The following is a 227279-nucleotide window of genomic DNA, read 5'->3' as shown; positions in this document are numbered from 1 at the left end:
CCTGACCGGCAACCTCGCGAAGTTCCACTTCACCGACTCCGACGGCAAGGAGGTCAAGGGCTCCGAGGTCGACTACAACGGCCAGCCCGCCGGATACGCGGACGCGCCCGGTGACGCGCTCGCGTACGCCGACGCGCACGACAACGAGTCGCTGTACGACGCGCTCACCTACAAGCTGCCCGCCACGACGAGCGCGGGCGACCGGGCCCGCATGCAGGTCCTCGCCATGGCGACGGCCACGCTCTCGCAGGGCCCGTCGCTCTCGCAGGCCGGCTCCGACCTGCTGCGCTCCAAGTCGCTCGACCGCAACTCGTACGACAGCGGCGACTGGTTCAACGCCATCCACTGGAACTGCCAGGACGGCAACGGCTTCGGGCGAGGGCTGCCGATGGCGGCCGACAATGCCTCCAAGTGGCCCTACGCCACACCGCTGTTGACGTCCGTGAAGGTGGGCTGCGGCCAGATCGAGGGCGCCTCGGCCGCGTACCGGGATCTGCTGAAGATCCGTTCGACCGAGAGCGTCTTCGGGCTCGGCACGGCCGACCAGGTGCAGTCGAAGCTGTCCTTCCCGCTGTCCGGGAAGGACGAGACGCCCGGGGTGATCACGATGGAGCTCGGCGACCTGGTCGTCGTCTTCAACGCGACGCCCGAGAAGCAGGAGCAGACGATCGGTGCCCTGGCCGGTACGGCGTACGCGCTGCATCCGGTGCAGGCGTCGGGCGCGGACTCTATCGTCAAGTCCTCGTCCTACGCGGCTGAATCGGGCACGTTCGCCGTTCCGGGTCGTACGGTGGCGGTTTTCACCCGGGCCTCGTGACAGCGCACTAATTTGGTGGGGGCAGGCCAGAACACCCCGGCCTGTCCCCACCACCCGTGCCCCGAGGGGCTGTTCGTATGGAAGGCAACGACACCGACACCGAGTCCACCGTCATGGTGGTCGACGACACGGCGGCCAACCGCTACGCGCTGGGCGCCGTGCTGAGCCGCGCCGGGCACAGTGTCGTCCCCGTGGCCAGCGCCGGTGAGGCGCTCGTCGAACTCGACGTACGGCTGCGCGCGGGCGCCCTGCCCGATGTGGCGCTGGTGGACGTCGGGCTCCCGGACATGAACGGCTTCGAGCTGTGCCGCAGACTCAAGGCGCAGCCGCCCATGGCCGCCCTGCCCGTGGTGCACTTCTCCGCCGTGTCCGCGGGTCCCGCCTACCGCTGCCGGGGGCTGGACGCGGGCGGCGAGGGGTACTTGGCGGTGCCCGCGGAACCCGAGGAGATCCAGGCGGTCGTACGGGCCGCGGTGCGCGGAGCCAGGATGCGCACGGGCGCCGAGACGCTGGTACGACGGCTGACACTGCTGTCGGAGACGATCGCCGCCGTGCAGACGGCGCGCTGTCTGCGGGAACTCGCCGACGCCGCGGCCGAGGGCACCGCCCGGCTGACCGGCTCGCCCGCCGCCGTGTTCGTCCTGGCCGAGGACGGCGAGCTGTACCGCGGAATGTCCCGGAGCAGGGCGCGTGCGGCGCTGCCGGACCGCGGCGCGCACGAGGCCGTGGCCCGGCTGATCCGGCACGCCACGGCCGGGCGCACCGGACTGCGCCGCACCGTCGTACCCGCCCCGCTGTGGCCCGCGGGCTTCTTCCGGCCCGGCGCGTCCGAGGACGCACGGCTCGTGATGGCCCGGACCCAGGACGGCAGGACGCCGGTGTGCCTGGCCACACCCGCGCGCGCCGACCGCGACGCGGCACCGGAGGCCGACACCCTGGTGGCCCGGCTCGCCCGCGCCACCGCACTGGCCGCCGAGCCGCTGCTCATGTACCAGGCGGAACGCCATGTCGCGTTGACCCTGCAACACAGCTTCCTGCCGCAGGAGTTGCCCGCGATGCCGGGCGTCGAGGTCGTGGTCCGCTATGTGCCCGCCTCCCGGCAGACCGAGATCGGCGGCGACTTCTACGCGGCGCTGCGCACCTCGGCCGGGGTGCTCACCGCGGTCGGCGACGTCGTCGGTCACTCGCTGGAGGCGGCCACCGTGATGGTCGAGATCCGGCACGCGCTGCGCGCCTACTGCGTCGAGGACTGCGACCCCGGGGTGCTGGCCCGGCGGCTCGACCGGATGCTGCAGCACTACCACCCCGACGTCACGGCCACCGTCTGTCTGGTCCTGGTCAACCCGGTGAGCGGGCGGGCCCGCATCGCCAACGCGGGCCACCTCCCGCCGCTGATCGTCGGTGACGACGGCACCGCCGACTACGTCGAGGCAGGCGGCCCGCTGCTCGGCCTCGGTCTGGACCGCCCGTCGCCCACCGTGGTCGCTCTGACGTCCACGGACCGACTCCTCATGGTCACCGACGGCCTCATCGAGACCCGCGGCACGGACCTGGAGGTCTCCCTGGAGCAGCTCCGCACCGCCGGGGCCGCCGCCCCGCCCGGCACGGCCGCCCTCTGCGACACCCTGCTGGACTGCTTCGGCCGGGACAGGGAGGACGACATCGCGCTCCTTGCGCTGCGGCTAGGGTGATCGGGAGACCCCGAGAACAGGAGTTCCCATGCCGCAGATCACCGTCGAGTTCTCCTCGGCGCTCGACCATGTCGACTGGCGCGGCTTCGCGCTCGAACTGCACCCCGTGGTCGTGGAGACCGCGGCCGCGCGGCTCGAGGCGTGCAAGACGCGGACCCTGCGGACCGAGGACGACGTGGTGGGCGCGGAGGCGGACGGGCAGGCGATCGTCAACGTCACGATCGCCCTGCTCGCCGGCCGCACCGACGAGACCAAGGCGCGGCTCACCGAGTCCGCGTTGGAGCTGCTGCGCAAGTACATTGCGCCCACCGACGGGCTCGCGCTGCACGTGTCCGCCGAGGTCCGCGATCTCGACCCGTCGTACCGGAAGTTCGAGGCGTAGTCCGCCGGCACGCCGACGAGGGTTACGCCGCCGGTGGCGACGCCAGTGCGATCAGCCGGACGGCGAGGTCGCTGAACGGCCCGTCGCCCGGCTCGTCCTTGAGCCCCTGGCGCAGCACCTCGCTCATCTCCTCGTCGTACGCGGCGCTCACCGCCGCCAGCGCCGCGAAGTCGTGCACGAGCTGCACCTCCAGCTCGCCGCGCGGAATCCGCCGCCCGTCCAGCCAGATCAGCGCCGTCGACTCGACGAGCGAGATCCAGGAGCGGATCACCAGCTCCAGACGGGCGGGCGGGTCCTCGACCTTGAGATGCGAAAGCATCTGGACATAAGCGGCCTGCCGTACGGCGTCGATCAGCGCGTTGGTGCGGGAGGAACCGACTGCCGGGCCGCCCCGCATCAACGCGGCGAATCCGGGCCCGTGGTCGTCCACGAAGTCGAAGAACCGGCGCATCACCCGCAGCAGCCGCTCCCCCAACGGGCCTTCCTGGGGTTCCACGAACCGGCCCGCGAGATCGTCCGCCGCGCGCTGCAACGCCGCCTCGTACAGGCTGAGTTTGCCGGGAAAGTAGTGGTAGACCAACGGCCGCGAGATGCCCGCGGCCGAGGCTATTTCGTCGATGGAGACCTCGTCGGGCGAGCGTCGGCTGAACAGTTCGAGGGCGACGCCGATCAACTGCTGCCGCCGCTCGTCGACACCCATCCTGCGGCGTACCCCGGTTGTCATACGAACACCTTACCGATCGGATCCGGCCCGGAACGGGCCGGTCCGGCCACGGTTGTTCACATGTCCAACACAATTCGCTCACCGCGTGTCCGCGATACACAGATCAGCATCGAGTCGGCACGCTCCGCATCCGTCAGCAGTTCGTCCCGGTGCTCGATCTCCCCTTCCAGGACCCGCTGCCGGCAGGTTCCGCAGAATCCCTGCTCGCAGGAGTAGACGGTGCCCGGCAGCTCCGCGCGTACGGCGGCGAGCACGGTGGAGTCGGCGGGAACGGTCACCGTGCGCCCGCTGCGGCGGAGTTCGACCTCGAACGCGCCGTTGCCCTCGCTCGACGTATGCGCGGCGAATCGCTCCAGGTGGAGCGTCGCCCCGTCCGGCACGCGGGCCTCGACCGCCTCCATCAGCCCCTCCGGACCGCAGCAGTAGACCGCCGTGCCCTCGGGAAGGTCCGCCAGCAGTGCGTCGAGGTCCGGCCGCCCGTCCTCGTCCTCGGCGACGACGGTGACCTGGCCGCCCCGCAGCTTCTCGATCTCCTCCAGGAACGGCATCGACGCGCGCGTCCGTCCGCCGTACAACAGCCGCCAGTCCGCGCGGTCCTGGACCGCCCGCAGCATCGGCAGGACCGGGGTGATCCCGATGCCACCCGCGACGAAGACATAGGCGGGTGCCGATGCGAGGGCGAACCGATTGCGCGGCCCGCGCACTTCGACCTCCATGCCCTCGCTGAGCTGCTCGTGGACCTCGCGCGAGCCGCCCCGGCCGTCCTCGACCAGCCGGGTCGCGACGGTGTACGACGACGTGTCCTCCGGGTCCCCGCACAGCGAGTACTGCCGTACGAGCCCCGACGGCAGCACCAGATCGAGATGCGCGCCCGGCTCCCAGTGCGGCAGGTCCCGCCCCTCCAGGCACAGTTGTACGACTCCGGCGGCGACCCGCTCATGCCGGGTGACCAGCAGTCGCAGGGCCCGGGAGCGCGGCCGGCCGGAGATGGGGTTCTCCAGGGCGGGCAGCGGCCACAGCGGCGAGGCCTCGATCCGGCGGCGCATGGCGCGCCTGACGAGCAGGGCCGCACCGGCGACGGCCACGACGGTCCGCAGTTGGGGCATCAGGCCACCCTCCGGTCCGCCGCCGTCGCCGCGGGCGAGGCGGCGAGATAGGCGACGGCCTGCTCGGTCGACCCCTCCTGGGACGGGTGATAGGCGCGGCTGAGATAGCGCGGGATCGACTTGAGCATGTCCCCGGTCGCCGGCAGCACGCCCTGCTTCCCGCTGACGTAGAAGTCCTTGAAGCTCGCCCTGCCCGCCGCCAGCGTCGGGTCGTTCTCCATGAAGAAACGCGCCCCGCGCTGCCACAGGAAGACCAGCGCCGTGAACGCGGTCGCCCAGGTCCGCGCGCGCCGCCGGTAGCTTCCGTCGACATGCATGAACAGCTCGAACGCCACGGACCGGTGCTCGACCTCCTCCGCGCCGTGCCAGCGCAGCAGGTCCAGCATGGTCGGGTCGGCGCCGCGCCGGTCCAACTCCTCCGCGTTCAGTACCCAGTTGCCGAGGAAGGCGGTGTAGTGCTCGATGGCCGCGATGATGGCGACCCGCTCCATCAGCCACCACTTGCGGGCCTTGCCCGGCGGCAGCGTGCGGTCGCCGAGCAGCTTCTCGAAAAGCCAGTCGACCTGGGCGGTGTACGGCGTCGGGTCCAGGCCGAGTTCCTTGAGGTGGGGGAGTACCTCGTCGTGCGCCTGCGAGTGCATGGCCTCCTGGCCGATGAACCCGATGACGTCCTCGCGCAGCCGCTCGTCCCGGATGTAGGGCAGCACCTGCTTGTACACATGCACGAACCAGCGCTCACCGGCGGGCAGCAGCAGGTGCAGCACGTTGATGGTGTGCGTGGCGAAGGGATCCCCAGGCACCCAGTGCAGCGGTGTGTCCTCCCAGGAGAACGACACCTTCCGCGCCTTGAGCGGTGTCCGCTCGGAATCGACGGGCCGGGGCAGCCGGGCCTGCTTGTTAGACATGGCGTCAATGTACTGACGGGTAAGTCCGTGGGGAACCCTCATGCACGGATGGACTCATGGATCTCGTACAGAGGCGGACTCGTGGATTCCGTACAACCAAATCCACGGCACACGGGTCACTTTCGCGCCAACCCGCACCAACAACCACGGGAGACCCTTCGGTGCCCCTGCCCCTCAGACGTGTCCTCGCCTGCGCCGCCACGGCCGCGCTCGCCGCCGGCGGTCTCGCGCTGGCCTCCACGCCCGAGGCCACCGCGGCCCCGGCCCAGCAGCTCGCCGACGACTTCAATGGCGACGGCTACCGCGACGTCGTCCTCAATCTGCCGTTCCACTCCACGTCGACACGGCACCTGAGCGGCGCGGCGATGGTGCTCTACGGCTCGGCGAGCGGCCTGAGCAGCACGCACCGCAAGCTGATCACTCAGAACACCGCCGGGGTGCCCGGCACCGCCGAGTCCGTCGACTGGTTCGGCCATGCCTCCACGACCGGCGACTTCGACGGCGACGGCTACGCCGACCTGGCCGTGTCGGCCCCTCGCGAGGGCTATGTCTCCGGCGACACCACCTGGACCGACGCCGGCCAGGTGACGCTGATCTGGGGCGGCCCCGACGGCCTGACCTACCACGGTGGCACCACCGTCAAGCTCGGCACCCCCACGGTCGATCGCCGGCTGGCGGGTGTCGACCTCGCGTCCGGCGACTTCAACGGTGACGGTAAGCGGGACCTGGTGGTCGGCAACGGCCGCGGCGGCGAGGCCGGGACGCTGCTGCTCGGCCCCTTCACCCGCACCGGTTCGGCCGCGTCCCGCAAGCCGCTGGGAGTCGCCACCGGAACGCCCTACTACGCCGAGACCATGCTGGCCACGGGGGACCTGACCGGCGACGGCGTCACCGACCTGCTGGTGTCGTGGGACACCGGAACGCTGGATCCGACGAAGGGGATCCATGTACTGCGCGGCGGCTCCGGGGGGCTCACGGACATCGGCCTGCTCAAGGACGCCAACGGCAGTCAGATCAACCACCGCGAGAGCGAGCGCCTGGCCATCGGCGACCTGGACCGCGACGGCCGCGACGACGTGGTCGTCCCGCAGCCCTTCGCCCTGGACCACAAGGGCGAGTTCCTCGTCGTCTACGGCGGTACCAACGGCCAGGACCCGAACCGCAAGCCGGTCCACTTCAGCCAGGACACGCCCGGCGTGCCCGACACCAACTCCGACGTCGGATCCGACCACTTCGGCAAGCAGGTCGCCGTCGGGGACGTCGACGCGGACGGCTATCCGGACGTGATCGCGACCAGCCCCGACGAGAACCACAGCAACCTGGCCGACCCCGGCAAGGTGACCGTCCTGCGCGGCGGCCCCGGCGGCCTGACCGGAAGCGGCGCCACCGCCTTCACCCAGAACACGCCGGGGGTGCCGGGCGAGGCCATCCGGTACGGCGGCTTCGGCATGAGCGCCAAGGCCACCGACGTCAACGGCGACGGTCGCGCCGACGCGCTGATCGGCGTGTTCACCGTCCACCCCGGAGGCGCGGACGGCTACACCGGCGGTCTGTGGGTGCTCCCGGGCAGCGCCACGGGCACCACGGCCACGGGCTCCAAGGCCTTCCCGCCGACCAGCCTCGGCTTCGCGGACAACAGCACCTTCGAGGTGGGTGCGTCCTTCAACCGCTGACGAACAGCCGGGCCTGAAGGACGCGACGCACCGTGACTAGCGCAGTCCGCTGATCTGCCTGCCGTCGCTCAGCGTCCCCTTCAGGCCCGCCTGCGCGCCCTGCTTGGTCCGTACGACGAGCAGGTTGCCCTGGGACGCCCCGCGCGCCCCGCCCGTCGCCCGGATCGCGTCGGTGTCCCGGCTGCCCGCCGCCAGCAGGTACCAGGACCCCGCCGCCGACTTCCACAGCACCCCGGCCAGTACGTGGGGGTCGCGCGAGCCGCACGCGGGGGCGTTCTCGGCCTTCGCGGCGACCGCCCCGTACGCGCTGCCCGGGGTGTGGAACTGGGCGAGCACCCGGGTGCCGCCGCCCCGCCAGGTGTCGGCCCGGGTGCAGACCCACTCCGCGCTGCCGCTCGCGTCGGGCAGCGGCTGCTCGGCGTACTGCCAGGCGTTCACGGACCGCACGCCCTGTGAGCGTACGGAGGCGAGGGAGCAGGCGAAGGGCGACCAGTTGCGCAGCGCCTCGGCGCCGGACGTCTCGCGAGGTGCCGAAGGGCGGCCCGCGGTGAGGTGGGCCGGGGTGAGTTCGCCGAGGTCGGCCATCAGGTGGGTACCCGATGCGTCCTTCAGCTGGAGCACGTTCCACGAGGTGCAGGAGCCGGTGCGCTGGGCCGGGCTGGCCAGCGGGGAGGTGACGCCGTCGGCCGAGAGGGTGAGGTCCATCGCTCCGGAGGACGGCTTGAGCAGATCCCGCTCCGCGGCCTTGGTCACCCAAGGAGCCGTCAGATAGCGGACGTTGCTGTCGGCCCGGTCCATGACCACCGCGTCCGCCTCGGCCCCGGTCGCCCCGTCGACGCGCGCGAAGTCGAGGGCCGCCCCGCTTGTGCCGTGCTTGGGCTCGGCGTATCGCGCGATGCGCAGACCGTCGTAGAGGAGCACCACACGCGCCTGGTCGACGTCGCCCGCGTACAGCAGCTGCGGCGGTCCGGGCGGGGCGCCCGACGGGGTGCCGGGCGTCGCCGAGACCTGCACGGCCTCGCTGGGCCGGGCCCATACGGCGAGGGCGCGGCGCAGCAGTGCGGTGTCCTCGACGAGATTCCCGCGGGCCGGCCACACGGAGAAGTCGGTGCGCGCGGACGACTCCCAGGCCGTGGCGGCCACCCTCGTCAACTGCCCGGGGTCCAGGGCGGCTTCGGCCGCCGGGTTCTGCGCGTACGAGGGTGCCGCGGCGCCGTCCGGGCCCCACCCGTCGCCGGGCAGGCCGAGCAGCGCGCCGCACACGGCCACGGCCGCGGTGGCGGCCAGCGCGGCCTTCATGTGCTGCCTGCGCCGCATCAGGTCGGTGGGCCGGGCGTGCAGGGAACAGGGGTCGAACTCGGGGGAGTCGAGGAGGGAGTCCCGGGCCTCGACACCACCGGCCTCGGTGAGCGCCGCACCCGGGTCCTCGACCCCCGACGCTGTCAGCACCTTCCCTACGTCCGCGTCGGACAGCTTCTCCAGGCCGCGCAGCACATACGCGGCGCGGGCGGGCGCGGAGAGCGCGGACAGCCGCTGGTCCAGGGCGAGTTCGTCGGCACCGCCGGAGCGCGGGAAGAGCCTGAGGCCCCACACCTGAGGCAGCAGCGGCGGCAGCTGGGACCGCTTGGGCCACGCCCGCCGCTTCAGCGGCAGGCCTGCCTCCAGGGCCGTACGCACCACTTGGAGACGTACGAAGGCGTAGCCTGGGTCGCCGTCGCGGCCGACGCCCGTCTGCTGGGCCGGGATGACCGACGCGTCACCCGACGTACGGCCCCGGGGCAGCGCGCGCTGGGTGAGGGCGTGTGCGGTCAGCACCCTGCGGTTGCGGCCGAGGCTCGGCGGCAGTACCAGATAGGCGAGCCGGACGAGCCGCGGATAGTGCTCGACGAGCGCGGCCTCGGCCTGCTCGACGTCGACGACCGGTCCTGAGGAGGGTGCGGGGCGCGGGGCTACATCCTGTGACTGCACGTTCAGCAAAACGAGCGAATCGGTGGATGGTCACCTGCCCCCGGGGAGTTACTCCTCGGGGTTCACGAGCAGGCGCGCGTAGTTCGCCATCGATCGCTGGTAGCGCGGCAGATGGGGCGCGAGGGCGCCGAGGACGAGGGAGAGGCCCTCGCGGTCGCGGCCCAGGCTGGACAGACAGAGGGCGAGACAGGCGCGTACCGCGTCGTCCAACTCGTCCGAGGGCGCGTCGAGTTCCGGGGTGAGGAGCTTGACCCCCTCGTCCGCCTGTCCGATGTTCCGCAGCGAGCTGGAGAGCTGGATCTTGGCGCGCCGGCCCTTGTAGCCGCTGAGGCCGCGTGCGAGCGCCTCCCGGTACAGGGGCGCGGCCTTGTCCGAGTGGCCCGTCGAGTCCCAGGCGCAGGCCCGCTCGAACGGTCCGAGAGGGCTGTCGGCGGGCAGTTCGGCCACCAGCGCGTCGATCACCGCCCGGAAGTCCGCCTCGCCCGCTTCTCCCGCTTCTTCGTAGGCGCCGAACGTGGCCCAGGCGGCCGCCGTACGCTCTTCCCAGTCTTCGTTCACGGTGGACACCTTCGCACACCCGTGCCCCTGGTGGTATCGGCTTTATCCCACGGAACAGCGGTCGATTGAGCACGGGGCGCCCGGGAGCCGTATCGAAGGCAGGGTCCCCGCCGGGGCTCTTATCGGCGTGAGCGCCGACAGGTACCGGAGGAACGTATGAGGTTGACACGCGAGACGCTTCTGGCCGGGGCGGCCGTGGCCCTGCTGGCGCTGACCGGCTGCGGCGGATCGGGCGGCAAGGCGGCCACCGAGGACAAGGTTCCGGCCACCGCGACCGGCAGCCTGGAGGACCTGGCGGCCGAGGTGAAGTGCAAGCCGGACATCCAGACGGACGCCGACGAGATCCGTCAGGGCGTCTGCAGGATCAGCGACGGCAAGTTCATCCTGGCCACCTTCGCCACCGACCGCGGCCAGCGCGAGTGGCTCAACGGGGCCAAGGACTACGGCGGTTCGTACCTCGTCGGCGCCAAGTGGGTCGCCGTGGGGGATCAGAAGATGGTCGCGACGCTGCGCGGCCAGCTCGGCGGGACCGTGGAGGAGGGGGCCTCGCACCACTCGGGGAGTAGCGGTGGTGGGGGAACCGAGACCGCGCACTCCGGTCACCACAGCGGCTGACCGCGCAGGACTTGGGGGCCTTGCTCCCACGGGAGTGACGAAGGCCGGTGACGGGAGATCCCGCCACCGGCCTTCTCAGTGGGTCACTTGCAGCGCTGGCCGTTGTTGATGCAGTTGACCACCTTGTTCATCAGGTTGTCGCTGAAGACATTGATGAAGTCGTCGTGGTCGGTCGCGGGCTTGTGGAGCTGCTCCGGGAAGCCGTCCACCGCGTAGGCGTTCTTGACCTGCCCGTTCTCGATGGTCGGCGCCGGCACGTTGTACACCAGGCGCATCGTCAGCTGCGGGATCGCCTTGAAGCCGTTGGCGCAGTTGCCCTGGGCGTCGGCGAAGGCCACGTGCGTACGGTGGTTCGCGCTGTCGATGTTCTGGCCGTCCCAGCAGCTCTGGAACTTGAACGTGCGCACCACGCTGCTGCCCTGGGGGCAGATCGGGTACTGCGTCGTCAGCTGCACCTTGTTCTCGAAGCCGGTGCAGCTCCAGTGGGCGTTGGCGTTCGCGAGGCCGTTGGTCGTGGTCTTCGCGTCACCGGTGATGATCCGCAGGAACTTCGGCATTGCGACGACCTTGCTCTTCGGGTTACCGACGAACTTGATCTGCGCCTGCTTGGCCTGCTGGATTGCGCCGACGTTGCCTTCCTTGCCGCCGCCGTCGTTGTTCTGGTCGAAGTCCTGCGTACCGTTCTGGATACGGACGACCGGCCAGTAGTACGACGACTTGTCGCCCTGGTTCTGGCAGCTGGTCTGGGCCGCCGCGAACGTGTCGTTGTTGGCGAACGCGTCGTTCGACTGGTTGCCGACGTAGTCGTGCAGGTGGTGCGCGCCGTTGGTCACGCCGGGCGCCACGATCACGTTGTCGGTGTTGAACTTCTTGTTGGCGTTCACACCGCACAAACTCGTGAACGTGCCGGACGAGCCGCCGGCCCGGGTCCGGGCTTTCTGGGCGACATTCGGCTGGACCTTCGTGATGTCCACGAAGTCGGCGGCGACGGGACCGTTTCCGGCCTGACCGCCATTGCCGGCCTGCTGACCGCCGTTGCCGTTCTGCTGGCCGCCGTTGTCGGCCGGCTGACTGGCCGACGCGCTCGGGGCCGCGCTGGCCGTGGCGCCGCCGTTGTTCTGGCCGCCGTTGTTGTTCCAGCCGCCGCCCGCGTTGGTCTGCGTCTGGTCGGCGGTGGTCCCGGTACAGGTGGCGAGACCGTCCAGCGAATCGGGTGCGGTGCCGCCGACCCGGGTGATCTCCAGCTGGATCCGGTCGATGATCGCCGCGCGCCTGTCCTTGAGCGGTCCGAGCACGGAGTTCTGGACGAAACTGGCGTCCCTGGCCTGCGCGTCCCGCGTGGTGGCCAGGCGCTGGTACGCGTCGGTGATCTGCTGGTCGAGCGTGGCGAGCTCGCCGTCGACCTCCGTGCGGGCCTGGTTCGGCACATCGGAGAGTTTCTGCCCGACGTCGGGGCAGCTGATCGTGGCGACCTGGGCGGAGGCGGCCTTCGTGGTGTTGGGAGAATTGTTCTCCTCGTGTGCCGAGGCGTAGAAATTCGCCCAGATCAGCCCGCCCCCGCCGATCGCGAGAGCTGCCGACGCTGCAACCGCGCGAACGGCCAGTGGCGAACGGCGTTTTCGTATGTTGCGTCCCATGGAACTCCTCTGACTTCCTTGCGGGGGCATCGAGGCGCCCGACAGGAGTGAAGCGGCGCCATTCCATACGCACGGGGCGCGTGAGGTGTTCAGAAACCTCGGAAAATCTTAGAAGTTCGTGAGGTCAATTCCGGCACAATGGGCCCAGAAGCCCGCGTTTCTCCGGGAGTTGATCTTCCAATTCAGGTTTGACGGCGCTTTTTGACTGATATTCAGCGAGCGTCCTGATCCAAATAGGCGAGCACCGCGAGGACGCGTCGGTTGTCGTCGTCCGAGACCTCCAGGCCCAGCTTGGCGAAGATGTTGGAGGTGTGCTTCGCGATCGCCCGCTCCGTGACCACGAGTTGGGCGGCGATCGCCGCGTTCGACCGTCCCTGCGCCATCAGTTCGAGCACCTCCAGCTCGCGCGGGGTGAGCCGCCCGAGCGGCTGGTCGACGGTGGAGCGTCGCGCCAGCAGCTGCTGGATGACCTGTGGGTCCATCGCAGTACCGCCCGCCGCGACCCGTCGGACGGCATCGATGAACTGCTCCGCGTCGAACACCCGGTCCTTGAGCAGATAGCCGACCCCGCCCGTGCCGTCGGCCAGCAGCTCCCGCGCGTACAACTGCTCCACGTGCTGCGACAGCACGAGCACCGGCAGCCCCGGCCGGTCGCGCCGGGCCTGAAGCGCGCACTGCAGTCCCTCGTCCGTGTGCGAGGGCGGCAGCCGTACGTCGACCACGGCCACGTCCGGCTCCAACTCGGCCAGCGCGCGGCTGAGTTCGGGCCCGCTGTCGACGGCCGCGGCGATCTCGAAGTCGTACGCCTGGAGCATCCGGACCAGTCCGTCGCGCAGCAGGAAGAGGTCTTCGGCTAGGACAACGCGCAAGGGATCTCCATGGTGACCATGGTGGGACCGCCCGCGGGGCTGCTGACGGCCAGGACGCCGTCGAATGTACCGAGTCGCCGCTCGACTCCGGCCAGGCCCGAGCCCGCGCCGATCCGCGCGCCGCCCTTGCCGTTGTCGGTGACCGCGACACGCAGCATGCCGTCCGCGTGGTGGACATCGACCCAGACGCGGTCGGCGCCGGAGTGCTTGACCGCATTGGTCAGCACCTCGCTGACGGCGAAGTACGCGGCGGACTCGACGGGCGCCTCGGCTCGGCCGTGGAGGCTGACGTCCACCTCGGTCGCGAGGGGCAGCCGCAGCGCCAACGCCCGTACGGCATCGCCGAGTCCACGCTCGGCGAGCACGGGCGGATGGATGCCCCGGACGAGATCGCGCAGTTCGGTGAGCGCGTCGGCGGAGGACCGCCGGGCCTGGGCGAGCAGCTCCTTCGCCTTCGCCGGGTTCTTCTCGATCAACGCTTCGATGGTCCCCAGATCCATGCCCATCGCGACGAGCCGCGCCTGCGCGCCGTCGTGCAAGTCCCGTTCGATGCGCCGCAGTTCTGCTGCCGAGGTGTCGACCGCGTCGCGCCGGGTCTCGGTCAGCACGCGTACCCGTTCGGCGAGTACGCCCTGCTCGGAGGCGAGCACCGAGCGGGTGAGCTGGAAGTGCAGGCGCAGGAGGGCCGGGGAGAGGTAGTAGGCGCCGACGAGGAGTACGGCCGCGAGGGCGCCCGCGAGGAGGGCGGATCCCTGCCCCGAGACCGGGACGAAGCCGTACCACCACCCGACATACGTGCCGTCCGTGAAGACCCGCCACAGGCCCAGGGCGAGCGCGAATCCTTCCACCGGGTAGAAGACCAGCGCGGCGGGCAGCACCGCGGTGACGAAACCGGCGGTCATGTCGACCAGCAGCCAGCCCAGGTCCCGCCAGGTGGCCGGGTCCGAGAGCATCCCGAAACACCGCGTCCAGGGGTTGGCCCCCTCGGGGACCGGCCGGTACACGGCGGGAATCCGCACCCCGCACCACTGCGCGGCGACGATCCGCCGCGCGTTCGCGAAGGCCCGCACACCGTTCAGCACCCAGGGGGTCGTGACGATCCCTGCGCCGAGCGGCACGAGGGCGATCGACACGACGGCCAGCACGAACAGGGTGATCGACCCGGCCAGCCCCAGCACGGCGACCCCGAGCCCCCGGACCCCGGCCACGACCGCCTCCCGCCCGCGCCCCCGGACCCCGCCTCTCTCCGTCTCCATACCCCTCAGTCTCACCGACCCGCCTGCCCGGGTCACTGGGCTGGGCACCCCGGCGGGGGGTGGTGCCAACAACACCCCCGGCTGCCGGCGGGCGGGTTTCTTCGCCGCCTCCGCCCCTGCCCATTCCCGTCCCTGGGGGCTGCGCCCCCGGACCCCCGCCAAAAGATTGCGCAGTTCCCCGCGCCCCTTTTCAGGGGCGCGGGGAACTGCGCGAACGGGGTCTGGGGCGGAGCCCCAGGATCGGGACGGGCAGGGGCGGAGGGGGCGAAAACCCCTGCTCACGCCCCGATTACCTGCGCCTCCACCACGGGGTCCAGCCCCACCGCGGGCCGATCGGGACGCCGCGGCGCCACCCCGCCCAGGCTCCGGAGCCAGCTCCACGTATCGGCGACGGTCTCGGAGACAGGCCGGCACCGGATCCCCGCGCCGACCGCGCGGGAGACATCCGCCGAGTGGAGGGCGGCGTGGAGATCGCTCCCGGGCGGCACCCACACCGGCAGCTGAGTCCACGGCTCGATCCCGGCATCCAGCACGACATCGGGATCGGTCCACCGGAGCTCCACCTGGGCTCCAGTGGCCCGAACGCACGCGTCGAGAAGACCCCCCATCGTCGTGTGCCCCCGCGGACTGACGAGGTTGTACGCCCCGCCCAGTCCCGCCTCCACGGCCCCGAGAACCCACTCGGCGAGGTCACGGACATCGACGTACTGGAGCGGCAGATCGCGCGGCCCGGGCGCGAGCACGGGACCACCCCGCGCGATCCGGTTCAGCCACCACGGCAGCCGCCCGATGTTCTCGTACGGCCCGAGGATCAACCCGGACCGCACCAGCAGCGACCCCTGCGCACCGAAGGCGTCGAGCACGGCCAGCTCCCCGCCCCGCTTGTCGCGCGCGTAGTCGGTCTGCTCCGCATCCGCGGCCGCCCCCTCCACGAGGGGCGCGTCCTCGGCGTATCCGGCGGCCGGCGCCCACGCGTACACGGAACAGCTCGACACATACACGTAGTGAGAAACGCGGCCGGCCAGCAGCCGCGCCGTGTCCCGGACGGCCCGCGGCGCCGCCGACCAGGTGTCGACGACGACATCCCACTCACCTTCGGCCAGCGCCGTGAGCCCGTCGGGCGCGGTGCGGTCACCGTGCAACGACCGCACCCCGGGCGGGGGTTCGTGTCGTCCCCGGTGGAAGACGGTCACGTCCCAGCCGCGGCCGAGCGCCGCCTCCACGACCGCCCGCCCCACGAACTCCGTACCGCCCAGCATCAGAAGTCTCCGTGTCATACGACGACTCTGCACGGGCGTCCCACCGGACGGAACCGCAATCTGCTGACAGAAGATCCGCCGCGAGAGGCTCTCAGCCGCGGCGCACGGTCAACGCCCCGTCGGCGGCGCGTACTTGTACCCGACCCGCCGCACGGTCTGGATCGCCTGCCGGTGCTGTGCCCCGAGCTTGCGCCGCAGCCGAGCCACGTGCACGTCGACGGTCCGCCCGTCGCCCACGTGCCCGTAGCCCCACACCGTGGTGACCAGTTGGTCGCGGGTGTGCACCCGGTTCGGGTGTGCGACGAGATGCGCGAGCAGCTCGAACTCCAGATACGTGAGGTCGAGCGGCCGGCCGTCGACCTCGGCGGTGCGCTGCACCGCGTCGATGCGCACGAGCGGGTCGCCACCGTCGGCGGCCGCCGACGGCTCGGGCCGGTCAGGCAGGGCGACCGGCAGCACGGACTGCTGGTCGGCCGGTACGAGGACCAGGTAGCCGATCATCGGCGGCTGCCCCGGCAGTACGGGCAGAGCGTGCTGAGGAGCGGGCAGCCAGGTGGCACCCGGCGGCAGGAAGTCGGCGACATCCACCACCTCGTCCCGGTCGACGGCACGCAGTCGATGCCGGGACGGTGCGGCGGACGGGGCAGGAGCGGTCGCGACGGAGGAGAAGGAACGAGTGGTCGCCATGAGAGGTCAGCTCTTTCGCGCGAGGAGTTCGTCGGGAAGGTCGACGACCGCGAGTTCGTGGTCGGGGCCGTCGAGGACGTACGTCGTGCGCGCTGGCCGAAGGCCGGGGTGTACGGCTTTAGAGGGCCGGCGCGTTCATCGCGCGGCAACACACCCGGTCGAAGTCGTGGTGCTGACGGGAAGGCCAGAAGGGCTCGAGGTCATGGCGACCCGTCGCGGTGTACTTCTGAAAGCTGGCCATGGCTCCATTGAAGCAGAAGCCGGAGACGGGCAGGAGACTCCTCTCACGGGTCGGACACCTCCTTGGCGTGAACTTGACGTTGAATACCTCACCCCACCAGCCGTTTGTGCCAGGTCAGGGAGGTGACCTCGATCGCCTTGTCCGGATTCCCGTCCCACTCCGTGGACAGCCCGGCGGCGGTGAGCGCGGTGACGATCTCGTGTCCGACGGCCGTCGTGGTCTTCGCCGATGCGTCGAACCCGCCGTAGTGGAGGCCGAGTCCGTACCCGTCGGCGGCGTGCTCCGTGACCTGCTGGTGGAAGAAGACGAAGCCGCGCGCGTCCGCCCGCTCCGCGCCTATCTCCGCCAGGCCGCACCCCCGGCAGCACGTGAAGTTCTCCCGGGCCGTGATGCCGCTCGCCTCCAGCGCCTCGAAGGCGCGCGTGATCCGCTCCGGATCGGTGACGCCCTCCCAGGTCTCCTGCTCGGCCAGCCGGTCCAGCCACAACCGGTCCACCAGCCGCGAGGCCTGAGCACGCGACACCGGCCGGTCGTCGCCATCGATCAGATAGTCCTCGGCGATCTCGGCCAGCACCTTCCGGCTGTCGTAGCCGCAGCGCAGCCGCGTCCGCACGCGCCCCTCGACCTTCTGCCGCACCTCGTCCGGCAGTTCGGGAACCTCCTCCCGGGGCCCCAGGTCGATCGGCTCCCACGCGACGCCCGCGCCCCAGCCGGCCTCCTGCCGCGCCCAGCCCGTCAGGAGGTCCGCCACCCGGGCGGGGTCCGTGAGGTTCGTACCGAAGAACTCGTCCTGGTCGAGCCGGTGCTCCAGCCGGTAGTCCCCGCCCTCCTCGTGCCACACCTGCGCGAAGACATCTGGAATATCCGGTATCCGTTGAACGACCAGATAGCGGTCACCGGCGCCCCCGATCCGCTCCACGAGCGTCCGCAGCCGCGCAGCCGAAATCCGCGCGTGCGTCTGCCAGTTCTCCGTCTCGACCTTGATGGCGAGGGACTCGTCGGTCTCCATGGGCACACCATGGCACGCCCCACTGACAACGCGAGAGGGCGCCCACCGCGACGGTGGACGCCCTCTGCCTCAAGCGGGACGGGTCAGACCTGGCCGGCCTTCTCCAGGGCGGTGCAGCAGGTGTCGACGAGCAGACGCGTCACCACGTACGGGTCGACGTTGGCGTTGGGGCGGCGGTCCTCGATGTAGCCCTTGCCGTCCTTCTCGACCTGCCACGGGATACGGACCGAGGCGCCGCGGTTGGAGACGCCGTACGAGTACTCGTTCCACGGGGCGGTCTCGTGCAGACCGGTCAGGCGGTCGTCGATGCCGGCGCCGTAGTTCTTGACGTGGTCCATCGGCTTGGAGCCCTCGCCCAGCGACTCGCACGCGGTGATGATCGCGTCGTAGCCTTCGCGCATCGCCTTGGTGGAGAAGTTGGTGTGCGCGCCCGCGCCGTTCCAGTCGCCCTTCACCGGCTTCGGGTCCAGCGTCGCGGAGACACCGAAGTCCTCGGCGGTGCGGTAGAGCAGCCAGCGGGCCACCCACAGCTGGTCGGCGACCTCCAGCGGCGCCAGCGGGCCGACCTGGAACTCCCACTGACCGGGCATGACCTCGGCGTTGATGCCGGAGAGGCCCAGACCCGCCTTGAGGCAGTTGTCCAGGTGCGCCTCGACGACGTCACGGCCGAAGATCTCGTCCGCGCCGACACCGCAGTAGTAGCCGCCCTGCGGGGCCGGGAAGCCGCCGACGGGGAAGCCGAGCGGACGCTCCCCGTCGAAGAAGGTGTACTCCTGCTCGATGCCGAAGATCGGCTCCTGCGCGGTGAACCTCGCCGCGACCTCGGCCAGCGCGGCACGCGTGTTGGACTCGTGCGGCGTCATGTCGATGTTCAGGACCTCGCACATGACGAGCACGTCGTCGCCGCCGCGGATCGGGTCCGGGAAGGTGGCGACCGGCTTGAGTACGCGGTCCGAGGCGTGACCCTCGGCCTGGTTCGTGGAGGACCCGTCGAAGCCCCAGATCGGCAGCTCGGCACCCTTGGCGTCGTCGGCCAGTATCTTCGTCTTGGAACGGAGCTTGGCCGTCGGCTCGGTGCCGTCGATCCAGATGTACTCAGCCTTGAAGGTCACGGGCCACATCCTTCGGGGTGGGTCTTCAGTAGCACTTGCGGGTGCTGCGGCGCTGCGGCACTGGGGCGCCGCTGGGGATGCCCGGCAGCCTGTCAACAGGCGATTTCCCGATCATTGCCCGCATGTGAACCCCGTGTTACCTGGGCTGTGTGTGCGCGTTCTCACCCGCCCCTTCCCGAAGGGGGCGTCCGCCCGAGAGTGTTCGCGACCGCGACCGGCGGCCGGGCCGATCCCGTGGGTCCCGCCGCTCCTGCCGAGCGACGGCTCGTATGCGATGAGAGTGAGCGCGATATGGGCGAGTTCTCACACGTCGGCCCTGTTGCTCCCGGCGGAGAGCAACAGGGCCGACGACGGGTGTGCCGGACTGCCGGCTGTCACCCCACCTTCTCGATACGGGCCTTGCGGATCAGGAACTTGCCGGGCTCCCGGACCTGTTCGAACGCCGCGTTGTTCAGCAGGACGCAGCTGCCGGACACCGAGGTGACCTCCACGGTCGTGGACTTGTTGTTGTCCAGGTTCGTGACCTTGAGCTTCGTCCCGGCCGGGAACTGGTTGCTGGACGCCGCCGGGGCGCCGCCCTCACCGGAGAGCGTGACGGTCGAACCGGCACAGACCTGCTGACCGGTGGCGGCGCCGCCACCGGCGTTGTCCGCGGGTGCGCTCTGCGCGGGCGCGGACTGGGCCGGAGCCGATGCCGCCGGAGCCGACTGCGCGGGCTGCGTGCCGGCCTGGGAGTCCTGAGCCGACTCCCCGACCGTGCAGCCCGATGCCTCCTGCTGGACCTTGATCTGTGCGATGACGGCCTCGCGGTTGGCGATCCGGGCCGCCGACTGCGCGTCGGGGTTGGCCCGTTGGCCGTCGATGAATTTCTGATTGTTGCCGAGCGCGGTGGCAAGGCCCTTGCAGACCGTCGAGGTCTGCGCGTTCTGCACCGACGCTGCGTTCGAGGTGGCGGCGAGGGCGAATGCCCCGCCTCCGGCCACGGCCGCGGCGCTGACCAGCAGTGCGAGCTTCTTCTTGGTGCTGAGAGTTCTCCTACGCGACATGCGCGCCTCCTGGGTGCGGGGGAGCGGTACGTCGCTATGTACGAGATGCCGAACGGGGTTACTCAATAGTCACAGGAGTCACTGAAGTGGCGTGGATCACAAGGGAGTTGCCGACTCCGGTGGGGAACTCCGGGACGCCCCGTGCGCCTAACGGGACAAGGCGTCCCGTACCGCCTCATCGGTGCGCCCCACGACCGCCGTCCCGTCGTCCGCGGTGATGATCGGCCGCTGGATGAGCTTGGGGTGCTCGGACAGCGCCGTGATCCACCGGTCCCGCGAACCGGCGTCCCGGGCCCACTCCTTGAGACCCAGCTCCTTGGCGACGGCTTCCTGGGTCCGTGCGATGTCCCACGGTTCGAGTCCGAGGCGATCGAGTACGCCACGGATCTCGTCCTCGGTCGGTACGTCCTCCAGGTAACGGCGCACCGTGTAGTCGGCGCCCTCCGCGTCGAGCAGGCTCAGGGCGCTACGGCACTTCGAACAGGCGGGGTTGATCCAGATCTCCATGCCGCACACATTACGTGAGACACCCTCTTCCACTGGTGTCACGGCACCCCCAAAGCCCTTGTGGCCAGCGGCTTTTGTCAGTGGTCGGCGGTAGAATAGGAGCAGTGTTCGAGGGTGCCGCCGGGGGGTCCGGACGGTTCCCTGACCGCGACAGGAGGATGCCTGTGCCCGCTGCCGCACTGAAGCCGCTGCCCACTCAGTCCACGTCCAAGAGGGCGGTCCTGCTGGACCTGCCGTACGAGCCCGTGGAGAAGCGCCCGCTGCCGCCGGGGCGTCCCCGCGAGTGGTACGTCACGCACAATCGTCGGCTCAAGGCGATGCGCCTTGCGATCGCTCTGCTCGACTCCGGTCTCTACATGCCGAACCAGGCCCGCAACGAGAAGATACGCAGCACCGCGGAACTCATCGGCGTTCACCCGCCGTCGGACACCACCTGCCACATGGTCCGGGCGCTGATGAGGTACTCGCGCTGAGCGGTAGGGGCGGGCGCCGGAGCCGGTATTTCGCCCCCTCCGCCCCTACCCGTCCCGCATTTGCCTTTTGACTGCGGGACGGTGGGGGCTTGTCGCGCAGTTCCCCGCGCCCCTGAAAGGGGCGCGGGGAACTGCGCAGTCTTTTAGCGGGGGTCTGGGGGCGGCAGCCCCCAGGGACGATGGGGGTCCCCCCGCTCGAGCGAAGCCGAGAGTGGGGGAGGGTAGGGGCGGAGGGGGCGAAAAAGGCTCACCCCGACGACAGCTCCCGCTCCAGCGGTGTCCGGAAGCGGGGGGTCACCCGGGTCGTCCCCAGCCACGCCTGCAACCGCGCCGCCTCCGAGGAGACGGCGTCGCGGGCGTCCCGCCCGAGCCCCTCCGGGTCCAGCAGCCGCCACACCACCTCACCGTCGGCCCGCTGAGCCCAGCCTCCGACCACCCGCCCGTCCCACCACACCGTCGGCCCGACATTCCCGCTGCGGTCGAAGAGGGCCGCACGCAGCGACGGTGCGAGATACCAGTCCCGTTCCTGCCACCCCATGGCCGTCGGATCGAGCGCGGGCAGCAGCGCGGCCCAGGGAGAGGAAGGTCCGGCGACCGGTTCGAGATCGCCGTCCGCCACGTACCCGGTGACCCCGTCGTCGAGCGACACGGCCACTGCCCCGGCAGCGGCCAGCGCCCGCCGCACCTCCGTCACCTTCCACCCGGTCCACCACTTCAGATCCGCCTCGCTGGCAGGGCCGCACACCGCGAGCCAACGCCGCAGCAGCTCGCACTGCGCCTCGGCGGCGGGCAGCTCGGGATGCGGCGGGGCGACCGCCCAGCGGAACTGGCTGGACGTCCACGACCCCATCGGCCGCCCCCGCACCACCCGGCCCTCGACGCCGAGGACCCGCATCAGCCGGGACGACACGGTGTGCGGACTCTCGTAGCTCCTGCCCGCGCCGTAGGTGAACTGTTCCTTCAACCGCGGTTCGTCCCGGGTGAGTTCGTTCACCGTGGCCTGCCCGCGCCGGGCCAGCGCGGCGAGAGCGGACGCCTCGACCTCCGCCAGCCACTCCTCGGTCAGCCGCCCGTCGCTGCCGGTGGTCATGTCCTTGATCAGCCCGGCCCGGGCCTTCGCGGCGATGGCGAGCCCGGTCGAGGCGTGCACCACGGCGGCCAGCTTGGTCGGGAACACGAACACGGTGTGCCGCATGCCGTGCATCCGGACGAGGGTCCGGTCCTCGTACAGCGCCCGCTCGACCTCCGCCACGGTCTTCCCGGCATCCGCCAGCCGCGCGCCCACCGCCAGGTACACCGTCGCCGGATCGGTGCCGTGCAGCGCGACCAGTGCCCCCGCGACGTCCTCGGGACGCGCCGCCCGGGCGGTGACCGCGAGCCGCTGCCGCAGCGCGAGCCGGGCCCGCCGTTCCGCCACCCCGATGTGCCGCTGCTTCCCGCCCACTCCGCCTCCAGCCGGTCCCGCGATGTCCAGTGGTCCTCATCCTCTCGAACACGCGACCGATAGTGGGCGCGACTCACCCGTTCGCCGTACCCGGCATGCGTACGCCCTGCTCACAGCCTTGACTGAGACCACCGCGGCGCGCGGATTCCGGAGGAGAACGAACGAGGAGCACGTCGGGAGATCCCATGCAGAGGCACGGCAGGCACGGCATACGAGGGCTGATCCTGGCGGCGGCCGCGACGACGGCCCTGGCCGCGCCCCTGACCGGCTGCTCGGACGACAACACCCCCGCGAGCACCGTCTCCAAAGCCGCGTCCGCCGCGTCCGCGGCCGGCGAGGCGCTGGCCTCCGCGACCGCCGAGGCCGGCCGGAAGTTCGACGAGTTCAAGAACGGCGTGAACGCCAAGGGTGATGTGAAGCTCGACAGCCACGTCACCACCGACTCCGGCGGGCGCTCCACCACCAGGGTGACCGTCACCAACTCCGCCTCCTCGGAGAAGTCGTACGCCGTCCAGGTCGACTTCCGCGACAAGGGCGGCAACCTCCTCGACACGGTCGTCGTCACGGTGAGCGACGTCGCGGCGGGCGCCTCCAAGGACGCCACCGCCCGCAGCACCCGCACCCTCTCCGGCGACGTCACCGCCGACGTCGCCCGAGCCGTGCGGAACTGACGGCCGTGGTCCAGAACGGCACCACGGCCACCCCGGCGGACCGTGCCGCCCAGGGCAAGGCGGCCCGCAAACGCGCTCCCCGTTCCTCGCACGCCGACTGGATCCCCGCCGCCGGGCGCCCCGATCCCGTCGCCGTACTCGAACGGCAGGGCAGGGACCGGCTCCAGGAGCTGCTGCCGATCCGGTACGGGCGGATGACGGCGTCGCCGTTCGCGTTTCTGCGCGGCGCCGCCGCCGTCATGGCCGCCGACCTGGCGGCCCAGCCGCACACCGGACTCATGGTGCAGCTGTGCGGCGACGCGCACCTGCTGAACTTCGGCCTGTACGCCTCCCCGGAACGCGCCCTGCTCTTCGACCTCAACGACTTCGACGAGACGTTTCCGGGTCCCTTCGAGTGGGACGTCAAACGGCTCGCGGCCAGCGTCGCGGTCGCGGCCCGTGAGAACGGGCACGCCGAGGAGCAGGTCCGCCGCGCCGCCCAGGCCGCGGCCGGCGGGTACCGCACGGGCATCCGGCGGCTCGCCGTGCGCGGCGAACTGGCCGTCTGGTACGACCGCATCGACGCCGACCAGCTGCTCCCGCTCGTCCGCTCCGCCCGCCGCGGCAAGCAGGTCGAGTCGACCCTCTCCCGCGCCCGCCGCCGCACCAGCCTGCACGCGCTCGGCAAACTCACCCGGACCGTCGACGGACGCCCCCGCATCGTCCACGACCCGCCCCTGCTGGAACCGGCCGGAGTCCCCGACATGGCCTCGCTCCGCAAGATCTTCAGCGACTACCGCTCCACGCTCTCCGAGGAGCGCCGCCTCCTCCTCGACCGCTACCGCTTCGTCGACGCCGCCCGCAAGGTCGTCGGCGTCGGCAGCGTCGGCACCCGCTGCTTCATCGTGCTGCTCGCCGGGCGGGACGCGGAGGATCCGCTGTTCCTGCAGATCAAGGAGGCCGGGAAGTCCGTACTCGAAGAGCATCTGCCCAGCGGTGTGTACGTCCATCCGGGGCATCGCGTCGTCGCCGGTCAGCAGTTGCTGCAGGCAGCGAGCGACATTTTCCTCGGCTGGATGACCGGGCCGGAGGGACGGGCGTTCTACTGGCGTCAGCTGCGCGACATGAAGGGCTCCGTGGACGTCGCGGGCATGAGCCCCCGACGGCTTCAGAACTACGCCGTTCTGTGCGGCAGCGCGCTGGCCCGCGCCCACGCCCGCTCCGGCGACCGCATGGCGATCGCCGGGTACCTCGGCGGCTCCGACGCCTTCGACCGCGCCGTCGCGGACTTCGCGCTGCGCTACGCGGACCAGAACCTCGCCGACCACGCGGCACTCGGTGCGGCCGTGGTGGCGGGAGTGGTCCAGGCGGCGCCGGGCGTCTGACCGCGGCCGTCCCCGTACCCGTACGGCCGTCGTCAGCCGCGCCCGAGCAGCTCCCGTCCGCCGCACACGGACAGCTCCCGTCAGCCGTGCCCGAGCAGCTCCCGTCCGCCGCACACCGGCAGCTCCCGTCAGCCGTACAGCTCCAGCAGCCCCGCCACATACGCGCCGAGCCGCCCGCCCAGCACCTCCGGCGTCAGATCCGTGCGCCCCAGCTCGCGCCAGGGTACGGCGACCTTCTCGGCGTCGGGGGAGTAGGCCAGCGCGTCCAGCAGCCGCCAGTACAAGTGGTCGGCGCCGTCGGCCAGTCGGCGTCCGCCGTGTGCCTCGTACCGCTCGCGGAAGCCCAGCCCGTACGCCTCCCCGTACAGCAGGGCGAGGGCCGTGGAGCAGTGGGCGACGTCGAGGTCGGCCGGGCCCCAGGAGGTCTCCACCCAGTCGACGACCCCGCTGATCCGCAGGGTGTGGCTCGCACCGGTGAACAGCACGTTCCCGGGGTGGAAGTCCCGGTGCAGGAAGCACCCTTCGTACGAGGGCGGCTCGCGCCGGATCACGTCGACGGCCCGGTCCCACGGCGCACCCGCGGGCGTACGGACGCGCTCGGGTGACGTCCACGGCTGGTAGGGGCGCGGACGCTCGGCGGGAACCACCCCGTGGATGCCGACGAGTTGACGCGCCAGCAGGTCGAGGCGCCGCTCCAGATCCTCCTCGTCGAGCCGGACCGTGCCTGGCAGCGAGGACATCAACAGCGTGGGGTGGTCGCAGTGTTCCGCGGTGGCGTCGACGGCGTACAGCTCGGGCGCGGGCACGCCGTCGTGGGCGGCGAGCAGAGTGAGGACGGACGCCTCGCGGGTCAGCAGCCCCGGCGCGTGCCGCCGGTAGAAGGGCTTGACGAAGGACCGCTGGACCAGGCCGGTGCCGTCGTCGAGGGTGAGCCGGCGCATCTGGGAGGTCCAGCCGCCGCGCAGGGGCGTGGACTCCCGTACGGTCCTGCCGTCCGGAAGCCGCTTGGCCACCCAGGTCCGGGTCGCCGTCCATCCCTGGTCCCCGAGCCCGGTGAGGACGAGGTCCACGAACCGCTGCCGGTCCTCGGCGTGGTCGCGGAACCAGAGGCCCAACATGTGCTCGGCGTCGGGCAGTTCGAGCCGTGTGAACTGGGCGTTGCCCGCGAGCGCCTCCGCCACGGCCTCGGTCACCGCGGGCGGGATCACCGTGTCCGTGCCCGGCACGGCGAGCACCGCGCGGCCCGCGTACGCGCGCAGGATGTCGAGCGCCGGGGCGCGGTGCCAGTTGTCCGGCGCACGGATGATCTCGCTGAAGCGGCCGTCGCCGTCCCCGAACGGAACCGGCCACGCCTCCGCGCCGTACACCGCGGGTGCGCACAGTCCGAGCGCCGCCACCCGCTCCCCGTAGTGTCCCGCGAGATCGGCCACCGTCTGGCCGCTCATGCTGAACCCGACGAGGATCAGCGGACCGTTCGCCGGAACCGTCGCGTCGATGACGGCGACGGCCTGCTCGAAACGCCGCTGAAGGCTCAACTCCCGCAGCTCGCCGGAGCTTTCGCCGTGCCCGGAGAAGTCGAGGGCGAGACCCCGGCAGCCCTGTGCGACGAACTCCTCCAGCAGCGGGAGCAGTCGCTCCTTGCTTCCGTTGCCCGCGCCGTGCAGCAGAACGGCGGTGGCCGGTTCTCGATCACCGTCGCCACCGCCGCCGCCTACGCAGCTCAGTCGTTCACCGTCGTGGTCGTACGTGAAGGGAGAAAGCACCCCTCATTTACTCATGCGGCCATCTTCGCCCGCCCGGCCGCTCGCCCGCCCGTCCGCTCGCCCGCCCGCCCGCCTGGACGCTCGCTCGACCGTCCGGCAGGCCGCTCGCTCGCCCGTCCGACAGGTCGCGAGAAAAAGGAGATGCACGCGGAGTGACCGTTTCCCTACGCTGGACATGCGTTACGGAGCCGCTCACCACCGCTTTCCGCCGGACAGGCATCACTCGGCGGAGTCAGAGCTACTCTCTACGCACCGACTGGCGGCCGCCCACCCCCAGCGCCCCGTCGGACACATCGGACACCACCCAGTCATCACCCACGCCCACGGAGGCCCGTCATGGGCACCATCATCATTTCCGGGACCGTTGTCCTGGTCGTCTTGGGATTCGGCAATCACATCTGGTGGCTCGCCGCGGTCGCCGTGCTCTTCATGTACATGCAGTACGGGCGGGGCTCGTCCTCGGCGTCCTCGTCGAGCGGCGGATCCGCCTCGGGATCCCCGTCGGCGGCCACGCCCGCGTCGTACAAGGCATACCGCGACCGCCGTGACCGGCAGGCGAAGTGGGAGCGCCGCTACCGCCGCGAGCGCCCCCTGGAGTCCCGCCGCCAGGCGCGCGAACAGGGCCAGTAACCTCCGGTCACCGGCTCACAGACCGGGCGCGCCCCAGATCGGGAACCAGCGGCCGAGGTCCTGCTCGATCCGCAGGTCGTCGGCGAGCGCCGCCTTGACCTGCAGCTCCAGCGCGTTGTCGCGCCGCTGGCCATCACCGGCCAGCGGCGCGAAGGGATAGAAGGTCCCGCGCTTGTACAGATAGACGAGCCCGAGCCGCCGCTGCCGCTCGGTGTGCTCGAAGGCGGCGACGGAACAGAGCAGCTGCGGCCCGAAGCCGCTGCTCTCCAGCGCGCTGTTCACCGCGTGCAGATCGCTCACCAGGGCGGGCAGATCGTCGGGCTCCCGCCGTGAGACCAGCCACGAGTACCCGTACTCGTCCCGGGTGAGCTCCACCGGCGGCCCATGCCGCTCGGCGTCCGCGTCGAGCAGCGCCTGCACCTCCTGGTGCGCCTCGGCGAAGGCCGCGCCCTCAACGGACGCGAAGCACACCGCGCCCGTCCCGGTCGGTGTGAACCCGGCGGCCGCCTGCAGGGTCACGGCCGCCGACGGCAGCCCGAAGAGCTGGTCGAGATCGGGCGCGACGGCCTTGGTGCGGCCGAGCAGGATGTCCAGGAACCCCATGCAGATGGCCTTTCCGGGGGAGTCAGACGGCGCTTCCGGGGGGCGCCGCTTCGCCCAGCTCGGCGGAGATGCGGGCCAGTTGTTCAAGCCGCTTCTCCAGGCTCGGGTGGGTGGAGAACAGCTTGGCGATGCCCGGCTCGGCGCCGAGGGCGGGCGTGAAGTAGAAGGCGTTGAACGCCTGCGCCGTCCGCAGGTCCTTGGTCGGAATCCGCCCGATGTCCCCGGTGACCTTGGTCAGCGCGGACGCCAGTGCCGAGGGCCGCCCGGTGAGCAGGGCCGCGGCCCGGTCGGCGGCGAGCTCGCGATACCGGGACAGCGCCCGGATGAGCAGGAAACTGATCGCGTACACGGCCGCGGAGACCGTCATGACGGCCATGAACACGAGGGCCGTGTTCTGATCCCTCCGTCCGCCGCCCAGGAGCTGCGAGTAGAAGGCGAACCTGACGATCAGCCCGGCGATCACCCCGAGGAAGGACGCGATCGTGATCACCGCGACGTCCTTGTGCGCCACATGCGACAGCTCGTGCGCCAGCACACCTTCGAGCTCGTCGGGCTCAAGTCGCCGCAGCAGCCCTGTGGTCACACAGAGCACGGCATGATCGGCGTTCCGCCCGGTCGCGAAGGCGTTGGGCATGTCCATATCGGAGACGGCGATGAGCGGCTTCGGCATGTCGGCGACGGCACACAGCCGGTCGACGACCCCGTGCAGCTGCGGATACTCCTCCCGCTCCACGATCCGCCCGCGCATCGCGAACAGCGCGATCCGGTCCGAGAACCAGTACTGCGCCCCGAGAAACGCCGCGGCGATCACCACGACCAGCACCCAGGACTTCATCAACGCGATCAACGCGGCGATGAAGGCCACGTACAGCAATCCGAGCAGAAACATCGTGACCGTCATCCGCACGGTCAGCTGCCGATCGCTCCGGAACCGGCTCTGCATCATGCATCACCCCGCACTCAGGCACTCGTCCCGCTTTCCATTGTGCGCCCGCGCTCCCCCATGAACAGGCCCCGAACGGCCCCGCGACGGGCAAAGAACTCCCCTGTCAAGAGCCACTTATTTATGCGGAGCACACCATGGGCCCACAGCAGAGGCACACAGCACGGGCGCACAACGACGGAACCCCGCCACCACCCGAAGGCGATGACGGGGCTCCGTACCGAAACGACGACTTACACGTCGTAGTACAGCTCGAACTCGTGCGGGTGCGGACGCAGCTGCAGCGGGGCGATCTCGTTGGTGCGCTTGTAGTCGATCCACGTCTCGATCAGGTCGGACGTGAAGACGTCACCCTGGAGGAGGAACTCGTGGTCAGCCTCGAGGGAGTCGAGGACGGCCGGGAGGGAGGTCGGAACCTGCGCCACGCCGGCGTGCTCCTCGGGAGCCAGCTCGTACAGGTCCTTGTCGATCGGCTCGGCCGGCTCGATCTTGTTCTTGATGCCGTCGAGGCCCGCGAGGAGGAGGGCCGAGAAGGCGAGGTACGGGTTGCCGGAGGAGTCGGGCGCGCGGAACTCGACACGCTTGGCCTTCGGGTTCGAGCCCGTGATCGGGATGCGCATGGCCGCGGAGCGGTTGCGCTGCGAGTACACCAGGTTGATCGGCGCCTCGAAGCCCGGCACCAGGCGGTGGTAGGAGTTCACCGTCGGGTTGGTGAAGGCCAGCAGCGACGGAGCGTGCTTGAGGATGCCGCCGATGTAGAAGCGGGCGGTGTCCGAGAGGCCCGCGTAACCGGCCTCGTCGTAGAACAGCGGGTCGCCGTTGGCCCACAGCGACTGGTGGACGTGCATGCCCGAGCCGTTGTCGCCGAAGATCGGCTTCGGCATGAAGGTCGCGGTCTTGCCGTTGCGCCAGGCGACGTTCTTCACGATGTACTTGAAGAGCTGGAGGTCGTCGGCCGCGGCGAGCAGCGTGTTGAACTTGTAGTTGATCTCGGCCTGGCCGGCGGTGCCCACCTCGTGGTGCTGGCGCTCGACCTGGAGGCCGGAGCCGGCCAGCTCCAGGGAGATCTCCGCACGCAGGTCGGCGAAGTGGTCGACCGGCGGGGTCGGGAAGTAGCCGCCCTTGTAGCGGACCTTGTAACCACGGTTGTCCTCGAGGGCACCGGTGTTCCAGGCGCCGGCCTCGGAGTCGACGTGGTAGAAGGCCTCGTTCGACTTGGTCTCGAAGCGCACGCTGTCGAAGACGTAGAACTCGGCCTCGGGACCGAAGTACGCGGTGTCGGCGATGCCGGTCGACGCGAGGTAGGCCTCGGCCTTCTTGGCCACGTTGCGCGGGTCACGGGAGTACTGCTCGCCCGTGATCGGGTCGTGGATGAAGAAGTTGATGTTGACCGTCTTGTCGCGGCGGAAGGGGTCGACGCGCGCGGTGGACAGGTCGGCGCGGAGCGCCATGTCGGACTCGTGGATGGCCTGGAAGCCGCGGATCGAGGAGCCGTCGAACGCCAGCTCCTCGGCCGGGTCGAAGGCCTCCGCCGGCACCGTGAAGTGCTGCATCACACCCGGCAGGTCGCAGAAGCGGACGTCGATGAACTTGACGTCCTCGTCCGCGATGAACTTCTTGGCCTCGTCGGCGTTCTGGAACATCCAGCTCCTCCTACTCCCGCCCACAGTGGACCGGGGTGGTAGTTCGTTCGTGCGGCCAGTGCGGTGGCACACGCTGGAGCCGACCATAGGGACGGGGGATTTCTCAAGCGTGACCCATTTGTTTCGCCCAAGTTAACCGACCTGGGCCGGTCCGGCCCCTCCTGTCCGCATGCCAAAACGGGCGCAGTACCGTGGACGGGTGGACAACAGGCAAGCAATCGGATCGTGGCTCTCCGGACCCCGCGCGGCCGCGGAGGAAGCCGGTGTCGACTTCGGATACCGGGGCGAGCAGCTCGGTCTGCCGGAGCACGGACCGGGCTCGATCGCCCGCCCGGGGCGCCGGATTGGCGCCCTCGCGGTCGACTGGGGCCTGTGCCTGTTGATCGCATACGGGCTTCTCGCGGACAGCTATACCCGGGCGGCCCAGGTCTGGGCGCCGCTCATCCTCTTCGTGCTGATCATCCTGACGGTCGGCTCGCTGGGCTTCACCCCCGGGAAGCGGCTCCTCGGCCTGCGGGTGGTGTCCCTGGACACCGGTCGCGTCAACCCGCTGCGCGCCCTGCTGCGTACGGTCCTGCTGTTCCTCTGCCTCCCGGCCCTGATCTGGGACCGCGACGGCCGCGGCCTGCACGACCGTGCCGCGGGCACGGTCGAGGTCCGTCTGTAGAGCGATTCCGTACGACGATCCGTACGACGAAGTACGACGATCCGTACGACGAAGGGGGCGCCCGGAGAGATCCGGGCGCCCCCTTTCGCGTAGGAGGGATGTCAGCGGGTCTTCGGCCCGCCGCGCGGCATCCGCATGCCCTTCGGCATCGGACCCTTGGGAAGCGGCATGTTGCTCATCAGGTCGCCCATCGCACGCAGCCGGTCGTTGGTCGCGGTGACCTGCGGGCCGGTGAGGACGCGCGGCAGCTTCAGCATCGTCGTGCGGAGCTTCTTGAGCTCCACCTGGCCCTCGCCGGTGCCCACGAGAATGTCGTGCACCGGCACGTCCGAGACGATTCGCGCCATCTTCTTCTTCTCGGCGGCCAGCAGGCTCTTCACCCGGTTCGGGTTGCCCTCGGCGACCAGCACGATGCCGGCCTTGCCGACGGCCCGGTGCACCACGTCCTGGCTTCGGTTCATCGCCACCGCGGGGGTCGTGGTCCAGCCTCGGCCGACGTTGTCGAGAACGGCCGCGGCAGCGCCCGGCTGTCCCTCCATCTGCCCGAAGGCGGCTCGCTCGGCCCTGCGCCCGAAGACGATCGCCGTCGCGAGGAAGGCGAGCAGAAGGCCGAGAATGCCGAGATAGACCGGGTGCTTGACCAAGAAACCGATCGCGAGGAAGACACCGAGGGTGAGAATTCCGACAGCCGCGAGTACAAGACCGATCTTGGGATCGGCCTTGCGGGTCATCTTGTAAGTCAGGGCGATCTGCTTGAGTCGCCCGGGTTCAGCAGCGTCCGCTGCGGTTTCCTTCCTCGCCATGCGACGAAGTCTACGTGGCCCGGGAGGTGCCGACGACGCCAGTACGGGGGGAGCGGGCCTCGGTACCGGGGGGAGCGGCGCTCACGAACGCGTCGCGACGGCTTCCAGCACGCGCTGCGCCTCGACCCTGTCCTTGGCACGGCGGCGGTCCTCCAGGACGGAAGTCCAGGCATTGCGGCGGGCGGTGCGCTGGCCGCTGCTCATGAGCAGCGATTCGACGGCACGGAGTGCATCGGTGAACGACGGGATGGCGGTGGCGCGTACGGGCGCGGCCTGCATGATGGAGGTCCCCCCTCGGGATCGGCGGCTCTGGCTGGGACTGTACGTGGAGTAAGACCAGGGTCACTGATTGGTGTTACCAGGGCGTGACCGACCGGTCAAACACCAATGAAACCTTGATGCGGCGGGCGCGCACCTTGATGTGCTCCAAACGGCGTCCCCATCTGCGGGGACGGCCGGGCCGTGTCGAACGGGCCGAAGTGAAGAGGGAGTTGCTTGTGCGCCGATTCACACAAAAGCGGTGGCACTGAGTGCCACCGCTTTCATTGTCCGGCGTGTCGGACCGCCTCGGTCCTACCGCGTCTCGGACCGGTCGTACGCCGTCTCAGACGGCCTGCGAGGCGACGTAGGCGCCCCGCTTCTCCACGGCCATCTGGTAGAGCCGTCCGGCGCGGTACGAGGAGCGGACCAGCGGGCCCGACATGACGCCGGAGAAGCCGATCTCCTCGGCCTCCTCCTTCAGCTCCACGAACTCCTGCGGCTTGACCCAGCGCTCCACCGGGTGGTGGCGCACGGAGGGGCGCAGGTACTGGGTGATCGTGATGAGCTCGCAGCCCGCCTGGTGCAGCTGCTGGAGCGCCTCGCTGATCTCCTCACGGGTCTCGCCCATGCCGAGGATCAGGTTCGACTTCGTGACCAGACCGTAGTCCCGGGCCTCGGTGATGACCTTGAGCGAGCGCTCGTAGCGGAAGCCGGGACGGATGCGCTTGAAGATCCGCGGGACCGTCTCGACGTTGTGCGCGAAGACCTCGGGGCGCGAGGAGAAGACCTCGGCGAGCTGGTCGGGCTCCGCGTTGAAGTCCGGTGCGAGCAGCTCGACCTTGGTGCGGCCCGCCTCGCGGCCGGCCGTCTGGGCGTGGATCTGGCGGACCGTCTCCGCGTACAGCCAGGCGCCGCCGTCCTCCAGGTCGTCGCGGGCGACGCCGGTGATGGTGGCGTAGTTGAGGTCCATGGTGACCACGGACTCACCCACCCGCCGCGGCTCGTCACGGTCGAGCGCCTCGGGCTTGCCGGTGTCGATCTGGCAGAAGTCGCAGCGCCTGGTGCACTGGTCGCCGCCGATCAGGAACGTGGCTTCGCGGTCTTCCCAGCACTCGTAGATGTTGGGGCAGCCCGCCTCCTGGCAGACCGTGTGCAGGCCCTCGCTCTTCACGAGGCTTTGCATCTTCGTGTACTCGGGGCCCATTTTCGCCCGGGTCTTGATCCACTCGGGCTTGCGCTCGATGGGGGTCTGGCTGTTCCGGACCTCCAGGCGCAGCATCTTGCGTCCGTCGGGTGCGACTGCGGACACATCGGCTCCCTGTAACTTCGATTCTTCGGCGTACACCAGGGTACGCCCGTGCGGTTCTCGGTCCCCGGGGTGGGCAACCTTGGGGAGCGGGGGTGCATTCCCGGGGGTTTCTGCGCGGGGCCGAAACCTACGCCGACGCCCGTTCCACCACCCGTGGCCTCAGGTCCGCGTTCTCCAGCACGTCGCGGAGATGCCGCTCGGCCACCGGCAGGACGTCCGCGATCGTCACGTCGCGGCCCATCTCATTGGCGATCGACGTGACTCCCGCGTCGCGGATACCGCACGGGATGATGCGGTCGAACCAGGCGTTGTCCGGGTTCACGTTCAGCGCGAAGCCGTGCATCGTGACGCCCTTGGCGACGCGAATGCCGATCGCGGCGATCTTGCGGTCCTCGCGCCGCTGGCCCGCGTTGGACGGGGCGTACTCCGGACCGTTGAGCCGGGGGTCGAACTCCTCGTCCTGGAGGCGGGGGTCGAAGTCGAGGGACAGACCGCCCAGCGACGGCCGCCGCTCGACCGGGTCGCCGAGCACCCAGACGCCACTACGGCCCTCGACACGGGTGGTCTCCAGGCCGAACTCCCCACACGTACGGATAAGTGCCTCTTCCAGGCGGCGTACATGTGCTACGACGTCCACCGGGCGGGGCAGCTTCTGGATCGGGTAGCCCACCAGCTGGCCCGGGCCGTGCCAGGTGATCTTGCCGCCGCGGTCCACGTCGATGACGGGCGTGCCGTCGAGGGGCCGCTCGTTGTCCGCCGTGCGCCGGCCCGCCGTATAGACCGGCGGGTGCTCAAGGAGCAGACAGGTGTCGGGGACCTCGTCCAGGAAACGGGCGGCATGCACGCGGCGCTGCTCGTCCCACGCGTCCTGGTAGTCGACGGCCTCGGCACCGAATCCCATGCGGACAAACCGCAACTCACTCACGGCAAGCGCCTCCTTAGAAGCTTCGTCGGGCACCCGGCAGTGCCCGTGCGGGGCACGCGAAAGAAGCTTTCGCCCCAGTACCTGGGGACCCTTCGTCAGGTACGTAGCGCGCCCACGCCACTGTACGTCCGGCCGATGACCGTCAGCTCTGGGGCCAATCCTCACACGATCGGATGAATGAACGTCGAAGTGTGCGATGAGGTGCTCACGCTCCGCTACATTCGCGCCGTTCACGAGGCCATAAGGGCTGCTCACAGGCAATCCGGGCACCAAGCGGCCTCGGAGAGGCGCAAGCACGCCCACGCCGAGGGGCGCGGGACGCACTCACACCTCCCCGAGGCCGCTTGGGGACCCGAAAGGCAGGAGACCGCACCGCAGATGACGGAACGACCCGCGCAGCGCACCCCCAACCGCCAGCTCGCCGCGCTCATCGCAGAAGCGGGGTTCTCCAACGCAGGTCTCGCCCGTCGCGTGGACCAGCTCGGCCTCGAACACGGACTCGACCTGAGATACGACAAGACATCGGTGACGCGGTGGCTGCGCGGGCAGCAGCCCCGCGGGACGACGCCCGCCCTCATCGCCGAGGTGTTCACCCGGCGGCTCGGTCGCCGGCTCACCGCGCAGGACCTCGGACTCGACGCGTGTGCCCCGGTGTACGCGGGTCTGGAGTTCGCCGCCACCCCCGAAGAGGCCGTCGACATCGTCAGCGGGCTGTGGCGCAAGGACTCCGGCAGCCACGCCGAACTGCGCAAGATCGCCTTCACCCCGGCGGGGCTCGTCGTCCCCAGCCGGGACTGGCTGATCGGGCGGGCCGACGACCGGGTCGGCCGCGGCGACCCGGGGCCCTCGCGCATCCCCGGGCAGGGACGCCCCGCCGTGCCCCGGCAGCGCAGCCAGACCGAGCGCGGCCCCGGCCAGAAGGTCACCGGCGGCGACATCGCCGCGCTGCGTTCGGTGGGCGAACTCTTCCGCGCCCTCGACCACGCCTACGGCGGCGGCCACGCCCGCCAGGCCCTGGTCCGCTATCTGGAGCACGAGGCCGAGCCGATGCTGCGCGGCGCCTACGGGGAGCAGACCGGGCGGCGCCTGTTCGCGGCCGCCGCCGACCTCACCCGGCTCGCCGGCTGGACCTCGTACGACATCGCCGCGCACGGACTCGCGCAGCGGTACTTCGTCCAGGCGCTGCGGCTCTCCCAGGCGGCCGGGGACCGGGCGTACGGCTCGTATGTGCTGGTGACGATGAGCCGCCAGGCCGTCTACCTGGGCCACGGACGGGAGGCCGTGCAGCTGGCGCGGGTCGCCCAGCAGGGCGTCGGATCGGCGGCGCCGCCCGTGGTGCAGGCGCTGCTGCACTCCGTCGAGGCGCGCGGACACGGAGTGCTAGGGGAAGTGCGGGCCTGTACGGCGTCCCTCGTCCGGGCCGAACGCGCGCTGGAGGCGTCCCGGTCCGGGGACGAAATCCCCTCCTGGGCGCGGTTCTTCGACGAGGCACAGCTCGCCGACGAGTTCGGGCACTGCCACCGGGACCTCTCGCAGTTCCGGGCCGCGGCGCAGCACGCCGAGCGCTCGCTGCAACTGCGGGCGCCCGGCTATGCGCGCAGCCGGCTGTTCTGCCGCGTGGTGCTCGCCTCGGCACGGCTCGGGCTCGGGGAGCTCGACCAGGCCTGCCTGTTGGCGGCGGAGGCCGCCGGACAGGCGGTGGAGATGCGGTCGGTGCGGGCCATCGAGTACGTACGGGACTTCGAGCGCCGCCTGGAGCCCTACAAGGACGCGGCGCCCGTACGCGGATACCGGGACAAGGTGGCGGCGCTGGCCTGAGGGTGAGGCGGCTCAGGCCGCGGCGGTCTCCAGGGGTTCCTCCAACGGGGTCGACCGGGCGCCCAAGTCCCTGAGCAGGGCATGGGCGGCCCGGCGGGCCGAGTGGAGCGCCCCCTGGACGGTGCTGGTGTCCCGGTGGTCGCCGCACACGTACAGGCCCGCCAGCAGCCGTACCGGGCGGCGCAGGTCGTGCGGCGGCGGCATCGCCGGGACCGCCTCCGGCTCGTGGTGGACCGCGAGGAGTTCCCAGCGGGCGGTCGGCGTCCCGTAGAGGCGGGCCAGTTGGGCACGGACCGTCGCGTCCAGGTGGGCCGCGGCCGGTGGCATGCCCAGCACGGTCGAGGAGATGAGGACGCGGCCCGCGGGAGCCCGCGTGGGGTCGACCTGGCTGATGACCGCGGTGTGCGCCACCGGGCCGCTCCGGTCGGCGTCCAGAAGCAGCGCCGGGTCGGTGAGCGGGGGCTCGTCCGTGGTGTGGTGCAGGACCGTCACCGGGTGGAAGGCGGGAACGCGCAGACCCGGCAACAGCTCGGCGGCGGCGCGGGCTCCGGTCGCGAGCAGGATGGCGCGACAGGTGAGTTCGCCGTGGTCCTTCGTCGTCACGGCGGTCGTGGAGACCGCGGTGACCTGGACGCCCGTATGGACCGTGCCCGGCGGCAGCTCGGCCGCGAGGAGCTCGGGGAGGGTGTCCGCACCGCCCTCCGGCAGACACAGGCGGCCCGTCGCGAAGGAGTGCAGGGCGAGATCCGCGCAACGGCTCGACGTCTGCAGCGCCGGATCGCACAGAAGCGCGGCGAGCAGGGGGCGCAGGAAACCGTCGACCGTGCGGGCCGGGAGGCCTCGGGTGGTCAACGCCTGCGCGGCGGTGCGGTCCGAGCGCGCGAGGAGGCGGTCCGGTGGCGTGGCGGCGAGGCGGGCCAGGGCGGCGGCGAGACGCGACTGGTCGAGCGGGCCGCCGAGGGGCCCGGGGCGTGGCGCGCCACGCTGGGGGCGGGCCAGGGGAAGCCGGGGGGCGCTCGCGAGGGCGCGTGCGGTGGTGAGTGCGCCCCTTGCGCTCCGGGTGGTGATGGGGGCGGCGGCACGGTGGTGGTGGCCGTCGCTGTGAAGCAGGACGCCGGGGGAGAACGTGCGCAGGGTCAGGGCGTTCAGGCCCGGGGTGCGGCGCAGTTCGGGATACGAGGTGGACAGGAGCCGGCCCACTCGGTCCAGCCGGAAGCCGTCGACCTTCTCCGTGGACATACGGCCGCCGGCGTTCGGGGCGGCTTCCAGGACGGTGGTGGTGAGACCCGCCCTGGTCAGATGCAGGGCGGCCGCGAGGCCGGCTACTCCGGCTCCCACGATGACGACGTCCACGTCTTCCGCGATCTCCGCGATGTCCGCGGCTTGGCGTGCGGGCTCTAGCACGTGCCCCTCCTCGAGGTTGCGCGGCCGGTGGGGACGTCATGCCCCCAACAGGCGTCGGGGATACCCGAGTTCGGGGTCGAGGGTGTGGGGTGTCGGCCGCGGGGGGAAGTCGCGTGGCGGGCGTGCACGGGCGCATGGGGGGTGCATGTACTTGTCCGGCGGGGGGCTGGGGGTGAGTTTTTTTCGCCCCCGCCGCGCCTGCCCGTCCCGACCCAGCCTTTCGGCTGCGGGTGGGTGGGGATTGTTCGCGCAGTTCCCCGCGCCCCTTTTCAGGGGCGCGGGGAACTGCGCAGTCTTTTAGCGGGGTCTGGGGCCGCAGCCCCCAGGTATGGGACGGGCAGAGGCGGAGGGGGCGAAAAACCTCTCAGCCCAAGGCCGCCCGCAACGCGCCCTCGATCGACGGGAACGCGAAGGTGAAGCCCGACTCCAGGAGGCGGGTGGGGAGGACGCGCTGGCTTCCGAGGATGTCGCCGGCCATGTCGCCGAGGGCGAGGCGGAGGAGCGGGGCCGGAGTGGTGAAGAGGGTGGGGCGATGGAGGACACGCCCCATCGCCTCGGTGATCTCACGGTTCGTCAGGGGATCGGGGGCCGTCACGTTCACCGGCCCCGACAGCGTCTCCGTGTCGATGACATGCCGAATCGCGGCCACTTCGTCATGGAGGGAAACGAAGCTCCAGTACTGGCGACCGTTCCCCATCCGCCCGCCGACACCCGCCTTGAAGAGCGGGAAGAGCTTCCCCCAGGCCCCGCCCTTGAGGGCGACCACCAGCCCCGTACGGGCGAAGGCGGTGCGGATCCCCGCCTCCTGGGCCGCACCCGTGGCCTCCTCCCACTCCACACACAAGGAGGGCAGGAACCCGTCCCCGGGCGGGGCGGACTCGTCCACCGCTCGCTCACCCGTATCGCCGTAGAAGCCGATCGCACTCCCGTTCACGAACACCCGCGGCGGCTCGTCCAGCGACGCCACCGCCTCGGCGAGCGTCGCCGTCCCCAGCACCCGGCTGTCCCGGATCTTCCGCTTGTACGCCTCCGTCCAGCGCCGCGAAGCAACCCCCGCCCCCGCGAGATTGACCACCGCGGCACAACCGACGAGCCCCGCGGCGTCGATCCGCTGCGCCTCCGGATCCCACCGGACCTCGTCCTTCGCGCGGGGCGCACGGCGCACGAGGCGGACCACCTCGTGTCCGTCCGAGGCCAGGGAGCGCGCAAGCGCCGAGCCGATCATGCCGGACGCACCGGCGATCGCGATGCGGGAACCGGGGGGAAGGGATGAGTCGCTCATGGGTCCATCCTGCCCGGGCGGCCGGGAAATCGCGGGACGGGTCCCCGTACGGCCGCCGTACAGTGATCCGCATGCCAGCTCCGTACATACGCACCGCCACCCTCGACGACGAGGACGCGCTCGGCCGGCTCGACCGCGACACCTGGTCCCCGCTGCACGCCGTCATGCCGCGACCCCGGCCGCCGTACGAGCCCTTCTACAGCGATCGGTTCGGCCCGCGGGACCACCTCGTCGCCGAGATCGACAACACGGTGGTCGGCTACATCCGGTTGGGATTCCCGACCCCTCTCACCTCCAACGCCCATGTGCGCCAGATCCAGGGACTCGCCGTGGCCGACGAGGCGCGCGGCGCCGGGGTCGGACGCGCGCTGCTGCGCGCCGTACAGGACGAGGCCCGCCGGCAGGGCGCCCGGCGTATCACGCTCCGCGTCCTCGGGCACAACACCCCGGCACGCAAGCTGTACGAGTCCGAGGGGTTCGTGGTGGAGGGGATCCTGCCCGAGGAGTTCCTGCTCGATGGGGAGTACGTGGATGACGTACTCATGGGGCGCTCTCTCTGATCAGCCCTCACGTCCTGGAGCCGATCGATTTGCGCGCACTGCTGTGCGGACGCCTGTCGTGGAGCCCGGTCAGTCCTCACCGCTGGAGAGCAACGGGCGCATTCCGCCCATGAGTTGACGCAGGCAGCGGACCGCCAGTTCGGCGGGCGAGCCCGGGCCCTCGACGGCCGCGTCCGTCTCCGCCCAGGTCTCCAGGGCGACCCGGATCGCGTCCGTGGCCGCCGCGGCGGCCAGGCGCGCCTGCAACGGGTCGGCGCCGGCGCCGGCCAGCCGGGCCACGACCGGGATCAGCCGCTCCTCCGACTCCTGGTTCACCCGGTACCAGACGGCCCGCAGCGCCGGATCGTCCACAGCCGCCCGCAGCAGCGCCCGGGTCTGGTGCAGGCCCTCCGCCGCGTGCTCGTCCGGGGCGGACAGCGCCTCCTCGATCGCCTTCTCCAGCGCCGGGGGCACCGCCGTGCCCGGCTCCGTCGCCGCGAGCAGGGCGCGCCAGCGGTCGCCCCCGGCGGCGAGCAGCGGGCCCACGGCGTCCTGCTTGTTGCGGAAGTAGCGGTAGAAGGTGCGCAGTGCGACCCCGGCGCGGCGGGCGATGTCCTCCGCCGTGGTGCCGTCCGGTCCGTACTCCGTGAAGAGTTCCGCGGCGGCACGCGCGATGTCGAGCTGGGTCGCCGCCTTGCGGCGCTCGGTCAGGGAGAGGGCGGGGGGCTCGGGCGCGCGGGCCGGCTGGCGGTTCACGGGAGAAAGCGTACGCCCGAGAAGTGTGCGGGGGCACATCTCGCCGTTATGGCAAAACGTGCCACATCGACGTACCGTGTAGGCGCATCGAGTAGGCCGACGTCGAGAGAACCCGCGCCGACCGCTCAGAGAGACCGGTGAGACGCCGGGAGTGCGCCGGTGGGAGTGCGCCGGAACGCCGCCGTGAGAGCGCCGGTACGGCGCCGGGAAGACTGGGAGACCCACACCATGAACCGCTATGCAGGACGTCGCGTGCTCGTCACCGGAGGCGGCTCCGGAATCGGCCAGGCCACCGTGCTGCGCATGCTGGCGGAGGGCGGCCGGGTCGTCGTCGCCGACGTCAGCGAGGCCGGACTCGAGGACACCGTCGCCAAGGCGGGCGCCGACACCGGACGGCTGACCGCCGTCGTCGTGAACGTCGCCGACGAGATGTCCGTACGGGACGGGGTCACTCGGGCCGTGGGTGCCCTCGGCGGGCTCGACGTGCTCGTCAACGCGGCCGGAATCCTGCGCTCCGGGCACACCCACGAGACGACGCTCGCCGACTTCACCAAGGTCATCGCCGTCAATCTGACCGGCACCTTCCTGATGATCCGCGAGGCGATACCGCATCTGCTGGACGGTGACAGCCCCGCCGTAGTCAACTTCAGCTCCACCTCGGCGATGTTCGCGCACCCGTACATGGCGGCGTACGCGGCCTCCAAGGGCGGCATCCAGTCCATGACGCACGCCCTGGCGAGCGAGTACAGCAAGCAGGGCATCCGCTTCACCGCCGTACAGCCCGGTTCGATCTCCTCGGGCATGACCGACGGCTCCGGCGCCAGTGGGCAGAGCCTGGGGCCGGGGCTGCCGGAGGACACCGACTGGAGCCTGTTCGGCAAGCTGGCGCCGGCGCTCGGCGAGGGCTTCGCGGGCCCCGAGGCCGTCGCCGGTGTCGTCGCGATGCTCGCCTCCGAGGACGGCAGGTTCATCACCGGCACCGAGGTCCGCATCGACGGCGGCACCCACTTCTGAGCCCTGGGGCCTGTCGTCGAATTCCCGCCCTCCGGGCGGACGGCGGGAAATCGACGACAGCCCTAGGAGGTGACGAGGTCGCCCGTGTCGACCGGTGCGGTGGCGTTCGCCGCCCGCCGGGCGTCGCCCCCGACCTCGTCCGCCGTCAGGACATAACCCGTCTCGTCGTCCGAGGTCGAGCGGGCGAAGACGACGCCGTACACCTTGCCGTCGGTGGTGAGGAGGGGGCCGCCCGAGTTGCCGGGGCGGACGGTGGAGCGGATCGAGTAGATCTCGCGGGTCACGGTGTCCGTGTTGTAGATGTTCTGGCCCGTCGCGTTGATGCGGCCCGCGACGGTGGCCGCCTGGAGGTCGAGGCCGCCGTCCTGCGGGTATCCGGCCACGACCGCCGAGTCGCCGCGCGAGGCCGTGTCGTCGAAGCCGAGGACGGGCGCCCGCAGATCCGGGACGTACAGGACCGCGACGTCCTTCTGCGCGTCGAAGAGCACGACCCTGGCCTCGTACGAGCGGCCCACGCCACCCACGCGTACGGTCGGCCGGTCGATGCCCGCCACGACGTGGGCGTTGGTCATCACGTGCTCGGAGGTGTAGACGAAACCGCTGCCCTCCCGTCCCTGGTTGCCGGAGACGCCCTCGACCTTCACCGTGCTCAGCTTGGCGGCGTTCGTCGCGCGCGCCGTGACGCTGTCCCCGGAGGGCTTCGCGACGCCCGCCGTCGGCTCGTTCTCGAACGGGTTGAAGACCTGCGGGAAGCCCGCCTCGGTGAGCGCGGAGGTCGCGCGGGAGAACCAGGTGGGTGTGGTCTCCGGCATCGCGTTCTGCACGGCGCCCAGCAGCGCCGAGTTGCGGATCGACTGCGTCACCACGGTCGACGAGGACGCGCCCAGGACGCTCGCGGCCACCCAGGCCACCAGCAGCACGGCCACCGTGTTCGCCACTGCCCCGCCGGTTCCGTCGGCCACCCGCAGCGGCCCCCGGTCCAGCTCGCGGCGCAGCTTCAGGGCCAGCCGTCCCGCCAGCTCGTGGCCCACCACCGCGGGCACCAGCACCGTGAGCACGGCCGTCACCGTCGCCGCCGCGGTCCCCGCCGTGACCAGGTCCATCATCCACGGCAGCACCCATACGCCGATGACGGCGCCGCCCACGAAACCCGCCAGCGAGACACAGCCGGCGACCAGGCCGCGGCGGTAGCCCGACGCCGCGTAGACCAGGATCACCAGCATCAGCAGGAGGTCGAGCACGTCCACGGAGCCGCCTTTCTCTCGGGCCCCTTAGTACGCGCGGGGCGGGCCCAGTGATCAGACACGCGCGCGTGGCGTCGCGAAAACGGCCACACGTGCGTGGACCTGTAGAAACGTCCTGGACCCGGACGATGGTTCCACCGGGTGGCACAGCACACATCGCGGATGGAACGGATCGGGGCCAGGGTGGGTCCATGCGTGTCTTCCGGAAGACGCGGGGGGCACGAAGCCGGGGTGCGGGACGAGTGCCGCGTGCGGCGCGGCGTGGGCTCCGGGCGCGTGATTTTCGTGAGGCTCGTGGGCTTCGTGGAGCTCGGGTGTCGTGGGGTGTACGGCGGTCGGGGACGGAGCGGCCGCGGCCGGCGTGGCAAGCGCGCGTGCCATGGTCCGGGCGAACCGTGCGATGGACGCGGGCGTCGTGGCCTGCGCGGCTGGCGCGCGAGGTGCGGGCGATCTCGTCGGGGAGGGTCCTGCGATCGGCACGGTTCCCGTGGGGCGAGCGGATGCCGCGGGCGGTCCTTGTGGCGCTCGGGTGCGTGCCCGGGCTCGTCGCCGTGCTGGCGCTGGTGATGTGCGCGGCCGGGGTGGACCGTACGCGGGCCCGGCCCGACCGGCCGCCGGTCGCCGCGCGGCCCGCCGCGGCCCCACACCCGGCGGCCCGGCCGGCCATCGTGTCGCGGACGCGATGGCTGGACGCCGCGAGCGCGCACGCCCAGCCGCCGCCCCGCTACGACGACCGGGTCGTCGCGATCTTCGTCCACCACACCGACTCGCCCAACGGGTACGACTGCGCCGACACGCCCCGCATCATCCGCTACCTCTACGCCGGCCAGATCGGGGCCCGGAACTGGGACGACATCGGCTACAACTTCCTCGTCGACCGCTGCGGAACGATCTACGAGGGCCGCGCGGGCGGCATCGACCGGCCCGTCACAGGGGCGCACGCGCAGGGGTTCAACCACCGGACCGCCGGGGTCGCGGCGATCGGGACGTTCACGTCGGGGACGCCGGTGCCGCGGGCGATGACCGAGGCGATAGCCGCTCTTGCGGCGTGGAAGCTCGGGTTGTCCGGGGTTGATCCGCGGGCGACGGTGCGGTTGGTGTCCAGCAACAGTCTCAGTCGGTTCCATGCGGGGGCCGACGCCGTGCTGCCCACCGTGGCGGGCCACAACGACGCGTTCATGACCAGCTGCCCCGGTGCCGCGCTGGTGGCCCGCCTCCCAGAGATACGGGACCGAGCGGCCCGCCTGCAGGGCCGCTGAGTTGCTTCGCCCCCTCCGCCCCAGGCCCCGTTCCCGCAGTTCCCCGCGCCCCTGAAAAGGGGCGCGGGGAACTGCGCGATCTTTTGGCGGAGGTCTGGGGGCGCAGCCCCCAGGTACGGGACGGGGGTAGGGGCGGAGGGGGCGAAAACCACTCGCCGGGCCTAGGTGGCGCGTGGGTCCGGGCCGTCGTCCTGGGCGCTCGCCACGTCCAGGAACCGTTCGCCCGACGGATCCACGTCCACGTCGAGGGCGTTCATCAGGCCCGCCGGCATGGCGTAGTACCCGGCCGTCATGATGATCTCGACCGTCTCGCGGTCGGTGAAGTGGCGGCGCAGGACGTCGAGTTCACCCGGCTCGAGGGTCCGCTCGACCGTGATCCTGGCGGCGGCCGACAGGGCCGCGGATTCCGCCTCCGTGAACTCCGGCGGCGTACAGAGCCGGAGCTCCCCGAGCACCGCGAGCTGCTCCGGCGTCACCCCGGGGGCAAGGGCGATCGGCGTGTGCTGCGCGCTCTCGTAACGGCAGCGCGTCCGGGCGGCCACCGCCATGATGACCAACTCCCTGATGGCGGTGGGAAGTTGCGTCTGCCCCAGTATGGCGAAGCCGAGGTCGATGGCCGGGCCCGTCAGGTCCGGGGCGTGGGAGAGCATCCGGAAGGCGTTCAGGGCCACCGGAAGCCGTGCCACGGCGTCCGCGGGCCGGTCGGGGTAGGGGATACGGCCACGGAAACCTCACAGGGTCGGGGGTTCCGAGAACCACACAGGGTCGGGAGTTCCGAGAACCTCACAGGGTCGGGAGCCCCGATCCCAGGCCCTGTCGTCCCCCCTCCCGCCCGCCTCGCGACACCGGCGGGCAGCCACAGCCACACCGCAGGTGGTTCACAGACTCCCCAGAGCCGTGCGTCCTACGGTCGTCGTACGCACTGACTGGAGGTGGGGATCATGAGGAGCAGTCGGATGGAAACCACGGAGAAGACGGCCGGTTGGGCACAGGCCGCGCGCAGCCCCTGGACGGTGGTCTGCGCGGTGGCGACGGTCGTCCTGGGCCCGGCGGCGGTCACGGCGTCCGCCTTGGACCAGGCCAACGCGGCACCGCTGTACCACGCCGTGCGGGCCGACCAGACGCAGGCGTACATCCCCGCGGACATCAGCCGCCGACGCACAGCGGCATGAGCCGTGGCATGAGCCCTGGCGCGGGTCGGCAACTCCGCTGCGCTATCAGCCCTTGAACCGCTCCCACAGCTTGGGGTAGCGCTCCGCGATGACCGACTCGTTCTCGAAGTCGAGGGCCGTGCCCGCGGGCTCCGCGGCCGCCGGCGGGATGCCCAGGTCGGGGGCGACGGAGCCGGTGAGCTGCTCGTATGCCTCGTCCGCCGAGTAGCCCAGCTCCTCGCCGTCGCCGTCGATCTCCTCGTCGAAGTCCTCCAGGAGGTCGGCGAGCGAGTCCGGGTCGTGCACCGCGCCCTCGAAGACCTCCCGGCCCTGGCCGATCAGCCAGCACCGGAAGAAGTCGAACGCGTCGTCGCTGGCGCCGTCGAGCAGCACCCAGGCCGCGCCCCACAGGTCCCAGCGGTACGCGCGGTTGTAGCGCGCCTCGAAGTGCCGGGCGAAGTCGAGCACCTCGTCCGGGTCCAACTGGACGAGCCGCTCGACCAGCAGGTCGGCCTGTTCCTCGGGGTCGCCCTCGGCGGCCTCGCGGGTCGTGTCCACCAGCTCCCAGAACTCCGTCTCGTCCATCACGGGTCAAGCATCGGGCCTGGACGGGAGGGACGCACGTGGAGTGGCGCAGATTGTTATGCGTGCACATGCCCAAGGTAAAACCACCGGGTTCATACGCATTTCAGAGGTGCGGTCACTCGGTCCCGACGCCACGGTCACCGGTCTCCAGCGGGCGGTCACCCGTACAGCGCCACCAGCCGGGCCGCGTCCTTCGCGAAGCGCCTCCGGAGCGCCTCCGGAGCGAGTATCTCCACCTCCGGCCCGAGCGCCGTGAGCTGCGTATGGGCGACCTCCTCGGACTCGACGGGAAGCGTGACGGTCACCCAGCCCCTGGTGTCGGGGGCGCCGGGCGCGTCCAGGGCGTCCTTGGCGGACGTGGGATCAAGGACGTACGGCAGCCGTCGCGCACCGTCCGGGGACAGTCGTACGACGACCTCCGCGTGCAGGATGGACCGGGCGAACTCCTCGGCCCGCTCCTCCCAGAACCCGGGCAGGTCGAATCCGTCGTCGCGGCGGAAGCGCTCCTCGTCGAGGTCGACCGCGGTGAAGCGGTCGATGCGGTACACCCGGAAGGACCCCGCGTCCGGCACCCGCGCGCACAGGTACCAGACCCCCGCCTTGAGCACGAGCCCGTACGGTTCGAGCGCGCGCTCCACCTCCGCCTCGCCCCGCCGGTAGCGCGCGACGATCGGCCGGTCGTCCCACACCGCGTCCGCGACCGCGGGCAGCAGCTCGGGTGTCTCGGGCTCGCTGAACCAGGCGGGCGCGTCCAGATGGAACCGCTGTGCCGCCGTCCGCGAGGCGTCCCGCACGGAGGGGAGAAGGGCCGCGGACACCTTCAGCCGGGCCGCCGAGGCCGTGTCCTCCAGGCCCATCTCGCGCAGTGCCCCCGGCACCCCGCTCAGGAACAGCGCCTCCGCCTCGCTCCGCGCGAGGCCCGTCAGCCGCGTCCGATATCCCCCGACCAGCCGATACCCCCCGGCCCTTCCCCGGTCCGCGTACACCGGAACCCCCGCCTCCGAGAGCGCCTGCGCGTCCCGCGTGATCGTCCGCTCGGACACCTCGAGCTCCCGCGCCAGCTCTGCGGCGGTCATCGACGGCCGCGACTGGAGCAGCAGCACCATCTTGATCAGGCGGGCAGCGCGCATGGGTTCATGATGCAGGGCACCACTGACAACGAAGAGACGTGCGAACGACGGCGAAGGGGCGCGGAACACGGCGCAGCGGAACGCGACACGGCTTAAAAGGCGACACGGCGAAGGGGCACGGCGGTCGCCGTGCCCCTTCGCCGAGCCGTACGTCAGCTCCCCGAGCTGCTACAGCCCGTAACGCTCCCGCGCTTCCTTCACCGCCGACGTCTGGACCTCACCGCGGCGGGCGAGCTGCGCCAGTGCCGCGACGACGATCGACTGGGCGTCCACGCCGAAGTGACGGCGGGCTGCCTCACGGGTGTCGGACAGACCGAAGCCGTCGGCACCGAGCGAGGAGTAGTCCTGCTCGACCCACTGTGCGATCTGGTCCGGGACCTGGCGCATGTAGTCGGAGACCGCGAGGACCGGGCCCTCGGCGCCGTGCAGCGCCTGGCGGACGAACGGCACGCGCTCCTCGCCGCGCAGCAGCGCCGCGTCGGCCTCAAGGGCGTCGCGCCGCAGCTCGGTCCAGGAGGTCGCGGACCACACGTCGGCGGCCACGCCCCACTCCTCGGCGAGCAGCTTCTGCGCCTCCAGCACCCAGTGGATCGCCGTGCCGGAGCCGAGAAGCTGGATGCGCGGGGCGTTGGCCACCGGCGAAAGCCCGGCCGACTCCGCCGTGTTGAAGCGGTACAGGCCCTTGACGATGCCTTCGTCGATGCCGAGTCCGGCCGGCTTCGCGGGCTGCGGCATCGGCTCGTTGTAGACCGTCAGGTAGTAGAAGACGTTCGGGTCCTCGCCGGGCGTGGCCTCGCCGTACATCCGGCGCAGACCGTCCTTGACGATCGCGGCGATCTCGTACGCGAACGCCGGGTCGTACGACAGCGCCGCCGGGTTGGTCGCCGCGATCACCGGCGAGTGGCCGTCCGCGTGCTGCAGACCCTCACCCGTCAGCGTCGTACGGCCGGCCGTGGCGCCGACCAGGAAGCCGCGGCCGAGCTGGTCGCCGAGCTGCCACATCTGGTCGGCCGTGCGCTGCCAGCCGAACATCGAGTAGAAGATGTAGAAGGGGATCATCGCTTCGCCGTGCGTGGCGTACGCGGTGGACGCGGCGATGAAGTCCGCCATGGAACCGGCCTCGGTGATCCCCTCGTTGAGGATCTGGCCGTCCTTGGCCTCCTTGTAGTACATCAGCTGGTCGCGGTCGACCGGCTCGTACGTCTGGCCCTTGGGCGAGTAGATGCCGAGGGAGGGGAAGAGCGACTCCATACCGAAGGTACGGGCCTCGTCCGGAACGATCGGCACCCAGCGCTTGCCGGTCTGCTTGTCGCGGACCAGGTCCTTGACCAGGCGGACGAACGCCATGGTCGTCGCCACGTTCTGCGAGCCGGAGCCCTTGTCGAAGGACGCGAACGCCTTGTCGGCCGGGGCGGGCAGCGGCGCGAGGGCGTGCGTACGGCGGGCCGGGGCCGGGCCGCCGAGGGCCGCGCGGCGCTCCTGGAGGTAACGGACCTCGGGGGCGTCGGCGCCCGGGTGGCCGTAAGGAACGACACCGTCGGCGAACCGGCTGTCGGAGATCGGCAGTTCGAGCAGGTCACGCATCTGCTTGAACTCGTCCACCGTCAGCTTCTTCATCTGATGGTTGGCGTTCTTGGACGCGAAGCCCTCGCCGAGCGTGAAGCCCTTGACGGTCTGGGCCAGGATGACCGTCGGCGCGCCCTTGTGCTCGACGGCCGCCTTGTAGGCCGCGTACACCTTGCGGGACTCGTGACCACCGCGGGAGAGGTGGAAGCACTCAAGGATCTTGTCGTCGCTGATCAGCTTCGCCATCTCGACGAGCGCCGGGTCGGCGCCGAAGAAGTCCTGGCGGATGTAGGCCGCGTCGCGGGTCTGGTACGTCTGCACCTGCGCGTCGGGTACCTCGCGCAGGCGGCGTACGAGCGCGCCGGTGGTGTCGAGCTGGAACAGCTCGTCCCAGGCCGAACCCCACAGCGACTTGATGACGTTCCAGCCGGCACCGCGGAACTGGGCCTCCAGCTCCTGCACGATCTTGAAGTTGGCGCGGACCGGGCCGTCGAGGCGCTGCAGGTTGCAGTTGATGACGAAGGTCAGGTTGTCGAGACCCTCGCGGCTCGCGAGCGCGAGTGCGGCCGTCGACTCCGGCTCGTCCATCTCGCCGTCACCGAGGAAGGCCCAGACGTGCGACTGCGAGACGTCCTTGATGCCGCGGTTGGTGAGGTAGCGGTTGAAGCGCGCCTGGTAGATCGCCGACAGCGGGCCGAGGCCCATCGAGACGGTCGGGAACTCCCACAGCCAGGGGAGGCGGCGCGGGTGCGGGTACGACGGCAGACCGTTGCCGCCGGACTCCTGGCGGAAGTGGTCGAGGTGCTGCTCGCTGAGCCGGCCGTCGAGGAAGGCGCGGGCGTAGATGCCGGGGGAGGCGTGGCCCTGGATGTAGAGCTGGTCGCCGGACCCGTCGGCCTCCTTGCCCTGGAAGAAGTGGTTGAAGCCGGTCTCGTAGAGCCAGGCGGCGGAGGCGAAGGTGGCGATGTGGCCGCCGACGCCGTATTTGCTGCCGCGGGTCACCATCGCGGCCGCGTTCCAGCGGTTCCACGCGGTGATCTTCCGCTCCATCTCCTCGTCGCCGTCCACGACGGGCTCGGCGGCGGTGGGGATGGTGTTGACGTAGTCCGTCTCAAGCAGCTTGGGCAGCGCGATGCCGTTGCCCTCGGCGCGCTCCAGCGTGCGGCGCATCAGGTACGCGGCACGGTGCGGCCCGGCCGCCTTGGTGACGGCGTCCAGGGAGGCCTGCCACTCGGCGGTCTCCTCGGGGTCGCGGTCCGGGAGCTGATCGAGCTCGCTCGGCTGGATTGCGGTGGGGTCGGTCATTGCGCCGCCTTCCGGATGCGGAGGGGGGTTCCCTCATCGGTAAGGGGTTTTCGGGGGTGCCCTTGGTCTTTGGCAGGACAGGGCGGCGGGCTCTGGTGCTGTGACACCATGCGGCGTCCGCCGCGTGGCCCGTCGGTGACTGTAACTCCCTGATCGATGATCGATCAAAGGTTTGCGGGGCAAAACCTCTTCAGATCGAGAAAGTCGGCACCCGGTGCCTTCAGCGCAGGCACCGGGTGCCTTGAAATCGAAGGTTTGCGCAGGTGAGAGCACGCTTGAGCGCGAGGTCGCTCCACTGTGTCAGGCGCGCGGGGCGCAGCCGAGCACATGCGACTTCACGAGGTCGGCGATCAGCGGGTCCCGCCGCCTGAACGCGTCCACGAGGGCCTCGTGCTCCTCCGCGTACGACTGCTGCACGGTCCCCAGCCACCGGATCGACAGGGCCGTGAACACCTCGATGCCCAGCCCTTCCCAGGTGTGCAGCAGCACCGAGTTCCCGGCGGCCCGCACCAGCTCGCGGTGGAAGGCCACGGTGTGCCGCACCTGACCGGTCCCGTCCGACAGCCGGTCGGCCTCGTACAGCGCCGCGACGTGCGGCTCCAGGGCCGAGCAGTCCTGGGCGAGCCGCTCGGCCGCCAGCTCCGCCGCGATGGCCTCCAGACCGGCTCGTACGGGGTAGCTCTCCTCCAGGTCGGCGGCGGTCAGATTGCGCACCCGTACGCCCTTGTTCGGCGCCGACTCGATCAGCCGCAGTGACTCCAGCTCGCGCAGCGCCTCCCGCACGGGGGTCTGGCTGACCTCCAGCTCCGTGGCGATCCGCCGTTCCACGATCCGCTCGCCCGGCTTCCAGCGCCCGCTGACGATCCCCTCCACGATGTGCTCGCGGATCTGTTCGCGCAGCGAGTGGACGACGGGCGCGGTCATGAGAGCTCCTTACGGAGGGGGCGCACCGGCCCCAAGGGCGTTTGACGTTTAGACAATAAGGCCGCGCCCCCACCGGTGAGAGGCGCACGGGGGCGCTTTCCTGCAGGTGAGACGAGACTTACACGCTGTCAGAGTGCCGGGGGCTGTAAAGACCCGTACCGGGCGGGGTCCGGATGCGTCACGTCCGTGTCACCCCGAGAACCCGCGCGGCCCGCACGGTGTGTGGGTCGGCACAGGGGTTCCCGCGAGGGGCGCCCCCGTGAAGGCCAGGGGGACGGCATGAGCGGATGGGGACGGAAGCGAGGGGTGCGCTGGGCGACGGCGGCTGTCGTGGCAGGGGCGGTCGTGGGGATCACCGGCTGTCAGCCGACGGACGTGGGAGCGGCGGGGCAGCCGAGCGATGGGCACTCCACCGGCACCTCGGGCGCCGCGGGTTCAGGCGGTACCGGCTCGGCCGGTACGGGTTCGGCCGGCGCAGGCTCGGCCGGGCAGCCCGCCGGCCCCGGCGGCGCCTGCGTCTTCGTCAAGCCGGACGGCGCCCAGAAGTTCGGCCACACCGGCTGGGGCTTCCGCATCACGGGCACCGACCGCTGGGAGTACGGCGCGGTCGAGAACCCGACCAACGCGCTCTACACCCCGCCGGGCGGCTACATCGGCGCCTGGCACGCCGAGGGCACGTACGCCCGGATGCTCAGCGACATGTCCCGCGACGCGAACTACCCCGGCAAGTCGACCCACCCGTACAGCCGTTACCGCTGCACGTCCTCGTCGGCCGGCGATGTCGCCTCGGCCCGCGCCATGATCCGTACGGTCGAGAGCCGCGGCTTCCTGGTCGGCATCGACCCGAAGACCGGCGACCTCGGCTCCCGCGACTGCCTCGACGCCACGTACGACGTCCTCAAGGCGTACCGCACACGGCACTTGACGCCCGCGTACCAGACGGAGATCCCGAACGTGTGGGTGGAGACGCTGGTGCTGTGGACGGACAAGACGCTGAAGCCGCACTGAGCGACCCCGGGGAAGTGCAGGCACGCCCCCACGCCGCTGGAAACGCGATGCCCCCGCCCGGAAGGTCCCGGACAGGGGCGTCGCACAAGCGGTGAAGCAATGAGGCGATGAAGGACTACAGACCGAGCTCGACCTCGAACTCGCCCGCCTCCAGGATCGCCTTGACCGCCGTCAGGTAGCGGGCGGCGTCGGCGCCGTCCACCAGGCGGTGGTCGTAGGAGAGCGTCAGGTACGTCATGTCGCGGACGCCGATGACGGTGCCCTCCTCCGTCTCGATGACGGCCGGGCGCTTGACCGTGGCGCCGATGCCCAGGATCGCGACCTGGTTCGGCGGCACGATGATCGTGTCGAAGAGCGCGCCGCGCGAGCCGGTGTTGGAGATGGTGAAGGTCGCGCCGGACAGCTCGTCCGGAGTGATCTTGTTCGCCCGGACCTTGCCCGCCAGGTCGGCGGTGGCCTTGGCGATGCCGGCGATGTTGAGGTCGCCCGCGCCCTTGATGACCGGGGTCATCAGGCCCTTCTCCGAGTCCACCGCGATACCGATGTTCTCGGTGTCGAAGTAGCTGATCGTGCCCTCGGCCTCGTTGATCCGGGCGTTGATGACCGGGTGGGCCTTCAGCGCCTGGGCCGCCGCCTTCACGAAGAACGGCATCGGGGAGAGCTTGACGCCCTCGCGCGCGGCGAAGGAGTCCTTGGCCTGGGCGCGCAGGCGCATCAGGCGGGTGACGTCCACCTCGACGACCGAGGAGAGCTGGGCCTGCTCGTGCAGGGCCTTGACCATGTTGTCGCCGATGACCTTGCGGATGCGCGGCATCTTGACGGTCTGGCCGCGGAGGGGGGAGACCTCCAGGGTCGGCGTCTTCCTGGCGGCGGCCGGGGCGGCAGCGGCAGCCGGCGCCTGAGCGGCGGCAGCGGCCTTCGCGGCCTCGGCGGCGGCGATGACGTCCTGCTTGCGGATACGGCCGCCGACGCCGGTGCCCTTGACGGCGGCCAGGTCGACCCCGTTCTCGGCGGCGAGCTTGCGCACCAGCGGGGTCACGTACGCGCCCTCGTCGGTGGCCTGCGCGGCAGGAGCCGGAGCCGGGGTGACCGGGGCGGGCGCGGCGACCGGCGCGGGAGCCGGGACGGCGGGCGCGACGGGGGCCGGAGCCGCGGGCTGGACCGGAGCCGGGGCGGCGGCGGCCGGGGCGGCCGGAGCAGCGGGGGCCGGAGCCGGAGCCGCGGGCGCCGCCGGCGCCGCCGGAACGGCAGCGGGGGCAGCCGGAGCCGCGGGGGCGGCGGCGGCCGGAGCGGCGCCGGGCGCGCCGATGACGGCCAGCTTGGCGCCGACCTCGGCGGTCTCGTCCTCGCCGACCACGATCTCCAGCAGCACGCCGGCAACCGGCGCGGGGATCTCGGTGTCGACCTTGTCCGTGGAGACCTCGAGCAGCGGCTCGTCCTCCGCGACCTCCTCGCCGACCTCCTTCAGCCAGCGGGTGACGGTGCCCTCGGTGACCGACTCGCCCAGCGCGGGCAGCACGACGTCGGTACCGGTGGCGCCACCTGCCGGAGCGGCGGGGGCGGCGGGAGCCGGGGCGGCCGGAGCCGCGGGGGCCTCGGCGACCGGGGCGGGGGCCGGAGCGGCCGCGGGGGCGGGGGCGGGGGCGGGCTCGGCGGCCGGAGCCGGGGCGGCAGCGGGGGCGCCGGTGCCGTCGTCGATGACGGCCAGCTCGGCGCCGACCTCGACCGTCTCGTCCTCGGCGACCTTGATGGACGCGAGCACACCGGCGGCGGGCGAGGGGATCTCGGTGTCGACCTTGTCGGTCGACACCTCGAGCAGCGGCTCGTCGGCCTCGACGCGCTCGCCCTCGGCCTTCAGCCAGCGGGTGACAGTGCCCTCGGTGACGCTCTCACCGAGCGCCGGAAGGGTTACGGAAACCGCCATGGTTTCTGTTGCTCCTTACGAATGGTGCGGAAGTCTGTGGTCGTCGTCGCGCCCTACTCGACGCGGTGACTGGGGACAGCCGGTGGCTGATCAGTCGTGCGAGTGCAGCGGCTTGCCCGCGAGGGCCAGGTGGGCCTCGCCGAGCGCCTCGTTCTGCGTCGGGTGGGCGTGGATGAGCTGGGCGACCTCGGCGGGCAGCGCTTCCCAGTTGTAGATCAGCTGGGCCTCGCCGACCTGCTCGCCCATGCGGTCGCCGACCATGTGGACGCCGACCACGGCACCGTCCTTCACCTGGACGAGCTTGATCTCGCCCGCGGTGTTGAGGATCTTGCTCTTGCCGTTGCCCGCGAGGTTGTACTTCAGAGCGACGACCTTGTCCGCGCCGTAGATCTCCTTGGCCTTGGCCTCGGTGATACCCACGGAGGCGACCTCGGGGTGGCAGTACGTCACCCGCGGCACGCCGTCGTAGTCGATCGGAACGGTCTTCAGACCGGCCAGACGCTCCGCCACCAGGATGCCCTCGGCGAAGCCGACGTGCGCGAGCTGGAGCGTCGGGACCAGGTCACCGACGGCGGAGATGGTCGGGACGTTCGTCCGCATGTACTCGTCGACCAGGACGTAGCCGCGGTCCATCGCGACGCCCTGCTCCTCGTAGCCGAGACCGGCAGAGACCGGGCCGCGGCCGACGGCGACGAGCAGCACCTCGGCCTCGAACTCCTTGCCGTCGGCGAGGGTGACCTTGACACCGTTCTGGGTGTACTCGGCCTTCGAGAAGAAGGTGCCCAGGTTGAACTTGATGCCGCGCTTGCGGAACGCGCGCTCAAGAAGCTTGGAGGAGTTCTCGTCCTCGACCGGGACGAGGTGCTTGAGGCCCTCGATGACCGTGACGTCGGAGCCGAAGGACTTCCACGCGGAGGCGAACTCCACGCCGATGACGCCGCCGCCCAGGATGATCGCGGACTGCGGGACGCGGTCCAGGACCAGCGCGTGGTCGGAGGAGATGATGCGGTTGCCGTCGATCTCCAGGCCCGGCAGCGACTTCGGCACGGAGCCGGTCGCGAGGAGCACGTGGCGGCCCTGGATGCGCTGGCCGTTCACGTCGACGGAGGTGGGGGAGGAGAGACGGCCCTCGCCCTCGATGTACGTCACCTTGCGGGACGCGATGAGACCCTGCAGACCCTTGTACAGGCCGGAGATGACCCCGTCCTTGTACTTGTGGACGGCCGGTACGTCGATGCCCTCGAAGGTGGCCTTGACGCCGAACTGCTCGCTCTCGCGGGCCTGGTCGGCGATCTCGCCCGCGTGCAGCAGAGCCTTGGTGGGGATGCACCCGCGGTGCAGGCAGGTACCGCCGACCTTGTCCTTCTCGATCAGGGCGACGTCCAGGCCCAGCTGCGCTCCGCGCAGCGCCGCGGCGTAACCGCCGCTACCGCCGCCGAGGATCACTAGGTCGAAAACGGTGCTGGCGTCGTTCGCCACGTCACGTCCTCCATGCATGTGCGCCACGCCGGTCTCCAGTGACCGGTCGGCGGCTGGTGTCCGGCCGCTCTTCTTCGGCCCTGTGGTGGGGGCCCTGTCCTGCCGAGAACCCATCTTCGCACTTGTCGGCGGCGATCGAGACGCCGGGCCGGTGTGTGAGACGTCTGATCCATCACGTCGACGGGGTGCGGATGTGGGGGAACCTGCGGATTTCGTCGAGGGCGAAACCCTCGTACGGCCATGAGAGCGGCCCCGGGTCACCAGGACCCGGGGCCGCTCTCACTGGTCAGGGCCTCAGCCCAGGTCGCCCGCCGCCGTCAGTTCGGCAAGACGGACCAGGGTGCGGACCGCGGAACCGGTGCCGCCCTTGGGGGTGTAGCCGAAGGGGCCGGACTCGTTGAACGCCGGGCCCGCGATGTCGAGGTGGGCCCAGGTGATCCCCTCGCCCACGAACTCGCGCAGGAACAGACCGGCGACCAGGCCGCCGCCCATCCGCTCGCCCATGTTGGCGATGTCGGCGGTGGGGGAGTCCATGCCCTTGCGCAGGTGCTCGGGCAGCGGCATCGGCCACGAGTCCTCGCCGACCTCCTCCGCGGCCTCGACGATCGAGGCGCGGAACGCGTCGTCGTTGGCCATCACACCGAAGGTGCGGTGACCGAGGGCCAGCACCATCGCGCCGGTCAGCGTCGCCACGTCGATGATCGCGTCCGGCTTGTCCTCCGACGCCTTCCACAGCGCGTCGGCGAGGACCAGGCGGCCCTCGGCGTCCGTGTTGAGGACCTCGACGGTCTTGCCGCTGTACATGCGCAGCACGTCGCCCGGGCGGGTGGCGGAGCCGGACGGCATGTTCTCGGCGAGCGCGAGCCAGCCGGTCACGTTGACCTCCAGGCCGAGGCGCGCGGCGGCGACCACGGCGGCGAAGACCGCCGCCGCGCCGCTCATGTCGCACTTCATCGTCTCGTTGTGCCCGGCCGGCTTGAGGGAGATGCCGCCCGAGTCGTACGTGATGCCCTTGCCGACGAAGGCGAGGTGCTTGGCCGCCTTGGGGGAGGTGTACGACAGCTTCACCAGGCGGGGAGCGGCGGCCGAGCCCGCGCCGACGCCGAGGATGCCGCCGAAGCCGCCCTTCTCCAGGGCCTTCTCGTCGAGCACCTGCACCTTGATGCCGTGCTCCTTGCCGGCCGCGGTGGCGACGGCGGCGAAGGACTCCGGGTTGAGGTCGTTCGGCGGGGTGTTGATGAGGTCGCGGGCGCGGTTGAGCTCCTCGGTCACGGCGGTGGCGCGCGCGATGGCCGCCTTGTACGCGGCGTCGCGGGGCTTGCCGCCGAGCAGTGCGACCTCGCCGAGCGGGGCCTTGCCGTTCTTGGCGTCCTTGCCGTTGTCCTTGTAGGCGTCGAAGGCGTACGCGCCCAGCCGGGCGCCCTCGGCGACAGCACCGGCGTCGGCGGCGTCCGCGATCGGCAGGGCGAAGGCGGCCTTCTTGGCACCGGCGAGCGCGCGGGCGGCGACACCGGCCGCACGGCGCAGCGCCTCGGCGCCGAACGTGTCGTCCTTCACCGGGACCGCTCCCAGACCGACGGCCACGACGACGGGTGCCTTGAAACCGGAGGGCGCGGGCAGCTTCGTCACCTCGCCCTCGGCCCCGGTGGCGCCGAGGGTCTCCAGGATTCCGGCGAGAGAGCCGTCGTACGCTTTGTCCACGGCCTCGGCGCCCGGTGCGACGACCGGGCCCTTGGGGCCCTTCGCGACACCGACGACGATCGCGTCGGCCCGCAGACCGGACGCTGCGGCGGTGCTGAGAGTGAGAGCAGTCACGGTGGTGAAATCTCGCTTCCGTTGAAGTTGCTGTGGCCGAGTGGGGTGGGTCGACCGGGCCCGACGGCTGACCCTAGATCCGGCCTGCGGGGGCGGTCCCTACCGGGTAGCGCCCGCACTTCCCTGAGGTCGCTAGGTAAGTACCCGGGACGAGCCTACGCTCGGGGCCGGGGTTCGCTCATTCCTGCGGGTGTTCACCGCCCGGTGGCGTCGTGTCCATTTCTCACCCCTCACTCCCGGTGACCTGAGCCACACTCATCGTGTTCCGGTGAGCGCGCCGTTCACCGCTTTGCATCATTTCCACCGATCCTCCTCGGTTTGACCAAAAGAGGCCCCTGCGCCCGCTCGGCGTCCGGATCCCCGAGGACTGCGTCGCCCACGCGGTCAGCAGCGGCCTGGCCGCCCTGGCCGCGCGCCATCTCGACGGTGTCCCCTTCCTGCTCACCGAGCACGGCATCTATCTGCGCGAGCGCTACCTCGGCTACCGCAGCGGTGAACAGCGCTGGCCCGTCAAGGCGTTCATGCTCGGCTTCTACCGCGAGCTCAACTCCCTGGGCTACCGGGCCGCCGACCTGATCACCCCCTGCAACCAGTACAACCGCCGCTGGGAGGAGCGCGGCGGCGCCCGAGCGGATCCGCACGGTCTACAACGGAGTCGACCCGCACGCCTTCCCGCACGCGGGTCCCGAACCCGACGTGCCGACCCTCACCTGGTGCGGCCGCGTCGACCCCATCAAGGACCTGGAAACACTGCTGCGCGCCTACGGCATGGTGCGCGCCGAAATGCCCGGGACCAGGCTGCGGCTGTTCGGCCCGGTGCCGCCCGGCGGAGAGGCGTACCGGACCCGCCTGGAGATGCTCGCCGCCGAGCTGGGCGTGACGGACGGGCTGACCTTCGAGGGCCGCATCAGCGAGGTGTGGGGCGCGTACGCGGCCGGCCACGTCGTGATGCTCTCCTCCATCTCCGAGTGCTTCCCCTTCTCGACCATCGAGGCGATGTCCTGCGGCCGTACGACGGTGTCGACCGACGTCGGCGGGGTGCGCGAGGCGGTCGGCGACACGGGCCTCGTCGTACCCCCGCGCGAGCTGATCTCGACCAAATCCCCCAGCTGGTGGGGGACTTCGACTTCGCGGTCGATGAACAGTGCGCCCAGTACAAGGAGTGCGGGCGGCTCAAGCCGTTCATCGCCGCGGACAAGGCCGACTTCCACGTCGAGTACGAGCTGCGGACCAGCGGTTTCTGCGCCGAGGCCCGTCGGCTGAAGCTGAGCTCGGTGCTCAGAAAGTACGAGGTGGGGGCGTGGCGCCGGGCATGCTGAGCCCGAGGCCGGTGACCGCCGTGCCGGCCAGCCGGTCGGCCAGCGAGCGGCGGCTCGGGGAGAGCACGGGCAGGGCGTTGAGGAAGAAGATCACGACGGCGACGGCCCACGCCAGCACCGAGAGCGCGAACTCGCCCTCCACCAGCAGGATGCAGGCCACCGCGTACACGGCGACATCGGCCGTCGTCGTCACCGCCGCCCGCAGCGCCGCCCGGCGCGGGGGGCTCGGCGTGACCTTGAGACCGAGCAGGGCCTTGCCGATCGTGCATCCGGTGAGGGCGAGCGCCGCCCACTGGTAGACGAAGGTGGCCACCACCAGCAGCCCGAAGGCCTGCTCCACGTCCCGGACCACCTTGTGCCAGAGGGAGAGCCCGAACCCCTCGGAGGCGTCGATGACATCGCCGCGCGAGGTGAGGATGTCCCAGCCGCCCCGCGCGGCGAGGTCGGGCACATCCGTCACGAGTGCGGATATCCGGTGGAAGGTGAGCACGGCGAGCGCGGACGCCGCCGCGAGCACCAGCGCGAAGTCGATGAACCAGGCCAGGAACCGCCGAAGTTTCGGCAGTCTCAGCATGTTCGGCACAGACGTCCCCCGATCACGATCCTTTGTCTGTTCGGCGGATCAGATTAGTGGGGGTGGAGGGGCGCGAGTGCCGTTCGCCGGTGATCGTTTCAGCCCAGTGACAGAACGACCAGCGCCGTCGTCGCCGCCGTCTCGGCGAGAGCGCCGAACACATCGCCCGTGATGCCGCCGAAGCGTCGCGCGCAGTGGCGCAGCAGCAGTTCGGCCGCCGCGCAGGCGGCGAGCACCGCCACCGCGCCGCGCACGAGGTCGTACGTCCCCACCAGCGCGCCCGCGCCAGCCGCCGCGCCGACGACGGCCACCGTCACCAGCAGCGCGCCGCGCACCGGGACCGTGCCCGCGACCGCGGCGCCCAGGCCCTCGGGGCGGGCCGGGTGCACCCCGGTGCGGGCGGCCAGCGTGAGGGCGAGTCGGGCCGCGGTCGCCGAGACGACGGCGGCGAGCGCGCCCCGGGCCCACGAGGTGTCGTACGCCTGGAAGAGCGCGGCCACCTGGGCGAGCAGCACGAACAGCAGGGTGATCACGCCGAACGGGCCGATGTCCGACTGCTTCATGATCCGTAGCGCGTCCTCGGCGGGCTTGCCGCTGCCGAGCCCGTCCGCGGTGTCGGCGAGCCCGTCCAGGTGCAGGCCCCGGGTGAGCGCGGCCGGTACGGCGGCGGAGGCCACGGCCGCCAGCAGCGGGCCGGCGCCCATCGCGAGCAGCGCCACACCCACGAGCGCCGCGCCCGCTCCGACCACCAGCCCGGCCGCGGGTGCGCACAGCATTCCGCCGCGCGCGGCCTCGCGGTCCCAGCGGGTCACCTCGACGGGCAGCACGGTGAGGGTGCCGAAGGCGAAGCGGAGGCTGTCGGGCAGGGGGGTCTTGGACGCCGTCTTGGACACCGGCGAAGGGTACCCGGGTGCCCGGACGGCGGAGACAGTGGCTGTGGATGCTGCGTTCTCCCGGGGGACAACCCCCGGACCCCCGGCCGGAACAGCACGTTGGTCCGACGCGACCAGCGGGATCATCTCCTGGCATACATGTCTAAAGTTCACATATGGGTCATTGGTTGTACCGGAACATCATCGAACCGGGAAAGCTGCCGCTGTTGCTGGCGCTCGCCTCCTTCGTGCTGACCTTCGTGATCACCCGTGTCATCGTCCGGCTGATCCGTGCGGGCAAGGGCCCCTTCGGCAATGTGAAGGCCGGTGGCCTGCACATCCACCACGTCGTGCCAGGCATTCTGCTGATGGTGATCGGCGGCTTCGGCGCGGTGGCCAGCAGCCCGTTCGGGTTCGGCGCGTACCTGAGCGCCGTGCTGTTCGGGATCGGCGCGGGCCTGGTGCTCGACGAGTTCGCGTTGGTCCTGCACCTCGACGACGTCTACTGGACCGAGGCCGGCCGCCAGAGCGTCGAGGTCGTGGTGGTCACGGCGGCCCTCGTCGGCCTCGTACTCGGCGGCTTCGCGCCGTTCGGTGTCAACGACCTCACCGATCAGGAACTGCAGGACCGCGGAGGCGTGATCCTGACCGTGGCGGTGAACTTCCTCTTCGCGCTGCTCGCCCTCAGCAAGGGCAAGACGCGCACCGCCGTCTTCGGCGTGATCGTCCCCTTCGTCGCCCTGATCGGCGCGGTCCGGCTGGCCCGGCCCGGCTCCCCGTGGGCCAAACACCTCTATCGCCGACGGCCGCGTGCCCGGGCCAAGGCGCGACTGCGCGCCTACCGCCATGACCGGCGCTGGGCGGGCCCCAGCCGCAAGATTCAGGACTGGATCGGCGGTAAACCGAACGACGAACTCGCCCGTTCCGTGCCCGGACGCCGGTGACGCCGGTGGCGTAGCGCGGAAATCCCGCACACCACCAGCACGGCGGCGATGGCCACGAGGTGTTCCTTGCCCGCCAGGTTCTTCTTGAGGAGCACCTCGACCACCATGGCCCCGATGACCACACCCGCCGTGATGTGCGCGCGATAGCGCCAGCCGAGGAACACGGCGAGGCCCACCACGGCCGCCGACGGGCCGGTGTCGACGACCTGCGCGTCCGATCCGGGCAGCCCCAGCGGGTGGTGCGGGCCGAGGGCGATACCGACGCGCGCGTAGAGCGTCCCGGCCGGCGTGGCGACGTACGCGATGACGAGCGTGCGCCACCAGCCGAGACAGATCTCGGCGATGCCGAACACGACGAGGATCTGCGCGAGCGCACCCCACACCGGGAGATCCAGGGCCGGTACGAACAAGGAGAGCGGGGTGCGCAGAAAGTTCGCCCAGAGCGGCTCCTCGGCCCGAACGGAGCCGGTGTTCTGGACGAACTGGAAGCCCCACGACTGGTTCTGCACGAACTGCAGGACGGAGGTCAGACACACCGCGCCGATGGTCATGGGGATCGCCCGCAGGCGCCTTTCGGCGAGCGCGCCGCGAACGGTGACGTACAGCAGCCCCCATTCGGCGCGAGCCCAGCGGGCGAGCGTGTTCATCTGTGCGACTCCAGGTGCTTTCGGTGCAGCCACTTCGGCAGTCCCGGCGCCTCCAGGAACCCCTCGGCGCGCGCGGACGCGACACCGATGCGCAGCAGGTCCGCGCTCTTCTCGAAGAGCAGGAACCGCGGCTCCCAGATGGGCCGGTACTTTGCGTTGGCGCGGTACAGCGACTCGATCTGCCACCAGCGCGAGAAGAAGCTGAGCAGTGAGCGCCACAGCCGCAGGACCGGTCCCGCGCCCAGACGTGCGCCACGTTCGAAGACCGATCGGAACATGGCGAAGTTGAGCGAGACCTGAGTGATCTTGATCTCCTGGGCCCGTCGCAGGAGTTCGATCACCATGAACTCCATCAGCCCGTTCTCGGAGTCGCGGTCGCGCCGCATGAGGTCCAGGGAGAGCCCGTGCGGCCCCCACGGCACGAAGGACAGCACCGCCCGCAACTCACCCTGGGCGTCGGTGCACTCGAGCATCACGCACCGCCCGTCGTCCGGGTCGCCGAGCCGCCCGAGCGCCATGCTGAACCCGCGCTCGGTCGCCCCGTCCCGCCAGTCGTCGGCGCGCCGCAGGAGATACGCCATCTCGTCGGCCGCGATGTCCTCGTGGCGCCGGATGCGCACCCGGTAGCCCGCGCGCTTGACCCGGTTGTAGGCCTGCCGGACGGTGCGCATGGCCCGCCCTTCGAGGGTGAACTCGGCAGTCTCCACGATGGCTTCGTCGCCGAGTTCGAGGGCGTCGAGGCCGTGCCGGGAGTAGATGGTCCCCGCCTCCTCGCTCGCGCCCATCACCGCCGGGATCCAGCCGTGCGCGCGGGCCTCGGCGAGCCAGGGCTCGATGGCGCCGGGCCATGCCTCCGGGTCGCCGATCGGGTCGCCGGAGGCCAGCGAGACCCCACCGACGACGCGGTACGCCACCGCGGCCTTGGCGGTCGGCGACCAGACCACGCTCTTCTCGCGCCGCAGGGCGAAGTAGCCGAGCGAGTCCCGGTCGCCGTTCTTCTCCAGCAGCGCGCGCAGCCGCTTCTCGTCGTCCTCGGTGAGCGGGTCGACGGCGCGGCGGGAGCGGAAGGCCGCGTAGAGGACGGCGAGGACCAGCAGGGTGCTGAACACGTTGATGGTGACGTTGACCCAGTTGGGCGTCGCGATCCCGGGGAAGTGGGAGTCGTCGGCGGCGACCGAGATGAGTCGCAGGGTGCCGTAGCGCCAGCGGTCGAGAAACGTCGAACGGTGCGCGTCGTGGGCCTGGTTGGTGACCGTGACCAGCAGCGTGGCGAGCAGCGAGGTGACCAGCAGCCCGCCGACCGCGACGGCCGCGGCGAGCTTGGGGTTCGACCGGTCGCCCTTCGCGTAGAACTCCCGGCGGCCGACGACGAGCGAGGCGACGAACGCGGCGGTCAGGACGAGCGAGACCCAGTTCTGCGCGTACTGGCGGATCTCCGGGAACACCATCGCCACGGCGAACAGCAGCAGGAACAGCCCGCTGAGGACGAAGTTGAGGATCCACGCGGCTCGTTTGCGCCGCCGCATGGTGATGGCGAGGAACATCGTGAACACACCGGACGCGAAGCCTGCCGTCAGCAGGTACGGCGTGAAGTAGTTCTCCGTGTTGTGCCGGCGCACGTCCTGCCCGAGCGAGACCCACACGGCGCTCAGGAAGTTGATGAACGTGACGGCCCGCAGATACCAGACGGCGAAGGCGGCAGCGCGCCGTGAGGCAGCGGTGGACCGCCGGTCCCCGTCCCCCTGGCGGGCCGACGCCCGCTCCTGCTCGACGGCAATTCGGGCATCTCCCATAAAGGGCGATGATATGGGGCGGTGTGGTGTGTGCGGGGGAGGGGTGCGGCGGGTGGTTCTGCCGGCCCTCGTGGGGGCGAAGGCGACACTTTTCCGCCCCCTCCGCCCCTGCCCGTCCCGTACCTGGGGCTCCGCCCCAGACCCGCTCCTCAAACGCCGCAGAGGCTGAACGGTCCTGGCCCGTCCGGCGTTTGAGGACGAGCGCGAAGCGCGATGGCGGGGTCTGGGGGGCAGCTCCAGCGACGGGCAGGGGTGAAGGGGGGCGAAAAACCCTGGCCGCGGTCGAGGACCGGCTACTCGTGCTGGTCGGGGTCGGCCTCGGGCCCGTCCTCGGGGTCGGCCTTCGGCCCGGCCTCGGGCGCGGCCTCCGCCTCGGGCCCAGCCTCCGCCTCGGGGGAAGGGGCCTCCGGCAGATCGGCTGCCAGGGCTGCCGCCGCCTGGACCAGGGGCAGTGCCAGCAGTGCGCCCGCGCCCTCGCCGACGGTCACCCCGTGGTCGAGAAGGGGCACCAGGGCCATCCGGTCCAGCGCCTTCGCCTGGGCCGGCTCGCCGCTGTTCTGGCCGGCCAGCCACCAGTCCGGCGCGCGGAAGGCGACCCGCTGCCCGACCAGGGCGCACGCGGCGGAGACGACCCCGTCGAGGATCACCGGCATCTTGCGCACCGCGCTCTGCAGGAGGAACCCGGTCGTCGCCGCGAGGTCCGCCCCGCCGACCGTCGCCAGCAGCTGCAGCTGATCCCCGAGCACGGGCCGGGCCCGCCGCAGGGCGTCGCGCACCGCGGCGCACTTGCGCATCCACGCGAGGTCGTCGATGGCGCGCCCGCCCCGCCCGGTGACGACGGACGCGTCGGTCCCGCACAGCGCGGCGACCAGCACGGCGGCCGCCGTGGTCCCGCCGACACTGATGTCGCCGAGCACCACCAGATCCGTACCGGAGTCCGCCTCTTCGTCCGCGACCGCGACGCCCGCGCGGAACGCGGCCTCCGCCTCCTCCAGGGTCAGCGCGTCCTCGACGTCGATACGTCCCGAACCGCGCCGCACCCGATGCCGTACGACCTCGTCGGGCAGCCCGTCCGGCTCGCAGTCCAGCGCCATGTCGACTACGCGCACCGGCACGCCGAGCCGCCGGGCGAGGATCGCCGCCGGGCTGGCGCCCTCCAGGACCGCCCGCACCAACTGGTCGGCGCTGCCCGCGGGCCGCGCCGACACGCCGAGTTCGGCGACCCCGTGGTCGCCCGCGAACAGCACCACACGCGGGTGCTCGATCGGCCGCACCGGCACCGCGGACTGCGCCGCCGCCAGCCACTCACCCAGGTCGTCGAGGCGGCCCAGTGACCCGGGCGGCACGATCTGGCGCTCCCGGCGCGCCTCGGCGTCCCGGCGCACGCCTCCGTCGGGGCGCTCGATCAGATCGGTGAAGTCGTCGAGATTAAGCGAGCTCATTCGCCGAACAGTACCGGCAGCGATCGAACACGTCCGCGCCACGTCGTTGCACCCCGGATCGCGTTCCCCTACGTACCGTTTGTGTCGGATTGTCGTACGGCCCGGCAGTCTCCGCCCAGCTTCTCCAGCCGCCCCCGGCCCCGCGTCCCCCAGGAGCGCCCATGCCCCCCGCCCCGCAGTTGATCGCCGAACGCCGCGCCGCCTACGCCGCCGAACTCGCCCAGGGCACCGACCGGTTCCACGAACCGCGCCGGGACGACTGCCCCTGGTGCGGGTCGAGGCGGCTGCGCACCCGGCTGCGCACGTCGGATCTGGTGCAGCGCAAGCCCGGCACGTTCGTCGTCGACGAGTGCGGGGACTGCGCCCACGCCTTCCAGAACCCCCGGCTCACGGCGGAGGGGCTGGCCTTCTACCACCGGGACCTCCGAGACCTCAGGGATCTGCGGGGGGACGCCCTCGAAGGCCTCGTCGTGCGGCTCCTCGGCGCCCGCGGCAGCCGCGGACGCCATCGCGCCGCCGCTCGCGCGATGCTGCCGTACACCGAGCCGGAGAGCTGGCTCGACGTCGGCACCGGTCACGGGCACTTCCCGGCCGTGGCCAAGGAGGTCCACCCGTACACGGCCTTCGACGGGCTCGACGCTACGCGGCGGGTCGCGAAGGCGCGGGCGGCCGGGCGCGTCGAGGAGGCGCACCGGGGCCGGCTCACCGACCCCCGGATCGCCGAGCGGCTGCGCGCCCGCTACGACGTCGTCAGCATGTTCCACCACTTGGAGCACACCCGCGACCCGCGCGAGGAACTGCGCGCCGCCATGGTGGTGCTGCGGCCCGGCGGGCACCTCCTCGTCGAAGTCCCCGACCCCGACTGCGCGTTCGGCGCGCTGCTGGGCAAGTGGTGGGTGTCGTACGGCCAGCCGCGCCATCTCCATCTGATGCCGCTGCCCAACCTGTTGGGCGAACTGGAGTCCCTCGGCTGTGCGATCGTCGCGACGGACCGCCGCGAACCGCACATCCCGTACGATCTCGCGGGCGCCCTCGCACTGGCCCTCGGCCGCGCCCTGCCCGACCTCGACGCGCCCTGGCGGCCCGCGCCGCCGACGCCGCTCCAGCGCACGCTGCACACGGCCCTGACCCGGGCGTCCAACCCCCTCCTGGCCACGACGTCGGCCCTGGACCACGCCCTCGCCCCGCTGTTCCGCCGCACCCGCTTCTCCAACGCGTACCGCATCATCGCGCGGCGGTGAGCCTTCGACCCGCTCCGCGGCCCTCTCAACCCCGCAGGGGCAGCGCCTGCCCCGCCACCACCAGCAACACGTGCTCGCACTCCGTCGCGAACCCCGCGTTCAGGCGCCCGAGTTCGTCACGGTAGCGGCGTCCCGACGCGGTGGCGGGGACGATGCCGGAGCCGACCTCGTTGGAGACGGCGACGACGGTGCGGCGGGTGTTGCGGACGGCGGCGGTGAGTTCCTCGACGCGGGCGCGCAGTGCGCGTTCGCCGCCGCCCGCCCACTCCGCGTCGTCCCAGGCGTTCACGGAGTCCATCGCGTCCGTCAGCCAGAGGGACAGGCAGTCGATGAGCAGCGGAGGGCCGTCCTCCGCCAGGAGGGGGACGAGGTCGCAGGTCTCGGTGGTGCGCCAGGAGCCGGGGCGCCGCTCACGATGCGCGCTGACCCGCGACGCCCACTCGGTGTCCCCGTTCCGGGAGCCGCCCGTCGCGACGTACAGCACGTCGGGGAAGGCCTCGAGGCGCCGCTCCGCCTCCACAGACTTGCCCGATCGCGCACCGCCGAGCACGAGCGTGCGGCGCGGCACGTCCGGTACGTCCTCGTAGACGCCCACGTCCAGCGTGGTCCCGTCCGGCACCGCCCGCGCGCCCGCCGCCGCGAGCCGTCGCCGCAGTTCGGGCCCCGGCGGCACCTCGTGGTCGAGGTGCACCGCGATCACGTCCGTCGTCGGCCCGACCGCGCCGACCGCCCGCAGCTTCGCCAGGCCGTCGGGGCGCCCCACCACATCGGCGAGCACCATGTCGTACGTATCACCGTTCGCGTCGAGCCCGGCGGGCGCCGCGCCCGGCGGCAGATAGAGCAGCCGCTGACCGTTCGGGCCGGTGACCGCGTACCCCGTGCCGGGCGCGTCCATCGGCACGGCCCGCACCCGGTGCCCGGTGAGCAGCGCCAGCTCACGCCCGTCGGGCACCCGCCCGGGCTGCGGCAGCCCGGCCGGCACCTCGACCGCGGGCCCGTCGTGCGGATGCGAGAGCAGCACCTGCCGTACGCCGCCCAGCGAGTGCCCGGCGCGGGCGGCCGCGAACGCCGCGCCGGGCGTGAGGTCGAGCAGCAGCGTGCCGTCCACGAGCAGCGCGGTGGCCGCCCGCGCGTTCTCGCCGAGCGCGGTCGCGCAGGCCGCGCAGGGACAGTCGGGGCGGGGCAGGCCCTCGGGGGCGCCGGTGCCGAGCAGAGTCAGTTCCACGAGGTCGATTTTTACGTGTCGCCGCAGGTCTTGCGCGTCCGGCTAGGCTTCGGACGTGGAGCCGGATCTTGTCCGGCTTCAGCTGTGCAGTGTGCTCACACCCTGGAGGCGTACATGGCGGCATGGACGTGGCGGTTCGAGAAGTCCGACGGGACAGAGGTCCAACCCGCGGTGCAGCCCGAGGAGTTCACCACGCAGGGGGACGCCGAGTCCTGGATCGGCGAGGTGTGGAAGGACCTTCTCGAGGGCGGCGCGGACCAGGTGTTCCTCTTCGAGGACAGCACGCAGATCTACGGGCCGATGAGCCTGCACGCCGAACCGGAGTAGGCCGGTCGGGGTTGCCGGGGCCGGACCTCGGCAACCCGTCCACCGCGGTCGCCCGACGGCCGCTGGTCGCCGGACGTCAGATCTCCCCCAACGTCGCCACGACCGTGCTCTCGCTGCCGCCCCGCAGGAACGTCACCTCCGTCTTGTCGCCCGGCTTTTGGGCCGCGAGGGCCTCGGAGAGCGAGATGATCGTGGTGATGTCGCTGTCGCCGACCTTGATGATGACGTCACCGGGCCGGATGCCCGCCTTGTCGGCCGCGCCGCCGCTCTGCACCGCGACCACGGCGACCCCCGCGGGCTGGTAGTCGTCGTTGACGACCGTACGGCCCGTGATGTCGAGCGCGGCCCGTCCCGAGTCGGTGACCTTGCCGTCCTTGATGATCTGGTCGGCGATGGTCTTCACCAGCGACGCGGGGATCGCGAAGCCGATGCCGGGCGCCGCGCCGCCGCCGAGATTGGGGTCGGTCGCGGCGAGCGTGGGGATGCCGATGACCTGAGCGTCGAGATTCACCAGCGCGCCGCCGCTGTTGCCGGGGTTGATCGCCGCCGAGGTCTGCACCATGTTCCCGATGGTGGCCCCCGTACCCCCGCCGGTGGTGCCCTCGCTGACGGTGCGTCCGGTCGCCGAGACGATGCCCTGGGTCACGCTGGACGAGAGCCCGAGCGGCGACCCCATCGCCAGCACGATCTGGCCGACCTCGACCTTCGAGGAGTCCCCGATGGTCGCCGCCTTCAGTCCTTCGGGGATCTTGTCCAGCTTGATGACGGCGAGATCCTGCTCCGGGTACGCGTAGACGAGCGTCGCCGTCAGCGCGTCCTCGTTGTTGGCCGTCGTGACCCCGAACTTCTTCTCGTTCCCGACCACGTGCGCGTTGGTGACGATGTGCCCCTTGTCGTCGTACACCACGCCCGACCCCAGATCATGGCTTGCCTGGATCTGCACCACCGACGGCAGGACTTCCTTGATCACCTTCAGGTAGGCGTCCTGGAGGTCATTGGACACCTGGGAGACAGCGGCCTGCGTAGTCGTCGCACCGTCCTTCCTGGACGACGCGGAGTCGCCGGTACACCCGGAGAGCAGGGCGGCCGAACAGGCGAGAGCGGCTACGGACGCAAGGAGCCGCACGGTGCGAGCAAGGGCGCGGGGCCGGGCAGGCGTACAGGAGGCATCCATGCCCGAAGTGTCCCTTTTCGATGGATGCCCTGACCTGCGGTGCGCGCCCGAACGGGTCGCTCAGCCACGCACTCCGCACAGGTGCAGCAACGCCGCCACCTGGCGATAGGGATCCGTCCGCCCGGCCCGCTCCTCGGCGGCCAGCACACTCTCCGCATCCGGAGGAACCGGCGCCCCGTCCGCCGCGGTGTCCGTGAAGACCCGCACCCCGTACCAGGCGTGCAGCGGCGCCCCGATCCCCGCGAGCGTGGACGTCAGCGTGGCGAGTCGATCGGCGCGCACGTCGAGGCCGAGCCGGTTCGTGTACGCGGTCGTGTCGAACGAGGCGAGCGTCGCCGCCCAGTCCCCGGACAGCCCGGGCCGCATGGCCAGCGCGTCGGCGTTCCGCACGAGCAGCGAGAGCAGCCCGCCGGGGGCCAGCATCCGCGCCAGGCCGGCCAGCAGCGCGTCCGGCTCCTCGACGTACATCAGTACGCCGTGGCACAGCACCACGTCGAAGCTGCCCGGCAGGAAGTGGACGCCGGTTTCCCGGCCGTCGCCCTCGATCAGCCGTACACGTCCCCGGATGCCCTCGGGCTCGGCGGCCAGCGCCTCCCGGGCCACCGCGAGCATCTTCGCGTCCTGCTCCAGACCGGTCACCTGATGCCCGGCCCGGGCAAGGCGCAGCGCCTGCGTGCCCTGGCCCATCCCGACGTCGAGGACCCGCAGCCGCAGGCCCACCGGGAACCGCCCGGCTATCTGCTCGTCGAGCTGCCGGGCCACCAGTTCCTGTCGTACGACATCACGCAGGCCGCCCAGCTTGTTCAGCCAGGCGTCCGCCGCGCCCCCGGAGAAAGACGTCGTGCTCAGGGCCGCTCTCCGCGCTTGACCTGCGGCTTCGGAAGCCGGAGTCGACGCATCTGGAGCGTGCGCATCAGCGCGTAGGCGACCGCGCCCTTCTTGGGCTGGTCGGGGAAGCGCGCGTTCAGCTGCTTCTTCAGGCGGATCGCGATACCGATCGAGTCGACCACGATCATCACGATCACCACGAGCCACAGCAGCAGCGCGATGTTCTGCAGCGAGCCCACGCGGACCATGCTCAGGACGAGGATGACCACGGCCAGCGGCAGGAAGAACTCGGCGATGCAGAACCGCGAGTCCACGAAGTCGCGCGCGAACTTCCGCACCGGCCCCTTGTCACGGGCGGGCAGATAGCGCTCGTCACCACTGGCCAGCGCCTGGCGCTGCCGCTCCATCGCGACACGGCGATCGTCGCGCTGCCGCTTGGCCGCCTCCTTGCGCGTCGTCGGCGTATTGGCGACGCTGCGACGCTGGGTCTGGGCCTCACTGCGCTTGGGCGTGGGGCGGCCCTTGGGGGCCTGGGGGTCACGGGTCTGCTTGGAGTCGGTCACCGGCGCCTTGTCGGCGGGGGCCTTCTCTTCCTTGGCACGGCTACGGAACACAAAACCCAAGGGTACGGGGTTCGGGCGCATGGACGTCATTCGAGTGGGGAACGATCCGGCAACACCGTACGTCTGTAGTGGGACAGAGGGGACGTTGCGCGCGGCTTTGCCGGGTGGCGGGGCCGGGGACCCCGAGGTCCACCTACTCCCTACGCCGGAGCGGTGCCGTAAGCAGTCGTCCTTGGGGATGAGCGCATCCGTCCCCGAACAGTGCGGTAATGGATGCAGGGCCCGTACTGTGGGTTCTGTTGCAGTACCTGGAGCTGGAGTCCGTCAGAAGGGGGCGCGCGAAGCCCATGAGCGGTGTCATGAAGCGTATGGGGATGATCTTCCGCGCGAAGGCGAACAAGGCCCTTGACCGGGCCGAGGACCCGCGCGAAACCCTCGATTACTCGTACCAGAAGCAGCTGGAGCTGCTGCAGAAGGTGCGCCGCGGCGTCGCGGACGTGGCGACCAGCCGCAAGCGCCTCGAACTGCAGCTGAACCAGCTCCAGAGTCAGTCCACCAAGCTGGAGGACCAGGGCCGCAAGGCGCTCGCGCTCGGCCGTGAGGACCTGGCCCGTGAGGCGCTGTCGCGCCGCGCCGCCCTCCAGCAGCAGGTCACCGACCTGGAGACGCAGCACCAGACCCTCCAGGGCGAGGAGGAGAAGCTCACCCTCGCGGCCCAGCGTCTGCAGGCCAAGGTCGATGCCTTCCGCACCAAGAAGGAGACGATCAAGGCGACGTACACGGCGGCCCAGGCGCAGACCCGGATCGGGGAGGCCTTCTCCGGCATCTCCGAGGAGATGGGCGACGTGGGCATGGCCATCCAGCGGGCCGAGGACAAGACCGCGCAGCTCCAGGCGCGAGCCGGCGCCATCGACGAGCTGCTCGCCTCCGGGGCCCTCGACGACCAGTCCGGGCTGGCCAAGGACGACATCCAGAGCGAGCTGGACCGGCTCTCCGGTGGTACGGATGTAGAGCTGGAGCTGCAGCGCATGAAGGCGGAGCTGGCCGGTGGGTCCTCGCCGCAGCAGGCGATCGAGGGCGGTACGGGGCAGTCGCAGTCCCAGTCGCAGCCGCAGGACACTCCGCGCTTCGACAAGCAGTGAGTGAGTGACCGACTGATCGGGTCCCACGCCTGAGGAGGGCGACATGATCGTACGGATCATGGGGGAGGGGCAGGTGAGGCTGGACGACAGCCACCTCACCGAACTGAACAAACTGGACGACGAGCTGCTCGCCGAGATGGAGAGCGGCGACGAGCCCGGCTTCCGCCGCACGCTGTGCGCGCTCCTGGAATCGGTACGCCGCCTCGGTGCTCCGCTTCCCGACGACGCGCTGGAACCCTCGGAACTGATCCTCCCGTCCCCCGACGCGACCCTCGAAGAGGTCCGCGCAATGCTGAGCGACGAGGGCTTGATCCCCGGCTGACGGTTTCCTCGCCCCTACGCAGATCGCGCAGTTCCCCGAGCCCCGTTTCAGGGGCGCGAGGAACTGCGCAGTCTTTTGGCGGGGGTCTGGGGGCGCAGCCCCGAGGGACGGGACGGGTAGGGGCGGAGGGGGCGAAAACATCCCCCGCGGTACCCGGTAGCACCCGTTCCAAGCCCCGCAGGCTCCCCGTACCGTAAACGGAGTGAGCACCCTAGAGCGCACGAGGGACTGGCTGCGCGTCCACCCCCTCGCGCTGGACGCCGCCCTGGCCGCCGGCGTCCTCGCCAGCATGGTCGCCGGCTCCTTCGTCGACCCGCACGGTGAGAACGGCGCGACCTGGGGCGCCCGCACCCCGGACGCGCTCAGCCTCGTCCTGATGGTGCTCGGCGCCGCGGCCCTGGTCTTCCGCCGCCGCGCCCCGATGACGGTCCTCGCGGCCACGGTCGCCGTCTCCCTGGTGGAGCTGGCCACCGGCGACCCCAGGGCCCCGGTGGCGATGTCCGCCGTCGTCGCCCTCTATACCGTCGCGTCGGCCACCGACCGCCCCACGACCTGGCGCGTCGGACTGGTCACGATGACCGTCCTGACGGCGGTCGCGATGCTCGCGGGACCCATGCCCTGGTATGCCCAGGAGAACCTCGGCATCTTCGCCTGGACCGGCATGGCCGCCGCCGCGGGCGACGCCGTACGCAGCCGGCGTGCCTTCGTGCACGCCATCCGCGAGCGCGCCGAGCGCGCCGAACGCACCCGCGAGGAAGAGGCCCGCCGCCGCGTCGCCGAGGAGCGGCTGCGGATCGCCCGCGATCTGCACGACGTCGTCGCCCATCACATCGCCCTGGTGAACGTCCAAGCGGGCGTCGCCGCCCACGTCATGGACAAGCGGCCGGACCAGGCCAAGGAAGCCCTCGCGCACGTGCGCGAGGCCAGTCGCTCCGCCCTCAATGAGCTCCGCGCCACCGTCGGGTTGCTGAGGCAGTCCGGCGACCCCGAGGCCCCCACCGAACCCGCACCCGGCCTCGCCCGCCTCGACGAACTCGCCGACACCTTCCGCAATGCCGGCCTCCCCGTCGAAGTCGCCCGCTGCGACCACGGCACCACCCTCCCCGCCGCCGTCGACCTCGCCGCGTACCGCGTCATCCAGGAAGCCCTCACCAATGTGCAGAAGCACGCGGGCCCGGAGGCGAAGGCCGAGGTCAGCGTCGTACGCGTAGGACCGAATGTGGAGGTCACGGTCCTCGACAACGGGCCCGGGCAGGACGACGGGCCACAAGAGGGCGGCGGGCACGGGCTGCTCGGCATGCGGGAGCGGGTCACCGCGCTCGGCGGCAGCTGCACGGCCGGTCCCCGATACGGAGGCGGCTTCCGGGTCCATGCGATCCTTCCGGTCAAGAACCGCACGCCTGCCCTGGGGGACTCCGCATGACCATCCGTGTCCTGCTCGCCGACGACCAGGCGCTGCTGCGCAGCGCCTTCCGTGTGCTCGTCGACTCGGAGCCCGACATGGAGGTGGTCGGCGAGGCGTCCGACGGCGCGGAGGCGGTGCGGCTGACGAGGGAAGAGCGCGCCGACGTCGTGCTCATGGACATCCGGATGCCAGGGACCGACGGGCTCGCCGCCACACGGTTGATCACCGCCGACCCGGGGCTCGCACACGTACGGGTGGTCATGTTGACGACCTTCGAGGTCGACGAGTACGTGGTGCAGTCGCTGCGGGCCGGCGCCTCCGGATTCCTCGGGAAGGGCGCCGAGCCGGAGGAGCTGTTGAACGCGATCCGGATCGCCGCCGGTGGCGAGGCGCTGCTGTCGCCGGCGGCCACCAAGGGGCTGATCGCCAAGTTCCTCGCGCAGGGCGACGGTTCGGAGGAGGAGCGGGATCCGGCCCGCGCCGAGCGGCTCGACGCGCTCACCGGGCGCGAGCGCGAGGTGCTCGTCCAGGTCGCGGGCGGGCACTCCAACGACGAGATCGCCGAGCGCCTCGAAGTCAGCCCGCTGACGGTGAAGACGCACGTCAACCGGGCCATGGCGAAACTCGGCGCGCGCGACCGGGCGCAGCTGGTCGTCATCGCGTACGAGTCCGGGCTGGTCCGTCCAAGGGTGGACTGAGCTCCACCTGGGCGTACTGCGCCTGGAGTAGGAGCCGCATAAGGAAATGGACTCAGGGGCGACGGATCGGTCCCCTTCCATGGCTCAGGGTGTGACGTGGGGCGCTCAGATGTGCACGCCCTCTTGCTCCACGTTCCGCTCAAGCCACAGAAGAGAGACCCGCCACTCATGTCCTGGCTGTCCAGATTCAGCCTCGCGCAACGGGCCCTCATAGGGCTGATCTCGATCATCGCGCTCGCCTTCGGAGCGATCGCGATCCCCCAGCTCAAGCAGCAGCTGCTGCCCACCATCGAACTGCCCATGGTGTCCGTGCTCGCGCCGTACCAGGGCGCGTCTCCCGACGTGGTGGAGAAGCAGGTCGTCGAGCCCATCGAGGACACCCTCGAAGCGGTCGACGGCATCACCGGTGTCACGTCCACGGCCAGTGAGGGCAACGCCGTGATCATGGCGTCCTTCGACTACGGCAACGACACCAAGCAGCTCGTCGCCGACGTCCAGCAGGCCGTCAACCGCGCCCGCGTGCAGCTCCCGGACGACGTCGACCCGCAGGTCATCGCCGGTTCGACGGACGACATCCCGACCGTCGTCCTCGCCGTCACCTCGGACAAGGACCAGCAGGCCCTGTCCGACCAGCTCGACCGGACCGTCGTGCCCGACCTGAAGGACATCGACGGCGTCGGCCAGGTGACGGTCGACGGCGTACGCGACGTGCAGGTCACCGTCACGCCCGACGACAAGAAGATGGCGAAGGCCGGCCTCACCTCCGCCGCGCTCGGCCAGGCCCTCCAGGCGGGCGGCGCGACCGTCCCCGCCGGCTCCTTCGACGAGGACGGCAGCAACCGCACCGTCCAGGTCGGCGGGGGCTTCACCTCCCTGAAGCAGATCCAGGACCTGATGGTCACGGGCGCCCAGGGGAAGAAGCCGGTGCGCCTCGGTGCCGTCGCGGGCGTCAAGCAGGAGCAGTCCAAGGCCGACTCCATCACGCGGACGGACGGCCGGCCGAGCCTCGCCGTGAACGTCACCATGGACCACGACGGCAGCGCGGTCGCCATCTCCGACGCGGTCAAGGACAAGCTGCCCGGCATGCGCAAGGACCTGGGGACCGGAGCGACGATCACCGTCGTCAGCGACCAGGGCCCGGCGGTGTCGAAGTCCATCGACGGCCTGACCACGGAGGGCGCGCTGGGCCTGCTCTTCGCGGTCCTGGTCATCCTGGTCTTCCTGGCGTCGATCCGCTCGACGCTGGTCACGGCGGTCTCGATCCCGCTGTCGGTGGTCCTGGCCCTGATCGTGCTGTGGACCCGCGACCTGTCGCTCAACATGCTCACGCTCGGCGCGCTCACCATCGCCATCGGCCGCGTCGTGGACGACTCGATCGTCGTCCTGGAGAACATCAAGCGGCACCTCGGCTACGGCGAGGAGCGCGAGGAGGCGATCCTCAAGGCGGTCCGCGAGGTCGCGGGCGCGGTCACGGCGTCGACCCTGACGACGGTCGCGGTGTTCCTCCCGATCGGCCTGACCGGCGGCATGGTGGGCGAGCTGTTCGGCTCCTTCAGCCTGACGGTCACGGCGGCGCTGCTCGCCTCGCTGCTCGTCTCGCTGACGGTCGTGCCCGTTCTGTCGTACTGGTTCCTGCGCGCCCCCAAGGGCACCCCGGCCGACGCGGACGAGGCCCGGCGCAAGGCGGAGGAGAAGGAGGCGCGCAGCCGTCTGCAGCGTTTCTACGTTCCCGTTCTGCGCTTCGCGACCCGGCGCCGTCTGACGAGCGTGCTGATCGCGGTCGCGATCCTCGTCGGCACGTTCGGCATGGCGCCTCTGCTGAAGACGAACTTCTTCGACCAGGGCGACCAGGAAGTCCTCACCGTCAAGCAGGAGTTGAAGCCGGGCACCAGCCTGGCGGCGACCGACGCGCAGGCGAAGAAGGTCGAGAAGCTGCTGGACGGCGTCAAGGGCGTCAAGGACTACCAGGTCACGGTCGGTTCCTCCGGCTTCATGGCCGCCTTCGGCGGCAGCACGGACACCAACCAGGCCTCGTACCAGGTGATGCTGGACGACTCGGCGTCGTACGACGATGTCCAGAGCCGTATCGAGGACGGCCTCGGCAAGCTCTCCGGGATCGGTACGACCACGGTCTCGGCCGGAGACGGGTTCGGCAACCAGGACCTGAGCGTCGTCGTGAAGGCGGCCGACGCGGGCGTGCTGCGCAAGGCGGCCGACCAGGTCCGTGACGAGGTCGCCAAGCTGGACGACGTCACGGACGTGACCAGCGACCTGGCGCAGAGCGTGCCGCGCATCTCGGTCAAGGCCAACTCCAAGGCCGCGGCGGCCGGTTTCAACGACACCACGCTCGGCGCGGCCGTGACCGAGGCGGTGCGCGGCACCACCAGCGGCAAGGCGATCTTGGACGACACCGAGCGGGACGTCGTCATCAAGTCGGCGAAGCCGGCCAAGACGCTGGACCAGTTGAAGAACCTCCGGCTGGGTGCCGTGAAGCTGGGTGACATCGCGGACGTGAAGCTGGTCGACGGTCCGGTCTCGATGACCCGGATCGACGGTCAGCGGGCCGCCACGATCACGGCGAAGCCCACCGGCGACAACACCGGTGCGGTCAGCGCCGACCTCACCTCGAAGCTGAAGGCGCTGAAGCTCCCCGCGGGTGCCACGGCGGAGATCGGCGGGGTGTCCCAGAACCAGGACGACGCGTTCGCCTCCCTGGGGCTGGCGATGCTGGCGGCGATCGCGATCGTCTTCATGCTGCTGGTCGCGACCTTCCGCTCGCTGGTGCAGCCGCTCATCCTGCTCGTCTCGATCCCCTTCGCGGCGACGGGCGCGATCGGCCTGCTGGTCGCCACGGGTACCCCGATGGGTGTCCCGGCGATGATCGGCATGCTGATGCTCATCGGCATCGTGGTGACGAACGCGATCGTGCTGATCGACCTGATCAACCAGTACCGACGACAGGGCTACGGCACGCTCGAGGCGGTCATCGAGGGCGGCCGCCACCGGCTGCGCCCGATCCTCATGACGGCCCTGGCGACCATCTTCGCCCTGCTCCCCATGGCGTTGGGCGTCACCGGCGAGGGCGGCTTCATCGCCCAGCCGCTGGCCGTGGTCGTCATCGGCGGCCTGATCACGTCGACCCTGCTGACGCTGCTGCTGGTCCCGACGCTGTACACGGTGATCGAACTCCGCAAGGAGCGCCGGGCGAAGAAGAAGGCGGCGAAGCGAGCGGCGAAGGCAGGGGTCCCGTCTTCGCCGACGGAGGCGGAGGAACCGGAACCGGCGGGGGTCTAGGCAGCGGATCGGACGCGGGGCCGGCTGCTTCGCGCCGGCCCGTCGCCACCCACCCGCGCCCGATGGGCTCAGGCCCGTGCCACAAGCACTGAGGCCCTGCCCGCACGACCGTGCGGGCAGGGCCTCGGGTTACTGAGGGCCAGGGGCCACGCAGTGTCCCGGAGTTCTCTGAAGGGCGGGTGGGTGCGGACAAGCCCGGCCCCGCAGCGGCCGGGGCCCCGCACCCGCGCACGACCGAAGCCGCCCTGCGGCGTGGGCGCCGAGGCGTACACAGGCGATGGGGTGCCCCTCGGCAAGAGGGACACCCCATCGGCGTACGCACAGCGCGAGCGTTACGGCAGCGCCAGCATCCGCTCCAGCGCCAGCTTGGCGAACTGCTCCGTCTCGCGGTCCACTTCGATGCGGTTGACCAGGTTGCCCTCGGCGAGCGACTCCAGGGTCCACACCAGGTGCGGCAGGTCGATGCGGTTCATCGTCGAGCAGAAGCACACCGTCTTGTCGAGGAAGACGATCTCCTTGTCCTCGGGCGCGAAACGGTTCGCGAGCCGCCGTACGAGATTCAGCTCCGTGCCGATCGCCCACTTCGAGCCGGCCGGAGCCGCCTCCAGGGCCTTGATGATGTACTCCGTGGACCCCACGTAGTCCGCCGCCGCGACGACCTCGTGCTTGCACTCGGGGTGGACGAGGACGTTCACACCCGGGATCCGCTCGCGGACGTCGTTCACCGAGTCCAGCGAGAAGCGGCCGTGGACCGAGCAGTGCCCCCGCCACAGGATCATCTTCGCGTTCCGCAGCTGCTCCGCCGTCAGCCCGCCGTTCGGCTTGTGCGGGTTGTAGACGACGCAGTCGTCGAGGGACATGCCCATGTCGCGGACCGCCGTGTTGCGGCCGAGGTGCTGGTCGGGCAGGAAGAGCACCTTCGAGCCCTGCTCGAAGGCCCACTCAAGGGCCCGCTGGGCGTTCGACGACGTGCAGATCGTGCCCCCGTGCTTACCCGTGAACGCCTTGATGTCCGCGGACGAGTTCATGTACGAGACGGGTACGACCTGCTCGGCTATCCCGGCCTCGGTGAGCACGTCCCAGCACTCGGCGACCTGCTCGGCGGTGGCCATGTCGGCCATCGAGCAGCCCGCGGCGAGGTCCGGCAGCACGACCTTCTGGCCGTCGCTCGTCAGGATGTCCGCCGACTCCGCCATGAAGTGCACACCGCAGAACACGATGTACTCGGCCTCCGGGCGCGCGGCCGCGTCCCGGGCCAGCTTGAAGGAGTCGCCCGTGACGTCCGCGAACTGGATGACCTCGTCGCGCTGGTAGTGGTGGCCGAGCACGAAGACCTTGTCCCCGAGCTTCTCCTTGGCCGCGCGGGCGCGCTCCACCAGGTCCGGGTCGGACGGCGAGGGCAGGTCGCCGGGACACTCGACGCCCCGCTCGCTCCTCGGGTCGGCCTCGCGGCCGAGCAGCAGCAGGGCGAGGGGCGTCGGCTGTACGTCGAGCTCCTGGGTCTGGGCGGTGGTCACGACACGCACCCTTTCTGTTCTGCGGCTCGCCGGGCTCGTAGGGAGCGGGCCCGGCGGAACGATGCCTTTTCGTCGAATTGACGCTATCTATCATAACCGCTTCACGTCACGTTGACGATGTCCATAGCGTCGATGTGACGTGAATCCCGGTCGCCTCTACGGCAGGTGACATACAGGTGAAGGCCGGGTTGTCCGTGGGCTTGTCCACAGGTCAGTGTTCGTGCGTGGGCGCATGTGCGAGCATGAAGAGCGAAGGCAAAAGACAAGCGCTCGGCCCGGAATGAATCCGCGGCCCCGCCGGTTGCAACCGTCGGCAAGCAGTCTCCGTACAACCCGGGAGAGAAGCAGATGTCCGTATCGGACGAGACCACCACCGTGAGCGACGGCATCATCCTGTCCGACGCCGCCGCTGCCAAGGTCAAGGCCCTGCTCGACCAGGAAGGCCGCGAAGACCTGGCGCTGCGCGTCGCAGTTCAGCCCGGCGGCTGCTCCGGCCTGCGCTACCAGCTCTTCTTCGACGAGCGCTCCCTCGACGGCGATGTCGTCAAGGACTTCGGCGGCGTCAAGGTCGTCACCGACCGCATGAGCGCCCCCTACCTGGGCGGCGCGTCCATCGACTTCGTGGACACCATCGAGAAGCAGGGCTTCACGATCGACAACCCGAACGCGACGGGCTCCTGCGCCTGCGGCGACTCCTTCAGCTAAGCCCCCGGCTGACCGGCGCCGAGCCCCCGGCGCACGGCTGAGCACGTCCGGCTGAACGCGTACGAAGGCGGCGTCCCCCTCCGACAGGGACGCCGCCTTCGCGTATCCGGAGCGCCGCGGCCGCTATTGGGGCTGCACCGACTTCTGAGCGCCCGACGGCGACTGCAGCGAGGCGCCGGGCACCTTCCCCTCGGGGATCTCCTTGCCGTCCGATCCCACGACCTTGCGGTCGCCGAGCGGCTTGTCCAGGTGGACGGTCTTCTCGTAGATCTTGGCGATCAGGATGCAGATCTTGTCCGGCCAGGGCTTCTCGGTCACCGTGACGGTCACCTTGTCCGAGCTCTCGCTCGCCGAAGCCGAGTAGTCCGCGCACACTCCGCCCGTGAAGCTGACCGTCAGGTCCTTCCCGTCGACGGTGTAGCCCTGCACCTTGACGTCGCGCGACGTCGGCGCCGCGGTCGGTTCGTCGCCCGGCGCGGTCGGCGTGGGGCTGGGCTGGACGGACGGCTGCCCGGGGGCCGTCGGTGAGGTCAGATACTGCGGGTCGACGGCCGGATGCGTCACCGTGAAGCTGTCGTCCGCACCCTGCGTCCGTACCTGGAACAGCCAGGACGGCACCAGCGTCTGCCGCCCGTTCGCGTAGTGCGTCGCCAGCCCGAAGGTGGCCTTCTCGACGGTCACCGCCTGAGGCGCCGGCGTCACCGTCGAATGCTCGCACGGCATCTCGTCCCGGTCCTTCAGCGGTACGGGGCTGGCGCAGCCGCCGATGCCCTTGCGCCCGCCGCCCGACGCGGACGCCGACCCGTTCATCAGGTCCAAGGTCTTCCGCGCACTGATGACGGGGTAGCTGTCACCCTTCACCGGCGCCTTCAACTGGCCGCTGCCGCTGAAGACCTTGCCCTCGGAGTTGACCTGGAGACCGGTGGTCCAGCCGTACGTCGGCAGCCCGCCGACCACCGGGTCCGCGTTCACCACACGTACCCGGTCGTCGCTCATGAGCTGGCTCGCGTCCAGCTTCGCGTCGTCCTGGCCGACGGCCTTCAGCACCGGAGCGGCCGCCTTCTTGGCCTCCTCCTCGCTCACCGCCCCAGGGCGCAGACCCGCCAGGCCGCTGGACCCGACGGGTACACAGCGCTTGCCCTTGGGGCAGTTGTCGGTCCCCGGCACATACGAGCTGAAGGTCCAGGTGCCCGGCGCGTTCAGACTCACTCGCAGGTTCGGTTCCGAACCGTCCTTCGTTGAGCCGACCGTCCAGCCGTCGCCGACCAGCCTCGGCGTTCCCGCCACGCCGAGGGCCTTCGCGAGCCGGGCCACCTCCGCCTTCGTCACCTCGCCCTTGGCCCAGTACACGGGCGCCGAGTCCGGGCCGCCGGGCAGCTTGCCGTCCGCGTGGTAGGTCGCGCCGTACGGGTTGGGCTCGCCGGGCGCGATGCCGTTCGTGCCGCCCGTACCGCTCGTGGTTCCCTCGGAGTAGCCGTCGAGGGCGAGCGGCGGGGGAGTGCCGTCGCCGCCGGGGGCGCCCGAGCCGCTGCGGCCGTTCCCGCCGGACGCGGTGGCCGCGAAGTACGCCCCGCCGCCCCCGACCAGCAGGACCGCGGCCGCGACCGAGGCGACGACCACCGGGGAATGACGACGGCGCGGTGTGCCCGGCTCGGCGCCCTCGGCGGGACCGTCGGCAGGACCCACGGCAGGACCCTCGGCGGGATCGGTCGCGTCGTTGTCGGGTCGCTCGGTGCTCACCGCATCGCTCCTTCGGCTTCACTGCTGTCCCATGACCCGGCCCTGTCGAATATGGGCACTGACGGTCGTATACCGCATCCCCATTACGGGGGACAGCGATGGGACGCAGCGGGGGAGCGCGCGGTTCCCTGCGAGCGCTCGCCGAATTCCCCCGTTCGGCGCCGCCCGGACGGCCGTACGCGGATCAGTCGCCGTAGTCGGACATCGCGTCCAGCAGCCGCGCGGAAGTCGGCGGCACGGTCACCCCGTGGATGCGTGAAGGAGACACCGGGAGGGAAGTGACCGGGGCGGGAGCCGACCAGTGCGGGGCCATCCTGGCGCAGTCGCCGCGCAGCGACGCCAGATCGCCTTCGAGGTCGAGCGGAGCGGAGCCGTGGACCTTGAGGTTCGTCATACCGGAACCGTATGCAGGTTGCCGTTGCGAAGAAAGATCTACTATCGGGTAGTTTTGCCCGCTTCAGCGGGCCCGCGCGGACCGGGTAGCGTGAACTGTCAATCCCCTCCCCTCGCAGGAGCGTGTCCTAGCCGTGCGTATCGCAGTCACCGGCTCCATCGCCACCGACCACCTCATGACCTTCCCCGGCCGATTCGCCGACCAGCTGGTCGCGGATCAGCTGCACACGGTCTCCCTCTCCTTCCTGGTCGACAACCTCGACGTACGCCGGGGCGGGGTCGGCGCGAACATCGCCTTCGGCATGGGCCAGCTCGGCACCCGGCCGATCCTGGTCGGGGCGGCGGGTTCCGACTTCGACGAGTACCGCGCGTGGCTGGACCGCCACGGCGTCGACACCGACTCGGTCCGCATCTCCGAGGTGCTGCACACCGCGCGCTTCGTGTGCACCACCGACGCCGACCACAACCAGATCGGCTCCTTCTACACGGGCGCGATGAGCGAGGCCCGCCTCATCGAGCTGAAGGCCGTCGCGGACCGGGTCGGCGGCCTCGACCTGGTCCTGATCGGCGCGGACGACCCCGAGGCGATGCTCCGCCATACCGAGGAGTGCCGCTCCCGCACGATTCCCTTCGCGGCCGACTTCTCGCAGCAGATCGCCCGGATGAACGGCGACGAGATCCGGATACTGCTGGACGGGGCGACGTACCTCTTCTCGAACGAGTACGAGAAGGGGCTCATCGAGTCCAAGACCGGCTGGACGGACGAGGAGATCCTGGGCAAGGTCGGGCACCGTGTGACGACCCTCGGCGCACAGGGCGTGCGCATAGAGCAGGCGGGCGAGGAGCCCATCGAGGTCGGCTGCCCGGAGGAGGAGCGCAAGGCCGACCCCACGGGCGTCGGCGACGCGTTCCGCGCGGGCTTCCTCTCCGGCCTCGCCTGGGGCGTCCCGCTGGAGCGCGCCGCCCAGGTCGGCTGCATGCTCGCCACGCTGGTCATCGAGACGGTCGGCACCCAGGAGTACCAGCTCCGCCGCGCCCATTTCATGGACCGCTTCACCAAGGCCTACGGCCACGAGGCCGCCGCCGAGGTCCGGGCACACCTGGCCTGACCCGCTCGTCCACCCTTCGAGTGAAGGGGTACCCGTACCCCTTCACTCCGGGCGAAGGGGTACCCGTACCCCTTCACTCCGGGCCCGCCCAGGCCAGCCGCCGCACCACGTAGGCCGTCCCCCTCTCCGCCGGCTCCTCACCCACGTACTCCTGCCCCCGCATCTCGCACCACGCCGGGATGTCGAGCCGGGCCGCCTCGTCGTCGGAGAGGACACGTACGGTCCCGCCCACCGGCACATCCCCGATGACCTTCGCCAGCTCGATCACCGGGATCGGGCACCGCTTGCCCAGCGCGTCCACGACGAGGGTGTCGGCGGCCACGGACGTCTTCGTCGGCGCCGCCGGGGCCCCCAGCTTCTCGCGGACCGCCAGAACGGCACCGGGCAGGACCGACAGGAAGCGGTCGACGTCCTCTCCCGCCGTGCCCGGCGGCAGCGACACGCGGACGTTGCCCTCGCTCAGGACGCCCATGGCCTTCAGGACATGGCTGGGCGTCAGCGTGCTGCTCGTGCAGGACGAACCGGAGGAGACCGAGAAGCCCTCCCGGTCCAGTTCGTGCAGCAGTGTCTCCCCATCGACATAGAGACAGGAGAAGGTGACGATCCCCGGCAGCCGGTGGACCGCGTCGCCGACCACCTCCACGTCCGGGACCAGTTCGGGTACTCGCCCACGGATCCGGTCCGTCAGTTCCCGCAGCCGCCCGGCCTCCGCGGCCGCCTCCGCGCGTACGGCGCGCAGCGAGGCCGCCGCGGCCACCACGGCGGGGATGTTCTCGAACCCGGCCGCCCGTCCCGACTCCCGCTCGTCCGGGGGGCCTTGGGGAGAGAACCGTGTCCCCTTCCGTACGACGAGCAGCCCGACGCCCGAAGGCCCACCCCATTTATGGGCACTTGCCGTCAACAAGGACCAGTCGCCCTCGACGCGTGCCCAGCCCAGCGACTGTGCCGCGTCGACCAGCAGCGGCACCCCCGCCGCCCGGCAGGCCTCGGCCGCCGCGGCCACCGGCTGCTCCGTCCCCACCTCGTGGTTGGCGGACTGGAGGCAGGCGAGAGCGGTGTCGGGGCGCAGGGCGTCCGCGTACGCGGAAGGGGACACCCGGCCCGCACGGTCGACCGGGATCCGTGTCACCGCACCGCCCGTCGCCTCGTGGACGTCTGCCGAATGGAGCACCGACGAGTGTTCGACCGATGACACGATCAGGTGGCGTCCGACCCGGCGCCGGCCGGCCAGCGCGCCCGCGATCCCGGTGTGCACCGCCCGCGTACCGGACGAGGTGAAGACCAGCTCGTCCGGGCGACAGCCCACCGCCTCGGCCGCCGCCTCACGCGCCGCGTCGAGCAGCAGCCGCGCCCGCCGTCCCTCCCGGTACAGGCGGGCGGGATCGGCCCACCCCTCGTCGAGCGAGGCCTGCAGGGCCTGCCGGGCGACGGGGTGGAGTGGGGCGGCGGACGCAGAGTCGAAGTAGGACACACCTCAACGCTAAATCCTCCGGCAAGGAGAGCGCCCCGAAGGGGTGCGGGGAACGGCGCGATCAGCCACGGGCGAGTCGCAGTCGCCGACGGACCTGGCTGACCGGGCTACGAGGCGCCCAAACCCCCGTCAGAAAGCCCCCCGGAGCCGGGCATCCCACCCCTTCGGGGTGACCGGCGGCGCGTTGGGCACCCTCCCCGCGCGACCCCAAATAGCGTCCAGTAGGGTTTGGTCCGCATAAACATCCAAACCCCTGCCCGACGCAGGGCGGCGACCGACCAGCGAGAAGGCCGCAGCCAACAGCGCGGGCGAGACTCTCGGGAAGGCGCTACGTGAGTCCCAACGGCTCCGACCGCTCGCCGCGGCGCCCGATGCGGCGGAAGCTGCTGCAGGCAATGACTGCGGGCCTGGTCCTGGCGACAGCCACCGGTTGCTCGTACAACTGGGAAGACTTCCCCCGCCTTGGTATGCCGACCCCGGTCACGGAAGAGGCTCCGCGGATCCTCTCCCTGTGGCAGGGGTCCTGGGCGGCGGCGCTCGCCGTCGGCGTGCTGGTGTGGGGCCTGATCCTGTGGAGCGCCATGTTCCACCGGCGCAGCCGCACCAAGGTCGAAGTTCCTCCGCAGACCCGGTACAACATGCCCATCGAGGCGCTGTACACGGTGGTCCCGCTCATCATCGTCTCGGTGCTGTTCTACTTCACCGCCCGCGACGAGTCGAAGCTCCTCAGCCTCTCCCCGAAGCCCGACGTCACGGTGAACGTCGTCGGCTTCCAGTGGAGCTGGGGCTTCAATTACATCGCGGACGTCCCCGGTTCCACCGGGGACGCGAAGACCAACCCGAACCTGGCCGCCATTCCGGACCGGTTCAAGGCGGACTTCCCGGCGAACGCCGGCGGTGTCTACGACGTCGGCACGCCCGGTACGCGGAACCCGCAGACGGGCAACCCCGGTCCGACCCTCTGGCTCCCCAAGGGCAAGACGGTCCGCTTCGTCCTCACTTCGCGTGACGTCATCCACTCCTTCTGGGTGGTGCCGTTCCTGATGAAGCAGGACGTCATCCCGGGCCACACCAACTCCTTCCAGGTGACCCCCAACAAGGAGGGCACCTTCCTGGGCAAGTGCGCCGAACTCTGCGGCGTCGACCACTCCCGGATGCTCTTCAACGTGAAGGTCGTCTCCCCCGAGCGCTACGAGGCCCACCTCAAGGAGCTCGCGGCGAAGGGTCAGACCGGTTACGTCCCGGCCGGCATTGAGCAGACGGGCCACGAGAAGAACCGGGAGACGAACAACCTGTGAGCATCCTCAACGAACCCCAGGGTGCCGCCGAAGCCGAAGACTCGTACGAGAACGAGCTGCCGGTACGGCGCAAGCAGCCCGGCAACGTCGTGATCAAGTGGCTCACCACCACTGACCACAAGACGATCGGCACGCTGTATCTGGTCACGTCGTTCGCGTTCTTCATGATCGGTGGCGTCATGGCGCTCCTCATGCGCGCCGAACTCGCCCGACCGGGTCTGCAGATCATGTCGAACGAGCAGTTCAACCAGGCGTTCACGATGCACGGCACGATCATGCTGCTGATGTTCGCGACGCCGCTGTTCGCCGGTTTCGCGAACTGGATCATGCCGCTGCAGATCGGCGCGCCCGACGTGGCGTTCCCGCGGCTGAACATGTTCGCCTACTGGCTCTACCTGTTCGGCTCGCTCATCGCGGTCGGCGGCTTCCTCACCCCGCAGGGCGCGGCCGACTTCGGCTGGTTCGCCTACAGCCCGCTGTCGGACGCGGTCCGCTCGCCGGGCATCGGCGCCGACATGTGGATCATGGGTCTGGCCTTCTCCGGATTCGGCACGATCCTCGGCTCGGTCAACTTCATCACCACCATCATCTGCATGCGCGCTCCGGGCATGACGATGTTCCGCATGCCGATCTTCGTGTGGAACGTGCTGCTGACCGGTGTGCTGGTCCTGCTGGCCTTCCCGGTCCTCGCGGCCGCGCTGCTCGCCCTGGAGGCGGACCGCAAGTTCGGCGCCCATATCTTCGACGCGGCGAATGGCGGAGCCCTGCTCTGGCAACACCTCTTCTGGTTCTTCGGCCATCCAGAGGTGTACATCATCGCCTTGCCATTCTTCGGAATCATTTCCGAAGTCATCCCAGTGTTCTCACGCAAGCCGATGTTCGGCTACATGGGCCTCATCGCCGCCACCATCTCCATCGCCGGTCTGTCCGTGACCGTGTGGGCCCACCACATGTACGTCACTGGCGGTGTGTTGCTGCCGTTCTTCTCCTTCATGACGTTCCTCATCGCCGTGCCAACGGGCGTGAAGTTCTTCAACTGGATCGGAACGATGTGGAAGGGGTCCTTGAGTTTCGAGACCCCGATGCTCTGGGCCACCGGCTTCCTGATCACCTTCACGTTCGGTGGTCTGACCGGTGTCATCCTGGCCTCGCCGCCGATGGACTTCCACGTCTCGGACTCGTACTTCGTGGTGGCGCACTTCCACTACGTGGTCTTCGGCACCGTGGTGTTCGCGATGTTCTCCGGCTTCCACTTCTGGTGGCCGAAGATGACGGGCAAGATGCTCGACGAGCGTCTCGGCAAGATCACCTTCTGGACGCTGTTCGTGGGCTTCCACGGCACGTTCCTCGTCCAGCACTGGCTGGGCGCGGAGGGCATGCCGCGTCGGTACGCGGACTACCTCGCGGCCGACGGATTCACCGCGCTGAACACGATCTCGACGATCAGCTCGTTCCTGCTCGGCCTGTCGATCCTGCCGTTCCTCTACAACGTGTGGAAGACGGCCAAGTACGGCAAGCCGGTCGGCGTCGACGACCCGTGGGGCTACGGCCGTTCGCTGGAGTGGGCCACCTCTTGCCCGCCGCCGCGGCACAACTTCCTCACCCTGCCGCGGATTCGCAGTGAATCCCCGGCGTTCGACCTGCACCACCCGGAGATCGCCGCTCTCGACCAGCTCGAGAACGCCGGTCACGGGACGTCGGCTCTGGCTGGTGGCAAGGAGGCCGGCAAGTGAAGGTCCAAGGCAAGATGTTCATCTGGCTGGCCGTCTTCATCCTCGTCATGGCGATCGTCTATGGCGTGTGGTCGAAGGAGCCGGCCGGCACCACGGCGCTCTTCCTGGCCTTCGGCCTGAGCATGATGATCGGCTACTACCTGGCCTTCACGGCCCGGCGGGTCGACGCGCTGGCGCAGGACAACAAGGAAGCGGACGTCGCGGACGAGGCTGGCGAGGTGGGCTTCTTCAGCCCGCACAGCTGGCAGCCGCTCACGCTCGGCGTCGGTGGCGCGCTCGGATTCCTGGGCGTCATCTTCGGCTGGTGGCTGCTGTACTTCTCGGCCCCGATCATCCTGATCGGCCTGTGGGGCTGGGTCTTCGAGTACTACCACGGTGAGAACCGCACGCAGTAGCACGCGCCACCCGGGAGCCCGGATCCTCCGCCAGGAGTGTCCGGGCTCCCTCGTTTGCCGCACGTCATATCCCTCACACGGGTCACTCGCCGTGCTGTAGTTGACGGTCGTTCATAGCGTGGGGCCATGAACCACTCACCGCGCATCCGCACGGTCGTCAGCTGCACCACGCTGGTGGTCGCCCTCGGCGCGGGCGTCACCGCCTGCGGCGCAGACGACCACCCGCTCTCGGCGAAGCCGTACGACGCGGCGGGACAGATCACCTTCAACGGCAACAGCGGCAAGCAGAAGGTCGACCCCGACAAGCCCCTGGAAATCATCGCCCTGACCGAAGACGGGCGTATCACCGACGTCACGGCCACGGACGCCTCGGGCCGCTACGTCGTGGGCGAACTCGCTGCCGACGGCAGCCGCTGGCACAGCACCTCACCGCTGGCCGCAGGGGCCCACTACACGGTGCGCGTGAGCACCGAGGACGGAAGCGGCGCCCCCGGCCGCAAGGTCCTCGACTTCGACACCACCACGCCCAAGACCAAGAAGCAGCTGGACGTGAAGTTCGGGCCCGAGGCGGGCGAGTACGGCGTCGGCCAGCCTGTCACCGCCGAACTCAGCGTCCCCGTCAAGGACAAGGCCGCCCGCACGATTGTCGAGCGCGCCCTCAGGGTCGACTCGGTGCCCGCCGCGGAGGGCGCCTGGCACTGGGTGAACGACAAGATGCTGCACTACCGCCCCAAGGACTACTGGCCCGTGAACGCGACCATCCAGGCGCACAGCAACCTCGCGGGCATCAGGATCGCCGACCGCCTCTGGGGCGGCAACGCCAAGTCCCTGCAGCTCACCACGGGCGATCGCCTCATCGCCGTCACGGATGCCTCCGCGCACTCCATGACGGTCTACCGCAACGGCCAGGTGATCAAGACGATCCCCGTCACCACGGGCAAGCCCGGCTACGAGACCCGCAACGGCGTCAAGGTCGTCCTGGAGAAGCAGTACTTCGTACGGATGCGCGGTACCACCGTCGGCATCGCCGAGGGCAGTGCGGACTCCTACGACCTGCCCGTGTACTACGCGACCCGTGTCACCTGGAGCGGCGAGTACGTGCACGCGGCGCCCTGGTCCGTGGGTGACCAGGGGTATTCCAACGTCAGCCACGGCTGCACCGGGATGAGCACCGGCAACGCCGAGTGGTTCTTCAACAACGTGCGCCAGGGCGACATCGTGAAGGTCGAGAACTCCAACGGCGACACGATGGCCCCGTTCGACAACGGCTTCGGCGACTGGAACCTCAATTGGAAGACCTGGCGCCAGGGCAGCGCCCTGGTGGGCGGGACTCCCGACGGCCCGCCCCCGCAGGACAGGGCCAGGCTCCGCCCCGAATCAGTGTGAGCTCGAGGCGCGCACCCGCGCCCCGTCAGGGGCGCGGGGCTGTGACATGTGCGGCTCCGCCGTGTGGGCGCGACGAGCCACCGACGGCCCGCAGTCGCCCAGGCACCCGACCAGCCGAGTTCTCAGGCGCCGAGAAGAGCCTTACGCCGCAGCAGAGAGGCCAGAGCGGCGGCGAACTCCACGGGGTCCACCGGAAGCGTCACAGCGGCGTCCGCACGGCTCCACGTGGCCAGCCAGGCGTCCTGGGGCCGACCGATGAGTACCAGCACGGGCGGACAGTTGAAGATCTCGTCCTTGATCTGCCGGCACACCCCCATGCCGCCCATGGGCACCGCCTCGCCGTCCAGCACACAGACGTCGATCCCGCCCCTGTCCAGCTCCTTGATGACGGCGCCGGGAGTCGCGCACTCGATGAACTCGACGGAGGGAACGTCCGGAGCGGGCTTGCGCCCGGTCGCCAGCCGCACCTGTTCGCGGGTGTTGGAGTCGTCGCTGTAGACGAGCACCGTGGCGGTCGGCTGCATTGTTCCTCCGCGTCTTTGGTCGGGAACCACTGGTACCGATGGCGCGGATGCTACTCCCTTGAACACCTCGTCAACACCGGTTCGGACAGGCCTTCGATGGGCCATACGGGCTGGACACACCGCGTCAACACCCCGAACGGCACCCCCCGGGGTGAGGGCGGGATAAGCGACCGACATAATGTCGGTCGTGGCGACAGCAACGACAGTAGAAACCGGGCACGCGCACCCGTCGGTCAATCGGCCGAACCTCACCAGCGTCGGAACCATCATCTGGCTGAGTTCCGAGCTGATGTTCTTCGCGGCCCTCTTCGCGATGTACTTCACCCTGCGATCGGTGACCGGGCCGGATCACTGGAAGGAAATGGCGTCCAGCCTGAACTTCCCGTTCTCGGCGACGAACACCACGATCCTGGTGCTCTCCTCCCTGACCTGCCAGCTCGGCGTCTTCGCCGCCGAGCGCGGGGACGTGAAGAAGCTCCGGATGTGGTTCATCGTCACCTTCATCATGGGTGCGATCTTCATCGGCGGTCAGGTCTTCGAGTACACCGAACTGGTCAAGAAGGACGGGCTCTCGCTCTCCTCCGACCCGTACGGCTCGGTGTTCTACCTGACCACCGGCTTCCACGGACTGCACGTGACGGGCGGCCTCATCGCCTTCCTGTTCGTCCTCGGCCGCACCTACGCGGCCCGGAGGTTCACCCATGAGCAGGCGACCGCCGCCATCGTCGTGTCCTACTACTGGCACTTCGTCGATGTCGTCTGGATCGGCCTCTTCGCCACGATCTACATGATCAAGTAATCGGGCCACCGCCCGAAACATCCAGAAGCATCGACGCAGAAGATCCTGACACCGGGGTAATCCGTGAAAAAGCTCTCCGCACGACGACGCCATCCGCTGGCGGCGGTCGTCGTCCTACTCCTCGCGCTGGCGGCCACCGGGGGGCTGTACGCCGCGTTCGCACCCGCGAGCAAGGCGCAGGCCGATGAAACCGCCCAGTCCCTCGCCATCGACGAGGGCAAGAAGCTCTACGCCGTCGGCTGCGCCAGCTGCCACGGCACCGGCGGTCAGGGCACCACCGACGGGCCGAGCCTCGTGGGCGTCGGCGCCGCAGCGGTCGACTTCCAGGTCGGAACCGGCCGTATGCCGGCTCAGCAGCCGGGCGCGCAGATCCCGAAGAAGAAGGTCATCTACTCGCAGGCCGAGATCGACCAGCTCGCGGCGTACATCGCCTCGCTCGGCGCCGGTCCCTCGATCCCGACGAAGAGCCAGGTCAGCCCTGAGGGCGCGGACGTCGCCAAGGGTGGCGAACTCTTCCGCACCAACTGCGCGCAGTGCCACAACTTCACCGGCAAGGGCGGTGCGTTGACGCACGGCAAGTTCGCGCCGAGCCTGGAGGGTGTCGACCCGAAGCACATCTACGAGGCCATGCAGACCGGCCCGCAGAACATGCCGTCCTTCCCCGACACCACGCTGTCGGAGAAGAACAAGCAGGACATCATCGCGTACCTCGACGCGGTCAACGGTGACGACACCGAGAGCCCCGGCGGTCTCGAACTGGGCGGCCTCGGGCCGGTCAGTGAAGGCCTGTTCGGCTGGATCTTCGGCCTCGGCACTCTGATCGCCGTCGCCGTCTGGGTCGCCGCTCGGACCGCAAAGGCCAAGAAGTCATGAGTAGCCAAGACATTCCAGAAGAGAACGTGCCCGCTGAGCGGGCCACCGACGAGCACGGTCACGCGGTAGCCGTCGCGGACGAGACGAACCCGTTCGCGGACCCCGGGCTGCCGCCCCACGAGCACCGTGTCCAGGACATCGACGAGCGGGCCGCCAAGCGGTCCGAGCGCGCGGTCGCCATGCTGTTCACGCTGTCGATGCTGGCCACCGTCGCCTTCATCGCCTCGTACGTGGCGATCCCGAACGACAGGTCGATCTACGTCTTCCCGATCGGGCACATCAGCGCGCTGAACTTCGCGCTGGGGCTGACCCTCGGTGTGGCGCTGTTCTCGATCGGCGCGGGCGCGGTCCACTGGGCCCGCACCCTGATGTCCGACATGGAGATCGCCGACGAGCGTCACCCGATCGAGGCGGAGCCCGAGGTCAAGGCCAAGGTTCTGGCCGACTTCAAGCAGGGCGCCAAGGAGTCCGCGCTCGGCCGCCGCAAGCTGATCCGCAACACGATGTTCGGCGCGCTGGCCCTGTTCCCGCTCTCCGGCGTCATGCTGCTGCGCGACCTCGGCCCGCTGCCCGGCACGAAGCTGCGCCACACGCTGTGGTCCAAGGGCAAGCTCCTCGTCAACATGAACACGAACGAACCGCTGCGTCCCTCGGACGTCGCCGTCGGTTCGCTCACCTTCGCCAAGCCCGAGGGCCTGGAGGAGCACGACGAGGACTTCCAGAAGGAGATCGCCAAGTCGGCCCTGATGATCATCCGGCTGCAGCCGGACAACATCAAGGACAAGCAGGAACTCGAGTGGTCCTACCAGGGCATCGTGGCCTACTCGAAGATCTGCACCCACGTCGGCTGCCCGATCTCCCTGTACGAGCAGCAGACGCACCACGCCCTGTGCCCGTGTCACCAGTCCACCTTCGACCTCTCCGACGGTGCCCGAGTCATCTTCGGCCCGGCCGGTCACGCTCTGCCGCAGCTGCGCATCGGCGTGAACGATGAGGGTTACCTCGAGGCGCTCAGCGACTTCGAAGTGCCCGTCGGTCCTGCATTCTGGGAGCGCGGATGAGCACTGCGACCACCTCCGACTCGCGCTCGCGCGAGAAGGCACCCGCCGGTGAGCGGGTAGCCGACTGGGCCGATGGCCGACTGGGGATCTACTCCCTGGCCAAGGCCAACATGCGCAAGATCTTCCCCGACCACTGGTCGTTCATGTTGGGTGAGGTCTGCCTCTACAGCTTCATCATCATCATCCTCACGGGTGTGTACCTGACGCTGTTCTTCCACCCGTCGATGAACGAGGTGGAGTACCACGGCAGCTACGTCCCGCTGCAGGGCCAGCTGATGTCCGAGGCGTTCAACTCGACCATGCACATCTCCTTCGATGTGCGCGGTGGTCTGCTGATCCGGCAGATCCACCACTGGGCGGCGCTGATCTTCCTCGCCGGCATGTTCGTGCACATGATGCGTGTGTTCTTCACGGGTGCTTTCCGCAAGCCGCGTGAGGTCAACTGGGTGTTCGGCTTCCTGCTGTTCGTCCTGGGCATGTTCACCGGCTTCACCGGTTACTCGCTCCCGGACGACCTGCTCTCCGGTACCGGTGTCCGCTTCATGGAGGGCGCGATCCTGTCCGTGCCGATCGTGGGCACGTACCTGTCGTTCTTCCTCTTCGGCGGCGAGTTCCCGGGCGGCGACTTCGTGGCCCGCTTCTACTCGGTCCACGTACTGCTGCTGCCGGGCATCATGCTCGGCCTGGTGGTCGGCCACCTGATCCTGGTCTTCTACCACAAGCACACGCAGTTCGCGGGCCCCGGAAAGACGAACAACAACGTCGTCGGCATGCCACTGCTGCCGGTCTACATGGCCAAGGCCGGAGGCTTCTTCTTCCTGGTCTTCGGTGTCATCGCGGCCATCTCGGCGATCGCCTCGATCAACCCGATCTGGTCCATGGGCCCCTACCGTCCGGACCAGGTGTCCACGGGCGCCCAGCCCGACTGGTACATGGGCTTCTCCGAGGGCCTGATCCGTGTCATGCCGGGCTGGGAGATCAACATCTGGGGGCACACGCTCGTCCTGGGTGTGTTCATCCCGCTGGTGATCTTCCCGCTGGTCCTGGTCGCGATCGCGGTCTACCCGTTCATCGAGTCCTGGGTCACCGGCGACAAGCGCGAGCACCACATCCTGGACCGCCCGCGCAACGTCCCGACCCGGACCGCGTTCGGCGCCGCCTGGATCAGCTGGTACTTCGTGCTGCTCGTCGGTGGTGGCAACGACATCTGGGCCACGCACTTCCACCTGTCGATCAACTCGATCACCTGGTTCGTCCGGATCGCGTTCTTCGTCGTGCCGGTGCTGGTGTTCATCGCCACCAAGCGGATCTGCCTCGGCCTCCAGCGCCGCGACCGGGACAAGGTGCTGCACGGCCGCGAGTCGGGCATCATCAAGCGCCTGCCGCACGGTGAGTTCATCGAGGTGCACGAGCCGCTCAGCCAGGACGCGCTGCACACCCTCACCGCGCACGAGCAGTACATGCCGGCCGAGATCGGCCCGACGGTCGACGAGAACGGTGTCGAGCGCAAGGTGCCGGGCACGCAGCGGCTGCGCGCCAAGCTCAGCAAGGGCTACTACGGGGAGAGCAACCAGATCCCCAAGCCCACGGTCGAGGAGTACAAGGAGATCACGAGCGGCCACGGCCACCACTGATCTGCTGACCGATCCTTATTGATCGCCACGGCAAGAGCCCCCGTCCATTGCCTGGACGGGGGCTCTTTGCCGTCCTCCGGGCTGGATAGGGTGTTCCCATCTACAGGAGTCCCTTTCCGGGACGGACCCAGGAGCGGCTTATGAGCGCTGTGAACCCCGCTGGAGGCGACATCGCGGCGGGCCGTTCCTGGCCCGTGGTCCTGAACGGCCTCCTCGACGGACGTGACCAGAGCGCGGACGACACCGCCTGGGCGATGGACCGCATCCTGCGCGGCGAGGCGACCGACGCGCAGATCGCCGGGTTCGTGGTGGCGCTGCGGGCCAAGGGCGAGACCGTCGAGGAGATCACCGGACTCGTCCGGACGATGTACGAGCACGCCAATGTGATCGAGGTGCCGGGGCCGACCGTCGACATCGTCGGTACGGGCGGCGACGGCGCGAAGACCGTCAACATCTCCACCATGTCGGCGATCGTCGTCGCCGGGACCGGCGCCAAGGTCGTCAAGCACGGCAACCGGGCCGCGTCCTCGGCATCCGGCTCCTCGGACGTCCTGGAGAAGCTCGGCGTCAACCTCGAGCTGTCCCTGAAGCGGGTCGTCGAGGTGGCCGAGGAGGCCGGTATCACCTTCTGCTTCGCGGTGAAGTTCCATCCGGCGCTGCGTCACGTGGCAGCGGCGCGCGGGCAGTTGGGGATCCGGACGACGTTCAATGTCCTCGGTCCGCTGACGAACCCCGCGCGGGTGAGGGCGCAGGCGGTGGGTGTCGCGGATCCGCGCATGGCGCCGATCGTGGCGGGTGTCTTCGCCGAGCGCGGCAACTCCTCGCTGGTCTTCCGCGGCGACGACGGCCTCGACGAGCTGACGACCACATCGACCTCCCGGGTGTGGGTCGTGCGCGACGGCAAGGTGACCGAGGAGCGCTTCGACCCGCGCGACGTCGGCATCGACCTCGTCCCGGTGGAGGCCCTGCGCGGCGCCGACGCGTCGTACAACGCGGACGTCGCCCGTCGCCTGCTGAACGGCGAGACCGGGCCCGTACGGGACGCGGTACTGCTCAATGCGGCCGCGGCCCTGGTGGCCCTGTCGCCGGGCGAGGGACCGCTCCCGGACCAGCTCCGTGCCGGGATGGAGAAGGCGGCGCACGCCATCGACTCGGGCGCCGCGAAGAGGACCCTCGACCGGTGGGTGGCGGCCAGCAACGCCTGAGCCGTACGGCTCGCGGGCCGTACGTGCTGTGACGCAGGGCGCAGTCCGGATTCTGGACTGCGCCTTGCGCGTCGAAGATCTTCTGGCAAGATGCTGTACCAGGTCATGAGCGACAGTCATGAGGCCCCGGCCGACTGTCCGGCAACCCTCCGTCCGTGGCGGGGTGCCCCGGGTGAAGACCAGGCCGTAGGCAGCGAGGTCTACGGCAAGCGCGGACCCCTCGCCCTCTTTTGAGTGGATACAGCCCAGGGGTCCTGGTCGTTCGAGGGAGCCTTCTGTGAGCAAGCGAATGCGATAGGGCGTAGAGCCCCGCCTCCGCACACCCCTTTCACCCTTTTCCCGCGCTGAGCCGTACCCCCGTGTACCCGCTCGCGTGGTGATTCCACCTGCCTCTCACAGGAGCTCGCCATGTCTGTCTCCACCACTGCCGCCGACCAGGCCGTTTGTACCCCGCTGCCCGTTCTGGGCCGGGATGTCACCGTCCCGCTCGTCACCGGTGGCGAGGTCACCTACGCCGCCCTCGACTACGCCGCCAGCGCGCCGGCCCTGCAGCGGGTGTGGGACGACGTCGCCGCGTACGCCCCGTACTACGGCAGCGTCCACCGCGGCGCCGGCTACCTCTCGCAGCTGTCCACCGACCTCTTCGAGAACGCCCGCAGGACCGTCGCGGACTTCCTCGACTGCCGGGACGGCGACCAGGTCGTCTTCACCCGCTCCACCACCGACTCGCTCAACCTGCTCGCCGCCACTCTTCCGGCCGACTGCCAGGTCTTCGTCTTCGAGACCGAGCACCACGCCTCGCTGCTGCCCTGGCGGGACGCCCGGGTGACGTACCTGAACGCTCCGCGCACGCCCGGCGAGGCCGTCGCGACCCTGGAGCGCGCGCTCGCGGACAGGGATCCGTACGGTCCGGCGCTGGTCTGTGTCACGGGCGCGTCCAACGTCACCGGCGAGCTGTGGCCGGTGCGTGAGCTCGCCGCGGCCGCCCACGCGCACGGCGCGCGCATCGTCCTCGACGCCGCGCAGCTGGCCCCGCACCACCCGGTGTCCGTCCGTGACCTCGACGTCGACTGGGTCGCCTTCTCCGGTCACAAGCTGTACGCGCCCTTCGGGTCCGGCGTCCTGGCCGGCCGCTCCGACTGGCTGCGCGAGGCCGAGCCGTACCTGGCCGGCGGCGGTGCCAGCCGCAAGGTCACCCGGCGCGAGGACGGGGGAGTGGACGTGGAGTGGCACGAGAGTGCCGCCCGTCATGAGGCAGGGTCTCCGAACGTCATCGGCGCCTACTCGATCGCCTCGGCCTGCAAGGCGCTGACCGAGGCCGGGTTCGACACGCTGGTCGCCCGTGAGCGGCGCCTGATCGACACGGTCCGCGCGGGGCTCGCCGAGGTGCCCGAGGTGCGTGTCCTCTCCCTCTTCGGCGACGACGCCCCGCGCGTCGGCGTGATCTCCTTCGTCGTCGAGGGGTGGAACAGCTCGCACTTCGCCGCCGCGCTCTCCGCCGAGTACGGCATCGGCGTGCGCGACGGTCTCTTCTGCGCCCACCCGCTGGTGCGCACGCTCCTCGGCAGCGATCCCCAGGCTCAGGGCGAGTGCGGTGCGCCCGAGGCCGCGCCCGGCGAGAAGTCCCTCAATGCGATCCGGGTCAGCTTCGGGGCGGGGACGCCCGACGAGCACGTGGAGCGCTTCGTGCGCGCCGTGAGGGAACTGGTGCGGGACGGTGCGCAGTGGCAGTACCGCACGGAGGACGGCCGCTGCGTCCCGGCCGTCTGAGGGTTTTCGCCCCCGCCGCCCCTGCCCGTCGTCCCGTCCCTGGGGCTCCGCCGCAGACCCCGTTCGCGCAGTTGCCCGCGTCCCTTTTCAGGGCCGCGGGCAACTGCGCGATCTAGCCGTCCAGGCCGATGGCGAAGGCCGCTTCCAGGTCGTGCTGCGAGTACGTACGGAACGCCACGTGTGTGTCCGTCGCCTCGACGCCCGGGATCTTGCTGATGCGGCCGGGGATGACGTCCGCCAGGTCTTCGTGCTCCTTCACCCGGACCATCGCGATCAAGTCGTACGTACCGGTGACGGAGAAGACCTCGCTGACGCTGTCCAGCGCGGCGATCGACTCGGCGATCTCGGGGATCCGGTCCACGCTGGTCTTGATGAGGACGATCGCGGTGATCACAGCTGGTTCTCTCCCTCGGGGGCCGTCGCTGGGGCCTTCACTCTAGTCGTACGCCCAAACCTCACCCACGCGTAGACGAACCCCAGCGAGAAGCCCACCAGATGGGCCAGATAGGCCACCCCGGGGCCCGATGTGTCGCGGCCGGCCGCGAGCCACTGCAGGGTCACCCAGAACGGCAGCACCACCCAGGCGGGAAAGCGCAGCGGCAGGAAGAAGAGAAACGGGAAGAGACTGGTCACCCGGGCCTTGGGGAACAGGTACAGGAACGCGCCAAGGATCGCGGAGATGGCCCCGGAGGCGCCGACCAGGGACTGCGGCGACTCGGCGTTGGCGGCCGCGTAGCCGAGCAGCGCGAGATAGCCGCAGCCGATGTAGAAGAGGGCGAACTGCACGTGGCCCATGCGTTCCTCGGCCATCGCCCCGAAGACGTAGAAGAAGAGCATGTTGCCCAGGAGGTGGAGCCAGCTGCCGTGGATGAACAGGGCGGTGGCCGGGGTGAGCGCCGCGCGGGGCGCGCCGTCGAAGAGTTCGGTGGGCACCACGCCCCAGCGCCGGAAGTAGGCCCGCTGGGCGACCAGCAGTTCGTCCCCGGTTCCGTACGTCGGATTGAGGCCCGCCGCCGGGCCGATCACGAAGATCAGGCAGCACAGGGCGATCAGGCCGTAGGTCACCGGCGCCGAGTGGCCTCGAATCGCTCTGCCGACCGTCGTACTCCAGTTGCTGATCATGGTGCAGAGCATGGCGTAACGGGTGCCATGCAGACAGATCGCCTCGCCGCCGTGGACGGCCGAGCGTCGGGCACCCGCCAGGCCGTAGGGTTACGAGCCACACGCACCAGGGAGACTGGCGCTGGACGGACACTAGAAGGAAAGCGACTGCCACATGACGGTTCCCCTGCCGGACGCCAAGACTCGCTGGCGCTGCACGCTCTGCGGCAACCTCACGCGTTTTGACGTGACCCGCTCGTCGAAGGTCGTCGAGTATGTGCACCTCGACCTGGCCGGTGAGCCGAAGGTCGAGGAGCGCGAGGTGGTCAGTGAGACCATCGAGTCGGTCCGCTGCCGCTGGTGCAACGCGGTGGATCAGGTGGAACTCGTGGACAGGCCGGGCGCCGGCTCCTGAGGGAGCGGGCCCCGCACAGGTATTGGGGTGACGGATGGTGGAGACCACAGGCGGGGAGCCGGACGACGGCACCGCCGAGGTGCTCGATCGTCCGCTGCCCGATGGTGTGCGGAGAAGAGTCGTACAGATTGTTTCCGACGGGTTCGGCGGGTTGACCATTGCTGAACTTCCTGCCCAATTGCGGCAATACGCCCGGTTCGCTCCCAATCGCCGGGCCAAGTTCGCCGGTAACGCCATGGCCGCGGCCCTGGAGACCGACCCGCTGTTCAGGCAGCGCATCGGCGAGAAGCTGAGAGAGGCTCAGCCGGAGCTCACCGGCGCCCTCGACTCGGGCGCGCCGCCCCCGGCCGCGGATCCGCTGGACGTGGCGGCCGCGGCCTATGTGCTGCGTCCAGCGGGCTGGGTGAAGCTGGTGACCGCGGCGGGCGAGGAGGCCCTGCGGGCGGACGCGGAGCGGGCCGGCGAGGAGAGCCGGGCCGAGCTGGAGCGGCTGCGCGAGGAGCTCGCGGAGGCCCGCGGCCAGACGAAGGCCGAGACCGAACGGCTGCGTACGGAGCTGGAGACGGCGAAGAAGGAAGCCGAATCGCTTCACCGCAAACTGCGCGGCGCCCTCAGTGACGTCAAGCGCGGCGAGGCGGCGCTGCGCAAGCTCCAGGCCGAGATGGACGCCGTACGGGCGGAGGGGCAGATCCAGGTGTCCGCCGCCGAGAGCGAGACCCGGCGGCTCAAGGCGCGGCTGGGAGAGGCCGAGGCGGCCCTGGAGGCGACCCGGCGGGCGGCGCGCGAGGGGCGCAGCGTCGAGGACATGCGGGTGCGGCTGCTGCTCGACACCGTACTGGAGGCCACTCAGGGGCTGCGGCGTGAACTCGCCCTGCCGCCCGTGTCGGTGCGGCCCGCGGAGACCGTCGATGCGGTCGAACCGGGACGGATGACACCAAAAGACATCGCCGCCCGTGCCCTGTCCGAAAACGATCCGGCGATCCTCGACCAACTGCTCGCGCTGCCGCAGGCCCATCTGGTGGTCGACGGCTACAACGTCACCAAGACCGGCTATCCGCAGATGCCGCTGGAGAAGCAGCGCCTGAGGCTGCTCGGGCAGCTCTCGCAGCTCGCCGCGCAGACCGGCGCCGAGGTGACATGCGTCTTCGACGGGGCAGAGCTGGCCGCTCCCGTGCTCCTCGCGCCACCGCGCGGGGTGCGGGTGCTGTTCTCCAAGCCCGGCGTCACCGCCGACGAGTTGATCCGTCAGCTGGTCCGGGCCGAGCCGCCGGGGCGGCCGGTCATCGTGGTCTCCACCGACCGTGAGGTGGCCGACGGGATCGCCAAGGCGGGTGCGCGGCCGGTCGCCTCGGCGGTGCTTCTCAAGCGCTTTTCGCGCGGTTGACGATCTGGGGCGTACGCCTCATAGGCAACGTAAGTCCCATGCGTAACCTCCGGGTGTGATGTCCGAATTGGCGAAACCTTCACGCAACGTAGTGTCAAGCGCGCATTACTGCATGTGAGTTGTCGGCAAAGAATGCGCTCGGTGACCGAGATTTTTCCTATGAGGATTTGAACTGATCACAGGAGGGTCACTAGGGTCAGGCCTCGAACCTCCGCTCGGGTGATCATTCATTGGGAGTGACGGCGGAGGGGCACCGCCCGTCGGCGCATTCGGCAGGCGGCTGGAGGAAGAAGGAGCTCGCCTTCGTGGCGTCCCACCGTCGACCCAAGCAGCCGAGCCGCACCCGTGTGACCGTGCTCACCACCGCCGCCGCCGCTGCCGTGGCCCTCAGCGCAAACGCCGCCAACGCCGCGCCGAGCGAGAAGCCGAGCAAGGACGAGGTCAAGGCCAAGGTCGACAAGCTCTACGAGGAGGCCGAGAAGGCCACCGAGAAGCTCGACGGAGCCAAGGAGAAGCAGGCGAAGCTCCAGAAGGAGATCAGCGCCCTCCAGGACAACGTCGCCCGCGGTCAGGAAGAGCTCAACACCCTGCGCGACGGCCTCGGTTCGATGGCCAGCGCCCAGTACCGCACCGGAGGCATCGACCCCTCCTTGGCCCTCTTCCTCTCCTCCGACCCGGACACCTACCTCGACAAGGCGTCCACGATGGACCAGCTGAGCGCTCAGCAGGTCGAGTCGCTCAAGAAGGTCCAGGAGAAGCAGCGTTCGCTCGCCCAGCAGCGCAAGGAAGCCTCCGACAAGCTCAAGGACCTCGCCGACACCCGGGCGGAGCTGGCCAAGAAGAAGAAGGAAGTCCAGGCCAAGCTCGGCTCGGCCCAGAAGCTCCTCAACACCCTGACGGCCAAGGAGAAGGCGGCGCTCGCAGCCGCCGAGCAGGAGCGCGCCACCCGGGCCAGCGAGCGCGTCGACCTCGGCAACAGCAAGGGCTCTGGGCGCGCAGGGGCGGCGTTCTCCGCCGCGCAGAGCAAGATCGGCTCGCCGTACGTCTACGGCGCCTCCGGCCCCAGCTCCTTCGACTGCTCGGGCCTCACCTCGTGGGCATACGCCCAGGCCGGTGTCTCCATACCGCGTACCTCGGAGGCGCAGGCCAACGCCGGTACACGCATCTACTCGCAGAGCGCTCTGCAGGTCGGCGACCTGGTCATCTTCTACGGCGACATGCACCACGTCGGCCTCTACGCGGGCAACGGCCAGGTGCTGCACGCCCCGCACACCGGCGCGGTCGTCCGCTACGAGTCGATCGGCAACATGCCCTTCCAGTTCGGCGTCCGGATCTGACGCACGCCCGCTGAGCGGACCCTCACCGCACCGCCCAAACGGGCGAATTGCGGCAGCTCCCGCTGACCCCACGCCCCGTCGGTGACCTGCGTTTCCGGCGGGGCGTCACGCTGTGCGCCTCCAGGCGGCTTTGGCCGGTGCGTAGTCGCACGGCTACTGTCTGGCGCGTTTCCCCCAATTCCGGGGGACCGTCAGCGGAAGGGAGAGCGGCTACTCGTGGGGTCCCATCGCCGCCTTGCACCGTCCGGTTTCGACCGGGGCGCTGGCGCCGCCGGATTCGCCGTCTGCGTGATGTCCGCCGCGGCAGCGGCACTCGGCGCCCTGCCGGCCGCCGCAGCACCGCAGGACGACGCCCGGGCCGAGGTGGACCGCCTGTACGCACAGGCGGAGAAGGCCACCGAGGCGTACAACAAGGCCGACGAGCGTGCCGACTCGCTACGCAAGGAAGTCGGCACGGCGCAGGACGAGGTCGCCCGGCAGCAGGAGCGCATCAACACCATGCGGGACGTGCTGGGCTCGCTCGCCGGGGCCCAGTACCGGGCCGGCGGCCTCGATCCCTCCCTCACGCTGCTGTTCGCCGACGACCCGGCCGACTACCTCGACAGGGCCGCCGCCCTGGACCGGATCACCGCGCATCAGGCCGGTGAACTCAAGGACCTCCAGCTCGCCATGCGCGACCTCGCCCAGAAACGCCGGGAGGCCACCGGCAAACTCGCCGAGCTGGAGCGCAGCCGCAAGGCCGTCGCCCAGAACAAGCGGACCGTCGAGCGGAAACTGGCCAAGGCCCGGCAGCTGCTCAACTCGCTGCCGGACTCCGTGCGCGCCGCCTACGACCGGGCGTCGCGTTCCGCACGCGTCGACATGCCCGACCTCGGGGGCGCGGTCCCGTCCTCGGCCCGTGCGGCCGCCGCCGTCGCCGCGGCCCGCTCGGTGGTCGGCCGGCCGTACGTGTGGGGTGCCAACGGGCCCGGCGGCTTCGACTGTTCGGGCCTCATGCAGTGGTCGTACGCGCAGGCCGGAGTCGGTCTGCCGCGCACCTCGCAGGCCCAGCGGTACGCCGGACACCAGGTACCGCTCTCCCAGGCGCAGCCCGGCGACCTGATCACCTACCGCTCGGACGCGAGCCACATCGCGATGTACATGGGCAACGGCCAGGTGATCCACGCGCCCTACCCGGGCGCCCCGGTGCGCTACGACCCGGTGGGCATGATGCCGATCTCGTCCGTGACGCGGGTCTGACCCCCGGGGCGCAGCCGCCGTACGATCGGGAACGTGGCTGGTCGAAGACGTGCGTCGCGAGCGTGGCTCTCCCTGGTGCTGCTGCTCGCCGTGCTCGTCGGCTGCGGTGGCCGGGCGTCGTCGGACACCGTGACGGCCGAGGTGCAGCGGGTGCTCGAAAAGCGGGCGGCGGCGCTCCTCGACCGGGACGAGTCGGCGTACCGGGCCACCGGGCAACCGGCCGGCACCGACGCCGAGTTCGGGAATCTGCGCGATCTCCCGCTGGCGTCCTGGTCGTACCACCTCACCTCCCTGCACCGCTCGGGCGACCGGGCCACGGCCGACGCGGAGCTGCGCTACCGCATCAAGGGCTACGACACCGCGCCCGTCACCGCGGCCCGCGCCCTGCGCCTGACCCGCAGCGCGGGGACCTGGTACGTCGCCTCCGACGAGCCCGCCGAGAAGGCCAGCGAGCAGCTGTGGGAACAAGGGGCCGTCAAAGTCGCACGGGGTGAGCACAGCCTCGTCCTGGGGGTCGGGCAGACCGGCGAGCGCCTGCGCGCGTACGCGGATCTCGCGGACCACGCCGTGCCCGCCGTGTCGGAGGCGTGGGGCACGGACTGGTCGGGGCATGTCGTCGTGGTCGTACCGAAGTCGCTGGACGGGATGGCGGGGCTGCTCGGGGCTCCGGCGTCCGGCTACCGCGGGATCGCGGCGGTCACCACCGGTGAGGCGGGCGGCTCGGCACGGGCGCCCGCGGACCGGATCATCGTCAACCCCGACGCGTACGGCGTTCTCGGCGACTACGGCAAACAGGTCGTGCTCACCCACGAGACCACGCATGTCGCCACCCGCGCCCAGACCACGGCCGCCACCCCTCTGTGGCTCTCCGAGGGCTACGCGGACTGGGTCGGCTACCGCGGCGGCGGGCGGACGGCCGCGCAGGTCGCGCCGGAGCTGGAGCGCGCCGTCGTGGAGGGGCATGTCCCGGCCGCGCTGCCGGACGACAAGGACTTCGGCTTCACCGGGGACGCGGCGCGGCTGGCCCAGGCGTACGAGGGCGGCTGGATGGCCTGTCGGCTGATCGCCGACCGCTGGGGCGAGGTCCGGCTGAACGACTTCTACCGGGCGGTGGGCGACCACCAGAAGCGGGCCGGGGCGGTCGAGGGCGCGCTGCGGGGCGTGCTGCACACGACGCCGGAGAAGTTCACCGCGCAGTGGCAGGACTACCTCAGGGCTCAACTCGGCTGATTCTCGGGTGCAGGGGGCAAACCGGCTGATTCTGCGGTGCAGGGGTCAACGGGGCAGACTCTGCGGTGCAGGGCCCAACTCGGCTCATTCTGTGGGTCTGGGGTCAACTCCGCTGATCGAGCCGGGCGATCGCTTCCGCGAGCCACGTCCGCTCCGCCTCGCCCGTCGCCCGCGCGACCCGCAGCATGCCCTGCCGGAAGAGGTCGTCCGTCTCCTCCGCCCGTACGGGTTTGCCGTCCCGGTAGAAGAAGCTCGCGGGTGTCTCCAGGAACTCCTGGCGGCGGCGCAGCACCGCGGCCTGCTCCCGGGGGTCGGGGAGATGGCGCAGGAACGCCAGCAGCGTGTTGAAGCGCACGTGGTCGGTGATCTCGGCCTGCTTGGGGTGCCGCAGCCGCTCCAGGAGCTCCTCGCGGCCCTTGTCGGTGAGCGACAGGATGCGGCGCGGGGCCGCGCCGCTGCCCGGCTCGGTGTGCTGGTCCAGCTTGCCCGCGGCGACCAGGCGGGTGATCGCGGGGTAGAGCGCGCCGTCGCTGACCGGGCGGACGTGGCCGCTGAGGGCCTTGATGCGTTCCTTCAACTCGTAGCCGTGCAGAGGCTCTTCGAAGAGGAAACCGAGGATCGACAGCTCCAGCATGCGGTTGCTCCGTGGTGGTTGCGGGTCTCTTGACGGCATGGTACCTCTTATCGAGCTATCTCGAATCGAGGTAGCTCGTATCGAGGCAGTCCGTATCGAGGCAGTCATGAAACTCGTGCCGAGGGAGTCATGCGTGAACGCCCACCGAAAGCAGCTCATATCTCTCGCCCACCCCGTCTACTTCTCCCTGCTCGCCTCCGTCGCCGCCGGGATCATCAACACCGTCTGGGTCTCCCGGCTCGGCGGAGCCGCCGTGGCCGCCGTCGCCGTCGCGACCAACACCGAGAACGTGCTCCTCGGCGTCGCCCTGGTCTTCGCCTCCGGGACAACCGTCCTGGTCTCGCACGCCAGGGGCGCACGGGATCCCGGGGCGGTCCGGGCGGCCGTCCGTGGCGGATGGGCGCTGTGCGCGGCGGTCACGCCGGTGGTCGCGGTGGGCGGGTATCTGCTGCGGGAGCCGCTGGCCCGGCTCGTGCTGGGCGGCGACGGGCGCGCCCTGTCGCTCGCCGTCGCCTATTTCGCGATCTCCCTGCCGGGCATCGCCGTCTTCTTCGCGCAGAATCTCGTCGACGGGATCCTGAAGGGCACCGGTGACACCCGCACACCGATGCGCCTCGCCCTGCTGGCCAACGGTCTGATCCTCGGGCTCGACCCGCTGCTCATCCACGCGTACGGCGTCGAGGGCGCCGCGGCCTCCACGGTGCTCTGCCGCTGTGTGGCCCTGGCCGTGGGTCTGCGCGCGCTGCGCGGGAACGCGCTGCTGCGGGAGGCGGCGGCCGTACCGCCCTCGGAGGCCACCGGCGGGGCGCTGCGCCGGACCCTCACGACCGGGCTGCCGATGTCCGCGGACTTCACCGTGCGGCAGGGCGGGGCGCTGGTCCTGGTCGCGATCGTGGCCCGGCTCGGGGTGACGGCCGTGGCCGCGTACTCCATCGCGTACAAGGTCATGTACGTCGCGACCATGGCGTTCTACTCGGTACGGCAGGCCGCCTCGATCCACACCGCGCACACGCGGGGCGCCGGCGGGGACGAGCGGGGCGCCATCGGGCGACAGGCCGTGCTCGTCTCAGGTACGGCCGGCGCGCTCGCCGCCGCACTGCTCGGTCTCCTCGCCCCTTGGATCATGCGCGCCTTCGGCGCCGGACCCGGGGTCGCGCACGAGGGCGTGCTGTTCCTGCGCTGCGTCGGGCCCTACCTGCTGCTGATGGCCTGCTTCATCGCGCTCGGCGGGGTCTTCGAGGGCAGCGGAGGAGCGCCGCTGCTGCTACGGGTGACCGTGGTCGGTACGGCGGTCCAACTCCCGCTCGCCGCTGCCCTGTCGGGGCTCGGGCTGCCCGGGATCTGCCTCGCGCTGGCGCTGTCCATGACGGTGCAGTGCGCCGCGCTCCTCGTGTGGGCCCGTCGTCACGAGGACGTCAGGCGCTCCTTCGTCCGGGTGGCCTGAGAGGGGAGTGCCGCGGCCGGTTCGGAGATCGTGCCCCGCCACAGCTCCAGGGCGGCGAGCAGCGTGGCGATCACCAGCAGGCCGTTGCGCGCGAAGAGGAGGGTGACGCCGAGGGAGTCGCTGGACACGACGTGCGAGAACCAGATCGGGAACTCCAGGACGGTCGCGAAGCACGCGGCCAGCACCAGAACGACGGGCAGGGTCATCCGGCTGCCGCGGAAGCACAGGCAGACCGCCGCGAGCCCGACCAGCCAGACCATGTACTGCGGGCTGATGACCCGGCTGGTGGTCGTGAACATCAGCACGCCGACGAACGCGCAGTCGGCGAGTGTGTGCGGCAGGAACCGCTTGGCGCACAGCCGCCACAGCAGCAGCCAGCCAAGGGCGACCGCGGTGAGCACCAGGGCCGCCGTGCTCACCACGTCGACGTACGGGCCGAGGAACTCCACGGAGCCGTAATTGAGCAGCACCTGGCCGTTCCAGCCGTGCTGCCGGGCCACGTGGAAGACGAGGGAGCCGAGCGACTCCACCTCGGTGCCGCGGTTGCGCTGGAAGGTCAGGAAGGCGAAGGCGCCGGGCATCGCCATGGCGAACAGCGCCGCGATCCCCCCGGCGGTCACCGCCGCCGCGGCCCACGCGCGGCGCCGGACGGCCCCGACGAGCAACAGCACCGGCCACACCTTCAGCATCGCGCCGAAGCCCACCAGCGCACCCATCACCCGCGGACGGCGGGCCCCCGCGAGAAGCGCCGCGACCGCTACGGCCGTCACCATCACGTCGTAGCGGGCGTACACGGTCGGCCCGAGCAGCGGTACGCCGATCACCCACACCCAGGCGCCGCGCATTGTCTTGCCGGAACGCAGGCCCGCGTACTGGAGCAGCCCGAACACCACGAAGTCGGCGAGGAAGGCCAGCAGGTAGAAGGCCTGCGCGTAGTCGAGGAAGGGCAGCAGGGCGGGGGAGAGGATCGGCAGCGCGGCGGCCGGCGGGTACTGCCAGGTGACGTCGTCGAGCGGGAAGGTGCCGTGCCGCAGGACCTCGTACCAGCCCTGGTAGATCACGGAGACATCGCTCGTGACGTCCGGGCCGGGGAAGACGTAGGCCTTGTACACGAAGAGCAGCAGCATCAGCCTGGTCAGGCCCCAGGTTGCCACGAGTGCGAGCAGTCCGAACGGGAACCGCGCCCCCCTTGCGCCCGTCATGCCCACCTGGCCCTTGTCCGTCCCGAACTCATGTGCTTCGCTGCCGTGTTTCTGCGGAGCCATGATGGCGCGCCGCCCTGTGCGCGAGCCGTCAAGCGCGGCCGTGCGGACCTGTGAGTATAGGTTCGATAGTGTCGAACACGATGCACAAGACCCTGATCGTGACGAACGACTTCCCGCCCCGCCCCGGCGGCATCCAGGCGTTCCTGCACAACATGGCGCTGCGCCTGGATCCCGAGCAGCTCGTCGTCTACGCCTCCACGTGGAAGCGTGGCCGTGAGGGCGTCGAGGCGACCGCCGCCTTCGACGCCGAGCAGCCCTTCACCGTCGTACGGGACCGCACGACGATGCTGCTGCCGACCCCGGGCGCCACCCGGCGTGCCGTGGGGCTGCTGCGTGAACACGGCTGTACGTCGGTGTGGTTCGGGGCGGCGGCACCGCTCGGCCTCATGGCGCCGGCGCTGCGCCGGGCGGGCGCGCGACGGCTCGTGGCGACCACGCACGGCCATGAGGCCGGCTGGGCGCAACTGCCGGCCGCGCGCGGGCTGCTGCGGCGCATCGGCGATTCCACGGACACGATCACCCACCTCGGGGAGTACACGCGCTCGCGGATCGCCTCCGCGCTGACCCCCGAGGCCGCGTCCCGCATGGTCCAACTGCCGCCCGGCGTCGACGAGAAGACCTTCCACCCCGGCTCCGGCGGCGACAAGATCCGCGCCCGCCTCGGCCTGACGGACCGCCCGGTGGTGGTCTGTGTCTCCCGCCTGGTCCCGCGCAAGGGCCAGGACACCTTGATCCTCGCCATGCCGCGCATCCTGGCGAAGGAGCCGGACGCGGTGCTGCTGATCGTCGGCGGCGGGCCGTACGAGAAGGAGCTGCGCAAGCTCGCGTACGACACCGGGGTCGCTCAGTCCGTCCGCTTCACCGGCGCGGTGCCCTGGTCGGAGCTGCCCGCGCACTACGGCGCCGGAGACGTCTTCGCCATGCCCTGCCGGACGCGCCGGGGCGGTCTCGACGTGGAGGGGCTCGGCATCGTGTATTTGGAGGCGTCCGCCACCGGGCTGCCCGTGGTCGCCGGCGATTCGGGCGGCGCGCCGGACGCCGTCCTCGACGGTGAGAGCGGCTGGGTCGTACGCGGCGGGTCGCCCGACGAGTCGGCCGACCGCATCATCACCCTCCTCGGCGACTCCGAGCTGCGCCGCCGGATGGGGGAGCGGGGGCGGGCCTGGGTCGAGGAGAAGTGGCGCTGGGACCTGCTGGCTGAGCGGTTGCGGGAGCTGCTGTAGCGGCTGGTGGGGCGCGGCTTCCCGGCTTCCGGCGGGTTGTCATCGGCTGATGGCGCAGTTCCCCGCGCCCCGTCAGGGGCGCGGGGAACTGCGCGAGCAACCACCCACGGCCGGTCAGCCGAACTGAAACCCGCGCTCCTGCGGCGGGAGGTCGGCTGCTGGGGCATCAGCCCCGATAAATCGCCTCGATCTCGTCGGCGTAGTCCTTGGCCACCACATTGCGCTTGAGCTTCAGCGACGGCGTGAGGTGCCCCGACTCCTCGGTGAACTGGGAGGCGAGGATGCGGAACTTGCGCACCGACTCCGCCTTGGACACCGCCGCGTTGCCGTCGTCGATCGCGTCCTGGATCGCGGCGACCAGATCCGCGTCCTCGCGCAGCGACGCCGCGGTCGAGCCGGCCGGCTTCCCGTGCTCCTCGGCCCAGCGGCCCAGGAACTCATCGTCGACGGTGACCAGCGCGCCGACGAACGGGCGCCCGTCGCCGACCACCATGCACTCCGCGACCAGCGCGTGCGCGCGGATGCGGTCCTCGATCACGGCCGGGGCGACGTTCTTGCCGCCCGCGGTGACGATGATCTCCTTCTTGCGGCCGGTGATGCGGAGGTAGCCGTCCTCGTCGAGGGTGCCGATGTCACCGGTGTGGAACCAGCCGTCGGCGAGGGCCTCGGCGGTCGCGGCCTCGTTGTTCCAGTACCCCCGGAACAGGTGCTCGCCGTGCAGCAGCACCTCGCCGTCGTCCGCGATGCGGATCACGGAACCGGGCAGCGGCTGGCCGACCGTGCCGATCTTCGTACGGTCCCAGGGGTTGAAGGCGGTGGCCGCGCAGGACTCCGTCAGGCCGTAGCCCTCCAGAACCGTGAAGCCGATGCCGCGGAAGAAGTGGCCGAGTCGCTCGCCGAGCGGGGCGCCGCCGGAGATCGCGTACTCGCCGCGACCGCCCAGCACCGCGCGCAGTTTGCTGTAGACGAGCTTGTCGAAGGTCTTGTACTTGATCTTCAGACCGAGCGACGGGCCGGAAGGGGTGTCCAGGGCGCGGCTGTACGCGATCGCCGTGTCCGCCGCCTTGTCGAAGATCTTGCCCTTGCCGTCCGCCTGCGCCTTGGCGCGCGCCGAGTTGTAGACCTTCTCGAAGACGCGCGGCACACCGAGGATCAGCGTCGGCCGGAACGCGGCCAGCTCGTCGGTGAGGTTCTTGATGTCCGGGACACAGCCCAGCTTGATCGGCGCCATCATCGGCGCGACCTGCACAAGCCGCCCGAAGACGTGCGCGAGCGGCAGGAAGAGCAGGACGGAGCACTCGCCCGTGCGGAAGAGCGGGCGCAGCCGCTCCACGATGTTGCCGCACTCCGCGAAGAAGGCGCGGTGGGTGAGGACGCAGCCCTTGGGACGGCCGGTCGTGCCGCTCGTGTAGACGATGGTCGCCGGGTCGTCGGCCTTGGCGAGCGAACTGCGCTCCTCGACCGTGGCGTCGCTGACGTCCTTGCCGAGGCGTCCCAGCTCCTCCACGCCGCCGGCCTCGATCTGCCAGACGTGCTTGAGGGCGGGCAGCCGGTCGCGCACCGACTCCACCGAGGCCGTGTGCGTGTCCAGCTCGACGATGCAGGCGGTCGCGCCCGAGTCGCCGAGGATCCACTGCACCTGCTCGGGGGAGCTGGTCTCGTACACCGGCACGGTGATCGCGCCCGCGCTCCAGATCGCGAAGTCGAGCAGCGTCCACTCGTAGCGGGTACGGGACATCAGGCCGACCCGGTCGCCCGGCTGGACGCCGGAGGCGATCAGGCCCTTGGCGGCGTCCCGCACCTCCGCGAGGAAGGCGGTGGCGGTGACATCCGTCCAAGTGCCGCCCACCTTGCGGGCGATGACGGCTACGTCGGGATGCTGCGCGGCGTTTCTGCGGACGATGTCGGTCAGATTGCCGTCCGCAGGGACCTCGTACAAAGCCGGAAGGCTGAACTCGCGCAAGACTGCTGCTCCTCATAGGGCGCCGGCGCCACGACTCTGTGTGATGCGACGGTGCGGTCCAAGGCTCGGGCAGGTACTCAAGAGATCACTTGTTGAAATCCTGAGTACGACTGGACTGCCCGGACGTTACCCACCGGTACGGCTGTTTCGATAGGGGGTCCCGGCGAGATGTTCCCTGCGTCACACAGGTTGGCGTTCCTTTGCGCACAGTAGTCCACCCCCTTACTGACTAGCCAGTAACCGCAGGTCCGACCGCCTCTATTCACGTTTGCCCCACAGGCCTACGCTTGATCGCCATGGCACCCACACCGGTCGGTAACCCGAGGACGCGCATTCATGTGGTCAGTGACGTGCACGGCAACGCCCGGGACCTGGCCAGAGCCGGCGACGGCGCGGACGCCCTGATCTGCCTCGGCGACCTGGTCCTCTTCCTGGACTACGCCGACCACTCGCGCGGCATCTTCCCGGACCTGTTCGGCGAGGAGAACGCGGACCGCATCGTCGAACTGCGCACCGCCCGCCGCTTCGCGGAAGCGCGCGAGTTCGGAGCCCAGCTCTGGTCCGGCATCGGCGCGGACCGGGCCGCGGCCATCGAGAAGGCGGTACGCAAGCAGTACGCCGAGATGTTCGCCGCGTTCCCGACACCGACGTACGCGACTTACGGCAATGTCGACATGCCGACCCTGTGGCAGGAGTACGCCGGCCCCGGCATCACCGTGCTGGACGGCGAGCGCGTGGAGATCGGCGGCTGGGTCTTCGGCTTCGTGGGCGGCGGTCTCAGGACCCCGATGCGGACGCCGTACGAGATCGGCGACGAGGAGTACGCGGCCAAGATCGAGGCGGTCGGCGAGGTCGACGTGCTGTGCACGCACATCCCGCCGGAGGTGCCGGAGCTGGTGTACGACACGGTGGCGCGCCGCTTCGAGCGCGGTTCCCGGGCACTGCTGGACGCGATCCGGCGCACGCGCCCCCGCTACTCGCTCTTCGGCCATGTCCACCAGCCGCTGGCGCGGAGGATGCGGATCGGGGCGACAGAGTGTGTGAACGTGGGGCACTTCGCGGGGTCGGGAAGACCCTGGGCGCTTGAGTGGTGACGGCGCCGACCCGCGTAGGGCCGGACGCGGTGACGGCACCCCGTTCCGTGCGCGGTAGCCTTCACGCTGCACACACGTGTGCGCACCACCCTCCCTCACCGGACCGCATCTGGAGGAGCCACGGCGATGGCGGAACACACCAGCTCGAGCATCACGATCGAGGCGGCACCGGCTGACGTCATGGCGGTGATCGCGGACTTCGCCCGCTACCCGGACTGGACCGGCGAGGTGAAGGAGGCGGAGGTACTCGCCACCGACGAGCAGGGCCGCGCCGAGCAGGTGCGCCTTGTCATGGACGCCGGCGCGATCAAGGACGACCAGACCCTCGGTTACACCTGGACCGGCGATCACGAGGTCTCCTGGACCCTCGTCAAGTCCCAGATGCTCCGCTCCCTGGACGGCTCCTACATCCTCAAGCCCGCGGGCGCCGGCGCCACCGAGGTCACCTACCAGCTGACCGTCGACGTCAAGATCCCCATGCTCGGCATGATCAAGCGCAAGGCCGAGAAGGTCATCATCGACCGGGCACTGGCGGGCTTGAAGAAGCGCGTGGAGTCGGGCGAGGCTTCTTAGCCCGTCCGGCGTTCGAGGACGAGGCCGTTGGGCCGATACGGGGGTCCGGGGGCGCAGCCCCAGGGGAGATGGGATCCCCCTGCTCGACCGAAGCCGAGAGCTTGGGGCAGGGGAGGCGGGGGCGAAACCCGCCGGTCAGCGGCAGTGAACCCCGGCCCCGGCAAGGCGCCCCGCCCGCACAGGTACCGTTCACCCCCATGCGCACCATCCTGATCACAGGCCAAGGCGGCACCGGCCGTACGACGGTCGCCGCGGCCACGGCGCTGAAGGCAGCCCGGGAGGGCACCCGCACCCTGGTGCTCGGTGCCGACCGCACGGACACCCTCGGTGCCGCCCTCGGCGTGCCCACGGGCGCGACCCCCGTGGAGGCGGCCCCGGGCCTCACCGCCTGGCGCCCCGACGCGGCGGCCCGCTTCCGCGAGGACCTCACCGCGTTCCAGCAGCGCGCGCAGACCGCCCTGGACCTGCTCGGCGCCTCCCGGCTGGACGCCGAGGAGGTCACCCCCCTCCCCGGCGCCGAGGAACTCGCCCTGCTCCGCGCCCTGCGCGACGCGGCGATGTCGCAGCGGTACGACCTCCTGGTCGTGGACCTCCCCCCGGCCCCCCAGGCCCTCGCCCTCCTCGCCCTTCCCGAGGAACTCCGCCGCTACCTGCGCCGTCTGCTCCCGCCGGAGCGCCAGGCGGCTCGCGCCCTGCGCCCCGTGCTCGGCCGGCTCGCGGGCGTCCCGATGCCCGCGGAGTGGCTGTACGAGACGGCGGCCCGCTGGGACATCGAGCTGGCCGCGGTGGAGGCGGTCGTCGAGGACCGTGCCACGACCGTGCGACTGGTCGCCGAGCCGGGCCCGGCCGGCACCGACGCCGTACGCACCGCCGCCACCGCCCTCGCCCTGCGCGGCCTGTCCGTCGACGCCCTGGTCGCGAGCCGTGTCCTGCCGGGCGCCACGAACGACACCTGGCTGGCGGCCCTCGCCGCCCAGCAGCGCAAGGCGCTTGACGAGTGGCAGGCGACATACGCCCTCCACGAGGTGCCGCACCTCGGCCACGACCCGCGCGGCATCCACGATCTCGCCGCGCTCCCCGTCCCCGGGGTCAACCAGGCGCCGCCCCCGGTCGAGTGGCCCGTCACCGACCAGCTGGCCGACGACGGCGTGCTCGTGTGGCACATCCCGCTGCCCGGCGCGATACGCGAGGAACTGGACCTCATCCGGCGCGGCGACGAACTCGTGGTCACGGCAGGACAGTTCCGCCGCATCGTTGCGCTCCCGTCGGCCCTGCGCCGCTGCACCGTGGCCGGCGCCGCGCTGCGCGAGGGCGAGCTCAGGGTCCGCTTCGCGCCTGATCCGGATCTGTGGCCGCGTACAAGATGACCGGTCCGCTCCCCTTGCAGGGGCGGACACGGTGAACGGTGTACCCCCGTTCGGGTAACGTCGAAGGCACGAACCGTAGGCAGGAGTCCGCCATGAGCGAAGAGCGCCCCACATCCGACGCCGCTCAGGAGGAAGCGGGCGACGAGGTGCGTGCCGAAGAGGCGCGCGCGACCGACGCCGACGCCTGGGCGAAGGCCTGTGCCGAGGACCTCGCGGCGGAGAAGGCCCGCCGCCGCGCCGCGTACGGCACACCGCCGGGCTCGGCCGCAGAGGAACTGCGAAAGCTCGCCGAAGCCGTCGCCGACAAGCTGTCCGGACTGAACTCGCCGCTCTTCGGCGCGGTCGCCTCCGGCACGGCCCAGCAGATGGTCAACCAGGTCGTGCAGCAGGCCAAGGCCGCCGTCGAGCCGGTGATCGAGCGCAACCCGGACGTGTTCGACCACCTCGCAGCCGCCGGCTCCGAGCTGCTCGCCGCCTATCGCTCGGCCGTCGAGGCACAGGAACGACGCTGGACGACCCGGGAGAGGGGCCCCCGCGACGAGGGGACCGGTCCAGGGGAACACATCGACTTGGACTGAAGGCCCCTCGGGTACGGTTGGCCGTAGCGGGGCTCGACCGAAACTGAGGGATTCATGGGACTCACCATCGGCGTCGATATCGGCGGCACGAAGATCGCGGCCGGTGTGGTCGACGAGGAAGGCAACATCCTCTCGACCCACAAGGTGCCGACCCCCACCACGCCGCAGGCCATCGTGGACGCGATCGCCGCTGCTGTCGAGGGTGCGCGCGCGGGCCACGACATCGTCGGCGTGGGCATCGGTGCCGCCGGATACGTGAACCGCCAGCGCTCGACGGTCTACTTCGCGCCGAACATCGACTGGCGGCAGGAACCGCTCAAGGCCGAGGTCGAGGCGCGTGTGGGGCTGCCGGTCGTCGTCGAGAACGACGCGAACGCGGCTGCGTGGGGCGAGTACAAGTTCGGCGCGGGCAAGGGCCACCGGAACGTCATCTGCATCACCCTGGGCACGGGCCTCGGCGGCGGCATCATCATCGGCAACAAGCTGCGCCGCGGGCACTTCGGCGTGGCCGCCGAGTTCGGCCACATCCGCATGGTGCCGGACGGGCTGCTGTGCGGCTGCGGCTCGCAGGGCTGCTGGGAGCAGTACGCCTCCGGGCGCGCCCTCGTCCGCTACGCCAAGCAGCGCGCCAACGCGACGCCGGAGAACGCGGAGATCCTGCTCGCGCTGGGCAACGGCACCCCCGACGGCATCGAGGGCAAGCACATCTCCGTCGCCGCGCGCCAGGGCGACCCGGTGGCGGTGGACTCCTACCGCGAGCTGGCCCGCTGGGCCGGTGCCGGCCTCGCCGACCTGGCCTCGCTCTTCGACCCGTCCGCCTTCATCGTCGGCGGCGGCCTCTCGGACGAGGGCGAGCTGGTCCTCGACCCGATCCGCAAGTCGTACAAGCGCTGGCTGGTGGGCGGCAACTGGCGCCCGGTGGCCGACGTCATCGCCGCCCAGCTGGGCAACAAGGCTGGCCTGGTCGGCGCCGCCGACCTGGCCCGGGAGCCCGACCCGATCATGTGACCCGTCGGCACTCGGCACGGCATGCGGTACGGCGGCGCCCGTCGTGCTGGGTGCCGTGCCTTGCCGTTTCGTGCCTTGCCGTTCCGTGCCTTGTCGGGCGGTTTCCGTCGGTGAGTGGCGCCTGCCGTTCGTCGTGGGTCGGGGCCGTGCCGGTACATCCGCCCGTATCCGAACGGATCGGCCGGGGGTTCTCAGGGAACCGTCTGCCGGGGATCCGTCCGGATACGGGCATTCGATGTACCGGCACGGCCCCTTCCGTGCGTGGGCGACCGCGGGTCGTCTCGGGTGCGGTTCGTACTGGCACGGCCGTTCCGTGTGGGGGGTGGCTGCGGGTCGTCTCGGGTGCGGTTCGTACCGACACGGTCCTTTCGTGTGGGGCGTGGCTGGGAGTCGTCCCGTGTGCGGTCCGTCTGGCTGTCGTATCTTGATCGTCATGCCGACCAGCCCCTCAGCCAGTCCGCTGCCCAACTCCCGTACCGAAGCCGACGGTTCGGCCGTCATTCGCGTGCTCAGCTACAACATTCGGTCGATGCGCGATGACACCGCGGCGCTCGCGCGGGTGATCAGTGCCTGCGCACCCGACCTGGTACTCGTCCAGGAAGCCCCGCGCTTCTTCCGCTGGCGAAAGAAACTGGCCCGGCTCGCGGCGGCGTCCGGTCAGATGATCCTCTCGGGCGGTGCCCCGGCGTCCGGGCCCGCGCTCCTGTGCTCCCTCCGGGCCACCGTCGAGCGCACCGAGGATGTGCTGCTCCCCCTCACGCCCGGCCTGCACCGCCGCGGCTTCGCCACCGCCGTCGTACGGTTCGGTGGCGCCCGGCTCGGCGTCCTGAGCTGCCATCTCTCGCTCCAGAAGGACGAGAGGTACGAGCAGAGCGGCATGCTCCTCGACCGCCTCGCAGGCCTCGACACTCCGCATGTCGTCGCGGGCGGCGACCTCAACGAACGCCCGGACGGCCCCACCTTCAAGCGCCTGGCCGGTGCCCTCCAGGACTCCTGGGCGACCCGCCCGTGGGGTGCGGAGTACACCTCCACCCCCACCGACCCCCATCAGCGCATCGACGCGATCTTCGCCACGGAGGGCGTGGAGGTCCTGGGCTGCGGGGTGCCGCTGGGCCTCCCCGGCGTGACGGAGGCAGACCTGAGGGCGGCCACGGACCACTTGCCCGTGCTGGCCGCCCTCAGAGTGCCCACGTCCTGAGTCGGGGTCAGACCACCGCGCCCCGTCCGGGATCGTCTCCGTCCTCGTCGTCGGTCTTCATGCGCATCACCAGGGTGGCGAAGCCGCCGAGGAAGCCGCCGACGCCCAGGGTGGTGAGCCACCAGGTCATGTCCCAGCCGAGGAGGACGGCCAGCAGGAGCAGGATGGGGCCGCCGATGACCGCGAGCCAGGCGAACTTGGCGGTGGTGTCGGCGGAGGGCAGCGGGGGCGGCTCGGGCGGTACGAAGTGGCCCTCGTCGTCCTCGTCGAAGTCGTCGTCGGAGGGCTCGGGTGCCTTGTAGTCGCGCGGGCCTCCGACACCGGGTGCGAAGGCGACCGAGCTGCCGAGGGGCTGGGCCGCGGAGGGTTTGTCCCCGGAGTCGGACCCGGGCCCGGATCCGGTCTCGGACTCCGTGGCGCCCGTATCGCTGTCGTTCGTCTCCGGGTCCAGGAGCGCCAAGTCCTCGACCGACTTGAACGGTTTCGCGCCGGGCGGGTCGGGCGGCTCCTCGCCGTACCCGGCGACGATCGCCTGCCACGCGGCGTCCTCGTCGAAGGGCACGCTCTGCTCCTCGCCAAGGGGCTCACCGAGAGGCCCGTCGAGGGGCACGCCCCTCTCCTCGGAATCGCCGCGTTCCGCGTCGTGCTCAGCCACCGGTGGCCGTCCCTTCCTGCTGCCCCACCTGACCCGCGTCGGACTCCTTGCCGGCACTGGGCGCGAGCCGGGCGATGAACGCGTAGCTCTCCTCGAAGATCCGGTCCGCGTCGTGGTCCAACGTCGCGACGTGGTAACTCTGTTCCAGCAGGATCTCCGTCACGTCCGTGGACGACACCCGGCCCAGGACGCGCGCCGAGTCGTCGGGGGACACGACGTGGTCCTGGGGGCTGTGCAGCAGCACTATCGGCTGGGTGACCTGCGGCAGCTCGCCGTCGACGATTCGGCAGAAATTCCGCATCGAGTACGCGGCGTGCAGCGGCACCCGGTCGTACCCGAGCTCCTGCGAGCCCTCCTTGGCGATGTCGCTGAGGATGCCCTTCACGGACGGAACGAAGTGCCGGAGCACCGGGAGGGCGTGCGCCGACAGGCCGTGCACCCTGTTCAGCGGGTTGACGACCACGATGCCGCTGATCTCGTCACCGCGCTTGGCCGCGAGGCGCAGCGTGAGCGCGGCGCCCATGGAGAGGCCGAAGACGAACACCTGCGTGCACCGGTCCTTCAGGGCGCGCAGCTCCCGGTCCACCTCCGCGTACCAGTCCTGCCAGCCGGTGAGCTGCATGTCCTCCCAGCGCGTCCCGTGCCCCGGCAGCAGCGGCAGCGTGACGGTCAGGCCGCGCTCGGCCAGATACTCCGCCCAGGGCCGCAGCGACTGCGGGGACCCGGTGAAGCCGTGGCAGAGAAGGACGCCGACCTCTCCGCCCTCGCGGCGGAACGGCTCGGCTCCAGGAAGGACCGGCACCTTCGGTCTCCTGTTCATAGAGGCGGGCGAAACGGAACCCCCGAGGCTTCGAGGCGTACTTCACCGTACGCGACCGCACTGACACCGACCAGGGCCGTCGGGTCCTTTGACAGTGCTCCGGGTTAAGGTCTGATCGACGACACAGGAGGCACTCGGTTGATCTACGGCGCAATGAAGTTTTCCATCGGAGGGCCACTGAAGCTCGCCTTCAGACCCTGGGTGGAAGGCCTCGAGAACATTCCCGCCGAGGGCCCCGCCATCCTGGCGAGCAATCACCTGTCGTTCTCGGACTCGTTCTTCCTGCCCGCGGTCCTCGACCGCAAGGTGACCTTCATCGCGAAGGCCGAGTACTTCACGACGCCCGGTATCAAGGGCCGGATGACCGCCGCCTTCTTCAAGGGAGTCGGCCAGCTCCCCGTGGACCGCTCCGGAGCGCGCGGCGCGGGCGAGGCGGCCATCAAGAGCGGGGTCGACGTGATCGAGCGCGGTGAGCTGTTCGGTATCTACCCGGAGGGCACGCGCTCGCCCGACGGCCGCCTCTACCGCGGAAAGCCCGGCGGTCTCGCGCGCGTGGCGCTCGCCACCGGCGCGCCCGTCATCCCGGTCGCGATGATCGACACCGAGAAGATCCAGCCGCCGGGCAAGGTGATGCCCAAGCTGATGCGCCCGGGCATCCGCATCGGCAAGCCGCTGGACTTCAGCCGGTACAGCGGCATGGAGCACGACCGTTTCGTGCTCCGCGCGGTGACCGACGAGGTCATGTACGAAATCATGAAGCTCTCCGGCCAGGAGTACGTCGATATGTACGCGACGGCCGCCAAGCGGCAGATCGCCGAGGCGGCGAAGGCCGAGAAGGACGCCGAGAAGGCGGCGAAGGCCGCCCTCGCGCAAGCCGAGAAGCAAGCGGCCAAGGAACAGGCCGAGAAGCAGGCCGCCAAGGAAGCGGAGCAGGCGGACAGGGAACGGTCCGACTCCTAGACGCGTCCGTCAGGACGTGCGGGAGTAGGGGTGGGGTGGGGGAGATGGCCAAGCGCGAGCGCGTAATGAGGATGTCGGTCGAGCAGCCGCTGTGGCGCGCGCTCACCGCGTACCGCGTCCTGACCATGCTGTACGCGATCGGTCTCTTCGCCACCGCGTACGACAAGTTCGCCCGTCCCTGGGTGGCCATCGCGTTCTACGCGCTGCTGTTCGTGTGGACGCTCGCGACCCTCCCCAGGGTCGCGAACGCGGCCAGTTGTACCAAGCGGTTCCTCACCGCCGACCTCACCATCGCGCTCGTCGGCATCCTGCTCACCCGGGTCGCCGACGCCTCCTCGCGGATCGAGTCCGGCGGCCCGACCCTGCCGTCGATATGGACCGCGGGATCCGTCCTGGCCTTCGCGATCAAGGGTGGCTGGCGCTGGGCGGCCTTCGCCTCCACGCTGGTCGCGGCCGTCAACATCGTCGAGCGCGGCGCCCCGACCCGCGACACCGTCCACAACGTGATCCTCGTCTGGGTCGCCTCCATCGCCATCGGATATGTCGTCGAGGTGGCCCGCGCCTCCGAGCGCACCCTCGCCCGCGCCCTGGAGATCGAGGCCGCCACCCGCGAGCGGGAGCGGCTGGCCCGCGACATCCACGACGGTGTCCTCCAGGTCCTCGCCATGGTGCAGCGGCGCGCGTCCGCGCTCGGCGGCGAGGCGGCGGAGCTGGGCCGGATGGCCGGCGAGCAGGAGGTGGCGCTGCGCACGCTGGTCTCGGGCGGCATGGTGCCCGTATCCCGGGTGTCGGAGGACGCCGCGCTCGGTGCCGTCGTACGAGCCGTCGACGAACCGGACGACGAAGAGGGCCCCCTCGACCTGCGCGCACTGCTCGCCCCGTACGCCACCGCACGCGTGACCCTCTCCGAGCCCGGCGCGCCCGTGCCGCTCGCCGCGGCCGCCGCCAAGGAGCTGACCGCCGCTGTCGGCGCCGCCCTGGACAATGTCCGCAAGCACGCCGGCGCGGACGCCCGGGCCTGGATCCTGGTCGAGGACGAACCGGACGCGGTGATCGTGACCGTCCGCGACGACGGCCCCGGCATCCCGGAGGGCCGGCTCGCCAAGGCCGAGGGCGAGGGGCGGCTCGGGGTCGCCCTGTCGATCCGCGGCCGGCTGCGCGACCTGGGGGGCACGGCCGAGCTGATCTCGGTCCCGGGCCAGGGCACGGAAGTCGAGCTGAAGGTACCCAAGGTTTCACGGGGGAAGGCGGAACGACGATGACGCAGACGGCGGGATGGCGATGAAGGGGACGACGGCGATGCCGCGGGCGGCGGAGCAGCGATGACGGGGACGACGGTGACGACGAAGACGGCGGGGCAGCGATGACGGCGACGACGGTGACGACGAAGACGGCGGGGCAGTGATGACGGGTACGGCGGGGGCGAAGGACGTGCGGCGGCAGGGCCCGATCAAGGTCATGGTGGTCGACGACCACCCCATGTGGCGCGACGCCGTCGCCCGCGACCTGGCCGAGGCCGGCTTCGACGTGGTCGCCACCGCGGGCGACGGCGAGCAGGCCGTGCGCCGCGCCCAGGCCGCCGCGCCCGATGTCCTCGTGCTCGATCTGAACCTGCCCGCCAAGCCCGGCGTCCAGGTCTGCAAGGAACTGGTCGGCGCCAACCCGGCGCTGCGCGTTCTCGTCCTGTCGGCCAGTGGCGAGCACGCCGACGTCCTGGAGGCGGTGAAGTCCGGCGCCACCGGCTATCTGCTCAAGTCGGCGTCCACGGACGAGCTGATCGACGCGGTGCGCCGTACGGCGGTCGGCGACCCGGTGTTCACCCCGGGCCTCGCGGGTCTGGTCCTCGGCGAGTACCGCCGGCTGGCCTCCGAACCGGCCCCCGCCGCGGGCGTCGACGAGCCCAAGGCCCCGCAACTCACCGATCGCGAGACCGAGGTGCTCCGGCTGGTCGCCAAGGGTCTGAGTTACAAGCAGATAGCCGAGCGCCTCGTCATCTCCCACCGCACGGTCCAGAACCATGTGCAGAACACCCTGGGCAAGCTGCAACTCCACAACCGCGTGGAGCTGGTGCGGTACGCCATAGAACGCGGTCTTGACGAGGCGTAAACCTGACGCACCCACACCTTCGAGTGAAGGTCAGTGATCAACAACCGCACAATTCACCGGAATTGACCTTCCGCACCATGCCGCAGTGACCTGCATCACTATTAGCGTGAGTCCATCAGGCAACCGTGGCGAAGGGACTTTCCATGCGGGTCGGAGTACTGACCGGAGGCGGCGACTGCCCCGGGCTCAACGCCGTCATCCGGGGCATCGTCCGCAAGGGCGTGCAGGAGTACGGCTATGACTTCGTCGGCTTCCGGGACGGCTGGCGGGGACCACTGGAAGGCGACATCGTTCGGCTCGACATCCCCGCCGTGCGCGGCATCCTGCCCCGCGGCGGCACCATTCTCGGCTCCTCGCGCACCAATCCGCTCAAGCAGGAGAACGGCATCCGCCGGATCAAGGAGAACCTCGCCAAGCACGAGGTCGACGCGCTCATCGCGATCGGCGGCGAGGACACGCTCGGTGTCGCCGCCCGTCTTACCGACGAGTACGGCGTCCCCGTCGTCGGCGTACCGAAGACCATCGACAACGACCTGTCCGCCACCGACTACACCTTCGGATTCGACACCGCCGTCGGCATCGCGACCGAGGCGATCGACCGCCTGCACACCACCGCCGAGTCGCACATGCGCGTCCTCGTCTGCGAGGTGATGGGCCGGCACGCGGGCTGGATCGCCATCCACTCGGGCCTGGCCGGCGGCGCCAACGTCATCCTCATCCCCGAGCAGCGCTTCGACGTCGACCAGGTCTGCGCCTGGGTGACCTCGCGGTTCAAGGCCTCGTACGCCCCGATCGTGGTCGTCGCCGAGGGGGCCATGCCCAAGGACGGCGACGTGGTCCTCAAGGACGAGTCCCTCGACTCCTTCGGGCATGTCCGCCTCTCCGGGGTCGGCGAGTGGCTGGCCAAGGAGATCGAGAAGCGCACCGGCAAGGAGGCCCGCACCACGGTCCTCGGGCACATCCAGCGCGGCGGCACCCCCAGCGCGTTCGACCGCTGGCTCGCCACCCGCTTCGGGCTGCACGCCATCGAGGCCGTCCGCGACGGGGACTTCGGCAAGATGGTCGCGCTGCGCGGCACGGACATCGTCCGCGTCCCGATCGCGGAGGCCACGGCCAAGCTGAAGACGGTCGACCCGAAGCTCTACGAGGAGGTCGGCGTCTTCTTCGGCTGACCGGGGCGGCCCGGCGCACCGGGGTTATGGGCCCTGTATTCGGCCCATAACCCCGCACAACGGGAGGAAGCGTGGAGATCCTCGCCTTCGGCGTCCAGGCCGACGAGAAGCCCCTGCTCGAGAAGGCCTTCGCGGGCCACCACGAGGTGCACTGTCTCGACGTCTTCCTGACCGAGGACACCGCTCGCATCGCGGCCGGCTACGAGACCATCTCCACCAGCGTCAACTGCGGCCTCGGCCACCGCGTCCTGCAGACCCTGGCGACCGGCGGCACGCAGCTGGTCGCCCAGCGCTCCACCGGCTTCAACAACATCGACCTCAAGGTCGCCGAGCGCCTTGGCATGACGGTCGCCCGGGTCTCGTCCTACTCGCCGTACTCCGTCGCCGAGTTCGCCTGGACCCTCGGCATGGCCGTCAACCGCCGTATCGTGCGGGCCGCCACCCGCACCCGCGACTTCGACTTCCGCCTCGACGGGCTGATGGGCCGCGACCTGCGCGGCCGTACCGCGGGTGTGCTCGGCACCGGCAAGATCGGCGAGGCGTTCACCCGGATCGCCCACGGCTTCGGCATGAACCTGCTCGGCTGGGACGTCGCCGAGAACCCGGCCTGCGTCGAACTCGGCATGAAGTACGTCCCCAAGGACCAGCTCCTCGCCGAGTCCGACCTGATCAGCCTGCACGTCCCGCTGATGCCGGATACCCAGCGCCTGATCGACGCCGCCGCGCTGCGCGCGATGAAGGACGACGCGATCCTGGTGAACTCCAGCCGCGGCGGCCTGATCGACACCCAGGCCCTCGTCGCCGAGCTGCGCGAGGGCCGCTTCACGGGCGTCGGCCTCGACGTGTACGAGGCGGAGGCGGGCCTCTTCTTCCTCGACAAGTCCTCCCTGGAGGCCATCGAGGACGACACCCTGGCCCGCCTCGTCACCTTCCCGAACGTCCTGGTCACGTCCCACCAGGCGTATTGCACCGAGGACGCTGTGGGCCAGATCACCGACGCCCCACGGTCAAGAACGTCCTCGACTACACGGCGGGCCGCCGCTCGGGCAACGTGCTGGTGCCCCGCAGCTGACCGATCAGCTCGCGCACGACACCCGTGCCGTTCAGCGTCAGCACCGACTCCGGGTGGAACTGGACCCCCGCGAACCCGGGGCCGCGCATCGCGTGCACCTCGCCGCTGTCGCTGCGGCTGACCTCGATGCCGTGCGCGGACAACTCTGTGAGGGTCTCCTCGTCGCACCGCGCCACGAAGCTGTTGTAGAAGCCGACGGTCTCCATCCGTCCGAAGAGGTCGATCCCGGTCTGCGCGCCCTGGTACGGGACTTGCTTGCGGACGATCTCCAGGCCCAGCTCGGCCGCGATCAGCTCGTGGCCGAGGCAGACACCCAGCACGCCGTGGCGGTGACCGCGGATCACCTCGGCGGTGAGCTCCCGCAGGAACCGCATCTTCGGATCGGTCACGTCCGAGGGGTCACCGGGGCCGGGCCCCAGCACGACCGGACCCTCGTGCGCGAGAGCCGCCTCCCGCAGCCCCGGCTCGTCGTAGCGCCGCACCGTCACCTCCAGCCCACTCGACCGCAGCACATGCGCGAGCATCGCCGTGAAGGTGTCCTCGCCGTCCACGACCAGGGCATGTCCCCGCAGCGAGTCGGTCCGCTCCTGCATCCGCAGCCAGAACGGCGCGAGCGAGGCCCGCCGCCCGTCGAGCGCCGCCTGCACACGCGGGTCGTCACCCAGCTTCGGCAGTACGCGCTCCTCGCGGGGCCTGGTCTCCACGACTCCCAGCGCCGCCAGCACCCCCGCCGCCTTCGCATGCGTCTCGGCGACCTCGCTCGCCGGATCCGATCCCCGTACGAGCGTGGCGCCGACCGGCACCCGCAGCCGCCCGTCCGCGTCGATGTCTGCGGTGCGGATGAGGATGGGGGAGTCGAGCGTCTGTGCCCCGCCCGCGTCCCGCCCGACGAGGGCCAGCGCGCCCGCGTAATAGCCACGCCCGCCGACCTCGTGCCGCTCGATCACCCGGCACGCGTTCTGCACCGGCGATCCGGTGACGGTCGCCGCGAACATGGTCTCCCTCAGCACCTCGCGCACATCCAGCGAGGAGCGCCCCCGCAACTCGTACTCGGTGTGCGCGAGATGGGCCATCTCCTTCAGCCGCGGACCGATCACCACCCCACCCATGTCGCCGACCGTGCACATCATCTTGAGCTCCTCGTCGACCACCATCGACAGCTCCTCGATCTCCTTGCCGTCGGCGAGGAAGGCGAGCAGATCCTCGGGGGTCGGGCCCGTTGCCGGGTAGCGGTACGTGCCGCTGATCGGGTTCATCACGACGGTCCCGCCCGCCCGTCTCCCACCACCGCCCTCAACCGAGAGCGCTTCGCGCTCCCCCCTCCCTCCCGACATCCGGACGTGCACCTCGGGGCTCGCGCCGACCAGCGTCCGGTCCCCGGTGTGCACGACGAACGTCCAGTACGCGCCCCGCTCACCGACGAGGAGGCGACGGAACAGGGCGAGGGCGTCGGCCCGCCCGAACCCCGGGATCTCCCCCTCGTACGTACGCCGGATCACGAAGTTCGCGCCCTCGCCCCGCCCGATCTCCTCGCGCAGCACCCGTCCGACGATCCCGGCGTACTCCTCGTCGGCGACGTCGAAGCCCCCGCCGTCGACGCGCACCTCGTGCGACGGCAACTGGGTGAGGGCCTGCTCCAGGGGCAGTTCGTACGTCTCCTCGGGGGTGAGCACCGCGAGAGGTGTGCCGTCGTCGCGAACGTCGAAGCCGCGCTCCCGGATCTGGCGGTAGGGGATGAGCGCGAGGCCCTCGTCGGGGATGTCGGCGAGGCGGTCGTGGGTGGTGACCGGGCCGAGCAGCACCTCGACCACGTCATGGTCGTGGCCGGGGGTGCGGCGGCGCAGCAGGGCGAACGGACGGGGATCGTCCAGGAGGTCGAGCAGGTTCATCGGTCCTGTTCCTTCTCACTCAGAGAGGGAACGGGCTCCGGAAACACCGAAGGCCGCCCCCCGGGCGGCCTTCGCGAAGTCTTGCGTACGCGCAGTCAGTGGGCCGCCGGATGAGCGGTCCACCACCAGTTCTGGATCGAGTGCGCGAGCATGCGCCGCACCTTACCCGACGTCCGGGGCCGGGCAACAGCGTGAACCGTTCGCGCGCCGCGTTCCTACCGACCGGTCACCGGCCATGGATGGCATGGCCAGAAAGCCCGACGAAGGAGAGAGCCATCCACGCAGCACGTTCACCCCAGTTTCGCCGCGGCGGCGCCCGTACGCTCACGATGTTCGCCGCGGCCGCGGTCCTCGCCGCCGGCCCGCTCGGCCCCGCCCGCGCCATCGAGTCCGACGACACCACCACGGTCACATACCGCGGCTACGAGTTCACTGTCCCCGCCTCCTGGCAGGTCGTGGACCTGGAGAAGGATCCCGACGCCTGCGTCCGGTTCGACCGGCACGTCGTGTACCTCGGCACGCCCGGCGACCGGCAGAGCTGCCCGGCGGGAGCCACCGGACGCACCGAGGCGCTCCTGCTCCAGCCCGCCTCCGGCGCCGGGAGCGCCGTCACCGAGAACCGCACAGCGGGGACGTACCAGGTCACCGCCGACAGGATCGTCGTGACCGCCACGTACGGGGAGGACCGTACGAGGATCCAGGACATCCTGCGCGGGGCGGGTCTGCCCGTTGCCACCGCGCAGAAGGGGCCGAACGTCGGGGCGCCCGACGCGGCACCTCTGCCCACCGACGCGACCTCCTTCCGGGGCGAGGGCTTCGACGCCTGCACCGCGCCCGGCCAGTCGGCGATGGACGCCTGGCGGGACGACTCCGACTACGGAGCCGTCGGCGTCTACATCGGCGGGATCAACCGCGCCTGCGCCCAGACCCACCTCACCGCCGGCTGGCTGCGGACGCAGTACGCGAACGGCTGGCGGTTCTTCCCGCTGTACGTCGGCAGGCAGCCCTCCTCCGACGGAGGCAGCTGCGGGGGCGGCTGCGCGTCGATCACCGACCCCGTGCCGGAGGGCACCGAGGCCGCCGACGACGCGGCCCGGCAGGCGGCCGCGCTGGGCTTCGGCAAGGGCACGGTGATCTACGACGACCTGGAGAACTACGCCCCCGGAGGCTCCGTGACCAGCAAGGTGCTGGCCTACCTCGACGCCTACACGGAGCGCCTGCATGAGCTCGGCTACCGCTCCGGCGCGTACGGCAACACCTCGTCCCTGGTCACCGACCTGGTGGCCAACAAGAGCAGCGTCACCCTGCCCGACGTGATCCACTTCGCCCGCTGGGACGGCCGGTCGACGACCACCGACTCGTCCATCCCCGCGAACCAGTGGGCGAAGCACCAGCGGATCCACCAGTACCTGGGCGACACGTCCGAGACCCACGGCGACGTGACGATCTCCATCGACCGCGACCGGCTCGACGTGGACTAGCCATGTCCCCGCTCCGGGCGGCCGCGGAGGCCTGTCGTGCGCCGCCCGGAGCACCCCCGATCGAGCGCGCCGCGTCTCAATTGATGAGCACGTGAATGGACGCCCGACACGACCCCGTAATGTTGTGGAGGTGACCGTGAACGCTAAGTCCAGCGCGAGCGCTGGCAACACCTGGCGAAACCTGCCCGCGGCGCAGCAGCCCGAGTACCCCGATGCCGAGGCTCTGCGCGATGTGATCGCGGACCTCGAGTCGTATCCGCCGCTCGTCTTCGCGGGCGAGTGCGACCAGCTGCGCGCCCGGATGGCGTCCGTCGCCAAGGGAGAGGCGTTCCTGCTCCAGGGCGGCGACTGCGCCGAGGCCTTCGACGCCGTGTCCGCCGACCACATCCGTAACAAGCTCAAGACCCTGCTCCAGATGGGCGCCGTGCTCACGTACGCCGCCTCGGTGCCGGTCGTGAAGGTCGGCCGTATCGCCGGCCAGTACTCCAAGCCGCGCTCCAAGCCGACCGAGACCCGCGACGGCGTGACCCTGCCGACCTACCGCGGCGACTCCGTCAACGGCTTCGACTTCACCGAAGAGGCCCGCATCCCGGACCCCGAGCGCCTGAAGCGGATGTACAACGCGTCCGCCTCCACGCTCAACCTGGTACGCGCCTTCACCACCGGCGGCTACGCCGACCTGCGCCAGGTGCACGCCTGGAACCAGGACTTCGTGAAGTCGTCCCCCTCCGGCCAGCGCTACGAGCAGCTGGCGCGCGAGATCGACAACGCGATGAACTTCATGCGGGCCTGCGGGACCGACCCGGAGGAGTTCAAGACCGTCGAGTTCTACTCCTCCCACGAGGCGCTGCTCCTCGACTACGAGTCGGCGCTGACCAGGGTCGATTCACGTACCGGCCGACTGTACGACGTCTCGGGCCACATGGTGTGGATCGGTGAGCGCACCCGTCAGCTGGACGGCGCACACATCGAGTTCGCGTCCAAGATCCGCAACCCGATCGGGATCAAGCTGGGCCCGACGACGACGGCCGAGGACGCGCTGCAGTACATCGACCGCCTCGACCCGGAGCGCGAGCCGGGCCGCCTCACCTTCATCGTGCGGATGGGCGCGGACAAGGTCCGCGACAAGCTGCCCGAACTGGTCGAGAAGGTCACCGCCTCCGGTGCGACCGTGGCCTGGGTGACCGACCCGATGCACGGCAACACCTTCGAGGCGGCCTCGGGCCACAAGACCCGCCGCTTCGACGACGTGCTCGACGAGGTCAAGGGCTTCTTCGAGGTCCACAAGGGTCTGGGCACGCACCCGGGCGGCATCCATGTCGAGCTCACCGGTGACGACGTCACCGAGTGCGTGGGCGGCGGCGACGAAATCTTCGTCGACGATCTGCACCAGCGCTACGAGACGGCCTGCGACCCGCGCCTGAACCGCAGCCAGTCCCTTGACCTGGCGTTCCTGGTCGCCGAGATGTACCGGGACCAGTAGCGGACCAACAGCCGTTTCGGCTGTTACCGGCATGTAGTGGTGGGGCGCGGATCACATACGATCCGCGCCCCCTCGCACTTTTGCGGTTCCTGAGAGACGGGTAAGGTTAGGTTAGCCTCACCGATCATCGGGATGGCGCGACCTGGGAATCCTGTCGGGAGGTGGACCGCGTGTACGTCTGCAGTTGCTTCGGTGTCACCGAGGCGCAGGTGAAGAAGCACGCGGAGGACGGTGCCTGCACCCCCCGCCAGATAGCGTCGGCGTGCAAGGCGGGCACGGACTGTGGTTCGTGCGTCCGCCGGATTCAGGCCCTGCTGGGCCGGGGCGCGTGCCCGCGGCGTGAGCTCGCGGACGAGGGCAAGCCGGTGCTCTCCGAGGTCCGGGTGTCCGCGTCTCTGGACGCGGCCGCTTAGGGGCTGTTCAGCTGTCCGGCTGCTCGATCTGCTGCGCGATGTAGAGCGCCTCGCCGAGCTTCTCGATCAGCTCCAGCTGGGTGTCCAGATAGTCGATGTGGTGCTCCTCGTCCTCGAGGATCGACTCGAAGATGTTCGCGGACGTGATGTCGCCCTTCGTGCGCATCACCTCGATCCCCCGCTTGAGGCGGTCGATTGCCTCGACCTCCACCTGCCGGTCGGCCTGGAACATCTCGGTGACCGTCTGGCCGACCCGTACGTGGAACAGCCGCTGGTAGTTCGGCAGGCCGTCCAGCATGAGGATGCGCTCGGTGAGCTTGTCCGCGTGCTTCATCTCATCGATGGATTCTTCACGCGTGTACTTGGCGAGCTTCGTCCAGCCCTTGTTGTCCTGGATGCGGTAGTGCAACCAGTACTGGTTGATCGCCGTCAGCTCGCCGGTGAGCTGTTCGTTCAGAAACTCGAGGACCTCGGGGTCGCCCTGCATCGCAGAGGCTCCTTCCAAGCGGGGGACTGGGCAGGTTGCGCCGCATCCTTGCACCGGCACACAAGACCGTCCAGTAAGTGCACGCTTAGTATGACTTGCCCGAATCCGACCAGGGCTGGTCATGTGCACTGTCCCGGGTCTGTCAGGATGGAGTCATGGGTCAGCCGGTGGAGCGTGAATCTGGAGAAGCGGCGCAGTCGGAGCTTCCGCCGGGGCAGCGACTTCAGCGAGGCTGGCCGGTCACGCACTACGGGCCCGTACCCAAGTTCCGCCCCGAACGCTGGGAGTTCAGGGTCTTCGGCGCCACCGCCGACGGCGAGAAGCACTGCTGGACCCACGAGGAGTTCACGGCCCTGCCGTACGCCTCCGTCGTGGCCGATCTGCACTGCGTCACGAAGTTCAGCATGCTCGGGGCTGAATGGGGTGGCATCCCCGCCCGTACGATCCTGGAGATCGCCCCGCCCGCGCCCGCCGTCACCCATGTCATGGTCTGGGCCGAGTACGGCTTCAGCTCCAACCTTCGCCTGTCGGACTTCGCCTCCGACCGCACCATCTTCGCCACGCACAAGGACGGCGAACTGCTGACGGCGGAACACGGCTTTCCGCTCCGCCTCATCGTCCCGCACCTCTATGCCTGGAAGGGTCCCAAGTGGGTCCGCGGCGTCGAGTACATGACGGCCGACCGCCGCGGCTTCTGGGAGGAGCGCGGCTATCACAACATCGGCGACCCCTGGCGCGAGCAGCGCTACTCCTACCAGGAGGAGCTCGGGGACGGCCCCGAGCTCTGACTCCTGCTACGGCTGCCGATCAGTGGTGGTACTGGTGCACCACCGCGTGTCCCTTGCCGCGGCCGATCATCCACTTGTTGACGGGCGTCGTGACCACGAAGGCGACGGCCAGTGAGACGGCCAGCGCGCCCCAGAACAACAGGTCGGCCAACTGTGCGTCCATCGCGTCCGGCCACAGGGCGATCACGCCGTTGTCGATCAGCTCCATCACCGCGATGGACAGGGTGTCCGCGGCGAGCGCGACCCGGAACGCCGTCCTGAAGTCGACGCCGGCCTTGAGTACTCCGCGCAGCGTGAGGGAGTAGCCGAAGACGAAGGCGAGGATGATCGCCAGGATCATCGTCGGCACGTTGCCCCAGCCGAACGCGGTGCCGATCACCATGCCCAGCACCTCGCCGATGGCGCAGCCGGTGAGGCAGTGCAGGGTGGCCTGGGCCGCCATGGACCAGGTGACCATGCCGCCCATGTCGTGGGTGTGTGCGTGTTCCTCGTGATGCGTGTGCGTGTCGTGCTCGTGCTGCGCGTGCGTGTCGTGCTGCATGAGGGCCCCCAACGCCGGATAGCGGTTCCTGTCTCGTACTGGACAGGAACCGTATACCCCCTAGGGGTATTCCTCAACGGCGTCAGCCGTCGCGAAGTTTCTTCAGACGCTCGACATCCGCCGCGTGCCCCTCCTTGCCGCCGGGCGTCTCGATGATCAGCGGTACGCCCTCGGTGGCGGGGTGGGTCATCAGGGCACGGAACGGGTCCTCGCCGATGTGGCCGGAGCCGATGTTCTCGTGGCGGTCCTTATGGGCGCCGACCACATCCTTGGAATCATTGGCGTGGATCAGCTTGAGCCGGCCCGCGCCGACCGTGTCCACCAGCAGGTCGAGGGTCTGGTGCATCCCGCTCGGCCCGGTCAGGTCGTGGCCGGCCGCGAAGATGTGGCACGTGTCGAGACAGACGCCCAGCTTGGGGTGGGCGTCGAGCGCCTCGAAGTACGGCCCGAAGTCCCAGGTCCGGGAACAGAGGGAGGCGCCTTGGCCGGCCGTCGACTCCAGCAGGAGGTACGGGTCGTCGTCATGGGTCAGCTCGTCCAGCAGCGGCAGCATGTACTCACGCACCTGCTTGAGGGCGACGGACCGCTCCCGGCCGCCGGTTGCGCTCCCGGTGTGCACGACCACGCCCAGAGCGCCTATCTCCCGCCCGCGCCGCAGCGAGTGCCGCAGCGACTCCACCGACTTCTCGACCGTCGCCGCGGTGTGCGAGCCGAAGTTGATCAGATAGGGGGCGTGGACGTACGCGGGGATCGACTCGGCGGCGCAGGCCGCGCGGAACTCCTCGTCCTGCTTCGGGTTTCCGGCGGGCGTCGCCCAGCCTCGCGGGTTGGCGACGAAGACCTGGACGGTCTCGGCCCGCAGATCGCGGGCGTAGGAGAGGCCGACGGAGTTGAGGCCGCCGGCCACCGGGACATGGCCGCCGACGGGGTTGCGGGACAGCTGACTCATCACGTTGACAGGGTCCCACGCCGGAGACAGCAGACTTTTCGACCCCTCCGCCCCTACCCGGGGGCTCCGCGCCGGAGGGGCTGATGCTCAGCCCGTCCGGCGTTGGAGGACGAGGCCGTTCAGGTCGAAGCGGGGGTCCGGGGGAGGCAGCCCCCAGGTACGGGACGGGTAGGGGCGGAGGGGGCGACAAACCACCGGCGCGCCACCGGGGTCAGCGGATCTCGATGGTGATCGTCGACCCCTTGGGCGCCGTCTCGCCACCCTCCACCGACTGGCTCTTGACGTGGTCCCCGAAGAGCCCGAGCAGGCCGCGGTCCTCGTTGACCTTGAACCCGGCGTCCTCCAGCGCCTTCTTCGCGTCGTCCACGCTGTCGCCCACGACGTCCGGGACCTCGACCATCTGGGGGCCCTTGGAGATCGTCAGCGTCACCGTGTCGCCGGAGGCGACCTCGCGACCCGCCGCCGGCGACTGCTCGGCGATCTGGCCCTTGTCGAATTCCGAATTGACCCGCTCCGAGGAGATCTTCACCTTCAGACCCGAGTCCTCGAGCTCCGCCGTGGCGTCCTCCACCGACGCGCCGGTGACCTCGGGCACCTCCACCGGGCTGCCCTTGCTGACGACGAGCGCGATGGCCGAACCCGCGTGGCGCTTGGTCCCCGCTTCCGGGTCCGTGCTGATCACAAAGCCCTTGGTTACGTCCTCGCTGAACTCCCGGGTGACCATGCCCGCGGCGAGGCCGTCGCCCTTCAGCACATCCTTCGCCTTGAACAGGGCGAAGCCCTTCAGGTCGGGCACCTTCACCGTCTCCGGGCCGTCGGAGATGGTCAGTGTCACCGAGTCGTTGTCACGGATCCGCGCGCCGATCTCGGGGTCGGTGCTGATGACGGTGCCGCGCTTCACGGTGTCGCTGTACTGGTGCTTGACCTGTCCGACCTCGAGCCCGGCCTGCGTCAGCCGGTCCATGGCCTCGGCCTGGGTCTTCGCGAGGATCGGCGGGACCTTGGTGAACTGGCCGGAGTTGATGTACCAGACACCGGCACCGAGACCCAGCGCCAGCACGATGGCGGCGACGATCGCCAGCATCGTGCGCCGGGGGCGCGTCGCACGCCGGGACGGAGCGGGCGGGCCGGACTCGAACCGACTGGTCTCCTCGAACCGGCTGGTCCGGTTGAAGGCGGCGCCCTCGTCGTCCTCGTTCACGGGCAGCGGTCGCGGCACGGACAGCGAGCGCGGGATCACACTCGTACGGTCCTCGGCGTTGTCGTGGCCCATGGCGAGGGCCCCCGGCGGGACGGCGTCGAGCTGCTCGGCGGTGAGGTCGGCGCGCGCCTCCAGCACCAGGCCGAGCAGCGCCACCGCGTCGTGCGGGCGCACCTCGGGATTGCGGGCGGTCGCCGTGGTGACCAGCTCGTCGAGCTCGTAGGCCAGCCCCGGCACGGCGGCCGACGGCGGCGGCACGTCCGCGTGCAGGTGCTGGTAGAGCACCTGGGCGGGGGAGTCCCCGGAGTGCGGCTTGTCGCCGGTGAGCATTTCGTAGAGGACGACGCCGCACGCGTAGACGTCGACGCGGGTGTCGGCGGTGCCGTGCTCGATCTGCTCGGGGGCGAGATACGAGACGGTGCCGAGGACGGCCCCCGTCGTGTTCGTCACGGTGTCCACGGCCCGTACGAGACCGAAGTCCGCCACCTTGACCCGGCCGTCGTCCCCTATGAGGACGTTCTCCGGCTTCATGTCGCGGTGCACGAACCCGGCGCGGTGCGCGGCGCCGAGGGCGGCGAGCACCGGCTCCAGGATGTCGAGCGCGGCCCGCGGCTGCAGGGCGCCCCGGTCGCGCAGTACGTCGCGCAGGGTGCACCCGGCGATGTACTCCATGGCCAGATAGACGTACGACCCGTCCGCCCCCTGGTCGAAGACCTGCACCACATTGGGGTGCGCGAGCCGGGCCACCGACTTGGCCTCGCGGATGAAACGCTCGACGAACGAGCCGTCGGCGGCCAGCGTCGGGTGCATCACCTTGAGCGCGAGGACGCGGTCGAGGCGGGTGTCCAGGGCCCTGTAGACCGTGGCCATCCCGCCGACCGCGATCCGTGCGTCAACGCGATAGCGGCCGTCGAGCACCTGCCCGACAAGCGGGTCCTGAAGGGTCGTATCCACGCAGGTGAGTGTACGAGCCGCCACTGTCACACCGCCCCGTTCGGCCGATACCGGAGCGCGACTGCAGCCGACCTGTGACGCATCCCGCACCCGCCGACGGCGGGACTCGCTCACGAGTGCCCCGCACTTGTGGACGGGCCGGAAACGTGTGGTGCGCGGGTGGGAGGAAAATGGCGGTGCCGGGGACTAAAAAGCGGGCCGCTCGGGATCCAAGCGTGCCAAGCCCGCCGCAGGAGACGACGCCTCGGCGAAGTGCCGCCGAGGAATCCGCCCCGCACGGTGGGCGAGCCGCCCCGCGTCCACCGCGTGCTTCATGGCCTCCGCCATCAGGACAGGCTCCTGTGCCCGCGTCACCGCTGAGGCAAGCATCACACCCGCACACCCCAGCTCCATCGCGAGCGCCGCATCGGACGCCGTACCGGCCCCCGCGTCCAGAATCACCGGCACGCGCGCGTGCTCCACGATCAACTGGAAGTTGTGCGGGTTCCGGATCCCCAGGCCGGACCCGATGGGCGAGCCCAGCGGCATGATCGCGGCGCAGCCGACGTCCTCCAGCTTGCGCGCCATGACGGGATCGTCGTTCGTGTACGGCAACACGGTGAACCCGTCGTCGACGAGCGTCTCCGCGGCGTCGAGCAGCTCGACCGGGTCGGGCAGCAGCGTGCGCTCGTCGGCGATGACCTCCAGCTTGACCAGGTCCGTGCCCAGGGCTTCACGCGCGAGACGGGCGGTCAGCACGGCCTCGCCCGCGGTGAAACAGCCGGCCGTGTTCGGCAGCACACGGATGCCGAGCTTGTCGAGCACGGACAGGACCGAGCCGTGCACGGACGCGTTCACGCGCCGCATCGCGACCGTCGTCAGCTCCGTACCGGACGCCACCAGGGCGCGCTCCAGCACATCGAGGCTGGGCGCACCGCCCGTACCCATGATCAGCCGGGACGAGAAGGACGTACCACCGAGGACAAAGGGATCGTCGGCCATGGGTCAGCCTCCTTGGACGGCGGTGAGGACCTCTACGCGGTCTCCCTCGGAGAGGGCGGTGGACGACCACTGCGCGCGCGGGACGACGGTTTCGTTGAGCGCGGCGGCCACGCCGGACGGGGCGGCGGTGAGGGCCGCGACGAGCGTGTCGAGAGCGGTCCCCGCGGTGATCCGCTGCCGCTCTCCGTTGACGAAGATGTTCATGCGGGCTGCTCCGTGAGGGCGGCGGCGCCGAAGCGCCGCGGAGTGAAGGGGCGGGCCACGTCGGGGAGTTCACCGGTGGTCAGCACGTGCGCCATCGCGTCACCGGTGACGGGCGTCAGCAGGACGCCGTTGCGGTAGTGCCCGGTGGCCAGCAGGAGGCCGTCCAGCTCGGTCGGTCCGAGGAGCGGCGCGTTGTCGGGGGAGCCGGGGCGCAGCCCCGCCCGCGTCTCCGTGAGCGGCAGCTCGGTGATCCCGGGCACCAGTTCATGGGCGTCGCGCAGCAGCTCGTACACGCCGCCCGCCGTCACCGTCGTGTCCCAGCCCAGCTCCTCGCTGGTCGCGCCCACGACGAGCTCGCCGTTCTCGCGCGGCACCAGATAGACCTGGCTTCCGCGCACGACGGCGCGGACGGTACGGCTCAGGAAGGGCGCGTACCGATTCGGCACGGTCAGCCGCAGCACCTGCCCCTTCACCGGCCGCACGGGCGGCAGTACGGCGTCGGGAACGCCGGCCAGACGACCGCTGAGGCTGCCCCCGGCGAGCACCACCTGGCCGGCGGCCCGCTCGGTGCCGTCCGTGGTGACGACTCCGGCGGCCCGGTCCGCTACGACGCTCAGCCGCTCCGCCCAGGTCCGGTGGAACACCACCCCGGCCCGCTCGCACGCCGTGACCAGGGCCTTGGCGAGCCGGCGCGGATCGATCTGATGGTCGCCGTCGACCCGCAGTCCGCCGCGTACGCCGGGTGCGAGCATCGGCTCCAGACGGCGGCACTCCCTCCCGCTCAGCCACTCCGAGTCCAGCCCCGACTGCCGTTGCAGGGAGTGGAGTTCACGCAGATGCGCGCGGTCGTCGGCGTCCAGCGCGACGGCGAGCGTGCCGCACTGGCGGTAGCCGAGTTCCTGGCCCGTCGCCTCGGTGAGTTCGGCGGCGAAGTCCGGATAGCGGCGCGCGGAGGCGAGGTTGAGGCCCAGCAGAGTCTGCTCGCCGTAGTGCAGTTCGGTGACGGCGGCGAGCATTCCGGCCGCGACCTGGGCCGCTCCGCCGCCCGGTTCGGGATCCACGAGGGCCGTCGTGAACCCGCGTTGCGCGGCCCGCCAGGCCGTCACCAGCCCGATGATTCCGCCCCCGATGACGAGGACGTCTGACGTACGTGTAGGCGACATGGGCGTCCAGCCCCTCCCTTCGCCGGCATGACCCGGATCAGGTTCGTACGGTCGGAGGCCGTCCCAGCCTCCCTCTCAGCCCGGTGCGTCCGGGCTCCCGCGAGTGCTTTACGTTGGCCACCCTAGCCCGCCGCCACCTGTCTCAGTAAGGGAGCCTCCGTCCATGCCCCGCTCGCTCGACGGCCTCGTCCTCGCCCCGGTCGCCGACCAGGCGCCAGGTCAGGTGGGTACCCGCACCCGGTTCACGTACCACGAGAAGGACGGCGAGATCTGGGCCGAGTACGCGGGCGGCGATGTCATACGCGGGCATCTCGTGGGCACTCGTGAGAGGGACCGCCTCGACTTCCGGTATGTGCAGCTGAAGCGCGACGGCAGCACCTCGTCGGGGCACTGTGTGTCCCGCGTGGTCGAGCTGCCCGACGGGCGCGTACGCCTGGAGGAGACCTGGGAATGGGAGTCGCAGACGGGCAGCGGGACGAGCGTGGTGGAGGAAGTGGACGAGTGAGCATCGGAGGACGTGGACGTGCGCTGTGCAACAGGTCACTGAGCACGTCCCCTGACTGACAAATTGTCAGTTGTCTATGGTGATCAGATGAGCGAGCAGACGCAGGCGCAGTCGCAGGGGCGTACGGCGCGGCGAGTCGTCGTCGTGGGCGCGGGCATGGCCGGTGTCCAGACCGCGGTCGCCCTGCGCGAACAGGGCTTCACCGGCAGTGTGACGCTGATCGGCGCGGAGCCCCATCAGCCGTACGACCGGCCGCCGCTGTCCAAGGCCGTGCTGCTCGGCAAGGCCGAGGGCTCCGCCTTCGACGTCGACTTCGAGGCACTGGGCATCGAACTGCAGCTCGGGCGCGAGGCGCTCGGCCTGCGCCCCGGGGACCATGAGCTGGACACCGCCACCGGGCCTGAGCCGTACGACGTCCTGGTCATCGCGACCGGCGCGGAACCGATTCAGCTGCCGGGCGCGGAGGGCGTGCCCGGGGTCCATCTGCTGCGCACCCTGGACGACGCCGAGCGGCTGCGTCCCGTCCTCGCCCAGCAGCACGACATCGTGGTCGTCGGGGCCGGCTGGATCGGCGCCGAGTTCGCCACGGCGGCGCGCGAGGCGGGGTGCGCGGTGACGGTCGTCGAGGCCGCCGACCGGCCGCTCGCCGGCGCGCTGCCCGCCGAGGTGGCCGCGCCGATGGCGGCCTGGTACGCGGACAGTGGGGCGTCGCTGCGTACGCACGCGCGCGTGGAGCGCATCGAGCCCGGCGCGGTGGTGCTGGACGACGGTTCGCGGGTGCCCGCCGGCGCCGTGGTCGTCGGGATCGGCGCACGCCCCGCGACCGCCTGGCTGGCCGGCTCCGGCATCGCGCTCGGCGCCCACCGCGAGGTGGTGGCCGACGACCACCTGCGCACCTCCGTACCGGACGTCTACGCGGTCGGCGACTGCGCCTCCTTCCCTTCGGGAAGGTATGAGGACCGCCTCCTGGTCCACCACTGGGACAACGCCCTCCAGGGCCCGCGCACGGTCGCCGCGAACATCATCGGCGAGGCCCCCGCCGCGTACGACCCGGTCCCGTACTTCTGGTCCGAGCAGTTCGGCCGTTTCGTCCAGTACGTCGGCCACCACGCCCCCGCCGACACGACCCTCTGGCGAGGCGACCCCTCCGGCGCCGCCTGGACGGTGTGCTGGCTCCGCGACACCCGCCTGGTCGCCCTCCTGGCGGTGGGCCGACCGAGGGATCTGGCCCAGGGGCGCCGACTCATCGAGGCGGGCACCCCGATGAACCCGGAACTTCTGGCGGACCCGTCGAAACCGCTGAAGGCGGCGACGATGGCGTAGCCGACACTTCTCCGCCGCCGGAGGAAGCACCCGATTCGGCGGAGCCGGAGATCGTTACGGCGAGACGGCTCGACGGCGCGGTGCCCCGACCGCGGATTCGGGCTGCCGCCAGCGGTGCCGAGCGGCCGAAACCCACCCGATCGCAGGAGCGCCGGACCCCGGCCAGGGCGGGACTCGGGTACCGAGTGTCAGTCCGGGATGGCAGGCTTGTCCCCGTGACCGAGATTGACGCAAAGATCGATGCTCTCGTCCCCGCCTGGCTCACCCTCCCCGACATCGCCGAACAGCTCGGCGTCGAGGTGACCCGCGTCCGGCAGCTGGTCAAGGAGGGCCAGCTGATCGCCGTACGCCGTGGTGAGAACCGCGCGCTGCACGTCCCCGCCGCCTTCATCGACGGGGACAAGGTCGTCAAGGGCCTGTCCGGCACCCTGACGCTCCTGCGGGACGACGGCTTCACCGACGAAGAGATGCTCGAGTGGCTCTTCACCCCCGACCCGACCCTGCCCGGCACCCCCGCGCAGGCTCTGAGCGAGAATCGCGGCACGGAGGTGAAGCGCCGCGCCCAGGCGCTCGCCGTCTGACCTGACAACCGTCCGGCGTACGGACCACGGCGGGCACCGGGCCCGAAGGCCACCGGATCACTGTGGTCCGTACGCGCCGAAAGGCCACCGGCCCACCGTGGGCCGTATGCGCCGAATGGCCACCGGATCACCGTGCTCCGTACGCACCGACAACGGGGGATACACGCATGCCCGAGAACGCCGCCGCCACCGCACGCGCCCAGCTCGCCGACGCCCGCGTCTACCTGTGCACGGACGCCCGCAAGCGCCAGGGCGACCTCGCCGAGTTCCTGGACGCCGTCCTGGAGGGCGGGGTCGACATCGTGCAGCTGCGCGACAAGGGCATGGAGGCGGCCGAGGAGCTGGAGCACCTCCAGGTCTTCGCGGACGCCTGCGCACGCCACGGCAGGCTCCTCGCGGTCAACGACCGGGCGGACGTCGCCCACGCGATCGGCGCCGACGTACTGCATCTGGGCCAGGGTGACCTCCCGGTCCCCGCGGCCCGCGCCATCCTCGCCGACGACGTCCTGATCGGCCGCTCCACCCACGCCGAGTCCGAGGCCGCGGCCGCCGCCGTCCAGGAGGGTGTGGACTACTTCTGCACCGGCCCCTGCTGGCCCACTCCCACCAAGCCGGGCCGCCACGCACCAGGGCTCGACCTGGTCCGTTACACGGCCTCGCTGGGCACCGACCGTCCCTGGTTCGCCATCGGCGGTATCGACCTCGGCAACCTGGACGAGGTGCTGGAGGCGGGCGCCCGGCGTGTCGTCGTCGTGCGGGCGATCACCGAGGCCGACGACCCGGGCGCGGCGGCGGCAGAGTTCGCGAAGAGACTTCGTCACGCATAGTCATCCGGTGACCGTGCGGAGCAGCCGTCCCGCTCCGCCGTCCGACAATTGTCCGAGGGGTGGACAAGAAGTCGACAAATCGGACAAATCTCATCGGTTCGGTTGGGGGACCGGCGCCCCCTGGCTAACCTGCGGGTATGGCCCTCGGATCTGCTTCCACCAGGACTGATCGCGCACGCACCGTGCGCGACATGCTCGCGACCGGCAAGAAGACGTACTCGTTCGAGTTCTCCGCGCCGAAGACCCCCAAGGGCGAGCGGAACCTGTGGAACGCCCTCCGCCGGGTCGAGGCCGTCGCTCCCGACTTCGTCTCCGTGACCTATGGAGCCGGCGGCTCCACGCGCGCGGGCACGGTCAAGGAGACCCAGCAGATCGTCGTCGACACGACGCTCACCCCGGTCGCCCACCTGACCGCGGTCAACCACTCCATCGCCGAGCTGCGCAACATCATCGGCCAGTACGCGGACGCCGGTATCCGCAACATGCTCGCGGTCCGCGGCGACCCGCCCGGCGACCCCATGGGCGAGTGGGTCCCGCACCCGCGAGGCCTGACCTACGCGGCCGAACTCGTCCGACTCATCAAGGAGTCGGGCGACTTCTGCGTAGGCGTCGCGGCCTTCCCGGAGATGCACCCGCGGTCCACCGAATGGGACCTGGACGTCGAGCACTTCGTCGACAAGTGCCGCGCAGGCGCCGACTACGCAATCACGCAGATGTTCTTCCACCCGGAGTCGTATCTGCGCCTGCGCGACCGCGTCGCGTCGGCCGGCTGCGAGACCCCGGTCATCCCCGAGGTCATGCCGGTGACGAGCGTGAAGATGCTGGAGCGGCTCCCGAAGCTCAGCAACGCTTCGTTCCCGGACGCCCTGAAAGAGCGGATCCTCACAGCCAAAGACGATCCGGCGGCTGTACGCTCCATTGGCATTGAGTTCGCGACGGAGTTCTGCGCGAGGCTGCTGGCCGAGGGAATCCCCGGGTTGCACTTCATTACGTTGAACAACTCCACGGCGACGCTGGAAATCTACGAGAATCTGGGTCTGCACCACCCACAGCGGGCCTAGACCGGTCGCACCCGCGTACGACAGACTGCGTAGCGGCCACTGGGAGAGGGGCGTACATGGGCTGGACGGTCCTCTACATCGCGTTCGGCATTGTCGCGCTGTGGCTGCTCGGCGAGGTGCTGCTGCAGTACAAGGCGCGGCTGCGCTACCGGTTGCTCGCCTTCGTCGGCTTCCTCGGCGTGGTCCTGGGTGTGCTGATGCCCTCCGTGGTGGTCATCGGCCTCGGCGCGGCCGCCTTCGCGGTCGGCCAGACGTACGTCACCCTGTCGTTCCGCCGTGGCTTCGCCCAGGGTTGGGCCATCAACGGCCCCTCCGCGCCCGGCAAGCCCAGCAAGCGCCGTCGCGGCGAGCCGGAGTACCAGGACCCGACGCTGGAGGTCTCCGACCTCGAAGCGACCGACGGCGCTGCCTATCGGCAGGACGACGAGTACGCCGGAGAGGACGACGTCTTCTCACCCGCGCCGTCCGACCGGTTCACGCCGCAGGGATCCGGCGAGCCCGCGGCCGCCGAGACCACCGCCGTGTACGAGCCGCAGCCGCTGCCCGACGACACCGGCTCGTACGGCATCTACAGCGACACCGGATACGCGACGACCGGCGACCAGTCCTACGCCGGCGCCGCCCAGTCCCAGGACCAGCAGGCCTACGCGACGGCCGGGCAGGCTCAGGACCAGCAGGCCTACGCGTACGACGGCTACTCCGGCTACGACCAGCAGCAGTACGCCTACGACAACGGCCAGCAGCAGTACGCCCCCTACTCCGACCCGTACATCGGCACGCAGACGTACACCGGTGCCTCGTACGACACCACGTACGGCGGCGACCAGCAGCAGTACATGCAGCAGCAGGGCTACGGCCAGGACCAGTACGCCACCGGTACCTACGGCGGCGAGACCCCGTCCGGCGGTGTCTGGGTGCCGCAGCAGCGCACCGACGAATACGGTGGCGAACTCCCGCCCGAGCAGCCGTATCCGTACCAGGGGAACGGCAATGGCACGGGGTACGACGAGCAGCAGTACCGGTACTGAGGCCTGCCGCCCCAACCGCTGAGACTACCGGCCCCCAGGCGACCGCCGTTGTGTCAGCGCACCTGCGTGCTCGCGCGGTGCACCGCCGTGGTCACGCTCACTGTGAGCCCCGGAACTCCGGTCCCTCCACGATCAGTCCGGCCACCAGCGCGCCCGACATGCCCGCGTGCGGGAGTCCGCCGCCGGGGTGCGCCCAGCCGCCTGCCGCGAACAGCCCCGGAATCCGGGTGCCGTTCGACGGGTGCAGCAGACGGCCGTCCGCCGCGGCGAGCGCGGGGGCGGGGACCGCGCCGCCGTCCACGCCGGTCGCCTCCGCGATGTCGGCCGGGGTGCGGACCTCGTGCCACAGCAGGCGGTCTCGGAGGCCGGGTATGGCGCGCTCGGCGACGCCGAGGACCCGCTCCACCTCCGACCCGGACACCGGAAGGCCCGAGGGTACGGTGACGGTCAGCGTGACCGCTTCGTGTTCGGTGTCCGGTACCAGCGCGGGGTCGTCGGGGCGCGACACCATGACGGTGGGCGCGGCCGGGAGCCCCGGGTGCTCACCGAAGAGCCGGCCCAACTCCTCCTCGCGGTCGGCCGTGTGGACCACCGTCCGATGCGCCACCCCCTCGGGCCGCCCTCCGCGCAGGGCCAGCAGCAGGGTCAGCCGGCTCGGCGCCCCGCGCTGCGGCGAGACCTCGTCGGCCCCGCGTATCGGCGTCCCCGGGACGAGGCTGTCCAGCACGCCGGGCGCCACGCCCGCAATCACGAAGTCGGCGTCCTCGACCGTGCCTCCTCCAGAGCTGAATGCCTGGGAGGTGCCCTCAGCGAGTTCCACGCCCGCCGCCCGGCCGTTCTTCTCGACGATCCGCTCGACCGGGGCATCGAAGCGGAACTCGACTCCGCGGGCGAGGCACCGCTCGTACACCGCGTGTGCCAACTCCCGTATGCCGCCACGCACATACCAGGTGCCGAAGGCGTGCTCCATGTAGGGCAGCACGGCCGCGCTCGCCGGGGCGACACGCGGATCGAGCCCGTACGCGAGGGCCTGGCTCTCCAGGAGGGCCGTGAGGCGAGGGTCGCGCAGCTCCCAGGCGCCGATCTCGGCGAGGGTGGTGGCCCGGCGGGTGCGCAGCAGCTTCTTGTGCGGCACCGAGGGGTAGGGCTCGCGTTCGGCGAGCACCGACCAGTTGGGCCACAGCGGCTCCTCCAGGAGCGGCCGGCGGGTGCGGTCCCACGCCTCGCGGGCCCGCACCAGGAAGTCGCCCCACCGCTTGCCGGCGCCCGCCCCGAGGGCTTCGTCCAGCGCGGTGACGACCCCGGCGCGCGAGGCGTTCGGCAGGGACACCTGCGTGCCGTCGGCGAAGAGATGCCGCGACGAGGGGTCCACCTGGACCAGCTCGACGCACTCCTCCAGCGGCTGCTTGCCGGTCTTGACGAACAGGTCGCGGTAGACCGCGGGCAGTGGCAGCAGCCCCGGGCCCGTGTCGAAGGCGAAGCCGTCGCGCTCGAAGCGGCGCACCGCACCGCCGTACGTCGCCGCGCGCTCGTACACCACCACCCGGTGGCCCGCGACGGCCAGCCGGGCGGCGGTCGCCATCGCGCCCATCCCGGCGCCGATCACCGCAATTCGTGCCATGCCAGGGACTTTATCGGCCGCCACTGACAGTCCCGTCCGCGGAGGTCAGTCAGGTGGTACGCCCGTCCGCGCGGCCAGCCGTCTCTCCTCCCGGCGCTGCGCCCGGCGGCGCAGGAACCGCTTGATCCGCGAGACGAGGAAGAAGAGCACCACAAGGCCGGCGAGCAGCAGGACGCCCGCGATGATCGCCGCGGCCTCGGGATGGAACATCGCGAAGGTGAGGATCCCGGCGACGCCCAGATCTTCGGCGGTGCTCATGATGAGGTTGCTGAACGGCTCGGGCGATGTGTTGATCGCCATCCGCGTCCCGGCCTTGACGGTGTGGCTCGCGAGCGCCGTCGAACCGCCGATCGCGCCCGCCGTCAGATCCGAGAGCGAACCGCTCTGCCCGGCGAGCAGCGCCCCGACCCAGGCGCCCGCCACCGGCCGGATCACGGTGTGCACCGAGTCCCACACCGAGTCGACGTACGGGATCTTGTCGGCGACCGCCTCGCAGACGAAGAGAACGCCTGCTGTGACGAGGATCTCAGGGCGCTGAAGGGACTCCGGGACGTCGTCGCTCAGACCGGTCGCGCCGAAGACGCCGAGGAGCAACACCACCGCGTACGCGTTGATGCCGCTGGCCCAGCCGCTGGTGAAGACCAGGGGGAGTACGGACACGGACGCGATCGTAACCAGTCGACAACGGTGGGTCCTGGGCATGAGTGCGCAGGACTGAGTATCCGTACCTAGTGAGTGAGATGAGTACGCGCGCGGATGGGGCCCGACCTGCGCGAACGAGAGAGTGGAGGCACGGAAGAGGGCGCGGCTCCGGTACCGCCGACACGGGGCGGCGGAACGGATCTCGCGCCCTTGGCCGCTCCTTCCGCCGACACGGTCGGCGGGAGCGAGGCACGGGGGAACCCGGGGGACGACCGAACGGGGGCCCAACGGGGGAGGCACGGGGGAGTACGGCGAAGCGCCGGTTCGAGGTGGCCCGCGGGGGACGCGGCCACATCGGACCGGCGCTTTCGTACGCGCTCCGCGTCCCGGTTCAGCGGTTGCCGCTGACGCGCCCCTGAAGCAGCCGGGACAGCGCCGCGTGGACGTCGTCCAGGGAGCGCTCCGGCTGGAAGGCCTGCCAGTCCAGGGCGGCCACCAGGACCATGCCGACCAGCGCGGACGCGGTCAGCGGGATGTCGATCTCGTCGCTGAGCTCGCCGTTCGCCACACCGTCGCGCAGCACGCCCTCGACGACCGCGACCGCCTCCTGCCGGACCACCATCAGCGTGGACTGCCAGGTCCGGTTGGTGCGCCACAGTTCGGCCACGTACAGCTGGGTGAAGGCCGGGTAGCGGTCGATGAAGACGAGCCCGGCCCGGATCATCGCGTCCAGCGCGTCGACCTTGCTGCCGCCGTTGCGCGCGGTGTTCTCGCCCGCCTCCCGGAGGGAGGCGGTGAGGAGTCCCACGCCATGCCGCAGCAGCTCTTCGAAGAGGACCGATTTGCTCGCGAAGTTGTAGTAGACCGTGCCCTTCGCGACCCCGGCGCGCTCGGCGATCTCGTCCACCGTGGTGGCGGAGAAGCCCTGTTCGGCAATCAGGGTGACGGCCGCCTCGTAGAGCTTCTGCCGGGTCGCCTCGCGACGGCCGCCGCCGCTCGCCGTGGTGCTGCTGCTTTCCATGGCCCCGATTGTCACAGGAGCGGCTGCGTGAGCGGTCACAGGCTCAGCTCCGGGTGCAGCCGGTCGAGGGTCCACACCTGCTTGCGGCGCGCCGACAGGGCGGTGAGCGCGAGGGCGCCCGCCGTGAAGCCCACCAGGACGGCGCACGCCTGCCATACCGGCCCCAGGCCGCCGCCCGTGATGAGCCTCCTGAGGGCCCCGACGACGTAACTCATCGGCAAGAAGGGGTGGATCGCGTTGAAGAAGCCCGGACTGGTCTGGACGGGGTACGTGCCGCCCGCCGACGTCAGCTGGAGCATCAGGAGGGCCAGCACGAGGATCCGGCCCGCCGCTCCGAAGCGTGCGTTCAGCCACTGCACGATCGCCGCGAAGCACGCCGTCACCAGGAAGAGGAAGCCCACCGTCCCGGCCGCCCGGGCCATCTCCAGGCCGATCGCCCAGTGGAGCACGGACATCAGAGCCGCCGTCTGCAGAACGCCCACGGCGGCCACCGGCAGCCAGCCCGCCAGCGCGATGCGCCACGCCGAGGCACCCGCCGCGAGCGCGCGCCGGTTGAGCGGCTGGATCAGCATGTACGCCACCATCGCGCCCACCCACAGGGACAGCGGGATGAAGTACGGGGCGAAGCCGGTGCCGTAGTTCGGCGCCTTGTGCAGGTCCCTGGAGGCGAGCTGTACGGGGTCGGCCATGACCTGGGTGCGCTGGTTGCGGTCCTGCTTGTCGTAGTCGGGGATCTGATCGGCGCCGTCGTGCAGTCCGCCGGCGAGCTTCCCGGAGCCGCCGACGAGCCTGTACATGCCCCCGTCGAGGTCGCTCGCGCCCGTCTTCAGCCTGCCGACGCCCGTGTCGAGGTCCGCCGCGCCGGTCTTGGCCGTGCCGAGCCCGGTGTGCAGCTTCTTGGTCCCCTTGGCGACCTTCTCGGCACCCTCGTTCAGCTTGTTGATCTTGGAGACGGCGTCGTCGAGGTCCTCGGAGAGGTGCGGTGAGCGGTCGGCGAGAGCCTGGGCCTGTTTCTGAAGCGTGGCCAGGTTCTTGTCGAGCTTGTCGAGATCGCCGTCCTGGTCGTCGATCAGCGTGTTCACGTCGTCGGCGACCTCAGCGACGTCCGCGGCCGCCTCCTTGGCCTTCTTCAGGTCGGGGCACGCGGCGTCGGGGAGCGGCAGGGTCTCGCAGCGCGCCTTGTAGACGGCGTTCAGCGCGGTGGAAGCCGTGTGGGCGCTCTTGGCCGCGGCCGGGGCCGTCTCCACCAGGGTGTCGAGGTTGTGGCGGATCCCCGCGGCGGAGTCGGCGACGAGCTGGGCCGTGTCGCCGATCGACTTCTGGTTGTCCTTCAGGAAGGGGCCCACCTTGTCCGCGACCCCGTTGACCTTGTCGGCCAGCGACTGCGTACCGTCCGCGACCTGTCGCGAACCGTCCTCCAGGTCACCCGCGCCCTTGTTGAGTTTCTTCAGGCCCCCGGAAAGCTTTCCGCTGCCCTTCTTGGCCTCTTGCAGGCCGTCCGCGAGATCCTTGGAGCCCTTCTTCGCCTTGCCGATCCCGCCCTTGAGCGTGTCGGCGCCCTTGGCGGCCTTCTCGGTCGCCCCGTGGATGTCCGAGAACGAGATGAAGATCTTGTCGAGGAACGACCGCGAGGTCTTGGTGGAGGCGGCCGTGCGCACCTCGCTGAACACCGTCCGGGAGATCTGCCCGACGATGTAGTTGTTCGCGTCGTTCGTACGCACCTGGAGCGCGCCGGTCTCCGGCGTGTCCCCGGAGCTGGAGGCGATCCGCTCGCTGAAGTCGCCCGGCATGGTCAGCGACAGGTAGTACGTGCCGTCCTCGACGCCCTCGCGGGCCTCGGCCGCGCTCACCTCGTGCCACTCGAAGGTGTCGCTGTCGCGCAGCCCCTTGGTGATGTCGTCGCCCGCCGCGATCTTCCTGCCCGCGACGCTCGCCCCCTTGTCGTCGTTCACGAGCGCCACGGGGATGCGGTCCAGGCGGCCGTACGGGTCCCAGAACGACCACAAGTAGAGGGCGCCGTACAGCAACGGCAGCAACAGGAGCGCGGCCAGCGCGGCACGCGGGAGCTTGCCCCGGCCGAAGCGCCTGAGCTCAAGCGCGGCCAGTTTCGGCGAGCGCATCGGCCGTCTCCTTCTGCTCGTTCTTCTGCCGGTTCTTCTGGGGGGTGACGACGGTGGCACCCTCGGGGGCCTCGCTGCACACCGCCACGACGGTGGTGCCGGACTCGGTGAGCGACCTCAACAGGGCCCAGGCCTCGGCTCGTTCGGCGTCCGAGAGCTTGAGGTCGGTGTCGTCGATGCCGAGCAGACCCGGCCGGCCGATGAGGGCCAGCGCCACGGACAGCCGCAGGGCTTCGAGTCGCTCCAGGTCGCGTACGGCGGTCCGGGAGCCCTTGGGCAGGGCCTCCAGGTCGAGCCTCGCGGCGGCCAGAGCGGTGTCGATCCGCAGCTTTGCCTCGGTCAGTCGCTCGGCGCGGGGTCGCAGCAGCCCCCGCAGCGAGCCTCCGAACCGCCGCTGCAGCAGCGCCCGTTCGCTCAGGTGCTCCCCGACGGTCAGGGCCGGGTCGAGGTCCGTGACGCCGGGTACGTGCGCGAGCGCGCTCGCCCGGCGCACGGTGGCCATCTGCTTCGGCAGTCTCGATCCGCCCACGACGGCCGTCCCCTCGGTCGGCTTCATCCGGCCCGTGAGCGCGAGCAACAGGCACGTACGGCCGGATCCCGAGGGCCCCTCGATCGCGATCAGCGAGCCGGGCTCCGCGTCGACGAAGACTCCGCGGAACGCCCAGCCGCGGGGTCCCTCGAGTCCGAAGTCATCGGCCGTGACGCCCAGTCCGTGTGGACTGTCCACAGCTTCCCCATCCCCTGGAACTACTTTTGAACTGACTGGTCAGTGCAAAAATAACCCCGAACCTACGATCGAAGCAAAAGGCCAGGTCAGAACGGATTGTCAGTGGCATACCTCACGATGGGCACATACGGCCACAGTGCCGTCACACAGACGACAGGAGGTTCGTCATGGCCAGCTCTTCCGCAGCCGCCGCCCACCGGCGCCGCGTCACCGGCCCTGCCCCCTCACTGACCGGCCCGGCGAGCGACGTGCACCCCGTGCTGCGCCGTGCCACGGCCCCGCCCGCCGCCCTCGATCTGCTCGCCCAGGCCCGCGCCGGACTCGACGAGGCTGCGGCCCTCGAAACGCCCAACGAGCGGTATGCGACGGCCCACTTGGCCGCCCTGCGCACCGCCGCCGCCGTCCTCGCCGCGCGAGGCCGCCCGGAGCCCACGGCGCGACGCCGGGCCCGCATCCGGAGCGCCTGGGAAGTGCTCCCCGAAATCGCGCCCGAACTCACCGAGTGGAGCGCCCTGTTCGCCTCCGGAGCCACCCGCCGCGCCCGCGCCGAGGCGGGCATCCAGGGCGCGGCCGGCAGCCGCGATGCCGACGACCTGATACGGGACGTGGCGATGTTCCTGCGCCTCGTCGAGCGGATGCTCGTGCTGCAACCTGTGCTGCCCCAGCCCCGACAGGACGCGGACCAGGAGGTGCCGGACGCGGGCTGACCGGTGCGGAAGCCGTGGACCGACGTGTCGGCGACCGTGCGCCCACCACGCGATCCGCCGTGTGAGACGGAGGATCGGCTACCGCGGTGGAGGCAATAGGGTGGAGGCGCCCGCGGCCTCCCCACCGGGAGGCCCCGAAGATCGCTCCGCCGTGCAAGAGGCGGTGCCGCGCCGAGGAGTCAACTGCCGTGTCGGACCCGATGCGCCCCCGCGCTTCTCTCCGTACCGCCGTGGTCTGGGAGGTCCTCAAGGACGCCCTGGACCGCCGGGTCAAGGCCACGGGGCGGGAGTCCCTCGACGTCCTCGACACCGGGGGCGGCAGCGGCAACTTCGCGGTGCCGGTGGCCCGCCTCGGCCACCGCGTCACGGTCGTCGACCCCAGCCCGAACGCGCTGTTCGCGCTGGAGCGCCGGGCCGCCGAGGCCGGCGTCGCCGACCGCGTACAGGGCGTCCAGGGCGATGCGCACGGGCTCTTCGACGTGGTCGGGCGCGGTGGCTACGACGCCGTGCTGTGCCACGGCGTCCTGGAGTACGTGGACGACCCGGCCGAGGGCGTGCGCAACGTGGTGGACGCGCTGCGCCCCGAGGGCGTGCTCAGCCTCCTCGCCGCGGGCCTGGGCGGAGCCGTGCTGGCCCGCGCCCTGGCCGGGCACTTCAAGGAGGCCAGGCAGGCGCTGGATGACCCGGACGGACGCTGGGGCGAGGGTGATCCCGTACCCCACCGCTTCACGGCCGAACAGCTCACCGCCCTGGTCGAGGGCGCCGGCCTTCGCGTCGCCGCCGTGCACGGCGTCCGGGTCTTCGCCGACCTGGTTCCGGGGGTCCTCGTGGACACCGAACCGGGGGCTCTGGAAGCGCTGCTGAAGCTGGAGGCGGCGGCGGCCGAGCTCGCCGCGTTCCACTCCGTGGCGACGCAGCTCCATGTGCTCGGTGAGGCGCGGGGGGCTGCCGAGGGCTGAGCCGCCTCCTGTGGTGCGCCGCTGATCAGGGGCTCGGCGGCAGATGGAGTACGCCACAGACCCCCCGATCGGGTGCCCGGCGCCGTATGATCGAGGGAGACCGTCCGGCATGACGGACCGTTCGCTGGGGAATGCACGCCTCAGTGGATCGGGGTGCCATGGCGGGTTCCGGTTGGCGAATTGGCGTAGAGGGGCGGGTTTCACGGGGGCGATTCCCTGCCTATCCTGAAGGGGACCCCCGGTCGCCCCGGCGACTGCACGATGAGGAGGACTCCGTGCCGCTCTCGGAGCACGAGCAGCGAATGCTCGAGCAGATGGAGCGAGCGCTGTACGCCGAAGATCCCAAGTTCGCGACAGCGCTTGAGGGAAGCGGGCTGCGTACGTACACCCGGCGACGGGTATACCAGGCGGTCGCGGGCTTCCTGGTGGGTATCGCGCTCCTCATGGCCGGAATGGTCGCAGTTCAGATCTGGCTGAGCGTGGTGGGCTTCCTCGTCATGCTGGGCTGTGCGGTGCTTGCCGTCACCGGTTGGCGCAAGGCTCCCAAGCCGGGTGAGCAGCCGGCCGCGTCCGGCACACCCGCCGCTCGCCGCCAGGGCCGACAGCGCCGCTCCCTGATGGACCGCATCGAACAACGCTGGCAGCGTCGCCGCGACGAACAGGGCCACTAGCCCTCCGAGCGCCGCAGCCGAAGACATCCGTACGAGGGGGTGTCCACCCGAACCGGGTGGACACCCCCTCGCGCATGCCCTGAAGCCCCGGCGCCGTCGCGGGCATGCGTGCCGCCTTCGCAGCCATCCCCGCTGTGGGCATGGGTGGCACCGGGGGCACCCATCCCAAAGAGAGCGGCAGCCAGCAATCGCCGGTAAGCGAACCCGCCCCGAGTTCAGCCCCGGTGCCCGGGAACCTGGGTTGCAACGGCACCCGGTGCTGGTGGCTGTGCCCACCCGTCCCGCCCTGCGGGACGATTGCCCACAACGGCAGCGGTAGCGGAAGCGACGGCGCCCCGCGCCGGCGGTGGCCAGGCCGCGGCCCCCGTCCCGGCTCGGGACAGGGACCGCAGGGTGCTGCCAGGTGTTCAGCCGTTCTGGCTCGAAGGGCGGCGCAGCAAGGACTCCCGGCGGGCCGCCAGGCGGGCTCTCAGCGTCGTCCAGCGAGCCGAGGCGGCCCAGGCCACGCGGATGGCTGAGCGGGGCGCGAGGAGGGCGCGGAGGCGGCCGGCGCGACTCGCGGAGGTGTGAAGGGCGTCCGCGATGCGCCGCGCGTCGTCCGCGAGGCCCGCCACCGGTCGCGGATGCGGGGCGTAGAGCACCTGCTCCACGGCCGCGGCCAGCCGGTGCACCGCGTCCGACGCCGTCGGATCGAGACCCCCGAGACGGACGATGCGCGCGGCGGCCTTGCGCGGCGTCTGCGACTCGTCCGGCGCGATCCCGTAGTCCCACGCCGTATCGGTCACCTCCTGCCAGGCCCCCAGGGTGTACGCCCCCGCGTCCGCATCGGTGCGGCCGTGCCCGCCGAGCCGAACGGCCCGTATCCGCATCCGCCACAGCATCGGCAGCAGCGGCACTCCCAGGATCAGGAGACCTGCCAAGGTCAGCCCAAGGATCTTGAACCACGGCCAGCTGTCGTCGTGGGAGCCCACCGCCGCCGGCGCGGACTCGCTCGGGCACGCCTCCAGCTTCCGCTGCTGCGCCGAGCAGCTCTCGCTGGCCGACGGCGCGGCGGAGGGCGCCGTGGAGGACGACAGCGTCGGCTTCGGCACGTTCGGCACATCGGTGCCGGGCGTGTCCGTCTGGGTGTACTGCGGCACCGTGCCCCGGTTCGGGGTGGGCTCGAAGCGGGTCCAGCCCACTCCCTCGAAATACAGCTCGGGCCAGGCGTGCGCGTCCCGCAGCCCCACCGACATCGAACCGTCGGCCTGCGGGGAGCCCGGCGTGAAGCCCACCGCCACGCGGGCCGGTATCCCCAGCGTCCGGGCCATCGCGGCCATCGCGAAGGAGAAGTGGACGCAGAAGCCCTCCTTCTCCTTCAGGAAGCGCGCGATCGCGGCGGAGCCGCTGCCGACCTGCACCTGGGTGTCGTACCGGAAGCTGCCGCTGACGGCGAAGTAGTCCTGGAGCTTGACCGCCTGCTCGTAGTGGTTGGCCGAGCCCTCGGTGACGTTGCGCGCGGTCGCCGCGACCACCGGAGGCAACGACCCCGGCACCTTGGTGAACTCGCGCTTCATCGCCGCCGACGGCTCCGGCGCGCTCGCGAGCTGCGCTGCGGTCGGCTGCACGATCAGGCTCGTGACCTCGTACTGCGCGCCGCGGGTGTTCTGGCCGTGGTCTCCGACGAGCGTGCGCCCAACGGGCTCGTACCGCCAGCTGCCCTTGATCTTCACCTTGCTGGCCGGGTACGGCATCGGGAGCCAGTCCTGCGCGTACCAGTCGGCCGCCGAGATACGGGTCTGGATCGAGGCCCGCTGGACGTCGCTGCCGAGACCGATCGGCGTCGGGAACGTGTCCGGCACGTCCTGGATGTGCCGCTGGGCGGGCTTCCAGGCCGTACCGTCGAAGTCGTCGAGGGAGACGATCCGCAGATACAGGTCCTGGGTGTCGTCGGTGTTGGTGCGGTAGGACATGACCTGGCGGTCCTCGTCCACGTTCAAGCTGTCGCGGAGCGAGACCAGCGGGTTCACCGCGGAGATCGTGCCGCCGCCCCCGGAGCCCGTGCCCACGCCCGTCCCCGCGCGGCCCAGCAGGCCGCCGTCGAGGGAGGGCAGGCCGAGTGGCACCACCAGAGCGATGCCCAGGGCGACCGCGCCGATGCGCCGCCCGGTGCGAACCGGTGCGACGGCGCCGGCCGCGGAGTCGGGGCCCGGTGTGCGGGGCGCCCCGCCGAAGACGCGGCCCCACTGGGAGAGCCGGTCGCGGCCCTCGGCCAGCAGCAGCATCAGATAGCCGGCGGCCGCGAGCAGGAACCACAGCCAGGCGGCGCCGCCTCCGGAGAGCCCCGCGGCGACCGAGTACAGCGCGAGCAGCGGCAGTCCGGCGGGGGCCGCGCTGCGGTACGTCACCGCGAGCGCGTCGACCGCGAGCCCGATCACCAGGACGCCGCCGATCAGCATCAGCCGGATGCCGTCGGACAGCGGCGCCGGAATCGAGTACCGCCCGACGTCGTCGGTGCCCGCCTGCAGCAGGACTCCGAATTGGTGGAAGGCGTCGGGGCCCGGGACGATCCCGATGACGGCCTGCTGCCGGGCGAAGGACAGCGTGAGCAGCATCAGCGTCACCAGCGCCTGCACCGCGACGGTCAGCGGCCGGGCCAGCGGAACCCGCCGGGTCAGCGCGCCCACTCCGGTCTGCACCGCCAGCAGGAACGCCGCCTGGAAGATCCAGGTCGCCGGGTCGACCAGCGGCAGCATGGCGCAGGCAGCCATCAGCGTGGCCGCCGCCGCGCACAGTGCCAGTCGCGCGCGCCCGCTCATGAGCCATCACCCCCCGCCGTACTCCCCGTCGACGCCAAGTGCGTGCGCTGTCGGTCCGCCTCCCGCCACAGGTCGGCGAGCCCCGCCCCCCGCGGCACCATCACGGCGGTCCAGCCCGCCTCGCGCAGCATGCGCAATCGGTCCTCGCTCTGGTCCAACGGGCCGGGGATGTCCGTCGGTTCCCGCACCCAGGTCTCGCTGTCCAGCAGGAAGGCGACGGCCCCGCCGCTGCGCTGGCGCATCTTGCCGAGCACCGTCGCCTGCTCCTCGTCCAGATCGCCGAGGAAGGCGATCAGCAGCCCCTCGTTCCCACCGCGCAGCACGTCGTACGCCCGCGACAGGCCCGTACCGTCGGAGTGGTCGATGACGGCGAGCGTGTCCATCATCATCCCGGCCGCGTCCGCCGACTCCTGGCTGGCGCCCGCGAACCCGTCGGCGCCCTCGCCGGGCACCGAGCTGCCGGTGTCGGTCAACAGCCGTACCGAGAAGCCCCGTTCGAGCATGTGCACCAGCGTCGACGCTGCGCCCGAGACGGCCCACTCGAAGGCCGAGTCCGGGCCCGCGCCCTGGAAGGCGATGCCCCGGGTGTCGAGCAGCACCGTGCAACGGGAGCGCTGGGGCTGCTCCTCGCGGCGGACCATCAACTCGCCGTAGCGCGCGGTCAGGCGCCAGTGCACCCGGCGAAGGTCGTCGCCGTAGCGGTACCCGCGGGGGATGATGTCGTCCTCGCCGGCCAGCGCCAGTGAGCGCTGCCGTCCGTCGCCGTACCCCTTCGCCTCGCCGGTCAGCCGTACCGGCGGCAGCGCCTCCACGCGCGGGATGACCGTCAGGGTGTCGTACGTCGAGAAGGAACGGGTCAGCTCGCACATCCCGAAGGGGTCGGTGAGCCGCAGCTGCAGCGGTCCCAGCGGATAGCGGCCGCGCAGGTCCGAGCGCACGCGGTAGGACACCTCGCGGCGGCCGCCCGCCTCGACCCGGTCCAGGACGAATCGGGGCCGCGGCCCGAGCACGTACGGCACCCTGTCCTGGAGCATCAGCAGTCCGGTGGGCAGCCGCGAGACGTTGTCCATCCGCAGATGGACGCGGGCCTCGGAACCGGCGGGCACGCGCGCGGGCGAGAGCCTGCGGCTGCCCGCGACCCGGTAGCGGGTGCGGTACAGCACGCTCGCGCAGACCAGCGGCAGGACCGCGAGGAGCAGGCCGACCCGGAGCAGATCGCTCTGCCCCAGGACGTACGCGCAGATCGCGGCGGCGACTCCGGCGGCCAGGAAGGAGCGCCCGCGCGTGGTGAGTCCGGCGAGCGCGGTGCGCAGCCCGCCCTTGTCCTCCTCGGCGGTGTGCCCCGTGCCCCCTTGCGTCATCACAGCCTCCGGGGCGGCTGCTGGCCGTAGGCGGTCGCGCCGCGGCCCGTCGTGAAGCCTGCCTGCTGCTGCGGAGCCGCGGGCACCGGGGTGCGCTGCAGGATCTCCTGGACGACCTGCTCGGCCGTACGACGGTTCAACTGCGCCTGGGCCGTGGGCAGCAGACGGTGGGCCAGGACCGCCACGGCGAGCGCCTGGACGTCGTCCGGCAGCGCGAACTCCCGGCCGCTCAGGGCGGCGGACGCCTTCGCCGCGCGCAGCAGGTGCAGCGTGGCGCGCGGCGAGGCGCCGAGTCTGAGGTCGGGGTGCGTGCGCGTGGCCGCGACCAGGTCCACCGCGTAGCGCCGTACCGGGTCGGCGACATGGACCGTGCGGACCGCGTCGATCAGCTTCACGATCTCGTGCGCGTGCGCCACCGGCTGGAGGTCGTCCAGCGGGTTCACCCCGCCGTGGATGTCCAGCATCTGCAACTCGGCGTCCGCGCTGGGGTAGCCGATGGACACGCGGGCCATGAAGCGGTCGCGCTGGGCCTCCGGCAGCGGGTAGGTGCCCTCCATTTCGACCGGGTTCTGCGTGGCCACCACCATGAAGGGGCTGGGCAGTTCGTAGGTCTGCCCGTCGATGGTGACCTGGCGCTCCTCCATCGACTCCAGGAGCGCGGACTGCGTCTTGGGCGAAGCGCGGTTGATCTCGTCGCCGATCACGATCTGGGCGAAGATCGCGCCCGGCTTGAACTCGAAGTCCCGGCGCTGCTGGTCCCAGATGGACACACCCGTGATGTCCGAGGGCAGCAGGTCGGGCGTGAACTGGATACGCCGCACCGAACAGTCGATGGACCGCGCCAGTGCCTTGGCCAGCATGGTCTTGCCGACGCCCGGGACATCCTCGATCAGGAGATGCCCCTCGGCGAGCAGCACGGTCAGCGAAAGCCGTACGACCTCAGGCTTGCCTTCGATCACTCCTTCCACCGAACTGCGGACACGCTCCACAGTGGCGGTCAGATCTGTAAGGCTCGCTCGATCGTCATAGGTCGTCACCCGGCCCTCCTCGGCCCGTTCTCGGGCCGACGCCCTGTGCGGACCGGCCCACCCCGAAACACGGACACCACGCGCGAATAGTTCCGCGTGACGCCACACCCGCATTCTTGTTGCCGTTACCGGTTCGTGTCACTCGCCTGTGGATAACTGGCCGCGATATGTCAGGTCTTACGGCCCTTTGGGCGCCGAAAGGCAGGGGTTTTTCGTGAAGAGAGAGTCCCACGAGGCACCGACGGCGGGCTATCGGGGGTCAGGCGGAGCCGGTCAGGTGGGGTCGATCTCGCGCAGCAGACCGGTCTTGACGTCGAAGACGAAGCCGCGTACGTCGTCGGTGTGCAGGAGGAACGGCGAGGTGCGCACGCGCTGCATCGACTGTCGTACGTCCTGTTCGACGTCCCGGAAGGCCTCGACCGCCCAGGCGGGGCGCTGGCCGACCTCCATCTCCAGCTCATGCCGGAAGTCTTCGGTGAGGGACTCCAGGCCGCAGCCGGTGTGGTGGATGAGGACCACGCTGCGGGTGCCGAGCGCCCGCTGGCTGATCGTGAGCGAGCGGATCACGTCGTCGGTGACGACGCCGCCCGCGTTGCGGATGGTGTGGCAGTCGCCCAGCTCCAGGCCGAGCGCGGCGTGCAGGTCGAGCCGGGCGTCCATGCAGGCCACCACCGCGACGTGGAGGACGGGACGGGCGTCCATCCCGGGGTCGGTGAAGGCGGCGGCGTACTGCTCGTTCGCGTCGACGAGGTGGTCCGTGACGGTGCCGCCATCGGCTATGGCGCCTTCGGGTTCAATGGGAACGGATGCAGAAGTCGTCATAGCTATGACGGTACTGGTCACGTGAGGTCCGGTCCTGCTGTGAGATCGGAAAAACAGCGTCAACGTGTCCTCTTGTGAGGTAACCCACACGGGGGGCCGAAGCGCACCCTTCCGGGCGATTCCTTCCGATTTCCCGCTACGCACGCGTCCGGCCTCGCGACGCGCATGCCGGTTGATTGACCGCGAGACACCGTGGACTAAAGTGACGCGAAGCGGGAGGCGAGGCTCTCCCTGCTGGTGTTATCCCCCGGAGACCCGGCGATTTTCCGGCGTCTCCCCACGTGCGCGGCGCGTACGTACGGCTCGGCCTCCTCCCGCTCCCGGTCGGCTGACGCCACTCACCCGGCGCCAGCAGGCCTCCCCTTCTCGAGCGGGCGGGGACCCGGCGGTGCGTACGGGCGCGCCGGACCTGAGAGGGCCCCTTGAGTCAGAGTCGACACGTCCCGGTGATGCTCCAGCGGTGCCTGGACATGTTGGCCCCGGCCCTCACCGGGCCGGGAGCCGTTGTCGTCGACTGCACCCTGGGACTCGGCGGTCACAGTGAGGCGCTGCTCACCCGGTTCCCCGAGGCCCGGCTCCTGGCCCTCGACCGCGACAAGGAGGCGCTGCGCCTCTCCGGGGAGCGGCTCGCCCCCTTCGGCGACCGCGCCACCCTCGTGCACGCGGTCTATGACGAACTCCCCGACGTGCTCGACCGCCTGGGCATCCCGCGCGTCCAGGGCGTGCTGTTCGACCTCGGCGTCTCCTCCATGCAACTCGATGAGGCGGACCGCGGGTTCGCGTACGCGCAGGACGCCCCGCTCGACATGCGCATGGACCAGACGACCGGCATCAGCGCGGCCGAGGTGCTCAACACCTATCCGGCCGGCGAGCTCGTGCGGATCCTGCGCGCGTACGGCGAGGAGAAGCAGGCCAAGCGGATCGTGTCCGCGATCGTGCGTGAACGCGAGAAGGAGCCGTTCAGCAACAGCGCGCGCCTCGTCGAGCTGATCCGTGACTCATTGCCCCAGGCGGCCAAGCGCACCGGCGGCAACCCCGCCAAGCGCACCTTCCAGGCGCTGCGCATCGAGGTGAACGGCGAACTCAGCGTCCTGGAGAGGGCGATTCCGGCGGCCGTGAAGGCGCTCGCCGTCGGTGGCCGCATCGCCGTGCTGTCGTACCACTCGCTGGAGGACCGGCTGGTCAAGCAGGTGTTCGCGGCCGGCGCCGCCACCACCGCGCCGCCCGGTCTGCCGGTCGTCCCCGAGCGCTACCAGCCCCGGCTCAAGCTGCTCACCCGCGGTGCCGAACTTCCCACGGAGGAAGAGGTCGCCGAGAACCGGCGAGCGGCTCCCGCTCGGCTACGGGGGGCACAGCGCATCCGGGAGGACGCCGAGTGAGGCGCGGGGAGAGGGAGGGCGCGTGAGCAGGAAACCGGAGCTCAGGGGGCGGGCCGCCCGGCTCGCGCGGCTGCTGCCGGTCGGTACCGGACAGGCCGCCCGTACCCCCTTCGTCCTGTTGGTCGTGCTGCTGCTCGGCGGCGGTCTCATCGGACTCCTGGTGCTGAACTCCGCGCTCAGCGAGGGGGCGTTCCGCCTCGACGACCTGCAGAAGGACACCAAGAGCCTCACCGACGAGGAGCAGGCCCTGCAGCGGGACGTGGACGCCTACTCCGCCCCCGACGCCCTCCAGCGCCGCGCCCGCGAACTGGGCATGGTCCCTGGCGGCGACCCGGCCTTCCTCAACCCCGACGGCACCGTCAAGGGCGTCCCGGGAGCCGCCCAGCGGTCCTCCGTACCCATCCCGATGGTCCTCGCGCCCGAGGCACTCGCCCCCGGTCCCGCCCCGACGCCTGCCACGCGGCCGTCCGCGGCCGCCCCCGCCCTCCAGGCCCCCGCCCCGTCCGCACAGCCCTCCACGACCCCCGGCAGGTGACGGAAGTGTCCGACAGGGAACCGCCGCGCCGCCGCGTGCCCGGCCCCGCCCGGCCCGTACGCCCCGGAGGTCAGCGGCGCCCGGGCCCCGGTGCCCGCTCCGCACGCCGCCCGAGCGCACCCCGGCCGAGCGGCCCCCGCGTCATCCGGCTCGGCAGCCCCCGCCCCCGCCTGCGCATGGTCAGCCTCGCGCTCACCCTGGTGATGGTCGCCTTCGTCGTACGGCTGCTCCAGGTGCAGGCCGTGGACGCGAGCACGTATGCCGCGAAGGCCGAACAGAACCGGTACGTCGGGCGCACGCTGGCCGCCGAGCGCGGCGGGATCACCGACCGCAACGGAGTCGAGCTGGCGACGAGCGAGGACGCGTACGACATCACGGCCGACCCGACGATGTTCACGCGGAAGGCGACGAGGGTGAGCGACGCGCCCGAGCAGGCCGCGGCGCTGCTCGCCCCGATCCTCGGCCAGAGCATGGACGCCGTCGCCAAGAAGCTGAAGGCGAAGAACACCCGCTACACCCTGCTCGCGCACCGCCAGACCCCCCAGGTCTGGAAGCAGATCAAGGACCTCAAGACCACGCTCGGGGCCAAGGCCGAGACGGACAGGAGCACGGTCAACGTCCTCGCGGGAGTCCTCGCGGTCCCGGCCAGCAAGCGCGTGTACCCGAACGGTGATCTCGCCGCCGGGATACTGGGCTGGGTCAACGCCGACGGCAAGGGTGGCGGAGGCATCGAGCAGCAGCTGAACAAGGATCTCGCCGGCAAGGACGGCAAGATCCGCTACGCCCAGTCCGGTGGCCGTCAGGTGCCCACCGCGGGCTCCACCGAGACGCCCGCCGTGGCAGGCTCCGACGTCGAGCTGACCATCGACCGGGACATCCAGTGGGCCGCGCAGAACGCGATCACCGAGCAGGTGAGGAAGTCCAAGGCGGACCGCGGGTACGTGATAGTGCAGGACACCCGGACCGGCGAGATCCTCGCCATGGCCAACTCGCCCGGCTTCGATCCGAACGATCTCTCCCAGGCCAACTCGGCGGCCATGGGCAACGCGGCCCTCCAGGACGCCTACGAGCCCGGCTCCACCGCCAAGCTCATGTCGATGGCCGCCGTCCTCCAGGAGAACGTGGCCACGCCCGACACACATGTAGTGGTGCCCAACCGGCTGCACCGGGGCGACCGGCTCTTCCAGGACGACATCGACCACCCGACCTGGTACCTGACGCTGAATGGCGTGCTCGCCAAGTCCAGCAACATCGGCACCATCCTGGCGACCGGCGAGCTCGGCAACACGCAGAAGGAGGCCAACCGGGTCCTCTACTCGTATCTGCGCAAGTTCGGCCTCGGCAGTCACACCGGGCTCGGCTTCCCCGGTGAGACCGCGGGCATCCTGGCGCCCCCCGACACATGGTCGACGTCGCAGCAGTACACGATTCCTTTCGGCCAGGGCGTGTCGATCAACGCGATGCAGGCGGCCTCCGTCTACTCGACGATCGCCAACGACGGCGTACGCATCGAGCCGACGCTGGTGCGGGGCACGAAGGGGCCCGACGGCCGCTTCACCCCCGCCGCCCAGCCCAAGAAGACAAGGGTCGTGAGCGATAAGACGGCGAAGACCCTCGCCCAGATGCTGGAGTCCGTCGTGGACGACGAGCAGGGCACCGGCATCAAGGCGCGTATCCCCGGCTACCGAGTCGCGGGCAAGACGGGTACGGCCAACCGCGTGGATCCGGCCACCGGCAAGTACCACGGCTACACCTCGTCATTCGCCGGATTCGCACCCGCGGACAAGCCGCGCGTCACCGTCTACTGCGCCATCCAGAACGCCACCAGCGGCAGCTACTTCGGCGGCCAGATCTGCGGACCCATCTACAAGCAGGTCATGGAGTTCGCCCTGAAGACCCTCCAGGTCCCGCCCTCCGGGGCGAAGGCCGCGAACCTGCCTGTCAGCTTCAAGCCGTGATCCACTGCGACCGCACGCCCTGATCAGCCGCACGCACAACGGACCAGGAACAGCTCGTGACAACGATCACCCCGGCCTCCGGGAACCAGCCCCCGTCGAACCCCTCGCTTCGCTCCGGCGGGGGTGCGCCCGGTACGCTCACCGCCGTGCCACAAGCTGATCAGTCCCAAACCACTCAGAAGGGCGTTCCTGTGACATATCCGGGGCCGCCGCGACCGGTTCACGTCTCCGCCGCACCCCTCGCGGAACTGGCCGATCAGCTGGGTGCCACCGCCCCGGCGTCGACCGCGGAGGTCACGGGCATCACCCATGACTCGCGGGCCGTGCGTCCCGGCGACCTGTACGCCGCGCTGCCCGGCGCCCGCCTTCACGGCGCCGACTTCGTGACCCAGGCGGCCGGTCTCGGTGCCGTCGCCGTGCTGACCGATCCGACGGGCGCCGAGCGTGCCGCCGCCACGGGCCTCCCGGTCCTGGTCGTCGACGATCCGCGCGGGCGGATGGGCGAGCTCGCGGCCACGATCTACGGCCACCCCGGGCGCGACCTGCTCCAGATCGGCATCACCGGCACCTCCGGCAAGACCACGACGGCGTACCTCGTCGAGGGCGGCCTGAAGAGGGTCCGTTCCACCGGGCTGATCGGCACGGTCGAGATGCGCATCGGCGACGAGCGGATCAAGTCGGAGCGCACCACCCCCGAAGCCACCGACCTCCAGGCCCTGTTCGCGGTCATGCGCGAGCGCGGGGTCGAGGCGGTCGCGATGGAGGTCTCCAGCCACGCGCTGGTCCTCGGCCGTGTCGACGGCTGCGTCTTCGACATCGCCGTCTTCAACAATCTCAGCCCGGAGCACATGGAGTTCCACTCCGACATGGAGGACTACTTCCGGGCCAAGGCGCAGCTGTTCACACCGAAGCGCAGCAAACTCGGCGTCGTCAACCTCGACGACGAGTACGGCCGCAGGCTCGCCAAGGAAGCCACCGTCCCGGTGGTCACCTTCTCCGCCGAGGGGCACCCCGACGCCGACTGGCGCGCCCAGGACGTCGAAGTCGGTCCCATGGACTCGACGTTCACCGCGGTCGGCCCCAAGGACGAGCGGATCTCCGCCAGGTCACCGCTCGCGGGCCCCTTCAACGTGGCCAACACGCTCGCCGCGATCGTCGCCCTCGCTGTCGCCGGACTCGACCCGCAGACCGCCGCCGACGGCGTCGCGGCCGTGCCCGGCGTCCCGGGGCGCCTGGAGCGCGTGGACGTGGGCCAGTCCTACCTGGCCGTCGTCGACTACGCCCACAAGACGGACGCCGTCGAATCGGTCCTGCGCGCCCTGCGCAAGGTGACGAGCGGCCGTCTGCACGTGGTGCTCGGCTGCGGTGGCGACCGGGACAAGACCAAGCGGATGCCGATGGGCGCGGCCGTGGCCCGGCTCGCCGACACCGCCGTACTGACCTCGGACAACCCCCGCTCCGAGGACCCCCTCGCGATCCTGGCGACGATGCTCGCGGGCGCCGCCGAGGTGCCGGCGCACGAGCGCGGTGAGGTCCAGGTCTTCGAGGACCGGGCCGCAGCCATCGCCGCCGCCGTCGCCCGCGCGGAGCCGGGCGACACCGTGCTGGTCGCGGGCAAGGGCCACGAGCAGGGCCAGGACATCGCCGGGGTGGTGCGTCCCTTCGACGACCGCCAAGTGCTTCGCGAAGCTATCCAGAAGACCCAGGGATGAACTTGTGATCGCCCTCTCTCTCGCCGAGATCGCAGCAGTCGTCGGCGGGCAGACGTACGACATACCGGATCCGGCGGTACAGGTCACCGGACCGGTCGTCAGAGACTCCCGTGAGGTGGAGTCCGGCAGCCTCTTCGTCGCCTTCGTCGGCGAGCGCGTGGACGGCCACGAATTCGCCGAGGCGGTGATCGGGGCCGGCGCGGTCGCCGTGCTGGCGTCCCGCCCCGTCGGCGTGCCCGCGATCGTCGTCGCGGACGTACAGGCGGCGCTCGGCGCTCTCGCGCGCCATGTCGTCGAACGGCTCGGCGCGACCCTCGTGGCCCTGACCGGTTCCGCGGGCAAGACCAGCACCAAGGACCTGATCGCCCAGGTGCTGCGGAGCAAGGCGCCGACCGTCTTCACGCCCGGCTCGCTCAACAACGAGATCGGGCTGCCGCTCACCGCGCTCAGCGCCACCGAGGAGACCAGGTTCCTGGTGCTGGAGATGGGGGCGCGCGGCATCGGCCACATCCGCTACCTCGCGGACCTCACCCCGCCGAAGATCGGCCTCGTCCTCAATGTCGGGACCGCCCACATCGGCGAGTTCGGCAGCCGCGAGCAGATCGCGCAAGCAAAGGGCGAGTTGGTCGAGGGGCTCCCGGAGGACGGCACCGCGGTCCTCAACGCCGACGATCCCCTCGTACGCGCCATGGCGTCCCGTACGAAGGCCCGCGTGATCCTCTTCGGAGAGTCCGACGAAGCGGACGTACGCGCCGAGAACGTCCGTCTCACGGAGACTGGACAGCCTTCCTTCAGCCTTCGCACACCCTCCGGGTGCAGTGACGTGACCATGCGCCTGTACGGTGAGCACCACGTGTCGAACGCGCTCGCCGCGGCCGCCGTCGCCCATGAGCTGGGCATGTCCGCAGACGAGATCGCCCTCGCGCTCTCGGAGGCGGGCTCCCTCTCCCGCTGGCGGATGGAGGTCACCGAGCGCCCGGACGGCGTGACGGTCGTCAACGACGCCTACAACGCGAACCCCGAGTCCATGCGAGCCGCCCTGCGCGCGCTCGCGGCGATGGGCAAGGGGCGGCGGACCTGGGCGGTGCTCGGTCAGATGGCCGAGCTCGGGGACGAGGCGCTCGCCGAGCACGACGCGGTCGGACGGCTTGCCGTCCGGCTCAACGTCAGCAAGCTCGTCGCGGTCGGGGGCAGGGAAGCGTCCTGGCTGCAACTGGGCGCATATAACGAGGGTTCGTGGGGTGAGGAGTCGGTGCACGTGTCCGACGCACAGGCGGCTGTCGACCTGTTGCGCAGTGAACTGCGCCCAGGGGACGTCGTACTCGTGAAGGCGTCCAGGTCGGTCGGGCTCGAACGGGTGGCGCAGGCGCTGCTCGACAGCGGTGCCGAGGGTGAGGTTGCCGCCCGATGATGAAGCAGATCCTGTTCGCAGGAGTCATTGGCCTCTTCCTGACCTTGGTCGGCACCCCGCTGCTGATCAAGCTGCTTGCCCGCAAGGGCTACGGCCAGTACATCCGTGACGACGGGCCGAAAGAGCACCACAGCAAGCGCGGTACGCCGACCATGGGTGGTATCGCCTTCATCCTCGCGACGCTCATCGCGTACTTCATGAGCAAGGTGATCACCGGCAAGCCGCCGACCTTCTCCGGACTGCTGGTGCTCGGCCTGATGGCGGGCATGGGCCTGGTGGGCTTCCTGGACGACTACATCAAGATCGTCAAGCGTCGGTCGCTCGGTCTGCGGGCCAAGGCGAAGATGGCCGGCCAGCTGACCGTCGGTATCGCCTTCGCGGTGCTCTCGCTGCAGTTCGCGGACAACCGCGGCAACACTCCGGCCTCCACGAAGCTCTCCTTCGTCCAGGACTTCGGCTGGTCCATCGGACCGGTGCTCTTCGTGGTCTGGGCCCTGTTCATGATCCTCGCCATGTCGAACGGCGTGAACCTGACCGACGGTCTGGACGGCCTCGCCACCGGCGCCTCCGTGATGGTCTTCGGCGCGTACACCTTCATCGGCGTCTGGCAGTTCCAGGAGTCCTGCGCCAACGCGGCGACCCTGACCAACCCGGCCGCCTGCTACGAAGTACGAGATCCACTCGACCTCGCGGTCGTCGCCTCCGCGCTGATGGGCGCCTGCTTCGGCTTCCTGTGGTGGAACACCTCGCCCGCCAAGATCTTCATGGGCGACACCGGTTCGCTGGCTCTCGGTGGCGCGCTCGCGGGTCTGGCGATCTGCTCCCGCACGGAGTTCCTGATCGCGCTGCTCGGCGGTCTCTTCGTCCTGATCACCATGTCGGTCGTCATCCAGGTCGGCTCCTTCCGTCTGACCGGCAAGCGCGTCTTCCGCATGGCACCGCTCCAGCACCACTTCGAACTCAAGGGGTGGTCCGAAGTCCTTGTGGTGGTCCGCTTCTGGATCATTCAGGGCATGTGCGTCATTGTGGGTCTGGGCCTCTTCTACGCAGGATGGGCAGCCAAGAAGTGACCGACTGGCAGGGCAAGATCGTCACCGTCGCCGGGCTCGGCGTCTCCGGCATCCCGGCGGCCAAGGTGCTGCACGGCCTCGGCGCGGTCGTCACGGTCGTCAACGACGGCGATGACGAGCGCGCCCGGGTCCAGGCCGCGGAGCTGGAGGCGCTCGGCATCACCGTGCGCCTCGGTGACGGCGCGACCCTGCCCGAGGGCACCGAGCTCATCGTGACCGCGCCCGGCTGGAAGCCGGACAAGCCGCTGTTCGCCGCGGCCGCCGAGGCGGGCGTTCCGGTCTGGGGCGACGTCGAACTCGCCTGGCGGCTGCGCGGCCCCGACGCCGCGCCCTGGCTCGCGGTCACCGGCACCAACGGCAAGACCACGACCGTCCAGATGCTCGCCTCGATCCTGAAGGCGGCCGGACTGCGCACGGCGGCGGTCGGCAATATTGGCGTCTCGCTCCTTGACGCGGTCCTCGGCGAGGAGAAGTACGACGTGCTCGCCGTCGAACTCTCCAGCTATCAGCTGCACTGGGCGCCCTCGCTGCGCGCCCACTCCGCCGCCGTACTGAATCTGGCGCCCGATCACCTCGACTGGCACGGCTCGATGGAGGCGTACGCCGCCGACAAGGGCCGTATCTACGAAGGCAATCGGGTCGCCTGCGTCTACAACGTGGCCGACAAGGCCACCGAGGACCTGGTGCGCGAGGCGGACGTCGAGGAGGGCTGCCGGGCGATCGGCTTCACACTCGGCACGCCCGGGCCGTCCCAACTCGGCGTCGTGGAAGGCATCCTGGTCGACCGCGCCTTCGTCGAGAACCGGCAGAAGAACGCCCAGGAGCTGGCGGAGGTGTCGGACGTCAATCCGCCCGCCCCGCACAACATCGCCAACGCCCTTGCGGCGGCGGCCCTGGCGCGCGCCTTCGGAGTGCCCGCCCAGGCGGTACGCGACGGGCTGCGGGCCTTTGAGCCCGACGCCCACCGCATCGCGCACGTCGCCGACGTGGACGGGGTCGCGTACGTCGACGACTCCAAGGCCACCAACACACATGCCGCGGAAGCCTCTTTGGCGGCGTACGAGTCGATCGTGTGGATCGCGGGCGGGCTTGCCAAGGGCGCGACCTTCGACGAGCTGGTCGCCAAGTCGGCACGGCGGCTTCGGGGCGTTGTCCTGATCGGTGCCGACCGTGCCCTCATCCGGGAAGCGCTCGCGCGACACGCGCCGGAAGTACCCGTCGTCGACCTTGAGCGGACCGACACTGGGGCGATGCTCGCGGCGGTTCAGGAGGCCGCACGGCTCTCCGGGCCAGGGGACACCGTTCTGCTGGCGCCGGCCTGTGCGTCCATGGACATGTTCGCCAACTACAACAAACGCGGGGACGCGTTCGCGGAGGCGGTGCGCGAACTCGGCGCCGCTAGTGCCTGACGGCGGGTCGGAGCTGGTCCGGGGCGCCCGGGACCCTTGGGAGGGACGCGTGACGCCATCGTGGTCGGCGCTTCATAGGCGGCTTTCGGCCGGTGGTACGGCGCTGTGCCGGCCCGTCCTTCCCCCCGTGCCTGAACGGCCACGCGGGACCCCCAGCGGGACGCCCTCCCACAGCGGGAGCGGCGCCGCCTTCCGCGGCGAGTGGAGCCGGTGATGGCCGGCAGCCGTACCGGCCGCCCCCCGGTCCAGCGGGCCACCGGACGGTCCCCGGTAGCCCGGGCGTCGCGCGAGAATCGCGTACGACGCCTCTACATCCGCGCCCGCAAGGCCTGGGACCGGCCGCTGACCGCGTACTACCTGATCCTCGGCGGCAGTCTGCTGATCACGGTGCTCGGGCTGGTGATGGTGTACTCGGCGTCGCAGATCACGGCGCTGCAGCTGTCGCTGCCGGGGTCGTACTTCTTCCGCAAGCAGTTCCTGGCGGCCGTGATCGGCGGGGTGCTGCTGCTCGTCGCCTCGCGGATGCCGGTGAAGCTGCACCGGGCGCTGGCGTATCCGATGCTGGCCGGGTCGGTCTTCCTGATGATCCTGGTGCAGATGCCCGGGATAGGAGTCGCGATCAACGGCAACCAGAACTGGATCTCCCTCGGCGGCTCCTTCCAGATCCAGCCCAGCGAGTTCGGCAAGCTCGCCCTCGTGCTGTGGGGCGCCGACCTGATCGCCCGCAAGGAGGACAAGCGGCTGCTCACGCAGTGGAAGCACATGCTGGTGCCGCTCGTCCCGGTGGCGTTCATGCTGCTCGGGCTGATCATGCTCGGCGGCGACATGGGGACGGCGATCATTCTCACCGCGATCCTGTTCGGACTGCTCTGGCTGGCGGGCGCGCCGACCCGGCTGTTCGTCGGCGTGCTGTCCATCGCCGGCACGCTCGGTGTGATCCTCATCAAGACCAGCCCGAACCGTATGGCCCGGTTCTCCTGCATCGGCGCCACCGAACCCGGCACCGGCGTCACCTCGTGCTGGCAGGCCGTGCACGGGATCTACGCGCTCGCCTCCGGCGGGCTCTTCGGTTCCGGACTCGGTGCGAGCGTGGAAAAATGGGGCCAACTGCCCGAAGCCCACACCGACTTCATCTTCGCCGTCACCGGTGAGGAACTGGGCCTCGCGGGGACGCTGTCGGTGCTCGCCCTCTTCGCGGCTCTAGGCTATGCGGGTATCCGCGTGGCCGGACGCACGGAGGACCCCTTCGTGAGGTATGCCGCGGGAGGCGTGACCACCTGGATCACGGCCCAGGCCGTGATCAACATCGGTGCGGTGCTCGGTCTGCTGCCGATCGCCGGAGTCCCGCTCCCGCTGTTCTCCTACGGGGGCTCCGCCCTGCTGCCGACCATGTTCGCCATCGGGCTGCTGATCGCCTTCGCACGCGACGAGCCCGCTGCGCGGGCGGCGCTTGCGATGCGGCAATCTCGCTTTGGTAGAAAGCGGGCTGCGGTGAGAGGCTCCGTGGGGGCCGCGGGGCCTCGGAGATGGAACACGATGCGACGGCGCGCCGCGGCGCGTTCGTCCGGAGAGCGGTGAATTTCGGTGCATGTCGTACTCGCCGGCGGGGGGACCGCCGGCCACATCGAGCCCGCGCTCGCCCTCGCGGACGCCCTGCGCAGGCAGGACCCGACCGTGGGAATCACGGCCCTGGGCACGGAACGCGGACTTGAGACCCGACTCGTACCCGAGCGCGGCTACGAACTCGCGCTGATCCCCGCCGTCCCGCTGCCGCGCAAGCCCACGCCCGAGCTGATCACCGTCCCCGGACGGCTGCGCGGCACGATCAAGGCGGCCGAGCAGATCCTGGAGCGCACCAAGGCGGACGCGGTCGTCGGCTTCGGCGGCTATGTCGCCTTGCCCGCCTACCTCGCGGCCAAGCGCCTGGGCGTGCCGATCGTCATCCACGAGGCCAACGCCCGGCCGGGTCTCGCCAACAAGATCGGCTCCCGGTACGCCGCCCGGGTCGCCGTCTCCACGCCGGACAGCAAGCTGCGCGACGCCCGCTACATCGGCATCCCGCTGCGCCGCTCCATCGCCACCCTCGACCGGGCCGCCGTACGCCCCGAGGCGCGCGCCGCGTTCGGCCTCGACCCCGCGCTGCCGACCCTGCTGGTGTCCGGCGGCTCGCAGGGCGCCCGCCGCCTGAACGAGGTGGTTCAGCAGGCGGCCCCGTACCTCCAGCAGGCGGGGATCCAGATCCTGCACGCGGTCGGCCCGAAGAACGAACTGCCGCAGGTGCACCAGATGCCGGGGATGCCCCCGTACATCCCGGTACCGTACGTGGATCGGATGGACCTCGCGTACGCCGCGGCCGACATGATGCTCTGCCGCGCGGGCGCGATGACCGTCGCCGAACTCTCCGCCGTCGGGCTGCCCGCCGCCTATGTCCCGCTGCCCATCGGCAACGGCGAACAGCGGCTGAACGCCCAGCCGGTGGTCAAGGCCGGCGGTGGACTGCTCGTCGACGACGCGGAGCTGACGCCCCAGTGGGTGCAGCAGAACGTGCTGCCCGTGCTCGCCGACCCGCACCGGCTGTACGAGATGTCCCGTGCCGCCAGCGAGTTCGGCCGCCGGGACGCCGACGACCTGCTCGTCGGCATGGTGTACGAGGCGATCGCCTCTCGCCGTCACTAGCACCGCATGAGGGAAGGCAGGGAGCGTGGCCGGACCGAACACCGCCGAGCGCGGCGAACGGCAGCAGCTGGAGTCCGGCCCGCCCCGGCCACCCCGTCTCGGGCGGCTGCGTCGCCTTCGTACGCTCATCATCCTTTTGATCGCCGTGGTGTTGGCCGGAGCCGCTTCGGTCTGGGTCCTGTACGGCTCGCAGTGGCTGCGCGTGGAGCGCGTATCGGCTTCCGGGATGCGGGTACTGACCGCCGAGCAGGTGCGAGAAGCGGCCGATGTTCCGGTCGGATCCCCTCTGATTTCCGTCGACACCGATGCCATTGAGGAACGACTGCGCCGGAAATTGCCCCGAATTGACTCGGTTGATGTCGTCCGTTCCTGGCCGCATGGAATCGGTCTGAAAGTGACCGAACGTACTCCGGTCCTGATTGTCGAAAAGGGCGCAAAGTTCATCGAAGTGGACGCCAAGGGCGTGCGATACGCCACGGTTTCCGACGCTCCGAAGGGCGTGCCCACACTGGAATTGACGGTGTCCCGGTCGGCGGAGCTGCGCCGCTTCGGCACCGACCGGCTGGTGCGCGAGGCCGTGCGGGTCGCCGGTGACATTCCGGCCGCCGTCGCCCGTGACACTCGTACCCTCAAGGTCCGTTCCTACGACTCCATCTCGCTGGAGTTGAAGGACGGCCGCACTGTCGAGTGGGGCAGTGGCGAGAAGGGCCGGGCGAAGGCCAGGACACTTACCGCTCTCATGAAAGCCGCTCCCGGAGCCCGGCACTTCGACGTAAGCGCTCCCACCGCCCCTGCGTCATCGGGGAGTTGACGTACATCCGCGCAGGCCAGCACCCTGGTTGGGCAGTGCTACGCCTGATCACATAGGGTGAAAAGAAAAACGGGAGGTTCGGCGTGTTCGTTGAACGTGCGCCACTTGTCGACTTAGTGTCCTGTTCGGAAGAGTCCAAGGAACAGACACACTGGTAACCCTAAACTTCAGCGTTAGGGTTCGGGTCGGCGTTCGGACCGTCCCATTCGGCATCAGTCGTCGGATCGCGAGCGTGCGAGGCGACGACACGTAACTCGAGGCGAGAGGCCTTCGACGTGGCAGCACCGCAGAACTACCTCGCAGTCATCAAAGTCATCGGTGTCGGCGGCGGTGGTGTCAATGCCATCAACCGGATGATCGAGGTCGGTCTCAAGGGCGTCGAGTTCATCGCCATCAACACCGACGCGCAGGCGCTGTTGATGAGCGACGCCGACGTCAAGCTCGACGTCGGCCGCGAACTGACCCGCGGACTCGGCGCCGGAGCCAACCCGGCCGTCGGCCGCAAGGCCGCCGAGGACCACCGCGAGGAGATCGAGGAGGTCCTCAAGGGGGCCGACATGGTCTTCGTGACGGCCGGTGAAGGCGGCGGCACCGGCACCGGCGGCGCGCCCGTCGTGGCCAACATCGCCCGCTCGCTCGGCGCCCTCACCATCGGCGTGGTCACCCGCCCGTTCACCTTCGAGGGACGGCGCCGGGCCAACCAGGCCGAGGACGGCATCGCCGAACTCCGCGAAGAGGTCGACACCCTCATCGTCATCCCGAACGACCGGCTGCTGTCGATCTCGGACCGCCAGGTCTCGGTCCTCGACGCCTTCAAGTCGGCGGACCAGGTCCTGCTCTCCGGTGTTCAGGGCATCACCGACCTCATCACCACGCCGGGTCTGATCAACCTCGATTTCGCCGACGTCAAGTCCGTGATGTCCGAGGCGGGTTCGGCGCTCATGGGCATCGGCTCGGCCCGCGGCGACGACCGCGCGGTGGCCGCGGCCGAGATGGCGATCTCCTCGCCGCTCCTCGAAGCCTCCATCGACGGCGCCCGCGGCGTCCTGCTCTCCATCTCCGGCGGCTCCGACCTCGGCCTGTTCGAGATCAACGAAGCCGCCCAGCTGGTCAGCGAGGCCGCGCACCCCGAGGCCAACATCATCTTCGGCGCGGTCATCGACGACGCCCTCGGCGACGAGGTGCGGGTCACCGTCATCGCCGCAGGCTTCGACGGCGGCCAGCCTCCGGCCAAGCGGGACAACGTGCTCGGCGCCTCGTCCGCGAAGCGCGACGAGCCCGCGCCGGTACGGCCCTCCGAGAGCCGCCCGTCCTTCGGCTCGCTCGGCAGCGTCACGCCGAAGGAGGCCCAGGAGCCCGCTCCGGAGCCGGTCGGCGAGATCCAGGTCTCCCCGCCGGTCCCGCCGTCCCGCGCCTACTCGGACAGCGCGGCCGAAGAGCTGGACGTGCCGGACTTCCTGAAGTGATAGGACAGCGCTCCGAAACGAGCACAGTGAGCGGCGCGCACTTCGCCTTCACCGACCGGTGGGGCGGGGTGAGCGCCGTTCCGTACGAGGAGCTCAATCTCGGCGGAGCGGTCGGCGACGACCCCGACGCCGTACGGACCAATCGAGAACTGGCTGCCAAGGCACTCGGTCTCGACCCGGCCCAGGTGGTCTGGATGAACCAGGTGCACGGGCCGGACGTGGCGGTGGTGGACGGGCCGTGGGGCTCTGCGGAGATTCCGTCCGTCGACGCGATCGTCACCGTGCGACGGGGGCTCGCCCTCGCCGTTCTCACCGCCGATTGCACACCGGTCCTGCTGGCCGATCCGGTCGCCGGAGTCGTGGCCGCCGCCCACGCGGGACGGCCCGGCATGGTCGCCGGAGTCGTCCCGGCCGCCGTACGGGCCATGGTCGAACTCGGCGCCGAGCCGGACAGGATCGTCGCCCGCACCGGCCCCGCCGTCTGCGGGCGGTGCTACGAAGTACCGGAGCAGATGCGAGCCGACGTCGCCGCCGTCGAGCCGGCGGCGTACGCCGAGACCAGTTGGGGCACGGCCGCGGTCGATGTGACCGCCGGAGTGCACGCGCAGTTGGAACGGCTCGGGGTGCGCGACCGGGAGCAGTCGCCGGTGTGCACGCTCGAATCGGGGGACCACTTCTCGTACCGGCGCGACCGCACCACCGGGCGGCTCGCCGGCTATGTCTGGCTGGACTGATGGGGCATGACGGACCGTAAAGCTCAACTCGCCGAAAACCTGGCGAAAGTGGAAGAGCGCATCACGGCGGCGTGCATCGCCGCCGGGCGCAAGCGGGAAGAGGTGACCCTGATCGTGGTCACCAAGACCTACCCCGCGAGCGATGTGCGGATCCTGTCGGAACTCGGTGTGCGTCATGTCGCCGAGAACCGGGACCAGGACGCTGCGCCGAAGGCCGCGGAGTGTTCGGATCTGCCCCTCTCGTGGCATTTTGTCGGTCAGTTGCAGACCAACAAGGTGCGTTCTGTGGTCAGTTACGCGGATCTCGTGCAGTCTGTCGATCGTTCCAAGCTCGTCACGGCTCTGTCGAAGGAGGCGGTGCGGGCGGGGCGCGAGGTGGGCTGTCTCATCCAGGTCGCGCTGGACGCGGAGGAGAGCGGGAGAGGGGACCGGGGCGGCGTGGGGTACGGCGGAATCGAAGAGTTGGGCGACCTCGTCGCTCGGGCTCCGGGGCTCCGGCTCGACGGGCTGATGACCGTCGCGCCGCTCACTGGGCCGTATGCGGGGCGCCAACAGGCGGCGTTTGAGCGGCTGATGGATTTGTCGACTGTCCTGCGCCGCGCCCATCCGGCTGCGAACATGGTCTCGGCAGGGATGAGTACGGACCTCGAACAGGCCGTGGCAGCCGGAGCGACACATGTACGCGTCGGTACTGCGGTACTCGGAGTCCGACCCGGGCTCGGGTAACGTCGCCAAGAAGTCGGACCACAGCAGAAAATATGGTCATTTCCGCCACAGGCGGGCATAACGACCTCGTGGATCGCGGGCACTTGGCAAGTCGTCAGCCGATCCACCACAGAGCGGAGGACTCAGAGCATGGCCGGCGCGATGCGCAAGATGGCGGTCTACCTCGGCCTCGTGGAGGACGATGGGTACGACGGCAGAGGATTCGACCCCGACGACGACTTCGAGCCCGAGCTTGACCCGGAGCCCGAGCGGGACCGCCGGCGGCACGAGCCGCCACACCAGTCACATCAGGCACATCAGTCCCAACGGGACGAATCGGTACGAGTGGTGCAGCCTCCGGCGCCGCGCGATCCGGTGCCGCATTCCGCTTCGCTCGCCGCGGAATCAGGGCGTCCGGCGCGAATCGCCCCCGTGGCATCCATCACACAAGAACGTCAAAGCCTGGAGAAGAATGCCCCGGTGATCATGCCCAAGGTCGTGTCCGAACGAGAGCCGTACCGGATCACCACACTGCACCCCCGGACCTACAACGAGGCCCGTACCATCGGGGAACACTTCCGTGAGGGCACCCCGGTGATCATGAATCTGACTGAGATGGATGACACAGATGCGAAGCGACTTGTCGACTTTGCGGCCGGTTTGGTGTTTGGTCTCCACGGCAGCATCGAGCGGGTGACGCAGAAGGTGTTCCTGTTGTCGCCTGCTAACGTCGATGTCACGGCGGAGGACAAGGCCCGCATCGCAGAGGGCGGGTTCTTCAACCAGAGCTGAGACGCAGGACCGGAATGACGCACGGAAACAGGGGAGAGGGAAGCACGGATCATGAGCGTGGTCGGGCAGGTTCTCTACATCGCGCTGATGTGTTTCCTCATCGTGCTGATCTTCCGGTTGGTCATGGACTACGTCTTCCAGTTCGCCCGCTCATGGCAACCCGGCAAGGCGATGGTGGTCGTTCTCGAGGCCACCTACACTGTCACCGATCCACCGCTCAAGCTTCTGCGGCGGTTCATTCCGCCGCTGCGTCTCGGGGGCGTGGCGCTCGACCTGTCCTTCTTCGTACTGATGATCATCGTCTACATCCTGATCTCCGTCGTGAGCCGGCTGTGAACGATACGGTCTTGCCGAATGCCGACGACTACGTTGAGGTGAAGAGATGCCGTTGACCCCCGAGGACGTGCGGAACAAGCAGTTCACGACCGTCCGCCTCCGAGAAGGCTATGACGAGGACGAGGTCGATGCCTTCCTCGACGAGGTCGAAGCCGAGCTGACGCGACTGCTCCGCGAGAACGAGGACCTGCGCGCCAAGCTGGCCGCTGCCACGCGCGCGGCCGCGCAGAACCAGCAGCAGGGCATGCGCAAGCCGCCCGAGCAGCAGGACCAGCAGCAGGGCCCGCCGCAGGGCATGCGCGGTCCGGGTGCTCCCGTGCCCGCCGGCATATCGGGCCCGCCGCAGCAGCAGATGGGTGGCCCCATGGGTGGCCCGCCCCAGCTGCCCAGCGGTGCGCCGCAGCTGCCCGCGGGCCCCAGCGGCCAGGGCGGTCCGCAGGGTCCCGGTCCCATGGGCCAGGGTCCGATGGGTCAGGGTCCGATGGGCCAGGGTCCCGGCCAGATGCAGCCGCAGATGCATCAGCAGATGGGTGGCCCGATGGGCGGTCCCATGGGTGGCCCCATGGGCGGTCACGGCCCGCAGATGCCGCAGCAGGGCCCCGGTGGCGACAGCGCCGCGCGTGTCCTCTCGCTGGCTCAGCAGACCGCCGACCAGGCGATCGCCGAGGCCCGTTCCGAGGCCAACAAGATCGTCGGCGAGGCCCGCAGCCGTGCCGAGGGTCTGGAGCGCGACGCCCGAGCCAAGGCCGACGCCCTGGAGCGGGACGCGCAGGAGAAGCACCGCGTCGCGATGGGCTCCCTGGAGTCCGCTCGCGCCACGCTGGAGCGCAAGGTCGAGGACCTGCGCGGCTTCGAGCGCGAGTACCGCACGCGGCTGAAGTCCTACCTGGAGTCGCAGCTGCGCCAGCTGGAGACGCAGGCGGACGACTCGCTCGCTCCGCCGCGCACCCCGGCCACGGCATCCCTGCCGTCGCCCTCCGCGCCCTCGATGGCCCCGGCAGGCGCCAGCGCGCCGTCGTACGGCGGCAACCAGGGCATGGGTGGCGGTCCGGCACCGGCCGCGCCCTCCTACGGTGGGCAGCAGCAGATGTCGCCGGCCATGACCCAGCCGATGGCTCCGGTGCGGCCCCAGGGGCCGTCGCCGATGCAGCAGGCGCCCTCGCCGATGCGTGGGTTCCTCATCGACGAGGACGACAACTGACGGCCTTTAGTACGCCTTAGGCGTCGGCAGCGTTCAGGGCGGGGCCCCCGGATTCCGGGGGCCCCGCCCTTTTGTGCGGTCGTTGGGGCATCTGTACGTGGGTACGCAACGCCGAAGGCCCGAGCCCGCCAGAATTTCTGGCGGGCTCGGGCCTTCGGCGTTGCGGTGCGGTGGGGGAGGGCTGGGGTGGGGTTTGATTCGCCCCCTCCGCCCCTGCCCGTCCCGCATCTGGGGGCTGCGCCCCCAGACCCCCCGGGTTGTTTTTCCGCTGCGGGTGGGTGGGGGCTTGTCGCGCAGTTCCCCGCGCCCCTTCGCGGGCGGCGGGGGCGGCGGGGGCGAGAAGCCCTTGCGCCGCCCCCCGGGTGCTACGCCTTGCGGAGGCGGAACGTCAGGGACAGGGAGTCGTCCGTGAACGGGGCGCCGTAGGTGTCGTCGGCCTCGCCCTGGGCGAAGTCCGTGGCGAGGACCTCGTCCGCGATGAGGCCGGAGTGTTCGGACAGGGCGGCGATGACGGCCGGGTCCGTGGCGGTCCAGCGGAGCGCGATGCGGTCGGCCACATCGAGGCCGCTGTTCTTGCGGGCCTCCTGGATCAGCCGGATCGCGTCACGGGCGAGGCCCGCCTGACGCAACTCCTCCGTGATCTCCAGGTCCAGCGCCACCGTGGCGCCCGAGTCGGAAGCCACCGACCAGCCCTCGCGCGGGGTCTCCGTGATGATCACCTCGTCCGGGGCCAGCGTCACCGTCTCACCGTCGACCTCGACCGACGCCGTGCCCTCGCGCAGGGCCAGCGACAGCGCCGCCGCGTCCGTCTCGGCGATGACCTTCGCGACCGCCTGGACGCCCTTGCCGAAGCGCTTGCCGAGCGCGCGGAAGTTCGCCTTGGCGGTCGTGTCGACCAGTGAGCCGCCGACCTCGGAGAGTGAGGCGAGGGAGCTCACGTTCAGCTCGTCCGTGATCTGCGCGTGCAGCTCGCGGTCGAGCGTCTCGAAGCCCACCGCCCCGACCAGTGCGCGGGACAGCGGCTGGCGCGTCTTCACGCCCGACTCCGCGCGCGTGGCACGGCCGAGCTCCACGAGACGGCGTACGAGCACCATCTGCCTCGACAGCTCGGGTTCGATGGCGGACAGGTCCGCCTCCGGCCAGGAGGAGAGGTGCACGGACTCCGGGGCGCCCGGTGTGACCGGGACGACCAGGTCCTGCCAGACCCGCTCGGTGATGAACGGGGTCAGCGGGGCCATCAGGCGCGTGACCGTCTCCACGACCTCGTGCAGCGTGCGCAGCGCGGCCTTGTCGCCCTGCCAGAAGCGGCGACGCGAACGGCGGACGTACCAGTTGGACAGGTCGTCGACGAACGCCGAGAGGAGCTTTCCGGCGCGCTGGGTGTCGTACGCCTCCAGGGCCTGCGTCACCTGGTCGGTGAGCGCGTGGAGTTCGGAGAGCAGCCAGCGGTCGAGGACCGGGCGGTCCGCCGGGGCCGGGTCGGCCTCGCTGGGCGCCCAGTTGGAGGTGCGGGCGTAGAGGGCCTGGAAGGCGACCGTGTTCCAGTAGGTGAGGAGGGTCTTCCGCACCACCTCCTGGATCGTGCCGTGGCCGACGCGGCGCGCTGCCCACGGGGAGCCGCCGGCCGCCATGAACCAGCGGACCGCGTCCGCGCCGTGCTGGTCCATCAGCGGGATCGGCTGCAGGATGTTGCCCAGGTGCTTGGACATCTTGCGGCCGTCCTCGGCGAGGATGTGGCCCAGGCACACGACGTTCTCGTACGAGGACTTGTCGAAGACCAGCGTGCCGACGGCCATGAGCGTGTAGAACCACCCACGTGTCTGGTCGATGGCCTCGCTGATGAACTGCGCCGGGTAGCGGCTCTCGAAGAGCTCCTTGTTCTTGTACGGGTAGCCCCACTGCGCGAACGGCATCGAACCCGAGTCGTACCAGGCGTCGATGACCTCCGGGACGCGGGTGGCCGTCTGCTGACACTGGGGGCAGGCGAACGTGACCTCGTCGATGTACGGGCGGTGCGGGTCCAGGTTCGACTGGTCGGTGCCGGTCAGCTCGGTGAGCTCGGCGCGGGAGCCGACGCAGGTGAGGTGGCCCTCCTCGCAGGTCCACAGCGGGAGCGGGGTGCCCCAGTAGCGGCTGCGGGACAGCGCCCAGTCGACGTTGTTGTTCAGCCAGTCGCCGAAGCGGCCGTGCTTGACCGAGTCCGGGAACCAGTTGGTCCTCTCGTTCTCCTGGAGGAGGCGGTCCTTGATGGCCGTGGTGCGGATGTACCAGGACGGCTGCGCGTAGTAGAGCAGCGCGGTGTGGCAGCGCCAGCAGTGCGGGTAGCTGTGCTCGTACGGGATGTGCTTGAGGAGCAGACCGCGGTTCTGGAGGTCCTCGGTGAGCTTTTCGTCCGCCTTCTTGAAGAAGATGCCGCCCACGAGGGGGACGTCCTCCTCGAAGGTCCCGTTCGTGCGGACGGGGTTCACCACCGGCAGGCCGTACTCGCGGCAGACCTTGAGGTCGTCCTCACCGAAGGCGGGGGACTGGTGGACCAGACCCGTGCCGTCCTCGGTCGTCACGTACTCCGCGTTCACCACGTAGTGGGCTTCCGTGTCCGCCGGGAACTCCACCAGCTCGAACGGACGTTGATACGTCCAGCGCTCCATTTCGGCGCCGGTGAAGGTCTCGCCGGTGGTTTCCCAGCCATCGCCGAGGGCCTTCTCGACGAGCGGCTCGGCGACGACGAGCTTCTCCTCGCCGTTCGTCGCGACGACGTAGGTGACCTCGGGGTGCGCCGCGACGGCGGTGTTGGACACCAGTGTCCACGGGGTCGTCGTCCACACCAGGAGCGCGGCCTGGCCGGCCAGCGGACCGGAGGTGAGCGGGAAACGGACGTACACGGAGGGGTCGACGATCGTCTCGTAGCCCTGCGCCAGCTCGTGGTCCGACAGCCCTGTCTCGTCTTGCGGGCACCACGGGGCGACGCGGTAGTCCTGGACCAGCAGACCCTTGTTGAAGATCTCCTTGAGCGACCACCACACGGACTCCACGTACTCGGGGTCCATCGTGCGGTAGGCGTCATCGAGGTCGACCCAATAGCCCATGCGGTTCGTCAGGTCGGTGAAGGCATCGGTGTGGCGGGTCACGGACTCGCGGCACTTGGCGTTGAACTCGGCGATGCCGTACGCCTCGATGTCCTGCTTTCCGGTGAAGCCCAGCTCCTTCTCCACCGCGAGCTCCACCGGGAGGCCGTGGCAGTCCCAGCCGGCCTTGCGCGCCACGTGGTAGCCGCGCATGGTGCGGAAGCGCGGGAAGACGTCCTTGAAGACGCGGGCCTCGATGTGGTGGGCGCCCGGCATACCGTTGGCGGTGGGCGGGCCCTCGTAGAACACCCACTCGGGGCGGCCCTCGGACTGCTCAAGGCTCTTGGCGAAGATCTTCTGCTCGCGCCAGAAGTCGAGCACGGCGTGCTCGAGCGCGGGCAGGTCGACCTGGGCGGGCACCTGGCGGTACTGCGGCGATTTCATCGGCGAGCTTCCTCCGGCGGACTTTCTGCCTTCCGTCCGGAGGGACGAGAGCCTGTGCTGCTACCTCGTAGCTGCTGCGGACGCCGTGTGCGGCGCGCTCCCGCGGTACCACCCTCCTTGGCCCCCCGGTGCCCGTGTGCACCAGTGAGCCCCCTCATTGGGGTCGCGATGCCGGGTCTACTGGCCCTTGCGGGGTGTTCTGCCGGCGGCTCCGGGGTGATCTTCGCGTCGCGCTCGCCCCCGGGCTTCCACCGTCCCCGGGTCGCTCTTGGCTGCGTACGCCGCTACTCGTCCCCATCCACGCTTCTCGCTCCGCCCAGTGTACGGCGCCGCGGGGACAGCGGCAGACCGCTTTTCCGGGGTGCCCCGGCGGCCTGCGCGGTGACCCGAATGGCGAGGCGCGGGTGTCCGGATCCTGGGACGCCGGGCCCTGCGGATTACCGGGCGGGGAGCTGGGCACAACGCATGCAGGCTTGTCGCGCGGGACCCGCGGGGCGGGCGAATGGATGGTGTGCCCCGTTGCCGTGGGACAGAAGTCGATTTATCGTCCCAGCACGATTCGCGAGCGAAATCACAATATGTGAAGGGGCCGCGGCCATGGTGGCGAAGAAGACCGCCGTACAGCAGTCGGCGTCCGGCAGATCCACGGCTCCGGTGGCCAAGGACGTGGGCGGGAAGAAGAACGCGCAGGTGGCGCCTGCGACGGGTGCGGCCAAGCCGGTGAAGACGGTTTCCAAGGCGGCTTCCGAGACGGCGACGAAGGCGGCGACGAAGACCGCGAGCAGGAAGTCGGCCGTTACGAAGACGGTGAACAAGAAGGCGACCGCTACGAAGACGGTGAGCAAGAAGGTGGCCGCTACGAAGGCGGTCACGAAGAAGGCGCCCACTACGGAGGCCGCGACGACCCAACCGGCCCCTTCGAAGAGGGCAGCCACCAAAACGGCCGCCACCAAAACGGCGCCTACGAAGGCGACGGTTACGAAGAGGGTCGTCAAGAAGTCCGACGCGAAGAAGACGGCGGTGGCGAAGAAGGCGGTGGCCAGGAAGGTCGCCGGGGCCAAGGCCGCGGCGACGGAGACCGTCCCGGAGGAGACGGCCCCGGCGAAGGGCGCCCGGCCGAAGGGCGGCACCACGAAGAGGGCCGGTGCGAGGAGCGCGGCCAGGAAGAGCACCAGTACGGCCAAGAAGGCGGTCGCTTCCGCGGCCGAGGGCGCGGCCCAGGCCGCGAATACGACGGGAGCCACGACGGTGGTTGCGAAGAAGACTCCTGGCACGGCCACGGCGGCGAAGAAGCCCACCCCGGTCCCCAAGGCGCGGATCGCCGCGGCGGAACCCGGCGAGCTCGCGGTGCGCCCCGGTGAGGACCCCTGGACCCCGGAAGAGGTCGCGGAGGCGCGCGCGGAGCTGCAGTCGGAGGCGCTGCGGCTGCGCACCGAGATCTCGTCGTCCGAGCAGGCGCTCGCGGGCCTGATGCGTGACTCCGGCGACGGCGCGGGCGACGACCAGGCGGACACCGGCACGAAGAACATCACGCGCGAGCACGAGATGGCCCTCGCGGCCAACGCGCGCGAGATGCTCATCCAGACCGAGCGCGCCCTGGAGAAGCTCGACGCGGGCACATACGGACTGTGCGAGAACTGCGGCAACCCCATCGGCAAGGCCCGGATGCAGGCCTTCCCGCGCGCCACCCTGTGCGTCGAGTGCAAGCAGAAGCAGGAACGGCGTTATTGAGCCCACGGTCGAGCGACAGCGCGAACGCCGTCACCGAAGGGCGCGGGAGGGCTCCTGGGCACGTGGGCCCCGGGGGGTGTGCCGTACCCTCGTCCTCAGTCAGGAACCTAGGTCGAGGGACTCACTCACGTGGCAGAGGCGGAGCGCATCATCGGTACGCCGGACATCCCGGGAGCGGCGGGGGCCGGTCCGGAGCAGTCCGGCGGGAACGCGGCGTCGGGCGACCGGTCCGGATCCGAGGAGTCGGCCACGGGCGAGCGTTCCGGCGCGGACTCGGGCGCGGACTCCGGAGCTGACGAGACGTCGGCCACGGACGAGCGGCCGAAGGGCAAGCGCAGGATCGCTGTCCTGTTCACGGTCGCCGTGCTGGCGTACGCCCTCGACCTCGTGAGCAAGATGATCGTGGTCGCGAAGCTGGAGCACCACGACTCGATCGAGATCGTCGGGGACTGGCTGAAGTTCGAGGCGATCCGCAACGCGGGCGCGGCCTTCGGATTCGGCGAGGCCTTCACGATCATCTTCACGGTGATCGCCGCAGCCGTGATCGTCGTCATCGCCCGGCTCGCGCGCAAGCTCTACAGCCTGCCCTGGGCAATCGCGCTGGGCCTGCTCCTCGGCGGTGCGCTGGGCAACCTGACCGACCGGATCTTCCGCTCGCCCGGCGTCTTCGAGGGCGCGGTCGTCGACTTCATCGCGCCCAAGCACTTCGCGGTCTTCAACCTGGCCGACTCGGCGATCGTCTGCGGCGGCATCCTGATCGTGCTGCTGTCCTTCCGCGGGCTCGACCCCGACGGAACCGTCCACCGGGACTGACCCCGCGGACGGCCTTCCGCGGGCACTGATGTTCGGGCTGTGGTCAGGTGGTGTCGGCGCCGTCCGGCATACTCGACGGGTGAGCACGATTCCCGAGATCCGTACCCTGCCCGTGCCCGACGGCCTGGAGGGCGAGCGCGTCGACGCCGCCATCTCCCGCATGTTCGGCTTCTCCCGCACGAAGGCCGCCGAGCTCGCCGCGGCGGGGAAGGTCACGGTCGACGGCTCGGTGGTCGGCAAGTCCGAGCGGGTGCAGGGCGGCGCCTGGCTCGAGGTCGAGATGCCGCAGGCGCCCGCGCCCGTGCAGATCGTCGCCGAGCCCGTCGAGGGCATGGACATCGTGCACGACGACGATGACGTGGTCGTGATCGTCAAGCCGGTCGGCGTGGCCGCGCACCCCAGCCCCGGCTGGTCGGGCCCGACCGTGATCGGCGGTCTCGCGGCCGCCGGGTACCGGATCTCGACCTCCGGAGCCTCCGAGCGCCAGGGCATCGTGCACCGCCTCGACGTGGGCACCTCGGGCCTGATGGTGGTCGCCAAGTCGGAGTACGCGTACACGTCGCTCAAGCGCCAGTTCAAGGAGCGCACGGTCGACAAGCGCTACCACACGCTCGTGCAGGGCCACCCGGACCCGACCAGCGGCACCATCGACGCGCCCATCGGACGCCACCCGAACCTCGACTACAAGTGGGCGGTCACGGCCGAGGGCAAGCCCTCGATCACGCACTACGACCTGGTCGAGGCGTTCCGCGCGGCGTCGCTGCTCGACGTCAAGCTGGAGACGGGGCGCACCCACCAGATCCGCGTCCACATGGCGGCCCACCGGCACCCCTGCGTCGGCGACCTGACGTACGGCGCGGACCCGACACTCGCGAAGCGGCTCGGCCTCACCCGGCAGTGGCTGCACGCGGTGCGGCTCGGCTTCGAGCACCCCGGCGACGGGCAGTGGGTGGAGTTCGAGAGCGACTACCCCGAGGACTTGCAGAAGGCGCTCGACAAGGTGCGCGAGGAGAGCTACGCGTGAGCGCGTCCCACGGGGCGCAGAGCGGCTCCTACGTGCTGCGGGTGGCCGAGGACGTCGCCGACCGCGAGGCGTGCTTCGCGGTGCGCAAGGAGGTCTTCGTCGGGGAACAGCGCGTCCCCGAGGACATCGAGTACGACGCGTACGATGCCGGCGCCCTGCATGTGCTGGCCGTCCGGGAGGACGGGGTGCCGCTCGGCACCGGGCGGCTCCTCTACGGCGAGGCGGCGGCCGCGAAGACCGACGGCGACCCGACGGTCGGCTCGCTCGGTCGGCTCGCCGTGACGCGCGAGGCGCGTGGGCTCGGCGTCGGCGCCGCCCTCGTACGCGCCATCGAAGACGCGGCACGCGCGCGTGGACTGGCCGCGGTGGACCTGCACGCGCAGACGCACGCGCTGGGGTTCTACGAGCGGCTGGGGTACATGGCGTACGGCGAGGAGTTCCCGGACGCGGGCATTCCGCACCGGGCGATGCGGCGCTCTCTGTAAACCGGGCGATCGGGCCGCCTCTGCGACAGGGGGCGCCTGCAAGCGGGCGTTTCCCTGCCCACCAGCCGGCCCGTCGTCAGGGGCTGCCGCGCTGGTCGCCGTCGCGGCGGAAGGAATCGGCGCGTGGCACGCTGGAGGCCTGGCTGCCCCTGACCGCCTAGACCTCGCCGGAGCGCTGACCGTGGATCAGTTGGCCCTGCTGTTCATGCTGCTGCTCGGGGCCGTGGTGAGTGTCCCGGTCGGGGACCGGCTCGGGCTGCCGGCGCCGGTGCTGATGACGCTCCTCGGGATCGTCCTGGCCGTGCTGGACTTCGTGCCCAACGTGGACATCCCGCCGGACCTGATCCTGCCCCTGTTGCTGCCGCCGCTGTTGTACGCCTCGGTGCGGCGGACGTCGTGGAGACAGTTCGCCGCCAACAAACGGCCGATCTTCCTGCTGGCCGTGGCGCTGGTGTTCGTCACCACCGCGGCCGTGGCGTTCGTCGCCAACGCGATCGTGCCGGGGCTGCCGATCGCCGCCGCCGTGGCGCTCGGCGCGCTCGTGGCGCCGCCCGATCCGGTCGCGGCCACCGCAGTCGCGGGACAGCTCGGGCTGCCGCGCCGACTGGTGTCCATCCTGGAGGGGGAGGGGCTCTTCAACGACGTGACGGCCATCGTGCTGTACCACGTCGCGATCGCCGCCGCCGTCAGCGGGACCTTCTCGCCCTGGAGCGCCGGGCTCGACCTCGTGTTGTCCGCCGTCGTCGCGCTCGTCATCGGTCTGGCACTCGGCTGGGTCGCGAACAAGCTGATGGACCTGCTCGGCGACGCCACGCTGCAGATCGGGCTGACACTGCTCGTGCCGTACGCCTCGTACGTCCTGGCCGAGGAACTGCACGGGTCCGGGGTGCTCGCCGTGCTCACCACCGCGCTGTTCCTGGCGGAGTACGCGACCGATGCCGACGACGTCATGATGCGGCTCGCCGGGTACACGTTCTGGGATGTGGTGGACACGCTCGTCACCGGGGTCGCGTTCGGGCTGATCGGTCTTGAGCTGCACAACGCGATCAGGACGGCGGCGGGGCGCTGGGGCGAGATGCTGGGGTGGGCAGCGGCGATCGTGGTCGTGGTGGTGCTGGTACGGCTGGTGTGGCTCTTGCCGGCCACCTGGCTGACCAAGCGGCTGCATGCGAAACGGGACTACGACGAGGAGATTCCGACCTCGTGGCGGGAGACCCTCGTGATGTGGTGGTCGGGGATGCGGGGGGTCGCGTCGGTCGCCCTGGCGCTGGCGATTCCGCTGAAGATGGACGACGGGTCACCGTTTCCGGACCGGGACGAGATCGTGTTCATCGCGTTCGGGGTGATCATGGCGACGCTCGTGCTGCAGGGGCTCACGCTGCCCTGGCTGGTCAGGAAGCTCGGGGTGCGGGCCGACACGGATGTCGAGAAGGCCTTCGAGAAGGAGCTGGCGGTTCGGGCCGCGAAGGCCGCGAGGCGGCGGCTGAAGGAGATCGAGCAGGTCGAGGAGCTGCCGGAGGAGGTGACCGAGCAGTTGCTGCGGCGGGCCTTCGACATCGGGGTGCGGATCAGCCCCGACATGGGGGACGAGGAGCGCAGGGAGGCCTACGAGCAGCGGGCTCGGCGGGTCAAGAGGATGCGGCGGATTCAGGGCGAGATGATGAGCGCGGCCCGGCACGAGGTGCTGTCGGCGCGGAGTGAGCCGGGGGCGGATCCGGAGATCGTGGACCGGGTGCTGCGACACCTGGACGTGCGCAGCTTGCGGTGACGCTGCGCCGGGCTTTGGCGGGTGCTCTGCCACCCGCGCGGCGCCCGTCTCCAGTTGGTTGAGATGTGCGGGTCTCCCGTGGGGCTTTCTCGCCGTCGGCGGTTGTCGCTCCTAAGATCGCATCATGGCGCGCAACGTTGTGATCAGCGGTGGTGGATCGGGGATCGGGCTCGCGGCGGCGCAGGCCTTCGCGGCCGACGGGGATCGGGTGTTGCTGCTCGGGCGGCGGGCCGAGGTGTTGGAGAAGGCCGGGGTGCCCGGGGCGCTCACGTACGCCGCCGATCTGAGTGATCCGCACGGTGTGCGCGGTGTCGCCGAGTTCGTGGGGGACGAGTTCGGCACGGTGGACGTGCTGGTGCACAGTGCCGGCGGCGCCGGGAATCTGGAGCCGAAGGTCGAGACGGAGGACCCGCTCAAAGCCGTCGTGCACAACTGGACCGTCAACTTCCGGCTCAACACGCTGACCGCGGTCCTGCTCACGGAGGCCCTGCGGGAGCGGCTGGCCTCTCCCGGCGGACGGGTGCTGTTCCTGAGCTCCATCGCCGCTTACCGAGGATCCGGCAGCAGCGCGTACGCGGCGTCCAAGGCCGCGCTGCACCCGTACGCCTACGATCTGGCCCGGGAGTTGGGGCCGCGGGGTATCACCGTGAACGTGGTGGCGCCCGGCTATGTCGAGGACACCGGGTTCTTCGGCGGCGAGATCGAACCGGCCCGGCGGGAGCGGCTCGTCGCGGAGACCTCGACGGGGCGGGCGGGTACGCCAGGGGACGTCGCCGGGACTCTGCACTGGCTGGCGTCCCCGGCCGCCGGACACATCACCGCGCAGGTGATCCAGGTCAACGGGGGTGCGGAACGCGGGCATTGAACCCCGTCCGTCCCGCTCCGGAATCCGGGGGAAACTCGGCCCGGGCCCGTCCGGCCGGGGTCAATCTCGGTCGCTGGCCCGTCCGGCCGGGGGTCAATCTCGGTCCCGGGTCCATCCGGCCGGGGGGGCAATCTCGGTCCCGGGCCCGTCCGGCCGGGGGTCAATCCCGGCCCCGGGTCCATCCGGCCGGAGCGTCAACCGCGGCCCGGCCCCGTTCGTGGTGGTTCGTGCGCGGTCCGGCCGTGATCCGGGCGGGCCGCGGCCCCGTCCGCTCCATCCGATTCGCCGCGCCCCGCACGCGGTGCCCGGCCCGGCGGCAGTGCCGCGTCCGCCGTGTTGACGCGAGGGAGCGCGTAGGGGTGCACCTCGGTCAGCCAGCGGATCATCTGCTCGCGGACCGTGACCCGTACCGTCCAGATGTCGTCCGCGTCCTTCGCGGTGACCAGGGCGCGTACCTGCATGGTGTTGGGCGTCGAGTCCGTGACGGCCAGTCCGTAGTCGCGGCCGTCCCAGGCCGGGCATTCGCGCAGGATGTCGCGCAGCTTCTCGCGCATCGCCTCCACGGGCGCGGAGTGGTCGACGTGGAAGTAGACGATGCCGGTCATCTGGGGGGTGCCGCGCGACCAGTTCTCGAAGGGCTTGGACGTGAAGTACGAGACCGGCATGGTGATCCGGCGTTCGTCCCACGTCCGTACCGTAAGGAACGTCAGCGTGATCTCCTCGACCGTGCCCCACTCGCCGTCCACCACGACGGTGTCGCCGAGGCGCACCATGTCGCCGAAGGCGATCTGCAGCCCGGCGAAGAGGTTGGCGAGCGTGGACTGCGCGGCGACACCGGCGACGATGCCGAGGATGCCGGCCGAGGCGAGCAGCGAGGCACCGGCGGCGCGCATCGCGGGGAACGTGAGCAGCATCGACGCGATCGCCACCACGGCGACGATCGCGGACACCACGCGCTGGATCAGCGTCACCTGCGTACGCACCCGGCGGACCCTCGCCGGGTCGCGGTGGGCGGTGGCGTAGCGGGTGTACGAGGTCTCGACGATCGCCGTCGCGATGCGCACCACCAGCCACGCGGCGGACCCGATGAGGATCAGCGTCAGCGCCCGGCCGATGCCGACCCGGTGTTCCATCAGCAGTTTCGCCTGGTCGTACGAGCCTCTGAGCAGGGCCGCGAACAGGACGAGCTGGAAGGGGACGCGGCCGCGGCGGAGCAGACCCCACAACGGGGTGGCCTCGTGGTGCCGGTCGTCGGCCCGTCGCAGCAGGTGGTCCACGGCCCACCCGATGAGCAGCGTGAGCACGACCGAGCCACCGATGACGATCAGCGGGCGCAGTACGTTCTCCATGCCTGAGACCGTAACCGGCCGCGGGCGATGATGAACATGTGATCCCCGGGTGGAAGTGGGTACGGCCGCCGCCCGGCGTTGTCGGTCCCGGCTGGCACGATGGGGTTCATGAACATCATGCTCTTTCACTCGACGTACGGGCTGCGGCCCGCGGTGCGCGCCGCGGCGGACCGGCTGCGCGCCGCGGGACACGAGGTGTGGACGCCCGATCTCTTCGACGGGCGCACCTTCGAGACCGTGGAGGAGGGCATGGCCTTCAAGGAAGAGATCGGCAAGGACGAGCTGCTCAAGCGCGCGGTCCTGGCTGCCGCGCCCTACTCCGGGCGCGGCCTGGTGTACGCGGGATTCTCGCTCGGCGCCTCCATCGCGCAGACCCTGGCGCTCGGCGACGAGAAGGCTCGCGGGCTGCTGCTCCTGCACGGCACGTCGGACATCGCTCAGAGCGCGTCGGTGGACGAGCTGCCGGTCCAGCTGCATGTCGCCGAGCCCGACCAGTTCGAGACGGACGACTGGCTGAGCGCCTGGTATCTGCAGATGCAGAGAGCGGGGGCTGACGTGGAGATCTACCGGTACGCCGGTGCCGGTCACCTCTACACCGACCCCGACCTGCCCGACTACGACGGGGAGGCGGCCGAGGCCACCTGGAAGGTGGCGCTCGGCTTCCTCGACAGTTTGCAGAGCCTCTAGGACGCTGACAGTCCGTAGAGCCCTAGGCCGCCGACAGTCCGTGGAGCCCTGCCGCGCCGACAGTCTGTGGAGCCCTACGACGCTTACACCGGGTCGTACGTCCGCTCCGCCTTCTGCGTGCCGCTGCGCGTGCGGTACGAACGGACCCAGGACGAGGTCGCGTTGGGGTTCGTGCGGTTGGAGAGCACGTAGTAGTCCATCTGCGCGCGGTCGGCGGTGATGTCCAGGACGCCGTAGCCGTGGCGGTCGGTGTCGACCCAGTGGACGTGCCGGTTGGCCGAGCGGATGATCGGCGCGGCCACGGCCGAGACGGTGCCCTCCGGGACCTTGACGATGTCGTCGAGGTTGTCGGAGGTCACCGAGGTGACCACGAACTCCGTGGCGGCCGAGGCGGACAGCGGGTACGTACCGGCGTCGACCGGCACGTCGTTGGCCCAGGCCATGTGGATGTCGCCGGTCAGGAAGACCGTGTTGCGGATCGCGTTCGCACGCAGATGCGCGAGCAGTTCGCGGCGGTCGTCCGTGTAGCCGTCCCACTGGTCGGTGTTGACGGCGATGCCCTCCTGCGGGAGACCGAGCAGCTTGGCGAGCGGCTTGAGCAGGTCGGCGGAGAGGGAGCCCACCGCGAACGGTGAGATCATCACCGAGTTGCCGACCAGACGCCAGGTGGTGTCCGAGGACTTGAGCCCGGACTTCAGCCAGTCGAGCTGGGCCCGGCCGGTGATCGTACGGTCCGGGTCGTCGACCGAGCCGCTGGCCGTGGACGCCTGCTGCGAACGGAAGGAGCGCAGGTCGAGCAGCGAGAGGTCGGCGAGCTTGCCGAAGCGCAGCTTGCGGTAGGTGGTGCCGGCGATCGCCGGGCGGACCGGCATCCACTCGAAGTAGGCCTGCTTCGCGGCGGCCTGACGGGCCGACCAGGTGCCCTCGGCGCCCTCGGTGTGGTTGACGGCGCCGCCCGACCAGGAGTTGTCGGCGAACTCGTGGTCGTCCCAGATCGCGACGACCGGCGCCTTGTGGTGCAGGGCCTGCAGGTCCGGGTCGGTCTTGTAACGGCCGTGCCGGGTGCGGTAGTCGGCGAGGGTCAGGATCTCGTTGGCGGGGGCGTGCGGCCGTACGACCGTGCCGCGGGTCCCGTACTCGCCGGACTTGTACTCGTAGATGTAGTCGCCGAGGTGCAGCCAGGCGTCCAGGTCGTTGCGGGCCGCGAGGTGGCGGTAGGCCGAGAAGTAGCCGGCCTCCCAGTTGGCGCAGGAGACCACGCCGAAGCGCAGACCGGCCACGGCGGCGTCGGCGGCCGGGGCGGTGCGGGTGCGGGCGACGGGCGAGTCGGTGCCGCCCGCGGAGAAGCGGAACCAGTAGTCCGTGGCCGGATCCAGACCGCGGATGTCCGCCTTGACGGTGTGGTCGGAGCCGGCCGTCGCGGTGGTGGAGCCCTTGGCGACGATCGTGCCGAACGCCTTGTCCTTGGCGACGGTCCAGCTGACCTCGGTGTCCGGGCCGAGCCCGGAGCCGGGTATCGCCGCGGAGGTGGGCGTCACCCGGGTCCACAGCAGGATGCCGTCGGGCAGCGGATCGCCGGAGGCGACACCGTGCAGGAAGGCGGGGGCCTCGGCGGCTCGGGCCGGCAGAGCGGCCGCGAGCGGGGCGGCGAGGACGGCGGTGGCGGCCGCGGCCTTGACGACCGTACGGCGGCGCGGGGCGCGGGAGTTGACGGCGCCCGAGGAGTCGGATGATCTGATGCGACTGGTCACGAGCGATCAGGTTACCGATCAGTACAAGCCAAGAGCGGGCGAACTGGCAAAAGTTCGCCCGCTCTTCGAGAGCTGGTCGCTCAACGCACGCGTCGCCGCCTGTCGGTGCCCGGCGCCCGGTGCCGGGGCTACCGAGGCGCCGGTGGCTCAGGCCTTGAGTGCCGCGTCGATCGCCGTGTTGAAGTCCGCGACCGTCATCGGTGCGTTCTGGCCGTCGGAGCCGGTGAGCTTCTTGCCGTTCATCACCAGGCTCGGCGTGCCGTTGACGCCGTCCTTGTTGGTGTTGAACGTCTCGGACATGGCCAGCGCCCAGGCGTCGTACTTGCCGTCCTTGACGGCGCTCTGGAACGCCGTGTTGTTCTTGAGCGCGCCGACCGTGTCCGCGACCTCGATGAGGTAGTCGTCGCTCTTGAACTTGTCGTCCGTCTCCTCGGGGTGGTACTTCGCCGAGTAGAGCGCGGTCTTGTACTCCAGGAAGGCTTCCGGGCTCACGTTCAGCGCGGCACCCAGGGCGCTCATCGCGTTCTTGGAGCCCTCGCCGCGGGAGCCGATCTGGATCTTGCCCTTATCGTCGGAGTCGCCGTCGAGGAACGTGCCGCCGATGTACTGGATCTTGAACTTGCCGGCGTCGAAGTCCTTCTTCAGGGTGGAGCCGACGGTCTGCTCGAACGTCGCGCAGATCGGGCAGCGCGGGTCCTCGTAGAGCTTCAGGGTCTTCTTCGCGGTGCTCTTGCCGAGAACGACGGTCGTACCGTTCGTGCCCGTGGTGTTGGCGGGCGCGACGACCTTGTCGCTCTTGATGGACTCCCAGTGGCTGGGCTTGTTGTTCTGCACGACGGCGTAGCCGATGCCGCCGGCTATCGCGAGGACGGCGACGAGGGAGCCGGCCACGATGGCCTGCCGCTTGATCTTGTCGCGCTTGACCTGGCGCTCGCGCTCCAGGCGCAGCTTCTCACGGGCCGCCGTCTTCGCCGCCTGGCTGTTCCGCTTGCTCATAGTGGTGATCTCCATGGGGGACGCGCACATGCCGTACGCGGGATACGTATGGGGGACTGCTGGTGCTCAGGTGCTGTCGCTCAGCGGGTGCTGTCGCCACGGCGGACTACTGCCGCTCGGGCGGACTTGGTCACGCGAAAGCGACCGAGCACGGCGGTCCACGCCGTCCCAGGGAGTGCACGAACAGGCGCGTACGGACGATGGCCGTCCGGCAGGCGGGGCGCGGCAGCCGGCGGACCGGAGCGAGCCGTACGGTCACCGCGGCGACCGCGATCAGCAGTGGCCGGAAGGTGGCGGCGGCCACGGCACGCAGCAGCTGGTCCAGGGCCCGCTCGCCGCGGCGCAGCCAGGCGGCCGCGAGGAGCCCGACGCCGACGTGCGCGCCGAGCAGCAGCCAGGCGGCGACCGGGTCGGCGTGCGCGAGCAGGGCCGCCGCGCGGTCGGTGCCCGCGCCGGTCACCTGTGCCAGCGGGGTGCCCACATTGCCGCCGCCGCACAGGACGTCGAAGCCGACCGAGCGCAGCGGGCCCGCGACCGGGCCGCCCGCCCTGCCGTAGCAGACGTGCTGACCCGTGGTGAACACGGTGTCGGCGGCCAGCTCCAGCGGGATCAGCAGGGCCGCGATCCGCCCGAAGCCGCGCTCGCGGCCGGCCAGCGCGTACGCGATGACGAAGACGGCGGCGGCGATCGCGGCCACGGTGCTCAGCGGCAGCGGGACCCGGGACAGCAGCACGTGCGACGCGGTGGAGAGCGTCACGACGACAGCCGTGAACAGCGCCGCGCGCACGGCTCTGAGCTGGGTCCCGGATATGTCCATAGCGGAGGAGAGTCTCCCACGCGCTCCCGTAAGGGTCCCCTAAAGGGTTCCTATGCGTTACGGGAGCGTCGTGAGTCCGTCGGCGGTGTGCCTACAGGCGCCCGGAATCCGGCTACAGGCCCGGAATCCGGCCGTTGCGGAACAGGTCCACGAAGATCTGGTGGTCGGCACGCGCGCGTGCGCCGTAGCTGTGGGCGAAGTCCACCAGGAGACCCGCGAAGCCGTCCTCGTCGGCCGCGATCGCCGCGTCGATGGCCCGCTCCGTGGAGAACGGGACCAGCTCCGAGTGGCCGCTCTCGTCGTCCGCCGCCGCGTGCATCGTGGCCGTGGCCCGGCCGAGGTCCGCGACGACCGAGGCGATCTCCTCGGGGTCGTCGATGTCGCCCCAGTCCAGGTCCACCGCGTACGGCGACACCTCGGCAACCAGCTGACCCGCACCGTCCAGCTCGGTCCAGCCCAGCCACGGGTCGGCGTGCGCCTGGAGCGCGCGCTGCGAGATCACCGTGCGGTGGCCCTCGTGCTGGAAGTACTCGCGGATCGCGGAGTCCGTGATGTGCCGGGAGACGGCCGGGGTCTGGGCCTGCTTGATGTAGATCACCACATCGTTCTCCAGGGCGTCGGTGGCGCCCTCCAGAAGGATGTTGTACGACGGCAGACCGGCCGAGCCGATGCCGATGCCGCGGCGGCCGACGACGTCCTTCACGCGGTACGAGTCCGGGCGGGCCAGCGACGACTCGGGCAGCGTCTCCAGGTAGCCGTCGAAGGCCGCCAGCACCTTGTAGCGGGTGGCCGCGTCCAGCTCGATGGAGCCGCCGCCCGGCGCGAAGCGGCGCTCGAAGTCACGGATCTCGGTCATCGAGTCGAGCAGCCCGAAGCGGGTCAGCGAGCGGGCGTCGCGCAGCGCGTCCAGCAGCGGGCCCTCGGCGGTGTCCAGCGTGAAGGGCGGCACCTCGTCGCTCTTGGCGCCGGTGGCCAGGGCGTGGATGCGCTCGCGGTAGGCGGCCGCGTACACCTTGACGAGCTCGGTGATCTGCTCGTCGCCGAGCGCCTTCGCGTAGCCGATGAGCGCCACGGAGGCCGCGAAGCGCTTGAGGTCCCAGGTGAAGGGGCCGACGTACGCCTCGTCGAAGTCGTTCACATTGAAGATCAGGCGGCCCTGGGCGTCCATGTACGTGCCGAAGTTCTCGGCGTGCAGGTCGCCGTGGATCCAGACCCGGGAGGTCCGCTCGTCCAGGTACGGTCCGCCCCGCTTCTCCTGGTCGAGATCGTGGTAGAAGAGGCCCGCCGTGCCCCGGTAGAACGCGAAGGCGGAGGCCGCCATCTTGCGGAACTTCACGCGGAACGCGGCCGGGTCGGCGGCCAGGAGCTCGCCGAAGGCGGTGTCGAAGACGGCGAGGATCTGCTCGCCGCGTTGCTCGGCGCTGAGCTGCGGGACCGACATCGCTGGGTGCCTCCTGGTGCAGGTGGTGCGTGACGTGGGGGGACGGGCGCCGCCCCCCGGGGACAAGGTGGTCCGTCCACCTCCAACGGACGACGAACCGCCGGAGTGCCCGGCCTCCGTCGACGACGGTACGCCGTGGGAACCGAGTACCCCGGATGAAGGTACGTGTGATCCCCCGCGGAGTGTCAGTCCCGCGTCATAGACTTCGACGCTGTCCCCCCAGACTGTCCGCAGCCTGTCGCCGATCGTTCTTCTTGGAGGCCGAAACCGTGTCGAAGCCGCCGTTCACGCACCTGCACGTCCACACCCAGTACTCGCTGCTGGACGGTGCCGCGCGGCTCAAGGACATGTTCAATGCCTGCAACGAGATGGGCATGACGCACATCGCCATGAGCGACCACGGCAACCTCCACGGGGCGTACGACTTCTTCCACTCGGCCCAGAAGGCGGGCGTCACACCGATCATCGGCATCGAGGCGTACGTCGCCCCGGAGTCGCGGCGCAACAAGCGCAAGATCCAGTGGGGCCAGCCGCACCAGAAGCGTGACGACGTGTCCGGTTCGGGTGGTTATACGCACAAGACGATCTGGGCGGCGAACAAGACGGGTCTGCACAACCTCTTCCGGCTCTCCTCGGACGCGTACGCCGAGGGCTGGCTGCAGAAGTGGCCGCGCATGGACAAGGAGACCATCTCCCAGTGGTCCGAGGGGCTCATCGCCTCCACCGGCTGCCCCTCCGGTGAGCTGCAGACGCGGCTGCGCCTCGGCCAGTACGACGAGGCCCTGAAGGCGGCCGCCGAGTACCAGGACATCTTCGGCAAGGACCGGTACTTCCTGGAGCTGATGGACCACGGCATCGAGATCGAGCGCCGGGTCCGCGACGGCTTGTTGGAGATCGGCAAGAAGCTCGGCATCCCGCCGCTGGTGACGAACGACTCGCACTACACGTACGCGCACGAGGCGACGGCCCACGACGCCCTGCTGTGCATCCAGACCGGCAAGAACCTCTCCGACCCGGACCGCTTCCGGTTCGACGGGACGGGCTACTACCTGAAGTCGACGGACGAGATGTACGCCGTGGACTCCTCGGACGCCTGGCAGGAGGGCTGCGCCAACACCCTCCTGGTCGCCGAGCAGATCGACACGACCGGCATGTTCGAAAAGCGCGACCTCATGCCGAAGTTCGACATCCCGGAGGAGGGCTACACCAACGTCACCTGGTTCAAGGAGGAAGTGCGGCGCGGCATGAACCGCCGCTACCCGGGTGGCGTCCCCGAGGACCGCCAGAAGCAGGCCGACTACGAGATGGACGTCATCATCCAGATGGGGTTCCCGGGCTACTTCCTCGTGGTCGCCGACTTCATCATGTGGGCGAAGAACAACGGCATCGCGGTGGGCCCCGGCCGTGGTTCTGCCGCAGGCTCGATCGTCGCGTACGCCATGGGCATCACCGACCTCGACCCGATCGAGCACGGGCTGATCTTCGAGCGGTTCCTCAACCCCGAGCGCGTCTCCATGCCTGACGTCGACATCGACTTCGACGAGCGTAGGCGCGTCGAAGTGATCAGGTACGTGACCGAGAAGTACGGCGCCGACAAGGTCGCCATGATCGGCACGTACGGCAAGATCAAGGCCAAGAACGCGATCAAGGACTCCGCGCGCGTGCTCGGCTACCCCTACGCGATGGGCGACCGCCTCACCAAGGCGATGCCCGCCGACGTCCTCGGTAAGGGCATCGACCTCTCCGGCATCACCGACCCCGCGCACCCCCGCTACGGCGAGGCGGGCGAGATCCGGGGGATGTACGAGAACGAGCCGGACGTGAAGAAGGTCATCGACACCGCCAAGGGCGTCGAGGGCCTGGTCCGGCAGATGGGCGTGCACGCCGCCGGCGTCATCATGTCCAGCGAGCCCATCGTCGACCACGCCCCGATCTGGGTGCGGCACACGGACGGCGTGACCATCACGCAGTGGGACTACCCGCAGTGCGAGTCGCTCGGCCTGATCAAGATGGACTTCCTGGGCCTGCGCAACCTCACCATCATGGACGACGCCGTGAAGATGGTGGAGGCCAACAAGGGCGTCAAGCTGCAGCTCCTCGAAGTCCCGCTCGACGACCCCAAGACGTACGAACTGCTCTGCCGCGGTGACACGCTCGGCGTGTTCCAGTTCGACGGCGGCCCGATGCGCTCGCTGCTGCGGCTGATGAAGCCCGACAACTTCGAGGACATTTCCGCCGTTTCGGCCCTGTACCGCCCGGGTCCGATGGGCATGGACTCGCACACGAACTACGCGCTGCGCAAGAACGGCCTCCAGGAGATCACCCCGATCCACCCGGAGCTGGAGGAGCCCCTCAAGGAGGTCCTCGGCGTCACATACGGCCTCATCGTGTACCAGGAGCAGGTGCAGAAGGCCGCCCAGATCATCGCGGGCTACTCGCTCGGCGAGGCCGACATCCTGCGCCGGGTGATGGGCAAGAAGAAGCCCGAGGAACTGGCGAAGAACTTCGGCATCTTCCAGGAGGGTGCCAGTAAGAACGGCTTCTCGGACGCGGCGATCCAGGCCCTGTGGGACGTCCTGGTCCCCTTCGCCGGATACGCGTTCAACAAGGCGCACTCCTCGGCGTACGGCCTGGTCACCTACTGGACCGCGTATCTGAAGGCGAACTACCCGGCCGAGTACATGGCCGCGCTGCTCACGTCCGTGAAGGACGACAAGGACAAGTCGGCGGTCTACCTCAACGAGTGCCGCCGCATGGGCATCAGGGTGCTGCCGCCCAACGTGAACGAATCGGTGCACAACTTCGCCGCCCAGGGCGACGACGTGATCCTCTTCGGCCTGGAGGCCGTGCGCAACGTCGGTACGAACGTGGTCGACTCGATCATCCGGTCGCGCAAGGCGAAGGGAAAGTACAGCTCGTTCCCCGACTACCTCGACAAGGTCGAGGCCGCCGCCTGCAACAAGCGCACCACCGAATCGCTGATCAAGGCGGGCGCCTTCGACACGATGGGGCACACCCGCAAGGGCCTCACCGCGCAGTTCGAGCCGATGATCGACAACGTGGTGCAGGTCAAGCGCAAGGAGGCGGAGGGCCAGTTCGACCTCTTCGGCGGGATGGGCGAGGAGGAGACGAACGAGCCCGGCTTCGGACTCGACGTCGAGTTCACGACCGAGGAGTGGGACAAGGCCTATCTGCTCGCCCAGGAGCGGGAGATGCTCGGTCTGTACGTCTCCGACCACCCGCTCTTCGGCCTGGAGCACGTGCTGTCCGACAAGGCGGACGCGGGCATCTCCCAGCTCACCGGAGGTGAGCACGCGGACGGCGCGGTCGTGACCATCGGCGGCATCATCTCGGGCCTGCAGCGGAAGATGACCAAGCAGGGCAACGCGTGGGCGATCGCCACGGTCGAGGACCTCGCGGGCTCCATCGAGTGCATGTTCTTCCCGGCGACCTACCAGCTGGTGTCGACCCAACTCGTCGAGGACGCGGTCGTGTTCGTCAAGGGACGCCTCGACAAGCGCGAGGACGTGCCGCGCCTGGTCGCGATGGAGCTCCAGGTCCCGGACCTGTCGAACGCGGGCACCAACGCGCCCGTGATCCTCACCATCCCGGCGGTCAAGGTCACCCCGCCGATGGTCAGCCGCCTCGGTGAGATCCTCAGTCACCACAAGGGCGAGAGCGAGGTCCGCATCAAACTCCAGGGCCCGCGCAAGACGACGGTGCTGCGGCTCGACCGGCACCGAGTGAAGCCCGATCCGGCACTCTTCGGCGACCTGAAGGTGCTGCTGGGCCCGTCCTGCCTGGCGGGCTGACACAAGAACAAGCGGGCTTGCACAGTCGCGGACCGACATACGCGAGGGGCGCATCCGCCAACGGATGCGCCCCTCGGTGTGTGCCTGGGCTTCAACAGCCCGTGCGCCGGGCCTTAGTTGTGGCCGAAGCGCTTCTGCTGCTTACGGGCAACATCCGCGGGGCTGCCCTGAGCGTGCGTGATCGGCGACTGCTGAGCCTCCGCCGAGGAACGCTGCGCCTGCTCGTGGGCCTGCTCGGCCTGCGAGGCGCGGTTCTGCTGGCTGCCCTGCTTGCGGTTCTTGTTCTTGGCCATGGTGATCTGCCTCCTGGGGGGGATCTAGGGGCCAGGGCCGCGACCAGATTCACATAGGCTGACAACCAGCGCATTTCGTATAATTACCGTGCGTAATAAGGCCTGTCGGGGAGCGTTCTCCCGATACGCCACGCCGAAGATCGAGTTCCGGCCGTTAACCTCCGCGCGGTCGGGCAGACTCGAAGGAAGCCCGAAGCAAACCTCCCGGAAACCGGAAAGAGGGTGGACCGCGTGGACCGCTGCATCGTCCTGGTGGACGCCGGGTACCTGCTCGGGGCTGCCGCCAGCCTTCTCGCCGGGGAACCCTCTCGCTCCCGGATCACCGTCGACCACGCCGCCCTCATCCAGGGCCTGCGCGAGCGCGCCGAGTCCGACACGGAGCGGCCCCTGCTGCGCATCTACTGGTTCGACGGCGCCCCCGACCGGGTACCGCAGCCGGAGCACCGCAGGCTGCGCGTGATGCCCCGTGTGACGGTGCGCCTCGGCGCCCTGACCCGCAGCGACGGGCGGTGGGCGCAGAAGGGCGTCGACGCCGCCATGCATGCCGAGCTGACCGAGCTGGCGCGCAACCGCGCCTGCTCCGACGTGGTCCTGGTGACCGGCGACGGGGATCTGCTGCCGGGCATGATGGCCGCCAAGGAGCACGGGGTCGCCGTCCACCTGTGGGCGGTACAGGCCGCGGACGGCGACTACAACCAGTCCGAGGACCTGGTCGCCGAGGCCGACGAACGCCGGGTGCTCGACCGGACCTGGATCACCAAGGCCGTACGCGCCAAGGAACTCGGCGGGATCTGCGCGCCGCCGCCCGCGCCACGCCCCGAGATCGCCGCCATCCTCTCCGCACCGCTGCCCGAGTCGGCGCTCACCACGGCGACCGAGCGGCCCGCGCAGGAGGCCGAGCACCACGCGGTGGCCGAGTCGCAGAACGGCACCGAGGAGCGCGTGCCCGCGCCCAAGGGCGTCCCCACGCCCAAGGACCTGGCCGCGCTGCGCGGCCCCGGCACACAGCCCGCCCAGCACCCCGCCAGCGCGACACTGCGCTGGTCCTCCGACAAGGGCTGGATCGAGCGGCCCGGGGGCGCCACGGAGTCCGCGGAGGCCGCCGCGCTGCCCACGCTCGCCCAGCTCACCTCCGCCGAGCAGCGCTGGGCGGACCGTGAGGAGGACATCACCACCGTCGGCGGCGATCCGTACGAGGTGGGGCAGGTCTTCGCGCGCCGCTGGATGGAGCGCCTCACCGAGCCGAGCCATCTGCAGAAGCTGTCCACGATGTACCCGCGGATTCCGCACCGGGTGGACGGCGAGCTGCTGCGCTACGCGGCCCGCTTCGGCCTGCTCGCGCACAAGGACGACCAGATCGACGAGCACGACCGGTACGCGATCCGGGCGGGCTTCTGGCGCGAGATCGACGTGCGTACGGCGGCGGAACACGCTCCCGCGGGGGAGTGAGCCGGAGCCTGTGCCGAGAGTGAGCCACAGCGCTCGCCGGGGCTGCGCCGAGGCCCCGGGCGCATAACGGGGCATCGGACCCCGTACTCTCGTCCTTCGTGAGTACGCGCACGGCACAGACAGTCCGGAACGGACACAAGGGTGATGTCGTGTGCGCGGTGCGCGGTCTGACCAAGACCTATCCGGCGGTGCGCGGACGCCGGGGCACCCCGGCAACGCCCGAGGTGCGGGCCACCGACGGGGTGCGTCTGGACATCCGGCGCGGCGAGATCTTCGGGCTGCTCGGGCCGAACGGCGCGGGTAAGTCGACCCTGGTACGGCAGCTGACCGGGCTGATGCGTCCCGACAGCGGCAGCGTGGAGATCCTCGGGCACGACATCGTGCGCCACCCGGAGCGGGCGGCGCGGATCCTCGCCTACCTCGGCCAGGAGTCCACCGCCCTCGACGAGCTGACCGTGTCGCTCGCCGCCGAGACGACCGGGCGGCTGCGCGGCCTCGACCTGCGCGAGGCGCGGGCCGAACGGGACGCCGTACTCGACGAACTGGGCCTCGCGCCGCTGGCCGCCCGCGCTCTGCAGAAGCTCTCCGGCGGACAGCGGCGGCTCGCCTGCTTCGCCGCCGCACTCGTGGGGGCGAGGCCGCTGCTCGTCCTCGACGAGCCGACCACCGGCATGGACCCCGTCGCCCGCCGCGCCGTGTGGTCCGCCGTCGACCGGCGCCGCGCGGAACACGGCACGACCGTCCTGCTCGTCACCCACAACGTCATCGAGGCCGAGACCGTCCTCGACCGGGTCGCCGTCCTCGACAAGGGCCGGGTCATCGCCTGCGACACCCCGGCCGGGCTGAAGGAGCGGGTCGCCGGCGAGGTGCGGGTCGAACTCGTCTGGCGGGAGAGCGCGCCGCTCGACGTCCCCGAGGTGGCCGCGCTGCGCGCCCGCGCCGTCGAGTCGGGCCGCCGCTGGACCCTGCGGCTCGCCCCCGAGGAGGCCCGCGCGGCCGTCGCCACGGTCACCGGAGGCGCCGCCTTCGCCGCCCTGGACGACTTCACCCTGGCCACGCCGAGCCTTGAGGACGTGTACCTCGCGCTCGGGGGCAACACGCAAGGGCTGGTGAAGGCGTGAGCGCGAGGACCGCGGAATCCGTACGGGAAGCTGTACGGATGGGGATGGACGCGCTGGGCATCGGGACCGGGGAGGCCGCCGTGGGCGTACGGGACTCGCGGGGGGCCGTGGGTGCACGGGACTCGCGGGGGGCCGTGGGTGCACGGGACTCGCGGGTGGCCGTGGGCGTACGGAAGGTGCGTCAGGTCGTGGGTGCCCGGGACTTGCGAAAGGCTGTGGGCGTACGGAACCTGCGGGAGGCCGTGGGCACGCGGAACCCTTGGGAGGCCGTAGGTGCGCGGAACCAGGGGGAGACCGTGGACGTGTGGAACCCGGGGAAGGCCGTGGGCGTTGGGAACAGGACGGCTGCCGGAGTGAAGGGGAGCAGCTCGACGTGAGTGTCGTACCCGCTGGAGTTCTGCCGGGCAGTGCGCTGCCCGTGGCCGAGGACGCCGGCGATGCAGCGGAGCTGGGCCCCCGCGCGCGGCTCTGGCCGTCGCTGGCCGCCGTGTACCGCGCGCAGCTGTCCCGGGCGCGCGTCGCGCGGATTCCGCTGCTGTTCGTGGCCACCTTCCAATCCGTCGGGATCATGATCCTGATGCGGGGCGTGGTGGACGGCGGGGGCGAGGCGCGGGCCGTGGTGGCGGGGGCGTCGGTACTGGTCGTGGCCTTCGTCGCCCTCAACCTCCTCGCCCAGTACTTCGGGCAGCTGCGCGCCAGCGGCGGGCTCGACCACTACGCGACGCTGCCCGTGCCGCCGGCCGCCGTCGTCCTCGGCGCCGCGGGCGCGTACGCGTCCTTCACCGTGCCCGGGACCGTCGCCACCGCCGTCTTCGGCTGCGTGCTCTTCGGATTGCCGATGGCGCACCTGTGGGTGCTCGCCGCCGTGATTCCGCTCGCGGGCGCTGCTCTCGCCGGGCTCGGGGCCGCGTTCGGGCTGCTCGCGCCGCGGCCCGAACTCGCCACGCTGCTCGGGCAGTTGGGGATGTCGGCGGCGCTGCTGCTGGGCGTGCTGCCGGCGGACCGGCTGCCCACGGTCGTGCAGTACGGGCGTGATCTGCTGCCCTCGACGTACGGGGTGGAGGCCTTCGCGCGGGCCTTCGGGGCGCATCCCGACTGGGCCGCCGTCCTCGGTGACCTGGCCGTCTGCGCCGGTGTCGGGGTGGCCTCGCTGGCCCTCGCGACCTGGGCGTACCGTCGGGCAGCCGTCCGGTGACGCGGCTGACAGCCGGGCCTGGCACGATGTCAGGGTGACCGCTCCGTTGACTCCGCCCCCGCCGCCGCATGAACACTCCCCGCACAATGCCTGGCAGGCTTCGCCCCTTCCCGGACATGGGGCTCCGGCTCCGTATCCGGCCGCGTATGAAGCCTCGTACGGACAGGACGGCCCCGGGATGAAGACCGAAGTACGGGAGGCCGCCGTGATCACCGTGGCGGTGGCGCTCGCGGGGGTGCTGCTCGGGGTGCTGTGGTGGTGGCTGGCGCCGCATGTGCCGCTGATCGCGGACGACAGTGCGGTGTATCTGAAGGACACCGAGGGTGAGCAGGCCATCGGGGTCGATGGAACGTTCACTTTGCTTGCGCTGGGGTTCGGTGCGGTGAGTGCGCTGGTCGTTTTCCTGGTGCGGCGGCGTGGTGGTGTGCCGTTGGTCGTCGCGCTCGCCGTTGGGGGGTTGCTCGGGTCGCTGCTGGCTTGGCGGGTCGGGGTCTGGCTCGGGCCCACGCAGAACGTGGTCGCGCATGCGAAGGCTGTGGGTAAGGGGGTTACGTTCTCGGCGCCCTTGAAGCTCGGGGCGAAGGGGGCGTTGCTCGCGTGGTCCCTGGCGGGGCTGGTGGTCCACCTCGGTCTCACCGCCCTGTTCGGGCCGCGGGACCCCGATCCGTACCAGAGCCCGTACGCGGCGCCTCCCGCGCCTCCGGCTGGGTAGGCGTCCGGCGCCGGGGTGACCGCGGGTGTGGTTTTCGCCCGCTCCGCCCCTGCCCGTCCCGACCAGCCCTTCGGCTGCGGGTGCGCGGGGGCTTGTCGCGCAGTTCCCCGCGCCCCTTCAGGTGCGCGGGGAACTGCGCGGTCTTAGGAGCGGAGGGGGCGAAAACCACTCGGGCCGGAGGGTTACGCCGGGCGGCTGCCGTGGTTGGAGCGGCCCTTCTTGGTGCGCCACTTGCGTTTCCGTGTTTTCTTCGACATGTCCCTTGTGCTTAACCGAGGACGGGACGGACGTCGAGGGGTCACGCACGGGCGACGGGCGCGGAGACCGCTTCCGTGAGGCTCGCCAGATCGGCGGGGGCGAGCTCGACCTCCAGGCCGCGGCGGCCCGCCGAGACACAGATCGTGGTGTGGGCGGAGGCCGAGGAGTCCAGCACGGTGGGGAGCTTCTTGCGCTGGCCCAAGGGGGAGATGCCGCCGCGGACGTAGCCCGTCGTGCGTTCGGCCGCCGCCGGGTCCGCCATCGCCGCGCGCTTCCCGCCCACCGCCGTGGCCAGGGCCTTCAGATCGAGGGAGCCGGCCACCGGGACCACCGCGACGACGAGTGAGCCGTCCACGTCCGCCACCAGGGTCTTGAAGACCCGCTCCGGCGAGACGCCCATCGCCTCGGCGGCCTCCTCGCCGTAGGAGGGGTGCGCCGGGTCGTGTTCGTACGTGTGAACCGTGTACGGGACGCCTGCCGCGGTCAGGGCCACCGTCGCCGGAGTGCCCCCGGACTGCTGCTGTTTCTTCGACTTCTTCGCCATCGAGGATTCCGGCCTCAGTTCAGACTCGTCGGGCCGCGCGTCAGGTCCGACGCCGGCAACGACGGCAGATTACGGATGATCGCGGTCTCCGCGCGCAGGAGTTTCAGCTCCTCGCGCAGTCGCGTCGCCGTGTCCGGAGCCTGGAGCAGCTGCTGCTTCGCCGGAATGTCCAGCATCGCGGCGGCCGCGACGAGGTAGGAGACCACCGCCGGTTCGTCCGGCAGGTCCGCGCCGGTCGAGAGCGAGCGCTCACGGGCGCCCGCGAGGCGCTTCTGATACTGGCGGAAGGCCCGCAGGACGCCCTCGGCGAGCGCCCCGGCCTCCTCGCCGGAGTCCTCGGGCAGCTCCTCCAGCTCGGCCGTGAGGAAGGCGCCGGACGCGTCCACCGACAGCAGCCGTACGCGAGTCGTGCCCGTCGCCAGTACCTCGAAGCTGCCGTCGGCGCGCTCCCGGATGGTTGCCGCGTCCGCGATGCAGCCCACCTCGTGGAAGGCCTTCGCCGGATCGTCGCCGAAGCCGGCCGCGGGCCCGCGTTCGGGCACGGCGGTCTGGTCCGGCATGCCGGGCGCGGTGGGCGCGACCTCGTGGCCGTCGCGGATGGCGACGACGGCGAACCGGCGCGGTTCGTCCTCGGGGGTCTTGAGCAGATCGCGCATCATGGCGCGATAGCGCTCCTCGAAAATGTTCAGAGGAAGCACGAGCCCCGGGAACAGCACCGAGTTCAGGGGGAAGAGCGGGAGCCGGACGGTGGTCACGACGCGAAAGCCTAATGGTCGCCGGAGCGGGCGCGTCCGTCGTGCCCATTCCGTGGATGCAGGGGCATGCCGGCAGCGACCTCCAGACGGACGCCGTCGCGCAGCTCCAGGAACTGGCCGAGCGGGTCGTCCGACACCCGGTCCCAGGGGAACGACGTGGCGTACGGACCGATCAGGCGGAACTGTTCCAGGGCGTCCGTCCAGCGCTCCAGCCGGATCAGCACGTACGTGAGGAGGTTGCGGACCTCCGCGGGCCAGGGATCGGCGACGCCGTACGTCGCGGAGACCGCGATCGCGCGGTCGGCCGCCACGTCGAGGCGCTCGCGCGGCACCGCCGCACCGCCGCCCTCGGTCAGATAGGCGAAGGCAGCGCGCACCGGCAGCGCCTGCACCAGGGAGCCCGGCAGCGTGTCCTGCGCCGCCCGCTCGGCGAAGTCGAAGCACTCGCGGTGCGAGCCGTACCAGGCGGCCGACAGATACTGCAGGGCAGCCACATGGCAGCCGTAGTGGTGTGGGGAGCGCCGTACGGCCTCGCCCCACAGCTTCTCGAACTCGGTGTGCCCGGCATGCGTGCCACGGGCGTGGTCGAGCGCGATCCGCCAGGGGACCGGATCGCGCGGATCGCCCTCGGCGGCGGCGAGGATCAGCGGGCCGACCTGGCGCAGCAGCTCGACGCGGGCGGGCGACTCCCAGCCGCGGCGCACCGCGAGCTCGGCCTTGACGAGCAGCGCGTCCGGATCGTGTGCCGAGGCGTCCTGCCACTGCCTGAGCCACTCGTCCCGGGAACGCGCGAACGTCGCGAGGCGCATCGCGTACCGGTCGCGGTTCTCCCACTCGGCGGCCTCTCGCGTGGTGGCGAGCAGCTTGGCGGCGGGGCCGTACTCGCCGCGGCCCGCCGCGACGAGCGCGGGACCGAGGCGCTCGTCCGGGGCGTCGAGCAGTACCTCGTCGTCGGTGGACAGTCCGTCGGCGAGGCGCGAAGTGTTCCTGACCATCCGTGCCGTACGGATGAACGCGCGCAGCAGAGCCATGGTGAAGACCATTGAAAGCCGCAGGTCGGAGCTGTGCCATAGGCGTACGGTGACGCTTTCGTAACCGTCGATTGGTTGTATGCCGGGCGGTCAAGGGGGAGTAAAAGGTGACGGTTGTTCCACTGTTCGATATCTGTGCGGGAAGCTGCCGTTTCAGTCGCGAGCTGTGCGGGAAGCTGCCGTTTCAGTCGCGAACTGTGCGGGAAGCCGCCGCTTCAGCCGCGAGCTGTGCGGGAGCCTGCCGCTTCAGCCGTCACCTGTGCGGGGAGCCGTCCGCGTCAGCCGCGCCGCAGCAGCCGTGTCGCCCCCGCCGCCACCGTCGTCGCGAGGATCCAGCCGAGGATGATCACCACCGCGGCCAGCCATTGCCAGCCGCCGCGCAGCTGCCAGAAGCCGACCTGGCCGAGGTCGATGACCGGCAGCAGCAGGTCCAGGGCGAACAGCGAGGCGTTCCACGGGGGATGCCCGTCGCCGTTGATCGGCGGATGGCTGGCATGGGAGAAGGCGATCGACGTCGCCGCCCACAGCACCGCCATCCACAGCGCGGCTCGCCCGGGCCGGTATCCGTAGGCGACCGTCCAGTCCTGCGCGTACCCCCAGAGCTTGGCGGCGAGTGGCAGGGTCTCGCGGCGGCGGCGCTGCTTGGCGAGCAGCACCTCGCGCGCGTCCTCGTCCTCTCCGGAGTTGCGCAGCACGGTGGCGAGGCGCTCGTACGGCTCCGGGTTGTACTCGGCGGTCGCCGCAGCCACCCACTCCAGCCGCCGGGTCAGCGGGAACGCGCCCTGCGGTACGAGGTTCTCGTACACGAAGCCGCCCATGTGGAGGCTGCCGGGCGCCGGCCAACTTGACGCGCTGTCAACCAGGTTGACGATCCGAGCGCCCGACAGGACCACCTTGCCGCGCTCGGGTCTCTCCCCGAGGAAGCGCAGCTCGGGCGTCTGGACCCGGCGCAGCGACAGCTCCTGGTCGTCGTCGAAGTCGAAACGGGCCCGCTCGAGGTCGATCGCGTCCCCGAAGCGCCCGTCGTCCAGGCGGATCCCGCCCTGGCACTCGAACCGCTGGACCAGCGTGCCGCGCGCCGGTGTCGTGCCGCTGGTCAGCAGCGGATTGCCGACACCCGCGGGGGTCATGTAGAGCGTGCGATTGACGGTGAGCTGGGGGGCGTTCAGGGCGAGACGTGTGTACGGGTTGTTCAGCTTGCTGCCGCGCAGGCTCAGCGAGACACCGACCGTGGCGCCGCGCAGGCTCAGCTCGCCGTGCGACTCCAGCATCTCGGCCTGGAGGTCCTGCCCCACGGTCATGCCGTCGCAGGTGAGCGAGCGCCCACGCCGGTCCCGGTAGACCACGGCCTGGTTGAGCAGCAGATCCGTGCCGATGTGCGCGTCGGTCAGCCGGACGCCGTTGTGGAACCGGCAGCGCGGCAGATGCAGATCGCCCTCGGTGTGAACCCGGGCCGCCTCCAGGCGCGGCACCGAGCAGTCGACCAGGCGCACGGTCTGGAACCGCGCCTCCGGCAGCAGGATCTCCTTCTCGAACCGGCACCCCTTCATCTCGACGTACGGCACCACGGTGCCGCCCGCGAGGTCGAGGACGTCGGTGATCTGCACGCCGGTCAGCTTCAGGGAGGAGACCCGGCCCTGGAGCGCGGGAGGGCCGTCGAGCAGCAACCACGCCACGATCCGGGCCCGGACGCTGCGCTCGGGGCCCCAGGGATGGCCCCCGTGCGGATCGTCGACGGTCCTGTGCCCGCTGCGCAGGTCGTACACGCTGCCGTTGCGGAAGGCCTGCCACATTCCGGCTTCGGCGGCGGTCAGTTCGTCCGGCAGGTCCCCAGTGCGGATGCCGGCACCCTCGGTCACGGCACTTCCCTTCCTCCCCAGCTACTCGCGGGTTTCGTACAACCGTCCAATGCCCGCTCAGTGACGGCCCGAACGCTACTGGTGAAGGGGATCTTCCGCGGAACCGAAGGTGGCCGGTATCAGCCACTCACCAGCCGGATCGCGGCGTCGCAACCACCGTTCCCGGCGTCGTGCCAGCCATCGTTCCCGGCGTCGGCTCAGTCACCGTTCCCGGCGTCGTGCCAGTCACCGTTCCCGGTGCGGTGTCCGGCACGGTTCCCGGCGTTGTATCAGCCATTGATACAGCCGTCCGGCGTCTTATCGCCGTCTGAGAGAATTGGGACCGTGATCTCCCGAATCGATCTGCGCGGCGACGCCCTCCCCGAGGGCTCCGCCCTGCGCGACCTGCTGCCCCGAGCCGACTTCGACGTTCAGGCCGCCCTGGAGAAGGTGCGTCCGATCTGCGAGGCCGTGCATCATCGGGGCGACGCGGCGCTGATCGACTACGCGGAGAAATTCGACGGCGTACGGCTCGATTCCGTCAGGGTCCCGGTCCAGGCCCTCGCCGACGCCCTGGAGCGGCTCGACCCGGCCGTGCGCGCGGCCCTGGAGGAGTCCATCCGCCGCGCCCGCCTGGTCCACCGCGAGCAGCGCCGTACGACGCACACCACCCAGGTGGTGCCGGGCGGCTCGGTCACCGAGAAGTGGGTGCCGGTCGAGCGCGTCGGCCTGTACGCGCCGGGCGGACGCTCCGTCTACCCCTCCTCCGTGATCATGAACGCGGTTCCGGCGCAGGAAGCCGGTGTCGCGTCCATGGCCCTCGCCTCCCCGCCGCAGAAGGAATTCGGCGGGCTCCCGCACCCCACGATCCTCGCCGCCTGCGCGCTGCTCGGCATCGACGAGGTGTACGCCGTCGGAGGCGCCCAGGCCGTCGCGATGTTCGCGCACGGCACCGAGTCATGCGCCCCGGCCAACATGGTCACGGGCCCGGGCAACATCTGGGTCGCCGCCGCCAAGCGGTACTTCACCGGCAAGATCGGCATCGACACGGAGGCCGGTCCCACCGAGATCGCGATCCTCGCGGACGAGACCGCCGACCCGGTGCACGTCGCCGCCGACCTGATCAGCCAGGCCGAGCACGACCCGCTGGCCGCCGCCGTCCTCGTCACGGACTCCCTCCGGCTCGCGGATGCCGTCGAGCAGGAGCTGGAGCCGCAGGTCGCGGCCACCAAGCACGTCGAGGACCGGATCGTCCCGGCGCTGAACGGCAGGCAGTCCGCAATCGTGCTGGTCGACGGCGTGGACGAGGGCCTGCGGGTCGTCGACGCGTACGGCGCCGAGCACCTGGAGATCCAGACGGCGGACGCGGCCGCCGTCGCGGACCGGGTGAAGAACGCGGGCGCGATCTTCGTCGGTCCCTGGGCGCCCGTCTCGCTCGGCGACTACGCGGCCGGCTCCAACCACGTCCTGCCCACCGGCGGCTGCGCCTGCCACTCCTCGGGCCTGTCTGTCCAGTCCTTCCTGCGCGGCATCCACATCGTCGACTACACGAAGGACGCGCTGGCCGACGTGGCGCATCACGTGGTGACGCTGGCGGAGGCGGAGGACCTGCCGGCCCACGGGGCGGCGATCAAGGCTCGGTTCGGTTGGAAGGTGCCCGGCAAGTGACCTTTGGAATTGATGATCTTCCCGTTCGGGACGAGCTGCGCGGCAAGTCCCCCTATGGCGCGCCCCAACTCGACGTCCCCGTACGGCTGAACACCAACGAGAACCCGTACCCGCTGCCCGAACCGCTCGTCGAGCGCATCGCCGAGCGGGTGCGCGAGGCGGCCCGCGGCCTCAACCGCTACCCGGACCGGGACGCGGTCGAACTGCGCACGAAGCTCGCCGAGTACCTGACGAAGACCGGCAAGCACCGGGTCGGCATCGAGAACGTCTGGGCGGCCAACGGCTCCAACGAGGTCATTCAGCAGCTGCTGCAGACCTTCGGCGGACCCGGCCGTACGGCGATCGGCTTCGAGCCCTCGTACTCGATGCACGCGCTCATCGCACGCGGCACGGGCACCAGGTGGATCTCGGGTCCCCGCAACGAGGACTTCACGCTCGACGTCGCGGCCGCCGGACAGGCCATCGCCGAGCACCGGCCGGACGTCGTCTTCATCACCACCCCCAACAACCCCACGGGCAACGCGGTCTCGCCCGAGACGGTCCTTGCGTTGTACGAGGCCGCGCAGGCGGCGAAGCCGTCGATGGTGATCGTGGACGAGGCGTACATCGAGTTCAGCCACGGCGCCTCGCTGCTGCCGCTGATCGAAGGTCGGCCGAATCTCGTCGTCTCGCGGACCATGTCGAAGGCGTTCGGCGCGGCGGGGCTCCGCCTCGGCTATCTCGCCGCGCACCCCGCCGTCGTGGATGCCGTTCAGCTCGTACGGCTGCCGTACCACCTGTCGGCCGTCGCGCAGGCCACGGCGCTGGCCGCTCTGGAGCACACCGACACGCTGCTCGGGTACGTCGAGCAGCTGAAGGCCGAGCGGGACCGGCTGGTCGCCGAGCTGCGTGCGATCGGGTACGAGGTGACCGAATCGGACGCGAACTTCGTGCAGTTCGGGCGATTCGAGGACTCCCACACCACCTGGCAGAAGATCCTCGACCGGGGCGTCCTGGTCCGGGACAACGGCGTGCCGGGGTGGCTGCGGGTCTCCGCCGGAACCCCCGCCGAAAACGACGCGTTCCTCGACGCGGTACGTGAACTGAAGAAGGAGCAGAGCGCATGAGCCGCGTAGGACGTGTCCAGAGAACGACGAAGGAGACGTCGGTCCTCGTCGAGATCGATCTCGACGGGTCAGGCAAGGTCGATGTGTCGACGGGCGTCGGCTTCTACGACCACATGCTCGACCAGCTCGGCCGGCACGGTCTGTTCGACCTGACCGTGAAGACCGAGGGCGACCTGCACATCGACTCGCACCACACCATCGAGGACACCGCCCTCGCGCTGGGCGCCGCCTTCAAGCAGGCGCTGGGCGACAAGGTGGGGATTTATCGATTCGGCAACTGCACGGTCCCGCTGGACGAGTCGCTCGCCCAGGTGACCGTCGACCTCTCCGGCCGCCCGTACCTCGTGCACACCGAGCCAGAGAAGATGGCGCCGATGATCGGCGAGTACGACACCACGATGACCCGGCACATCCTGGAGTCCTTCGTCGCCCAGGCCCAGATCGCGCTGCACGTGCACGTGCCCTACGGGCGCAACGCGCACCACATCGTCGAGTGCCAGTTCAAGGCGCTGGCCCGCGCGCTGCGCTATGCCTCCGAGCGCGACCCGCGCGCCGCCGGAATCCTCCCCTCCACGAAGGGCGCGCTGTGACCGGCCTGTCGAGCATCCTGATCGTCGTAGGACTCTTCCTCCTCGGCGGCATCTACTCCTTCGTCAAGCAGCAGATGCCCAAGAGCCTCATCGTGCTGCTCTCCATCGGCGCCGCGATGTGTCTGATCGCGGGCGTCATGAGGCTGGAGGTGTGGAATTGAGCAGCTCCGCAAAGAAGCGGCAGGTCGTCGTCTTCGACTACGGCTTCGGTAACGTCCGCTCCGCCGAGCGCGCCCTCGCGCGCGCGGGTGCCGACGTGGAGATAACGCGTGACTTCGACACGGCCATGAACGCGGACGGCCTGCTGGTGCCCGGCGTCGGCGCCTTCGCCGCCTGTATGAAGGGCCTCAAGGAGGCCCGCGGCGACTGGATCATCGGCCGCCGCCTGTCCGGTGGCCGCCCGGTGATGGGCATCTGCGTCGGCATGCAGATCCTCTTCGCCCGCGGAATCGAGCACGGCGTCGAGACCGAGGGCCTCGACGAGTGGCCCGGCACGGTCGAGCCGCTGCAGGCCGACATCGTGCCCCACATGGGCTGGAACACGGTCGAGGCGCCGGCGGGGTCCCAGCTCTTCGCGGGACTCGACGCCGACGCGCGCTTCTACTTCGTCCACTCGTACGCCGTCCACAACTGGTCCCTCGACGTCGCGAACCCGGCGATGCGCGCCCCCCTGGTCACCTGGTCGACGCACGGCAAGCCCTTCGTGGCAGCCGTCGAGAACGGCGCCCTGTGGGCCACGCAGTTCCACCCCGAGAAGTCCGGCGACGCCGGAGCGCAGCTGCTGAACAACTGGATCGGAACCCTCTGATGGCTTCGAAGCTCGAACTCCTGCCCGCCGTCGACGTCCGCGACGGTCAGGCCGTCCGCCTCGTCCACGGCGAGTCCGGGACCGAGACGTCCTACGGCTCTCCTCTTGAGGCCGCCCTCGCCTGGCAGAGCGCGGGCGCCGAGTGGCTGCACCTGGTCGACCTGGACGCCGCGTTCGGCACCGGTGACAACCGCGCGCTGATCGCCGAGGTCGCCGAGCGCATGGCGGAACTGCACATCAAGGTGGAGCTGTCCGGCGGCATCCGCGACGACGACACGCTCGCCGCCGCACTCGCCACCGGCTGCACCCGCGTGAACCTCGGCACCGCCGCACTGGAGACCCCCGAGTGGGTCGCCAAGGTCATCGCCGAGCACGGCGACAAGATCGCGGTCGGCCTCGACGTACGCGGCACGACCCTGCGCGGCCGCGGCTGGACCCGCGACGGCGGCGACCTCTACGAGACGCTGGAGCGCCTCAACAAGGAGGGCTGCGCGCGGTACGTGGTGACCGACATCGCCAAGGACGGCACGCTCCAGGGCCCGAACCTGGAGCTGCTGAGGAACGTGTGCGCGGCGACGGACCGCCCCGTGGTGGCGTCGGGCGGGGTGTCCTCGCTGGACGACCTGCGCGCCATCGCCGAGCTGGTGCCCCTCGGTGTCGAGGGCTCCATCGTCGGAAAGGCCCTGTACGCCAAGGCGTTCACGCTGGAAGAGGCCCTGGAGGCGGTAGCCCAGTGAGCGACCTGCGACGTGTCACGACCGGTGCGCCCTGGGAGGAGGCCTTCGGCTACTCCCGCGCGGTGGAGCTGCCGAACGGCCTGGTGCTGGTCGCCGGCTGCACCTCCGTGATCGACGGCCAGATCGCCCCCGGCGACCCGTACGAGCAGGCGGTCAACTCCTTCAACGCCGCGCTCGCGGCGCTGGAGCAGCTCGGCCTCGGCCGCGACGACGTCGTCCGTACGCGCATGTACATCACCCATGCCCGGGACGTGGAGGAGGTCGGACGCGCCCACAAGGAGCTGTTCGACGCCGTCCGTCCCGCCGCATCCATGATCATCGTCTCCGGCCTCGTGGACCCGCGTCTGGTCGTCGAGGTCGAGGTGGAGGCGTTCCGAGGAGCGCAGTCATGACCCTCGCGGTACGAGTCATCCCCTGCCTGGACGTGGACAACGGCCGGGTCGTCAAGGGCGTCAACTTCCAGAACCTGCGGGACGCGGGCGATCCCGTCGAGATGGCCAAGGTGTACGACGCCGAGGGCGCCGACGAACTGACGTTCCTGGACATCACGGCGTCCTCCGGCAACCGCGAGACCACCTACGACGTGGTGCGCCGTACGGCCGAGCAGGTCTTCATCCCGCTGACCGTGGGCGGCGGTGTCCGCACCGCCGAGGACGTGGACAAGCTGCTGCGGGCGGGCGCCGACAAGGTCGGGGTCAACACCGCCGCGATCGCCCGGCCGGATCTCATCCGTGAGATCGCGGAGCGGTTCGGGCGGCAGGTGCTGGTGCTGTCGGTGGATGCCCGGCGTACCGAGAGCGGCTCCTTCGAGGTCACCACCCACGGCGGGCGCAAGGGCACCGGTATCGACGCCGTCGAGTGGGCGCACCGGGCCGCGGAGCTGGGTGCGGGGGAGATCCTGCTCAACTCGATGGACGCGGACGGCACGAAGGACGGGTACGACATCGAGATGATCGAGGCCGTACGCAAGCACGTGACCGTGCCGCTGATCGCCAGCGGCGGCGCGGGGCGGCTCGCCGACTTCCCGCCGGCCATCGCCGCGGGCGCCGACGCGGTGCTCGCCGCGTCCGTCTTCCACTTCGGGGATCTGCGGATCGGTGAGGTGAAGGAGACGTTGCGCGGGGCGGGGCATCCCGTTCGCTGAGGTCCTTCATTGAGGCTGTTGTGGAGCCCCGGTCACTGGGTGGCCGGGGCTCAACTCTGTCCTGCCTCTGGGAAGATACGAAAGAGAAGTTGCGCAATTTTTATTGCGCAACTTCTCTTTCGTATCTAGCGTGAGGGCATGGCAAGCAAGGAGAACCGTCGGATCACCGACATGGGCACGCTCAAGGCGATCGCCCATCCGCTGCGGATGCAGCTGTACCGGGCCCTGCACATCGCGGGCACGGCGACTGCCTCGCAGCTGGCTGAGCAGGTCGACGAAGCTCCCTCGCTGGTCAGTTACCACCTGCGCAAGCTCGCGGAGCACGGACTGATCGAGGAGGCCGAACCGCAGAGCGGGGACGGCCGCGAGCGCTGGTGGCAGCCGGCGTCGGACGGCCTGAGCGTCCACGACGAGGACTTCCGTGGGGTGCCCGAGAAGGCGGCCGCGCACACCGCGTTCGCCCGGCTCCTCGTCGGCCAGCGCGCCGACCTCTACCGGCGCTATCTGGACCAGCGTCACGCCTGGGGGCCCGAGTGGAGCACCGCCGCCTCCGACTCCGAGTCCACGCTCCGGCTGACGGCGGCCGAACTGGCCGCGCTCAATGAGGAGTTGCTCAGCGTCGTCAGGAAGTACGACGCGAAGGGCCGCGAGGACGAAGCGGCCGGTGACACCGAAGGGCGCGAGAACGTCGCGCTGCACCTGTACGGCTTCCCGTTCCGCGCCTGATTCAGCTTCTGATTCGTCGTCTGAGAGGACCCGGCTCCGTGACCACGACCGTCATACCCCCGGCCCCCGCCACCACCGGCAGACCCGCCCACCGCGACGGCAACGTCCTGCGCTGGCTCGGTGCCTACGCCTCGTCGATGATCGGCGACAACGTCTGCTACATCGCGCTGTCCTGGGCGGCCGTCCAGTCCGGAACGCCCGCGCAGGCAGGGCTCGTGATGACCGTGAGCGCGGTTCCCCGGGCCCTGCTGATGCTCGGCGGCGGTGTGGTCGCCGACCGGTTCGGGCCGCGGAAAGTCGTCATCGGCAGTGACACCGTGCGCTGTGTCGCCGTGCTCGCCCTGGCCGCGCTGCTGTTCGCGACCAGCCCGAGCCTGTGGCTGCTGGCCCTGCTCGCCGTCGTCTTCGGCACCGTCGACGCCATCTTCATGCCCGCCGTGGGTGCCCTGCCGGCCCGCATCACGAGCCGGGACCAACTCGCCCGCGTTCAGGGCATGCGGGGCCTCGCGATCCGCTTCGCCAACGTGGTCGGCGCACCGCTCGGCGGTCTCGGTGTGGCGCTCGGGGGAGCGACGGCGGCCTTCGGGCTCGCGGGGATGCTGATCGCCGTGTCGGTGCCGCTGCTGATCTCGGTACGGATGCGGGAGCTGCCCGCGGGCGACGTGGACGGGGCAGGCGGGGCAGATGCCCCGGCGGAAACGGGACACGCACGCGTGGCCGCCGACACGGGACACGCGCGCGTGGCCGCCGGGGAGGACGGCGAGGACGGTGCGGGTGCCGCGCAGGGGCAGACCGCTCGGGCCACCGCCTGGCGCGACCTCCGCGAAGGGCTGCGCTACATCCGGCGCCACCGCGTCCTCGCCCCGCTCATCGCCGCCATCGCACTCGGCGACCTCGGATTCGTCGGGCCGCTGAACGTGGGCCTTACCCTGCTGGCCGACCAGCGCGGCTGGGGCGCGTCCGGGATGGGCTGGGTGCTCGCCGGATTCGGGACCGGCGCCGGGGCCGCCGCGCTGCTGCTGACAGTGCGGGGACGGCTGCCGCACGCGGGACGTCTGGCCGCGGTGGCGATCCTGGCGGGCTCGGTCGCGATCGGCGCGCTCGCCTTCGTACCGAATGTCGCGGCGGCCGTCGGGGTCGCCCTGCTCGTCGGGCTGCTCGCGGGGCTCAGCGGCGCCCTGTGCGGCGCGCTGCTGCAGACCCAGGCGGACCCCGCCTACCTGGGCCGGGTCAGCGCCGTCTCCGGCATCGTCAGCCTGGGCCTCGCCCCGCTCAGCATGCCGCTGACCGCCGCCGCGATCGGCTGGTGGGGCACCGGGCCCGTCTTCGTCACCAGCGCCGCGGTCTGCGGCCTCGGCGGGGTCCTCGCCCTGTGCGTCGGACCCCTGCGCCGGGCCGAACTCCCCGCGTAGCGGTCAGAGCCCCAGCTGCTTCGTCTCGTGCAGCTTCGCGATCGCATCCTTGTCGCCGTCCAGCTCCACGTCGGCCACCTTCTGCCGCCCGTACGCGAACAGCAGCAGCTCGGAGGGCTCGCCGGTCGCCGTCACCACCGGCGTGCCCTTGTGCGCGACCGCCGTCTGGCCGTCCGGGCGGCGCAGCACCAGGCCGGTCGGGGCGCCGCGGCCGGTCAGCCAGGCCGTGCGCTCCAGCCGGGACCACAGGGCATCCTGGAAGACCGGGTCCAGCTCCCGCTGCGTCCAGTCGGGCTGTGCGCGCCGTACGTCCTCGGTGTGGACGTAGAACTCGATCGTGTTCGACGCCTCGTCGATCTGCTTCAGCGAAAAGGGCGAGAAGCGCGGCGGACCTGTACGGATCAGCTGGATCAGCTCCTCGTACGGCTTCTCCGCGAACTCCGCCATCACCCGCTCGAGGCGCGGCGCCAGCTGCTTGATCAGGATCCCGCCGGCGGCGTCGGCGCGGCGCTCGCGGACCACCACGTGCGCGGCGAGATCCCGGGTGTTCCAGCCCTCGCACAGAGTCGGGGCATCCGGTCCCACGGCTTCCAACAGATCGGCCAGGAGGAGTCGTTCACGCTTGGCATGGGTCGACATGAGAATCAGCCTACGACCGCCCCGGTGGTCCGCCCAGTGGACGACGCCACGGACCGGCCTGTGGGGGTCGCTAGGCCCGGCCTGTGGACAACGGTGAGGTCCGGCCTGTGGACAACCGCGGGGCGCGTCCGTGCGGCGCGGCACAATGGCACCCATGACCAGCACGCCTCCGCCCAGCAGGCCCAGCAGCCTGGACCCCGCCGTCGCCGCGCGGCTCAAGCGCGGTGCCGACGGGCTCGTGCCCGCCATCGCCCAGCAGTACGACACCGGTGAGGTGCTGATGCTGGGCTGGATGGACGACGAGGCGCTGCATCGCACGCTCACCACGGGCCGCTGCACATACTGGTCGCGCAGCCGACAGGAGTACTGGGTCAAGGGCGACACGTCCGGCCACTTCCAGCACGTGAAGTCCGTGGCCCTGGACTGCGACGCCGACACGGTCCTGGTGAAGGTCGACCAGGTGGGCGCCGCCTGCCACACCGGCGCGCGTACGTGCTTCGACGCCGATGTCCTGACCGTACGAGAGGACGCCGAGTCCGACGTACAGCCCCTGGATCAGTAAGGTCAGCCGCCATGGACCTCGAGACGTTCCGCAAGCTGGCCACCGACCGGCGCGTGATCCCCGTCAGCCGCAAGCTCCTCGCGGACGGCGACACGCCGGTCGCGCTCTACCGCAAGCTCGCCGCCGAGCGCCCCGGCACCTTCCTCCTGGAATCCGCGGAGAACGGCCGCTCCTGGTCCCGCTACTCCTTCGTGGGGGTCCGCAGCCACGCCACCCTCACAGAGCGCGACGGGCAGGCCCGCTGGCTCGGTACGCCACCCGTGGGCGTCCCCGTCGACGGCGATCCGCTCGCCGCCCTGCGCGCCACCATCGAAGCGCTGCACACCCCGCACGGCGAGGGCCTGCCCCCGTTCACCGGCGGCATGGTCGGCTATCTGGGCTACGACATCGTGCGCCGCCTGGAGAAGATCGGCCCCGGCGAGCGGGACGACCTGAAGCTCCCCGAGCTGACCATGCTGCTGACCAGCGACCTCGCGGTCATGGACCACTGGGACGGCTCGGTCCAGCTGATCGCCAACGCGATCAACCACAACGACCTCGACACGGGCGTCGACGAGGCCTACGCGGACGCCGTCGCCCGCCTCGACGCCATGGAGGCCGACCTCTCCCGCGCGGTCTCGCAGCCCCCGGCCGCGCTGCCGCCCTCCGAGCTCCCCGAGTACACCGCGCTCTGGGGCGGCCCCGACTTCCAGGACGCCGTCGAGGACATCAAGGAGCGCATCCGGGCCGGCGAGGCCTTCCAGGTCGTCCCTTCCCAGCGCTTCGAAACCCCGTGCACGGCAAGCGCGTTGGACGTGTATCGCGTGCTGAGGGCGACCAATCCCTCCCCGTACATGTACCTCTTCCGCTTCGACGGATTCGACGTCGTCGGCTCCTCCCCGGAGGCCCTGGTCAAGGTCGAGGACGGGCAGGCCATGGTGCACCCCATCGCGGGCACCCGGCCGCGCGGCGCCACCGTCCAGGAGGACCAGGCCCTCGCCGACGAGCTGATCGCCGACCCCAAGGAGCGCGCCGAGCACCTGATGCTCGTCGACCTGGGACGCAACGACCTCGGCCGGGTCTGCGAGCCCGGCTCCGTGGAGGTCGTCGACTTCATGTCCATCGAGCGGTACTCGCACGTGATGCACATCGTGTCGACCGTGACCGGGCGGGTCGCGGCGGGCCGTACGGCCTTCGACGTACTGACGGCCTGCTTCCCGGCGGGCACCCTCTCCGGCGCCCCCAAGCCGCGCGCGATGCAGATCATCGACGAACTGGAGCCGTCCAGGCGCGGGTTGTACGGCGGATGCGTGGGTTACCTGGACTTCGCGGGCGACTCCGACACCGCCATCGCCATCCGTACGGCCCTGCTGCGGGACGGCACCGCGTACGTGCAGGCGGGCGCCGGAATCGTCGCCGACTCCGATCCCGTCGCGGAGGACAACGAGTGCCGCAACAAGGCGGCGGCGGTGCTGCGCGCGGTACACACGGCCAACCGGCTCGGGCAGTAGCCGGCCAACTGCCTCCGGTACTGGGACGAGGCTCACGTGAACCCCGGGTGACGGTTCGCCCGGGGTTCAGGCGATAGTGGAGTACGTGACTGGTGTATCTCACCCCCGATCCGAAGCCGCCGGGCCCGCCGGGTCCGGCCGCCGCAGCCTTGCTGTCGCCCTGCTCAGCGGCGCGCTCGGCGCGGCCGTGGCCCTGCTGTCCACCCGGCAGGGCTGGTCGGAGGGCACCGCGACGGTGGCCGGCGGTGCCTTCCCGCTGACCGCCAAGGGCAGCGACGTCACGGGCGTGCCCGCGGCGCTCGCCATAGTGGGCCTCGCCGCGCTCGTCGCCGTCTTCGCCGTACGCCGCTCCGGCCGCCTCCTGGTCTCCGCGCTGCTCGCGCTCTCCGGCGCGGGCACGGTCGTCGCGGCCGTGCTCGGTGCGGGCGACAGCTCGGCGCTCGACGAGAAGGCCGCGGCGGCCTCCGGCAACACCGCCGCCACGGCGGACGCGCTCAGCCACACCGTCTGGCCGTACGTCGCGGCCGCGGGCGGAGCGCTGATCCTCCTCGCGGGACTGCTCGCGCTGCGCTACGGGAAGATGTGGCCCGCGATGTCGGGCCGCTACGAGCGCGACGGGACGCCCCGGCCGCGCAAGGCCAAGCCGGTCGACCCGGACCGCCCCGAGGACCTCTGGAAGGCGCTCGACCGCGGCGAGGACCCGACGGGGCCGGACCCGGCCGGGACCTAGAGATCCTGCCGGGGCTCAAAGGGCCGGCTCAAGGGACCGGCTCAAGGGACTTAAGTCCTGCCGTCCCCGCGTCGCCAGGGTCCTTCGCCCCAGGACTTACGTCGTGACTTGGCGGAACCGACGCGCTAGCGGAGACCCCCGCTCACGGCACGGGCGCTTGTACGGGACAATGGATATCGAGTGTCCGACTCACACACGCATACAGCAACGAGGAGCAAGTCATGGCGGGCAGCAGCCACGGTCACACCCCGGCCGCCTGGACCGGTGTCATCATCGTCTTCATCGGTTTCTGCGTGGCGGGTGCCTTCATGGTGATGGCCAATCCGCTGGGCTTCTGGGCCGGCATGGTCGTCGTCGCCCTCGGCGGTATCGTCGGCCTGGCGATGCGGGCCGCGGGCCTGGGCCAGCAGAAGACCACGCACGCGCAGACCGCGAGCCCGGTCCGCGAGACCGTGGACGCCTAGAGCTGATCGCCCCCAGCGCTTCGTGAGAGGCGGCCCCGGCGCAGCTGCCGGAGCCGCCTCTCACGTGTGCACGGCGGGCGCGGCGCGCGGGGGAGGGGCAGAATGCGTGGGGTGAACGCCGAAACCCAGAGGGTGACGCGGGTCGCGGGCCCCGTCGTGCTGCGGCGGCTCGCCATCCCCACCGGGGTGCTCGCGTCCGTCGTCGGCGCCTTCGCGTACGTCGGGGCCGTCGACCCCAATCAGCCCGGGCACTACCCCGTCTGCCCGCTGCTGCGCTTCACGGGCCTGTACTGCCCCGGCTGCGGCGGTCTGCGCAGTGCGCACGCCTTGGTGCACGGGGACTTCGCGGCGGCGCTCAGCGACAACGCGCTGGCCGTCGCGGGATACCTGGTCTTCGCGGTGGTGTGGACCGCCTGGGCGGTCCGTTCGGCGCGCGGACGGCCGGTGCGACTGGATCTCGGGCCGGTCCACCTGTGGAGCGTCGGCGCGTTGGTGCTGGTCTTCACCGTTGTCCGGAACCTACCGTTCGGCGGCTGGTTGCATCCTTGATCAAATGGCAAATGTCCAGGTAGTGGGACCGGCGTCAACCGGATGCGAGGGCTACGCCTTCCTCCGGATACCATCGCAGTGACCCGTCTTTTCCGTCCGAGGCGGTGAACCCGGGTCAGCTGCTCAACCGCTTCAACTGTCCACCGCAGGGAAGGGGGCCGCTCGCGTGAGTGTGCTCGACGAGATCATCGACGGAGTCCGTGCCGACCTCGCGGAGCGGCAGGCGCGCGTCAGCCTCGACGAGCTCAAGGAGCGCGCGGCGAAGGCTCCGGCTGCCAAGGACGGAGTGGCCGCCCTGCGCGGTGAAGGCGTCAAGGTCATCTGCGAGGTCAAGCGCTCCAGCCCGTCCAAGGGCGCGCTCGCCGCGATCGCCGATCCGGCCGCTCTCGCCGCGGACTACGAGGCGGGCGGCGCGGCCGTCATCTCCGTCCTCACCGAGCAGCGCCGCTTCGGCGGCTCGCTCGCGGACCTGGAGGCAGTCCGCGCCCGCGTGGACATCCCGGTCCTCCGCAAGGACTTCATCGTCACGTCGTACCAGCTGTGGGAGGCCCGTGCGTACGGCGCCGATCTCGTGCTGCTGATCGTGGCCGCCCTCGACCAGTCGGCCCTGGAGTCCCTCATCGAGCGCGCCGAGTCCATCGGGCTCACGCCGCTCGTCGAGGTGCACGACGAGGACGAGGTCGAGCGGGCCGTGGACGCCGGCGCGAAGGTGATCGGCGTCAACGCGCGCGACCTGAAGACGCTGAAGGTCGACCGCTCGACCTTCGACCGGGTCGCCCCCGAGATCCCGGCCCACATCGTCAAGGTCGCCGAGTCCGGTGTCCGCGGGCCGCACGACCTGATCGCATACGCCAACGCCGGCGCCGACGCGGTCCTGGTGGGCGAGTCGCTCGTCACCGGTCGTGACCCGAAGACGGCGGTCTCCGACCTCGTCGCGGCCGGGGCCCATCCCGCGCTGCGCCACGGACGGGACTGACCCGCCGGTGCCCATGCCGTCCCCCGCCCCCGCCGCTCCCCGTCCGGGCCTGAGCCCCGACGGCGACTCGGCGCGCACGGGGTCGGCCGCGCCGGGCTTGGGCGCTGTGCCGGTCCCGGTCGCTTCGGCGGCCAGGGATCCCTATGCCCGCCTTGCCCGCGGCTGTCGTCCGCGGGGCTGCCGGGCGCCCGCACGGCGTGTGCACGGGCGCCGGGTTCGCTATGTCATCGGGGATGAGCCGGGGCAGGTCAACGGCATGCGATGGCCCGAGCGCGTACGCGCGCTCGCGCTCTCTCCGGCCGAGTTCACCCTGCGGGTGAACTGAGCCGAGTCCTGCACCGTCGGTCCACGCCGTGGGGCTTCTCGCCGTCGCGGCGGGGAGGAGTGCCCGCGTCCACCTGGCGACGGCTCTTCCGCCTCGCGGGGCCGGGCGGTTCAGGCGAGGGTGCCCCCAGACGGGGGGCCCGATGCCGGAGGCGTTCGCGTGCGTACGTGGCTAACGTGACCTCTGTCCGACCTGTAACCGGGGCTGTCGCCCCTGCGAGGTAACCGCATGCCCAGCGAGTTCTTCATTCCCGACCCGGAGGGTCAAGTCCCCAGCGCCGAGGGCTACTTCGGCGCGTTCGGCGGCAAGTTCATCCCGGAGGCGCTGGTCGCCGCCGTGGACGAGGTCGCCGTCGAGTACGACAAGGCGAAGGCGGACCCCGAGTTCGCCCGCGAGCTCGACGACCTGCTCGTCAACTACACCGGGCGCCCGAGCTCACTCACGGAGGTGCCCCGGTTCGCCGAGCACGCCGGTGGCGCTCGCGTCTTCCTCAAGCGGGAGGACCTCAACCACACCGGATCCCACAAGATCAACAACGTGCTCGGGCAGGCCCTCCTCACCAAGAGGATGGGCAAGACCCGCGTCATCGCGGAGACCGGCGCGGGCCAGCACGGCGTCGCCACCGCCACCGCCTGCGCCCTCTTCGGCCTCGAATGCACCATCTACATGGGCGAGATCGACACCCAGCGCCAGGCCCTCAACGTCGCCCGCATGCGCATGCTCGGCGCCGAGGTCATCGCCGTGAAGTCCGGCAGCCGCACCCTCAAGGACGCCATCAACGAGGCGTTCCGGGACTGGGTGGCCAACGTCGATCACACCCACTACCTGTTCGGGACCGTCGCCGGTCCCCACCCCTTCCCCGGCATGGTCCGCGACTTCCATCGCGTCATCGGCGTCGAGGCCCGGCGGCAGATCCTGGAGCGCGCCGGACGGCTCCCCGACGCCGCCATCGCCTGCGTCGGCGGCGGATCGAACGCCATCGGCCTCTTCCACGCCTTCATCCCGGACACCGGCGTACGCCTCGTCGGCTGCGAGCCCGCAGGGCACGGCGTCGAGACGGGCGAGCACGCGGCCACGCTGACGGCCGGCGAGCCCGGCATCCTGCACGGGTCCCGGTCGTACGTCCTCCAGGACGAGGAGGGCCAGATCACCGAGCCCTACTCGATCTCGGCCGGACTCGACTACCCCGGCATCGGGCCCGAGCACTCCTACCTCAAGGACAGCGGCCGCGCCGAGTACCGCGCGGTCACCGACGACGCGGCCATGCAGGCCCTGCGCCTGCTGTCGCGCACCGAGGGCATCATCCCGGCGATCGAGAGCGCCCACGCGCTCGCCGGGGCCCTGGAGGTCGGCAAGGAGCTCGGCAAGGACGGGCTGATCATCGTCAACCTGTCCGGTCGCGGCGACAAGGACATGGACACGGCCGCCCGCTACTTCGGCCTGTACGACACCGGTGCCGACGCCGTCGTCGCCGCGGACGCCGACAGCGAGAACGCCGAGATCGAGGGGGACGTGAAGTGAGCGGCAACATCCAGCTGTTGAGCGACACCCTCGCCGGGGCCAGGGCGGAAGGGCGGTCCGCTCTCATCGCGTACCTGCCGGCCGGCTTCCCGACCGTCGACGGTGGCATCGCGGCCGTCAAGTCCGTCTTCGAGGGCGGCGCGGACATCGTCGAGATCGGTCTGCCGCACAGCGACCCGGTCCTCGACGGTCCCGTCATCCAGACCGCCGACGACATCGCCCTGCGTGGTGGAGTGAAGATCGCCGACGTCATGCGGACGGTGCGTGAGGCGTTCGAGGCCACCGGCAAGCCCGTCCTCGTGATGACGTACTGGAATCCGATCGACCGCTACGGCGTCGAGCGCTTCACCGCAGAGCTGGCGGAAGCGGGCGGGGCGGGCTGCATCCTGCCCGACCTGCCCGTCCAGGAGTCGGCGCTGTGGAGGGAGCACGCGGAGAAGCACGGCCTCGCGACCGTCTTCGTCGTCGCGCCCAGCAGCAAGGACGCCCGGCTCACCGAGATCACCGCGGCGGGCTCCGGGTTCGTGTACGCGGCCTCGCTGATGGGCGTCACCGGCACCCGGGAGTCGGTGGGGGCCCAGGCCCAGGACCTGGTGCGGCGCACCAAGGCCACCACCGAGCTGCCCGTCTGCGTCGGCCTCGGCGTCTCCAATGCCGCCCAGGCCGCCGAGGTGGCCGGCTTCGCCGACGGCGTGATCGTCGGCTCGGCGTTCGTGAAGCGGATGCTGGACGCGCCGGACGAGGCGGCGGGCCTGGAGGCCGTACGGGCGCTCGCGGCCGACCTGGCGAAGGGCGTGCGCGGAACGGCGTAACGCGAGGTCTGTACAGGCACGTAACGGACAATCCGCTCACTCGAACGGGTGGACCTGGGACCGGGGAGGCGCGCTGCGCCTCCCCGGTTCGTTCTGCCGGATGTGAGCGAGAAGAACCGTGACGGAAAGCGCACCGCCCGCGAGCGGCTTGCGGTCGAGCGAGAGAAGCAGAGGGCCGCGGAGAAGCGCCGACGGGCGCTGATCGTGGGGGCGTCGGTGGTCTGCGTCCTGGGCCTGGCCGCGGTGGTCGGCGTGCTGGCCGCCAACTCTGGCAAGAACAAGCAGAGCGACACATCGGGCCCGCTCGTCTCGCCCTCGGGGGCGATCGGCAAGGACAGTCTCGCGATCCCTGTCGGCAAGGACGGCGCCAAGTCGACCCTCACGGTGTGGGAGGACTTCCGCTGCCCGGCGTGCCAGGCCTTCGAGACCCTGTACCGCCCGACCATCCACGAGCTGGTCGACTCCGGTCAGCTGAAGGTCGAGTACCACCTCGTCACGCTGATCGACGGGAACCTGGGCGGCAGCGGCTCCCTCCGCGCCGCCAACGCCGCGGCCTGCGCCCAGGACGCCGGGAAGTTCACCGCGTACCACGACGTGCTGTACGAGAACCAGCCCAAGGAGACCGAGGACGCCTTCGGCGACAACAGCAAGCTCATCGAGCTGGCGGGCAAGGTCGACGGCCTGGACACCCCGGTCTTCCAGAAGTGTGTCAACGACGGCACGCACGACAGCTGGGTCCAAAAGTCGCAGGCCGCCTTCAAGAGCAGCGGCCTCACTGGCACGCCGACCGTGCTGTTCGGCGGCAAGAACATCCACGCGGACCAGACGATGACCCCCGCCAAGCTGAAGCAGATGGTGGAGGCGCAGAACAAGGGCTGAGCCCTTCGCAGCCCTGGTGCCCCCGGCCGTCGGCAGGCCGGGGGCACCGCACGTTATGGACCCGTTGCCGGGCCGCTTGCCGTGGGCGGTGTCCGGCACGGTAGCGTCGACCTTGCCATGGAACTTGCCTACATTCCCAGCCCGTCGCGCGGTGTGCTGCACCTCGGCCCCATTCCGCTGCGCGGCTACGCGTTCTGCATCATCATCGGCGTCTTCGTAGCCGTCTGGCTCGGCAACAAGCGCTGGGTCGCCCGGGGAGGGCGGACCGGCACGGTGGCCGACATCGCCGTCTGGGCCGTCCCCTTCGGCCTCGTCGGCGGTCGGCTCTACCACGTGATCACGGACTACGAGCTGTACTTCAGCGAGGGCCGCGACTGGGTGGACGCCTTCAAGATCTGGGAGGGCGGGCTCGGCATCTGGGGCGCGATCGCGCTCGGTGGGCTGGGCGCGTGGATCGGGTGCCGCCGCCGTGGCATCCCGCTGCCCGCCTGGGCCGACGCCGTCGCACCCGGTATCGCCTTCGCGCAGGCGATCGGGCGCTGGGGCAACTGGTTCAACCAGGAGCTGTACGGCAGGGCGACGGACGTTCCGTGGGCGCTGCACATCACGTCCTCCACCGACGGGCGGGTGCCGGGGTACTACCACCCGACGTTCCTGTACGAGTCGCTGTGGTGCATCGGTGTCGGCTTCCTCGTGCTGTGGGCCGACCGCCGCTTCAAGCTGGGCCATGGGCGGGCGTTCGCCCTGTACGTCGCCGCGTACTGCGTCGGCCGCGGCTGGATCGAGTACATGCGCGTCGATGACGCCCACCACATCCTGGGCCTGCGTCTGAACGACTGGACCGCGATGGGTGTCTTCCTCCTCGCGGTGATCTACATCGTCATCTCCTCTCGTCTCCGGCCGGGGCGTGAGGAGGTTGTGGAGCCCGATGCGGGCGCCTCCGACGAGGGTGACAGCGAGGGGGAGCGTGTGGGCGACGGCGACGCCGTCGAGCTCGACAAGGCGGCTGATGCCGAGTCCGAGGGGGCGGCCGAGTCCGACGAGTCGGCTGGGTCGGCGTCGGAGGACGAGGCCGAGTCGGCCAAGAAGAGCTGACTGACGGCTTTCGGTACGTCGAAGGGGGCGCCGCGTCCTGGAACGCGGCGCCCCCTTCGCGTGCCCCTGCCGTGGCTGGGGTGGGGTTTTTCGCCCCCTCCGCCCCTACCCGTTCCCGTACCAGCCTTTCGGCTGCGGGCCGGTGGGGGCTTGTCGCGCAGTTCCCCGCGCCCCTTCAGGGGCGCGGGGAACTGCGCATTCTGTCCCCCCGCTCGAGCGAAGCCGAGAGTGGGGGAGGGTAGGGGCGGAGGGGCGAGAAAGACTGGCGGCGGGAGGGTCAGCTCAGGCGGCGGGCCAGGGCCAGGGTGCGGTGGGCGCCGACTACTACCGCTGCGTCGATGAAGCGGCCGTCGGGGAGGGCCTGGGCGCCCGGGTCGTTGGCGGCGGCCTTCACGACGGCTTCGGCGGAGTCGATCTCCGCCGGAGTCGGGAGGTAGGCCCGCTCGATGATGGGGAGCTGGCGGGGGTGGATGGCCGCGCGGCCGAGGAAGCCCAGGGCGCGGCCGTGGGCGCAGGACGCGGCGAGGCCCTCCACGTCGCGGATGTCCGGGTAGACGGACTGGACCGGCGGGGGCAGGCCCGCCGCGCGGGCGGCCACGATCACCCGGGCGCGCGACCAGTCGAGGCCCGCATCGTCCCGTACGCCCAGGTCGGCCCGCAGATCGGCTTCCCCGATGGCGATGCCGCGCAGTGCGCGGTGCGACGACGCGATGGCGAAGGCGTGTTCCACCCCGAGGGCGGTTTCCAGGAGGGCGTACACGGGGATCGCCCCACCCTCCGCGGAGGTGGCGCCCTCCGCGACCCGTACGACGTCGGCCGGCGAGCTCACCTTGGGCAGGCGAAGACCGGACAGGCCGGGGAGTGGGGCCAGGGTCTTGAGGTCGGTCTCGGCCAGAGGACTGTCGAGGGAGTTCACACGGACGTGGACCGGCACGGGCGGCGGCTCGGAGAGGAGCTCCGCCGTGGCCGCGCGGGCGTACTCCTTGCGGTCCGGGGCGACCGCGTCCTCCAGGTCGACGAGGACGACGTCGGTTCCTGAGGCGAGGGCCTTGACCACGACCGCGGGGCGATCCCCGGGGACGTACAGCCAGGTGAGGGGGAACTCCGCGGTCACAGGGCACCCTCCGCTCGCAGGGCGGCGATCTCGGGCCCCGTCAGGCCGAGTTCGGTGAGCACCGTCTCCGTGTCCGCGCCGTGCGGGCGGCCCGCCCAGTGGATGGAACCGGGGGTGGCGGAGAGCCGGAAGAGGACGTTCTGCATGCGCAGGGGGCCCAGTTCGGGGTCGTCGAGCGTGGTGATCGTGTCCAGGGCCGCGTACTGCGGGTCGGTCATGACGTCCCGTACGTCCTGGATGGGGGCCACCGCCGCCTCCGCCTTCTCGAAGGCCTCCAGGACCTCGGCCCGGGTGCGGCGGGCGATCCAGGACCCGACCGCCCCGTCGAGGATGTCCGCGTGGCGCGCCCGGTCCGCGCCCGTGGCGAACCACGGCTCGGCGATCAGGTCCGGTCGCCCGACCAGCCGCATCACCCGCTCGGCGATCGACTGCGCCGACGTCGAGACCGCGACCCAGGAACCGTCCGCCGTGCGATAGGTGTTGCGGGGTGCGTTGTTCGCGGAGCGGTTGCCGGTGCGCGGCTGGACGTGGCCCAGTTGGTCGTACCAGATCGGCTGCGGGCCGACGACGGTCAGGATCGGTTCGATGATCGCCATGTCGATCACCTGGCCCTCGCCGGTGCGGTCGCGGGCCGTCAGCGCGGTCATCACCGCGTACGCCGTCGCCAGGCCCGCGATCGAGTCGGCCAGGCCGAAGGGCGGGAGGGTCGGCGGGGCGTCCGGTTCGCCGGTGATCGCCGCGAAGCCGCTCATCGCCTCGGCGAGCGTGCCGAAGCCGGGGCGGTGCGCGTAGGGGCCGAACTGGCCGAATCCGGTGACGCGGGCGAGTACGAGTCGTGGGTTGGCGGCCGACAGCTCCGCCCAGCCCAGGTCCCATTTCTCCAGGGTGCCGGGGCGGAAGTTCTCGACGATCACGTCGGTGGTGGCGGCGAGCCGAAGCAGGGTCTCGCGGCCGCCGGACGTCGACAGGTCGAGCGTGATCGTGCGCTTGTTGCGGCCGAGGAGCTTCCACCAGAGGCCGACGCCGTTCTTCGACGGGCCGTGGCCCCGGGACGGGTCCGGCTTGGCGGGATGCTCGACCTTGATCACCTCCGCGCCGAAGTCGCCGAGCATGGTGGCGGCGAGCGGTCCGGCGAAGAGGGTCGCCAGGTCGAGGACGCGCAGACCGGTGAGCGGGCCGCTCTGTTCGGGGCGCCCGCTCATGAGGTGTGCCGCGGGTGCTGCGTGTGCTGCGCCGCCTGGGCGTCGATCTCGGAACGGTACGGCATCGAGGACGACGCCCCGGGCCGCTGCACCGACAGCGCGGCCGCCGCCGAAGCCCACACGAGCGCCTCCGGCATCTCCCGGCCCTCGGCGAGCGCCACGGCGAGGGTGCCGACGAAGGTGTCGCCCGCGCCCGTCGAGTCCACGGCGGTCACCTGGGGCGCGGGCACGGTGAGGGGTGCGGCACCCCGGGCCGCGTACAGGCTGCCCGCGGCGCCCAATGTGACGACGACTTCCGGGACCTGGTCGAGCAGGGCGGTGGCCGCCTCGCGCGGGTCGGTGATGCCGGTGAGCGCGGCGGCCTCGTGCTCGTTCGGCACCAACAGGTCGATGGAGGAGAGGAGTTGGGGTGGCAGGGGCTGGGCGGGGGAGGGGGTGAGGATGGTACGGACGCCGTGGCGGCGCGCGGCCTCGGCGCCCGCGACGACCGCGACCAGCGGGATCTCGAGCTGGAGCAGCAGCGCGTCGGCGGTGGCGATGAGGGCCCCGTCGCCGGGGGCGAGGGCGGTGACGGTGCCGTTCGCGCCGGGGATGACGACGATCGCGTTGCCGCCCTCGTCGTCCACGACGATGTGCGCGGTGCCGGACGGGCCCTCGGTGGTGCGCAGATGGTCGGTGTCCACGCCCGAGTGCTCCAGCGTGGACCGGAGCTGGCTGCCGAAGACGTCGGCGCCCACCGCTCCGATCAACGAGACGTCGGAGCCCGCGTGCGCCGCCGCCACCGCCTGGTTGGCGCCCTTGCCGCCGGGGACCGTACGGAACTCGCGTCCCGTCACGGTCTCTCCGCGCTGCGGGGCCTTGGCGACGTACGCGACGAGGTCCATGTTCGTGCTGCCGAGTACGGCGATGTGGGTCATGGGCGACGGGTCTCCCGGTGCGTGAGGTGGGCGAGCGTGTCGAAGCCGATGCCGTTGAAGTCGGCGATCGAGGTGGCCAGTCGGTTCTTGAGCGGGCTTGTCCAGCGGTCGGGGAGGGCGCCGGGGTCTCCGGCGAGCAGGCCCGCGACGCTGCCGGCCGTCGCGCCGTTGGAGTCCGTGTCCAGGCCGCCCGACACCGCACGGCAGATGGAGCCGGTGAAGTCGCCGTCCGCGTGGGTGAGGGCGGCGGCGATCAGGGCGGTGTTGGGGACGGCGTGGACCCAGTGGTAGGCGGAGTGGATGGTGTGCAGTTCGTCGACGACGGTGTCGAAGTCGGCTGTCGCGCCGGCGAGTTGGACGGCGTGACGGATCGCCCGGGCCAGCCGGGAGGCCTGCGGGACGACGGTGAGGCCGGTGCGCAGGCACGCGTGGACGTCGCTCGCTCCGGTGGCCGCCTCGGCGATGGTGGCCGCCGTGAACATCGCCGCGTAGACGCCGTTGGCGGTGTGGGTGAGGGTGGCGTCGCGGTGGGCCTGTTCCGCGGCGGCGGCCGGGTCGCCGGGGTTCGTCCAGCCGTGCACGTCGGCGCGGATCAGGGCGCCGATCCATTCGCGGAACGGGTTGCGGTGGCGGGCCGTGCGTGGCGGTTCGATGCCGCTGAGGAGGTTCCGGTAGGCGATGCGTTCCGCGGTGAAGGTGCGGCCGGCCGGGAGCTCGTCCAGCCAGAGGCGGGCCACGTCCGTGGTGGTGAAGGTCCTGCCGTGGCGTTGGAGCAACAGGAGGTTGAGGAGGGGGTAGTTGAGGTCGTCGTCCTCCGGCATGCCGTCGATGTTCTCGGCGAGGGAGGTGGGGGCGGAGCGTTTGTTCCAGGGGTAGGTGTTCTTTACGTCCTCGGGGACGCCGCGCGCCGTGAACCATGTGTGGAGGGGCCAGTTGCCTGTGGCTCGGGCCAGCGCTCGGATCCCTTGCAGGGGGAGCTTTTCCACCGGTTTGCCCAGGAGGCAGCCGACGGCTCTGCCCAGCCAGGCTGCTTCCAGGCGGGCCTGGGCGGGGGTTGCTCGGGGGTGGATCGCGCAGCCCGGTGCTTGCGGGGTGCCGCTTTCGTTGGGACGGGTGCCGCCCCTGGCGGCGCGCATGCCCACAGCTACGGCGGCTGGCCAGTTCGGGCAGTGGGCCTTGATCCTGCTCAGATCTGTTGGCTCCTGGTCTGCCAACTTGCCGGGCAGGTCGGCGAGTTCGTCCAGGAGGTCCTGTGCCAGGACTCGGCGGTAGGGGGACGCGGGGGTGGGGGACGCGCCCGCGCGGAGGGGGGCCTCCTTGCCGCCTGCCGCGCGCCAGCGGGCGGCGATGGCGGCCGGCTCGCGGCCGTCCTGGTGCGCCTGGTGGAGTTCGTGGCCGAGGAGGTCCTCCGGTTGGACCCAGGTCAGTCGGAGCATGGTGTTCCCGTCAGCGCCGCGTACGCCGACTCGTGGGTGCGGCGGCGGCGTACGTCCCGTTCGAAGATCTCGCGCGTGACCCCCGCGAGGGTCCGCGCCGGGGCGTCCAGGTCGAGGCTGCTCGACTCCGCCACGGTCTTCGCCCAGTCGTGGGGGACCTCGGAGCCGAGGGCTCCGGCGAGGGCGCCGGACATGGTGGCGATGGAGTCGCAGTCGCGGCCGTAGTTGACCGAGCCGAGGACGGCACGGCGGTAGTCACCGCCGGAGACCACCAACATGCCCAGGGCGATGGGGAGTTCCTCGATGGAGTGGAGGCGGGAGGGGCGGCGGGCGCCGAGGGAAGGGGACCGGTAGTCGGGACCCACCGTGTCGTAAGGGGCCACCGCCTCGCGTAGCGGACCCAGTGCCGACTCGAAGTCCGTATGGCGGGCGGCGACTTCGCAGACCGCCTGGATGGCCGAACGCGTGCCGTCCTTCGCCAGGGCCAGACAGGCGGCCACGACCGAGTCCGGGCTCGCCCCGGGTGCGCAGGCCGCTGCCACCGCCGCCGCGAAGATCCCCGCCGCCTCACGCCCGTACGAGGACTGGTGGGCGCCCGCGATGTCGAGCGCCTCGGCGTACGCGGCCGTGGGGTTCGCCGCGTTGACCAGGCCGACCGGGGCCATGTACATCGCGGCGCCGCAGTTGACGATGTTGCCGGTGCCTGCCTCGCGAGGGTCCACATGGCCGTAGTGGAGGCGGGCCACCAGCCATTTCTCCGCGAGGAAGATCCGCTGGAGGGGGAGGGCCTCGGCCTCCAGTTCGGGGATCCAGCGGGGTGTGCCCATGAGGTCGGGGACCAGGTGCTCGGCGACGGCGTACGCGTCGAGGTGGTCGCGGACGGTGGCATAGACCCGTACCAGCGCATGGGTCATCAAGGTGTCGTCGGTGACATGCCCGTCGCCCTTGTGGTACGGGGCGATGGGGCGGGCCGTACGCCAGCGGTCGCCGTTCCAGGGGCCGACGATGCCGTGGACGCGGCCGCCGTGGCGTTCGGCGATCTGCTCGGGGGAGTACCCCTCGACGGGGCCGCCGAGCGCGTCGCCGACAGCGGCTCCGACGAGGGCTCCGGTGATCCGTTCGTCGAGGGTTCCTGTTCCTTCTCCTTTGGGCGTCATGCCCGAATCATCCCTCTGGGATGGTCAGTTCCGTCGCTTCCAGCAGATCGGCGAGTCCGATGAGGTCGGTGCCGGTGAGGCGGGGCAGCGCGCAGCCGGAGAGGGTGCGGCAGGCGTCGCGCCAGGCGACGGGGATCGCGTCTCCGCCGCCGAGCGCGCCGGTGAGCGCGCCCGCGAGCGCCGGGGCCGAGTCGGCGACCCGGGACAGACACGCGGCGGCGGGCACCGCCTCGGCGATCCGACCGCGCGCGGCGGTGGCGAGGGCGAGGGCGACGGGGACGGTTTCGGCGGCCGCGATGCCGTAGCTGTAGACGTGGTCGACGATCTGGTGCTCCAGCAGGGGGACGAGGGCGAAGGTGCCCTCGCTGGCGCGGGCGAGCTCGATCGCGTGCCGGGCGTTGCGGCCGATCTCCGTCGACTCGGGCAGTTCACCGAGGGCGGCGTCCACGCAGGCGTCGACCTCGGCCCCGGCCAGGGCGAGGGCCAGTGCCGCGGCCATGGCGCGGGCGCCGTGCACGCCGTCGCCGTCCTGGGTGTAGCGGGCGTCGAACTCCGCGAGTTCCGCGGCGAGTCGGGGGTCGCCCGGGTGCGCCACGGCGAGGACGCAGGCCCGTACGCAGGCCGCGTCGTCGAAATAGTGAGGGTTGTCGTGGCCGGTGGCGGGCGGGCGCAGGCCGGTGGCGAGGTTGCCGAGTCCGGCCCGTACGGAGATCCGGGCGCGGAGGGGGAGCAGCGCGGACTCGACCTCGGGGGCGCGCTCGGCCGCGGCCGCGACCTCGCTGGCGATGGCGTTCCACGACAGGTCGATGGACGCCCGCATCCGCCGCTCCCTGCTCAGGTCCTCCAGGGTGTTGCCCTCCCCGGCCCGCAGCACCGCCTCCGCCGCGAACGCCGCCCACTCCGCGTCGTCCGACGGGCCGAGCCGCAGCGGCTCCGGCGGCTGGTTCAGCGCGATCGGCACGGGCAGTGTCGTCGTCGCGTTCTGCTCCGCGAACGTGTCCAGCTCCCGCGTCAGCCGCCGCGTCCACTCGGGCATCCGCGCGGCCCGATGCCGCGCGGCGGGCCACCCGGCGGCATCACCCGCGGCGAGCCCGAGGAGCAGCCCCTCGATACGGCGAGGGCGCGTACGCGGCGGTTCCGCGCGGAGATCAGGGGAGAACCCCTCGGCGGGGGGCGCTGCCGTGGGGGGCGCCGTCGTACCGGGTTCCTCTGTACGGGGCTCGGCCGAGTGGGGCGTCGCTGTGCCGGGTGCCGCTGTGCTGGGCAGACCGGAGAGGGGTTCCTCCGTACGGGGTTCCGCCGAGCGGGGCGTCGTCGTGCCGATTGGCCCGGCGAGGGCTTGCTTCGTGCGGGGCGTCGCTGTGCCGGGTGTCTCGGTGGCGGGTTGCTTCGTGCGGGGTTCCTTCGAGGGGGATGTCGC

The 227279-nt window shown here is 70.7% G+C and carries 207 protein-coding genes, 3 pseudogenes and 2 riboswitches (1 of these 212 cut by a window edge); of the genes and pseudogenes, 118 read left to right on the top strand and 92 right to left on the bottom strand.

All coding sequences use genetic code 11. The features are described 5' to 3' along the window. From pulA to ACZ4RZ_RS10745, 3 genes are all read left to right on the top strand, one after another. On the top strand, positions 1-817 hold the 3' end of the coding sequence (gene pulA / locus ACZ4RZ_RS10755) for a pullulanase-type alpha-1,6-glucosidase (RefSeq protein ID WP_467743685.1). 4610 nt of this gene lie to the left of the window's left edge; the window shows 817 of its 5427 coding nt (coding positions 4611-5427); its start codon lies beyond the left edge, outside the window; the stop codon is at positions 815-817. Positions 818-894: 77 nt separating this feature from the next. Then, entirely contained in the window at positions 895-2508 is a 1614-nt protein-coding gene (locus ACZ4RZ_RS10750) for a SpoIIE family protein phosphatase (protein ID WP_467743618.1), read from the top strand. A gap of 28 nt (positions 2509-2536) precedes the next feature. Next, on the top strand, positions 2537-2890 hold the full coding sequence (locus ACZ4RZ_RS10745; protein ID WP_467743617.1) for a 5-carboxymethyl-2-hydroxymuconate Delta-isomerase: 354 nt from the start codon (positions 2537-2539) through the stop codon (positions 2888-2890). 22 nt (positions 2891-2912) lie between these two features. On the opposite strand, the gene ACZ4RZ_RS10740 is transcribed toward ACZ4RZ_RS10745, so the two are convergent. The 3 genes from ACZ4RZ_RS10740 to ACZ4RZ_RS10730 are packed head-to-tail and all read right to left on the bottom strand — an operon-like array spanning position 2913 to position 5625. Continuing rightward, positions 2913-3614 carry a TetR/AcrR family transcriptional regulator gene (locus tag ACZ4RZ_RS10740; RefSeq protein WP_467743616.1) on the bottom strand — a complete coding sequence of 234 codons (702 nt, stop codon included), beginning with the start codon at positions 3612-3614 and terminating at the stop codon, positions 2913-2915. Positions 3615-3670: 56 nt separating this feature from the next. After that, positions 3671-4720, bottom strand: a complete 1050-nt coding sequence (locus ACZ4RZ_RS10735) for a PDR/VanB family oxidoreductase (protein WP_467743615.1) — start codon at positions 4718-4720, stop codon at positions 3671-3673. After that, a complete protein-coding gene (locus ACZ4RZ_RS10730; RefSeq protein ID WP_467743614.1) occupies positions 4720-5625 on the bottom strand; it encodes a metal-dependent hydrolase in 906 nt (301 codons plus the stop codon). Before ACZ4RZ_RS10730 ends, ACZ4RZ_RS10735 begins: the two co-directional genes overlap by 1 nt. Before the next feature lie 161 nt (positions 5626-5786). Here ACZ4RZ_RS10730 and ACZ4RZ_RS10725 point away from each other — a divergent pair, with 161 nt between their 5' ends. Then, entirely contained in the window at positions 5787-7298 is a 1512-nt protein-coding gene (locus ACZ4RZ_RS10725) for an FG-GAP and VCBS repeat-containing protein (protein WP_467743613.1), read from the top strand. 36 nt (positions 7299-7334) lie between these two features. On the opposite strand, the gene ACZ4RZ_RS10720 is transcribed toward ACZ4RZ_RS10725, so the two are convergent. Continuing rightward, on the bottom strand, positions 7335-9266 hold the full coding sequence (locus tag ACZ4RZ_RS10720) for a hypothetical protein (protein WP_467743612.1): 1932 nt from the start codon (positions 9264-9266) through the stop codon (positions 7335-7337). A 48-nt stretch (positions 9267-9314) separates the two neighbouring features. After that, on the bottom strand, positions 9315-9824 hold the full coding sequence (locus ACZ4RZ_RS10715; protein WP_467743611.1) for a tetratricopeptide repeat protein: 510 nt from the start codon (positions 9822-9824) through the stop codon (positions 9315-9317). A 156-nt stretch (positions 9825-9980) separates the two neighbouring features. Between ACZ4RZ_RS10715 and ACZ4RZ_RS10710 the strand changes: the two genes are divergently transcribed. After that, positions 9981-10439, top strand: a complete 459-nt coding sequence (locus tag ACZ4RZ_RS10710) for a hypothetical protein (protein WP_467743610.1) — start codon at positions 9981-9983, stop codon at positions 10437-10439. An 83-nt stretch (positions 10440-10522) separates the two neighbouring features. Here the strand turns inward: ACZ4RZ_RS10710 and ACZ4RZ_RS10705 are convergent, their stop codons facing one another. The 9 genes from ACZ4RZ_RS10705 to ACZ4RZ_RS10665 all read right to left on the bottom strand — a co-directional run bounded on the left by ACZ4RZ_RS10705 (position 10523) and on the right by ACZ4RZ_RS10665 (position 20062). Next, positions 10523-12076, bottom strand: coding sequence for a DUF1996 domain-containing protein (locus tag ACZ4RZ_RS10705; protein WP_467743609.1), 1554 nt, complete (start codon positions 12074-12076; stop codon positions 10523-10525). Between the two features lie 212 nt (positions 12077-12288). Further along, positions 12289-12945 (bottom strand): LuxR C-terminal-related transcriptional regulator, encoded by a 657-nt coding sequence (locus ACZ4RZ_RS10700; protein WP_467743608.1) that lies wholly within the window; start codon positions 12943-12945, stop codon positions 12289-12291. Further along, entirely contained in the window at positions 12930-14201 is a 1272-nt protein-coding gene (locus ACZ4RZ_RS10695; protein ID WP_467743607.1) for a sensor histidine kinase, read from the bottom strand. The genes ACZ4RZ_RS10700 and ACZ4RZ_RS10695 overlap by 16 nt, the downstream gene beginning before the upstream one ends. Before the next feature lie 278 nt (positions 14202-14479). Next, a complete protein-coding gene (locus ACZ4RZ_RS10690; RefSeq protein WP_467743684.1) occupies positions 14480-15460 on the bottom strand; it encodes an SDR family oxidoreductase in 981 nt (326 codons plus the stop codon). A gap of 108 nt (positions 15461-15568) precedes the next feature. After that, the gene (locus tag ACZ4RZ_RS10685; protein ID WP_467743606.1) at positions 15569-16147 is read right to left on the bottom strand and encodes a winged helix-turn-helix domain-containing protein; all 579 of its coding nucleotides are present in this window, start codon (positions 16145-16147) and stop codon (positions 15569-15571) included. A 329-nt stretch (positions 16148-16476) separates the two neighbouring features. Beyond that, positions 16477-17397, bottom strand: a complete 921-nt coding sequence (locus tag ACZ4RZ_RS10680) for a DUF6891 domain-containing protein (protein WP_467743605.1) — start codon at positions 17395-17397, stop codon at positions 16477-16479. A gap of 83 nt (positions 17398-17480) precedes the next feature. Beyond that, positions 17481-18509 carry a glutamine synthetase gene (gene glnII, locus ACZ4RZ_RS10675; protein WP_467743604.1) on the bottom strand — a complete coding sequence of 343 codons (1029 nt, stop codon included), beginning with the start codon at positions 18507-18509 and terminating at the stop codon, positions 17481-17483. Positions 18510-18883: 374 nt separating this feature from the next. Continuing rightward, a complete protein-coding gene (locus ACZ4RZ_RS10670) occupies positions 18884-19555 on the bottom strand; it encodes an RlpA-like double-psi beta-barrel domain-containing protein (RefSeq protein WP_467743603.1) in 672 nt (223 codons plus the stop codon). A gap of 147 nt (positions 19556-19702) precedes the next feature. Next, positions 19703-20062, bottom strand: a complete 360-nt coding sequence (locus ACZ4RZ_RS10665) for an arsenate reductase family protein (protein ID WP_467743602.1) — start codon at positions 20060-20062, stop codon at positions 19703-19705. A 164-nt stretch (positions 20063-20226) separates the two neighbouring features. Between ACZ4RZ_RS10665 and ACZ4RZ_RS10660 the strand changes: the two genes are divergently transcribed. Continuing rightward, positions 20227-20535 (top strand): hypothetical protein, encoded by a 309-nt coding sequence (locus ACZ4RZ_RS10660; RefSeq protein ID WP_467743601.1) that lies wholly within the window; start codon positions 20227-20229, stop codon positions 20533-20535. 247 nt (positions 20536-20782) lie between these two features. Here the strand turns inward: ACZ4RZ_RS10660 and ACZ4RZ_RS10655 are convergent, their stop codons facing one another. After that, positions 20783-21979, bottom strand: coding sequence for a winged helix DNA-binding domain-containing protein (locus ACZ4RZ_RS10655; protein ID WP_467743600.1), 1197 nt, complete (start codon positions 21977-21979; stop codon positions 20783-20785). 185 nt (positions 21980-22164) lie between these two features. Between ACZ4RZ_RS10655 and ACZ4RZ_RS10650 the strand changes: the two genes are divergently transcribed. Beyond that, positions 22165-22650 carry a hypothetical protein gene (locus ACZ4RZ_RS10650; protein WP_467743599.1) on the top strand — a complete coding sequence of 162 codons (486 nt, stop codon included), beginning with the start codon at positions 22165-22167 and terminating at the stop codon, positions 22648-22650. 5 nt (positions 22651-22655) lie between these two features. Then, the gene (locus ACZ4RZ_RS10645) at positions 22656-24014 is read left to right on the top strand and encodes a DUF2252 domain-containing protein (RefSeq protein WP_467743598.1); all 1359 of its coding nucleotides are present in this window, start codon (positions 22656-22658) and stop codon (positions 24012-24014) included. A gap of 128 nt (positions 24015-24142) precedes the next feature. On the opposite strand, the gene ACZ4RZ_RS10640 is transcribed toward ACZ4RZ_RS10645, so the two are convergent. Beyond that, positions 24143-25777, bottom strand: a complete 1635-nt coding sequence (locus tag ACZ4RZ_RS10640) for an alpha/beta fold hydrolase (protein ID WP_467743597.1) — start codon at positions 25775-25777, stop codon at positions 24143-24145. A gap of 336 nt (positions 25778-26113) precedes the next feature. On the opposite strand from ACZ4RZ_RS10640, the gene ACZ4RZ_RS10635 reads away from it, so the two are divergent. Next, entirely contained in the window at positions 26114-26407 is a 294-nt protein-coding gene (locus tag ACZ4RZ_RS10635; protein ID WP_467743596.1) for a hypothetical protein, read from the top strand. A 15-nt stretch (positions 26408-26422) separates the two neighbouring features. On the opposite strand, the gene pspAB is transcribed toward ACZ4RZ_RS10635, so the two are convergent. The 3 genes from pspAB to glnA all read right to left on the bottom strand — a co-directional run bounded on the left by pspAB (position 26423) and on the right by glnA (position 29596). Further along, positions 26423-27010, bottom strand: a complete 588-nt coding sequence (gene pspAB, locus ACZ4RZ_RS10630) for a PspA-associated protein PspAB (RefSeq protein ID WP_467743595.1) — start codon at positions 27008-27010, stop codon at positions 26423-26425. 22 nt (positions 27011-27032) lie between these two features. Continuing rightward, positions 27033-27953, bottom strand: a complete 921-nt coding sequence (gene htpX, locus ACZ4RZ_RS10625) for a zinc metalloprotease HtpX (protein ID WP_467743683.1) — start codon at positions 27951-27953, stop codon at positions 27033-27035. Between the two features lie 233 nt (positions 27954-28186). Continuing rightward, positions 28187-29596 (bottom strand): type I glutamate--ammonia ligase, encoded by a 1410-nt coding sequence (gene glnA, locus ACZ4RZ_RS10620; RefSeq protein WP_467743594.1) that lies wholly within the window; start codon positions 29594-29596, stop codon positions 28187-28189. Between the two features lie 199 nt (positions 29597-29795). Between glnA and ACZ4RZ_RS10615 the strand changes: the two genes are divergently transcribed. After that, positions 29796-30263 carry an RDD family protein gene (locus ACZ4RZ_RS10615; RefSeq protein ID WP_467743593.1) on the top strand — a complete coding sequence of 156 codons (468 nt, stop codon included), beginning with the start codon at positions 29796-29798 and terminating at the stop codon, positions 30261-30263. Between the two features lie 101 nt (positions 30264-30364). Here the strand turns inward: ACZ4RZ_RS10615 and ACZ4RZ_RS10610 are convergent, their stop codons facing one another. The 4 genes from ACZ4RZ_RS10610 to lipB all read right to left on the bottom strand — a co-directional run bounded on the left by ACZ4RZ_RS10610 (position 30365) and on the right by lipB (position 33561). Beyond that, entirely contained in the window at positions 30365-31066 is a 702-nt protein-coding gene (locus tag ACZ4RZ_RS10610) for a DUF4191 domain-containing protein (RefSeq protein WP_467743592.1), read from the bottom strand. A gap of 81 nt (positions 31067-31147) precedes the next feature. After that, entirely contained in the window at positions 31148-31345 is a 198-nt protein-coding gene (locus tag ACZ4RZ_RS10605; protein ID WP_189190500.1) for an SCO2195 family GlnR-regulated protein, read from the bottom strand. Between the two features lie 325 nt (positions 31346-31670). Continuing rightward, positions 31671-32636, bottom strand: a complete 966-nt coding sequence (lipA, locus tag ACZ4RZ_RS10600; RefSeq protein ID WP_467743591.1) for a lipoyl synthase — start codon at positions 32634-32636, stop codon at positions 31671-31673. A gap of 127 nt (positions 32637-32763) precedes the next feature. Then, positions 32764-33561 (bottom strand): lipoyl(octanoyl) transferase LipB, encoded by a 798-nt coding sequence (gene lipB / locus ACZ4RZ_RS10595; RefSeq protein WP_467743590.1) that lies wholly within the window; start codon positions 33559-33561, stop codon positions 32764-32766. A gap of 378 nt (positions 33562-33939) precedes the next feature. On the opposite strand from lipB, the gene ACZ4RZ_RS10590 reads away from it, so the two are divergent. Further along, positions 33940-35379 (top strand): regulator, encoded by a 1440-nt coding sequence (locus tag ACZ4RZ_RS10590; protein WP_467743589.1) that lies wholly within the window; start codon positions 33940-33942, stop codon positions 35377-35379. Between the two features lie 12 nt (positions 35380-35391). Here ACZ4RZ_RS10590 and ACZ4RZ_RS10585 read toward each other — a convergent pair whose 3' ends face one another. Together ACZ4RZ_RS10585 and ACZ4RZ_RS10580 are read right to left on the bottom strand one after the other, a co-directional pair. Continuing rightward, positions 35392-36783: an NAD(P)/FAD-dependent oxidoreductase gene (locus ACZ4RZ_RS10585; RefSeq protein WP_467743588.1), complete on the bottom strand. Its 1392-nt coding sequence runs from the start codon at positions 36781-36783 to the stop codon at positions 35392-35394. A 364-nt stretch (positions 36784-37147) separates the two neighbouring features. Beyond that, positions 37148-38065: a TIGR01777 family oxidoreductase gene (locus tag ACZ4RZ_RS10580; RefSeq protein ID WP_467743587.1), complete on the bottom strand. Its 918-nt coding sequence runs from the start codon at positions 38063-38065 to the stop codon at positions 37148-37150. Between the two features lie 62 nt (positions 38066-38127). Here ACZ4RZ_RS10580 and ACZ4RZ_RS10575 point away from each other — a divergent pair, with 62 nt between their 5' ends. Continuing rightward, complete coding sequence (locus ACZ4RZ_RS10575; RefSeq protein ID WP_467743586.1) at positions 38128-38625, top strand: GNAT family N-acetyltransferase; 498 nt, start codon at positions 38128-38130, stop codon at positions 38623-38625. A 69-nt stretch (positions 38626-38694) separates the two neighbouring features. Here the strand turns inward: ACZ4RZ_RS10575 and ACZ4RZ_RS10570 are convergent, their stop codons facing one another. Next, positions 38695-39360 (bottom strand): TetR/AcrR family transcriptional regulator, encoded by a 666-nt coding sequence (locus ACZ4RZ_RS10570; RefSeq protein WP_467743585.1) that lies wholly within the window; start codon positions 39358-39360, stop codon positions 38695-38697. A gap of 228 nt (positions 39361-39588) precedes the next feature. On the opposite strand from ACZ4RZ_RS10570, the gene ACZ4RZ_RS10565 reads away from it, so the two are divergent. Continuing rightward, complete coding sequence (locus tag ACZ4RZ_RS10565) at positions 39589-40374, top strand: SDR family NAD(P)-dependent oxidoreductase (RefSeq protein WP_467743584.1); 786 nt, start codon at positions 39589-39591, stop codon at positions 40372-40374. Between the two features lie 62 nt (positions 40375-40436). Here the strand turns inward: ACZ4RZ_RS10565 and ACZ4RZ_RS10560 are convergent, their stop codons facing one another. Beyond that, complete coding sequence (locus ACZ4RZ_RS10560) at positions 40437-41621, bottom strand: MarP family serine protease (RefSeq protein WP_467743583.1); 1185 nt, start codon at positions 41619-41621, stop codon at positions 40437-40439. A 497-nt stretch (positions 41622-42118) separates the two neighbouring features. Between ACZ4RZ_RS10560 and ACZ4RZ_RS10555 the strand changes: the two genes are divergently transcribed. Beyond that, positions 42119-42877, top strand: coding sequence for a peptidoglycan recognition protein family protein (locus ACZ4RZ_RS10555; protein ID WP_467743582.1), 759 nt, complete (start codon positions 42119-42121; stop codon positions 42875-42877). 161 nt (positions 42878-43038) lie between these two features. Here the strand turns inward: ACZ4RZ_RS10555 and ACZ4RZ_RS10550 are convergent, their stop codons facing one another. After that, on the bottom strand, positions 43039-43563 hold the full coding sequence (locus ACZ4RZ_RS10550; protein WP_467743581.1) for a carboxymuconolactone decarboxylase family protein: 525 nt from the start codon (positions 43561-43563) through the stop codon (positions 43039-43041). Positions 43564-43818: 255 nt separating this feature from the next. Here ACZ4RZ_RS10550 and ACZ4RZ_RS10545 point away from each other — a divergent pair, with 255 nt between their 5' ends. Beyond that, positions 43819-44049 (top strand): hypothetical protein, encoded by a 231-nt coding sequence (locus tag ACZ4RZ_RS10545; RefSeq protein ID WP_467743580.1) that lies wholly within the window; start codon positions 43819-43821, stop codon positions 44047-44049. Between the two features lie 45 nt (positions 44050-44094). Here the strand turns inward: ACZ4RZ_RS10545 and ACZ4RZ_RS10540 are convergent, their stop codons facing one another. The 4 genes from ACZ4RZ_RS10540 to ACZ4RZ_RS10525 all read right to left on the bottom strand — a co-directional run bounded on the left by ACZ4RZ_RS10540 (position 44095) and on the right by ACZ4RZ_RS10525 (position 49538). After that, a complete protein-coding gene (locus ACZ4RZ_RS10540; RefSeq protein ID WP_467743682.1) occupies positions 44095-44613 on the bottom strand; it encodes a DUF4240 domain-containing protein in 519 nt (172 codons plus the stop codon). A gap of 158 nt (positions 44614-44771) precedes the next feature. After that, positions 44772-45743 (bottom strand): helix-turn-helix transcriptional regulator, encoded by a 972-nt coding sequence (locus ACZ4RZ_RS10535; RefSeq protein ID WP_467743579.1) that lies wholly within the window; start codon positions 45741-45743, stop codon positions 44772-44774. Positions 45744-45911: 168 nt separating this feature from the next. Further along, positions 45912-48614, bottom strand: coding sequence for a pyruvate dehydrogenase (acetyl-transferring), homodimeric type (aceE, locus tag ACZ4RZ_RS10530; protein ID WP_467743578.1), 2703 nt, complete (start codon positions 48612-48614; stop codon positions 45912-45914). Between the two features lie 300 nt (positions 48615-48914). Further along, positions 48915-49538, bottom strand: a complete 624-nt coding sequence (locus ACZ4RZ_RS10525; protein WP_467743577.1) for a GntR family transcriptional regulator — start codon at positions 49536-49538, stop codon at positions 48915-48917. Positions 49539-49817: 279 nt separating this feature from the next. Here ACZ4RZ_RS10525 and ACZ4RZ_RS10520 point away from each other — a divergent pair, with 279 nt between their 5' ends. Continuing rightward, complete coding sequence (locus tag ACZ4RZ_RS10520) at positions 49818-50546, top strand: hypothetical protein (RefSeq protein WP_467743576.1); 729 nt, start codon at positions 49818-49820, stop codon at positions 50544-50546. A gap of 115 nt (positions 50547-50661) precedes the next feature. Here ACZ4RZ_RS10520 and sucB read toward each other — a convergent pair whose 3' ends face one another. The 3 genes from sucB to ACZ4RZ_RS10505 form a co-directional block, all read right to left on the bottom strand. After that, positions 50662-52470 (bottom strand): 2-oxoglutarate dehydrogenase, E2 component, dihydrolipoamide succinyltransferase, encoded by a 1809-nt coding sequence (gene sucB, locus ACZ4RZ_RS10515; RefSeq protein WP_467743575.1) that lies wholly within the window; start codon positions 52468-52470, stop codon positions 50662-50664. A gap of 90 nt (positions 52471-52560) precedes the next feature. Continuing rightward, entirely contained in the window at positions 52561-53949 is a 1389-nt protein-coding gene (lpdA, locus tag ACZ4RZ_RS10510; RefSeq protein ID WP_467743574.1) for a dihydrolipoyl dehydrogenase, read from the bottom strand. Positions 53950-54243: 294 nt separating this feature from the next. Next, entirely contained in the window at positions 54244-55764 is a 1521-nt protein-coding gene (locus ACZ4RZ_RS10505) for a leucyl aminopeptidase (protein WP_467743573.1), read from the bottom strand. 335 nt (positions 55765-56099) lie between these two features. Here ACZ4RZ_RS10505 and ACZ4RZ_RS10500 point away from each other — a divergent pair. Both ACZ4RZ_RS10500 and ACZ4RZ_RS10495 read left to right on the top strand, forming a co-directional pair. Continuing rightward, positions 56100-56850 (top strand): annotated as a pseudogene (locus ACZ4RZ_RS10500) (glycosyltransferase); the annotation flags it as partial. Between the two features lie 2 nt (positions 56851-56852). Then, positions 56853-57083 (top strand): annotated as a pseudogene (locus ACZ4RZ_RS10495) (endo alpha-1,4 polygalactosaminidase); the annotation flags it as partial. On the opposite strand, the gene ACZ4RZ_RS10490 reads toward ACZ4RZ_RS10495, so the two are convergent. Together ACZ4RZ_RS10490 and ACZ4RZ_RS10485 are read right to left on the bottom strand one after the other, a co-directional pair. Continuing rightward, positions 57043-57657, bottom strand: coding sequence for an RDD family protein (locus tag ACZ4RZ_RS10490; RefSeq protein WP_467743572.1), 615 nt, complete (start codon positions 57655-57657; stop codon positions 57043-57045). The pseudogene ACZ4RZ_RS10495 and the gene ACZ4RZ_RS10490 overlap by 41 nt on opposite strands. 98 nt (positions 57658-57755) lie before the next feature. Continuing rightward, entirely contained in the window at positions 57756-58550 is a 795-nt protein-coding gene (locus tag ACZ4RZ_RS10485) for an adenosylcobinamide-GDP ribazoletransferase (protein ID WP_467743571.1), read from the bottom strand. A gap of 155 nt (positions 58551-58705) precedes the next feature. Between ACZ4RZ_RS10485 and ACZ4RZ_RS10480 the strand changes: the two genes are divergently transcribed. After that, complete coding sequence (locus ACZ4RZ_RS10480) at positions 58706-59473, top strand: hypothetical protein (RefSeq protein WP_467743570.1); 768 nt, start codon at positions 58706-58708, stop codon at positions 59471-59473. Here ACZ4RZ_RS10480 and ACZ4RZ_RS10475 read toward each other — a convergent pair. The 3 genes from ACZ4RZ_RS10475 to cobT all read right to left on the bottom strand — a co-directional run bounded on the left by ACZ4RZ_RS10475 (position 59410) and on the right by cobT (position 63355). After that, positions 59410-60120: a hypothetical protein gene (locus ACZ4RZ_RS10475; RefSeq protein WP_467743569.1), complete on the bottom strand. Its 711-nt coding sequence runs from the start codon at positions 60118-60120 to the stop codon at positions 59410-59412. The two genes, ACZ4RZ_RS10480 and ACZ4RZ_RS10475, sit on opposite strands and share 64 nt — an antisense overlap. Then, a complete protein-coding gene (locus ACZ4RZ_RS10470; protein ID WP_467743568.1) occupies positions 60117-61913 on the bottom strand; it encodes a phosphatidylglycerol lysyltransferase domain-containing protein in 1797 nt (598 codons plus the stop codon). The genes ACZ4RZ_RS10475 and ACZ4RZ_RS10470 overlap by 4 nt, the downstream gene beginning before the upstream one ends. Before the next feature lie 293 nt (positions 61914-62206). Beyond that, positions 62207-63355: a nicotinate-nucleotide--dimethylbenzimidazole phosphoribosyltransferase gene (cobT, locus tag ACZ4RZ_RS10465; protein ID WP_467743567.1), complete on the bottom strand. Its 1149-nt coding sequence runs from the start codon at positions 63353-63355 to the stop codon at positions 62207-62209. A 161-nt stretch (positions 63356-63516) separates the two neighbouring features. Here cobT and ACZ4RZ_RS10460 point away from each other — a divergent pair, with 161 nt between their 5' ends. Beyond that, positions 63517-64596 carry a class I SAM-dependent methyltransferase gene (locus tag ACZ4RZ_RS10460; protein WP_467743566.1) on the top strand — a complete coding sequence of 360 codons (1080 nt, stop codon included), beginning with the start codon at positions 63517-63519 and terminating at the stop codon, positions 64594-64596. 25 nt (positions 64597-64621) lie between these two features. Here ACZ4RZ_RS10460 and ACZ4RZ_RS10455 read toward each other — a convergent pair whose 3' ends face one another. After that, positions 64622-65821, bottom strand: coding sequence for a bifunctional adenosylcobinamide kinase/adenosylcobinamide-phosphate guanylyltransferase (locus ACZ4RZ_RS10455; protein WP_467743565.1), 1200 nt, complete (start codon positions 65819-65821; stop codon positions 64622-64624). A gap of 114 nt (positions 65822-65935) precedes the next feature. On the opposite strand from ACZ4RZ_RS10455, the gene ACZ4RZ_RS10450 reads away from it, so the two are divergent. Then, positions 65936-66148 (top strand): hypothetical protein, encoded by a 213-nt coding sequence (locus tag ACZ4RZ_RS10450; protein WP_099500908.1) that lies wholly within the window; start codon positions 65936-65938, stop codon positions 66146-66148. Between the two features lie 76 nt (positions 66149-66224). Here the strand turns inward: ACZ4RZ_RS10450 and ACZ4RZ_RS10445 are convergent, their stop codons facing one another. From ACZ4RZ_RS10445 to ACZ4RZ_RS10435, 3 genes are all read right to left on the bottom strand, one after another. Next, positions 66225-67322 carry a S1C family serine protease gene (locus ACZ4RZ_RS10445; RefSeq protein ID WP_467743564.1) on the bottom strand — a complete coding sequence of 366 codons (1098 nt, stop codon included), beginning with the start codon at positions 67320-67322 and terminating at the stop codon, positions 66225-66227. Between the two features lie 60 nt (positions 67323-67382). After that, entirely contained in the window at positions 67383-68084 is a 702-nt protein-coding gene (locus ACZ4RZ_RS10440) for a class I SAM-dependent methyltransferase (protein WP_467743563.1), read from the bottom strand. An 83-nt stretch (positions 68085-68167) separates the two neighbouring features. Beyond that, positions 68168-68794: a DUF3043 domain-containing protein gene (locus ACZ4RZ_RS10435; protein WP_467743562.1), complete on the bottom strand. Its 627-nt coding sequence runs from the start codon at positions 68792-68794 to the stop codon at positions 68168-68170. 266 nt (positions 68795-69060) lie between these two features. Here ACZ4RZ_RS10435 and ACZ4RZ_RS10430 point away from each other — a divergent pair, with 266 nt between their 5' ends. From ACZ4RZ_RS10430 to ACZ4RZ_RS10410, 5 genes are all read left to right on the top strand, one after another. Further along, positions 69061-69855 carry a PspA/IM30 family protein gene (locus ACZ4RZ_RS10430; RefSeq protein WP_467743681.1) on the top strand — a complete coding sequence of 265 codons (795 nt, stop codon included), beginning with the start codon at positions 69061-69063 and terminating at the stop codon, positions 69853-69855. Positions 69856-69898: 43 nt separating this feature from the next. Beyond that, positions 69899-70177, top strand: a complete 279-nt coding sequence (pspAA, locus tag ACZ4RZ_RS10425) for a PspA-associated protein PspAA (protein WP_467743561.1) — start codon at positions 69899-69901, stop codon at positions 70175-70177. Positions 70178-70379: 202 nt separating this feature from the next. After that, on the top strand, positions 70380-71600 hold the full coding sequence (locus ACZ4RZ_RS10420; RefSeq protein ID WP_467743560.1) for a sensor histidine kinase: 1221 nt from the start codon (positions 70380-70382) through the stop codon (positions 71598-71600). Further along, positions 71597-72280, top strand: coding sequence for a response regulator (locus ACZ4RZ_RS10415; protein WP_467743559.1), 684 nt, complete (start codon positions 71597-71599; stop codon positions 72278-72280). Before ACZ4RZ_RS10420 ends, ACZ4RZ_RS10415 begins: the two co-directional genes overlap by 4 nt. Before the next feature lie 168 nt (positions 72281-72448). Further along, positions 72449-75574 (top strand): efflux RND transporter permease subunit, encoded by a 3126-nt coding sequence (locus tag ACZ4RZ_RS10410; RefSeq protein WP_467743558.1) that lies wholly within the window; start codon positions 72449-72451, stop codon positions 75572-75574. A gap of 332 nt (positions 75575-75906) precedes the next feature. Here ACZ4RZ_RS10410 and nadA read toward each other — a convergent pair whose 3' ends face one another. After that, positions 75907-77091, bottom strand: coding sequence for a quinolinate synthase NadA (gene nadA / locus ACZ4RZ_RS10405; protein WP_467743557.1), 1185 nt, complete (start codon positions 77089-77091; stop codon positions 75907-75909). A gap of 348 nt (positions 77092-77439) precedes the next feature. Between nadA and ACZ4RZ_RS10400 the strand changes: the two genes are divergently transcribed. After that, positions 77440-77796 (top strand): iron-sulfur cluster assembly accessory protein, encoded by a 357-nt coding sequence (locus ACZ4RZ_RS10400; protein WP_161305473.1) that lies wholly within the window; start codon positions 77440-77442, stop codon positions 77794-77796. A 123-nt stretch (positions 77797-77919) separates the two neighbouring features. Here the strand turns inward: ACZ4RZ_RS10400 and ACZ4RZ_RS10395 are convergent, their stop codons facing one another. After that, positions 77920-79536 (bottom strand): hypothetical protein, encoded by a 1617-nt coding sequence (locus ACZ4RZ_RS10395; protein ID WP_467743556.1) that lies wholly within the window; start codon positions 79534-79536, stop codon positions 77920-77922. Between the two features lie 184 nt (positions 79537-79720). Beyond that, positions 79721-79930 (bottom strand): hypothetical protein, encoded by a 210-nt coding sequence (locus tag ACZ4RZ_RS10390; protein WP_467743555.1) that lies wholly within the window; start codon positions 79928-79930, stop codon positions 79721-79723. A 133-nt stretch (positions 79931-80063) separates the two neighbouring features. On the opposite strand from ACZ4RZ_RS10390, the gene ACZ4RZ_RS10385 reads away from it, so the two are divergent. Continuing rightward, positions 80064-81038, top strand: a complete 975-nt coding sequence (locus ACZ4RZ_RS10385; protein WP_467743554.1) for a carbohydrate kinase family protein — start codon at positions 80064-80066, stop codon at positions 81036-81038. 73 nt (positions 81039-81111) lie between these two features. Here the strand turns inward: ACZ4RZ_RS10385 and ACZ4RZ_RS10380 are convergent, their stop codons facing one another. After that, on the bottom strand, positions 81112-82509 hold the full coding sequence (locus tag ACZ4RZ_RS10380) for an aminotransferase class V-fold PLP-dependent enzyme (protein ID WP_467743553.1): 1398 nt from the start codon (positions 82507-82509) through the stop codon (positions 81112-81114). A gap of 332 nt (positions 82510-82841) precedes the next feature. Between ACZ4RZ_RS10380 and ctaC the strand changes: the two genes are divergently transcribed. The 4 genes from ctaC to ACZ4RZ_RS10360 all read left to right on the top strand — a co-directional run bounded on the left by ctaC (position 82842) and on the right by ACZ4RZ_RS10360 (position 87321). Continuing rightward, positions 82842-83807 (top strand): aa3-type cytochrome oxidase subunit II, encoded by a 966-nt coding sequence (ctaC, locus tag ACZ4RZ_RS10375; RefSeq protein ID WP_467743552.1) that lies wholly within the window; start codon positions 82842-82844, stop codon positions 83805-83807. Next, the gene (gene ctaD, locus ACZ4RZ_RS10370; RefSeq protein WP_467743551.1) at positions 83804-85540 is read left to right on the top strand and encodes an aa3-type cytochrome oxidase subunit I; all 1737 of its coding nucleotides are present in this window, start codon (positions 83804-83806) and stop codon (positions 85538-85540) included. Before ctaC ends, ctaD begins: the two co-directional genes overlap by 4 nt. Then, positions 85537-85935, top strand: a complete 399-nt coding sequence (locus tag ACZ4RZ_RS10365; RefSeq protein WP_467743550.1) for a cytochrome c oxidase subunit 4 — start codon at positions 85537-85539, stop codon at positions 85933-85935. The genes ctaD and ACZ4RZ_RS10365 overlap by 4 nt, the downstream gene beginning before the upstream one ends. Positions 85936-86061: 126 nt before the next feature. Further along, positions 86062-87321: a L,D-transpeptidase gene (locus ACZ4RZ_RS10360; protein ID WP_467743549.1), complete on the top strand. Its 1260-nt coding sequence runs from the start codon at positions 86062-86064 to the stop codon at positions 87319-87321. A 122-nt stretch (positions 87322-87443) separates the two neighbouring features. Here the strand turns inward: ACZ4RZ_RS10360 and ACZ4RZ_RS10355 are convergent, their stop codons facing one another. After that, on the bottom strand, positions 87444-87845 hold the full coding sequence (locus ACZ4RZ_RS10355; protein WP_467743548.1) for a response regulator: 402 nt from the start codon (positions 87843-87845) through the stop codon (positions 87444-87446). Between the two features lie 178 nt (positions 87846-88023). On the opposite strand from ACZ4RZ_RS10355, the gene ctaE reads away from it, so the two are divergent. The 6 genes from ctaE to ACZ4RZ_RS10325 all read left to right on the top strand — a co-directional run bounded on the left by ctaE (position 88024) and on the right by ACZ4RZ_RS10325 (position 95187). Beyond that, positions 88024-88644, top strand: coding sequence for an aa3-type cytochrome oxidase subunit III (gene ctaE, locus ACZ4RZ_RS10350; RefSeq protein WP_467743547.1), 621 nt, complete (start codon positions 88024-88026; stop codon positions 88642-88644). 63 nt (positions 88645-88707) lie between these two features. Further along, positions 88708-89517: a cytochrome bc1 complex diheme cytochrome c subunit gene (gene qcrC, locus ACZ4RZ_RS10345; protein WP_467743546.1), complete on the top strand. Its 810-nt coding sequence runs from the start codon at positions 88708-88710 to the stop codon at positions 89515-89517. Beyond that, positions 89514-90578, top strand: coding sequence for a cytochrome bc1 complex Rieske iron-sulfur subunit (gene qcrA / locus ACZ4RZ_RS10340; protein WP_467743545.1), 1065 nt, complete (start codon positions 89514-89516; stop codon positions 90576-90578). The genes qcrC and qcrA overlap by 4 nt, the downstream gene beginning before the upstream one ends. Beyond that, a complete protein-coding gene (qcrB, locus tag ACZ4RZ_RS10335) occupies positions 90575-92212 on the top strand; it encodes a cytochrome bc1 complex cytochrome b subunit (RefSeq protein ID WP_467743544.1) in 1638 nt (545 codons plus the stop codon). Before qcrA ends, qcrB begins: the two co-directional genes overlap by 4 nt. Positions 92213-92352: 140 nt before the next feature. Then, a complete protein-coding gene (trpD, locus tag ACZ4RZ_RS10330) occupies positions 92353-93417 on the top strand; it encodes an anthranilate phosphoribosyltransferase (protein WP_467743543.1) in 1065 nt (354 codons plus the stop codon). A gap of 101 nt (positions 93418-93518) precedes the next feature. Continuing rightward, positions 93519-93635, top strand: a riboswitch (SAM riboswitch). A gap of 190 nt (positions 93636-93825) precedes the next feature. Beyond that, positions 93826-95187, top strand: a complete 1362-nt coding sequence (locus tag ACZ4RZ_RS10325) for an aminotransferase class V-fold PLP-dependent enzyme (protein WP_467743542.1) — start codon at positions 93826-93828, stop codon at positions 95185-95187. Positions 95188-95299: 112 nt separating this feature from the next. Here the strand turns inward: ACZ4RZ_RS10325 and ACZ4RZ_RS10320 are convergent, their stop codons facing one another. Beyond that, positions 95300-95581: an Lrp/AsnC family transcriptional regulator gene (locus ACZ4RZ_RS10320; protein WP_189190445.1), complete on the bottom strand. Its 282-nt coding sequence runs from the start codon at positions 95579-95581 to the stop codon at positions 95300-95302. Further along, complete coding sequence (locus ACZ4RZ_RS10315; RefSeq protein WP_467743541.1) at positions 95578-96309, bottom strand: rhomboid family intramembrane serine protease; 732 nt, start codon at positions 96307-96309, stop codon at positions 95578-95580. The genes ACZ4RZ_RS10320 and ACZ4RZ_RS10315 overlap by 4 nt, the downstream gene beginning before the upstream one ends. Before the next feature lie 154 nt (positions 96310-96463). On the opposite strand from ACZ4RZ_RS10315, the gene ACZ4RZ_RS10310 reads away from it, so the two are divergent. The 5 genes from ACZ4RZ_RS10310 (at position 96464) to ACZ4RZ_RS10290 (ending at position 101893) form a co-directional block, all read left to right on the top strand. Beyond that, on the top strand, positions 96464-96703 hold the full coding sequence (locus tag ACZ4RZ_RS10310; RefSeq protein ID WP_037624014.1) for a hypothetical protein: 240 nt from the start codon (positions 96464-96466) through the stop codon (positions 96701-96703). Positions 96704-96737: 34 nt separating this feature from the next. After that, positions 96738-98087 (top strand): NYN domain-containing protein, encoded by a 1350-nt coding sequence (locus ACZ4RZ_RS10305; RefSeq protein ID WP_467743540.1) that lies wholly within the window; start codon positions 96738-96740, stop codon positions 98085-98087. 305 nt (positions 98088-98392) lie between these two features. Next, positions 98393-99424 (top strand): C40 family peptidase, encoded by a 1032-nt coding sequence (locus ACZ4RZ_RS10300; protein ID WP_467743539.1) that lies wholly within the window; start codon positions 98393-98395, stop codon positions 99422-99424. 216 nt (positions 99425-99640) lie between these two features. Beyond that, complete coding sequence (locus ACZ4RZ_RS10295; protein WP_467743538.1) at positions 99641-100663, top strand: C40 family peptidase; 1023 nt, start codon at positions 99641-99643, stop codon at positions 100661-100663. Positions 100664-100696: 33 nt separating this feature from the next. Then, positions 100697-101893 carry a hypothetical protein gene (locus ACZ4RZ_RS10290; protein ID WP_467743537.1) on the top strand — a complete coding sequence of 399 codons (1197 nt, stop codon included), beginning with the start codon at positions 100697-100699 and terminating at the stop codon, positions 101891-101893. 103 nt (positions 101894-101996) lie between these two features. Here ACZ4RZ_RS10290 and ACZ4RZ_RS10285 read toward each other — a convergent pair whose 3' ends face one another. Then, the gene (locus ACZ4RZ_RS10285; RefSeq protein WP_467743536.1) at positions 101997-102527 is read right to left on the bottom strand and encodes a PadR family transcriptional regulator; all 531 of its coding nucleotides are present in this window, start codon (positions 102525-102527) and stop codon (positions 101997-101999) included. Between the two features lie 106 nt (positions 102528-102633). On the opposite strand from ACZ4RZ_RS10285, the gene ACZ4RZ_RS10280 reads away from it, so the two are divergent. After that, a complete protein-coding gene (locus ACZ4RZ_RS10280; RefSeq protein WP_467743535.1) occupies positions 102634-103971 on the top strand; it encodes an MATE family efflux transporter in 1338 nt (445 codons plus the stop codon). On the opposite strand, the gene ACZ4RZ_RS10275 is transcribed toward ACZ4RZ_RS10280, so the two are convergent. Then, positions 103932-105173, bottom strand: coding sequence for a glycosyltransferase 87 family protein (locus ACZ4RZ_RS10275; protein WP_467743680.1), 1242 nt, complete (start codon positions 105171-105173; stop codon positions 103932-103934). The two genes, ACZ4RZ_RS10280 and ACZ4RZ_RS10275, sit on opposite strands and share 40 nt — an antisense overlap. A 143-nt stretch (positions 105174-105316) precedes the next feature. Here ACZ4RZ_RS10275 and ACZ4RZ_RS10270 point away from each other — a divergent pair, with 143 nt between their 5' ends. Next, on the top strand, positions 105317-106459 hold the full coding sequence (locus ACZ4RZ_RS10270) for a glycosyltransferase family 4 protein (protein WP_467743534.1): 1143 nt from the start codon (positions 105317-105319) through the stop codon (positions 106457-106459). Positions 106460-106625: 166 nt separating this feature from the next. Here ACZ4RZ_RS10270 and ACZ4RZ_RS10265 read toward each other — a convergent pair whose 3' ends face one another. After that, positions 106626-108422, bottom strand: coding sequence for an AMP-dependent synthetase/ligase (locus ACZ4RZ_RS10265; RefSeq protein WP_467743533.1), 1797 nt, complete (start codon positions 108420-108422; stop codon positions 106626-106628). A gap of 296 nt (positions 108423-108718) precedes the next feature. On the opposite strand from ACZ4RZ_RS10265, the gene ACZ4RZ_RS10260 reads away from it, so the two are divergent. The 6 genes from ACZ4RZ_RS10260 to ACZ4RZ_RS10235 all read left to right on the top strand — a co-directional run bounded on the left by ACZ4RZ_RS10260 (position 108719) and on the right by ACZ4RZ_RS10235 (position 114240). Continuing rightward, positions 108719-109516 carry a metallophosphoesterase family protein gene (locus ACZ4RZ_RS10260; RefSeq protein WP_467743532.1) on the top strand — a complete coding sequence of 266 codons (798 nt, stop codon included), beginning with the start codon at positions 108719-108721 and terminating at the stop codon, positions 109514-109516. Positions 109517-109642: 126 nt separating this feature from the next. Beyond that, positions 109643-110089, top strand: a complete 447-nt coding sequence (locus ACZ4RZ_RS10255; protein WP_467743531.1) for an SRPBCC family protein — start codon at positions 109643-109645, stop codon at positions 110087-110089. A gap of 197 nt (positions 110090-110286) precedes the next feature. After that, positions 110287-111456, top strand: coding sequence for an ArsA family ATPase (locus ACZ4RZ_RS10250; RefSeq protein WP_467743530.1), 1170 nt, complete (start codon positions 110287-110289; stop codon positions 111454-111456). A gap of 92 nt (positions 111457-111548) precedes the next feature. After that, entirely contained in the window at positions 111549-112034 is a 486-nt protein-coding gene (locus tag ACZ4RZ_RS10245; protein ID WP_467743529.1) for a DUF5304 domain-containing protein, read from the top strand. Positions 112035-112088: 54 nt separating this feature from the next. Beyond that, complete coding sequence (locus tag ACZ4RZ_RS10240; protein ID WP_369246025.1) at positions 112089-113042, top strand: ROK family glucokinase; 954 nt, start codon at positions 112089-112091, stop codon at positions 113040-113042. A 433-nt stretch (positions 113043-113475) separates the two neighbouring features. Continuing rightward, a complete protein-coding gene (locus ACZ4RZ_RS10235) occupies positions 113476-114240 on the top strand; it encodes an endonuclease/exonuclease/phosphatase family protein (RefSeq protein ID WP_467743528.1) in 765 nt (254 codons plus the stop codon). A gap of 7 nt (positions 114241-114247) precedes the next feature. Here ACZ4RZ_RS10235 and ACZ4RZ_RS10230 read toward each other — a convergent pair whose 3' ends face one another. Next, positions 114248-114895 carry a hypothetical protein gene (locus ACZ4RZ_RS10230; RefSeq protein WP_467743527.1) on the bottom strand — a complete coding sequence of 216 codons (648 nt, stop codon included), beginning with the start codon at positions 114893-114895 and terminating at the stop codon, positions 114248-114250. Next, positions 114888-115697: an alpha/beta hydrolase gene (locus tag ACZ4RZ_RS10225; RefSeq protein ID WP_467743526.1), complete on the bottom strand. Its 810-nt coding sequence runs from the start codon at positions 115695-115697 to the stop codon at positions 114888-114890. The genes ACZ4RZ_RS10230 and ACZ4RZ_RS10225 overlap by 8 nt, the downstream gene beginning before the upstream one ends. A 171-nt stretch (positions 115698-115868) precedes the next feature. Between ACZ4RZ_RS10225 and ACZ4RZ_RS10220 the strand changes: the two genes are divergently transcribed. The 5 genes and pseudogenes from ACZ4RZ_RS10220 to ACZ4RZ_RS10200 all read left to right on the top strand — a co-directional run bounded on the left by ACZ4RZ_RS10220 (position 115869) and on the right by ACZ4RZ_RS10200 (position 121025). Beyond that, a complete protein-coding gene (locus ACZ4RZ_RS10220) occupies positions 115869-116675 on the top strand; it encodes a lysophospholipid acyltransferase family protein (protein ID WP_467743525.1) in 807 nt (268 codons plus the stop codon). Between the two features lie 44 nt (positions 116676-116719). Next, positions 116720-117937, top strand: a complete 1218-nt coding sequence (macS, locus tag ACZ4RZ_RS10215; RefSeq protein WP_467743524.1) for a MacS family sensor histidine kinase — start codon at positions 116720-116722, stop codon at positions 117935-117937. Positions 117938-118079: 142 nt separating this feature from the next. Next, positions 118080-118781 (top strand): response regulator, encoded by a 702-nt coding sequence (locus ACZ4RZ_RS10210; RefSeq protein WP_467743523.1) that lies wholly within the window; start codon positions 118080-118082, stop codon positions 118779-118781. Positions 118782-118924: 143 nt separating this feature from the next. Further along, positions 118925-119953, top strand: a complete 1029-nt coding sequence (locus ACZ4RZ_RS10205; protein WP_467743522.1) for a 6-phosphofructokinase — start codon at positions 118925-118927, stop codon at positions 119951-119953. Positions 119954-120024: 71 nt separating this feature from the next. Further along, a pseudogene (locus ACZ4RZ_RS10200) lies at positions 120025-121025 on the top strand (2-hydroxyacid dehydrogenase). Here ACZ4RZ_RS10200 and ACZ4RZ_RS10195 read toward each other — a convergent pair. Both ACZ4RZ_RS10195 and ACZ4RZ_RS10190 read right to left on the bottom strand, forming a co-directional pair. Beyond that, positions 120977-122914, bottom strand: coding sequence for an anthranilate synthase family protein (locus tag ACZ4RZ_RS10195; protein ID WP_467743521.1), 1938 nt, complete (start codon positions 122912-122914; stop codon positions 120977-120979). The pseudogene ACZ4RZ_RS10200 and the gene ACZ4RZ_RS10195 sit on opposite strands and share 49 nt — an antisense overlap. A gap of 95 nt (positions 122915-123009) precedes the next feature. Then, entirely contained in the window at positions 123010-123066 is a 57-nt protein-coding gene (locus ACZ4RZ_RS10190) for a trp operon leader peptide (protein ID WP_356123226.1), read from the bottom strand. Positions 123067-123243: 177 nt separating this feature from the next. Between ACZ4RZ_RS10190 and ACZ4RZ_RS10185 the strand changes: the two genes are divergently transcribed. The 3 genes from ACZ4RZ_RS10185 (at position 123244) to ACZ4RZ_RS10175 (ending at position 126291) form a co-directional block, all read left to right on the top strand. Beyond that, entirely contained in the window at positions 123244-124395 is a 1152-nt protein-coding gene (locus ACZ4RZ_RS10185; protein WP_467743520.1) for a glycoside hydrolase domain-containing protein, read from the top strand. A gap of 130 nt (positions 124396-124525) precedes the next feature. Further along, the gene (locus tag ACZ4RZ_RS10180) at positions 124526-125878 is read left to right on the top strand and encodes a class II 3-deoxy-7-phosphoheptulonate synthase (RefSeq protein WP_467743519.1); all 1353 of its coding nucleotides are present in this window, start codon (positions 124526-124528) and stop codon (positions 125876-125878) included. A gap of 170 nt (positions 125879-126048) precedes the next feature. Further along, a complete protein-coding gene (locus ACZ4RZ_RS10175; RefSeq protein ID WP_467743518.1) occupies positions 126049-126291 on the top strand; it encodes a (2Fe-2S)-binding protein in 243 nt (80 codons plus the stop codon). A gap of 7 nt (positions 126292-126298) precedes the next feature. Here the strand turns inward: ACZ4RZ_RS10175 and bfr are convergent, their stop codons facing one another. Next, positions 126299-126778, bottom strand: coding sequence for a bacterioferritin (gene bfr, locus ACZ4RZ_RS10170; RefSeq protein WP_369246013.1), 480 nt, complete (start codon positions 126776-126778; stop codon positions 126299-126301). Between the two features lie 155 nt (positions 126779-126933). On the opposite strand from bfr, the gene ACZ4RZ_RS10165 reads away from it, so the two are divergent. After that, entirely contained in the window at positions 126934-127566 is a 633-nt protein-coding gene (locus tag ACZ4RZ_RS10165; protein WP_467743517.1) for a sulfite oxidase-like oxidoreductase, read from the top strand. Between the two features lie 19 nt (positions 127567-127585). Here the strand turns inward: ACZ4RZ_RS10165 and ACZ4RZ_RS10160 are convergent, their stop codons facing one another. From ACZ4RZ_RS10160 to thiO, 6 genes are all read right to left on the bottom strand, one after another. Beyond that, the gene (locus ACZ4RZ_RS10160; RefSeq protein ID WP_467743516.1) at positions 127586-128107 is read right to left on the bottom strand and encodes a DUF4396 domain-containing protein; all 522 of its coding nucleotides are present in this window, start codon (positions 128105-128107) and stop codon (positions 127586-127588) included. An 82-nt stretch (positions 128108-128189) separates the two neighbouring features. Then, the gene (locus ACZ4RZ_RS10155) at positions 128190-129056 is read right to left on the bottom strand and encodes a deoxyribonuclease IV (protein WP_467743515.1); all 867 of its coding nucleotides are present in this window, start codon (positions 129054-129056) and stop codon (positions 128190-128192) included. Between the two features lie 211 nt (positions 129057-129267). After that, positions 129268-131211 (bottom strand): Stk1 family PASTA domain-containing Ser/Thr kinase, encoded by a 1944-nt coding sequence (gene pknB, locus ACZ4RZ_RS10150; protein ID WP_467743514.1) that lies wholly within the window; start codon positions 131209-131211, stop codon positions 129268-129270. Between the two features lie 186 nt (positions 131212-131397). Further along, positions 131398-132192: a thiazole synthase gene (locus tag ACZ4RZ_RS10145; RefSeq protein WP_467743513.1), complete on the bottom strand. Its 795-nt coding sequence runs from the start codon at positions 132190-132192 to the stop codon at positions 131398-131400. A 3-nt stretch (positions 132193-132195) separates the two neighbouring features. After that, positions 132196-132396, bottom strand: coding sequence for a sulfur carrier protein ThiS (thiS, locus tag ACZ4RZ_RS10140; RefSeq protein WP_467743512.1), 201 nt, complete (start codon positions 132394-132396; stop codon positions 132196-132198). Further along, on the bottom strand, positions 132393-133559 hold the full coding sequence (gene thiO / locus ACZ4RZ_RS10135) for a glycine oxidase ThiO (RefSeq protein WP_467743511.1): 1167 nt from the start codon (positions 133557-133559) through the stop codon (positions 132393-132395). Before thiO ends, thiS begins: the two co-directional genes overlap by 4 nt. After that, positions 133557-133670: riboswitch (TPP riboswitch) on the bottom strand. Its footprint overlaps the gene before it by 3 nt. A gap of 52 nt (positions 133671-133722) precedes the next feature. On the opposite strand from thiO, the gene ACZ4RZ_RS10130 reads away from it, so the two are divergent. The 6 genes from ACZ4RZ_RS10130 to ACZ4RZ_RS10105 all read left to right on the top strand — a co-directional run bounded on the left by ACZ4RZ_RS10130 (position 133723) and on the right by ACZ4RZ_RS10105 (position 138884). Continuing rightward, the gene (locus ACZ4RZ_RS10130; RefSeq protein ID WP_467743510.1) at positions 133723-134064 is read left to right on the top strand and encodes an avidin-fold protein; all 342 of its coding nucleotides are present in this window, start codon (positions 133723-133725) and stop codon (positions 134062-134064) included. A gap of 87 nt (positions 134065-134151) precedes the next feature. Then, complete coding sequence (locus ACZ4RZ_RS10125; protein WP_467743509.1) at positions 134152-135387, top strand: NAD(P)/FAD-dependent oxidoreductase; 1236 nt, start codon at positions 134152-134154, stop codon at positions 135385-135387. A 215-nt stretch (positions 135388-135602) separates the two neighbouring features. Continuing rightward, positions 135603-135968: an Rv2175c family DNA-binding protein gene (locus ACZ4RZ_RS10120; protein ID WP_028803215.1), complete on the top strand. Its 366-nt coding sequence runs from the start codon at positions 135603-135605 to the stop codon at positions 135966-135968. 167 nt (positions 135969-136135) lie between these two features. Continuing rightward, positions 136136-136795 carry a thiamine phosphate synthase gene (gene thiE, locus ACZ4RZ_RS10115; RefSeq protein ID WP_467743508.1) on the top strand — a complete coding sequence of 220 codons (660 nt, stop codon included), beginning with the start codon at positions 136136-136138 and terminating at the stop codon, positions 136793-136795. Between the two features lie 137 nt (positions 136796-136932). Further along, on the top strand, positions 136933-137856 hold the full coding sequence (gene metF / locus ACZ4RZ_RS10110) for a methylenetetrahydrofolate reductase [NAD(P)H] (protein ID WP_467743507.1): 924 nt from the start codon (positions 136933-136935) through the stop codon (positions 137854-137856). A gap of 56 nt (positions 137857-137912) precedes the next feature. Further along, a complete protein-coding gene (locus ACZ4RZ_RS10105; protein WP_467743506.1) occupies positions 137913-138884 on the top strand; it encodes an SCO2102 family sporulation regulator in 972 nt (323 codons plus the stop codon). A gap of 97 nt (positions 138885-138981) precedes the next feature. Here the strand turns inward: ACZ4RZ_RS10105 and ACZ4RZ_RS10100 are convergent, their stop codons facing one another. The 5 genes from ACZ4RZ_RS10100 to ACZ4RZ_RS10080 form a co-directional block, all read right to left on the bottom strand. Next, complete coding sequence (locus ACZ4RZ_RS10100; RefSeq protein ID WP_467743505.1) at positions 138982-140505, bottom strand: phytoene desaturase family protein; 1524 nt, start codon at positions 140503-140505, stop codon at positions 138982-138984. A gap of 45 nt (positions 140506-140550) precedes the next feature. Beyond that, positions 140551-141165, bottom strand: coding sequence for a DUF4126 domain-containing protein (locus tag ACZ4RZ_RS10095; RefSeq protein WP_467743504.1), 615 nt, complete (start codon positions 141163-141165; stop codon positions 140551-140553). A 373-nt stretch (positions 141166-141538) separates the two neighbouring features. After that, positions 141539-142168, bottom strand: coding sequence for a TetR/AcrR family transcriptional regulator (locus ACZ4RZ_RS10090; protein WP_467743503.1), 630 nt, complete (start codon positions 142166-142168; stop codon positions 141539-141541). 35 nt (positions 142169-142203) lie between these two features. Next, the gene (locus ACZ4RZ_RS10085; RefSeq protein ID WP_467743502.1) at positions 142204-144288 is read right to left on the bottom strand and encodes a YhgE/Pip family protein; all 2085 of its coding nucleotides are present in this window, start codon (positions 144286-144288) and stop codon (positions 142204-142206) included. Beyond that, positions 144260-145015 (bottom strand): ATP-binding cassette domain-containing protein, encoded by a 756-nt coding sequence (locus ACZ4RZ_RS10080; protein WP_467743501.1) that lies wholly within the window; start codon positions 145013-145015, stop codon positions 144260-144262. Before ACZ4RZ_RS10080 ends, ACZ4RZ_RS10085 begins: the two co-directional genes overlap by 29 nt. Before the next feature lie 167 nt (positions 145016-145182). On the opposite strand from ACZ4RZ_RS10080, the gene ACZ4RZ_RS10075 reads away from it, so the two are divergent. From ACZ4RZ_RS10075 to ACZ4RZ_RS10065, 3 genes are all read left to right on the top strand, one after another. After that, positions 145183-145722 (top strand): SAV_6107 family HEPN domain-containing protein, encoded by a 540-nt coding sequence (locus tag ACZ4RZ_RS10075; protein WP_467743500.1) that lies wholly within the window; start codon positions 145183-145185, stop codon positions 145720-145722. Positions 145723-145910: 188 nt separating this feature from the next. After that, positions 145911-146681, top strand: coding sequence for a methyltransferase (locus ACZ4RZ_RS10070; RefSeq protein ID WP_467743499.1), 771 nt, complete (start codon positions 145911-145913; stop codon positions 146679-146681). Between the two features lie 275 nt (positions 146682-146956). Further along, positions 146957-147352 carry a DUF3040 domain-containing protein gene (locus tag ACZ4RZ_RS10065; protein ID WP_467743498.1) on the top strand — a complete coding sequence of 132 codons (396 nt, stop codon included), beginning with the start codon at positions 146957-146959 and terminating at the stop codon, positions 147350-147352. A gap of 407 nt (positions 147353-147759) precedes the next feature. On the opposite strand, the gene ACZ4RZ_RS10060 is transcribed toward ACZ4RZ_RS10065, so the two are convergent. The 4 genes from ACZ4RZ_RS10060 to ACZ4RZ_RS10045 form a co-directional block, all read right to left on the bottom strand. Next, complete coding sequence (locus ACZ4RZ_RS10060) at positions 147760-150150, bottom strand: transglutaminase TgpA family protein (protein ID WP_467743497.1); 2391 nt, start codon at positions 150148-150150, stop codon at positions 147760-147762. Beyond that, a complete protein-coding gene (locus ACZ4RZ_RS10055) occupies positions 150147-151511 on the bottom strand; it encodes a DUF58 domain-containing protein (protein WP_467743496.1) in 1365 nt (454 codons plus the stop codon). The genes ACZ4RZ_RS10060 and ACZ4RZ_RS10055 overlap by 4 nt, the downstream gene beginning before the upstream one ends. Beyond that, positions 151511-152548, bottom strand: a complete 1038-nt coding sequence (locus ACZ4RZ_RS10050; protein ID WP_467743495.1) for an AAA family ATPase — start codon at positions 152546-152548, stop codon at positions 151511-151513. Before ACZ4RZ_RS10050 ends, ACZ4RZ_RS10055 begins: the two co-directional genes overlap by 1 nt. A gap of 264 nt (positions 152549-152812) precedes the next feature. Then, on the bottom strand, positions 152813-153361 hold the full coding sequence (locus tag ACZ4RZ_RS10045) for a beta-class carbonic anhydrase (protein WP_467743494.1): 549 nt from the start codon (positions 153359-153361) through the stop codon (positions 152813-152815). A 422-nt stretch (positions 153362-153783) separates the two neighbouring features. Between ACZ4RZ_RS10045 and rsmH the strand changes: the two genes are divergently transcribed. From rsmH to ACZ4RZ_RS09965, 16 genes are all read left to right on the top strand, one after another. Then, positions 153784-154740: a 16S rRNA (cytosine(1402)-N(4))-methyltransferase RsmH gene (gene rsmH / locus ACZ4RZ_RS10040; RefSeq protein WP_467743493.1), complete on the top strand. Its 957-nt coding sequence runs from the start codon at positions 153784-153786 to the stop codon at positions 154738-154740. Between the two features lie 22 nt (positions 154741-154762). Next, positions 154763-155275, top strand: a complete 513-nt coding sequence (gene ftsL / locus ACZ4RZ_RS10035) for a cell division protein FtsL (RefSeq protein WP_467743492.1) — start codon at positions 154763-154765, stop codon at positions 155273-155275. 5 nt (positions 155276-155280) lie between these two features. Beyond that, on the top strand, positions 155281-157233 hold the full coding sequence (locus tag ACZ4RZ_RS10030) for a peptidoglycan D,D-transpeptidase FtsI family protein (RefSeq protein ID WP_467743491.1): 1953 nt from the start codon (positions 155281-155283) through the stop codon (positions 157231-157233). Positions 157234-157424: 191 nt separating this feature from the next. Continuing rightward, on the top strand, positions 157425-158945 hold the full coding sequence (locus tag ACZ4RZ_RS10025; protein WP_467743490.1) for a UDP-N-acetylmuramoyl-L-alanyl-D-glutamate--2,6-diaminopimelate ligase: 1521 nt from the start codon (positions 157425-157427) through the stop codon (positions 158943-158945). A gap of 4 nt (positions 158946-158949) precedes the next feature. Then, complete coding sequence (locus tag ACZ4RZ_RS10020) at positions 158950-160356, top strand: UDP-N-acetylmuramoyl-tripeptide--D-alanyl-D-alanine ligase (RefSeq protein WP_467743489.1); 1407 nt, start codon at positions 158950-158952, stop codon at positions 160354-160356. Beyond that, entirely contained in the window at positions 160353-161426 is a 1074-nt protein-coding gene (gene mraY, locus ACZ4RZ_RS10015; protein ID WP_467743488.1) for a phospho-N-acetylmuramoyl-pentapeptide-transferase, read from the top strand. Before ACZ4RZ_RS10020 ends, mraY begins: the two co-directional genes overlap by 4 nt. After that, entirely contained in the window at positions 161408-162835 is a 1428-nt protein-coding gene (murD, locus tag ACZ4RZ_RS10010; protein WP_467743487.1) for a UDP-N-acetylmuramoyl-L-alanine--D-glutamate ligase, read from the top strand. The genes mraY and murD overlap by 19 nt, the downstream gene beginning before the upstream one ends. Before the next feature lie 213 nt (positions 162836-163048). Then, positions 163049-164413 carry a putative lipid II flippase FtsW gene (gene ftsW, locus ACZ4RZ_RS10005; RefSeq protein WP_467743486.1) on the top strand — a complete coding sequence of 455 codons (1365 nt, stop codon included), beginning with the start codon at positions 163049-163051 and terminating at the stop codon, positions 164411-164413. Between the two features lie 6 nt (positions 164414-164419). Beyond that, positions 164420-165511 (top strand): undecaprenyldiphospho-muramoylpentapeptide beta-N-acetylglucosaminyltransferase, encoded by a 1092-nt coding sequence (gene murG / locus ACZ4RZ_RS10000; protein ID WP_467743485.1) that lies wholly within the window; start codon positions 164420-164422, stop codon positions 165509-165511. A gap of 25 nt (positions 165512-165536) precedes the next feature. Then, the gene (locus ACZ4RZ_RS09995; protein WP_467743484.1) at positions 165537-166322 is read left to right on the top strand and encodes a cell division protein FtsQ/DivIB; all 786 of its coding nucleotides are present in this window, start codon (positions 165537-165539) and stop codon (positions 166320-166322) included. A 275-nt stretch (positions 166323-166597) separates the two neighbouring features. Beyond that, positions 166598-167788 (top strand): cell division protein FtsZ, encoded by a 1191-nt coding sequence (ftsZ, locus tag ACZ4RZ_RS09990; RefSeq protein WP_467743483.1) that lies wholly within the window; start codon positions 166598-166600, stop codon positions 167786-167788. Then, positions 167785-168522: a peptidoglycan editing factor PgeF gene (gene pgeF / locus ACZ4RZ_RS09985; protein WP_467743482.1), complete on the top strand. Its 738-nt coding sequence runs from the start codon at positions 167785-167787 to the stop codon at positions 168520-168522. Before ftsZ ends, pgeF begins: the two co-directional genes overlap by 4 nt. Before the next feature lie 6 nt (positions 168523-168528). Then, positions 168529-169248 (top strand): YggS family pyridoxal phosphate-dependent enzyme, encoded by a 720-nt coding sequence (locus tag ACZ4RZ_RS09980; RefSeq protein ID WP_467743481.1) that lies wholly within the window; start codon positions 168529-168531, stop codon positions 169246-169248. 129 nt (positions 169249-169377) lie between these two features. Beyond that, entirely contained in the window at positions 169378-170019 is a 642-nt protein-coding gene (locus ACZ4RZ_RS09975; RefSeq protein WP_369245977.1) for a cell division protein SepF, read from the top strand. 51 nt (positions 170020-170070) lie between these two features. Then, positions 170071-170355, top strand: coding sequence for a YggT family protein (locus ACZ4RZ_RS09970; protein WP_028803186.1), 285 nt, complete (start codon positions 170071-170073; stop codon positions 170353-170355). A 46-nt stretch (positions 170356-170401) separates the two neighbouring features. Further along, a complete protein-coding gene (locus ACZ4RZ_RS09965; protein WP_467743480.1) occupies positions 170402-171556 on the top strand; it encodes a DivIVA domain-containing protein in 1155 nt (384 codons plus the stop codon). Positions 171557-171921: 365 nt separating this feature from the next. Here the strand turns inward: ACZ4RZ_RS09965 and ileS are convergent, their stop codons facing one another. Beyond that, positions 171922-175065: an isoleucine--tRNA ligase gene (gene ileS / locus ACZ4RZ_RS09960; RefSeq protein WP_467743479.1), complete on the bottom strand. Its 3144-nt coding sequence runs from the start codon at positions 175063-175065 to the stop codon at positions 171922-171924. Between the two features lie 597 nt (positions 175066-175662). On the opposite strand from ileS, the gene ACZ4RZ_RS09955 reads away from it, so the two are divergent. From ACZ4RZ_RS09955 to ACZ4RZ_RS09930, 6 genes are all read left to right on the top strand, one after another. After that, complete coding sequence (locus tag ACZ4RZ_RS09955) at positions 175663-176796, top strand: TraR/DksA family transcriptional regulator (RefSeq protein ID WP_467743478.1); 1134 nt, start codon at positions 175663-175665, stop codon at positions 176794-176796. Between the two features lie 129 nt (positions 176797-176925). Continuing rightward, on the top strand, positions 176926-177609 hold the full coding sequence (gene lspA, locus ACZ4RZ_RS09950; protein WP_467743477.1) for a signal peptidase II: 684 nt from the start codon (positions 176926-176928) through the stop codon (positions 177607-177609). 79 nt (positions 177610-177688) lie between these two features. Next, positions 177689-178633: an RluA family pseudouridine synthase gene (locus ACZ4RZ_RS09945; protein ID WP_467743476.1), complete on the top strand. Its 945-nt coding sequence runs from the start codon at positions 177689-177691 to the stop codon at positions 178631-178633. Continuing rightward, positions 178630-179118: a GNAT family N-acetyltransferase gene (locus ACZ4RZ_RS09940; protein ID WP_467743475.1), complete on the top strand. Its 489-nt coding sequence runs from the start codon at positions 178630-178632 to the stop codon at positions 179116-179118. The genes ACZ4RZ_RS09945 and ACZ4RZ_RS09940 overlap by 4 nt, the downstream gene beginning before the upstream one ends. A 181-nt stretch (positions 179119-179299) precedes the next feature. Further along, positions 179300-180886, top strand: coding sequence for a Na+/H+ antiporter (locus tag ACZ4RZ_RS09935; protein WP_467743474.1), 1587 nt, complete (start codon positions 179300-179302; stop codon positions 180884-180886). A 124-nt stretch (positions 180887-181010) separates the two neighbouring features. Beyond that, a complete protein-coding gene (locus tag ACZ4RZ_RS09930; RefSeq protein ID WP_467743473.1) occupies positions 181011-181751 on the top strand; it encodes an SDR family NAD(P)-dependent oxidoreductase in 741 nt (246 codons plus the stop codon). A 194-nt stretch (positions 181752-181945) separates the two neighbouring features. On the opposite strand, the gene ACZ4RZ_RS09925 is transcribed toward ACZ4RZ_RS09930, so the two are convergent. Then, positions 181946-183100, bottom strand: coding sequence for a mechanosensitive ion channel family protein (locus ACZ4RZ_RS09925; RefSeq protein ID WP_467743472.1), 1155 nt, complete (start codon positions 183098-183100; stop codon positions 181946-181948). 108 nt (positions 183101-183208) lie between these two features. Here ACZ4RZ_RS09925 and ACZ4RZ_RS09920 point away from each other — a divergent pair, with 108 nt between their 5' ends. After that, positions 183209-183787 (top strand): dienelactone hydrolase family protein, encoded by a 579-nt coding sequence (locus tag ACZ4RZ_RS09920; protein ID WP_467743471.1) that lies wholly within the window; start codon positions 183209-183211, stop codon positions 183785-183787. A gap of 83 nt (positions 183788-183870) precedes the next feature. Here ACZ4RZ_RS09920 and ACZ4RZ_RS09915 read toward each other — a convergent pair whose 3' ends face one another. The 4 genes from ACZ4RZ_RS09915 to ACZ4RZ_RS09900 all read right to left on the bottom strand — a co-directional run bounded on the left by ACZ4RZ_RS09915 (position 183871) and on the right by ACZ4RZ_RS09900 (position 188792). Beyond that, positions 183871-185538 (bottom strand): alkaline phosphatase D family protein, encoded by a 1668-nt coding sequence (locus ACZ4RZ_RS09915; protein WP_467743470.1) that lies wholly within the window; start codon positions 185536-185538, stop codon positions 183871-183873. A gap of 147 nt (positions 185539-185685) precedes the next feature. Then, entirely contained in the window at positions 185686-186534 is an 849-nt protein-coding gene (locus ACZ4RZ_RS09910; protein ID WP_467743469.1) for a thioredoxin domain-containing protein, read from the bottom strand. A 130-nt stretch (positions 186535-186664) separates the two neighbouring features. Then, positions 186665-187351 carry a hypothetical protein gene (locus ACZ4RZ_RS09905; protein WP_467743468.1) on the bottom strand — a complete coding sequence of 229 codons (687 nt, stop codon included), beginning with the start codon at positions 187349-187351 and terminating at the stop codon, positions 186665-186667. Positions 187352-187463: 112 nt separating this feature from the next. Next, on the bottom strand, positions 187464-188792 hold the full coding sequence (locus tag ACZ4RZ_RS09900) for a DUF2252 domain-containing protein (protein WP_467743467.1): 1329 nt from the start codon (positions 188790-188792) through the stop codon (positions 187464-187466). Between the two features lie 269 nt (positions 188793-189061). Between ACZ4RZ_RS09900 and dnaE the strand changes: the two genes are divergently transcribed. Next, positions 189062-192604, top strand: coding sequence for a DNA polymerase III subunit alpha (gene dnaE, locus ACZ4RZ_RS09895; RefSeq protein WP_467743466.1), 3543 nt, complete (start codon positions 189062-189064; stop codon positions 192602-192604). Positions 192605-192717: 113 nt separating this feature from the next. Here dnaE and ACZ4RZ_RS09890 read toward each other — a convergent pair whose 3' ends face one another. Next, positions 192718-192897 (bottom strand): hypothetical protein, encoded by a 180-nt coding sequence (locus ACZ4RZ_RS09890; RefSeq protein ID WP_189187729.1) that lies wholly within the window; start codon positions 192895-192897, stop codon positions 192718-192720. Positions 192898-193128: 231 nt separating this feature from the next. On the opposite strand from ACZ4RZ_RS09890, the gene ACZ4RZ_RS09885 reads away from it, so the two are divergent. The 4 genes from ACZ4RZ_RS09885 (at position 193129) to ACZ4RZ_RS09870 (ending at position 197374) form a co-directional block, all read left to right on the top strand. Continuing rightward, on the top strand, positions 193129-194346 hold the full coding sequence (locus ACZ4RZ_RS09885) for an NYN domain-containing protein (protein ID WP_467743465.1): 1218 nt from the start codon (positions 193129-193131) through the stop codon (positions 194344-194346). Between the two features lie 149 nt (positions 194347-194495). Then, positions 194496-195467 (top strand): ABC transporter ATP-binding protein, encoded by a 972-nt coding sequence (locus ACZ4RZ_RS09880; protein WP_467743679.1) that lies wholly within the window; start codon positions 194496-194498, stop codon positions 195465-195467. 373 nt (positions 195468-195840) lie between these two features. Then, complete coding sequence (locus ACZ4RZ_RS09875; RefSeq protein ID WP_467743464.1) at positions 195841-196662, top strand: ABC transporter permease; 822 nt, start codon at positions 195841-195843, stop codon at positions 196660-196662. Positions 196663-196696: 34 nt separating this feature from the next. Further along, a complete protein-coding gene (locus tag ACZ4RZ_RS09870) occupies positions 196697-197374 on the top strand; it encodes an AAA family ATPase (protein WP_467743463.1) in 678 nt (225 codons plus the stop codon). Between the two features lie 298 nt (positions 197375-197672). On the opposite strand, the gene ybaK is transcribed toward ACZ4RZ_RS09870, so the two are convergent. The 4 genes from ybaK to ACZ4RZ_RS09850 form a co-directional block, all read right to left on the bottom strand. After that, entirely contained in the window at positions 197673-198176 is a 504-nt protein-coding gene (gene ybaK / locus ACZ4RZ_RS09865; RefSeq protein WP_467743462.1) for a Cys-tRNA(Pro) deacylase, read from the bottom strand. 14 nt (positions 198177-198190) lie between these two features. Next, the gene (locus ACZ4RZ_RS09860) at positions 198191-198931 is read right to left on the bottom strand and encodes an LON peptidase substrate-binding domain-containing protein (protein ID WP_467743461.1); all 741 of its coding nucleotides are present in this window, start codon (positions 198929-198931) and stop codon (positions 198191-198193) included. An 11-nt stretch (positions 198932-198942) separates the two neighbouring features. Continuing rightward, positions 198943-199962, bottom strand: coding sequence for a hypothetical protein (locus ACZ4RZ_RS09855; RefSeq protein ID WP_467743460.1), 1020 nt, complete (start codon positions 199960-199962; stop codon positions 198943-198945). Between the two features lie 278 nt (positions 199963-200240). Next, a complete protein-coding gene (locus ACZ4RZ_RS09850; RefSeq protein WP_467743459.1) occupies positions 200241-201821 on the bottom strand; it encodes an oxidoreductase in 1581 nt (526 codons plus the stop codon). Positions 201822-202145: 324 nt separating this feature from the next. Between ACZ4RZ_RS09850 and hisD the strand changes: the two genes are divergently transcribed. The 10 genes from hisD (at position 202146) to ACZ4RZ_RS09800 (ending at position 209991) form a co-directional block, all read left to right on the top strand. After that, entirely contained in the window at positions 202146-203468 is a 1323-nt protein-coding gene (gene hisD / locus ACZ4RZ_RS09845; protein WP_467743458.1) for a histidinol dehydrogenase, read from the top strand. Further along, positions 203465-204574 (top strand): histidinol-phosphate transaminase, encoded by a 1110-nt coding sequence (locus tag ACZ4RZ_RS09840; RefSeq protein WP_467743457.1) that lies wholly within the window; start codon positions 203465-203467, stop codon positions 204572-204574. Before hisD ends, ACZ4RZ_RS09840 begins: the two co-directional genes overlap by 4 nt. Further along, complete coding sequence (gene hisB, locus ACZ4RZ_RS09835) at positions 204571-205164, top strand: imidazoleglycerol-phosphate dehydratase HisB (RefSeq protein WP_467743456.1); 594 nt, start codon at positions 204571-204573, stop codon at positions 205162-205164. Before ACZ4RZ_RS09840 ends, hisB begins: the two co-directional genes overlap by 4 nt. Further along, the gene (locus tag ACZ4RZ_RS09830; protein ID WP_467743455.1) at positions 205161-205325 is read left to right on the top strand and encodes a hypothetical protein; all 165 of its coding nucleotides are present in this window, start codon (positions 205161-205163) and stop codon (positions 205323-205325) included. The genes hisB and ACZ4RZ_RS09830 overlap by 4 nt, the downstream gene beginning before the upstream one ends. Beyond that, entirely contained in the window at positions 205316-205972 is a 657-nt protein-coding gene (gene hisH / locus ACZ4RZ_RS09825; RefSeq protein ID WP_467743454.1) for an imidazole glycerol phosphate synthase subunit HisH, read from the top strand. The genes ACZ4RZ_RS09830 and hisH overlap by 10 nt, the downstream gene beginning before the upstream one ends. After that, entirely contained in the window at positions 205972-206709 is a 738-nt protein-coding gene (gene priA, locus ACZ4RZ_RS09820; protein WP_467743453.1) for a bifunctional 1-(5-phosphoribosyl)-5-((5-phosphoribosylamino)methylideneamino)imidazole-4-carboxamide isomerase/phosphoribosylanthranilate isomerase PriA, read from the top strand. The genes hisH and priA overlap by 1 nt, the downstream gene beginning before the upstream one ends. Then, positions 206706-207101, top strand: a complete 396-nt coding sequence (locus tag ACZ4RZ_RS09815; protein ID WP_467743452.1) for a RidA family protein — start codon at positions 206706-206708, stop codon at positions 207099-207101. The genes priA and ACZ4RZ_RS09815 overlap by 4 nt, the downstream gene beginning before the upstream one ends. After that, positions 207098-207853, top strand: a complete 756-nt coding sequence (gene hisF, locus ACZ4RZ_RS09810; protein WP_369245946.1) for an imidazole glycerol phosphate synthase subunit HisF — start codon at positions 207098-207100, stop codon at positions 207851-207853. The genes ACZ4RZ_RS09815 and hisF overlap by 4 nt, the downstream gene beginning before the upstream one ends. 138 nt (positions 207854-207991) lie before the next feature. Continuing rightward, on the top strand, positions 207992-208579 hold the full coding sequence (locus ACZ4RZ_RS09805) for an ArsR/SmtB family transcription factor (protein ID WP_467743451.1): 588 nt from the start codon (positions 207992-207994) through the stop codon (positions 208577-208579). A 38-nt stretch (positions 208580-208617) separates the two neighbouring features. Continuing rightward, positions 208618-209991, top strand: coding sequence for an MFS transporter (locus ACZ4RZ_RS09800; RefSeq protein ID WP_467743450.1), 1374 nt, complete (start codon positions 208618-208620; stop codon positions 209989-209991). Positions 209992-209994: 3 nt separating this feature from the next. Here ACZ4RZ_RS09800 and ACZ4RZ_RS09795 read toward each other — a convergent pair whose 3' ends face one another. Beyond that, positions 209995-210630: a TIGR03085 family metal-binding protein gene (locus ACZ4RZ_RS09795; protein WP_467743449.1), complete on the bottom strand. Its 636-nt coding sequence runs from the start codon at positions 210628-210630 to the stop codon at positions 209995-209997. A 154-nt stretch (positions 210631-210784) separates the two neighbouring features. On the opposite strand from ACZ4RZ_RS09795, the gene hisI reads away from it, so the two are divergent. The 11 genes from hisI to lgt all read left to right on the top strand — a co-directional run bounded on the left by hisI (position 210785) and on the right by lgt (position 220033). Then, positions 210785-211192: a phosphoribosyl-AMP cyclohydrolase gene (hisI, locus tag ACZ4RZ_RS09790; RefSeq protein WP_467743448.1), complete on the top strand. Its 408-nt coding sequence runs from the start codon at positions 210785-210787 to the stop codon at positions 211190-211192. An 11-nt stretch (positions 211193-211203) separates the two neighbouring features. Beyond that, positions 211204-212682 (top strand): anthranilate synthase component I, encoded by a 1479-nt coding sequence (locus tag ACZ4RZ_RS09785; protein WP_467743447.1) that lies wholly within the window; start codon positions 211204-211206, stop codon positions 212680-212682. 76 nt (positions 212683-212758) lie between these two features. Beyond that, positions 212759-213412: a TIGR02234 family membrane protein gene (locus ACZ4RZ_RS09780; protein ID WP_467743446.1), complete on the top strand. Its 654-nt coding sequence runs from the start codon at positions 212759-212761 to the stop codon at positions 213410-213412. A 221-nt stretch (positions 213413-213633) separates the two neighbouring features. After that, positions 213634-213876: an HGxxPAAW family protein gene (locus ACZ4RZ_RS09775; protein WP_467743445.1), complete on the top strand. Its 243-nt coding sequence runs from the start codon at positions 213634-213636 to the stop codon at positions 213874-213876. Between the two features lie 102 nt (positions 213877-213978). After that, complete coding sequence (locus ACZ4RZ_RS09770; RefSeq protein WP_467743444.1) at positions 213979-214425, top strand: DUF2752 domain-containing protein; 447 nt, start codon at positions 213979-213981, stop codon at positions 214423-214425. Positions 214426-214591: 166 nt separating this feature from the next. Continuing rightward, positions 214592-215401: an indole-3-glycerol phosphate synthase TrpC gene (gene trpC, locus ACZ4RZ_RS09765; RefSeq protein ID WP_467743443.1), complete on the top strand. Its 810-nt coding sequence runs from the start codon at positions 214592-214594 to the stop codon at positions 215399-215401. Positions 215402-215414: 13 nt separating this feature from the next. Next, positions 215415-215726, top strand: coding sequence for a tryptophan biosynthesis modulator TrpM (gene trpM / locus ACZ4RZ_RS09760; RefSeq protein ID WP_467743442.1), 312 nt, complete (start codon positions 215415-215417; stop codon positions 215724-215726). Between the two features lie 228 nt (positions 215727-215954). Next, positions 215955-217247, top strand: coding sequence for a tryptophan synthase subunit beta (gene trpB, locus ACZ4RZ_RS09755; protein ID WP_467743441.1), 1293 nt, complete (start codon positions 215955-215957; stop codon positions 217245-217247). Beyond that, on the top strand, positions 217244-218059 hold the full coding sequence (gene trpA / locus ACZ4RZ_RS09750) for a tryptophan synthase subunit alpha (RefSeq protein ID WP_467743440.1): 816 nt from the start codon (positions 217244-217246) through the stop codon (positions 218057-218059). The genes trpB and trpA overlap by 4 nt, the downstream gene beginning before the upstream one ends. A gap of 102 nt (positions 218060-218161) precedes the next feature. Next, the gene (locus tag ACZ4RZ_RS09745) at positions 218162-218938 is read left to right on the top strand and encodes a DsbA family protein (RefSeq protein WP_467743439.1); all 777 of its coding nucleotides are present in this window, start codon (positions 218162-218164) and stop codon (positions 218936-218938) included. 117 nt (positions 218939-219055) lie between these two features. Next, positions 219056-220033 carry a prolipoprotein diacylglyceryl transferase gene (gene lgt / locus ACZ4RZ_RS09740; protein ID WP_467743438.1) on the top strand — a complete coding sequence of 326 codons (978 nt, stop codon included), beginning with the start codon at positions 219056-219058 and terminating at the stop codon, positions 220031-220033. A 277-nt stretch (positions 220034-220310) separates the two neighbouring features. On the opposite strand, the gene ACZ4RZ_RS09735 is transcribed toward lgt, so the two are convergent. The 6 genes from ACZ4RZ_RS09735 to ACZ4RZ_RS09710 are packed head-to-tail and all read right to left on the bottom strand — an operon-like array spanning position 220311 to position 227183. Beyond that, positions 220311-221147, bottom strand: a complete 837-nt coding sequence (locus ACZ4RZ_RS09735; RefSeq protein WP_467743437.1) for an HpcH/HpaI aldolase/citrate lyase family protein — start codon at positions 221145-221147, stop codon at positions 220311-220313. Beyond that, complete coding sequence (locus tag ACZ4RZ_RS09730; protein ID WP_467743436.1) at positions 221144-222349, bottom strand: CaiB/BaiF CoA transferase family protein; 1206 nt, start codon at positions 222347-222349, stop codon at positions 221144-221146. Before ACZ4RZ_RS09730 ends, ACZ4RZ_RS09735 begins: the two co-directional genes overlap by 4 nt. Beyond that, positions 222346-223266, bottom strand: a complete 921-nt coding sequence (gene rbsK, locus ACZ4RZ_RS09725) for a ribokinase (protein WP_467743435.1) — start codon at positions 223264-223266, stop codon at positions 222346-222348. The genes ACZ4RZ_RS09730 and rbsK overlap by 4 nt, the downstream gene beginning before the upstream one ends. Beyond that, a complete protein-coding gene (locus ACZ4RZ_RS09720; RefSeq protein WP_467743434.1) occupies positions 223263-224702 on the bottom strand; it encodes an ADP-ribosylglycohydrolase family protein in 1440 nt (479 codons plus the stop codon). The genes rbsK and ACZ4RZ_RS09720 overlap by 4 nt, the downstream gene beginning before the upstream one ends. Further along, a complete protein-coding gene (locus ACZ4RZ_RS09715) occupies positions 224690-225859 on the bottom strand; it encodes an ADP-ribosylglycohydrolase family protein (protein ID WP_467743433.1) in 1170 nt (389 codons plus the stop codon). The genes ACZ4RZ_RS09720 and ACZ4RZ_RS09715 overlap by 13 nt, the downstream gene beginning before the upstream one ends. 7 nt (positions 225860-225866) lie before the next feature. Beyond that, positions 225867-227183: an ADP-ribosylglycohydrolase family protein gene (locus ACZ4RZ_RS09710; RefSeq protein ID WP_467743678.1), complete on the bottom strand. Its 1317-nt coding sequence runs from the start codon at positions 227181-227183 to the stop codon at positions 225867-225869. Between the last annotated feature and the right edge of the window lie 96 nt (positions 227184-227279).

The sequence above is a fragment of the Streptomyces sp. NPDC027189 genome, from assembly GCF_055566975.1.
Note: the sequence above shows the minus strand (reverse complement) of the source record. Positions and strands in the feature narration are given on the sequence as shown.

Excerpts from the sequence above, each read along its gene's own strand:
- ACZ4RZ_RS10750 (WP_467743618.1), top strand. The coding sequence starts at position 895 with ATGGAAGGCAACGACACCGACACCGAGTCCACCGTCATGGTGGTCGAC.
- ACZ4RZ_RS10745 (WP_467743617.1), top strand. The coding sequence starts at position 2,537 with ATGCCGCAGATCACCGTCGAGTTCTCCTCGGCGCTCGACCATGTCGAC.
- ACZ4RZ_RS10740 (WP_467743616.1), bottom strand. The coding sequence starts at position 3,614 with ATGACAACCGGGGTACGCCGCAGGATGGGTGTCGACGAGCGGCGGCAG.
- ACZ4RZ_RS10735 (WP_467743615.1), bottom strand. The coding sequence starts at position 4,720 with ATGCCCCAACTGCGGACCGTCGTGGCCGTCGCCGGTGCGGCCCTGCTC.
- ACZ4RZ_RS10730 (WP_467743614.1), bottom strand. The coding sequence starts at position 5,625 with ATGTCTAACAAGCAGGCCCGGCTGCCCCGGCCCGTCGATTCCGAGCGG.
- ACZ4RZ_RS10710 (WP_467743610.1), top strand. The coding sequence starts at position 9,981 with ATGAGGTTGACACGCGAGACGCTTCTGGCCGGGGCGGCCGTGGCCCTG.
- ACZ4RZ_RS10705 (WP_467743609.1), bottom strand. The coding sequence starts at position 12,076 with ATGGGACGCAACATACGAAAACGCCGTTCGCCACTGGCCGTTCGCGCG.
- ACZ4RZ_RS10695 (WP_467743607.1), bottom strand. The coding sequence starts at position 14,201 with ATGGAGACGGAGAGAGGCGGGGTCCGGGGGCGCGGGCGGGAGGCGGTC.
- ACZ4RZ_RS10690 (WP_467743684.1), bottom strand. The coding sequence starts at position 15,460 with ATGCTGGGCGGTACGGAGTTCGTGGGGCGGGCGGTCGTGGAGGCGGCG.
- ACZ4RZ_RS10685 (WP_467743606.1), bottom strand. The coding sequence starts at position 16,147 with ATGGCGACCACTCGTTCCTTCTCCTCCGTCGCGACCGCTCCTGCCCCG.
- ACZ4RZ_RS10680 (WP_467743605.1), bottom strand. The coding sequence starts at position 17,397 with ATGGAGACCGACGAGTCCCTCGCCATCAAGGTCGAGACGGAGAACTGG.
- ACZ4RZ_RS10670 (WP_467743603.1), bottom strand. The coding sequence starts at position 19,555 with ATGTCGCGTAGGAGAACTCTCAGCACCAAGAAGAAGCTCGCACTGCTG.
- ACZ4RZ_RS10665 (WP_467743602.1), bottom strand. The coding sequence starts at position 20,062 with ATGGAGATCTGGATCAACCCCGCCTGTTCGAAGTGCCGTAGCGCCCTG.
- ACZ4RZ_RS10650 (WP_467743599.1), top strand. The coding sequence starts at position 22,165 with ATGCAGAGGCACGGCAGGCACGGCATACGAGGGCTGATCCTGGCGGCG.
- ACZ4RZ_RS10635 (WP_467743596.1), top strand. The coding sequence starts at position 26,114 with ATGGGCACCATCATCATTTCCGGGACCGTTGTCCTGGTCGTCTTGGGA.
- pspAB (WP_467743595.1), bottom strand. The coding sequence starts at position 27,010 with ATGGGGTTCCTGGACATCCTGCTCGGCCGCACCAAGGCCGTCGCGCCC.
- htpX (WP_467743683.1), bottom strand. The coding sequence starts at position 27,953 with ATGCAGAGCCGGTTCCGGAGCGATCGGCAGCTGACCGTGCGGATGACG.
- glnA (WP_467743594.1), bottom strand. The coding sequence starts at position 29,596 with ATGTTCCAGAACGCCGACGAGGCCAAGAAGTTCATCGCGGACGAGGAC.
- ACZ4RZ_RS10610 (WP_467743592.1), bottom strand. The coding sequence starts at position 31,066 with ATGGCGAGGAAGGAAACCGCAGCGGACGCTGCTGAACCCGGGCGACTC.
- ACZ4RZ_RS10605 (WP_189190500.1), bottom strand. The coding sequence starts at position 31,345 with ATGCAGGCCGCGCCCGTACGCGCCACCGCCATCCCGTCGTTCACCGAT.
- ACZ4RZ_RS10590 (WP_467743589.1), top strand. The coding sequence starts at position 33,940 with ATGACGGAACGACCCGCGCAGCGCACCCCCAACCGCCAGCTCGCCGCG.
- ACZ4RZ_RS10580 (WP_467743587.1), bottom strand. The coding sequence starts at position 38,065 with ATGAGCGACTCATCCCTTCCCCCCGGTTCCCGCATCGCGATCGCCGGT.
- ACZ4RZ_RS10565 (WP_467743584.1), top strand. The coding sequence starts at position 39,589 with ATGAACCGCTATGCAGGACGTCGCGTGCTCGTCACCGGAGGCGGCTCC.
- ACZ4RZ_RS10555 (WP_467743582.1), top strand. The coding sequence starts at position 42,119 with ATGCCGCGGGCGGTCCTTGTGGCGCTCGGGTGCGTGCCCGGGCTCGTC.
- ACZ4RZ_RS10545 (WP_467743580.1), top strand. The coding sequence starts at position 43,819 with ATGAGGAGCAGTCGGATGGAAACCACGGAGAAGACGGCCGGTTGGGCA.
- ACZ4RZ_RS10540 (WP_467743682.1), bottom strand. The coding sequence starts at position 44,613 with ATGGACGAGACGGAGTTCTGGGAGCTGGTGGACACGACCCGCGAGGCC.
- ACZ4RZ_RS10535 (WP_467743579.1), bottom strand. The coding sequence starts at position 45,743 with ATGCGCGCTGCCCGCCTGATCAAGATGGTGCTGCTGCTCCAGTCGCGG.
- aceE (WP_467743578.1), bottom strand. The coding sequence starts at position 48,614 with ATGACCGACCCCACCGCAATCCAGCCGAGCGAGCTCGATCAGCTCCCG.
- ACZ4RZ_RS10525 (WP_467743577.1), bottom strand. The coding sequence starts at position 49,538 with ATGACCGCGCCCGTCGTCCACTCGCTGCGCGAACAGATCCGCGAGCAC.
- ACZ4RZ_RS10520 (WP_467743576.1), top strand. The coding sequence starts at position 49,818 with ATGAGCGGATGGGGACGGAAGCGAGGGGTGCGCTGGGCGACGGCGGCT.
- sucB (WP_467743575.1), bottom strand. The coding sequence starts at position 52,470 with ATGGCGGTTTCCGTAACCCTTCCGGCGCTCGGTGAGAGCGTCACCGAG.
- ACZ4RZ_RS10490 (WP_467743572.1), bottom strand. The coding sequence starts at position 57,657 with ATGCTGAGACTGCCGAAACTTCGGCGGTTCCTGGCCTGGTTCATCGAC.
- ACZ4RZ_RS10480 (WP_467743570.1), top strand. The coding sequence starts at position 58,706 with ATGGGTCATTGGTTGTACCGGAACATCATCGAACCGGGAAAGCTGCCG.
- ACZ4RZ_RS10475 (WP_467743569.1), bottom strand. The coding sequence starts at position 60,120 with ATGAACACGCTCGCCCGCTGGGCTCGCGCCGAATGGGGGCTGCTGTAC.
- ACZ4RZ_RS10470 (WP_467743568.1), bottom strand. The coding sequence starts at position 61,913 with ATGGGAGATGCCCGAATTGCCGTCGAGCAGGAGCGGGCGTCGGCCCGC.
- cobT (WP_467743567.1), bottom strand. The coding sequence starts at position 63,355 with ATGAGCTCGCTTAATCTCGACGACTTCACCGATCTGATCGAGCGCCCC.
- ACZ4RZ_RS10460 (WP_467743566.1), top strand. The coding sequence starts at position 63,517 with ATGCCCCCCGCCCCGCAGTTGATCGCCGAACGCCGCGCCGCCTACGCC.
- ACZ4RZ_RS10450 (WP_099500908.1), top strand. The coding sequence starts at position 65,936 with ATGGCGGCATGGACGTGGCGGTTCGAGAAGTCCGACGGGACAGAGGTC.
- ACZ4RZ_RS10445 (WP_467743564.1), bottom strand. The coding sequence starts at position 67,322 with ATGGATGCCTCCTGTACGCCTGCCCGGCCCCGCGCCCTTGCTCGCACC.
- ACZ4RZ_RS10435 (WP_467743562.1), bottom strand. The coding sequence starts at position 68,794 with ATGCGCCCGAACCCCGTACCCTTGGGTTTTGTGTTCCGTAGCCGTGCC.
- ACZ4RZ_RS10430 (WP_467743681.1), top strand. The coding sequence starts at position 69,061 with ATGAGCGGTGTCATGAAGCGTATGGGGATGATCTTCCGCGCGAAGGCG.
- pspAA (WP_467743561.1), top strand. The coding sequence starts at position 69,899 with ATGATCGTACGGATCATGGGGGAGGGGCAGGTGAGGCTGGACGACAGC.
- ACZ4RZ_RS10415 (WP_467743559.1), top strand. The coding sequence starts at position 71,597 with ATGACCATCCGTGTCCTGCTCGCCGACGACCAGGCGCTGCTGCGCAGC.
- ACZ4RZ_RS10410 (WP_467743558.1), top strand. The coding sequence starts at position 72,449 with ATGTCCTGGCTGTCCAGATTCAGCCTCGCGCAACGGGCCCTCATAGGG.
- ACZ4RZ_RS10400 (WP_161305473.1), top strand. The coding sequence starts at position 77,440 with ATGTCCGTATCGGACGAGACCACCACCGTGAGCGACGGCATCATCCTG.
- ACZ4RZ_RS10390 (WP_467743555.1), bottom strand. The coding sequence starts at position 79,930 with ATGACGAACCTCAAGGTCCACGGCTCCGCTCCGCTCGACCTCGAAGGC.
- ACZ4RZ_RS10360 (WP_467743549.1), top strand. The coding sequence starts at position 86,062 with ATGAACCACTCACCGCGCATCCGCACGGTCGTCAGCTGCACCACGCTG.
- ACZ4RZ_RS10355 (WP_467743548.1), bottom strand. The coding sequence starts at position 87,845 with ATGCAGCCGACCGCCACGGTGCTCGTCTACAGCGACGACTCCAACACC.
- ctaE (WP_467743547.1), top strand. The coding sequence starts at position 88,024 with ATGTCGGTCGTGGCGACAGCAACGACAGTAGAAACCGGGCACGCGCAC.
- qcrA (WP_467743545.1), top strand. The coding sequence starts at position 89,514 with ATGAGTAGCCAAGACATTCCAGAAGAGAACGTGCCCGCTGAGCGGGCC.
- qcrB (WP_467743544.1), top strand. The coding sequence starts at position 90,575 with ATGAGCACTGCGACCACCTCCGACTCGCGCTCGCGCGAGAAGGCACCC.
- trpD (WP_467743543.1), top strand. The coding sequence starts at position 92,353 with ATGAGCGCTGTGAACCCCGCTGGAGGCGACATCGCGGCGGGCCGTTCC.
- ACZ4RZ_RS10325 (WP_467743542.1), top strand. The coding sequence starts at position 93,826 with ATGTCTGTCTCCACCACTGCCGCCGACCAGGCCGTTTGTACCCCGCTG.
- ACZ4RZ_RS10315 (WP_467743541.1), bottom strand. The coding sequence starts at position 96,309 with ATGATCAGCAACTGGAGTACGACGGTCGGCAGAGCGATTCGAGGCCAC.
- ACZ4RZ_RS10310 (WP_037624014.1), top strand. The coding sequence starts at position 96,464 with ATGACGGTTCCCCTGCCGGACGCCAAGACTCGCTGGCGCTGCACGCTC.
- ACZ4RZ_RS10305 (WP_467743540.1), top strand. The coding sequence starts at position 96,738 with ATGGTGGAGACCACAGGCGGGGAGCCGGACGACGGCACCGCCGAGGTG.
- ACZ4RZ_RS10285 (WP_467743536.1), bottom strand. The coding sequence starts at position 102,527 with ATGCTGGAGCTGTCGATCCTCGGTTTCCTCTTCGAAGAGCCTCTGCAC.
- ACZ4RZ_RS10280 (WP_467743535.1), top strand. The coding sequence starts at position 102,634 with ATGAAACTCGTGCCGAGGGAGTCATGCGTGAACGCCCACCGAAAGCAG.
- ACZ4RZ_RS10275 (WP_467743680.1), bottom strand. The coding sequence starts at position 105,173 with ATGACGGGCGCAAGGGGGGCGCGGTTCCCGTTCGGACTGCTCGCACTC.
- ACZ4RZ_RS10270 (WP_467743534.1), top strand. The coding sequence starts at position 105,317 with ATGCACAAGACCCTGATCGTGACGAACGACTTCCCGCCCCGCCCCGGC.
- ACZ4RZ_RS10260 (WP_467743532.1), top strand. The coding sequence starts at position 108,719 with ATGGCACCCACACCGGTCGGTAACCCGAGGACGCGCATTCATGTGGTC.
- ACZ4RZ_RS10255 (WP_467743531.1), top strand. The coding sequence starts at position 109,643 with ATGGCGGAACACACCAGCTCGAGCATCACGATCGAGGCGGCACCGGCT.
- ACZ4RZ_RS10250 (WP_467743530.1), top strand. The coding sequence starts at position 110,287 with ATGCGCACCATCCTGATCACAGGCCAAGGCGGCACCGGCCGTACGACG.
- ACZ4RZ_RS10245 (WP_467743529.1), top strand. The coding sequence starts at position 111,549 with ATGAGCGAAGAGCGCCCCACATCCGACGCCGCTCAGGAGGAAGCGGGC.
- ACZ4RZ_RS10240 (WP_369246025.1), top strand. The coding sequence starts at position 112,089 with ATGGGACTCACCATCGGCGTCGATATCGGCGGCACGAAGATCGCGGCC.
- ACZ4RZ_RS10235 (WP_467743528.1), top strand. The coding sequence starts at position 113,476 with ATGCCGACCAGCCCCTCAGCCAGTCCGCTGCCCAACTCCCGTACCGAA.
- ACZ4RZ_RS10220 (WP_467743525.1), top strand. The coding sequence starts at position 115,869 with ATGAAGTTTTCCATCGGAGGGCCACTGAAGCTCGCCTTCAGACCCTGG.
- macS (WP_467743524.1), top strand. The coding sequence starts at position 116,720 with ATGGCCAAGCGCGAGCGCGTAATGAGGATGTCGGTCGAGCAGCCGCTG.
- ACZ4RZ_RS10210 (WP_467743523.1), top strand. The coding sequence starts at position 118,080 with ATGACGGGTACGGCGGGGGCGAAGGACGTGCGGCGGCAGGGCCCGATC.
- ACZ4RZ_RS10205 (WP_467743522.1), top strand. The coding sequence starts at position 118,925 with ATGCGGGTCGGAGTACTGACCGGAGGCGGCGACTGCCCCGGGCTCAAC.
- ACZ4RZ_RS10195 (WP_467743521.1), bottom strand. The coding sequence starts at position 122,914 with ATGAACCTGCTCGACCTCCTGGACGATCCCCGTCCGTTCGCCCTGCTG.
- ACZ4RZ_RS10185 (WP_467743520.1), top strand. The coding sequence starts at position 123,244 with ATGTTCGCCGCGGCCGCGGTCCTCGCCGCCGGCCCGCTCGGCCCCGCC.
- bfr (WP_369246013.1), bottom strand. The coding sequence starts at position 126,778 with ATGCAGGGCGACCCCGAGGTCCTCGAGTTTCTGAACGAACAGCTCACC.
- ACZ4RZ_RS10165 (WP_467743517.1), top strand. The coding sequence starts at position 126,934 with ATGGGTCAGCCGGTGGAGCGTGAATCTGGAGAAGCGGCGCAGTCGGAG.
- ACZ4RZ_RS10160 (WP_467743516.1), bottom strand. The coding sequence starts at position 128,107 with ATGCAGCACGACACGCACGCGCAGCACGAGCACGACACGCACACGCAT.
- ACZ4RZ_RS10155 (WP_467743515.1), bottom strand. The coding sequence starts at position 129,056 with ATGAGTCAGCTGTCCCGCAACCCCGTCGGCGGCCATGTCCCGGTGGCC.
- ACZ4RZ_RS10145 (WP_467743513.1), bottom strand. The coding sequence starts at position 132,192 with ATGGCCGACGATCCCTTTGTCCTCGGTGGTACGTCCTTCTCGTCCCGG.
- thiS (WP_467743512.1), bottom strand. The coding sequence starts at position 132,396 with ATGAACATCTTCGTCAACGGAGAGCGGCAGCGGATCACCGCGGGGACC.
- thiO (WP_467743511.1), bottom strand. The coding sequence starts at position 133,559 with ATGTCGCCTACACGTACGTCAGACGTCCTCGTCATCGGGGGCGGAATC.
- ACZ4RZ_RS10130 (WP_467743510.1), top strand. The coding sequence starts at position 133,723 with ATGCCCCGCTCGCTCGACGGCCTCGTCCTCGCCCCGGTCGCCGACCAG.
- ACZ4RZ_RS10125 (WP_467743509.1), top strand. The coding sequence starts at position 134,152 with ATGAGCGAGCAGACGCAGGCGCAGTCGCAGGGGCGTACGGCGCGGCGA.
- thiE (WP_467743508.1), top strand. The coding sequence starts at position 136,136 with ATGCCCGAGAACGCCGCCGCCACCGCACGCGCCCAGCTCGCCGACGCC.
- metF (WP_467743507.1), top strand. The coding sequence starts at position 136,933 with ATGGCCCTCGGATCTGCTTCCACCAGGACTGATCGCGCACGCACCGTG.
- ACZ4RZ_RS10105 (WP_467743506.1), top strand. The coding sequence starts at position 137,913 with ATGGGCTGGACGGTCCTCTACATCGCGTTCGGCATTGTCGCGCTGTGG.
- ACZ4RZ_RS10100 (WP_467743505.1), bottom strand. The coding sequence starts at position 140,505 with ATGGCACGAATTGCGGTGATCGGCGCCGGGATGGGCGCGATGGCGACC.
- ACZ4RZ_RS10090 (WP_467743503.1), bottom strand. The coding sequence starts at position 142,168 with ATGGAAAGCAGCAGCACCACGGCGAGCGGCGGCGGCCGTCGCGAGGCG.
- ACZ4RZ_RS10085 (WP_467743502.1), bottom strand. The coding sequence starts at position 144,288 with ATGCGCTCGCCGAAACTGGCCGCGCTTGAGCTCAGGCGCTTCGGCCGG.
- ACZ4RZ_RS10075 (WP_467743500.1), top strand. The coding sequence starts at position 145,183 with ATGGCCAGCTCTTCCGCAGCCGCCGCCCACCGGCGCCGCGTCACCGGC.
- ACZ4RZ_RS10060 (WP_467743497.1), bottom strand. The coding sequence starts at position 150,150 with ATGAGCGGGCGCGCGCGACTGGCACTGTGCGCGGCGGCGGCCACGCTG.
- ACZ4RZ_RS10055 (WP_467743496.1), bottom strand. The coding sequence starts at position 151,511 with ATGACGCAAGGGGGCACGGGGCACACCGCCGAGGAGGACAAGGGCGGG.
- ACZ4RZ_RS10045 (WP_467743494.1), bottom strand. The coding sequence starts at position 153,361 with ATGACGACTTCTGCATCCGTTCCCATTGAACCCGAAGGCGCCATAGCC.
- mraY (WP_467743488.1), top strand. The coding sequence starts at position 160,353 with ATGATGAAGCAGATCCTGTTCGCAGGAGTCATTGGCCTCTTCCTGACC.
- murD (WP_467743487.1), top strand. The coding sequence starts at position 161,408 with ATGGGCAGCCAAGAAGTGACCGACTGGCAGGGCAAGATCGTCACCGTC.
- ftsW (WP_467743486.1), top strand. The coding sequence starts at position 163,049 with ATGGCCGGCAGCCGTACCGGCCGCCCCCCGGTCCAGCGGGCCACCGGA.
- ACZ4RZ_RS09980 (WP_467743481.1), top strand. The coding sequence starts at position 168,529 with ATGACGGACCGTAAAGCTCAACTCGCCGAAAACCTGGCGAAAGTGGAA.
- ACZ4RZ_RS09975 (WP_369245977.1), top strand. The coding sequence starts at position 169,378 with ATGGCCGGCGCGATGCGCAAGATGGCGGTCTACCTCGGCCTCGTGGAG.
- ACZ4RZ_RS09970 (WP_028803186.1), top strand. The coding sequence starts at position 170,071 with ATGAGCGTGGTCGGGCAGGTTCTCTACATCGCGCTGATGTGTTTCCTC.
- ACZ4RZ_RS09965 (WP_467743480.1), top strand. The coding sequence starts at position 170,402 with ATGCCGTTGACCCCCGAGGACGTGCGGAACAAGCAGTTCACGACCGTC.
- ileS (WP_467743479.1), bottom strand. The coding sequence starts at position 175,065 with ATGAAATCGCCGCAGTACCGCCAGGTGCCCGCCCAGGTCGACCTGCCC.
- ACZ4RZ_RS09955 (WP_467743478.1), top strand. The coding sequence starts at position 175,663 with ATGGTGGCGAAGAAGACCGCCGTACAGCAGTCGGCGTCCGGCAGATCC.
- ACZ4RZ_RS09930 (WP_467743473.1), top strand. The coding sequence starts at position 181,011 with ATGGCGCGCAACGTTGTGATCAGCGGTGGTGGATCGGGGATCGGGCTC.
- ACZ4RZ_RS09925 (WP_467743472.1), bottom strand. The coding sequence starts at position 183,100 with ATGGAGAACGTACTGCGCCCGCTGATCGTCATCGGTGGCTCGGTCGTG.
- ACZ4RZ_RS09920 (WP_467743471.1), top strand. The coding sequence starts at position 183,209 with ATGAACATCATGCTCTTTCACTCGACGTACGGGCTGCGGCCCGCGGTG.
- ACZ4RZ_RS09910 (WP_467743469.1), bottom strand. The coding sequence starts at position 186,534 with ATGAGCAAGCGGAACAGCCAGGCGGCGAAGACGGCGGCCCGTGAGAAG.
- ACZ4RZ_RS09905 (WP_467743468.1), bottom strand. The coding sequence starts at position 187,351 with ATGGACATATCCGGGACCCAGCTCAGAGCCGTGCGCGCGGCGCTGTTC.
- ACZ4RZ_RS09900 (WP_467743467.1), bottom strand. The coding sequence starts at position 188,792 with ATGTCGGTCCCGCAGCTCAGCGCCGAGCAACGCGGCGAGCAGATCCTC.
- ACZ4RZ_RS09890 (WP_189187729.1), bottom strand. The coding sequence starts at position 192,897 with ATGGCCAAGAACAAGAACCGCAAGCAGGGCAGCCAGCAGAACCGCGCC.
- ybaK (WP_467743462.1), bottom strand. The coding sequence starts at position 198,176 with ATGGCGAAGAAGTCGAAGAAACAGCAGCAGTCCGGGGGCACTCCGGCG.
- ACZ4RZ_RS09855 (WP_467743460.1), bottom strand. The coding sequence starts at position 199,962 with ATGGCTCTGCTGCGCGCGTTCATCCGTACGGCACGGATGGTCAGGAAC.
- hisB (WP_467743456.1), top strand. The coding sequence starts at position 204,571 with ATGAGCCGCGTAGGACGTGTCCAGAGAACGACGAAGGAGACGTCGGTC.
- priA (WP_467743453.1), top strand. The coding sequence starts at position 205,972 with ATGGCTTCGAAGCTCGAACTCCTGCCCGCCGTCGACGTCCGCGACGGT.
- hisF (WP_369245946.1), top strand. The coding sequence starts at position 207,098 with ATGACCCTCGCGGTACGAGTCATCCCCTGCCTGGACGTGGACAACGGC.
- ACZ4RZ_RS09805 (WP_467743451.1), top strand. The coding sequence starts at position 207,992 with ATGGCAAGCAAGGAGAACCGTCGGATCACCGACATGGGCACGCTCAAG.
- ACZ4RZ_RS09795 (WP_467743449.1), bottom strand. The coding sequence starts at position 210,630 with ATGTCGACCCATGCCAAGCGTGAACGACTCCTCCTGGCCGATCTGTTG.
- hisI (WP_467743448.1), top strand. The coding sequence starts at position 210,785 with ATGACCAGCACGCCTCCGCCCAGCAGGCCCAGCAGCCTGGACCCCGCC.
- ACZ4RZ_RS09785 (WP_467743447.1), top strand. The coding sequence starts at position 211,204 with ATGGACCTCGAGACGTTCCGCAAGCTGGCCACCGACCGGCGCGTGATC.
- ACZ4RZ_RS09775 (WP_467743445.1), top strand. The coding sequence starts at position 213,634 with ATGGCGGGCAGCAGCCACGGTCACACCCCGGCCGCCTGGACCGGTGTC.
- ACZ4RZ_RS09770 (WP_467743444.1), top strand. The coding sequence starts at position 213,979 with ATGCGTGGGGTGAACGCCGAAACCCAGAGGGTGACGCGGGTCGCGGGC.
- trpM (WP_467743442.1), top strand. The coding sequence starts at position 215,415 with ATGCCGTCCCCCGCCCCCGCCGCTCCCCGTCCGGGCCTGAGCCCCGAC.
- trpB (WP_467743441.1), top strand. The coding sequence starts at position 215,955 with ATGCCCAGCGAGTTCTTCATTCCCGACCCGGAGGGTCAAGTCCCCAGC.
- lgt (WP_467743438.1), top strand. The coding sequence starts at position 219,056 with ATGGAACTTGCCTACATTCCCAGCCCGTCGCGCGGTGTGCTGCACCTC.
- ACZ4RZ_RS09730 (WP_467743436.1), bottom strand. The coding sequence starts at position 222,349 with ATGAGCGGGCGCCCCGAACAGAGCGGCCCGCTCACCGGTCTGCGCGTC.
- rbsK (WP_467743435.1), bottom strand. The coding sequence starts at position 223,266 with ATGACCCACATCGCCGTACTCGGCAGCACGAACATGGACCTCGTCGCG.
- ACZ4RZ_RS09720 (WP_467743434.1), bottom strand. The coding sequence starts at position 224,702 with ATGCTCCGACTGACCTGGGTCCAACCGGAGGACCTCCTCGGCCACGAA.
- ACZ4RZ_RS09715 (WP_467743433.1), bottom strand. The coding sequence starts at position 225,859 with ATGACGCCCAAAGGAGAAGGAACAGGAACCCTCGACGAACGGATCACC.